General features: G+C 68.5%; 199 protein-coding genes and 1 pseudogene (2 of these 200 cut by a window edge). 87 read left to right on the top strand and 113 right to left on the bottom strand.

Translation table 11 applies throughout. The features are described from left to right. The 8 genes from AC3WQM_RS20935 to AC3WQM_RS20900 all read right to left on the bottom strand — a co-directional run. Positions 1-701: the 5' portion of a LuxR C-terminal-related transcriptional regulator gene (locus AC3WQM_RS20935; protein ID WP_492681362.1), read on the bottom strand. Its footprint begins 79 nt before the window's first position; 701 of the gene's 780 nt are visible here — the first part of the coding sequence; it begins with the start codon at positions 699-701; its stop codon lies beyond the left edge, outside the window. 576 nt (positions 702-1277) lie between these two features. Beyond that, positions 1278-1967, bottom strand: a complete 690-nt coding sequence (locus AC3WQM_RS20930; RefSeq protein ID WP_492681360.1) for a response regulator — start codon at positions 1965-1967, stop codon at positions 1278-1280. Positions 1968-2002: 35 nt separating this feature from the next. Further along, positions 2003-3685, bottom strand: coding sequence for a sensor histidine kinase (locus AC3WQM_RS20925; protein WP_492681358.1), 1683 nt, complete (start codon positions 3683-3685; stop codon positions 2003-2005). 374 nt (positions 3686-4059) lie between these two features. Further along, positions 4060-4533 carry a hypothetical protein gene (locus tag AC3WQM_RS20920; RefSeq protein ID WP_492681356.1) on the bottom strand — a complete coding sequence of 158 codons (474 nt, stop codon included), beginning with the start codon at positions 4531-4533 and terminating at the stop codon, positions 4060-4062. A gap of 334 nt (positions 4534-4867) precedes the next feature. Continuing rightward, the gene (locus AC3WQM_RS20915) at positions 4868-6211 is read right to left on the bottom strand and encodes a DUF5666 domain-containing protein (protein WP_492681354.1); all 1344 of its coding nucleotides are present in this window, start codon (positions 6209-6211) and stop codon (positions 4868-4870) included. After that, entirely contained in the window at positions 6208-7041 is an 834-nt protein-coding gene (locus AC3WQM_RS20910) for a DUF6502 family protein (RefSeq protein WP_492681352.1), read from the bottom strand. Before AC3WQM_RS20910 ends, AC3WQM_RS20915 begins: the two co-directional genes overlap by 4 nt. A gap of 292 nt (positions 7042-7333) precedes the next feature. After that, the gene (locus AC3WQM_RS20905; protein ID WP_492681350.1) at positions 7334-8056 is read right to left on the bottom strand and encodes a FadR/GntR family transcriptional regulator; all 723 of its coding nucleotides are present in this window, start codon (positions 8054-8056) and stop codon (positions 7334-7336) included. Between the two features lie 74 nt (positions 8057-8130). Next, on the bottom strand, positions 8131-9456 hold the full coding sequence (locus AC3WQM_RS20900) for an MFS transporter (RefSeq protein ID WP_489057597.1): 1326 nt from the start codon (positions 9454-9456) through the stop codon (positions 8131-8133). Positions 9457-9642: 186 nt separating this feature from the next. On the opposite strand from AC3WQM_RS20900, the gene AC3WQM_RS20895 reads away from it, so the two are divergent. Continuing rightward, complete coding sequence (locus tag AC3WQM_RS20895; protein WP_492681442.1) at positions 9643-10200, top strand: ureidoglycolate lyase; 558 nt, start codon at positions 9643-9645, stop codon at positions 10198-10200. 29 nt (positions 10201-10229) lie between these two features. Here the strand turns inward: AC3WQM_RS20895 and AC3WQM_RS20890 are convergent, their stop codons facing one another. Continuing rightward, on the bottom strand, positions 10230-10436 hold the full coding sequence (locus AC3WQM_RS20890) for a hypothetical protein (RefSeq protein WP_159277736.1): 207 nt from the start codon (positions 10434-10436) through the stop codon (positions 10230-10232). Positions 10437-10581: 145 nt separating this feature from the next. Here AC3WQM_RS20890 and AC3WQM_RS20885 point away from each other — a divergent pair, with 145 nt between their 5' ends. The 12 genes from AC3WQM_RS20885 to ntrC all read left to right on the top strand — a co-directional run bounded on the left by AC3WQM_RS20885 (position 10582) and on the right by ntrC (position 24335). Then, on the top strand, positions 10582-12177 hold the full coding sequence (locus AC3WQM_RS20885) for a class I SAM-dependent methyltransferase (RefSeq protein ID WP_492681348.1): 1596 nt from the start codon (positions 10582-10584) through the stop codon (positions 12175-12177). Positions 12178-12233: 56 nt separating this feature from the next. Next, positions 12234-13970 carry a gamma-glutamyltransferase gene (gene ggt / locus AC3WQM_RS20880; protein WP_492681346.1) on the top strand — a complete coding sequence of 579 codons (1737 nt, stop codon included), beginning with the start codon at positions 12234-12236 and terminating at the stop codon, positions 13968-13970. A 61-nt stretch (positions 13971-14031) separates the two neighbouring features. Further along, entirely contained in the window at positions 14032-14772 is a 741-nt protein-coding gene (locus AC3WQM_RS20875; protein WP_492681344.1) for a pseudouridine synthase, read from the top strand. A 104-nt stretch (positions 14773-14876) separates the two neighbouring features. Next, positions 14877-15896 (top strand): YncE family protein, encoded by a 1020-nt coding sequence (locus tag AC3WQM_RS20870; protein WP_492681342.1) that lies wholly within the window; start codon positions 14877-14879, stop codon positions 15894-15896. Next, complete coding sequence (locus AC3WQM_RS20865; RefSeq protein WP_492681340.1) at positions 15880-16710, top strand: polysaccharide deacetylase family protein; 831 nt, start codon at positions 15880-15882, stop codon at positions 16708-16710. Before AC3WQM_RS20870 ends, AC3WQM_RS20865 begins: the two co-directional genes overlap by 17 nt. 16 nt (positions 16711-16726) lie before the next feature. Next, entirely contained in the window at positions 16727-17701 is a 975-nt protein-coding gene (locus AC3WQM_RS20860; protein ID WP_489057592.1) for a sterol desaturase family protein, read from the top strand. A gap of 56 nt (positions 17702-17757) precedes the next feature. Then, entirely contained in the window at positions 17758-18663 is a 906-nt protein-coding gene (locus AC3WQM_RS20855; RefSeq protein WP_492681338.1) for an EI24 domain-containing protein, read from the top strand. Beyond that, entirely contained in the window at positions 18660-19460 is an 801-nt protein-coding gene (locus AC3WQM_RS20850; protein ID WP_492681336.1) for a competence/damage-inducible protein A, read from the top strand. Before AC3WQM_RS20855 ends, AC3WQM_RS20850 begins: the two co-directional genes overlap by 4 nt. A 147-nt stretch (positions 19461-19607) precedes the next feature. Then, positions 19608-21023 carry a type I glutamate--ammonia ligase gene (glnA, locus tag AC3WQM_RS20845; RefSeq protein WP_062470904.1) on the top strand — a complete coding sequence of 472 codons (1416 nt, stop codon included), beginning with the start codon at positions 19608-19610 and terminating at the stop codon, positions 21021-21023. A gap of 146 nt (positions 21024-21169) precedes the next feature. Further along, positions 21170-21694 (top strand): hypothetical protein, encoded by a 525-nt coding sequence (locus AC3WQM_RS20840; protein WP_492681334.1) that lies wholly within the window; start codon positions 21170-21172, stop codon positions 21692-21694. A 14-nt stretch (positions 21695-21708) separates the two neighbouring features. Further along, positions 21709-22788: a nitrogen regulation protein NR(II) gene (gene glnL, locus AC3WQM_RS20835; protein WP_062470910.1), complete on the top strand. Its 1080-nt coding sequence runs from the start codon at positions 21709-21711 to the stop codon at positions 22786-22788. A 26-nt stretch (positions 22789-22814) separates the two neighbouring features. Then, on the top strand, positions 22815-24335 hold the full coding sequence (gene ntrC / locus AC3WQM_RS20830; RefSeq protein WP_492681332.1) for a nitrogen regulation protein NR(I): 1521 nt from the start codon (positions 22815-22817) through the stop codon (positions 24333-24335). A 156-nt stretch (positions 24336-24491) separates the two neighbouring features. On the opposite strand, the gene AC3WQM_RS20825 is transcribed toward ntrC, so the two are convergent. From AC3WQM_RS20825 to AC3WQM_RS20750, 16 genes are all read right to left on the bottom strand, one after another. Beyond that, positions 24492-25022: a hypothetical protein gene (locus AC3WQM_RS20825; RefSeq protein ID WP_492681330.1), complete on the bottom strand. Its 531-nt coding sequence runs from the start codon at positions 25020-25022 to the stop codon at positions 24492-24494. A 5-nt stretch (positions 25023-25027) separates the two neighbouring features. Beyond that, the gene (gene xth, locus AC3WQM_RS20820; protein ID WP_492681328.1) at positions 25028-25813 is read right to left on the bottom strand and encodes an exodeoxyribonuclease III; all 786 of its coding nucleotides are present in this window, start codon (positions 25811-25813) and stop codon (positions 25028-25030) included. A gap of 223 nt (positions 25814-26036) precedes the next feature. Next, entirely contained in the window at positions 26037-27530 is a 1494-nt protein-coding gene (locus tag AC3WQM_RS20815; protein ID WP_492681326.1) for an ABC transporter permease, read from the bottom strand. Positions 27531-27606: 76 nt separating this feature from the next. After that, positions 27607-28437: an ABC transporter substrate-binding protein gene (locus tag AC3WQM_RS20810; protein ID WP_492681440.1), complete on the bottom strand. Its 831-nt coding sequence runs from the start codon at positions 28435-28437 to the stop codon at positions 27607-27609. Between the two features lie 48 nt (positions 28438-28485). Beyond that, positions 28486-30405 (bottom strand): molybdopterin biosynthesis protein, encoded by a 1920-nt coding sequence (locus AC3WQM_RS20805; RefSeq protein ID WP_492681324.1) that lies wholly within the window; start codon positions 30403-30405, stop codon positions 28486-28488. Next, positions 30402-31655, bottom strand: a complete 1254-nt coding sequence (locus AC3WQM_RS20800) for a molybdopterin molybdotransferase MoeA (RefSeq protein ID WP_492681322.1) — start codon at positions 31653-31655, stop codon at positions 30402-30404. Before AC3WQM_RS20800 ends, AC3WQM_RS20805 begins: the two co-directional genes overlap by 4 nt. 152 nt (positions 31656-31807) lie before the next feature. Continuing rightward, positions 31808-32197, bottom strand: a complete 390-nt coding sequence (locus AC3WQM_RS20795; RefSeq protein ID WP_095744480.1) for a hypothetical protein — start codon at positions 32195-32197, stop codon at positions 31808-31810. Then, on the bottom strand, positions 32194-33450 hold the full coding sequence (locus AC3WQM_RS20790) for a formate dehydrogenase subunit gamma (protein WP_492681320.1): 1257 nt from the start codon (positions 33448-33450) through the stop codon (positions 32194-32196). The genes AC3WQM_RS20795 and AC3WQM_RS20790 overlap by 4 nt, the downstream gene beginning before the upstream one ends. Before the next feature lie 12 nt (positions 33451-33462). Beyond that, the gene (locus tag AC3WQM_RS20785) at positions 33463-33714 is read right to left on the bottom strand and encodes a hypothetical protein (RefSeq protein ID WP_082817975.1); all 252 of its coding nucleotides are present in this window, start codon (positions 33712-33714) and stop codon (positions 33463-33465) included. After that, positions 33711-34331, bottom strand: coding sequence for a formate dehydrogenase FDH3 subunit beta (gene fdh3B, locus AC3WQM_RS20780; protein WP_056573451.1), 621 nt, complete (start codon positions 34329-34331; stop codon positions 33711-33713). Before fdh3B ends, AC3WQM_RS20785 begins: the two co-directional genes overlap by 4 nt. A gap of 9 nt (positions 34332-34340) precedes the next feature. Further along, positions 34341-37316: a formate dehydrogenase subunit alpha gene (locus AC3WQM_RS20775; protein WP_489057581.1), complete on the bottom strand. Its 2976-nt coding sequence runs from the start codon at positions 37314-37316 to the stop codon at positions 34341-34343. Between the two features lie 9 nt (positions 37317-37325). Next, positions 37326-37553, bottom strand: a complete 228-nt coding sequence (locus AC3WQM_RS20770) for a formate dehydrogenase (RefSeq protein WP_492681318.1) — start codon at positions 37551-37553, stop codon at positions 37326-37328. Positions 37554-37666: 113 nt separating this feature from the next. Continuing rightward, entirely contained in the window at positions 37667-38284 is a 618-nt protein-coding gene (locus tag AC3WQM_RS20765) for a TorD/DmsD family molecular chaperone (protein WP_492681316.1), read from the bottom strand. Next, positions 38281-40359 (bottom strand): 4Fe-4S binding protein, encoded by a 2079-nt coding sequence (locus tag AC3WQM_RS20760; RefSeq protein WP_492681438.1) that lies wholly within the window; start codon positions 40357-40359, stop codon positions 38281-38283. The genes AC3WQM_RS20765 and AC3WQM_RS20760 overlap by 4 nt, the downstream gene beginning before the upstream one ends. Then, positions 40319-40951, bottom strand: coding sequence for a DUF3306 domain-containing protein (locus AC3WQM_RS20755; RefSeq protein ID WP_492681314.1), 633 nt, complete (start codon positions 40949-40951; stop codon positions 40319-40321). Before AC3WQM_RS20755 ends, AC3WQM_RS20760 begins: the two co-directional genes overlap by 41 nt. Continuing rightward, a complete protein-coding gene (locus tag AC3WQM_RS20750; RefSeq protein ID WP_159277698.1) occupies positions 40944-41534 on the bottom strand; it encodes a DUF3305 domain-containing protein in 591 nt (196 codons plus the stop codon). Before AC3WQM_RS20750 ends, AC3WQM_RS20755 begins: the two co-directional genes overlap by 8 nt. 82 nt (positions 41535-41616) lie before the next feature. Between AC3WQM_RS20750 and AC3WQM_RS20745 the strand changes: the two genes are divergently transcribed. Beyond that, entirely contained in the window at positions 41617-42528 is a 912-nt protein-coding gene (locus tag AC3WQM_RS20745; RefSeq protein ID WP_369644133.1) for a formate dehydrogenase accessory sulfurtransferase FdhD, read from the top strand. Positions 42529-42552: 24 nt separating this feature from the next. Here AC3WQM_RS20745 and AC3WQM_RS20740 read toward each other — a convergent pair whose 3' ends face one another. Both AC3WQM_RS20740 and AC3WQM_RS20735 read right to left on the bottom strand, forming a co-directional pair. Beyond that, entirely contained in the window at positions 42553-43575 is a 1023-nt protein-coding gene (locus AC3WQM_RS20740; protein ID WP_492681312.1) for an alpha/beta fold hydrolase, read from the bottom strand. 368 nt (positions 43576-43943) lie between these two features. After that, positions 43944-44684: a response regulator gene (locus AC3WQM_RS20735; protein ID WP_062470956.1), complete on the bottom strand. Its 741-nt coding sequence runs from the start codon at positions 44682-44684 to the stop codon at positions 43944-43946. 193 nt (positions 44685-44877) lie between these two features. On the opposite strand from AC3WQM_RS20735, the gene AC3WQM_RS20730 reads away from it, so the two are divergent. Genes AC3WQM_RS20730 through AC3WQM_RS20720 form a run of 3 tightly spaced genes read left to right on the top strand, consistent with a single transcriptional unit; the run spans position 44878 to position 48501 of the window. Beyond that, on the top strand, positions 44878-45297 hold the full coding sequence (locus AC3WQM_RS20730) for an organic hydroperoxide resistance protein (protein ID WP_307589588.1): 420 nt from the start codon (positions 44878-44880) through the stop codon (positions 45295-45297). A gap of 51 nt (positions 45298-45348) precedes the next feature. Further along, a complete protein-coding gene (locus AC3WQM_RS20725; protein WP_492681310.1) occupies positions 45349-46713 on the top strand; it encodes an ATP-binding protein in 1365 nt (454 codons plus the stop codon). 24 nt (positions 46714-46737) lie between these two features. Beyond that, positions 46738-48501, top strand: a complete 1764-nt coding sequence (locus AC3WQM_RS20720; protein WP_492681308.1) for a cytochrome c biogenesis protein DipZ — start codon at positions 46738-46740, stop codon at positions 48499-48501. A gap of 12 nt (positions 48502-48513) precedes the next feature. Here the strand turns inward: AC3WQM_RS20720 and AC3WQM_RS20715 are convergent, their stop codons facing one another. The 3 genes from AC3WQM_RS20715 to AC3WQM_RS20705 are packed head-to-tail and all read right to left on the bottom strand — an operon-like array spanning position 48514 to position 49194. Next, positions 48514-48765, bottom strand: coding sequence for a general secretion pathway protein GspL (locus tag AC3WQM_RS20715; RefSeq protein ID WP_095744491.1), 252 nt, complete (start codon positions 48763-48765; stop codon positions 48514-48516). A gap of 12 nt (positions 48766-48777) precedes the next feature. Next, positions 48778-49023, bottom strand: coding sequence for a hypothetical protein (locus tag AC3WQM_RS20710; protein ID WP_492681306.1), 246 nt, complete (start codon positions 49021-49023; stop codon positions 48778-48780). A gap of 9 nt (positions 49024-49032) precedes the next feature. Beyond that, positions 49033-49194: a hypothetical protein gene (locus AC3WQM_RS20705; RefSeq protein ID WP_489057573.1), complete on the bottom strand. Its 162-nt coding sequence runs from the start codon at positions 49192-49194 to the stop codon at positions 49033-49035. Between the two features lie 204 nt (positions 49195-49398). On the opposite strand from AC3WQM_RS20705, the gene AC3WQM_RS20700 reads away from it, so the two are divergent. The 20 genes from AC3WQM_RS20700 (at position 49399) to AC3WQM_RS20605 (ending at position 84701) form a co-directional block, all read left to right on the top strand. Continuing rightward, complete coding sequence (locus tag AC3WQM_RS20700; RefSeq protein WP_062479604.1) at positions 49399-50349, top strand: LysR family transcriptional regulator; 951 nt, start codon at positions 49399-49401, stop codon at positions 50347-50349. Between the two features lie 157 nt (positions 50350-50506). Beyond that, positions 50507-51016 carry a cupin domain-containing protein gene (locus AC3WQM_RS20695; protein ID WP_492681304.1) on the top strand — a complete coding sequence of 170 codons (510 nt, stop codon included), beginning with the start codon at positions 50507-50509 and terminating at the stop codon, positions 51014-51016. A gap of 23 nt (positions 51017-51039) precedes the next feature. After that, entirely contained in the window at positions 51040-52047 is a 1008-nt protein-coding gene (locus tag AC3WQM_RS20690) for a hydroxyquinol 1,2-dioxygenase (RefSeq protein ID WP_070059783.1), read from the top strand. A 95-nt stretch (positions 52048-52142) separates the two neighbouring features. After that, a complete protein-coding gene (locus AC3WQM_RS20685) occupies positions 52143-53606 on the top strand; it encodes an aldehyde dehydrogenase family protein (RefSeq protein WP_062479615.1) in 1464 nt (487 codons plus the stop codon). A 38-nt stretch (positions 53607-53644) separates the two neighbouring features. Further along, positions 53645-54619: a tripartite tricarboxylate transporter substrate binding protein gene (locus AC3WQM_RS20680; RefSeq protein WP_492681302.1), complete on the top strand. Its 975-nt coding sequence runs from the start codon at positions 53645-53647 to the stop codon at positions 54617-54619. Between the two features lie 22 nt (positions 54620-54641). Beyond that, on the top strand, positions 54642-55709 hold the full coding sequence (locus AC3WQM_RS20675; RefSeq protein ID WP_492681300.1) for a maleylacetate reductase: 1068 nt from the start codon (positions 54642-54644) through the stop codon (positions 55707-55709). 48 nt (positions 55710-55757) lie between these two features. Further along, positions 55758-57011 (top strand): ABC transporter substrate-binding protein, encoded by a 1254-nt coding sequence (locus AC3WQM_RS20670; protein WP_492681298.1) that lies wholly within the window; start codon positions 55758-55760, stop codon positions 57009-57011. 12 nt (positions 57012-57023) lie between these two features. Beyond that, positions 57024-57743, top strand: a complete 720-nt coding sequence (locus tag AC3WQM_RS20665; protein ID WP_062479592.1) for an ABC transporter ATP-binding protein — start codon at positions 57024-57026, stop codon at positions 57741-57743. After that, positions 57740-58456 carry an ABC transporter ATP-binding protein gene (locus AC3WQM_RS20660; RefSeq protein WP_492681296.1) on the top strand — a complete coding sequence of 239 codons (717 nt, stop codon included), beginning with the start codon at positions 57740-57742 and terminating at the stop codon, positions 58454-58456. Before AC3WQM_RS20665 ends, AC3WQM_RS20660 begins: the two co-directional genes overlap by 4 nt. Beyond that, a complete protein-coding gene (locus tag AC3WQM_RS20655; protein WP_159277679.1) occupies positions 58449-59309 on the top strand; it encodes a branched-chain amino acid ABC transporter permease in 861 nt (286 codons plus the stop codon). Before AC3WQM_RS20660 ends, AC3WQM_RS20655 begins: the two co-directional genes overlap by 8 nt. Positions 59310-59320: 11 nt before the next feature. Further along, positions 59321-60916: a sulfatase-like hydrolase/transferase gene (locus AC3WQM_RS20650; RefSeq protein WP_492681294.1), complete on the top strand. Its 1596-nt coding sequence runs from the start codon at positions 59321-59323 to the stop codon at positions 60914-60916. Between the two features lie 38 nt (positions 60917-60954). Then, complete coding sequence (locus AC3WQM_RS20645; RefSeq protein WP_492681292.1) at positions 60955-61929, top strand: Bug family tripartite tricarboxylate transporter substrate binding protein; 975 nt, start codon at positions 60955-60957, stop codon at positions 61927-61929. A 5-nt stretch (positions 61930-61934) separates the two neighbouring features. Continuing rightward, positions 61935-62972 (top strand): branched-chain amino acid ABC transporter permease, encoded by a 1038-nt coding sequence (locus AC3WQM_RS20640; protein ID WP_492681290.1) that lies wholly within the window; start codon positions 61935-61937, stop codon positions 62970-62972. Further along, the gene (locus AC3WQM_RS20635; protein ID WP_492681288.1) at positions 62956-63819 is read left to right on the top strand and encodes an intradiol ring-cleavage dioxygenase; all 864 of its coding nucleotides are present in this window, start codon (positions 62956-62958) and stop codon (positions 63817-63819) included. The genes AC3WQM_RS20640 and AC3WQM_RS20635 overlap by 17 nt, the downstream gene beginning before the upstream one ends. Before the next feature lie 69 nt (positions 63820-63888). Beyond that, on the top strand, positions 63889-64119 hold the full coding sequence (locus AC3WQM_RS20630) for a hypothetical protein (protein ID WP_492681286.1): 231 nt from the start codon (positions 63889-63891) through the stop codon (positions 64117-64119). Between the two features lie 97 nt (positions 64120-64216). Then, positions 64217-65071 carry a response regulator transcription factor gene (locus AC3WQM_RS20625; protein WP_492681284.1) on the top strand — a complete coding sequence of 285 codons (855 nt, stop codon included), beginning with the start codon at positions 64217-64219 and terminating at the stop codon, positions 65069-65071. A gap of 911 nt (positions 65072-65982) precedes the next feature. Continuing rightward, the gene (locus AC3WQM_RS20620; protein ID WP_492681282.1) at positions 65983-66573 is read left to right on the top strand and encodes a hypothetical protein; all 591 of its coding nucleotides are present in this window, start codon (positions 65983-65985) and stop codon (positions 66571-66573) included. A 180-nt stretch (positions 66574-66753) separates the two neighbouring features. After that, the gene (locus AC3WQM_RS20615) at positions 66754-69696 is read left to right on the top strand and encodes a hypothetical protein (protein ID WP_492681280.1); all 2943 of its coding nucleotides are present in this window, start codon (positions 66754-66756) and stop codon (positions 69694-69696) included. A 186-nt stretch (positions 69697-69882) separates the two neighbouring features. Then, a complete protein-coding gene (locus AC3WQM_RS20610) occupies positions 69883-77481 on the top strand; it encodes an OmpA family protein (RefSeq protein ID WP_492681278.1) in 7599 nt (2532 codons plus the stop codon). Between the two features lie 473 nt (positions 77482-77954). Next, positions 77955-84701: a prealbumin-like fold domain-containing protein gene (locus AC3WQM_RS20605; protein WP_492681276.1), complete on the top strand. Its 6747-nt coding sequence runs from the start codon at positions 77955-77957 to the stop codon at positions 84699-84701. A gap of 25 nt (positions 84702-84726) precedes the next feature. Here the strand turns inward: AC3WQM_RS20605 and AC3WQM_RS20600 are convergent, their stop codons facing one another. Then, positions 84727-85218, bottom strand: coding sequence for a hypothetical protein (locus AC3WQM_RS20600; RefSeq protein WP_492681274.1), 492 nt, complete (start codon positions 85216-85218; stop codon positions 84727-84729). A gap of 228 nt (positions 85219-85446) precedes the next feature. On the opposite strand from AC3WQM_RS20600, the gene gdhA reads away from it, so the two are divergent. After that, positions 85447-86790: an NADP-specific glutamate dehydrogenase gene (gdhA, locus tag AC3WQM_RS20595; protein ID WP_492681272.1), complete on the top strand. Its 1344-nt coding sequence runs from the start codon at positions 85447-85449 to the stop codon at positions 86788-86790. A gap of 15 nt (positions 86791-86805) precedes the next feature. Here gdhA and AC3WQM_RS20590 read toward each other — a convergent pair whose 3' ends face one another. After that, positions 86806-87045 carry a hypothetical protein gene (locus AC3WQM_RS20590; RefSeq protein WP_062476589.1) on the bottom strand — a complete coding sequence of 80 codons (240 nt, stop codon included), beginning with the start codon at positions 87043-87045 and terminating at the stop codon, positions 86806-86808. A 55-nt stretch (positions 87046-87100) separates the two neighbouring features. Further along, complete coding sequence (locus AC3WQM_RS20585; RefSeq protein WP_492681270.1) at positions 87101-87595, bottom strand: MerR family transcriptional regulator; 495 nt, start codon at positions 87593-87595, stop codon at positions 87101-87103. A 69-nt stretch (positions 87596-87664) separates the two neighbouring features. Between AC3WQM_RS20585 and AC3WQM_RS20580 the strand changes: the two genes are divergently transcribed. Continuing rightward, positions 87665-88906, top strand: coding sequence for an NADH:flavin oxidoreductase/NADH oxidase family protein (locus tag AC3WQM_RS20580; RefSeq protein WP_492681268.1), 1242 nt, complete (start codon positions 87665-87667; stop codon positions 88904-88906). 7 nt (positions 88907-88913) lie between these two features. On the opposite strand, the gene AC3WQM_RS20575 is transcribed toward AC3WQM_RS20580, so the two are convergent. From AC3WQM_RS20575 to AC3WQM_RS20565, 3 genes are read right to left on the bottom strand one after another with little or no spacing between them, the layout of a single operon-like run. Beyond that, positions 88914-90041 carry a phosphatidate phosphatase App1 family protein gene (locus AC3WQM_RS20575; protein WP_492681266.1) on the bottom strand — a complete coding sequence of 376 codons (1128 nt, stop codon included), beginning with the start codon at positions 90039-90041 and terminating at the stop codon, positions 88914-88916. Beyond that, entirely contained in the window at positions 90038-90556 is a 519-nt protein-coding gene (locus AC3WQM_RS20570; RefSeq protein WP_492681264.1) for a dihydrofolate reductase, read from the bottom strand. The genes AC3WQM_RS20575 and AC3WQM_RS20570 overlap by 4 nt, the downstream gene beginning before the upstream one ends. Positions 90557-90561: 5 nt before the next feature. Then, positions 90562-91401: a thymidylate synthase gene (locus AC3WQM_RS20565; protein ID WP_492681262.1), complete on the bottom strand. Its 840-nt coding sequence runs from the start codon at positions 91399-91401 to the stop codon at positions 90562-90564. Between the two features lie 36 nt (positions 91402-91437). Between AC3WQM_RS20565 and nthA the strand changes: the two genes are divergently transcribed. The 3 genes from nthA to AC3WQM_RS20550 are packed head-to-tail and all read left to right on the top strand — an operon-like array spanning position 91438 to position 93112. Next, positions 91438-92076 carry a nitrile hydratase subunit alpha gene (gene nthA / locus AC3WQM_RS20560; protein ID WP_492681260.1) on the top strand — a complete coding sequence of 213 codons (639 nt, stop codon included), beginning with the start codon at positions 91438-91440 and terminating at the stop codon, positions 92074-92076. After that, positions 92073-92738: a nitrile hydratase subunit beta gene (gene nthB, locus AC3WQM_RS20555; RefSeq protein ID WP_492681258.1), complete on the top strand. Its 666-nt coding sequence runs from the start codon at positions 92073-92075 to the stop codon at positions 92736-92738. The genes nthA and nthB overlap by 4 nt, the downstream gene beginning before the upstream one ends. Further along, positions 92735-93112 carry a nitrile hydratase accessory protein gene (locus AC3WQM_RS20550; RefSeq protein WP_492681256.1) on the top strand — a complete coding sequence of 126 codons (378 nt, stop codon included), beginning with the start codon at positions 92735-92737 and terminating at the stop codon, positions 93110-93112. Before nthB ends, AC3WQM_RS20550 begins: the two co-directional genes overlap by 4 nt. 139 nt (positions 93113-93251) lie before the next feature. Here AC3WQM_RS20550 and AC3WQM_RS20545 read toward each other — a convergent pair whose 3' ends face one another. Together AC3WQM_RS20545 and AC3WQM_RS20540 are read right to left on the bottom strand one after the other, a co-directional pair. Next, positions 93252-94679 (bottom strand): FAD-binding oxidoreductase, encoded by a 1428-nt coding sequence (locus AC3WQM_RS20545; protein ID WP_492681254.1) that lies wholly within the window; start codon positions 94677-94679, stop codon positions 93252-93254. Continuing rightward, on the bottom strand, positions 94676-95095 hold the full coding sequence (locus AC3WQM_RS20540) for a DUF2069 domain-containing protein (protein WP_492681252.1): 420 nt from the start codon (positions 95093-95095) through the stop codon (positions 94676-94678). The genes AC3WQM_RS20545 and AC3WQM_RS20540 overlap by 4 nt, the downstream gene beginning before the upstream one ends. Positions 95096-95161: 66 nt before the next feature. On the opposite strand from AC3WQM_RS20540, the gene AC3WQM_RS20535 reads away from it, so the two are divergent. The 4 genes from AC3WQM_RS20535 to AC3WQM_RS20520 all read left to right on the top strand — a co-directional run bounded on the left by AC3WQM_RS20535 (position 95162) and on the right by AC3WQM_RS20520 (position 100774). Next, entirely contained in the window at positions 95162-96373 is a 1212-nt protein-coding gene (locus AC3WQM_RS20535) for a YihY family inner membrane protein (protein ID WP_492681250.1), read from the top strand. A gap of 403 nt (positions 96374-96776) precedes the next feature. After that, positions 96777-97739, top strand: coding sequence for a phytanoyl-CoA dioxygenase family protein (locus AC3WQM_RS20530; protein ID WP_492681248.1), 963 nt, complete (start codon positions 96777-96779; stop codon positions 97737-97739). A gap of 43 nt (positions 97740-97782) precedes the next feature. Next, complete coding sequence (locus tag AC3WQM_RS20525) at positions 97783-99720, top strand: acyltransferase family protein (protein WP_492681246.1); 1938 nt, start codon at positions 97783-97785, stop codon at positions 99718-99720. A gap of 250 nt (positions 99721-99970) precedes the next feature. After that, positions 99971-100774 carry an SGNH/GDSL hydrolase family protein gene (locus AC3WQM_RS20520; RefSeq protein ID WP_492681244.1) on the top strand — a complete coding sequence of 268 codons (804 nt, stop codon included), beginning with the start codon at positions 99971-99973 and terminating at the stop codon, positions 100772-100774. A gap of 39 nt (positions 100775-100813) precedes the next feature. Here AC3WQM_RS20520 and AC3WQM_RS20515 read toward each other — a convergent pair whose 3' ends face one another. Then, positions 100814-101164, bottom strand: a complete 351-nt coding sequence (locus AC3WQM_RS20515) for an Mpo1-like protein (protein ID WP_492681242.1) — start codon at positions 101162-101164, stop codon at positions 100814-100816. A 98-nt stretch (positions 101165-101262) separates the two neighbouring features. Here AC3WQM_RS20515 and AC3WQM_RS20510 point away from each other — a divergent pair, with 98 nt between their 5' ends. Then, a complete protein-coding gene (locus AC3WQM_RS20510) occupies positions 101263-101646 on the top strand; it encodes a thioredoxin family protein (protein ID WP_062476624.1) in 384 nt (127 codons plus the stop codon). 21 nt (positions 101647-101667) lie between these two features. Next, positions 101668-102333, top strand: a complete 666-nt coding sequence (locus tag AC3WQM_RS20505) for an NAD-dependent epimerase/dehydratase family protein (RefSeq protein ID WP_095950601.1) — start codon at positions 101668-101670, stop codon at positions 102331-102333. 24 nt (positions 102334-102357) lie between these two features. On the opposite strand, the gene AC3WQM_RS20500 is transcribed toward AC3WQM_RS20505, so the two are convergent. From AC3WQM_RS20500 to AC3WQM_RS20490, 3 genes are read right to left on the bottom strand one after another with little or no spacing between them, the layout of a single operon-like run. Continuing rightward, positions 102358-103167 carry an alpha/beta fold hydrolase gene (locus tag AC3WQM_RS20500; RefSeq protein ID WP_492681240.1) on the bottom strand — a complete coding sequence of 270 codons (810 nt, stop codon included), beginning with the start codon at positions 103165-103167 and terminating at the stop codon, positions 102358-102360. 51 nt (positions 103168-103218) lie between these two features. Then, complete coding sequence (locus AC3WQM_RS20495; protein WP_492681238.1) at positions 103219-104625, bottom strand: hypothetical protein; 1407 nt, start codon at positions 104623-104625, stop codon at positions 103219-103221. 8 nt (positions 104626-104633) lie between these two features. After that, on the bottom strand, positions 104634-105938 hold the full coding sequence (locus AC3WQM_RS20490) for an O-acetylhomoserine aminocarboxypropyltransferase (RefSeq protein ID WP_492681236.1): 1305 nt from the start codon (positions 105936-105938) through the stop codon (positions 104634-104636). A 148-nt stretch (positions 105939-106086) separates the two neighbouring features. Between AC3WQM_RS20490 and AC3WQM_RS20485 the strand changes: the two genes are divergently transcribed. Next, positions 106087-106545 carry a CBS domain-containing protein gene (locus AC3WQM_RS20485; protein ID WP_095744536.1) on the top strand — a complete coding sequence of 153 codons (459 nt, stop codon included), beginning with the start codon at positions 106087-106089 and terminating at the stop codon, positions 106543-106545. A gap of 30 nt (positions 106546-106575) precedes the next feature. On the opposite strand, the gene AC3WQM_RS20480 is transcribed toward AC3WQM_RS20485, so the two are convergent. Together AC3WQM_RS20480 and AC3WQM_RS20475 are read right to left on the bottom strand one after the other, a co-directional pair. Beyond that, on the bottom strand, positions 106576-107559 hold the full coding sequence (locus tag AC3WQM_RS20480; protein ID WP_492681234.1) for a Bug family tripartite tricarboxylate transporter substrate binding protein: 984 nt from the start codon (positions 107557-107559) through the stop codon (positions 106576-106578). Between the two features lie 7 nt (positions 107560-107566). Beyond that, positions 107567-108679 carry an adenosine deaminase family protein gene (locus AC3WQM_RS20475; protein ID WP_492681232.1) on the bottom strand — a complete coding sequence of 371 codons (1113 nt, stop codon included), beginning with the start codon at positions 108677-108679 and terminating at the stop codon, positions 107567-107569. A gap of 85 nt (positions 108680-108764) precedes the next feature. On the opposite strand from AC3WQM_RS20475, the gene AC3WQM_RS20470 reads away from it, so the two are divergent. The 3 genes from AC3WQM_RS20470 (at position 108765) to AC3WQM_RS20460 (ending at position 113248) form a co-directional block, all read left to right on the top strand. Continuing rightward, complete coding sequence (locus AC3WQM_RS20470; RefSeq protein ID WP_390345325.1) at positions 108765-109667, top strand: LysR family transcriptional regulator; 903 nt, start codon at positions 108765-108767, stop codon at positions 109665-109667. Positions 109668-109811: 144 nt separating this feature from the next. Further along, positions 109812-111512 carry a hypothetical protein gene (locus AC3WQM_RS20465; RefSeq protein ID WP_492681230.1) on the top strand — a complete coding sequence of 567 codons (1701 nt, stop codon included), beginning with the start codon at positions 109812-109814 and terminating at the stop codon, positions 111510-111512. Further along, entirely contained in the window at positions 111509-113248 is a 1740-nt protein-coding gene (locus AC3WQM_RS20460; protein ID WP_492681228.1) for a hypothetical protein, read from the top strand. Before AC3WQM_RS20465 ends, AC3WQM_RS20460 begins: the two co-directional genes overlap by 4 nt. An 18-nt stretch (positions 113249-113266) precedes the next feature. On the opposite strand, the gene AC3WQM_RS20455 is transcribed toward AC3WQM_RS20460, so the two are convergent. From AC3WQM_RS20455 to AC3WQM_RS20445, 3 genes are all read right to left on the bottom strand, one after another. Continuing rightward, positions 113267-113965 carry an N-acetyltransferase gene (locus AC3WQM_RS20455; protein WP_492681226.1) on the bottom strand — a complete coding sequence of 233 codons (699 nt, stop codon included), beginning with the start codon at positions 113963-113965 and terminating at the stop codon, positions 113267-113269. Positions 113966-114165: 200 nt separating this feature from the next. Next, entirely contained in the window at positions 114166-114291 is a 126-nt protein-coding gene (locus tag AC3WQM_RS20450; RefSeq protein ID WP_301179195.1) for a hypothetical protein, read from the bottom strand. Positions 114292-114370: 79 nt separating this feature from the next. Next, positions 114371-115591 carry a polyhydroxyalkanoate depolymerase gene (locus tag AC3WQM_RS20445; RefSeq protein ID WP_492681224.1) on the bottom strand — a complete coding sequence of 407 codons (1221 nt, stop codon included), beginning with the start codon at positions 115589-115591 and terminating at the stop codon, positions 114371-114373. An 80-nt stretch (positions 115592-115671) separates the two neighbouring features. On the opposite strand from AC3WQM_RS20445, the gene AC3WQM_RS20440 reads away from it, so the two are divergent. Beyond that, a complete protein-coding gene (locus AC3WQM_RS20440) occupies positions 115672-116328 on the top strand; it encodes a glutathione S-transferase (RefSeq protein WP_062476661.1) in 657 nt (218 codons plus the stop codon). A gap of 10 nt (positions 116329-116338) precedes the next feature. Here AC3WQM_RS20440 and AC3WQM_RS20435 read toward each other — a convergent pair whose 3' ends face one another. Next, positions 116339-117166, bottom strand: coding sequence for a helix-turn-helix domain-containing protein (locus AC3WQM_RS20435; protein ID WP_492681222.1), 828 nt, complete (start codon positions 117164-117166; stop codon positions 116339-116341). A gap of 115 nt (positions 117167-117281) precedes the next feature. On the opposite strand from AC3WQM_RS20435, the gene AC3WQM_RS20430 reads away from it, so the two are divergent. From AC3WQM_RS20430 to AC3WQM_RS20420, 3 genes are all read left to right on the top strand, one after another. Further along, positions 117282-118265 (top strand): Bug family tripartite tricarboxylate transporter substrate binding protein, encoded by a 984-nt coding sequence (locus tag AC3WQM_RS20430; protein ID WP_492681220.1) that lies wholly within the window; start codon positions 117282-117284, stop codon positions 118263-118265. Between the two features lie 25 nt (positions 118266-118290). Further along, positions 118291-119625: a Rieske 2Fe-2S domain-containing protein gene (locus tag AC3WQM_RS20425; protein WP_492681218.1), complete on the top strand. Its 1335-nt coding sequence runs from the start codon at positions 118291-118293 to the stop codon at positions 119623-119625. A gap of 83 nt (positions 119626-119708) precedes the next feature. Further along, positions 119709-120341: a phosphoribosyltransferase gene (locus AC3WQM_RS20420; RefSeq protein ID WP_492681216.1), complete on the top strand. Its 633-nt coding sequence runs from the start codon at positions 119709-119711 to the stop codon at positions 120339-120341. On the opposite strand, the gene AC3WQM_RS20415 is transcribed toward AC3WQM_RS20420, so the two are convergent. The 6 genes from AC3WQM_RS20415 to AC3WQM_RS20390 form a co-directional block, all read right to left on the bottom strand. After that, positions 120338-120685, bottom strand: coding sequence for a DOPA 4,5-dioxygenase family protein (locus tag AC3WQM_RS20415; RefSeq protein WP_492681214.1), 348 nt, complete (start codon positions 120683-120685; stop codon positions 120338-120340). The two genes, AC3WQM_RS20420 and AC3WQM_RS20415, sit on opposite strands and share 4 nt — an antisense overlap. Before the next feature lie 7 nt (positions 120686-120692). Then, positions 120693-121310, bottom strand: a complete 618-nt coding sequence (locus AC3WQM_RS20410; RefSeq protein WP_492681212.1) for a DUF4166 domain-containing protein — start codon at positions 121308-121310, stop codon at positions 120693-120695. Beyond that, entirely contained in the window at positions 121307-122350 is a 1044-nt protein-coding gene (locus AC3WQM_RS20405; RefSeq protein ID WP_492681210.1) for an SRPBCC family protein, read from the bottom strand. The genes AC3WQM_RS20410 and AC3WQM_RS20405 overlap by 4 nt, the downstream gene beginning before the upstream one ends. 30 nt (positions 122351-122380) lie before the next feature. Beyond that, positions 122381-123322 carry an SAM-dependent methyltransferase gene (locus tag AC3WQM_RS20400; protein ID WP_492681208.1) on the bottom strand — a complete coding sequence of 314 codons (942 nt, stop codon included), beginning with the start codon at positions 123320-123322 and terminating at the stop codon, positions 122381-122383. A gap of 51 nt (positions 123323-123373) precedes the next feature. After that, positions 123374-123805 (bottom strand): thiol-disulfide oxidoreductase DCC family protein, encoded by a 432-nt coding sequence (locus AC3WQM_RS20395; RefSeq protein WP_492681206.1) that lies wholly within the window; start codon positions 123803-123805, stop codon positions 123374-123376. 69 nt (positions 123806-123874) lie between these two features. Further along, entirely contained in the window at positions 123875-124477 is a 603-nt protein-coding gene (locus AC3WQM_RS20390; protein WP_492681204.1) for a GbsR/MarR family transcriptional regulator, read from the bottom strand. Positions 124478-124611: 134 nt separating this feature from the next. On the opposite strand from AC3WQM_RS20390, the gene AC3WQM_RS20385 reads away from it, so the two are divergent. Next, entirely contained in the window at positions 124612-125706 is a 1095-nt protein-coding gene (locus tag AC3WQM_RS20385) for a PA0069 family radical SAM protein (RefSeq protein ID WP_492681202.1), read from the top strand. Positions 125707-125793: 87 nt separating this feature from the next. Next, positions 125794-126300, top strand: a complete 507-nt coding sequence (locus tag AC3WQM_RS20380) for a gluconokinase (RefSeq protein ID WP_489057524.1) — start codon at positions 125794-125796, stop codon at positions 126298-126300. An 8-nt stretch (positions 126301-126308) separates the two neighbouring features. On the opposite strand, the gene AC3WQM_RS20375 is transcribed toward AC3WQM_RS20380, so the two are convergent. The 6 genes from AC3WQM_RS20375 to gnd all read right to left on the bottom strand — a co-directional run bounded on the left by AC3WQM_RS20375 (position 126309) and on the right by gnd (position 137438). After that, entirely contained in the window at positions 126309-127106 is a 798-nt protein-coding gene (locus AC3WQM_RS20375) for a YfaP family protein (RefSeq protein ID WP_492681200.1), read from the bottom strand. Next, positions 127103-128707 carry a DUF2300 domain-containing protein gene (locus AC3WQM_RS20370; protein WP_492681198.1) on the bottom strand — a complete coding sequence of 535 codons (1605 nt, stop codon included), beginning with the start codon at positions 128705-128707 and terminating at the stop codon, positions 127103-127105. Before AC3WQM_RS20370 ends, AC3WQM_RS20375 begins: the two co-directional genes overlap by 4 nt. Before the next feature lie 139 nt (positions 128708-128846). Continuing rightward, positions 128847-133553 (bottom strand): MG2 domain-containing protein, encoded by a 4707-nt coding sequence (locus AC3WQM_RS20365; protein WP_492681196.1) that lies wholly within the window; start codon positions 133551-133553, stop codon positions 128847-128849. A 2-nt stretch (positions 133554-133555) separates the two neighbouring features. Then, the gene (locus AC3WQM_RS20360) at positions 133556-134233 is read right to left on the bottom strand and encodes a DUF1175 family protein (RefSeq protein ID WP_492681194.1); all 678 of its coding nucleotides are present in this window, start codon (positions 134231-134233) and stop codon (positions 133556-133558) included. After that, positions 134230-135879 carry a DUF2138 family protein gene (locus AC3WQM_RS20355; RefSeq protein ID WP_492681192.1) on the bottom strand — a complete coding sequence of 550 codons (1650 nt, stop codon included), beginning with the start codon at positions 135877-135879 and terminating at the stop codon, positions 134230-134232. The genes AC3WQM_RS20360 and AC3WQM_RS20355 overlap by 4 nt, the downstream gene beginning before the upstream one ends. Before the next feature lie 137 nt (positions 135880-136016). Beyond that, the gene (gene gnd / locus AC3WQM_RS20350; protein WP_492681190.1) at positions 136017-137438 is read right to left on the bottom strand and encodes a decarboxylating NADP(+)-dependent phosphogluconate dehydrogenase; all 1422 of its coding nucleotides are present in this window, start codon (positions 137436-137438) and stop codon (positions 136017-136019) included. 128 nt (positions 137439-137566) lie between these two features. On the opposite strand from gnd, the gene AC3WQM_RS20345 reads away from it, so the two are divergent. After that, positions 137567-138559 (top strand): AraC-like ligand-binding domain-containing protein, encoded by a 993-nt coding sequence (locus AC3WQM_RS20345; RefSeq protein WP_492681188.1) that lies wholly within the window; start codon positions 137567-137569, stop codon positions 138557-138559. Positions 138560-138566: 7 nt separating this feature from the next. Here AC3WQM_RS20345 and AC3WQM_RS20340 read toward each other — a convergent pair whose 3' ends face one another. Genes AC3WQM_RS20340 through AC3WQM_RS20315 form a run of 6 tightly spaced genes read right to left on the bottom strand, consistent with a single transcriptional unit; the run spans position 138567 to position 144036 of the window. Beyond that, a complete protein-coding gene (locus tag AC3WQM_RS20340) occupies positions 138567-139352 on the bottom strand; it encodes an SDR family oxidoreductase (protein WP_492681186.1) in 786 nt (261 codons plus the stop codon). Further along, positions 139349-139942, bottom strand: a complete 594-nt coding sequence (locus AC3WQM_RS20335; protein WP_492681184.1) for a cysteine hydrolase family protein — start codon at positions 139940-139942, stop codon at positions 139349-139351. Before AC3WQM_RS20335 ends, AC3WQM_RS20340 begins: the two co-directional genes overlap by 4 nt. Next, positions 139939-140424, bottom strand: coding sequence for an aromatic-ring-hydroxylating dioxygenase subunit beta (locus AC3WQM_RS20330; protein ID WP_492681182.1), 486 nt, complete (start codon positions 140422-140424; stop codon positions 139939-139941). Before AC3WQM_RS20330 ends, AC3WQM_RS20335 begins: the two co-directional genes overlap by 4 nt. Further along, positions 140421-141788 (bottom strand): aromatic ring-hydroxylating dioxygenase subunit alpha, encoded by a 1368-nt coding sequence (locus AC3WQM_RS20325; RefSeq protein ID WP_492681180.1) that lies wholly within the window; start codon positions 141786-141788, stop codon positions 140421-140423. The genes AC3WQM_RS20330 and AC3WQM_RS20325 overlap by 4 nt, the downstream gene beginning before the upstream one ends. A gap of 23 nt (positions 141789-141811) precedes the next feature. Then, entirely contained in the window at positions 141812-142777 is a 966-nt protein-coding gene (locus tag AC3WQM_RS20320; RefSeq protein ID WP_492681178.1) for a PDR/VanB family oxidoreductase, read from the bottom strand. After that, a complete protein-coding gene (locus AC3WQM_RS20315) occupies positions 142774-144036 on the bottom strand; it encodes a dienelactone hydrolase family protein (protein ID WP_492681176.1) in 1263 nt (420 codons plus the stop codon). The genes AC3WQM_RS20320 and AC3WQM_RS20315 overlap by 4 nt, the downstream gene beginning before the upstream one ends. Before the next feature lie 189 nt (positions 144037-144225). Between AC3WQM_RS20315 and AC3WQM_RS20310 the strand changes: the two genes are divergently transcribed. Then, entirely contained in the window at positions 144226-145413 is a 1188-nt protein-coding gene (locus AC3WQM_RS20310) for an ABC transporter substrate-binding protein (RefSeq protein WP_095950622.1), read from the top strand. Between the two features lie 10 nt (positions 145414-145423). Here AC3WQM_RS20310 and AC3WQM_RS20305 read toward each other — a convergent pair whose 3' ends face one another. The 5 genes from AC3WQM_RS20305 to AC3WQM_RS20285 form a co-directional block, all read right to left on the bottom strand. Further along, positions 145424-146449, bottom strand: a complete 1026-nt coding sequence (locus AC3WQM_RS20305; RefSeq protein WP_492681174.1) for an AraC family transcriptional regulator — start codon at positions 146447-146449, stop codon at positions 145424-145426. A gap of 147 nt (positions 146450-146596) precedes the next feature. Further along, positions 146597-147316 (bottom strand): arsenical resistance protein ArsH, encoded by a 720-nt coding sequence (arsH, locus tag AC3WQM_RS20300; protein ID WP_492681172.1) that lies wholly within the window; start codon positions 147314-147316, stop codon positions 146597-146599. Then, positions 147300-147731, bottom strand: coding sequence for an arsenate reductase (glutaredoxin) (gene arsC / locus AC3WQM_RS20295; protein ID WP_307694280.1), 432 nt, complete (start codon positions 147729-147731; stop codon positions 147300-147302). The genes arsH and arsC overlap by 17 nt, the downstream gene beginning before the upstream one ends. 32 nt (positions 147732-147763) lie before the next feature. After that, positions 147764-149050, bottom strand: a complete 1287-nt coding sequence (locus tag AC3WQM_RS20290) for an arsenic transporter (RefSeq protein ID WP_492681170.1) — start codon at positions 149048-149050, stop codon at positions 147764-147766. 210 nt (positions 149051-149260) lie between these two features. Further along, positions 149261-149578, bottom strand: a complete 318-nt coding sequence (locus AC3WQM_RS20285) for an ArsR/SmtB family transcription factor (protein WP_447742848.1) — start codon at positions 149576-149578, stop codon at positions 149261-149263. Positions 149579-149746: 168 nt separating this feature from the next. Here AC3WQM_RS20285 and AC3WQM_RS20280 point away from each other — a divergent pair, with 168 nt between their 5' ends. Then, the gene (locus AC3WQM_RS20280) at positions 149747-150475 is read left to right on the top strand and encodes an alpha/beta fold hydrolase (protein WP_492681168.1); all 729 of its coding nucleotides are present in this window, start codon (positions 149747-149749) and stop codon (positions 150473-150475) included. A gap of 13 nt (positions 150476-150488) precedes the next feature. On the opposite strand, the gene AC3WQM_RS20275 is transcribed toward AC3WQM_RS20280, so the two are convergent. From AC3WQM_RS20275 to AC3WQM_RS20260, 4 genes are read right to left on the bottom strand one after another with little or no spacing between them, the layout of a single operon-like run. Then, positions 150489-151112 (bottom strand): 3'-5' exonuclease, encoded by a 624-nt coding sequence (locus AC3WQM_RS20275; RefSeq protein ID WP_492681166.1) that lies wholly within the window; start codon positions 151110-151112, stop codon positions 150489-150491. After that, positions 151109-151495, bottom strand: a complete 387-nt coding sequence (locus tag AC3WQM_RS20270) for a TfoX/Sxy family protein (protein WP_492681164.1) — start codon at positions 151493-151495, stop codon at positions 151109-151111. Before AC3WQM_RS20270 ends, AC3WQM_RS20275 begins: the two co-directional genes overlap by 4 nt. Further along, positions 151492-151887, bottom strand: coding sequence for a VOC family protein (locus AC3WQM_RS20265; protein WP_489057503.1), 396 nt, complete (start codon positions 151885-151887; stop codon positions 151492-151494). The genes AC3WQM_RS20270 and AC3WQM_RS20265 overlap by 4 nt, the downstream gene beginning before the upstream one ends. Before the next feature lie 26 nt (positions 151888-151913). After that, complete coding sequence (locus AC3WQM_RS20260; RefSeq protein ID WP_492681162.1) at positions 151914-152408, bottom strand: GNAT family N-acetyltransferase; 495 nt, start codon at positions 152406-152408, stop codon at positions 151914-151916. 130 nt (positions 152409-152538) lie between these two features. Between AC3WQM_RS20260 and AC3WQM_RS20255 the strand changes: the two genes are divergently transcribed. Together AC3WQM_RS20255 and AC3WQM_RS20250 are read left to right on the top strand one after the other, a co-directional pair. Beyond that, positions 152539-153948 (top strand): serine hydrolase domain-containing protein, encoded by a 1410-nt coding sequence (locus AC3WQM_RS20255; RefSeq protein WP_492681160.1) that lies wholly within the window; start codon positions 152539-152541, stop codon positions 153946-153948. Between the two features lie 97 nt (positions 153949-154045). Then, positions 154046-155041, top strand: a complete 996-nt coding sequence (locus AC3WQM_RS20250; RefSeq protein ID WP_492681158.1) for an AraC family transcriptional regulator — start codon at positions 154046-154048, stop codon at positions 155039-155041. A 23-nt stretch (positions 155042-155064) separates the two neighbouring features. On the opposite strand, the gene fghA is transcribed toward AC3WQM_RS20250, so the two are convergent. From fghA to AC3WQM_RS20220, 6 genes are read right to left on the bottom strand one after another with little or no spacing between them, the layout of a single operon-like run. Then, a complete protein-coding gene (gene fghA, locus AC3WQM_RS20245; RefSeq protein ID WP_492681156.1) occupies positions 155065-155943 on the bottom strand; it encodes an S-formylglutathione hydrolase in 879 nt (292 codons plus the stop codon). Then, on the bottom strand, positions 155940-156869 hold the full coding sequence (locus AC3WQM_RS20240) for an alpha/beta fold hydrolase (protein WP_492681154.1): 930 nt from the start codon (positions 156867-156869) through the stop codon (positions 155940-155942). The genes fghA and AC3WQM_RS20240 overlap by 4 nt, the downstream gene beginning before the upstream one ends. Before the next feature lie 19 nt (positions 156870-156888). Next, positions 156889-157995, bottom strand: coding sequence for an S-(hydroxymethyl)glutathione dehydrogenase/class III alcohol dehydrogenase (locus tag AC3WQM_RS20235; RefSeq protein ID WP_070059685.1), 1107 nt, complete (start codon positions 157993-157995; stop codon positions 156889-156891). 52 nt (positions 157996-158047) lie between these two features. Next, on the bottom strand, positions 158048-158698 hold the full coding sequence (locus AC3WQM_RS20230) for a glutathione S-transferase family protein (RefSeq protein ID WP_492681152.1): 651 nt from the start codon (positions 158696-158698) through the stop codon (positions 158048-158050). Then, the gene (locus tag AC3WQM_RS20225) at positions 158695-159540 is read right to left on the bottom strand and encodes an aromatic ring-hydroxylating dioxygenase subunit alpha (protein WP_492681150.1); all 846 of its coding nucleotides are present in this window, start codon (positions 159538-159540) and stop codon (positions 158695-158697) included. The genes AC3WQM_RS20230 and AC3WQM_RS20225 overlap by 4 nt, the downstream gene beginning before the upstream one ends. A 17-nt stretch (positions 159541-159557) precedes the next feature. Beyond that, positions 159558-160232, bottom strand: a complete 675-nt coding sequence (locus AC3WQM_RS20220; RefSeq protein WP_492681148.1) for a Rieske 2Fe-2S domain-containing protein — start codon at positions 160230-160232, stop codon at positions 159558-159560. 170 nt (positions 160233-160402) lie between these two features. Between AC3WQM_RS20220 and AC3WQM_RS20215 the strand changes: the two genes are divergently transcribed. Both AC3WQM_RS20215 and aroQ read left to right on the top strand, forming a co-directional pair. Further along, positions 160403-161398, top strand: coding sequence for a LysR family transcriptional regulator (locus tag AC3WQM_RS20215; protein WP_492681146.1), 996 nt, complete (start codon positions 160403-160405; stop codon positions 161396-161398). A gap of 46 nt (positions 161399-161444) precedes the next feature. After that, a complete protein-coding gene (gene aroQ / locus AC3WQM_RS20210; RefSeq protein WP_062470706.1) occupies positions 161445-161885 on the top strand; it encodes a type II 3-dehydroquinate dehydratase in 441 nt (146 codons plus the stop codon). Between the two features lie 7 nt (positions 161886-161892). Here the strand turns inward: aroQ and AC3WQM_RS20205 are convergent, their stop codons facing one another. The 18 genes from AC3WQM_RS20205 to AC3WQM_RS20120 all read right to left on the bottom strand — a co-directional run bounded on the left by AC3WQM_RS20205 (position 161893) and on the right by AC3WQM_RS20120 (position 182848). Then, positions 161893-163470, bottom strand: coding sequence for a SpoVR family protein (locus AC3WQM_RS20205; protein ID WP_492681144.1), 1578 nt, complete (start codon positions 163468-163470; stop codon positions 161893-161895). Beyond that, positions 163467-164759: a YeaH/YhbH family protein gene (locus AC3WQM_RS20200; RefSeq protein WP_492681142.1), complete on the bottom strand. Its 1293-nt coding sequence runs from the start codon at positions 164757-164759 to the stop codon at positions 163467-163469. Before AC3WQM_RS20200 ends, AC3WQM_RS20205 begins: the two co-directional genes overlap by 4 nt. An 84-nt stretch (positions 164760-164843) precedes the next feature. Next, positions 164844-166766 (bottom strand): PrkA family serine protein kinase, encoded by a 1923-nt coding sequence (locus AC3WQM_RS20195; RefSeq protein WP_101492107.1) that lies wholly within the window; start codon positions 166764-166766, stop codon positions 164844-164846. Positions 166767-167422: 656 nt separating this feature from the next. Continuing rightward, positions 167423-168562, bottom strand: a complete 1140-nt coding sequence (gene dnaJ, locus AC3WQM_RS20190) for a molecular chaperone DnaJ (protein WP_095744576.1) — start codon at positions 168560-168562, stop codon at positions 167423-167425. Positions 168563-168662: 100 nt separating this feature from the next. Beyond that, positions 168663-170603, bottom strand: coding sequence for a molecular chaperone DnaK (gene dnaK / locus AC3WQM_RS20185; protein WP_487849290.1), 1941 nt, complete (start codon positions 170601-170603; stop codon positions 168663-168665). Between the two features lie 114 nt (positions 170604-170717). Then, positions 170718-171290 (bottom strand): nucleotide exchange factor GrpE, encoded by a 573-nt coding sequence (grpE, locus tag AC3WQM_RS20180; protein ID WP_159272622.1) that lies wholly within the window; start codon positions 171288-171290, stop codon positions 170718-170720. A gap of 226 nt (positions 171291-171516) precedes the next feature. Further along, entirely contained in the window at positions 171517-171867 is a 351-nt protein-coding gene (locus AC3WQM_RS20175; RefSeq protein WP_099796131.1) for an FKBP-type peptidyl-prolyl cis-trans isomerase, read from the bottom strand. A 78-nt stretch (positions 171868-171945) separates the two neighbouring features. Further along, the gene (locus AC3WQM_RS20170; RefSeq protein ID WP_307694265.1) at positions 171946-172374 is read right to left on the bottom strand and encodes a winged helix-turn-helix transcriptional regulator; all 429 of its coding nucleotides are present in this window, start codon (positions 172372-172374) and stop codon (positions 171946-171948) included. Positions 172375-172563: 189 nt separating this feature from the next. Continuing rightward, complete coding sequence (gene asd, locus AC3WQM_RS20165) at positions 172564-173409, bottom strand: archaetidylserine decarboxylase (RefSeq protein WP_492681140.1); 846 nt, start codon at positions 173407-173409, stop codon at positions 172564-172566. Positions 173410-173755: 346 nt separating this feature from the next. Beyond that, positions 173756-174751: a Bug family tripartite tricarboxylate transporter substrate binding protein gene (locus AC3WQM_RS20160; RefSeq protein WP_492681138.1), complete on the bottom strand. Its 996-nt coding sequence runs from the start codon at positions 174749-174751 to the stop codon at positions 173756-173758. Between the two features lie 26 nt (positions 174752-174777). Continuing rightward, positions 174778-175758: a tripartite tricarboxylate transporter substrate binding protein gene (locus AC3WQM_RS20155; protein WP_492681136.1), complete on the bottom strand. Its 981-nt coding sequence runs from the start codon at positions 175756-175758 to the stop codon at positions 174778-174780. Positions 175759-175828: 70 nt separating this feature from the next. Continuing rightward, complete coding sequence (locus AC3WQM_RS20150; RefSeq protein WP_159277605.1) at positions 175829-176590, bottom strand: SDR family NAD(P)-dependent oxidoreductase; 762 nt, start codon at positions 176588-176590, stop codon at positions 175829-175831. A 26-nt stretch (positions 176591-176616) separates the two neighbouring features. Continuing rightward, entirely contained in the window at positions 176617-178188 is a 1572-nt protein-coding gene (gene garD, locus AC3WQM_RS20145) for a galactarate dehydratase (RefSeq protein WP_492681134.1), read from the bottom strand. 22 nt (positions 178189-178210) lie between these two features. Continuing rightward, positions 178211-179506: a TRAP transporter large permease gene (locus tag AC3WQM_RS20140; protein ID WP_492681132.1), complete on the bottom strand. Its 1296-nt coding sequence runs from the start codon at positions 179504-179506 to the stop codon at positions 178211-178213. A gap of 8 nt (positions 179507-179514) precedes the next feature. Beyond that, entirely contained in the window at positions 179515-180003 is a 489-nt protein-coding gene (locus tag AC3WQM_RS20135) for a TRAP transporter small permease (protein ID WP_062470671.1), read from the bottom strand. A 96-nt stretch (positions 180004-180099) separates the two neighbouring features. Beyond that, a complete protein-coding gene (locus AC3WQM_RS20130; protein ID WP_489057487.1) occupies positions 180100-181077 on the bottom strand; it encodes a TRAP transporter substrate-binding protein in 978 nt (325 codons plus the stop codon). A 44-nt stretch (positions 181078-181121) separates the two neighbouring features. Next, a complete protein-coding gene (locus tag AC3WQM_RS20125; RefSeq protein WP_492681130.1) occupies positions 181122-182009 on the bottom strand; it encodes an SMP-30/gluconolactonase/LRE family protein in 888 nt (295 codons plus the stop codon). Between the two features lie 14 nt (positions 182010-182023). Beyond that, on the bottom strand, positions 182024-182848 hold the full coding sequence (locus AC3WQM_RS20120; RefSeq protein ID WP_492681128.1) for an NAD-dependent epimerase/dehydratase family protein: 825 nt from the start codon (positions 182846-182848) through the stop codon (positions 182024-182026). A 109-nt stretch (positions 182849-182957) separates the two neighbouring features. Here AC3WQM_RS20120 and AC3WQM_RS20115 point away from each other — a divergent pair, with 109 nt between their 5' ends. The 7 genes from AC3WQM_RS20115 (at position 182958) to AC3WQM_RS20085 (ending at position 190233) form a co-directional block, all read left to right on the top strand. Then, positions 182958-183818: a FadR/GntR family transcriptional regulator gene (locus AC3WQM_RS20115; protein ID WP_489057484.1), complete on the top strand. Its 861-nt coding sequence runs from the start codon at positions 182958-182960 to the stop codon at positions 183816-183818. Between the two features lie 123 nt (positions 183819-183941). Beyond that, positions 183942-184931 (top strand): Bug family tripartite tricarboxylate transporter substrate binding protein, encoded by a 990-nt coding sequence (locus AC3WQM_RS20110; RefSeq protein WP_307585986.1) that lies wholly within the window; start codon positions 183942-183944, stop codon positions 184929-184931. A gap of 52 nt (positions 184932-184983) precedes the next feature. Beyond that, complete coding sequence (gene kdgD / locus AC3WQM_RS20105) at positions 184984-185895, top strand: 5-dehydro-4-deoxyglucarate dehydratase (RefSeq protein WP_492681126.1); 912 nt, start codon at positions 184984-184986, stop codon at positions 185893-185895. A gap of 54 nt (positions 185896-185949) precedes the next feature. Then, on the top strand, positions 185950-186405 hold the full coding sequence (locus AC3WQM_RS20100) for a nuclear transport factor 2 family protein (protein ID WP_492681124.1): 456 nt from the start codon (positions 185950-185952) through the stop codon (positions 186403-186405). A gap of 14 nt (positions 186406-186419) precedes the next feature. Beyond that, complete coding sequence (locus AC3WQM_RS20095; RefSeq protein ID WP_492681122.1) at positions 186420-187409, top strand: Bug family tripartite tricarboxylate transporter substrate binding protein; 990 nt, start codon at positions 186420-186422, stop codon at positions 187407-187409. Between the two features lie 15 nt (positions 187410-187424). Continuing rightward, complete coding sequence (gene gudD / locus AC3WQM_RS20090; RefSeq protein ID WP_492681120.1) at positions 187425-188783, top strand: glucarate dehydratase; 1359 nt, start codon at positions 187425-187427, stop codon at positions 188781-188783. Between the two features lie 13 nt (positions 188784-188796). Beyond that, positions 188797-190233: an aldehyde dehydrogenase family protein gene (locus AC3WQM_RS20085; RefSeq protein WP_492681118.1), complete on the top strand. Its 1437-nt coding sequence runs from the start codon at positions 188797-188799 to the stop codon at positions 190231-190233. 7 nt (positions 190234-190240) lie between these two features. Here AC3WQM_RS20085 and AC3WQM_RS20080 read toward each other — a convergent pair whose 3' ends face one another. Beyond that, a complete protein-coding gene (locus AC3WQM_RS20080) occupies positions 190241-191797 on the bottom strand; it encodes an ABC transporter permease/substrate-binding protein (RefSeq protein ID WP_492681116.1) in 1557 nt (518 codons plus the stop codon). A gap of 110 nt (positions 191798-191907) precedes the next feature. Here AC3WQM_RS20080 and AC3WQM_RS20075 point away from each other — a divergent pair, with 110 nt between their 5' ends. Then, positions 191908-192966: an ROK family protein gene (locus AC3WQM_RS20075; RefSeq protein ID WP_492681114.1), complete on the top strand. Its 1059-nt coding sequence runs from the start codon at positions 191908-191910 to the stop codon at positions 192964-192966. Between the two features lie 8 nt (positions 192967-192974). Here AC3WQM_RS20075 and AC3WQM_RS20070 read toward each other — a convergent pair whose 3' ends face one another. From AC3WQM_RS20070 to AC3WQM_RS20055, 4 genes are all read right to left on the bottom strand, one after another. Next, positions 192975-194738, bottom strand: coding sequence for an Ig-like domain-containing protein (locus AC3WQM_RS20070; protein WP_492681112.1), 1764 nt, complete (start codon positions 194736-194738; stop codon positions 192975-192977). Positions 194739-195276: 538 nt separating this feature from the next. After that, positions 195277-196656: a phospholipase D-like domain-containing protein gene (locus tag AC3WQM_RS20065; protein WP_489057475.1), complete on the bottom strand. Its 1380-nt coding sequence runs from the start codon at positions 196654-196656 to the stop codon at positions 195277-195279. Positions 196657-196681: 25 nt separating this feature from the next. Continuing rightward, positions 196682-197350 carry a glutathione S-transferase family protein gene (locus AC3WQM_RS20060; protein ID WP_492681110.1) on the bottom strand — a complete coding sequence of 223 codons (669 nt, stop codon included), beginning with the start codon at positions 197348-197350 and terminating at the stop codon, positions 196682-196684. Between the two features lie 27 nt (positions 197351-197377). Beyond that, entirely contained in the window at positions 197378-198499 is a 1122-nt protein-coding gene (locus tag AC3WQM_RS20055; RefSeq protein WP_159272603.1) for a 5-methyltetrahydropteroyltriglutamate--homocysteine S-methyltransferase, read from the bottom strand. 145 nt (positions 198500-198644) lie between these two features. Between AC3WQM_RS20055 and AC3WQM_RS20050 the strand changes: the two genes are divergently transcribed. The 10 genes from AC3WQM_RS20050 (at position 198645) to AC3WQM_RS20005 (ending at position 208512) form a co-directional block, all read left to right on the top strand. Then, a complete protein-coding gene (locus AC3WQM_RS20050) occupies positions 198645-199754 on the top strand; it encodes an aromatic ring-hydroxylating dioxygenase subunit alpha (protein ID WP_492681108.1) in 1110 nt (369 codons plus the stop codon). Then, on the top strand, positions 199754-200527 hold the full coding sequence (locus AC3WQM_RS20045) for a GntR family transcriptional regulator (protein ID WP_062470623.1): 774 nt from the start codon (positions 199754-199756) through the stop codon (positions 200525-200527). Before AC3WQM_RS20050 ends, AC3WQM_RS20045 begins: the two co-directional genes overlap by 1 nt. A 39-nt stretch (positions 200528-200566) precedes the next feature. Further along, the gene (locus tag AC3WQM_RS20040) at positions 200567-201556 is read left to right on the top strand and encodes a PDR/VanB family oxidoreductase (protein ID WP_307586007.1); all 990 of its coding nucleotides are present in this window, start codon (positions 200567-200569) and stop codon (positions 201554-201556) included. Between the two features lie 155 nt (positions 201557-201711). Further along, positions 201712-202896 carry an ABC transporter substrate-binding protein gene (locus AC3WQM_RS20035; RefSeq protein WP_489057469.1) on the top strand — a complete coding sequence of 395 codons (1185 nt, stop codon included), beginning with the start codon at positions 201712-201714 and terminating at the stop codon, positions 202894-202896. A gap of 140 nt (positions 202897-203036) precedes the next feature. Then, complete coding sequence (locus tag AC3WQM_RS20030; RefSeq protein ID WP_056582994.1) at positions 203037-203909, top strand: branched-chain amino acid ABC transporter permease; 873 nt, start codon at positions 203037-203039, stop codon at positions 203907-203909. 1 nt (position 203910) lies between these two features. Beyond that, entirely contained in the window at positions 203911-204897 is a 987-nt protein-coding gene (locus AC3WQM_RS20025) for a branched-chain amino acid ABC transporter permease (protein WP_062470615.1), read from the top strand. Beyond that, a complete protein-coding gene (locus tag AC3WQM_RS20020; RefSeq protein ID WP_095744598.1) occupies positions 204894-205658 on the top strand; it encodes an ABC transporter ATP-binding protein in 765 nt (254 codons plus the stop codon). The genes AC3WQM_RS20025 and AC3WQM_RS20020 overlap by 4 nt, the downstream gene beginning before the upstream one ends. Further along, complete coding sequence (locus tag AC3WQM_RS20015; protein ID WP_095950659.1) at positions 205651-206358, top strand: ABC transporter ATP-binding protein; 708 nt, start codon at positions 205651-205653, stop codon at positions 206356-206358. Before AC3WQM_RS20020 ends, AC3WQM_RS20015 begins: the two co-directional genes overlap by 8 nt. Positions 206359-206390: 32 nt before the next feature. Continuing rightward, complete coding sequence (locus tag AC3WQM_RS20010) at positions 206391-208094, top strand: tannase/feruloyl esterase family alpha/beta hydrolase (protein ID WP_492681106.1); 1704 nt, start codon at positions 206391-206393, stop codon at positions 208092-208094. A gap of 118 nt (positions 208095-208212) precedes the next feature. Continuing rightward, complete coding sequence (locus AC3WQM_RS20005) at positions 208213-208512, top strand: putative quinol monooxygenase (protein ID WP_492681104.1); 300 nt, start codon at positions 208213-208215, stop codon at positions 208510-208512. On the opposite strand, the gene AC3WQM_RS20000 is transcribed toward AC3WQM_RS20005, so the two are convergent. The 3 genes and pseudogenes from AC3WQM_RS20000 to AC3WQM_RS19990 all read right to left on the bottom strand — a co-directional run bounded on the left by AC3WQM_RS20000 (position 208509) and on the right by AC3WQM_RS19990 (position 211165). Beyond that, positions 208509-209240 carry a DsbA family protein gene (locus tag AC3WQM_RS20000; protein ID WP_492681102.1) on the bottom strand — a complete coding sequence of 244 codons (732 nt, stop codon included), beginning with the start codon at positions 209238-209240 and terminating at the stop codon, positions 208509-208511. The genes AC3WQM_RS20005 and AC3WQM_RS20000 overlap by 4 nt on opposite strands. Beyond that, positions 209234-210127, bottom strand: a pseudogene (locus AC3WQM_RS19995) (MBL fold metallo-hydrolase); the annotation flags it as partial. The pseudogene AC3WQM_RS19995 and the gene AC3WQM_RS20000, both read right to left, overlap by 7 nt. A 120-nt stretch (positions 210128-210247) precedes the next feature. Next, positions 210248-211165 (bottom strand): LysR family transcriptional regulator, encoded by a 918-nt coding sequence (locus AC3WQM_RS19990; RefSeq protein WP_492681100.1) that lies wholly within the window; start codon positions 211163-211165, stop codon positions 210248-210250. 100 nt (positions 211166-211265) lie between these two features. On the opposite strand from AC3WQM_RS19990, the gene AC3WQM_RS19985 reads away from it, so the two are divergent. From AC3WQM_RS19985 to AC3WQM_RS19975, 3 genes are read left to right on the top strand one after another with little or no spacing between them, the layout of a single operon-like run. After that, positions 211266-212213: a hydroxymethylglutaryl-CoA lyase gene (locus AC3WQM_RS19985; protein ID WP_492681098.1), complete on the top strand. Its 948-nt coding sequence runs from the start codon at positions 211266-211268 to the stop codon at positions 212211-212213. Further along, positions 212210-213409: a CaiB/BaiF CoA transferase family protein gene (locus AC3WQM_RS19980; protein WP_492681096.1), complete on the top strand. Its 1200-nt coding sequence runs from the start codon at positions 212210-212212 to the stop codon at positions 213407-213409. The genes AC3WQM_RS19985 and AC3WQM_RS19980 overlap by 4 nt, the downstream gene beginning before the upstream one ends. 34 nt (positions 213410-213443) lie before the next feature. Next, complete coding sequence (locus AC3WQM_RS19975) at positions 213444-214430, top strand: tripartite tricarboxylate transporter substrate binding protein (RefSeq protein ID WP_492681094.1); 987 nt, start codon at positions 213444-213446, stop codon at positions 214428-214430. A gap of 141 nt (positions 214431-214571) precedes the next feature. On the opposite strand, the gene AC3WQM_RS19970 is transcribed toward AC3WQM_RS19975, so the two are convergent. From AC3WQM_RS19970 to dnaG, 4 genes are all read right to left on the bottom strand, one after another. Continuing rightward, positions 214572-215699 (bottom strand): HPP family protein, encoded by a 1128-nt coding sequence (locus tag AC3WQM_RS19970; protein ID WP_492681092.1) that lies wholly within the window; start codon positions 215697-215699, stop codon positions 214572-214574. Positions 215700-215711: 12 nt separating this feature from the next. Then, on the bottom strand, positions 215712-216950 hold the full coding sequence (locus AC3WQM_RS19965; protein WP_354347233.1) for a multidrug effflux MFS transporter: 1239 nt from the start codon (positions 216948-216950) through the stop codon (positions 215712-215714). Between the two features lie 108 nt (positions 216951-217058). After that, positions 217059-219422 (bottom strand): RNA polymerase sigma factor RpoD, encoded by a 2364-nt coding sequence (gene rpoD / locus AC3WQM_RS19960; RefSeq protein WP_492681090.1) that lies wholly within the window; start codon positions 219420-219422, stop codon positions 217059-217061. A 296-nt stretch (positions 219423-219718) separates the two neighbouring features. After that, positions 219719-221752 carry a DNA primase gene (gene dnaG / locus AC3WQM_RS19955; protein WP_492681088.1) on the bottom strand — a complete coding sequence of 678 codons (2034 nt, stop codon included), beginning with the start codon at positions 221750-221752 and terminating at the stop codon, positions 219719-219721. A gap of 74 nt (positions 221753-221826) precedes the next feature. Here dnaG and AC3WQM_RS19950 point away from each other — a divergent pair, with 74 nt between their 5' ends. Beyond that, positions 221827-222774, top strand: a complete 948-nt coding sequence (locus AC3WQM_RS19950) for a YihY/virulence factor BrkB family protein (protein WP_492681086.1) — start codon at positions 221827-221829, stop codon at positions 222772-222774. On the opposite strand, the gene AC3WQM_RS19945 is transcribed toward AC3WQM_RS19950, so the two are convergent. Together AC3WQM_RS19945 and AC3WQM_RS19940 are read right to left on the bottom strand one after the other, a co-directional pair. Further along, positions 222722-223480 (bottom strand): 3-hydroxyacyl-CoA dehydrogenase, encoded by a 759-nt coding sequence (locus AC3WQM_RS19945; RefSeq protein ID WP_489057456.1) that lies wholly within the window; start codon positions 223478-223480, stop codon positions 222722-222724. The two genes, AC3WQM_RS19950 and AC3WQM_RS19945, sit on opposite strands and share 53 nt — an antisense overlap. A 130-nt stretch (positions 223481-223610) precedes the next feature. Then, positions 223611-224142 carry the 3' portion of a phasin family protein gene (locus AC3WQM_RS19940; RefSeq protein ID WP_099796175.1) on the bottom strand. The gene runs 20 nt beyond the window's last position, so the window shows 532 of its 552 coding nt (coding positions 21-552); its start codon lies beyond the right edge, outside the window — the gene reads right to left on this strand; its stop codon occupies positions 223611-223613.

Below are 224142 nucleotides of genomic sequence, written 5' to 3'. Positions count from 1 at the left end.
ATGTGCACGTTGACCGTCTGGCCGGTGATGCCGAGCTTGGCGCCGATCTCCGCAGAGACGTAGCCCGAGGCCACGAAGCGAAGCACCTCGCTCTCGCGCGGCGTCAGCGTCGTGTCGCGCGACGGCGGCCTGGGCGGCGGTGACAGCGGCGCGTCGCCGGCGAAGGGCTCGTGGAGCTGGTAGTTCAGGCGGTGCAGCAGGCGCCGCGCGAGCCGCGGCGTGATGACGGCGCCGCCGTTCACCACGTGCAGCACCGCATCGGCAAAGCTTTGCAGCCAGGCGTTCTTCAGCAGGTAGCCCATGGCGCCCAGCTCGAAGGCACGCAGCACGTGGGCGTCGTCCTCGAGCGTGGAGATCACGATGATCTCGCTGTTGCGGTGCAGGCGCCGCGCCTCGGCGATCAGCTCGAAGCTCATCTCGTCGCCCAGCTGCAGCTCGAGCATCAGCACGTCGAAGGTGTGCGTGGCCAGCAGCTTGCGCCCGTCGCGAACGTTGTCGGCCTGGCCTTCGAGCTGGATGCGCAGGTCGGACAGCAGCTCCTGGGCGATCACCCGGCGCATGTACTCGTCGTCGTCGACGAGCAGCACGCGCACCGGCGAATTCTCCTGGCCGATCAGGAAGTCGGGCCACAGCCTCGCGGCGGGCGCGCAGACGCCGACGGTGGCCTTTTCGCCGGAGCTGATGAGCTTGGGGTCAAGCATGTGCCTGCCCCGGTTGGCATGAGCGAGGGCTGCCGGTCACGGCGAGCGCGGGCCGGGCGACGAAACGGTCGCGCAGCGGGGGCTCCGGTGCAGCCAGCCCCATCGGCGACGAAGCGGTTGGGGGGGCCATACATGGATCGAAAGAAGGTGAAGAACAATTGCCAGATTGAAGGTCTATTCAGTGGATTCGATTTGAAACAGGGCTCATGCCATCGTATGAATTTGACAGGGCGGCAGGGAAGATCGTTTGCCTCGGTTTTTGGAAAGACATGGGTCTTTCAAAATGGAACTACCTGAATCGTGACGTTCGACATACCCATTCCACTGGTCTTTGACCGTGGATCGAAGCTTCGGTGAAGTTACCCATGGTGGATGGCTGTCCTGGCTGAATAAATCAAGCTCCGGCCTGTTTGCATTGCAAGCGGTTCATTGCCTGGAATTCTTCAATTGAATTGAAATTCGATGGATTGAAACGGCAGGAAATGCGCATTCGCACGCCACGTGATCGCTGCCAATGGAGATCGCAAAAGCAGGGAAATCAGGGAAATGGCCGAGGCCGGCGCAGCCGGGTACACCTCAGTGCGCCACGGCGTCGAGGTGGTGCTTGACGGCGTAGATGTACAGCTCGAGCCGGTTCGCCACGCCGAGCTTCTGGTAGATCGACGTGAGGTGGTTGCGCAGCGTGTGTTCGGTGACGAAGGTCTGCTCGGCCAGGGTCTTGTTGGAGGCGCCGCTGCCGCGCGCCACGGTGCGGACGATGTCGCGCTCCTTCTGGGTCAGGCTGGCCTGCCTGACCGACTCGGGGTCGGCTTTGGGCGGCTTCTTCACCGAGGTGAGTTCCGAGAGCACGCGGCCCATGGTGGGGGCGTCGACGCAGAGTTCGCCGTGGTGCACGCGCTCGATGGCATCGAGCACCTGCTCGGCCGAGGCGTCCTTGCGCATCACGCCGCGCGCGCCGCGCAGCACCGCGAGGTCCAGTGTGCGCTGCTCGCGTTCGCCGGTCAGCACGACCACGCGCGAGACCTCGTTGGACAGCAGCTGCGGCAGGATGTCCAGGGCGCAGTGGCCGTCCAGGTCGAGGTCGAGCACGATGACGTCGGGGGCCAGGCGCTGCGTGTGCGCCACGGCTTCCTCGCAGCAACTGGCGGTGGCGACGACCTTCATGCGCGGCTGTTCGCCGTCGATCAGCCGGGACAGGCCCCACAGCATGGTCTGGTGATCGTCCACCAGCAGGACGCCGATGGGATGGGCTTCTTCGGTGTGCATGAGGAGCTCCTGGGGATGTGGTCGCGCGTTGTCTCTCAGATGGGGATTTCGATCAGCACCTCGGTGCCGCCGCCCCGGCACCGGCTGACCTGCGCGCGGCCGCCGAGCGCCGCTGCGCGGTCGCTGAGGGAGCGCGGCCGGAAGGGCGCGAAGTTCTCTTCGCCGCCTTCGTTCTCGATGCGCAGGTGCAAGCAGCCATTGCGGCAGCCGATGCGCACGCTGCCGCGGCGGGCCTGCGTGTGCTTGCAGATGTTGTTCAGGCCTTCGCCCACCATCTGCAGGACCTCCGCGGTCATGCGGTCGTCAAGGCGCACGTGGCCTTCGACGTTCACCGAAATCTCGATGCCGTAGAGCCCCTGGATGCGGGCGGCCTGGCCGTACAGCTGGGGCAGCACGAGGCCGCACGAACTTTCAGCGCCGTCCTTGACCGCGCCGGCGAAGCGCCGCAGGTCGGCGATCACGCCGTTCGCCATTTCGGCGAGCTTGTCGAGGTCCTCGAGCAGCGGGTTGTCCGCGGTGGCCTTCTTGCGCAGGGCGCACAGGCCCATGCGCAGTCCGATGTAGGGCTGCACGGCCGTGTCGTGCAGGTCCAGCGAGATCTTCAGGCGCTCGGTCGCGGCGGCTTCCGAGGCCATGCGGTCGAGCACCTCGATGGTCTCGATGACCGGGAAGATCTGTTCCATGAGGTGCGCGAGGAACAGCGCATCGGACTTGCTGAAGTGGCCGTTGCGCGACGAGATGAACACGCGCCCCTCGCCCAGGCGCAGCGGCAGCGCGGCGCTGATGAACGCGCGGGCCTCGAGCATGGCGGCCACGGCGGCACTGCGCTGGGCGCCGTCGCGGCCTTCGGGGCGCCAGCCGATCGTGCCGGGGCCGTGCATGTGGCTGCGCGCAAAGAAGAGGTTCAGCGGCCAGGGCAGGCGGTTGCTCAGCACGGTGTGCGGATGCTCGAGCGCCATCAGCGGCGACTCGGCGATGCCCCCGAGCGTCTCGACACCGACGTGCTCGCAGGTGTCGTCCTTGCGCAGCGTGCGCAGGGTCCAGTTGCCGGTGGCGGTGTCCCGCGTCATGAGGATGCAGTGGCTGGCCTTGAAGAAGGCCAGCGTCTTTTCCATCGTGCGGGCGATGGTGCGGCCTGCGCCGAAGCGCGGGTTCGACAGCTGGCTGATGTCGCCCAGCAGGGCCAGGCGCCGCTGCAGGACGAGCTTGGAGCCGCCCCAGTGCACGATCATGTGCCCCAGCGCCAGCAGGAAGGTCGTGCGCATCAGCAGCTGCGGCGCGTCGTCGCCCGTGCTCGTGCCGAGCCCGCAGGCGGCGAACGACGCGACCGAGACGATCGTCACGCGGGCGCCTTCCTCGAAACCCCAGCGGAACGAGGAGGTCAGGATGGCGAAGAAATAGAACAGGAAGAACAGGCTCTGCACGCCGCCCGTCACGAAGACGATCAGCGTGAACCACAGCACGTCAGACCAGTGGACGGCCTTGCCCTGGAGATGGCGCCAACCCACCTGCGTGCAGGCATGCACCAGCACGCTGTGCAGGAGGTATCCGCACAAGGCCAGCCAGACCGCGCTGTCCACCGGCTGCCGGGCCGGCCCCGCATCGACCGCCATGGCCAGCACCGCCGAGATCGACAGGACCAGCCGCATGCGGGCGGCCATGAGGGCGTCCGTCGACAGGCTGTTGTCGAGGTTCGGGGCGGAGACGGGGGCGCGCATGGCAAGGCATCCTTCGCATGAACTGTTTCATGCACGGCTGGGGCTGAAATGCAGCTGTAACCGCGTGGCGTTCATTTCTTCTTGCCGATGACGTGGTGTATGTGAAGGTTTCACATTACTGCTTTGGTACTCGAAAGGAGCCTCGCAGGCGATCTGTGACGTATGTTTCACATGGTTTCATTTGTGTGGTTGGCGGGCTTTTTCCGTCGCCGCACGAGGCGCTTTTCCTCGGCCGAGGGGCGCCGCACGGCAAACGGGTACCCGTTTCATGGAGGTATGGGGGAGGGGAGCGCGAGAGGCGGTGTTGGTGTGCGCCGGACGCACTCCTCCATCGGCGCGTCAGGACAGGCGCGCCGCGCGACCCGGACCCGGATTCAGTGCCGCCGCGGCACCAGCGCCGTCCGCCCCAGGGGCGTGACCCGCAACACGGTGGCCTGGCGCAGCTTCTGCCGTGCACGGCAGATCGGGGGGAGGGTGGCCTCCACCATGCCGGCGGCTTCCAGGACCGCCACGGAGTTGATCTCCGACGGGTCCTCGGTGTGCAGGGGAAAGGTCGAGTTGCCGATCCTGCGCAGGTAATCGAGCGGCATGACGGTCCATGGGGCGTGTTCCTCATGAACCGAAGCGCCGCCGCGCCCGCACAGCGTGGCGATCTCCGCATGTCCCTCGTCCGTGATGGCGAAGACCTGGGCGCTTTCGTAGCGCTGGTAACCGAAGCTGTCGACGTGGAACTCGGCTTCGATGAGCCCGGTCGCCACGAGCACCGATGCGTGCCGGATGTCCGCGTCCATGGTGAGCGTGACCGGAAAGCGCTTGTTCAGCAGCTGAAGAAGAAGGGCGAGCGGCATGGCGTGCTCCTTGCAATGTCAGCGGCACCGGCCCGCCCGGCGGCGAACAGGCATCCGGTGCGCCGCCCCGCAAGGGGTGGCAACAACGGTTGCACTGAGTTCGCACGGACAGACACGAAAGTCACCGATGTAAGAAATGTGATTTTTTCACTTTAGTCCTTTTCTAGTACTTTCGCCATCAATTTGGCGATAGATGGTCGAAGGTGTTATCCGGCCCGCGCGAGCAGGCCCGCCGTGATGCGGTGCCGAAGAGGATGTGAAAGTCCCGGCATCGCCCGCCGCCAGGGCGGGGCGGGTGATGCGGCCGGGCGGCGGGGCGCCGCGCCGCCCCAGGTCAGGGGTTGAAGGTCACCCGCTGGGCGATGAGAACGCCGTCGACCACCCGGTCTCCGACGACGGCCACGCGCTGGCCGTTGGCCAGGTTCGCGGCGGTGCCGTTCTCGAACGTGGTACCCGGCCCGCTGGCGTTCACCGGCTGGCCCCGGACCCGGAAATAGGCCGCAGACTGGTAGCCGCCGATGGCGCCGATGACCGTGAAGGAGGCCGGTCCGCCCGTGCCCGGCACATGGCGGATGCGCAGCTTCTTGACGACCAGCACGCCGCCGGACATGAAGCCGTCGACCTCGACCTTCACGCCGTTGCCGAGCGAGCCGACGGGGCCGCCCGTGATCTGCCCATTGGTGGCGTCCACCGGCGTGCCCAGCACCTTGAAGGCGCCGCGCGAGACGAAGTCGGTGATGTCCCCCGCCAGTTGCAGGGCGATGCCGTTGCTCACCGGTATCGCGTACCAGCCTTCCACCTGGGTCGCCGTGAGCCCGTTGCCGGTCGGCGCGGCCGTGCTGCGGGCGCGCACGATGACGCCGTTGGTCAGCGACGCCGCGTCGATGCCCACGAAGCTGGCGCCGCCATAGCTGACCGTCAGCTGGCCGAGCGTGAAGGTCTGGTGCATCACGTTGAGGTTCTGGATGGCACCCGTCACCAGCGGGGCGGTCAGCGTGGGGGCCGCCAGCACGCGGGTGGCGCGCAGCGTGCCCGGCGCGCCGGGCAAGCCCCACACCTGGACGAGGCTGCCGTCGGTCACGCTGGCGAGCCCGCTCGCGTCGCCCCAGACCGTGGCCGCATCGATGCTCACGCCGATGCCCATGACGACGAAGGTGCCGGCCTTCACGTCGATGCGCGAGACGGCGCCGCGCAGTTCGGCCCCCGACACGACCTGCGTCGCGATGCCGCGGGTGAAGTCGGGGTCGACCTTGCCGGCGACCCGCGCGCTCATGCCGATCTGCAGTTCGGTGGCGTCCTCGATCGTGAAGGTGGCCGTGTCGGTGTTGTAGCGCAGGCCGTTCAGGATGATGCTGCCCAGGCCGTCCGCGGCGCCGATGCCCGCGGCGTCCGCCGTCACGCCGGTGCCGCCCGAGCCGACACCGGAACCGTCGGGGTTGCTGTTGCTGGCGGTGTCGCCGGAGCCGGGGCTGCCCGTGCCGGACCCGATCCCATTTCCGCCTGCGCCCGTGCCGTTGCCGCTCGGGCTGTCACCGCCGATCGCGGTGCCTGTGCCCAGCCCCAGGTTCCCCGCCGAGCCACTGCCCCCACCACCGCCTCCGCAGGACATCAACAGGGCTGTGAGGCCGGCACAGAACAGGCCCAGCAGGAGCCGGCGGGGTGTTTGGATCGTGCTCATGAGGGGCGCTCGCTTTCAGAGGACGTGGGCGGGGGCGGAGCGCCCTCGTCTTCGTAGTACGTGTAGATGCCGACACGGATTCGTCCTTTGGCGCGGGCCGGCGCGCGGCTGACCGCGTGCGCCATTTCCTGCGCGAGCTCGTGGTGCATGGCGGACCAGCGGTCGCGCACCAGGCGGTGGATCTGTTCGCAATCGTTCAGCGAGAGCCCGCGCGCGTACACCGCGCGCTCGAGCATCCGAGGCTGCTCGCCCAGCGTGTTGGCGACGGCTGCCAGCAGGTGGTCCCGGCCGTTGTCGCCCAGGAAGGCCAGCATGGACTGCAGGTCCTGTACGGGCACGAAACCGTCGACGGTGAGTTCGGCCATGCCTTCGTTCTCGGTCACCATGTTCAACCGGATCAGCTCGTCGAGGATGGTGCGGTGGTGAACGTTGCCGCGGCTGCTCAGGCGCGCAACCGCCTCGAAGGACGCTGCCGTGTGGCCCGACGTGACGGGCAGGCGCCGGAACGAAGCGTCTTCGGTCAGCATCTGCAGCCACAGCGTGAAGGTCTTGGCAGCGGCCGACAGTTCGGTGTGGGGCAGGGGGTCGACGGTGGCGCGGACCTTGGCGGTCACGGCCTTGCGGTTCAGGCCGGTGGTGACCGACAGCTGGCTCAGGTTGGGCTTGGGAACGCCCTGGCTGCGCCAGGAGTGCTGCGCCTCCTCGATCAGCAGGTCGCGCAGCAACTCCTCCAGGTGGGGATGCTTGACCCCCATCGCGAGGGCGAGCCTGACCACAGGTCGAAGGATGCGTGAGCAGGCCGCGAGGGCCCAGTCCAGCCGTTGTTCCATGCCGCTGCGTGTTGTCCTGAAAGTGCAATGCCAACAGGATCGGAGGCGGCGCCTCCGACCACCATCAACGCGCCATTGTCCTGCGCACGGCGCCAGAGTGAAAGCTTTGGACTGCGGTTTGACGGCCAGTGAGCCAAAGTTGCAGTGTCCGGGCGCCGGGCGGCCGTCCGACGGGTGATGCCAAGGCCGATCGGCCGACGGGCTGGCCAGGCTGTCTATGTCGGCCTGCGATGTGCCCGCAGCGAGCGGATCGAGGGGCTGCGCATCGCCTTCGACACGCGGGCCTGAAGCGTCAGACGGCCGCCGAAGCCGCCTCGAGCCCCGTCGGAAAGTGCACCCCCGCGCGCTGCGCAGCCTGCACGATGTGTTGCGTCATCGCCTGCTGCGCCAGTGCCGGGTTGCCTTGCGCGAGCGCCTCGATGATCGCCATGTGCTCGTCGTAGGTGGCATGGCGCGCGCCGCGCTTGTAGAAGGGCAGGCGCTGGCTCTCCTGCATCACCTCGGCGCTGTTGCGCAGGATCTCGGCGATGGCCTGGTTGCCCGCGATGCCGATGATCTGCATGTGGAAGTCGAAGTCGAGCTGCGTGGCCTGCGTGAAATCGCCGGCGTCGATGCACGCACGCATGGCCTGCGCATTGGCGCGCAGCGCGGTCAGGTCGTCCGCCTCGATGACCAGGCAGGCCAGCCGCGCGGTGAAGTTCTCGACCGCGAAGCGCAGCTGGTACACGTCCTGCAGCGAATGCGAGGTGGCGAACTTCCAGGCCGGGGAGGCCGCCGGCGTTTGTTGTTGTCCGCCGTCCTCGGCCACGTACATGCCCTTGCCGGGGCGCGGAATGACGAGGCCGGTGCCCTGCAAGGTCGACAGCGCCTCGCGCAGCGAGGTGCGGCTGATGCCGAGCTGCTCGGCCAGGTCGCGCTGCGAAGGCAGCAGCCCGCCGGCCGCGTAGGTGCCGTCCGCGATCCGCTGCTGGATCAGTCGGGCGGCGGTGGCGGCGACGGCGGGGGAGGCGAGCATGGGTGGTTTTCGGTGCGAAGTGCGGCAGTGGCGGGGGCTGGAAATCTTACTGTGGCCGCACCCCGGGGCCTTCCCTACTTGTTGACCAGCTTCGCCGGCACCGTCCAGGTGAGGAAGGCGCCGAACAGCAGCACGCCGGCCAGCACGAACAGGGCGATGTCGGTGCTCTTCGTGGCGTCCTTGATCAGGCCGATCATGTAGGGGCTCACGAAGCCTGCCAGGTTGGCAAAGGAGTTGATGAGCGCAATGCCGGCTGCTGCGCCTGCGCTCGACAGGATGGCCGTCGGCAGGCTCCAGAACAGCGGCGAGGTCGCCAGGCTGCCGCCCGCGGCCAGGGCCAATGCGGCCAGCGAGAGGTACACGTTGTTGCTGAAGATCGCGCTCAGCGTGAGGCCCAGCGCGCCGCAGCAGAAGGGCACGATCAGGTGCCAGCGGCGTTCGCGCATGCGGTCGGAGCTGCGGCTCACCAGCAGCATCGAGACGATGGCCACGGCGAAGGGAATGGCCGTGAGCAGCCCGATGTTCAGCGCGCCCGACACGCCCGACTGGCGCACCAGCGTGGGCAGCCAGAAGGTCAGGCCGTACTGGCCCATCACCGTGCAAAAGCAGATCAGCGCCATCTTCACGATGCGGCGGTCGGCGAACAGCGCGCGCAGCGTCATGTGGCTGGTGCCGCCCTTGGTGGCGTTCTCGGCGGCGATGTTGCGTGCGAGCACGGCCTTTTCTTCGGCGGTGAGCCAGCGTGCGCCCTGGATGCTGTTGTCCAGGTACACGATGACGAGCAGGCCGATCACCAGCGAGGGCAGCGCCTCGATGAGGAACAGCCACTGCCAGCCGCGCAGCCCGCCCATGCCGTGCATGGCGTCCATGATCAGCCCCGACAGCGGTCCGCCCAGCACGCCCGACACCGGAATCGCGCACATGAACACCGCCACCATCTTGGCGCGGCGGTGCGAGGGAAACCAGTAGGTGAGGTACAGAATCATCCCCGGGTAGAAGCCGGCCTCGGCCGCCCCGAGCAGGAAGCGCAGCACGTAGAACTGCGTGGGCGTGGTCACGAACATCATCGCGGCCGAGATCAGGCTCCACGTGATCATGATCCGCGAGATGGTGGCCTTGGCGCCGATGCGGTGCATCAGCAGGTTGCTCGGCACCTCGAAGAAGAAGTAGCCGATGAAGAACAGGCCCGCGCCCAGCCCGTACATGGTTTCGCTGAACTGCAGGTCGCTGAGCATGTTCAGCTTGGCGAAGCCGACGTTGACGCGGTCCAGGTAGGCGGCCACGTAGCAAAGCATGAGGAACGGCATGAGTCGCCATGCCACTTTCTTGTAGAGCGCGTTCTCCGCTGCAGCAGAGGTGGTGGCCGGCTGCAGCGGCGCATGAAGGGTGGTGGTTGACATGGCGGTCCTCGAAGGCGTCGATGGGGTGGATTAACTGGTATTACCGGTATGATTTAACGCGACCGAGACCTTAAGGCCTCATGCGCCATTGGGCACTAGCGATTTCCCTGACGCTGGGCGATTGACTGTCTGGATACATCGCAAGGATACTGGTAGTACCAGTTGGACCAAAAAGCCGAGGAGTTTCTGTTGACGATTGCCAGCCCCACCTTCCTGCCCCCGGCGCCGGGCACGCCCGCGGCGCTCGCGCTCGTTGCGCAGCCGCTGACGCGCGAGGCCTTCGCCGCGTTCGGCGACGTCATCGAGAGCGCGCATGCCCGGTCGATGCCGATCAACGCGGGCATGACCACGCGCTTTCACGACCTGGCGCGCGTGGACCCGGGCCCCGGCGACAGCCGCGTGCTGGTGAACATCTTCGAGACCCGGCCCTATGCGATGCCGCTGCAGGTGGGCATGCTGGAGCGCCACCCGCTGGGCAGCCAGGCCTTCGTGCCGATGGACGGCAGCCGCTTTCTCGTGGTGGTGGCGCCGGCGGGCGACGCGGTGCGCGTGGAAGACATCCGCGCCTTCGTCACCGACGGGCGGCAGGGCGTGAACTATGCGCGCGGCGTCTGGCACCACCCGCTGGTGGTCACGCAGCAGCCGGCGAGCTTCGTGGTGATCGACCGCGGCGGGGCCGGGCCGAACTGCGATGAAATCTTTGTGCCTTCAGCGTGCGTGGTGCGCGTCAGCCTGCCAGGCTGAGTGCGCTCAGTTGCGCGTGATGCCGCGGCTCACTGGCACTGGAACAGCACGCCGGATTCGGCGGGTGCCTTGCCGAGCCACTTCGGGTCTTGTCCCTTGGCGCTGCAGTAGTCCGAGGCCTGGGTGTAGGTCATGGCGCGCAGCACACCGTCGCGGAAGGGAACGATCTGGTTGGGCGGCGTCGAGCAGCCGGCAATGACCAAAGCCAGGGGAAACAGTGTGATGCGCCAGTTCATCGGGCCATTCTAAAGAGGTCGCGAAAGCGCACGAGTCCTTGCCGAGGGGAGGGCGGGGCGACCCGCGCCGGCTTCTTTTTGCGAGGGCACGGGGCTATAGTCTGCGAGCACTGCTGCAGCCCCTTCCGATCCCCAAAGGACGTTCGTGCCGGACTCTCTGACTTCCACGCTCACCAGTTACTACGATGCGGTGCCCTACGACTCGCACCCGTTCCCCCAGTCCGCCGTGGAGCACCTGGAAGCCCTGGCCTTCCTGTTCGGGCTCGAGGCGCCGCCGCCGCACAAGGCGCGCGTGCTCGAACTGGGCTGCGCCGCCGGCGGCAACCTGATTCCGTTCGCGGTGCGCCATCCGCAGGCGCGCGCGGTGGGCGTGGACTTGTCGCGCGTGCAGGTGGCCCAGGGCGCCGCGGCGCTCGACCAGGCGGGGCTGTCGAACATCGAGTTGAAGACCTTCAACATCGCGGACATCGACGCCTCGTTTGGCCTGTTCGACTACATCGTCTGCCACGGCGTCTACAGCTGGGTGCCGGGGCCGGTGCAGGACGCCATCCTGCGCGTGTGCGCCGAGAACCTGGCGCCCAACGGCGTGGTCTACGTGAGCTACAACGTGTACCCGGGCTGGAAGGCGCGCGAGATCGTGCGCGACGCGATGATCCTGCGCGGCGGCCCGCGCGACACGCCCGAAGAAAAGCTCTCCTACGCGCGCGGCATGCTCGAGTTCCTCGAGCAGTCGGCCCGGGCCGACAGCGTGCTCAAGAAGACGCTCGAAGAGACGATGCCGATCGTGCGCAATTCCGGCAACTACTACCTGTTGCACGAGTTCCTCGAGCCCTGCAACGAGCCCTGTTATTTCAAGGAGTTCGTCGCCCGTGCCGAGGCACGCGGGCTGGCCTACCTGTGCGACGCCGAGCCCTCGACCATGTTCGTGCAGAACTACGGCGAGAAGGTGCGCGATCCGTTGCTGCGCGAATGCGGCGGCAGCCAGGTGATGATGGAGCAGTACCTCGACTTCCTCGTCAACCGCACCTTCCGCCAGACGCTGCTGGTGAAGCAGGGCAATGCCGCGAACATCCGCTACCGGCTCGAGGTTCCCCGCCTGCGCGCGCTGGAGTTCGCCGGCGTTTTCCGCGTCGACGGTGGTGAGGCGCTCACCATCGACACCCGCGAGCAGCCCTGCACCGCGCTGCGCGACCTGAAGGTCACGTTGCGGCTGCCGGCGCACAAGGCGGTGGCGCAGGCGCTCGATGCGAGCTATCCGTGTTCGATGTCGACCGAAGCCTTGCTGGCCGCCGTGGTGACGCTCACCGGCGAGCCGCGCGCGGCCGTCGAGCCCATCGTGCTCGCCATGCTCGAAGAGCTGCTGATCCTGGGCGCGCTGCGCATCCGGCGCACGCCGGTGTCGGCGGCTGCTTCGGTGTCCGCGCTGCCGCAGGTGCTGGCGCCCGTGCGGCGCGCGCTGGCCGGCCTGCCCGCATCGCAAGCGACGGCCGTGCTCTGCAACCAGTGGCACGAGCCGGTGTCGCTCACGGTGCTCGAACGCAGCCTGCTGCCGCTGCTCGACGGGGCGCACTCGCACGAGGCGCTGGCCGCTTTCCTGCTCGACGAGGTGCGCGCCGAACGCCTGCGCTTCCTCAAGGACGACCAGCCGCTGACCGACCCGTCGGCGCTCCACGCTTTCGCGCAGGAGCAGGTCGCGCAGGCTTTGCAGGGTCTTCGGCGCAAGGCGCTGCTCACGGCCTGACGGCCCACCACTCACCCTCCCTCATTCTTCATCCAACGCACAGAGGAGACTTTTCCATGCAGCATTTCAAGTGGACCCCCACCCTGCGCGCCGCCGTCGCGGCCGCGCTCACTTTGGCGGCGGCCGGCGGCTCGCAGGCCGCGTCGCAGGCGCCGGTCGCGGCCGAGCACGGCATGGTCGTGAGCGCGCAGCACCTGGCCAGCAAGGTCGGCGTCGATGTGCTCAAGCGCGGCGGCAATGCCGTCGATGCGGCCGTGGCCGTGGGCTATGCGCTGGCGGTGGTGTACCCGGCCGCCGGCAACCTGGGCGGCGGCGGCTTCATGACCGTGCAGCTGGCCGACGGCCGCAAGACCTTCCTCGACTTCCGCGAGAAGGCCCCGCTGGCCGCCACGGCCAACATGTACCTCGACAAGGACGGCAACGTCGTCAAGGGCCTGAGCACCAATGGCCACCTCGCCGTGGGCGTGCCGGGCTCGGTCTCGGGCATGGAATACGCGCGCGAGAAGTACGGCACGATGAAGCGTGCCGACCTCATCGCCCCCTCGGTCCAGCTGGCCGACAAGGGCTTCGCGCTGGAGCAGGGCGACATCGACATGCTGCTCACCGCCACCAACGACTTCAAGAAGGACCCGGTCTCCGGCGCGATCTTCCTGAACAAGGGCGAGCCCTTCGCGGTCGGCCAGAAGCTGGTGCAGAAAGACCTCGCCAAGACGCTGCGCGAAATCAGCGCCAAGGGCGCCGACGGCTTCTACAAGGGCTGGGTCGGCAAGGCCATCGTGGCGTCGAGCCAGGCCGGCAAGGGCATCATCACGCAGGCCGACCTCGACCAGTACAAGACGCGCGAACTCGCGCCGGTCGAGTGCGACTACCGCGGCTACCGCGTGGTGTCGGCGCCCCCGCCGAGCTCGGGCGGCGTGATCATCTGCGAGATGCTCAACATCCTCGAGGGCTATCCGCTCAAGGACCTGGGCTACCGCTCGGCCGAGTCGGTGCACTACCAGATCGAAGCCATGCGCCACGCCTACGTGGACCGCAACAGCTACCTGGGCGACCCCGACTTCGTGAAGAACCCGTTCGACCGCCTGCTCGACAAGGGCTACGCCGCCAAGATCCGCGCCGCCATCGACCCCAAGAAGGCCGGCGTGTCCAAGGACATCAAGCCCGGCGTGGCGCCGCATGAAGGCAGCAACACCACCCACTACTCGATCACCGACAAGTGGGGCAATGCGGTGTCGGTCACCTACACGCTGAACGACTGGTTCGGCGCCAAGGTCACGGCCGACAAGACCGGCGTGCTGCTGAACAACGAGATGGACGACTTCACCTCCAAGATCGGCGTGCCCAACATGTACGGCCTGGTGCAGGGCGAGGCCAACGCCATCGCCCCGGGCAAGCGCCCGCTGAGCTCGATGAGCCCGACCATCGTGTCGAAAGACGGCAAGCCGGTGTTTGTCGTCGGCACGCCCGGCGGCAGCCGCATCATCACGGCCGTGCTCCACACCATCCTGAACGTGGTCGACTACGGCATGAACGTGCAGGAGGCCGTGGATGCGCCGCGCTTCCACCAGCAATGGCTGCCCGACGTGACCAACGTCGAGACCTTCGCGATCAGCCCCGACACCCGCAAGATCCTGACCGACATGGGCCACAACCTGGGCGTGCCGCAGCCGGCCAACCACCTGGCGGCGATCATCGTCGGCGCGCCCTCGCTGGGCGGCAAACCGGTGGGCGCGAATCGCTTCTACGGCGCCAACGACCCGCGCCGCAACACGGGCCTGGCAGCGGGCTACTGAACCTGCGGCACACTTGAAGGCGGTCGTGCCCCTGTCGGCACGGCCGCTTTTTTCATTTTTCATGCACCTGCAAGACATCCTCTATACCCAGGGCTTCGGCACCCGCCGCGTGTGCGCGGGCCTGGTCCAGCAAGGCCACGTGAGCGTCGCCGGCGCGGCCGTGACCGACCCCTTCGCCGACCTCGACCCCGAAGGCCTGCTGTTCACCGTGCAGGGCACCGAGTGGGCCTGCCACGAGAAGGCCTACCTGATGCTGCACAAGCCGGCCGGCACCGAGTGCTCGCAGAAGCCTTCGACCTACCCGAGCATCTACACGCTGCTGCCGTCGCCGCTGCGCCTGCGGCCCAACAAGGGCGCCGTGCAGGGCGTGCAGGCCATCGGCCGGCTCGACCAGGACACGACCGGCCTGCTGCTCTTGACCGACGACGGCCAGTTCATCCACAAGATGGGCTCGCCCAAGCACCACGTGCCCAAGGTCTACGAGGTGACGGCCAAGCACCCGATCGACGAGGCGCAGATCGCCAGGCTGCTGGCCGGCGTGGTGCTCGACGACGACCCGAAGCCCGTGCGCGCTGCGGCTTGCGAGTCCGACAGCCCGCTGCACCTGCGGCTCACGCTCACCGAGGGCAAGTACCACCAGGTCAAGCGCATGCTGGCCGCGGTCGGCAACCGGGTCGAAGGGCTGCACCGCTCGCGCATCGGCGGCCTGGCGCTGCCGAACGACCTGGCGCCGGGGCAATGGCGCTGGCTCACGGCCGACCAGGTGGCCCAGTTGCGCGCGCCCGTTCCCCGGGCCGCTTGACACAGGTCAAGGCGCGGGGCGCAACAGCGGCGCCGGGGCGCCTGCGGTCAGCTGTTTGTTGCTTTCGACCGTTAAGATTGTTAAATCTCTCCCGGAACTTTCCCTTGCGACTTCCTGCCCGCCCGAACGGCCGCCTCGCGGCCTTCCTGCTGTCCTGCCTGACAGCCCTGGTGACCCTCCCCGCCGCGGCGGCGCCGCCGGCCGCTCCACCGGCCCCTCCACCGGTTTTTGTTCTCAATTCGCTGGACGCCAGCGTGAGCGTGATCAACCCGGTCGACTGGACCGAGAAGCAGCGCATTCCGACCGGCAAGGAGCCGCACCACATCTACATGACGCCCGACGAGAAGTCGGTCATCGTGGCCAATTCGGCCGGCGACTCGCTGACCTTCCTGGACCCGCGCACGGCCGAGGTGCAGCGCGTGGTGTACGGGATCATCGATCCGTACCAGCTGCAGTTCTCGCGCGACATGAAGTGGTTCGTCACGGCGGCCAACCGCCTGAACCACGTCGACGTGTACCGCTGGGACGGCAAGGACCTGAAGCTGGCCAAGCGCCTCGCCACCGGCAAGACGCCCAGCCACATCTGGATCGACAACACCAGCACGGTGGCCTACGTCACCATGCAGGACAGCGACGAGCTGATCGCGGTCGACCTGCCGACGCAGACCGTGCGCTGGCGCATGGTCACCGGCGCCATGCCGGCCGACATCTTCGGCGCCCACAACGACAAGACGCTGCTCGTGGGCCTCACCGGCAGCGACGGCGTGCAGGTGTTCGACGTGGCCGGCGCCCAGCCCAAGCTGGTCGGCAAGATCCCCACCGGCAAGGGCGCCCACGCCTTCCGCTCGGCCGGCGACGGCAAGACCGTGTTCGTGAGCAACCGGGTGGCCAACACCATCAGCCGCATCGACCTGACCACGCTGAAGGTCGTTGCCACCTACAACGTGCCCGGCGGCCCCGACTGCATGGACGTGTCGGCCGACGGCAAGAGGCTGTACGTGACCTCGCGCTGGGCCAAGAAGCTCACGGTGGTCGATCTCGCGAGCCAGAAGGTCGTGCGGCAGATCAACGTCGGCCGCTCGCCGCACGGCGTCTGGACCCTCGACCATGCCAAGCGCATCTGAACGCGTGCGCGGTGTGCGCACCGCCGGCGTGGCCTGCGCCGTCGTGGCGCTGGCCTGCGCCACCGTGCCGGCGGCCGGTGCCCAGGATGCCGCCGCCTGCGACAAGCCCGTCTACCTGACGCTGGACACCGGCCACATGGGCATCGCCCCGCTGGTGGCCGACGTGCTCAAGCGCCAGGAGGTGCGCGTCACCTTCTTCGCCGCCGCCGAGCGCACCCAGACCGACGGCGACAGCCTGGACGACCACTGGGCGCCGTGGTGGAAGGCGAGGGCGGCCGAGGGCCACGAGTTCGGCTCGCACACCTACGACCACGCCTACTGGCGCGGCGACGTCAAGGGCACGCCGCCCGGCTTTCGCATCAAGCCGTCGGCCGGCCCGCAGACCGGCAAGGAGTCGGTCTGGAGCGCGGCTGACTACTGCGCCGACATCCGCAAGTCGTCCGACCGGCTGGCCGCCATCACCGGCAAGAAGCCGCTGCCGCTGTACCGCGCGCCGGGTGGCAAGACCTCGCCCGCTTTATTGGCGGCCGCCAAGGACTGCGGCTACGCGCACGTGGGCTGGTCGCCTGCCGGCTTCCTGGGCGACGAGCTGCCCAGCGAGACGTTCAGCAACCAGAAGCTGCTGGCCCAGGCACTCGCGGGCATCCGCCCCGGCGACATCCTGCTGGCACACCTGGGCATCTGGTCGCGCAAGGACCCGTGGGCGCCGGCCAATCTCGAGCCGCTCATCGTCGGCCTGAAGGCCAAGGGCTTCTGCTTTCGCACCCTGCGCCAGCACCCGGACTACCGCGCCTGGATCGCCTCCCACCCTTGAATCCTGAGTTTTCGCCGTGATCGACTGGTTGACCGACGTTTTTTCCGCCATGCAGGGCTGGCTCTTCGAGACCGCCGTGCAGCCGCTGGTGTACGCCATCGGCCTGGGCGGCTGGGCCGAGGACGCCTTCGACGCCACCGGCTGGCTGCTGGTCGGCGTGATCCAGATCCTCGTGCTGCTGGCCGTCATCGGCCCGCTGCAGCGCTGGCGCGCGGTCGAGCCCGTGACCGACCGCCGCGCCATCCGCACCGACGTGATCTACACGCTGATCCACCGGCTGGGCCTGTTCCGGCTGGCGCTGTTCTTCGTGCTGCAGCCCGTGTTCGACGACCTGCTCGGCAGCCTGCGCATGGCGGGGTGGGGCACCTTCCACCTGGACGAAGTCTGGCCCGGCGTGACCGACGTGCCGTGGGTGGCCTTTGCCATCTACCTTGTCGTGCTCGACTTTGTCGGCTACTGGATTCACCGCGGCCAGCACCAGTTCAACTGGTGGTGGAGCCTGCATTCGCTGCACCACTCGCAGCGCCAGATGACGATGTGGAGCGACGACCGCAACCACCTGCTGGACGACGTCATCCACGACACGCTCATCGTCATCGTGGCGCAGCTGATCGGCGTGGCGCCGGGCCAGTTCATCGCCGTCGTGGCCTTCACCCAGCTCAGCGAAAGCCTGCAGCACGCCAACCTGCGGCTGAGCTTCGGGGCGATCGGCGAGCGGCTGTGGGTCAGCCCGCGCTTCCACCGGCTGCACCACAGCATCGGGCTGGGCCACGAGTCGCACGGCCGGAGCACGCTCGGCGGCCACAACTTCGGCGTGCTGCTGCCCTGGTGGGACATGCTCTTTCGCACCGCCAACTTCGAGAACCGCTACGACCCGACCGGCATCCGCGACCAGGTCGAGCCCGGCGCCGACGGCCGGCCGCGCGACTACGGCCAGGGCTTCTGGTCGCAGCAGTGGCTGGGGCTGAAGCGGCTGTTCGGCCGCGCCTGATCCACCCGCAGGCCTGGCGGCTGGCGGGCCGGGGCCTTGCGCTATCCTCGAACCTCATGCGCCTGCTCCTCGACTCCTTCTGGCGCGCGGTGGCGTATTGCATGCTCCCGCGCGTGATCGTGCTGTCGCTCCTGCCATTGGCGCTCATGGTGCTGCTGGCCGCGGGGCTCGGCTACTTCTACTGGGACGCGGCCGTCGCCTGGACGCGCGAAGCCCTAGACGCCTGGCCGTTGCTGTCCAGCTTCTGGGCCTGGATCGGGCGCCTGTTCTCGGCTGACGTCACGGCCGCGCTGGCGCCGTTGGTGGTGGTGTTCGGCGTCACGCCGCTGATCGTGGTGCTGTCGCTGCTGATCGTGGCCGGCTTCATGGCGCCGGCGCTCACCAAGCTCGCGGCCGAACGGCGCTTTCCGACGCTCGAACAGAAGAAGGGCGCCTCCTTCTTCGGCAGCGTGCTGCGCTCGCTCGGCGCCACGGTGCTGGCGCTGATCGCCCTGGTGGTGTCGATGCCGCTGTGGCTCATTCCGCCGCTGGTGCTGATCCTGCCGCCGCTGATCTGGGGCTGGCTGACCTACCGGGTGATGAGCTTCGACGCGCTGGCCGAGCACGCCAGCCCCGAAGAGCGCGCCGCGCTGCTGCGTGCCCACCGGCTGCCGCTGCTGTGCATCGGCGTGCTGTGCGGCTACCTGGGTGCCGCGCCGAGCATCGTGTGGGCCTCGGGCCTGCTGTTCGCCGCAGCCTTCTTCGTGCTGGTGCCGATCGCCATCTGGATCTACACGCTGGTCTTTGCTTTCTCCGCGCTCTGGTTCGCTCACTACTGCCTGGACGCCCTGGCCCAGCTGCGTGCCCAGCGCGCGGCGCAGCAGGCCGCGGCCGGCGGCGGCGACGCGCAGCAGCAGGCGCTCGAGGCCGCCGAAGCCACCGAGGCCAACAAGGCCGCTCTCTCTCAATGGGGTTCACCATGACACGCGCATTCGGTCTCATCGTCGTCGGCGACGAGATCCTTTCCGGCAAGCGGGCCGACAAGCACATGGCCAAGGTCATCGAGCTGCTGGCCGCGCGCGGCCTGCAGCTGGGCTGGGCCGAATACGTGGGCGACGAGCCCACGCGGATCACCGCGGCGCTCATGCGCGCCTTCGCCTCGGGCGACATCGTGTTCTCGACCGGCGGCATCGGCGCCACGCCCGACGACCACACCCGCCAGTGCGCCGCCCAGGCCCTGCGCGTGCCGTTGGCGCTGCACCCCGAGGCCGAGGCGCTGATCCGCGAGCGCATGCAGGACACGGCCAAGGAGCAGGGCGTGCCCTACGAGCCCGACCGGTCCGACAACATCCACCGCCTGAACATGGGCGTGTTTCCGCAGGGCGCGTCGATCATCCGCAACCCGTACAACAAGATCCCGGGGTTCAGCGTCGAGCACGTGCATTTCGTGCCGGGCTTTCCGGTCATGGCCTGGCCGATGATCGAGTCGGTGCTCGACAGCCGCTATGCCGATCTGTTCACCCGCAACGCCATCGCCGAGAAGTCCGTGATCGTTTTCGGTGCGATGGAAGCCACCCTCACGCCCCTGATGCAGGCCATCGAGCAGGCCCACGCCGGCATCAAGGTGTTCAGCCTCCCCAGTGTGGATCACCCCCAATACGGCCGCCACATCGAGCTGGGCGTCAAGGGCGATCCCGCGAAGCTCGATGCCGCCTATGGCCAGCTGATCGAAGGTCTGCACACTTTCGATGCGAAGCTCGGCCCCGAATTGGTGCGTTAATTCGTATTGCACCAGTTTGGTGATTATTTCCTTTTCCGGCAGCCCCTGGGCCGTCACCCGGGCCTCATCCGGCGGGGTGACAATGGCACAGAAACTGCATCCTCCCGTCCCTGTATTCCTAACCACCATCCAACTCAGGAGAAACTGATGGCAAAGACCGTCGCCGATGTACTCAAGCTCGTCAAGGAAAACGAGGTCAAGTTCGTCGACTTGCGCTTCACCGACACCCGCGGCAAGGAACAGCACGTCACCGTGCCTGTGTCGCACTTCGATGAAGACAAATTCACCTCGGGCCACGCGTTCGACGGTTCGTCCATCGCCGGTTGGAAGGGCATCGAAGCCTCGGACATGCAGCTCATGCCCGACCCGAACACCGCCAACATCGACCCGTTCTTCGAAGAAACGACGCTGATCCTGACCTGCGACGTGATCGACCCGGCCGACGGCAAGGCCTACGAGCGCGACCCGCGTTCGCTCGCCAAGCGTGCCGAGGCGTACATGAAGGCTTCCGGCCTGGGCGACACCGCCTACTTCGGACCGGAACCCGAATTCTTCGTGTTCGACGGCGTGCGCTGGAAGAACGACATGTCGGGCTGCTTCGTGAAGATCGAGTCCGAAGAAGCCTCGTGGAACACCGACAAGGAGTTCGAGCACGGCAACAGCGGCCACCGTCCCGCAGTCAAGGGCGGCTACTTCCCGGTGCCCCCGGTCGACAGCTTCCAGGACATGCGCTCGGAAATGAGTCTGGTGCTCGAATCGCTGGGCATCCCGGTCGAAGTGCATCACCATGAAGTGGCCAACGCCGGCCAGCTCGAAATCGGCACCCGCTTCAGCACGCTGGTGCAGCGCGCCGACTGGGTCCAGCTGCAGAAGTACGTGATCCACAACGTGGCCCACGCCTACGGCAAGACCGCCACCTTCATGCCCAAGCCCATCGTTGGCGACAACGGCTCGGGCATGCACGTGCACCAGTCGGTCTGGAAGGACGGCAAGAACCTGTTCGCCGGCGACGGCTACGCAGGCCTGTCGGACTTCGCGCTGCACTACATCGGCGGCATCATCAAGCACGCCCGTGCCCTGAACGCCATCACGAACCCCGGCACCAACAGCTACAAGCGCCTGGTGCCCGGCTTCGAAGCCCCGGTGAAGCTGGCCTACTCGGCCAAGAACCGCTCGGCCTCGATCCGCATCCCGTTCGTGGCCAACCCGAAGGGCCGCCGCGTCGAAGCGCGCTTCCCCGATCCGCTGATGAACCCGTACCTGGGCTTTGCCGCGCTGCTGATGGCCGGCCTGGACGGCGTGGAAAACAAGATCCATCCGGGCGAAGCCGCCAGCAAGGACCTGTACCACCTGCCGCCGGAAGAAGACGCGCTGATCCCGACCGTCTGCCACAGCCTGGACCAGGCCCTGGAGCACCTGGACAAGGACCGTGCGTTCCTGACCAAGGGCGGCGTGTTCACCGACTCGTACATCGACGCGTACATCGACCTCAAGATGCAGGAAGTCACGCGCTTCCGCATGGCGACCCATCCGGTCGAGTTCGACATGTACTACTCGCTGTAAAAAGCGCCACAACAAGCCCGTCCCGGCGGGCAAGTAAGACAAAAGGACGGCCCCGGCCGTCCTTTTTCCTTGGTGCGGAACACCCTGTCGTGAGCGGGCCCGAATTGCATCAAAATGCGCGTTTGTCGCGCCCTCTCCGGAATCAAATGAAGACTGTCTCCCTGATTTTCCTGGCCGCCGCCTCGTTCGCCACCGCCACGGCGGCGCTCGCGCAAGAGCGCGTCTGGCGCTGCGGCAACGAGTACACCAACAACGCGACCGTGGCCCAGCAAAAGGGCTGCAAGATCATGGAAGGCGGCAACGTCACCGTCGTGCAGGGCACGAAGCCTTCGGGCGGCGGTGGTGGCAGCGCGTCGTCGTCGGGCGGTTCATCCGCCGCGCGCGCCCCGGCGGGCAGCCCGCGCGTCGAAGGCGTCGACCAGCGCGCGCGCGACGGCGAGGCGCGTTCGGTGCTCGAGGCCGAGCTGCGCAAGGCCGAGGCTCGCCAGACCGAGCTCAAGAAGGAATACAACAACGGCGAGCCCGAGAAGCAGGGCAGCGAAGGCCGCAACTACCAGAAGTACCTCGACCGCGTGGCCGAGATGAAGGCCGAACTCGCGCGCAACGAGAGCGACATCGCCGGCATCCGCCGCGAAATCGGCCGCCTGCCCGGCAAGCCGCAAGCGCAGTAAGCGGCGCGCAGTCCATGGTGTTCGGCAAGAAGGCGACTGGCGCCAATCCGCGCTTTCGTGCCTTCGACCTCTTGTCCACGCTGATCGCGGTGGTCAACAGCGACGGCTCGGTGCTGTTCGCCAATGCAGGCCTCGAAGACGCGCTGGGTACCTCGCGGCGCACGCTCGAGGGCTCGCAGTTCGGCGCCTGCTTCCATGAGCCGCAGGTGCTGCGCACCGCGCTCGACGGCGCCAGCAGCAACGACTTCGCCACGCTGCGCTACGAGGCGTTCCTGCGGCGCGTGAACCACGAGCTGATGCCCGTGCAGGTCACGCTGGCGCACGGCGACAAGAAGGGCGAACTCATCATCGAGATGTCGCCGCTGGAGCAGCAGGTGCGCCAGGACCGCGAGGAGCGCCTCATCGACCAGGCGCAGGCCAACAAGGAGCTCATCCGCAACCTCGCGCACGAGATCAAGAACCCGCTGGGCGGCATTCGCGGCGCGGCGCAGCTGCTGCAGATGGAGGTCGAGTCGCGCGACCTCATCGAGTACACCCAGGTCATCATCCACGAGGCCGACCGGCTGCAGACGCTGGTCGACCGGCTGCTGGCGCCGCACCGGCGCCCGCACGTGGTGGGCGACGTGAACATCCACGAGGTGTGCGAGCGCGTGCGCTCGGTCATCCTGGCGGAGTTTCCGCGCGACCTGCACATCGAGCGCGACTTCGACGTCTCCATTCCCGAGTTCCGCGGCGACCGCGAGCAGCTCATCCAGGCCACCCTCAACATCGCGCACAACGCGGCGCAGGCCCTGGCCGAGCGCCGCGCGGCGGGCGATGCGCAGATCACTTTCAAGACCCGCGTGGCCCGACAGGTGATCTTCAATAAGCAGTGGTATCGATTGGCACTGGAATTGCATGTCATCGACAATGGACCGGGTGTGCCGGACACGATCAAGGACCGCATCTTCTATCCGCTCGTTTCGGGCAGGGAAGGCGGGACCGGGCTGGGACTGACGCTTGCGCAGACTTTTGTGCAACAGCATCACGGCGTGATCGAGTGCGACAGCGTCCCGGGCCGAACCGATTTCAAGATATTGATTCCGCTGCCCTAGGGCAGCCCCGGCAACAGAGGAGATGCATGAAGCCGATCTGGATAGTTGATGACGACCAATCGATACGCTTCGTGCTCGAGAAGGCACTGCTGCGCGAAGACATGCCTACGCGCAGCTTCACGAACACACGCGAAGTCCTGGCCGCACTCGAACAGGCCGAAGGCGACGAGCAGCAGGGCCCGCAGGTCCTAGTGAGCGACATCCGCATGCCGGGCGGCTCGGGGCTCGACCTGCTCGACAAGATCAAGGCCAAGCACCCCGGCCTGCCGGTCATCATCATGACCGCCTTCTCCGACCTGGACAGCGCGGTTTCGGCCTTCCAGGGCGGCGCCTTCGAGTACCTGCCCAAGCCCTTCGACCTGCCGCGCGCCGTGGAACTCATCCGCCGCGCCGTCGACGAAAGCCAGCGCGAAGAGGTGTCCGAAGAGCGCATGGTTGCCGCGCCCGAGATGCTCGGCCAGGCGCCCGCGATGCAGGACGTGTTCCGTGCCATCGGCCGGCTGTCGCAAAGCAACGTCACGGTGCTCATCACCGGCGAATCGGGCTCGGGCAAGGAACTGGTGGCGCGCGCGCTGCACAAGCACTCGCCGCGCGCCAACGGCCCCTTCGTGGCGATCAACACCGCCGCCATTCCCAAGGACCTGCTCGAGAGCGAACTCTTCGGCCACGAGCGCGGCGCCTTCACCGGCGCGCAGACCATGCGCCGCGGCCGCTTCGAGCAGGCCGAGGGCGGCACGCTGTTCCTCGACGAAATCGGCGACATGCCCTTCGACCTGCAGACGCGCCTCTTGCGCGTGCTCAGCGACGGCCATTTCTACCGCGTGGGCGGCCACAACTCGGTCAAGGCCAACGTGCGCGTCATCGCCGCCACCCACCAGGACCTCGAGCAGCGCGTGAAGCTCGGCGGTTTCCGCGAAGACCTGTTCCACCGCCTCAACGTGATCCGCCTGCGCCTGCCCGCACTGCGCGAACGCGGCGAGGACGTGCCCGCGCTCACAAGGCACTTCCTGCAGCAGAGCGCGCGCCAGCTGGGCGTCGAGCCCAAGCGCATCTCCGATGCCGCGCTCGCCAAGCTCGCGACCTTCAGCTTCCCGGGCAACGTGCGCCAGCTCGAGAACATCTGCCACTGGCTCACGGTGATGGCGCCCGCGCAGCTGATCGAATCGAAAGACCTGCCGCCTGAAGTGATGGCGGTCAGTGGGGCGGACGTGCATGCGGCGGTGGCCGAGGTGGCGGCGCCCGTGCAGACGGCAGCGCCGTTGGCCGTCGAGCGCGACGCGTCCGCGCCGGTGGTCGCGGCCCCCGAGGCGGTGCCAGGCGCACCGACCGGCCCCAGCGCCTGGGAAAGCGGCCTCGAAGCCGAGGCTCAGGCGCTGCTGGCCGCAGGCCGCACCGACGTGTGGGACGTGCTCACGCGCCGTTTCGAATCGCGGCTGATCCTCACCGCGCTGGCCAACACGCGCGGGCGGCGCATCGAGGCGGCCCAGAAGCTGGGCATCGGGCGCAACACCATCACCCGGAAAATCCAGGAACTCGGTATCGAATGAAAAGGCCCTCTACGGGCCTTTTTTTCGACCTGCCTACGCGCACTCGAACCCTTCCAGGGATACCGCGGAACCGGCTTTGCCGGGCCGCCGGTATCGCCCCCTGCAAGGGGGTTGGCGTAGCGACACGAAGTGCGCGCAGCCTGGGGGTGTACCAAGTTATCGGCTGCGTTGGCCTAGCGTCAGCGAATCGAGCTGGAACTTCCCGCTCTTGTCCCAGAGCCAGGTGTCGACGTACGTGTGGCCGCCCAGCTTGCCGGGGCTCGGCAAGGGCGAGGTCGCCTTGATCAGGTCCGCGATCATCGGCGGCACCTCGGGCGCATGGCTGGGCACGCGGCTGAAGGTCACGTTGTTGACCTTGCCGTTCGCATCGATGTCGGTTTCGACCACCACCACCGCATACACCAGCGGCGGGATCTTGCCCTTGTAGATGCGGTCGGCATACGCTTTGTAGATGTGGCGCGCGCCGGTCTTGCGGTAGGTGCGGATGGCGGGCGTCTGCGCGGTGATGAGCCGCACGGTCGGCACGTCGCGACTGCCTTCGGCGGCGGTTTCGCCGCTGGGCGACGGGGTGCCCGTGCCGCTTTCCGATCCGCCGCCCGGCTTGAGCACCGAGCAGGCGGCCAACGCGAGCGCCGCGGCGGCGATCGCGGCGGAACGGGCCAGGCGTGCGGCGATCGGCGTCGTCATGGCCGTCAGGCGCCCGCGCCGAGTTCGAGCACCACCGGGGCGTGGTCGCTCGGCTTTTCCCACTTGCGCGGCACGCGGTCGATGACGCAACCCTTCACCAGCGGCCGCAGCGGTTCGCTCACGAGGATGTGGTCGATGCGCAGGCCGCGGTTCTTCTGGTAGCCCAGCATGCGGTAGTCCCACCACGAGAAGCTCTTTTCGGGCTGCTCGAACATGCGGAAGCTGTCGGTCAGGCCCAGGCCCAGCAGCGCCTTGAAATGGTCACGCTCTTCGGTCGTGTGGTGGATCGTTTCCTTCAGGCCCACGGGGTCGAAGCTGTCGCGGTCCTCGGGCGTGACGTTGAAGTCGCCCAGCAGCACGAGGTTCGGGTGCGCCGCGAGTTCACGCGCAATGTAGGCGTGCAGCGCGTCGAGCCACTTCATCTTGTAGGTGAATTTTTCGCTGCCCGGTTCCTGGCCGTTCACGAAGTAGCCGTTCACCACGCGCAGCGGGCCCGAGGGCGTGTCGAGGGTGGCGGCGATCACGCGCGACTGCTCGTCGGTGAAGCCGTCGATGTTCTTCACCACGTCGCGCAGCGGCGAGAGGCTGAGGATGGCGACGCCGTTGTAGGTCTTCTGCCCGAACACTGCCGCCTCGTAGCCGGCCGACTTCAGCACCTCGAGCGGAAACTTGTCGTCGGTCATCTTGAGCTCCTGCAGGCACAGCACATCGACCGGGTTGGCGATGAGCCAGTCGAGCACATGCTGCAGGCGCGCGGTGAGGGAGTTGACGTTCCAGGTGGCTATTTTCATGAGGGCTCTGCGTAGTCGGTTATCGGGGGGCGGTCGTGCGTTCGCAGCCGGTCGGTGAGGTCTCTGTGCAGGCGAAAGAAGTGGCCGCGCCCAGACCCGGAAGGAAGGAATGTCGGCAGCGAGACCGCGACAGTGATTTCCATCGCGGTATTTTGCCTCGCTGGATCGGGATGCCGTGTAAGCGAAGGCGAGGGGCGCGGAACCGCCGACCAGCCCGCCGGCGCTAGGGCTGAAGGTACCAGCCCAGCTCGCCCTGCAGGAACTGGGCGGCCTCGGGCGGCAGATCGTCCGAATCGAAGAAGCTCGCCACGGGCCGCTCGACCACGATGTGCCCCGCGTGAAGATACGCCACGCGCGTGGCCAGGCGCTTGGCCTGCCCGAGGTTGTGCGTGCTCATCACGATCGTCACGCCGCTGTGGGCGACCTCTTCGATGAGGGCCTCGATCTCGTTCTTGGCGCCGGGGTCCAGGCTGGCCGTGGGCTCGTCCAGGAACAGGATGTCGGGCTGCAGCGCCCAGGCGCGCGCCAGGCCCAGGCGCTGCTGCTGGCCGCCCGACAGCGAACGCGCCGAGCGCTCGGCATGTTCGAGCAGGCCCACGCGCGCCAGGGCCAGGCCGCAGCGCTCGCTGCGCTCGGCGGCCGGCACGCCCGCCAGCCACAGGCCCACCCACACGTTGCGCCACACCGAGAGGCTCAGCAGAAAGGGGCGCTGGAACAGCATGGCCGCGCGCGGCAGGCGGCCTTCGGGTCGCAGCGGCAGGCGCTCGCAGCGCCCTTCGCAGGGCAGCAGGCCGTGCAGCAGCCGCAGCAGCGTGGTCTTGCCCGAGCCGTTGGCGCCCACGAGCACGAGCCGGTCGCCCCGGTGCAGGGTCAGCGAGGCCTCGTCCAATGCGACCAGCGCGCCGAAGCGCACCGTGGCGCGCTCGAGCCGGATCAGCGGCACCGTGCCCACCGCGGCCGGCGTGTGCGGGGCGGGCGTGCGGCGCACCGCGTGCGGCCTGGCCGGCGGGGCAGTGCTCAGCGGGCGCATGGCCAGCCATTGCAGCAGCCCGATGGCGCCGTTGACCGCGCCGACCACCGCCAGCAGCACGATGCCCAGCGCCAGGGCCAGCGCGAGGTCGCCCTTGCTGGTCTCCAGCGCGATGGTGGTGGTCATCACGCGCGTGACGCCGGCGATGTTGCCGCCGACGATCATCACGGCCCCGACCTCGGCGATGGCCCGCGCGAAGGCCGTGAGCAGCACGGTGGCCACGCCCATCCGGTCGTGCACCAGCATCAGCAGGGCGGTGGCGAGCGGCCCGGCGCCCAGCGAGCGCAGCTGGTCGCCGCCGTCGGCCAGCGCCGCCATCACGAGCCGGCGCGACAGCGCGGCGATCAGCGGCGTGACGAGCACGCTCTGCGCCACCACCATCGCCGACGGCGTGAAAAGAATGCCCAACTCGCCCAGCGGCCCCGAGCGCGAGAGCAGCAGGTACACCAGCAGGCCCACCACCACGGCGGGCAGGGCCAGCAGCGTGTTCACCAGCCACACGGCCAGCACATGCCCCGGGAACCGCGCCACCGCGAGCCAGGCGCCCAGCAGCAGGCCGAACAGCGCGCCGACCAGGCAGGCCGTGGCGCTCACCTGCAGCGACAGCGCCGTGATGCGCACGAGTTCGGGGTCGGCGCTGGTGATGAGGTGCCAGGCCAGCGCCCAGCCTTCGGTCACGGTGTTCATCGAAAGACGGCCTTCATCGCCGACGTGAGGCGGTGCGCATCGCGTGGTCCGGCCCCGTCATCGACCGGCGCGCCGTTCACTGGCCCGCGTTCGGGAAGAAGAGCTGCTCGCCGCCGATCTTGTACGCAGCGATGGCGGCCTGCCCGTCGCGCGACACGACCCAGTCGGAGAACGCCTGCGCCAGGTCTTTCTTCACGTGCGGGTGTTTGGCCGGGTTCACGACGATCACACCGTACTGGTTGAACAGCTGCTTATCGCCCTCGACCACGATGCCCAGGTCGGCGCGGTTCTTGAAGTTGAGCCAGGTGCCGCGGTCGGACAGCACGTAGGCATTGGTCGAGGCCGCGATGTTGAGCGCCTGGCCCATGCCACAGCCGCATTCCTTGTAGCCGGCCGGCTTGGCCGCGGCCAGGTCGATACCGGCCAGCTTCCACTGGCGCAGCTCGGCCGCATGCGTACCGCTCTTGTCGCCGCGCGAGACGAAGGCGCCGCCCGTGGTGCCCAGGCGCTTGAGCGCCGCCGCGATGTCGTTGCCGCGCACGCCGGCCGGGTCGGACTTGGGCCCGATCAGCACGAAGTCGTTGTACATGACCGGGCGGCGCGGCAGGCCGAAGCCTTCGGCGACGAACTTCTCTTCGGCGGGCTGGTCGTGCACGAACAGCGCGTCGGCATCGCCGCGGCGCGCCATGTCCAGCGCCTGGCCCGTGCCCACCGCCACCACGCGCACCTCGGTGCCCGATGCTTTGGTGAACTGCGGCAGCAGGTGCTTGAACAGGCCCGACTGTTCCGTCGAGGTGGTCGAGGCCAGCACGATGAACTTGTCCTGTGCCTGCGCCATCGGCGCGAGCAGCGCGCCGGCAAGCGCACCGGCGAGGGCGAGAAGGGTGAAGCGTCTGCGCGAAGCCATCGTCATCGTGTCAGTCCTCGAGAGTGAAAGAAAGAAGCGGTTCGGCCATCAGGCTGCGGCATCGACGCGAAAGCCCAGCCGGCCCAGCGCCTCGCGCGCCGCGGTCGATTGCAGCAACGCAATGAAGGCCTGCACCGGCGCGCGCCCAAGCCGTGCCTGGGGCACCACGAAGTCGTAGCGTTCCTCCTGCACGGGAATGAAGCCCAGCCCGTACTGGCGCGCGACCGTGTCGATGGCCAGGCCCCAGTCGGCGCGCTGCTGCGCCACGGCCACCGCCACCGCGTTGTGCGACTTGGTCTGCACGCCGTAGCCGGGCGGTTGCGCGCCGCCGAGCAGGCGGTCGATGAGGATGCGCGTGCCGCTGCCGGCGTTGCGGTTGACCATGGTGCAGCCGGGCTGTGCGGTCGCGGCCGCGATGGCCGCGGCGGCGTCCAGGCCCTCGAAGCGCGTGTCGCCGGGGCGATGGACCACGCCCTGCATGCGGCCGTAGCCCGTCACCAGTTCGAGGCCCGGCGTGAGCAGCGGCCGGTTGTAGACGCCCGTCGCCGGGTCCATCAGGTGGATGCCGGCCACGTCGCATTCGCCGCGCTTGGCGGCCATCAGCCCGCCGGTGCTGCCCACGTTCATGGCCTTGATGCGGATGCCCTGGCGCATCAGCTCGCCGGCCAGCCAGTCCAGGCCCACGCAGTGGCTGCCGATGAAGATCAGGTCGGCGGCGTCCAGCCCCTGGCCCAGCAGCTGCACCTGCACGGGGGCGCCGGCATCGACGATCTCGGTGTGCTGGCCGATGGTGATGAAGCCGTCGGCGCTGCTGAAGGTGGTGACCGAGCCCGAGCCCTTGCCCATCGGGTAGGCGGCCACGCCGTCGTCGGTGGGCACGAGGCCCACCAGCAAATACTCGGTGCGGCCGCGCTCGGAGTTCACGCGCATCGGCAGCGTGGCCGCCACGTGCGCGTGCCGTTGCGGCGGCCGGCCCGCGAAGGCGCGGATCACGGGCGCCAGGAACTCGTGGAAGGTGAAGACCGCCGAGGTCGGAAAGCCCGGCAGGATCACGACCGGCTTGCCGCCCGTGACCGCCAGGCACACCGGCTTGCCGGGCTTGAGCGCCACGCCGTGCGCCACCACGCCTGGGTCGCCGAGGGCGGCCACCACGCGGTACGACAGGTCGCCTTCGCCCTTGGACGTGCCGCCCGAGAAGACCACGGCGTCGCACGCCAGGCCCCGCGCGAGCGCGGCCGACAGCAGGGCCTCGTCGTCGGGGATCACGCCCAGGCGCACGGGCTCGCCGCCCAGTTCCTCGACCGCGGCACCGATGATGGCGGCGTTGGAGTCGTACACCGCGCCCGTGGGCAGCGGCGCACCGGGCGCGACGATCTCGTTGCCGGTGGAGAAGATGGCCACGCGCGGCTTGCGCCACACGCCGACCTCGGCCAGGCCCAGCGCCGCGAGCACGCCGATCTCGCGCGAGCTCAGCACCTGGCCGGCGCGCAGCACGGTTTCGCCGCGCGCGATGTCGGTGCCGGCGTAGCTGACGTTCTCGCCGGCCGTGGCGGCGCGGCGCACCTGCACGTTGCCGCCGTCGAGGTCGGTGTGTTCCACCATCACCACCGCGTCGGCACCGCGCGGCAGCATGCCGCCGGTGGCGATCGCCGTGGCGCACCCGGGCGTCACTTCGCACTGCGGCACGATGCCGGGTGCGAGCGTCTCGCCGACGAGGGCCAACGCGCGGACCTGTTCTTCCATCGCGCCCCAGGTGTCGGCGGCCTGCACGGCAAAGCCGTCAACGTTGGAGCGGTCGAAGCCGGGCACGTCGATGGCGGCGACCGCGTCGTCGGCGAGCACCCGGCCCAGCGCCGCGTGCAGCGGAACGGTCTCGCGGCCCAGCGGCGCGAGGCTCAGGTGTTCGCGGAAGCGGCGCTCGGCCTCGTCCCGCGTGACGACATCGAGAAATTGCGATTGGGCTTTCACAGGCACTCGTACAGATGAACAGTGACGTCGGTCCCGGGCCCGAAGCCTTCGCTTTCGGCGGGGGCGATCACGAAGCCGTCGGCGCGCGTGGTCGAACTCAGCACCGAGGCGCCCGAGAGCGCGAGCGGCTCCACGCCGTCGGCGCCGATCTTCACGCGCACGTAGTCGACGCGCCCCACCTGCGAGACGATCTTGCGCGCCACGGTGGCGCGCGTGCGCGGGTAGGGCCAGTCGGCGGGCCGGCCGCCGAGCAGGCGGATCGCGCGCCCGGCAAAGAAGTCGTAGGCGCACAGGCAGGAGACCGGGTTGCCCGGCAGCAGGAACACCAGCGTGTCGCCGATGCGCCCCATGCCGGCCGGGCTGGAGGGCCGCATCGCGATGCCGTGGATCGCCAGCTCGCCGAGCTCGGCCAGCAGGCGCGGCGCGTGGTCCTCGGCGCCCACGCTGGAGCCGCCGGAGATGAGCACCACGTCGGCGCCGGGCGCGGCCAGTGCCTGCGCGATGATTTGCGGGTCGTCGCCCAGGCGCTGGTGCGACTCGAGCAGGCCGCCGTCGCGTGCGACCAAGCCGCGCAAGGTCACGGAGTTGGCGTCGTAGATCTCGCTCGGGCCCTTGGGCGTGCCAGGCGCGCGCACTTCGTTGCCGGTGACGAGCAGCCGCACGCGCGGCCGGCGCACCACCTGCAACTGCGCCAGGCCGAGCGAAGCCGCCAGCCCCGCATCTTGCGGACGCAGGCGGCGACCCGTGGCCAGCGCCGTGCTGCCGCGCGCGATGTCCTCGCCGACGTGGCCCACGTGCTGGCCCGGCGCGACGGCGCGCGTGATGGCCAGTCGCCCGTCCTGCTCGCTCGCGTACTCGGCGGGCACCACGGCATCGAGCCCGTGCGGCACCGGGGCGCCGGTCATGATGCGGATGGCAGCACCTGCGGGCACCTCGCCTTCGAAGGGGCGGCCGGGCCAGGCGTGGCCCGCGATCGGAAATTCGAGCGGGTTGTATTCGCCGGCCCCCGTGGTCTCGCCGCCGCGCAGCGCATAGCCGTCCATGGCCGCGCGGTCGAACTCGGGCACCGCGATGGGCGCGATCACCTCCTGCAGCAGCACCCGCCCCGTGGCCTCGTCGACGGCCACGGATTCACCGGGCAGCAAGGGCGTGTGGGCATCGATCCAGGCGAGGGCGGTGGGCACCTCGGCGCGCTGCGTGAAGCCGCGCATACGCACATCGGTCGAGACGGTTCGTTCGGGTGTGGGCATCGGGGCCAGTATAGAAGTTGGAGGTCGCCGGCGTGGTCGGGCATGGCACCCGACAGCCATGCGCAAGAGCGGCCGTGCCGGACCTTGCCGGCGGGCCATTTGCGGTCGTTTTTTCTTCAGCCGCGTCCGCGCACGCGCGGTGCGTGGCCGGCCTACTTCTTGGGTGCGGGATTCGTCTGCGCCGAGGTCTGGTTCGAGCTCGGTGGCGACGCGGCCGTGGGGGCCGGAGAGTGAGCGCCCGATGCTTCGATGGGCTTGGTTTCAACCTTGGGGGCGGCGGCGTAAGGCCCCGGGTCCACGCAGGGCGGCGTGGCCACCGCGGCCGGTGCCGGCTTGCCCGCGGCCTGCGCGCTGGCGCGGTACTTGGCGGCGACCTGGTCCTGTGACTTGCACAGCAGGTAGCCGTCGGTCTTGGCGCTCCACGCGGTGCGGGCCGCGGCCTCGGCGGCCTTGGCCTGCGCTTCCGGCGTGGGCGGGGGGAGCTTGGCGACAGCGGAGGTCGCAGCGAGTGCGCACAGAAGAAGGGTCAGCGTGTGCTTCATGCGGAGGTTCCTTGCTGCGCCGTCGCCGGCCGCGCGGGCTCGGGTGCGCCAGCCGGTTGCGAGCGCTGCGCGGGGATCTTGCCGGCCTGGATGTCGTCGTACCAGAGCTTGTGGTGTTCGCGCGCCCAGGCCTCGTCGACATAGCCTTCGCGCATCGCCTTGTAGGCGCCGTCCATGCCCAGCGTGCCGATGTAGATGTGGCCCATGATCATCGCCATCATGAGCAGCGTGGCCACCGCGTGCACCATGTGCGCGACCTGCATCTCGCCGCGCGTGTAGACGAAGCCGGGCAGCAGCTTGTCCAGGAACAGGCCCGAGGCGATGACGATGCTGCCCAGGAACAGCACGCCGCCCCAGAACACCGCTTTCTCGCCGGCGTTGAAGCGGTGCGACGCGGGCTCCTTGCCGCCGAACAGGCCGCCGCCGTGCCGCAGCCAGGTGAAGTCGTCCTTGCTCGGCCAGTTGCTGCGGATGAAGGTGAAGATCATGAACAGCGTGGTCACCACGAACAGCGGCCCCACGAAGTTGTGCACCGTCTTGAGCACGTAGGCGAGCCAGCCGAACAGCGTGCTGCCCAGCACCGGCAGCAGGAAGAACTTGCCGAAGGCCATCACGATGCCCGAGATCGCGAGCGTGACGAAGGCCAGCGCGTTCGACCAGTGCGTGGCGCGCTCGAAGGGCGTGAAGCGCTCGATCTTGCGGCCGGTTTCGGTGCCGTGCAGGCGGATCGGCCCGCGCGTGAAATAGAAGATCGCCAGCGCCAGCAGCGTCACGAAGAGCAGTGCCGCGCCGTACGGAATGATCCAGTCGTTGCGCACCTGCCGCCAGGCCTCGCCCGCGTTGGTGAAGCGCGAACCGGGGTACTGCACGAAGCGCTGGATCAGGTTGCCGGCCTCGGGCGCCTGGCTCATCGGCAGGCTGCTGTAGCCGGTGACGCCGCCGCTCACCTGGCGCCACATCGGCGCGTTGTTGCCGGGCTGGACCTTGTTGCGCTCGCCGTTGGTCTGGTTGAGGTAGTTGGGGTCGGCGCTGGCCTCGGGCTTGACGTCGAAGATGTTCTGGCTGCGGATGCCGCCCTCGGCCTTCGGTGCTGCAGCCGTGGCTGCGGCAGGCGAAGCAGGGGCGGGCGCCGCGGTCACGGCGCCGCTCGCGGCCGGTTTGGCCTCCTGGGCCGGCGCCACCGCTGCCCAGCCCAGGAGCGCGGTCGCCAGCAGCGCGTGGAACGCGTGCCTGGTGCGAATGGTGACGCTCATGCGGCCTCCGGTTCAGTTTTCTCGGGTGTACTCGTTCTGGCCGTTGGAGCGCGTCTTGATCTGCTGCTCCCACGCCGTCTTGTCGCCTACCTTCCAGCCGGGCGCGGTGAAGGCGGTGCCGGTGTTGGCCTGCGTGCCCGTGCCGCTCCAGGGCACCGCGTCGTGCTTGACGCCCTCGGCGTTCGTCTGCGGCTTCTCGCTGCAGGCCGCCAGCAGCATCGCGCCCGAGGCGAGCGCGACGAGCATCACGACCGCGCGCTTCACTTGGTGCCTCCGGTGGGCGGCGTGCCGGCCTGTTGCGAGCCGTAGGCCGTGCCCCAGCCCCAGACCTCGGCGCCCGTGCCGCGGTGCACGACGCGGGTGCGGAAGATGTCGGCCACCACGTCGCCGTCGCCGGCCAGCAGGGCCTTGGTCGAGCACATCTCGGCGCAGGCCGGCAGCTTGCCTTCGGCCAGGCGGTTGCGGCCGTACTTCTCGAACTCGGCTTCGGAGCCGTTGGCTTCGGGGCCGCCGGCGCAGAAGGTGCACTTGTCCATCTTGCCGCGCGCACCGAAGGTGCCTTGCGACGGGAACTGCGGCGCGCCGAACGGGCAGGCGTACGAGCAGTAGCCGCAGCCGATGCACACGTCCTTGTCGTGCAGCACCACGCCTTCCTCGGTGCGGTAGAAGCATTGCACGGGGCACACCGCCATGCAGGGCGCGTCGGAGCAGTGCATGCAGGCCACCGAGATCGATTTCTCGCCCGGCAGGCCGTCATTGAGCGTGACCACGCGGCGGCGGTTCACGCCCCAGGGCACCTCGTTCTCGTTCTTGCAGGCCGTGACGCAGCCGTTGCACTCGATGCAGCGCTCGGAATCGCAGACGAACTTCATTCTTGCCATGGTGATTCCTTATGCTTTCTCGATGTTGCAGACCGTGGTCTTGGTCTCTTGCATCATGGTGACGCTGTCGTAGCCGTAGGTGGTGGCGGTGTTGATGGCCTCGCCGCGCACGATGGGCGCCGCGCCCTTCGGGTAGTAGGCCAGCAGGTCTTCGCCCTGCCAGCGGCCCGAGAAGTGGAAGGGCATGAACACCGTGTCGGGCCCCACGCGCTCGGTCACCAGCGCCTGCACGTTGAGCTTGGCGCCCGTGGGCGTGTGCACCCAGGCGCGCTCGCCGTTGCGGATGTTCTTCTCGGCCGCCACCTTCGGGTTGATCTCGATGAACATCTCCTGCTGCAGCTCGGCCAGCCAGGGGTTAGAGCGGGTTTCCTCGCCGCCGCCCTCGTACTCCACGAGCCGGCCCGAAGTCATGATGTAGGGGAACTTCTCGGCGATCTTGTCGGCGATGTTCTTCTGCTGCACCGTCTTGTAGAGCGTGGGCAGGCGCCAGAAGGCCATCTTGTCGTCGTGCGTCGGGTACTTGGCGACCAGGTCGGGGCGCGTGCCGTAGAGCGGCTCGCGGTGCTGCGGGATCGCGTCGGGAAAGTTCCACACCACCGCGCGCGCCTTGGCGTTGCCGAAGGGGTGGCAGCCGTGGTTCTTCATGAACACGCGGATCATGCCGCCCGAGCTGTCGGTCTTCCAGTTCTTGCCTTCGGCCTTGGGCTTCTCGGCCTCGGTGAGCTCGTCCCACCAGCCGAGCTTCTTGAGCAGCAGGTGGTCGAGCTCGGGGTAGCCGGTGGTGATGTCGGCGCCCAGCGAGTGGGAGCCGTCCTCGGCCAGCAGGTTCTTGCCGTTGCGCTCCACGCCGAAGTTCGCGCGGAAGTTGCCGCCGCCGTCCATCACGTGCTTGGACGGGTCGTACAGGTTCGGCGAGCCGGGGTGCTTGAGCTCGGGCGTGCCGTAGCAGGGCCAGGGCAGGCCGTAGTAGTCGCCCGAGATGTCGTAGCCGTTGACCTTGTCCTTGACCGAGCCCTTGGCCCGCAGCGTGCGCACGTCGAAGGCGGCCATGTTGCGCATGTGCGCCTGCAGCCGCTCGGGGCTCTGGCCCGAGTAGCCGACGGCCCAGCAGCACTTGTTGATCTCGCGCAGGATGTCGTCGGGCACGGGCTCGTCCATGCCCTTGACCTTCTGCATCTTGTAGTTCTTGCTCAGCTCCTTGCCGAAGCCCAGGCGGTCGGCGAACTGCTGCATGATCATGTGGTCGGTGCGGCTTTCCCACAGCGGCTCGATGACCTTCTCGCGCCACTGGATCGAGCGGTTCGACGCCGTCACCGAGCCGCTGGTCTCGAACTGCGTGCACGCGGGCAGCAGGTACACCGCGCGGTTCGCGTTGGCGTCCTCGGGCCGGCCCGGCATCGCGGCCATGGCGGCCGTGGCCGAGGGGTACGGGTCGACCACGACCAGCAGGTCCAGCTTGTCCATGGCCCGCTTCATCTCGAGGCCGCGCGTCTGCGAGTTGGGCGCATGGCCCCAGTAGAAGACGCCGCGCAGGTTCGAGTCCTGGTCGATGAGCTCGTTCTTCTCGAGCACGCCGTCGATCCAGCGCGACACCGTGATGCCGGGCTTGCTCATCATCGCGGGCGAGGCGAAGCGGCCCTTGATCCATTCGAAGTCCACGCCCCAGGTGGCGGCGAAGTGCTTCCACGAGCCTTCGACCAGGCCGTAGTAGCCCGGCAGCGAATCGGGGTTGGGGCCGACGTCGGTCGCGCCCTGCACGTTGTCGTGGCCGCGGAAGATGTTGGTGCCGCCGCCCGAGGTGCCCACGTTGCCCAGCGCCAGCTGCAGGATGCACGAGGCCCGCACGATGGCGTTGCCGATGCTGTGCTGCGTCTGGCCCATGCACCACACCACGGTGCCGGGGCGGTGCTCGTGCAGCATGGTCGCGACCTTCAGCACCTGCGCCTCGTTCACGCCGCAGGCCTCCTCGACCTTGTCGGGCGTCCACTTGCTCATGACTTCCGCGCGCACTTCTTCCATGCCGTAGACGCGGTCGTTGAGGTAGCGCTTGTCTTCCCAGCCGTTCTTGAAGATGTGGTGCAGGATGCCGAACAGGAACGCGATGTCCGAGCCCGAACGGATGCGCACGTACTCGTGGGCCTTGGCCGCCGTGCGCGTGAAGCGCGGGTCGACCACGATCATCTTGCAGCCGTTTTCCTTGGCATGCAGCATGTGCAGCATGCTCACGGGGTGCGCCTCGGCCGCGTTCGAGCCGATGTACATCGCGATCTTCGCGTTGCGCATGTCGTTGTACGAATTGGTCATGGCGCCGTAGCCCCATGTGTTCGCCACGCCAGCGACCGTGGTCGAGTGGCAGATGCGCGCCTGGTGGTCGCAGTTGTTGCTGCCGAAGAAGCTCACGAACTTGCGCAGCAGGTAGGCCTGCTCGTTGCTGTGCTTGCTCGAGCCGATCCAGTAGATCGCGTCGGGGCCGCTGGCCTTGGTGAGTTCCTTCAGCTTGGCGGTGATCTCGTCGAGTGCGGTGTCCCAGCTGATGCGCTCGTACTTGCCGTTCACGAGCTTCATCGGGTAGCGCAGGCGGTACTCGCCGTGGCCGTGCTCGCGCAGCGCCGCGCCCTTGGCGCAGTGCGCGCCCAGGTTGATGGGCGAGTCGAACACCGGTTCCTGGCGCACCCACACGCCGTTCTCGACCACCGCGTCGGACGCGCAGCCGACCGAGCAGTGCGAGCACACGGTGCGCTTCACTTCGATCTTGCCGGCGCCGATGGCCGTGGGCCGGCCGTCGGCGGCCTTGGCCTTCTGGATCAGCGTGAGCTGGCTGGCCGCCAGGCCCACGCCGACGCCCAGGCCGGAGCGCCGCAGGAAGGCGCGCCGGTCCATGGTCGGCAAGGCGTTCGCGAGGCCGCGCCGCAGACTGTGAACGAAGGGCGACGCGTCGGAGGCCCGCGGGCTCGCGGTGCCTGGGGATTTTCTGGTCAGAAGCACGGGGTCTCCTCAGGCTGACGTGGTGGCGTAGTAACGCTTGACGTGTTCGCTCAGGGAATAGCCGCCGCCGTTTTCGGGCGGGGGCGGCAGGGAAGGCGTGGCGGCGGCGACGGGCGCTTCGGTCACCACCTTCGGCAGCGCGGTGACGGCCACCGCGGCGGCGCCGGCGGTGGCGGCACCGAGAAAGAATCCGCGACGGGAGGCCGGCTTGATGCCGGTGTTTTGGCTGTCCTGCATGTTGACTCCAGGAGTGGCTGGGCGCGACGAGCAAGGGAAACCCGGTCGGCCTTATGGATACTAGTCCAGCAACAAGGTGTGAGCAACCCGAATACCCCTCGCATTCGTTCGCTTCAGTCCAGCATGTCGAAGGCTTGCGCCTCGACGTCGCCGAACGCGCGCGTGAATGCGGCGAGCGCCGCGTAGAACCGCGCCTTCGGATGCTGCGACACAGCATCGCACAAGGCGGGCAGCCACGGCTGGATGTGTTTGGAGAACATCGCCTGCTGCTGCGTGAGGTTGGCCACCGCCACGTCTTCGCCGGCGATCAGGTAGCGCATGACCTCGAACAGGCAGGCGATGTGGTCCTCGGTCTCGTAGGTGGCCTCGGTGCGTGCCAGGCCCAGCTTGTCGAGGTCGTGGCGCAGCTGCACGAGCGGCTTGTCGTTGAGAAAGCCGCTGAGGTAGTGCGAGCCGAACAGGAACACCTCGGGCTTGCCGATGCCGCCGAAGAGTGCGTCGTATTCCTCGTGCGCGGCGGCCGCGCTGGTGTCGCGCGCGATGCCGACCAGCTGGCGCCACGGTTCTTCCAGGAAGGCGCCCGCGGCCGGCGCCTCGGTGGGCGCGACCTGGAAGGCCGCCAGCAACTCGGCATCGGGCGCGGCGTACCACAGCCGCGCGAGCAGGCCGTAGAGCTCGGCCCGGGCCACCTCCTCGTCGAGCGCGGAAGTGGCGGGAAAGGTCTGGCTCATAGCGGGGCGATCTTCACTTCGTTGGTGGCGCTGTACAGGTCGATGACGCGGCAGTCGCTGCACATCTTGAGGCGCTCCAGCGCTTCGCCTTGGAACATGGCGTGCCCGGCCAGCTTGCCGAGCATGGCCTCGATGGCCTTTTGCGTGCCGAAGGGCTTGCTGCAGCGGATGCAGGCCCAGGGCTTGGCCTCGTTCAGCAGCACCTGCTGCTTGCGCTCGGGCGCGGCCAGCAGGCGCGGCACGAGCGAGACGGCGTCCTCGGGGCAGGTGGTTTCGCACAGGCCGCATTGCACGCAGTTCTTCTCGATGAAGCGCAGCTGCGGCGCGCTCTGGCTGTCCAGCAGCGCGCCCGACGGGCAGGCGCTGACGCAGGCCAGGCACAGCGTGCACTTGTCCTTGTCGACGGCGACGGCGCCCAGCGGCGATCCGGCCGGCAGCGCGAAGGCCAGCGGGGTCTCGGCGGGCGCCTGCAGGGCCGGGGCCGCGCCCATCAGGTGGTCCAGCGCCATCTCGAGCCGGTCGCGCTTGTCGGCGCCGACGGCGAAGCGGGCGGCCGTGGCCGGCACGCGCTGCGTGGTCGTGCGCAGGCCGGCCAGCGCGGCGTCCAGCGCGGCGGGCGAGTCGGCCTCGATCACGTGGAAGTGCGTGCCGGTGTAGCCCAGGCCCAGCAGCAGCGCCTGCGCGACGTCCCTTTGTTGCTTGAGCGCCGCGAGGTACTGCGGCGCCTCTTCGCCGGTGCACAGCACCGCGACCTGCGAGGCGCCGAAGGCGACGGCGCTCAGCCACAGGTCGATGCCGGTGCTGGCCGCATGAAAGAGGTCGACCGGCATCACGCGCGCCGGCACGCCCTGGGCCTTGCCCAGCTGCGCCTGCCGCCCGAGCTGTTCGAGCAGCGCCTGGCCGCCTTCCTGGCTGTGCAACAGCAGCGCGGCATCGCGCCCACCCGCCGCGGCATAGGTGCCGAGCAGCTTGCGCAGCTTCAGTCCCTGGTCGGGTGCGCGCGGGTAGGTGTAGCCCAGCGCGCCCGTCGGGCACACCGTGGTGCAGGCGCCGCAGCCGACGCACAGGTTCGGGTTGACCACGATGCGCTGGCGTTGCGGGTCGCTGCTCACGGCATGGGCCGAGCACACCTCGACGCAGGCGTTGCAGCCGACCACCTCGTTGCGGCTGTGCGCGCACAGCTTCTGCTTGTAGTCGAAGAACTTGGGCTTCTCGAATTCGCCCACCAGCTCGCGCAGGCGCAGCAGCGTCTGCAGGCCCTCGGCCTGCGCGACGCCGCCGGGCAGGTGGAAGTAGCCCTGCGGCGGCGCGTGCCAGTCGATCTGCGGCGCGGCGCCGAGGTCGAGCACGAGGTCGAAGGCCGCGTCGAGCGCCTGCGGCTCGCGGCTGAAGTTGATGGCGCCGGCCACGCTGCAGGCGCGCTCGCAGTTGCGGTGCGAGGTGCAGCGCGCGCTGTCGATCTGGTAGTCCAGCCCGATGGCCTGCTCGGGGCAGGCGACCACGCAGGCATTGCAGCGGGTGCACAGGTCGAGGTCGATCGCGTTGTCGCGCGTCCAGCGCAGCGTGAAGGCGCCGAGCCAGCCGGTGAGCGAATCGATGCGCCCGGCGATCACCGGCCAGCGGCGCGCCTGGGCGCCGCCGTCTGCACCGGGGCCCTGCGCGAGCACGGTGACGTCGAGCGTGTCGCCGACCAGCGCCGCGGCGCGCTCGGCCGCGTCGAGCGGGCCGATGATCAGCAGCCGGCCCTGGCTGGTGTAGCTCACGGTCGAGACGGGGTCGGGCTCGGGCAGGCTGGCGGCGGCCAGCAGCGCGGCGATCTTCGGCATCGCGTTTTTCGCGTCGCGGCTCCAGCCGCCCGTCTCGCGGATGTTGATGAAGCGGATCGGCGAGGTGGCGTTGGGCGTCTGCGTGGCGAGTTCGCCGAACAGCCGTTTTTCCTGGGTGCAGGCGACCACGACGTCGTCGCCGGACTGGATGGCGCGCTGGAAGGAGGTCGCCTCGCGGCGGCACAGCGACGAATGCAGCGGGAGGGTTTCAGCCAGTGCCGCGCCGAGCGTCTTCGGCTCGAGCGGCATCGTCTGGTTGCAGTCGCAAATCAGCGTGGTGGTCATCGGTTTCTTGGCTGGCGGGTTGCAGCGTGGCAACCGGCGGGCTGGGAAGCGTTGCGGGATCCTGGGACTGTGCCACGTCCGTCGCCTCGGCGGCGTCGGGGGTTTCAGGGGGAATGTCTTCGGCGTCTTCGGGGTCTTCGTCGAAGAGCTTGAGGAACTTGGCGCTGGCCATCTGGCGCAGCACGCTCTCGGGCACGGGGGTGGACTGGGAGTAGTCGTCGACGTAGGTGTCCAGGCCGTCCATCACGTTGAAATGCGGATCGGCAAAGAGCTTGCGGAAGGCCGCGTTCTTGACCTCGGGTGCCACCTGCTTCGTGAGGAAGGGCGTGTAGTCGGACTCGATGCCCAGCGCGTCCACGTCCGCGAGCGTCAGCGGCGGCGCGGCTTCCTGATCGCCTTCGGCGGCGGGGGGCTCGGCGAGCGCGGCGGGTGCTGGCACCGGCGCTGGCGCCGCAACGGGTTCCACGGCCGGCAGGGTCTTTTCTTCCACGACGGCCTCGGCCGCGCGCACCTCCTGCTTGCGGCGCGACCAGCGTCCCAGGAAACCTTCAGACATCGCCCGCGCCCCGTCCGCGCTTCTTCTCGGTCGTCACGCTCGCGGCGTTGCCGAAGCGGTCGACCAGCGAGCGGAAGCTCTCGGGCCGCCGACGGCGCTTGGGCTCGACCACGTAGTGCTCGTCGACGAAGGCGCGCACCCAGTCGACGACCTCCGCGGGCGCCGGCACCTGTTCCACGGTTTCCTGCGCATCGAGCCAGCGGCCGGCCTCGTAGTAGCTGAGCGTGACCACGACCGGGCGCGGAATGGGCAGCGGTGCGAGCGTGGGCTCTTCGTCCATGCGCCACAGCACGAACCAGCACGGCGTCGGTGTGATCGCGTTGAGGTGGTAGCCCTCGGCCTCGTCGCGGTACAGCTCGACCTTGAAGCCGGGGTGCAGCCAGTGCTGCTCGCCGTCGTCGTCGCGCAGGAGGCGCGGCTCGGTGCCGAAGCCGGGCTCGTCGGGCAGCACGCTGTCGAGCGTCCAGCGCCAGGGCTGCCAGTGGCTCGAGGGGCCGTGCAGGCGCTCGCGGCGCATGACCACCGCGACGTCGAGCGTCGGGCGGCCCGTGGGCGCGGTCGCGGGAGTGTCCGAAGAAGGCATGAACGAACCATAGCCGATGGCGCGCCCGTCTGCGAGCAGTACCCCTTCGCGCTCCGCTCGCAACGGTGGCGTAGGATTCCGCATGGCCCCACGTGAAGACGACGCAGAAGACGAGACACCGCTGGCTTTCGATGCGGTCCCGCTGCCCCGGCGCGCCGGCGCGCCGCGCCTGAACCCGGCGCGCGGCCCGCTGCTGCGCCGCATCGAGATCGTCGACCAGCACGGCGAACGCCGCGACATCGACATCCCGGCGGAGCGGCCGTTGACCGTCTTCGTCGACAAGCGCGAACTCGTGACGCTGATGACCCTGGGCGCCGCGCCCGAGCTGCTGGTGCTGGGCTACCTGCTCAACCAGGACCTGGTGCGGCGCGCCGACGAGGTCGAGAGCATCGACGTCGACTGGAGCGTGGAGGCGGCCGCCGTGAAGACCCACCGCGGCATCGCGAACCTCGCCGAGAAAACCGCGCACCGGGTCGTGACCACGGGCTGCGGACAAGGCACCGTCTTCGGCGACGCCATGGCGCAGATCGGCGCCGTGCGGCTGCCGGCGGCGCAGTCGGCGCGCATCGCGCAGGGCACGCTGGCGCGCATCCTCGAACAGATGAAATCGCGCAACAGCGTGCACCGGCACGCCGGGTCGGTGCACGGGTGCGCGCTGTTCCGTGGCACCGAGATGCTGGTGTTCGCGGAAGACGTCGGACGGCACAACGCCATCGACACCATCGCCGGATGGATGGCGGTGCACGGCGTCGACGGCGGCGACAAGGTCTTCTACACCACGGGCCGCCTGACCAGCGAGATGGTGATGAAGTCGGCCCACATGGGCGTGCCGATCGTCGTCTCGCGCAACGGCGTCACCGCGATGGGGCACGAGCTGGCCACCCAGCTCGGCATGACCTTGTTCGGCCGCGCGGCCAACCGCCACTTCCTGTGCTACTGCGGGTTCGAGCGCTTCGACGCCGAGCCGCTGGCGCAGGCGCTCACCGCCGACTGAGCGGCGTGCGCGGCAACCCGCGCCTTACCCGCGCGTGATGTCGATCACCGCCTTCGCGAACGCCTCGGGTGCTTCCTGCGGCAGGTTGTGGCCGATGCCGCCGCTGACCAGCCGGTGCTCGTAGCGCCCCGAGAACTTCTTCGCATACGCACCGGGTTCCGGGTGCGGCGCGCCGTTGGCGTCGCCTTCGAGCGTGATGGTCGGCACGCCGATCACCGGCGCCTGGGCGAGCCGGTTCTCCAGCGCCTGGTATTTCGCCTCGCCCTCGGCCAGGCCGAGGCGCCAGCGGTAGTTGTGCACCGTGATCGCCACGTGGTCGGGGTTCTCGAAGGCGACGGCGCTGCGCTCGAAGGTGGCGGCATCGAAGTTCCACTTCGGCGAGGCGAGCTGCCAGATGAGTTTGGCGAAGTCGTGGCGGTTCTTCTCGTAGCCCGCGCGGCCGCGCTCGGTCGCGAAGTAGTACTGGTACCACCACTGCAGCTCGGCCTGCGGCGGCAGCGGCGCCTTGCCTGCCTCCTGGCTGCCGATGAGGTAGCCGCTGACCGACACCAGCGCCTTCACGCGCTCCGGCCACAGCGCGGCCATGATGCACGCGGTGCGCGCGCCCCAGTCGCAGCCGGCCACGGTGGCGACGGGGATCTTCAGCGCGTCCATCAGCGCAATGATGTCGACGGCCACCGCCGACTGCTGCCCGTTGCGTGGCGTGTCCGCCGACAAAAAGCGGGTGGTGCCGTAGCCGCGCAGGTACGGCACGATCACGCGAAAGCCCGCGGCGGCCAGCTGCGGCGCGACGTCGACGAACATGTGGATGTCGTAGGGCCAGCCATGCAGAAGGATCACCGGCGCGCCGTCGGCCGGGCCGACCTCGTAGTACCCGATGCGCAGGCTGCCGGCGTCGATGCTCTTGAGGGGCTCGAGGCGCCGGGCGCTGCCTGTGCTGGCGGACTGGGCGAAGGCGGGAACGATCGATGTGAGCTGCGTGGCGGCGAGGCCGAGCGCGGCCTTGCCGAGGAAGGCGCGGCGTGGCAGCGAGGGGGAGGCGGTCATGGAAATCTCCTGGGATTCGAGGGGGGACGGCGCGATTGTTCGGGGGGAACCCCACCTGCGGATCGGCTTGTGTATGCCTCTGTATCCGCGCCGGTTCCGGCCACACTAAATTTCAAACGCAGGCGTGCGAAGGCACCTCGACGAAACGTGGTGTGTCGATGTCGGGCCGGGATACACAGGCATACGCAATGCCCGTTGCGCGGTGAGAAGGCGGCCAACAATCCGCCCGTCATCCACTCATCGCCCGAAGGAAATCCCCATGACGCGCCCTCGCGGATTCAAGAAGCTCTGGTTCGCGCTGCTGTTCTTCGCGGGCGGGCTGGCGCACGAGGTGCGCCACCCGACCCAGTGCCAGAGCGTGGCGTCGGTCAGTCTCTCGCTTCGACCGCCGAAGCGAGCACGTAGCCTTCGCTGCGCACGGTCTTGATGTAGCGCGGCTCGCGCGCATCGTCGCGCAGGCGCTGGCGCAGCCGGCTCACGAGCAGGTCGATGGAGCGCTCGAAGAGTTCGGCTTCGCGGCCCTGCGTCAGGCTCAGCAGCTGGTCGCGGCTGAGCACCTTCTGCGGGTGGTCCAGGAACACGCGCAGCAGCCGGTACTCGGCGCCGCTGAGCGCCACCATCACGCCGGCGTCGTCGATCAGGTGGCGCGCCACCGTGTCGACCTGCCACTCGCCGAACCCCAGCTTCTGCGAGGGCTCGACGGTGCCCATGTTGGGCGGCAGCATGCGTGTGCGCCGCATCACGGCGCGGATGCGCGCCAGCAGCTCGCGCGCGGAAAAGGGCTTGGCCAGGTAGTCGTCGGCGCCCATCTCCAGGCCCAGGATGCGGTCGGCTTCCTCGCTGCGCGCGGTCAGCATGAGGATGGGCGTGGCCTTGTACTTGCCGGTGCGCAGGTCGCGGCACAGCGTGAGCCCGTCTTCGCCGGGCAGCATCAGGTCCAGGATGATCAGGTCGAAGGGCCCCGACGCCTCGAGCGCGGCGCGCATGTGGCGCCCCGTGGGCACCGCGACCACGCGCAAGCCGTTCTTCACCAGGTAGGTGGTGAGCAGTTCGCGGATGTCCCGGTCGTCGTCGACGATGAGGATGTGGTCGGAGGTCTTGGGCGTCATGGCAGGGGAGGCATTGGCGGCACGGCGCCGCAGCCGCAATGTAGCGTTCCGGCGGCGCGCGGGCCACGGTCGTGGAAACGTAGTGTGTGGATGTGCGGGCCAGATACACAGGCATACAGAAGGCGATCCGGCAGGGGGTGGGCGGCCCAACAATCCGTGCGTTTTCCAACCACCCTGCATCCAAGGAACCTTCATGACCCGCATCGACAAAGTCCTCTACACCGGCAAGACCCGCACCTCCTCGGGAGGCCGCGACGGCGAGGCGCGCAGCTCCGACGGCCGCCTGGACATCAAGCTCTCGTCGCCCGGCAGCGCCGGCACCGGCACCAACCCCGAGCAGCTGTTCGCGGCCGGCTGGTCGGCCTGCTTCATCGGCGCGATGGGCAAGGCGGCCGGAAAGATGAAGGTCGCGCTGCCGCCGGACCTGGCCGTCGATGCCGAGGTCGACCTGGGCACGGCGGGCGGCGAATACTTTTTGCAGGCGCGCCTGAACGTGAGCCTGCCGGGCCTGGACCGCGAGGTGGCCCAAGCCCTCACCGAGGCCGCGCACCAGACCTGCCCCTATTCCAAGGCGACCCGAGGCAACATCGACGTTGCCATCCACCTGGTGTGAGCCCGCTGCGCTGATGACGCATCGCCACGCCGCCTGACGAAGAAGCTGTCCATGTCCACTTCCGCGAACCCCGTTGCGAATCCCACCGGCACGGCGCCGCGCTGGCGCCGCCTGCTGCCCGGCTCGCTGTTCTCCCGCGTGACGCTGATCATCGTGGTGGGCCTGGCGATCGCGCAGCTGCTCACCTTCGCGGCGATCCGCTACGAGCGGAACATGGCGCTTCGCGAGCTGATGATGATCGGCATCGAGCGCGACATCGCAAGCTCGGTCGCCATCCTCGACCGGCTCCCCGCGGCGGAGCGCGCCGGCTGGCTCGACCGGCTGGAACGGCGCAACTACCGCTTCGTGCTGGGCGGCAGTGCGCAGGGCAGCGCGCCGGCCTCGGAGGCTTCGCAGCAGTTTGCCGCGGCCATCGTCGATGCGATGCGCCCGTTCCCGGTCGTCAAGGTCGGCGAGGTGGCCTGGCCGCCCGAGGGCCTGCAGATCGAGGTGCGGCTGGGCGACGGCTCGTCCGTGGTCGTGCACGCCGTGCGCGTGGGCATGCCGGTGTCGGGCTGGGTGATGTGGCTGCTGGCGGGCCAGCTGCTGGTGCTGGCCGTGTGCGCCTGGGTCGCGGTGCGGCTGGTGACGCGGCCGCTCGCGCAGCTGTCCGAGGCGGCCGACCAGCTCGGCCCTGATCTGAAAGGCCGCACGCTGGTGGAAGAGGGCCCGACCGAAGTGGCGCACGCGGCGCGCGCCTTCAACGCCATGCAGCAGCGCATCGCGGGCTACATGGCGGAGCGCGTCGAAATCCTGGCGGCCATCTCGCACGACCTGCAGACGCCCATCACGCGGATGCGCCTGCGCACCGACCTGATGGACGACACGCACGACCGCGAGAAATTCCGCCAGGACCTGGACGCCATGAACGCGCTGGTGCGCGAAGGCGTGACCTATGCGCGCACGCTGCACGGCGCCACCGAGCCGCCGCTGCGCATCGATACCGACGCGCTGCTCGAGAGCATGGTGGCCGACTACGAAGACGTGGGCCAGCAGGTGCGCCTCGACGGCCGGGCCGGCGCGCCGATCGTGAGCCGCCCCAACGCGCTGCGCCGCATCCTGATGAACCTGATCGACAACGCGCTGAAGTTCGGCTCCGACGTGACGCTGCGCGTGCAGGCCGAAGGCGAGGGCGGCCGCCTCGTGGTGAGCGTGCTCGACAACGGCCCAGGCATTCCGCCCGACGAACTCGACGCGGTGCTCAAGCCCTTCTACCGCGTCGAAAGCTCGCGCAACCGCAGCACCGGCGGCACCGGCCTGGGCCTGGCCATCGCACACCAGCTGGCCATGGCCATGGGCGCCGAACTCACGCTGCACAACCGCCCCGAAGGCGGGCTGGAGGCGCGGCTGGCGTTGGCCGGCGCGCCCGCTCGCTGAACCCGACCCCACATCCCTTACACCATGCTCATCCTCTTCATCGCCTACCTGGGCGGGGTGCTCACGATCCTGAGCCCCTGCATCCTGCCGGTGCTGCCCTTCGTGTTCGCGCGCGCCGACCGGCCCTTCCGCTCGCACGGCCTGCCGATGCTCGTGGGCATGGCGCTGGCCTTTGCCGTGGTCGCCACGCTGGCCGCGGTGGGCGGCGGCTGGATCGTCACGCTCAACGAATACGGGCGCTACGCGGCCATGGCCTTGCTCGCGTTGTTCGGTGCGACGCTGCTGTTCCCGCGCGTGGCCGAGCGCCTGAGCCGGCCGCTGGTGGCGCTGGGCCTGCGCATGTCCGACGCGCCACAGGCCTCCGTGTTCTCGCCGCTGTGGCTCGGCGTGGGCACGGGCCTGCTCTGGGCGCCGTGCGCGGGGCCGATCCTCGGGCTGATCCTGACGGGCGCGGCGCTCAACGGCGCGAGCGTCGGCACCTCGCTGCTGTTGCTCGCCTATGCGGCCGGCGCATGCACCTCGCTTGCGGTGGCGCTGCTGTCTGGCGGCCGGCTGCTCTCGGCGCTGAAGCGCACGCTGCCGACCGGCGACGGCGTGCGGCGCCTCGCCGGTGCCGCGGTGCTGGCCGGCGTAGGCGCCATCGCGCTGGGGCTGGACACCGGCTGGCTCGCGCGCCTGTCGCTGGGCACCACGGCGACGCTGGAGCAGGCCCTGGTGGACACGCTGCGCAAGGACGCGCCGCAGGCGCAACGCGCGGACACCGGCTTCGTGCGCGTCGCGGACACCCGCCCAGCCCCGGTGCCCGCGCGTGACCTCCGCGTCGAGGGCCGCCTGCCTTCGCTGGCCGGCGCGACCGAGTGGATCAACTCGGCGCCGCTCACGCCCGAGGCCTTGCGCGGCAAGGTGGTGCTGGTCGACTTCTGGACCTACTCGTGCATCAACTGCCTGCGCACGCTGCCCTACGTGCGCGCCTGGGCCGACAAGTACAGGGATGCGGGCCTGGTCGTCCTGGGCGTGCATGCGCCGGAGTTCGCGTTCGAGAAGAGCCCGGCCAATGTGCGCAAGGCCGTGAAAGACCTGGGCATCGGGTTCCCGGTGGCGCTGGACAACGACTTTTCGATCTGGCGCGGCTTCGACAACCAGGCCTGGCCGGCGTTCTATTTCGTCGACGCGCAGGGGCGCATCCGCCATCACCAGTTCGGCGAGAACCGCTACGACAAGGCCGAGCAGGTGATCCAGCAACTGCTGGCCGAGGCCGGGCAGGCGCAGGTCGCGGCCGGGCTGGTCGCGCCGCAGGGGCAGGGCACCCAGGCCGCGCCCGGCGCCGAGCCGGCGCAGTCCGGCGAAACCTATCTGGGCCACGCGCGGGCGCACGGCTTCGCATCGCCCGGCGGCATCGCGCGCGACCGTGCGAAGTCCTACGAGCCCGTGGCTTCCTCGCTGCGCACCAACCAGTGGTCGTTGGGCGGCGACTGGACGGTGGAGGGCGAGCGGGCCGTGCTGAACCAGGCCAACGGCCGCATCGCCTACCGCTTCAAGGCGCGCGACCTGCACCTCGTGCTCGGGCCGATGGCCGACGGCAGGCCGGTGCGTTTCACGGTGCGGGTCGACGGCCAGCCGCCGCTGGCGGACCACGGCGCCGACACCGATGCCCAGGGCCACGGCGTGGTCGATGCGCAGAAGCTGTACCAGCTGGTGCGGCAGTCGGCGGGCAGCGGCAGGGAGCGGCTGTTCGAGATCGAGTTTCTCGACGCCGGCGCGCAGGCCTACGCGTTCACCTTCGGGTGAGCGGCGCCCCGGTCAGGGCGTGAGGCCCGCCGCGTTGACGGCCCGACAGGTGTCGACCTCCTGGCGCGTGGGCAGCACGAAGCAGCGGGCGTCGGCCTCGCGCGCGACGGCTTCGCGCAGCTGGCGTTCCTGCGCGGTTTCCACCTGCAGCTCGACCAGCCACTTCATGAGCAGCGCCATCACGATCAGCAGCACCACGGAGGCTGCCAGCAGGGTCGTGCGCCAGCTGTGGACGCGGAAGACGGAAGCGTTGGAAGTACTCATGGCTTGCGGCCCTCAGCTCGACAGCTGCGGAAAGATCCAGATGCTCATGCCGAGCACCACGCCCGCGCCCAGCGACATGGCCGCCGCGGTCGCGAACAGGCAGGCCACGACCAGGCTCGGCACGACCACCGACATGCTCAGGAAGGCGATGGCGACGAGCACATAGGCCAGCACGGGCAGCAGGGCGATGTAGGCCGGCCGCGCGGTGCCGGTCGGCAGTTCGTCGGGCGTCATGTCACGCAGGAACGGGTTCAGCATGGCGGGCGATCAGCAGTTGCCCTTCTTGGCCTGGCCCGGCGGGCAGAAGTTGCCGCCCTTCTGGGCCGGCGCGGGCTCGGCGCGCGGCGGCGGCGCCTGGTGGTGCGCGCACGCGCTCATGAGAACGGATGCCGCCAGCGCGAGCATCACGGTGATCGTGGATTTGGTCATGGGAACTCCCTGCTTCGATTTCTTGTGCACCCGGGGTGCTTCGGGGCAGGACAATAGTTGCCGTATTAACAATCTCACAGGGAAATGCTCACATTTGTGGGCGAATTGAGAAGGGTGCGGTCAATCTCCGAGCGGGATTGCGCAGTACTTCACACCCGTGCGGCCGACCGGCCGCCGCCGCGCAACCGCTACATTGCATGCCCCATGGACCGCCTCGAGAACATAGAGACCTTCGTGCGGGTCGCACAGACCCAGAGCTTTGCCGAGGCCGCGCGCCAGCTGCGGGTGTCGAAATCGGTGGTGACCAGCCGCGTGAAGCAGCTCGAGGACCACGTCGGCGCGCCGCTGTTCCACCGCAGCACGCGCGTGGTCCGGCTCAGCGACGTGGGGCAGGCCTTCCTGCGCGACTGCGTCGAGCTGGTCGGGCGGGCCAACGACATCATGGACCAGATGCGCGACGCCAAGGACGGGCCCACCGGCACGCTGCGCGTGCATGCGCTCACGGGTTTCGTGCTGGGGCATTTCGCGACGTTGCTGCGCGCCTTCCAGGTGAGCTTTCCGGACATCCACCTGGAGCTCATCGTGAGCGACGCGGTGGTCGACCCGGTGAAGGCAGGCGTCGACTGTGCGCTGCAGATTTTTCCGGCGGCGTCGACCGAGCTGGTGTCGCGCCCGCTGTTCCCGGTGCGCCGCGTGTTCTGCGCCACGCCCGAGTACCTGCGCGCGCACGGCCGGCCCGCGAGCCCGCGCGAGCTGCACAAGCACACGCTCGGCCTGTATTCGGGCTACCCCACGCGCGACCGCTGGACCTTCCATCACGCGGGCGAGCAGGTCACGCTGTACATGAGCGCGGCGCTGCTCACCAACAGCGTCCACCTGCTGCGCGAGTACGCCATGGAGCACGCCGGCATCGTCTGTTTGCCGACGCTGGTGGCCGGCGAGGCGATCCTGCGCGGCGACCTGGAGGTGGTGCTGCCGGCGCACCAGCTGTCGTCGTTCTCGCTCAGCGCGGTGTATGCGGGCACCTCGCGCAATGCCTTCAAGCTGCGCCTGTTCATCGAGCACCTGACCCAGGCGTTCTCGAAGGTGCCGCCGTGGGACGCCGCCATGATCGAACGCGGCCTGCTGCCGCCGGGGCTGATCTGGGACGCCTGACGTGAACGCGGTCCGTTCCGGGGTAAACCCTGTGCATTGAACGGATTTGCCGAACAATGCGGCCCGCGTTTCGGGCCTACCGCTCGCGCCCCCCGTTTCCTACAGTGCATACATCGCAGCCACCACGCTGCATCGTCCGGCACCTCAGGAGACACCCATGACCGTCGCATACCAGACCCGCTTCGGGTCCCTCAAGCACTTCGAGAAAGGCCACGTCGAGCCCATCGACGACGACGTGCGCCACTACGCGTTCTCCAACTGCTTCGAGATCGCCAGCATCAGCGCACCGTACGAGAAGGTCGTGTTCGGCCAGAACCAGATCTACGTGCTGGAAACGCTGCGCGCCGAAGGCACCTCGCCCTGGTTCACCTGCGCCCACGACGAGTTCGCGCTGGTGATGGACGGCGAAATCGAGGTGCACCTCGTGCAGCTCGATGCGGCCCAGGCCGTGGCCGACACCGAGAAGAACGGCGCCGTGCGCGTGAAGGGCGAACCCCAGGGCAAGAAGATGGGCTGGATGAAGCTCTCGCGTGGCCACCAGGGCCTGCTGCCCAAGAACACGGCCTACCAGTTCCGCGTGGCCGGCGACCCGGGCGTGATCGTGCTGCAGACCTGCAAAGGCGACCTCTCCATCGAGAAGTGGGCCGACATCTGCCAGACGCACTGAACCCGCCATCCAGGAGCCACACCATGAACGCACCCGCAGAACTCGCCAAGGTCATCGCATCGCAGCCCGATGCCACGCTCGGCTACAAGGATTTTTCGCTCGGCAGCTTCGGCTTCCGCCGGGACGAGTACTTCGCCCATATCACCTGGAAGACCCGTGACGGCCGACCCATGAGCCACACCATGGACGCAGGCAACTACCTGCGTGCGCTGATGCGCGACGTGGCCTGGGGCTTCTTCTACGGCTGGGTCAACTTCGACAACGTGTTCGGCACCATCAACCACTACGACTCGGTCGACCTGTATGCCGGCAGTTTCAACGGCACCATGAAGGACGCGGGCATCGACCTGCTCGAGAACTTCCCCACGGCGCAGATCCGCGCCACCTTCGAGGCCATGCTCGACGACTGGACCAACGAGGCCTTCGACCCCTTCGCCGCGCCGCAGGAAACCGGCTCGCCCTACGGCCGCAAGAGCGGCAACAACACCGCCAAGATCACCCGGGCGCGCGAGCTGGCCAAGCGCTGCGTGGGCCTGAAGGGCGACCTCGACCTGCGCAGCGACGCGCGCGGCGCGCCGGTCAACCGCGCCTTCGCCGACGTGCCGCAGGGCCAGCCCGAGCTGCACCCCGAGCCGGGCTTCGAGAACGAGGTGCACGCCTTCAACCTCTTCGGTTTTTTGAGCCGCTCGCAGGTCACGTGGAACCCGAGCTTCACCTCGGTGGTGAAGCACAGCTACATGTGCCCGACGACCGAGGAGCACATCCTGCCGATCATCCACGGCAACGACCGCGTCGAGTGGTTCTTCCAGATGACCGACGAGATCCACTGGGACTGCGGCGACAAGAACACCGGCAAGCCCATGGCCCGCGTGATCATGAAGGCCGGCGACATGGCCGCCATGCCCGCCTACTGCCGCCACCAGGGCTTCAGCCCCAAGCGCTCGATGCTGCTGGTGTGGGAGAACGGCTCGCCGAGCCTGGTCTACGAGATCCAGAAGGGCGAGTCGCCCGAGATCCCGGTCGAGTTCTGACCGGCCGGCCCGCCGCCGCCTCTTTCTTCCCGCCATTCATCCATCCAGCCCTCCCCGCGCGGGGAGGGCGAGGAGAACCCATGCCTGCTCTTTCCATCCGCCACCAGCTTTTCATCGACGGCCGTTTCGTCGACGCCGAATCCGGCGAGACGCTCGCCACGCTGAACCCGCACGACAACACGCCCATCGCCCAGGTCGCGCTGGCCGGCAAGGCCGACGTCGACAAGGCCGTGGCCGCCGCGAAGCGTGCGTTCCCCAAGTGGAGCCGCATGGCCGCCGCCGACCGCGGGCGCATCCTGCTGAAGCTGGCCGATCTCATCGAGGCCAACGGCGAAGAACTCGCGCGGCTCGAATCGCTGGACACCGGCCACCCGATCCGCGACTCGCGCCGGCTCGACGTGCCGCGCACCGCCGCGTGCTTTCGCTACTTCGGCGGCATGGCCGACAAGTTCCAGGGCGAGACCATTCCGGTCGAAGAGGGCTTTCTCAACTACACGCTGCGCGAGCCGGTCGGCATCGTCGGGCAGGTGGTGCCGTGGAATTTCCCGCTCATGTTCACGAGCTGGAAGATGGCGCCCGCGCTCGCGGCCGGCAACTGCATCGTGATGAAGCCGGCCGAGATCACGCCGCTCACCTCGCTGCGCATCGCCGAGCTGATGGCCGAGGCCGGCGTGCCGCCCGGCGTGGTCAACATGCTGCCGGGCCTGGGCAGCGTGGCGGGCCAGTACATCGCCGAGCATCCCGAGATCGCCAAGATCGCCTTCACCGGCAGCACCGCCACCGGCCGGCGCATCGTGCAGGCCAGCGCGGGCAACCTGAAGAAGGTGCAGCTCGAACTGGGCGGCAAGGGCCCCAACATCGTGTTCGAGGACGCCAACCTGCAGGCCGCCGTGAACGGCAGCGCCTGGGCCATCTTCCACAACCAGGGCCAGGCCTGCATCGCGGGCTCGCGGCTGATGCTGCACGAGAAGATCGCCGACGCCTTCCTCGAGCAGTTCATTCCGCTGGCCCAATCCATCCGCCTGGGCAACCCGCTCGACGAGGCCACCGAGATGGGCCCGCTCACGAGCGCCCAGCACCGCGACCGCGTGCTGAGCTATGTCGAGGTGGCGCAGGCGCAGGGCGGCGAGGTGCTGGCGGGCGGCGGCGCGCCCGGCGGCGACCTGGCGCAGGGCTGCTATGTGCAGCCGACCGTGGTGCGTGCCCGCTCGTACCAGGACCGCGTGGCGCAGGAAGAGGTGTTCGGCCCCTTCGTCACCGTGCTCACCTTCAAGAGCGACGAAGAGGCGATGCAGATCGCCAACGGCACCGACTACGGCCTGGGCAGCGGCCTGTGGACCCGCGACCTGCAGCGCGCCCACAAGGTGGCGCGCGACCTGCACGCCGGCATGGTCTGGATCAACAGCTACAAGCGCGTGAACCCCGGCTCGCCCTTCGGCGGCGTGGGCCAGAGCGGCTACGGCCGCGAGATGGGCTTCGATGCGATGCGCGAGTACACGCAGGTGAAAAGCGTGTGGGTCAACGTCGACGCGCAGATTCCGCCGCACTTCGTGCGCTGACGTTTTCCTTTTTCTTCCCAACCCGACGGACGCACACGATGTCTTTCTCGATCCTCTCCCGGGCCCTGGTCGCCTGCACCTTGCTGTGGGGCATGGCCGCGCAGGCCCAGGCGCCGGCCTGGCCGACCAAGCCGGTGCGGCTGGTCGTCGGCTTTCCGCCGGGCGGCATCGTCGACACCGTCGCGCGCCAGTTGCAGCCGCGCCTGCAGGCCGCGCTCGGCCAGACCGTGATCGTGGACAGCCGCAGCGGCGCCGGCGGCACGCTGGCGGGCGCCGAGGTGGCCCGCGCGGCGCCCGACGGCCACACGCTGCTGATGGTGTTCGACAGCTACGCGACCTACCCGCTGGTCTATCCGAAGCTGAGTTTCGACATCGCCAAAGACCTGCAGCCCGTGACGCAGGTGGCGAGCAACCCGCTGGTGCTGGTGGTCAACCCGAAGGTCGAGGCGAAGGATTTCGTGCGCTTCGTCGGCCTGCTCAAGGCGCAGCCGGGGCGCCTGAACTACGCCAGCGTCGGGCCGGGCTCGAGCAACCACCTCACGGCCGAGTACTTCAAGGCCGTCAGCGGTACCTTCGTCACGCACATCCCCTATCGCGGCGGCGGTCCGGCCCAGCAGGACCTGCTGGGCGGGCAGGTCGAGATGATGTTCCTCTCGGCCGTGCTGGCCCAGCCGCACGTCAACGCGGGCCGGCTGCGCGCCCTGGCCCAGACCGGCGCGCAGCGCGTGGCCGCCTATGCCGACGTGCCGACCGTGGCCGAGAGCGGCTACCCCGGCTTCGAGGTGAACTCCTGGGTCGGCCTGCTGGCCCCGGCCGGCACGCCGCGCGCCGTGGTCGACCGGCTGCAGGCCGAGGTGCGAAAGATCGTGACGGAGCCCGCGTTCCAGCAGCGGCTGCGCGAACAGGGTCTGACGGGCATCGCCAACACGCCCGAGCAGTTCGCCGCCGTGCTGCGCGCCGAGCAGGACAAGTGGGCCCGGCTGGTGCGCGAGCGCCGCCTGAGCCTCGAATAGCCAAAAAGAAAAGGAGCGCGCCATGCACGACTTCATCCACACCACCCATCCGCAGCGCGTGGTGTTCGGCGCCGGTTCGCTGCGCCATCTGGCGCGCGAGATCGATGCGCTGGGCGCGAAGAAAGCGCTGGTGCTGTGCACGCCCGAGCAGCGCCCGCAGGCCGAGCGCGTGGCGGCCTCGCTCGGCGCGCAGGCGGCCGGCTTGTTCGACCGCGCCGTGATGCACGTGCCCGTGGAAACGGCGCGCGAGGCCCGCGACCTGGCGCGCCGGCTCGGTGCCGACTGCGCCGTGGCGCTGGGCGGCGGCTCCACCACGGGGCTGGGCAAGGCCATCGCGCTGGAGTCCGGGCTGCCGATCGTCGCCATTCCCACCACCTACGCGGGCAGCGAGATGACGCCGATCTACGGCCTCACCGAGAACGGCCTGAAGAAGACCGGCAAGGACCCGCGCGTGCTGCCGCGCACCGTGATCTACGACCCCGAGCTGTCGCGCACGCTGCCCGTGGGCCTGAGCGTGACCAGCGGCATCAACGCCATCGCGCACGCGGCCGAAGGCCTGTACGCGCAGGACAGCAACCCGGTGATGGACCTGATGGCCGAGGAAGGCATCGCCGCGCTCGCACGCGCGCTGCCCGCCATCCGCGTGCAGCCCGGCGACCTGGCCGCCCGTTCCGATGCGCTGTACGGCGCCTGGCTGTGCGGCGGCGTGCTCGGCGCGGTGGGCATGGCCCTGCACCACAAGCTGTGCCACACGCTGGGCGGCAGCTTCAACCTGCCGCACGCCGAGGTGCACACGGTGGTGCTGCCGCATGCGCTCGCATTCAACGCGCAGGCCGCGCCGCATGCCATGGCGCGCATCGCGCGCGCGCTCGGCGGCGTGTCGGCACCGGCGGCGGTCTTTGCGCTGGCGCGCGACAACGGCGCACCGGTGGCGCTGAAGGACATCGGCATGCGTGCCGCCGACCTCGACCGCGCGGCCGACATCGCCGTCGCCAACCCGTACTGGAACCCGCGGCCCTTCGGCCCGGCCGAGCGCGACGCGATCCGCGCGCTGCTGCAACGCGCCTTCGACGGCGAGCCGCCGGGCTAGGCACGGCGCGGGCATCGAAGACAGACACGAACAACGAAGGAGACAGCCATGACATTCAACCGCAGACAGTTCACGCAGGCCGCCGCCGCGCTTGCCGCCACGGGCGCCGTGCCGCGGGTGTTCGCCGCCGACACGCTCAAGATCGGCTACGTGTCGCCGCAGACCGGGCCGCTCGCGCCCTTCGGTGAGGCCGACAAGTGGGTGATCGAGCAGATGAAGGCCGCCTTCAAGGACGGCATCTCCGTCGGTGGAAAAAAGTACGCGGTGCAGATCGTGCTCAAGGACAGCCAGTCGAACCCCAACCGCGCGGGCGAGGTGGCCAACGACCTGATCCTGAAGGACAAGGTCGCGCTGGTGCTCACGGCCGGCACGCCCGAGACTGCCAACCCGGTGAGCGACGCCTGCGAACTCAACGAGGTGCCGTGCATCTCCAGCGTGGTGCCGTGGCAGCCGTGGTTCTTCGGCCGCAAGGGCGATCCGGCCAAGGGCTTCAACTGGACCTACCACCTGTTCTGGGGGCTCGAAGACGTCATCGCCACCTTCACCAACGGATGGAAGACCGTGGCCACCAACAAGAAGGTCGGCGGCCTGTTCCCCAACGACGGCGACGGCAATGCCTGGGGCGACAAGGAGCTGGGCTTTCCCAAGCCGCTCGCGCAGATGGGTTTCACGCTCACCGACCCTGGCCGCTTCCAGAACGGCACGCAGGACTTCAGCGCGCAGATCGCGGCCTTCAAGCGCGACAACGTCGAGATCGTCACCGGCGTGGTGATCCCGCCCGACGCCAAGACCTTCCTCACGCAGGCGCGCCAGCAGGGCTTCAAGCCCAAGGTGATCACGCTGGGCAAGGCGCTGCTGTTCCCGGGCGCCATCGAGGCCCTGGGCGAGTTGGGCGAGGGCCTGTCGACCGAGGTGTGGTGGAGCCCGTCGCACCCCTTCAGCTCCAGCCTCACGCAGCAAAGCGCCAAGGCGCTGGCCGAGGCCTACGAAGCCGGCACGAAGAAGCAGTGGACGCAGCCCATCGGCTTTGCGCATGCGCTGTTCGAGGTGGCGGCGAACGCGCTGTCGCGATCGAAGTCGCTCAAGGCCGGCGACGTGCGCGACGCCGTGGCCGCGACCTCGATCAACTCCGTGGTCGGCCCCGTGAAGTGGGGCGGCCAGGGCCCGTTCAAGAACGTCAGCAAGACGCCGCTGGTGCTCGGCCAGTGGGGCAAGGGCAAGCAGCGCAAGGTGGAGCTGACGCTGGTGAACAACGAGGCCGCGAAGGCGATCCCCACCGGCGGCGCGCTGCGCCTGCTCTGAGTGACGGCTGCCATGACGCTGCTGGCCTTGCACGGCGTGAGCAAGTCCTACGGGGCGCTGAAGGTCACCGACGGCATCACGCTGGCGGTGGCCGAGGGCGAGACGCTGGGCATCCTCGGGCCCAACGGCGCGGGCAAGACCACGCTGTTCAACCTGATCTCGGGCGACGCGCGCGTCGACGCCGGCCGGGTGGAGTACGCGGGCCGCGACGTGACGCGGCTGCGCCCGCACCAGCGCTGCCGCGCCGGCATCGGCCGCAGCTACCAGGTGCCGCAGCCCTTCGGCCACATGAGCGTGTTCGAGAACCTCGTCACCGCCGCCTGCTTCGGCGGCCAGCAGGCCGAGCGCGAAGCCTGGGAGACGGCGCACGAGGTGCTGGCCCAGACCGGCCTGGCGCCGCACGCCAACAAGCCGGCCGGCGGGCTCACGCTGCTCGACCGCAAGCGGCTGGAGCTGGCGCGCGCGCTCGCGACCAAGCCGCGCCTGTTGCTGCTCGACGAGATCGCGGGCGGGCTCACCGAGCCCGAGGCGGCGGTGCTGGTGGCGGAACTGAAACGCATCAAGGCGCGCGGCGTGACCATGATCTGGATCGAGCACGTCGTGCATGCGCTGCTGTCGCTGGCCGACCGGCTGTTCGTCATCAACTTCGGGCAGCAGCTGGCGGAAGGCGCGCCGCGCGCGGTGATGAACGACCCCGAGGTGCGGCGCGTGTACATGGGGATCGAGGCATGAACGCGCTGCTCGACACCCACGGCCTGCAGGCCTTCTACGGCGATGCGCAGGCGCTGTTCGGCATCGACTTCACGCTGTCGGCGGGCGAACTGGTGGCGGTCATCGGCGCCAACGGCGCGGGCAAGTCGACCTTTCTGAAAAGCCTCACGGGGCTGCTGCGCGCGCCGTCCGAAGCGATCCGCTTCAAGGGCGAACCCATCGGCGGCCTGCCGCCCGGCGAGATCGTGCGGCGCGGCCTGGCGATGGTGCCCGAAGGCCGGCGCCTGTTCCCGAGCCTGAGCGTGGAAGAGAACCTGCTGATGGGCGCCACGCCGCGCCGCGCGGGGCCATGGAACCTGCAGCGCCTGTACGGCCTGTTCCCCATCCTGGCCGAGAAGCGGCGCCAGCCCGCCACCTCCCTGTCGGGCGGGCAGCAGCAGATGGTGGCGCTGGGCCGCGCGCTCATGAGCAACCCCGAGCTGCTGCTGTGCGACGAGCTCTCGCTCGGCCTGGCGCCGGTCGTCATCCGCGAGATCTATGCGGCCATGCCGGTCATCACGGGGGAGGGCATGACGGTCGTGATCGTGGAGCAGGACGTGCGCATGGCGCGCCAGGTGTCGCAGCGCGTGTACTGCTTCCAGGACGGGCGCGTGTCGCTCACGGGGCGCTCGGACGAACTCACGCCCGAGCAGATCTCGCAAGCCTACTTCGGCATCGAGGAGCATCATGCTTGAAACCCTGCTCCAGGGCGTGCTGCTCGGCGGCCTCTACACGCTGTTCGCGCTCGGCCAGTCGCTGATGTTCGGCGTCATGCGACTCACCAACACGGCGCAGGGCGACTTCATCATCCTGGGCGCCTTCGCGGTGATCGCCGGCGTCTCGATGACCGGCGCATCCGTGCCGTGGGCGGTGGTGCTCGCGGTGCTGCCGCTGGCCTTCGGCTTCGGCTACCTGCTGCAGCGCCACGTGCTCAACGGCACGCTGGGCAAGGACCCGCTGCCTTCGCTGGTCGTGACCTTCGGCCTGTCGATCGTGATCCAGAACCTCCTGCTGGAGCTGTTCTCGGCCGACCCGCGCGCCATCGAGGTCGGCGCGCTGGCCACCGCGTCGGTGCCGCTGGGCGACACGCTGGCGCTGGGGGCGTTGCCGCTGGTGATCCTGGCGGTCGCGGTGGCGGCCACGGGCGCGATGCAGTGGATGTTCACGCGCACGCCGCTGGGCCGCACCTTCCGCGCGGTCTCCGACGACCGCGAGATCGCCGAGCTGATGGGCCTCAAAGCCAAGCAGGTGTATGCGCTGGCCACGGGCATCGCCTTCGTGCTGATCGCCATCGCCGGCGCGCTGCAGGGCATGCGCACCACGGTGTCGCCGTCGGACGGCCCGCTGCTGCTGCTCTTTGCCTTCGAGGCCGTGATCATCGGCGGCATGGGCTCGTTCTGGGGCACGCTGGCCGGCGCCATGATCCTGGGCATCGCGCAGCAGATCGGCTTTCGCATCGATCCGGGCTGGGGCATCTGGTTCGGCCATCTCGTGTTCCTCGCGGTGCTGGTGCTGCGGCCGCAGGGACTGTTCCCCAAGACACGCTGACCCCTTCCGACATGACCGACAAGACCTCCCCCGCGCCGCTCAAGCACGTGCTGTTCATCATGTGCGACCAGCTGCGCGCCGACCACCTCTCGTGCTACGGCCACCCGCGCCTGCAGACCCCGCACATCGACACGATGGCCGCGCGCGGCGTGCGCTTCAGCCATGCCTATGCGCAGGGCGCGGTCTGCGGCGCCTCGCGCATGTCGACCTACACCGGCCGCTATGTCAGCAGCCACGGGACGATGTGGAACTTCGTGCCGCTGTCGGTGGGGCAGAAGACGCTGGGCGACCACCTGCGCCCGCACGGCGTGCGCTGCGCGCTGGTCGGCAAGACGCACGTCGAGGCCGACACCGAGGGCGCGCGGCGCCTGGGCATCGACCCGACGCAGGGCGCGGGCCGGCTCGCGATGGAGGGCGGCTTCGAGCCCTGTGCGCGCGACGACGGCATCTGGCCGCCGGGCTTCAAGGTCACGGGCAATGCCTACTGCGACTGGCTGCGCGCGCAGGGCTACGAATCGGACAACCCCTGGCACGACTTCGCCAACTCGGGCCGCGGCCCCGACGGCGAGATCCTGAGCGGCTGGCAGATGCGCTGGGCCGACCGGCCCGCGCACATCGCCGGCGCGCACAGCGAGACGCCCTACACGACCGAGCGCGCGATCGACTTCATGCGCGAGGCCGGCGACGCGCCCTGGGTGCTGCACCTGTCGTACATCAAGCCGCACTGGCCCTACGTGGCGCCCGCGCCGTACCACGCGATGTACGGGCCCGACGACATGTTGCCGGTGGTGCGCAGCGAGGCCGAGCGCGTCGACGCCCACCCGGTCGTCGAGGGCTTCCGGCGCGAGACCGTGAGCCGCAACTTCAGCCGCGACGAGGTGCGCAACATGGTGGTGCCGACCTACATGGGGCTCGTGAAGCAGGTCGACGACCAGCTCGGCCGGCTCTTCGCCTTCATGGCCGAACAGGGGCTGGACCGCGACACGCTGGTGGTCTTCACCAGCGACCACGGCGACTACCTGGGCGACCACTGGCTGGGCGAGAAGGAGCTGTTCCACGACCCGATCGTGAAGGTGCCGCTGATCGTGGTCGACCCGCGCGCCGAGGCCGATGCGCGTCGCGGCACGGTGAGCGACGCGCTGGTCGAGTGCATCGACCTCGTGCCGACCATGCTCGACGCGCTGGGCCTGCCGCAGCCGGCCGAATGGCTCGAAGGGCAGTCGCTGCGCCCGCTGCTGCACGGCCACGCCGGCGCGACCGGCAAGGACCTGGTGGTGTGCGAGAACAGCTTCGCCTTCCGCGACGAGGTGCGCCTGCCGCTGGCCCAGCCCGTCGAGCGCTGCCACATGACGATGCTGCGCACGCGCCGCTGGAAGTTCGTGCACTTCGAAGACCTGCCGCCGCAGCTGTTCGACATGCAGGCCGACCCCGACGAGCTGGTCGACCTGGGCCGCGACCCGGCCTTGGCCGCGGTGCGCGAGCAGATGCTGGGCCTGCTGTTCGACTGGCTGCGCCAGCGGCGGCGCTTTCCCACGGTGGCGCCCGAGGACATCGCGCGCTGGAACGCACGCGAGCTGGCGGCCGGCATCCTCATCGGCGCCTGGTAGGCGACCGCGCACCCCATTTCAAAGACAGGAGACATCCCATGAACGCCTTTCGCCGACCTCTCGCGGCCTGCATGGCGGCAGCCGCCGTGCTCGCCACCATCGCACCCAGCCACGCCGCCGACACCTGGCCCACCAAGCCCGTGCGGCTGGTGGTGGCCTTCCCGGCCGGTGCGCCGGGCGACATCGTCTCGCGGCTGATGCAGCCGGCCCTGCAGAAGGCGCTGGGCCAGCCCGTGGTGGTCGACAACAAGCCGGGCGCGGGCGGCAACATCGGCATGCAGGAGGTGGCGCGCGCCACCGACGGCCACACGGTGCTGGTCGGCCCCGACACCATGCTGACCATCAACCCGCACCTGTACCGCAAGCTTGCCATCCGCCCGATGGAAGACCTGGTGCCCGTGACCCAGCTGGCCGCGTTCAGCCAGGAGCTGGTGTGCTTTCCTGGCGCCGGCATCAAGACCCTGCCCGAGCTGCTGGCCGCGGCCCGGGCCAAGCCCATGAGCTATGCCTCGGGCGGCCCCGGCGTGCCCGGCCACATGGCCATGGAGATGCTGCTGGCCGACGTCGGCGTGCAGATGCAGCACGTGCCCTACCGCGGCCCGAGTCCGGCCATGCAGGACGTGATGGGCGGCATGGTGCCCTGCGGCTTCCTGGCCTCGCCGACGGTCGGCCCGATCATCCGCGACGGCAAGCTGGTGGCCATCGCCGTGTCCGGCAGCAAGCGCCTGGGCAGCCAGCCCACGGTGCCGACCGTGGCGCAGGCGGGCATCAAGGGCTACGACGCCAGCTTCGCCGAGATGATGGCCATGCCGCGCGCCACGCCGCCGGCCGTGGTGGCGCGCCTGCAGGCCGAGGTGGCGAAGGCGCTGGCCGCGCCCGAACTGCGCGAGCGGCTGGCCACCATGGACCTCGAGGTGGTGGCCAACACGCCCGAAGAAGCGGCGCGTCGCCTGCGCGCCGAGCACCAGCGCTGGGGCCAGGTGGCCGCGCGCGTGCAGCTGCAGCTGGACTGAGCGCGATGACCGCCGTCGTCGTCACCATCGACACCGGCAGCAGCCGCCGCGCGGGCTGGACCGCCGCCGCGCTGGTGGCGGTGGCCGCCACGCTGCCCTTCTGGGGCGAGCCCAGCTGGATGCGCGAGTTCGTCGAGATCGCCTGCTACTTCATCTTCGCGATGATGTGGAACCTGCTGGCCGGCTACGGCGGCATGGTCAGCATCGGGCAGCAGGCCTTCTTCGGCTTCGGCGGCTACGTGATGCTGATGCTGGGCAACTTCGCGGGCGTGAATCCGTTCGTGGCGATTCCGCTCGGGGCACTGGCCGCCGCGCTGATCGCGGTGCCGGTGTCCTTCGTGGCGTTCCGGCTGTCGGGCGGCTACTTCGCCATCGGCACCTGGGTGATCGCCGAGGTGTTCCGGCTCAGCTTCGCCAACGTGTCGGCGGTGGGCGGCGGCTCGGGCACCACGCTCACGGCGCTGCGCGGCATCGAGCGCGCCACGCGCGAGAGCGTCACCTACTGGATGGCGCTGGGCTGCGTGGTGGCGGCGGTGTCGCTGGTCTACCTGTTCCTGCGCAGCCGCTTCGGGCTGGCGCTGCTGGCGATCCGCGACAACGAGATGGCCGCCGAATCGCAGGGCATCCCGGTGGCGCGCATGAAGCTCGCGGTGTACGTGGTGGCGGCCTTCGGCGCCGGGCTGGCGGGCGCGCTGTACTTCGTGGGAAACCTGCGCATCAGCCCCGACGCGGCCTTCGCGCCGAACTGGACCGCCTTCGCGATCTTCATGGTCGTGATCGGCGGCATCGGCCGCATCGAGGGGCCGCTGGTGGGCGCGCTGGTGTTCTGGGCGCTGAACAAGTTCCTGAGCGACTACGGCACCTGGTACCTGCTCGGCCTCGGGCTGCTGGCCATCGTGGCCACGATCTTCTTCAAGCAGGGGCTGTGGGGCTGGGCGCAGCAGCGCTGGGCCTGGTCCCTGTTCCCGACGCAGCGGTGCCTGGCGGCGCCGCACGCGCCTTCTTCCCCCCTGGAGCCTGACGCCCATGCGCAACATCGATGAACACACCATCACCGCCGCCGTGCTCGAGCGCATGGCCGGCTGCGAGGACGCGCGCCTGAAGGAAGTGCTGTCGGCGCTGGTGCGCCACCTGCACGACTTCGCGCGCGAGGTGCGGCTCACCGAGGCCGAGTGGGCCGCGGGCATCGACTTCCTCACCGCCACGGGCCAGAAGTGCGACGCGCAGCGCCAGGAGTTCATCCTGCTGTCGGACACCCTGGGCCTGTCGATGCTCACGGTGGCGATGAACCACGCCAAGAGCCCGCAGGCCACCGAGGCCACCGTGTTCGGCCCCTTCCACGTGGCCGGCGCACCGCCGCTGCCGCTGGGCAGCGACATCGCGGCTGGCGCGGTGGGCGAGCCGCTGTTCGTGCAGGCTACGGTGCGCGGGCGCGACGGTGAGCCCGTCGCCGATGCGGTGGTCGACGTGTGGGAGGCCGACGCCGAAGGCTTCTACGACGTGCAGCGGCCCGGCAACCCCATGCAGGGGCGGGCGGTGCTGCGCACGGACGCGCAAGGGCGGCTGTGGTTTCGCGGCGTGGCGCCGGTGGCCTATCCGATTCCCACCGACGGGCCCGTGGGCGCGATGCTGCGCGCGACCCGGCGCCATCCGTGGCGGCCCGCGCACGTGCACTTCATGGTGCAGGCGCCGGGCTACGAGACGCTGATCACGCACGTCTTCCGCGAAGGCGACCCGTACCTCGACAGCGACGCGGTGTTCGGCGTGCGCAGCTCGCTCATCGGCGACTTCGCGGCACATGCGCCGGGCCGCGCGCCCGACGGCAGCGTGCAGGACGGGCCGTTCCACACGCTGGACTTCGCGTTCGTGCTCGAGCCGGCAGGGGGCTGAGGGCCCGCGAACCGTTTGGGCGTTTCGGCGCCTCTATGGCAGGTGTCCATCCCCAAGGAGCCCTGCACCATGTGTCCTGTTTCCATCACCTGGCATCTGCTTCGCGGCGCGGGAGCGCTTGTGCTCATCGCGCTGGCCGTGCTGCTGTCGTCCGCGCATCCCTGGATCGCGCCACCGGCCCTTGTCGGCGCCTTGCTGCTGCTGCGCGGCTGCCCGATGTGCTGGCTCGTCGGGCTGCTCGAAAGGCTGTCCGTGCGCAAGGCCGCACATGCGTCCGAGGCCACTTCCGAGAGGGCTTGAGCGCGTTGGGCCTTCGTGAAATGGAAGGCTGATCCGGGATTCCATCGCTGCGTGTCGAGGGGGGGAGGCCCCATTACTGTGAGTTTGTTTGCATTGCATGACAAAAGAACAGGGCCACCTGTTTCCGTTGGTCAATACCGGCACTTTTCCCTATCGACTGTTGATAAACGTTAATACATTCCACTCCATTGTGAGAGGCGAGTGGGGAGCGATGAAAAGGGAGCCGATGGTGGACAGGGTGGAACAGAAAAACGGTCGTGTGGTGGTGCTGACGGATTCCGGCGAAGAGATCGACTGGCTGCGCAGCCGGTTGAAGGACGCCGGCTTCAGCCCGTTTTGTGTCGTCAACGAGGAAGACCTGCTGGAGGCTGCCTCGATGCCGGGCGTCGGGCTGTTCCTGCTGATGGGCGAGGTGCTGGAGCGCGCGTTGCCGGAGGTGCTGTTCGGCATCAGCGCGAGCCGCGCGGCCTCGGCGCCGGTGATTGCCCTGGCCCGGTCGCGCGCCGTGCTGGAAACGCCGCGCGTCTCGGTGTTCGATGTCGACGATTTCATGGTGAGTCCGTGGAACGCGCAGGACGTCGTGGCACGGGTGTCGGCGCTGTGCGGCAAGAAGTCGACGCGCAGAAACACGAAGCCGCACGGCCTCTACGGCTTTCAGCTCGTGCGCAGCCGCCTGGCCGTCGAGTACGCGAGCAAAGAAGCGATCCTGACGCCGAGCGAGTTCGAAATCGCGCGGGTGCTGGTGCGCTATCTCGACACGCCCGTGTCGAGGCAGCAATTGCCCCAGGGGCCCCGCCGGAATGAAGAGCACGGGGCCAGCCGCTCGCTGGACGCGCTGGTGTCCCGGGTGCGCAGGAAGCTGGAGTCGATCGTGGGCGATGAATTCCGGGTGCGCTCGCTCTACGGGGTGGGCTACACGCTGGAGCGCGCACACAACCGACGCGCAGGGTGAGGGGGCGCGGGCGACGCCCCGCGGCATTCCACAGGGCGGCGCAAGGCCGCCAAAAAACGATGCCTGCCGATCCGCTTTCGAATTGAAACCGGGCATCGACAGATCAACGAACGAATTTCGGTGAAGTGAGCCGGGTCGGAATGGCTTGAATTGAATTCAAGCCAATGGCGCAGCTGCGCCCGTTGAAATATGGAATTGGCTTTTAAAAACTCCATTTGGCCTTGGATGCACCTCGCCTGGATGCCATCGATGCGCGAGCGTCGGGATGCGCGCACATCTCGATGTGCAGTGGCTATTTACAAATTCAGTGAATTTGTAAATTAAGTTTCGAAGCAGCACGGCCAGGCGCTGAAGCAGCCCGTCGACGCACCAGTTCCGCCGAAAGCGTTCTGCAAGAGCGCCTTCGACCGGCTGCTGCAGGTGTGAAATTATTCAAACGCATCAACCACTTGGAGGAGATGCGCCTGTGAAATTGATCACAGATGAATTGCAGCTTTGTTCACGATCCATGCACTCGTCCAAATTGAGCCAATGTTCACACTTGTTAACTTTGGTGGGACTGTCGTGAAATTTTCCCGAAACCCCTCGCGCTTGCAAGAGGTGGATCACCGAGGTTCGATTGATTTTGTAAACATCTAGAAAATAATATGAACGTGGTAAATGGCTCATGGAAGCGGCTGAAAAAGTGCTCGCATGCATGAGGTTTGGAACGGGCATCGGAAGCGGCTGAAGTGCCGCCTGCGATGCGATGTGTCAGTGGTGTGCTGCAAGTGGCTGGGAAATGGCTTCGACGCCAATTCGCAAGGCCACAGGTCAAGTCAGTTGATCTTCGTGTTGCCTCGGTCTGGCTTTGAAGTTGTTTTTAGGAGTTGTCTATGTCTATCGGAAGTTCATCTCAATTGAATTCGTTCATGTCGCCGGTCGTCCGGCTGACCGTTCGCCTCGGCCTGGGGCTCGGCGTGGCCATGACCCTGGGGCTGGGCGGCCTGGCCGCCGCGCAGGGCACGAAGGCCGCGCCCGCGCCCACCGAGGCGGCGCAGAAGAAGACCGTGGCGGTCGTGCTGACGCAGGCCAAGGTGGTCAAGGACGCGCAGGGCAAGGAGCAGCTGGTGTCGGCCGATTCGGTCAAGCCGGGCGACGTGCTCGAGTACACGGCCACCTATACCAACCACACGGGCAAGAACGTCACGGGTCTCGTGGCCAACCTGCCGATCCCCGAAGGCCTGGAGTACCTGCCCAAGACCGCCAAGCCGGGTGCGACGCTGGTCAAGGTCGCGACCAAGGACGGCGCTTTCGCTGCCGAGCCGCTGGCGCGCACCGTCAACGGCAAGTCGGAGCCGGTTCCGTACAACGAATACCGCTCGCTGCGCTGGACGCTGGGCCAGCTGCCCGCCAACGGCTCGGCTGCGGTGACCGCGCGCGCCAAGGTCGAGGCGGTCGTGCCGCCCGCGCCGGTGGCTGCTGCGGGCGAAGCGCAGAAGGTGGCGCGCGTCGCACCCTGAGTTCGCGGCGCTGACGACGGTCGCGGGCGGCGCTGAGCCGCGCTGACGGCCGCTTCTCTCTTTCTTTCCAAAACCCCGTTGGTTTTTCCATTGCCGGTTTCCGTTCGCGGAAATCCCCGGCCGGGGTGAGTTCGTCCTTTTTTTGACCTTTTTTGACCCCAACCCCGAGGAGAAACCCAAGTGACCCCTACCTTGTCTGCCCGTCGCACCGGCCCAGCGCCGCGCGCGCTCTGGGCGGGCGCAGCAGCTTTGACGCTGAGCTTCCTGTTTGGAAGTTCCGGCGCCCTGGCTGCGGCTCCACCCGCCAACACCATCATCGGTAACCAGGCTTCGGCCACTTACCTGGACCCGAACGGCGCCAGCCAACTGGCCACCTCCAACCTCGTGCAGACGACGGTGCAGCAGGTCGGCTCGTTCAACCTGGACACCTACACCTCCGTGACGACCAATGTGGTCAACACGAAGACCGGCGCTGCAGGCACGACCGTGTACGCACCGCACGTGCTGACCAACACCGGCAACGGCTCCGACACCTTCACGTTCACCGTGACCGCACCGGCCAGCCCGAACGGCTTCACCAAGGTCGAAGTGTTCGCCGACGCGAATGCCGACGGCGTGCCCGACAGCACGACCGCGCTGTGCTCGGTCGTTCCGGGTGCTGTCTGTAGTGTTCCGGCCCAGACCGTGGCAGGCAACAACGGCACGTTCCCGTTCGTCGTCGCGTACTCGATCCCGAGCACCGCTTCGTCGGGCACGTTCACCTCGCCGGTGGCCGCGACCATCACGGCCACGGCGGGCACGCCGGCGCTGTACGCGGCTGGCAACACGCAGGCAGCCGACGTGGACAACGTGAACCTCACGGATCAGGCAGCCTTCAACGCCACCAAGAGCCTGAGCGTTCCGTCGGTCGCCTGGTCGACCAATGGCGGCACCTGGCCCGCGGCATCGGTGAGCGGTCCGCGCTCGGTCGCAGGTTGCGCGGCCACCACCACGGCAGCTGGTGCGCCCGCAGCAGGCTGCGTCTACACCACCTACACGTTGAAGTTCAACAACACGGGTGGTGCGGCTGGCCGGTTCGTCATGACCGACACGTTGCCCGCGGGCTTCACATACGTGCCGGGCTCGGCCGTCTGGAGCAATGCACCGGGCACGGCGCTCACGGACGCACCGCAGGGTGACGTGGCTGGGGACGCCATCGACTTCGCCGCGACCGGCAACACGCTGGCCTTCGTGGTGGCCTCGCTGCCGCCGAACGTCACGCAGACGGTGAGCTTCGTCGTGATGGTCAACAACACGGCGGTCATTGGCACGTCGACCACGACCAACACGGCCAAGTACAACCCCGTGACTGTGCCGACGACGATCAAGTCGGACAACCCGGGCACGACGAACTCGTCGACCAACCCCGCGAGCTACAACGTCATCGGCACCTTCGACATCGTGCTCGGTTCAGCGACGGGTACCGTTGCCGGCTCGCGCGATACGACGGCGGGCCAGCCGAACGCCGTGGCGACCGACCCTGCGGGTGTGGACCACACGGTGCAGCCCACTGCGGTAGGCGGCGCCATGGTGAAGTTCGCGCAGACGGTCTTCAACACGGGCAATGCGACCGATACGGTGAACCTCGTGAAGGGCACCGACAACTTCCCGAGCGGCACGACCTTCAAGTTCTTCGCTGAGGACGGCTTCACGCCGTTGATCGACAGCAACAGCGATGGCATTCCGGACACGGGGCCGATTGGCGCAAATGGCACCTTCAAGTTCGTCACCGTGGCGACGTTGCCAGCAATGGCGACCGTTCCTGTGGGTTCGCCGTACTCCGTGGTCGTGATCGGTACCTCGACTGGCGATAGCACGAAGAGCGACCGTACGCGCGATACGTTGACCAACATCGTGACCGTACTCGTTGACCTGACCAACAGCACGGGCGGTAGCAGTGACCCTGTCACGGGCGACTTGGGCACCGGTCCCAGCTCGAAGCCGACGACGACGACGGATACCCCGGCCGGCACTGCGGCGGTCTTCCCCCTGTACGTCAGTAACAACGATTCGGTGGCCAACACCTACAGCCTGGCCGCGAGCCAAGCCAACAACTTCCCGGGCAGCCTGCCGGCAGGCTGGACGGTGAAGTTCGTGCTTGGAAGTGTTACGCCGGCCAATTGCGCGGCTGCGACTGGGGTCACCCAGGTGCCCGTGAACAGCGGTAGCCAAGCGCTGGTGAGCGCCTGCGTGACGCCGCCTGCTTCGCAAGCGGTGATCGTCGCCCCGGGTCAGGCGATCTACTTCCAGGTGCGTTCGACCGCTCCGACCTCGACCAAAGCCGTGGCCATCGATACGAAACTGGACGCTGTGACGGTGAGCAAGGCCAACACCTTTGGAGCGACTCTCACGCCAAATAACAGCGGCCAGGTCGCTCCGGGCGGTTCGGTGGTGTACGCCCACACGCTGACGAATACCGGCGCGCAAAGCTGTGCAGGGCCCTACACCGTGACGGCCGCAACGACCCAGGCAGGCTGGACCACGGCGCTGTACATCGACGTGAACGGCGACGGCCAGATCGACGGCGGCGACACGCTGGTGACCGGCACGATCCCGGGCCCGCTGGCGGCCAACGGCACGCAGAAGCTGCTCGTCAAGGTGTTCGCACCGGGCGGCGCTTCGGCAGGTACCGTGGACACGGCCACCGTCACGGTGACCTTCCCCGCAGGCGCCACCTCGTGCGGCACGCCCTCGGCCACCGACGTGACCACGGTCATCACCGGCCAGATGCGCCTCGTGAAGACGCAGGCACTGGACGTGAACTGCGATGGCGCCGAGGTCCCGTCCTCGTCGGCTCCGCTGGTCGCCAAGCCCGGTGAGTGCATCGTGTACCGCGTCGTTGCGACCAACGAAGGCGTGGCACCGGTCACCAACATGTCGATCAACGACGCGGTGCCGGCCTACACCTCCTTCACCGGTGCGACGCAGCCTCCGGCCGCCAACCAGTGCACGTCCACCGGCGTGACCGGCACGGCCCTGGCCTACAGCAGCACCGCCACCACCGTGGCTTGCGGCAGCGCAAGCAACACCGTCGCACCTGGCGGCACCGCCACGCTGCTGTTCTCCGTGAAGGTCAACAACTGAGCTTCACCTGAGTGAAGCGGAGCCGACGAGCGCAAGCCCGTCGGCTCCCTCGCACAAGGCATGCGAAAGCCTGTGCGTTTTTCCTTTGCGCCTTCTCTCTCTTCCTCTGTCGAGGCGAGGGCGCAAACGAAAAAGTTCTTTCGTTTCTTCTGATCCCCACGCGGTGATCGATCAAGGGTTCGCGGCATGCTGTTCACTTTCAATCCCAGGAGCACACACCGGCCATCGTGGCGCGGATGGGCTGCCGCGCTCGCCGCTGGCGCGGCGCTGCTGCTGGGTGGTGCCGTGCAGGAAGCGAACGCCGCGCCGGCACCCGCCGGCATCGTGATCCGCAGCATCGCCACGGGCACCTACGTGCCCAACGGCCTGGCGCAGACCGAGACCATCTCGTCCAACGAAGTGATCGCCACGGTGCTGCCCGTGGAGGCGCTGGTGCTCACGCAGGACCAGTCGCTGTCGCGCCCGCCCGCGAGCATCGTCACGCTGAGCCACCTGCTCACCAACACCGGCAACGTCGCTTCGACCTACACGCTGGCGCTGGCCAACAATGCGGGCGGCTGCGCGGCCGACACGCTCGACCTGTCGGCGCTTCGCGTGGTGCGCGACAGCAACAACAACGGCGTGGTCGATGCGGCCGATCCAGTGGTGCAACTCAACGCGGCGGGTGCCATTGCTTTGAAGCCCGGCGAGACCGCCGCGCTGCTGGTGCAGGGCACCATCCCCACCGCCGCGACCGGCGTGGCCTGCGTCGGTTTGACGGCCACCACCGCGCTGCAAGGCCTCACCGCGATCAACCGCGACACCGTCACCGTCGGCAACGCCGCCGCGCTGCAGCTGGTCAAGTCGGCCAGCTACCCCGGCAACGTCATCCCCGGCCAGACGCGCATCGACTTCTCGGTCTCGGGCACCAACATCGGCGCACAGGACGCGCAGCCGAGCAACGTCATCGCCCCGACCAACACGCCTTTGCTCGTGAACGGCGCGCCCTCTGCGCTCGTGCTGGTGCGCGACCCCGTGCCCGCCGGCACCCAGTACGTGCCCGGCACCTTGCGCACCACCGCCGCCAACGCCGTCAAGCTGTACCGCCTGGCCAACGATCCGGCGTACAGCTACCGCACCGCAGAAGACGCCTCGGCCGTCGAAGTGGCCATTGGCATCTCCACGCCCGTGGCGCGCAACGTGTCCATCGCGATGCAGTTCGCCGTCAAGGTCAACGCCGACCAGGTGGGCGAGATCCGCAACACCGCGCACAGCACCTACAACGACGGCACCGGCCCGGCCACCGTGCCTTCGAACACCATCGTCATCAGCTCCACCCAGGCCCGCATCGGCGTGGCCAAGGCCGCGTCCACCCCGCGCGTGAACCGCGGCACCGACGGCAAGACCGACGGCACCGCCACCGTGCGCTTCAGCGTCAACGTGCGCAACTACGGCACGTCATGGCTGTACGGCGTGCAGGCCGCCGACGTGATGGAAGGCGCGGGCGCCACGCAGTTCGGCAGCTACACGGCAGCCGCCGTGCCCGGCGCGAATCAATACACCATCGTGCCCGGCTCGATCGTGATCGCGCCCGCACCCAGCGGCGGTACGGTTGCAGCCGCGAATCCCGCCTTCAAGGGCACCGCTGCCGCCTCGAGCCTGCTGGCCGACGGCGCCGTGCTGCCCGTGGGCGCGCAACTGACGGTGCAGTTCGATGCCCGCATCAACTTCACCGGCCGCACCGGCACCTTGCTGAACACCGTCAAGGCCTCGGGTGCATTGAACGCCGGCGGCCCCGCGGTGGCCCTGGACGACTCCGTCAACGGCGACAACCCCGACGCCGACGGCGATGGCAACCCCAACAACGACACCTCGCCCACGCCGGTGTCGACCCAGCTGCCCACGCTCACGCTGACCAAGCAGGCCTCCATCGCACGGCGCGTGTCGCCCGGCGTCTACGAGCTGGACTACACCTTCAAGGTCACCAACACCGGCGCCGTCGCCGCACCCAACGTGCGCGTGATCGACAACCTGAACTGCACCTTCGACATGGACAAGTCGAGCGGTCAGGTCGCGTCGTGGGAACTGCTGGGCCCGCCCAAGGCCGCCAACGGCAACCTCAACGCCGCCACCGGCTTCACCGGCCGCGCCACCTGCAACCGCACCACGCAGGACAGCGCCGACCCGTTTCAGCTGCCCACCGAAGTGGCGCTGAGCCTGACCGACGGCGCCCGTGCGTTGGCACCCGGCCAGAGCGAGCAGATCCGCCTGAGCGTGCGCATTACCGAGAAGCCTGCCGCCATCGGCGGGCGCGTGTCGCTCACCAACAAGGCCTGGGCCGCCGCCTTCGAGCAGAACACCGTCAACGTCACGCCCACCATGCTGCTGGCCGCCACCGCCACCTCGGTGCAGGCACTGCTGGTCGATCCGCAGGGCACGGTCTACAACGCATTGACGCGCCAACCCGTGGCCGGCGCGCTGGTCACCTACACGCGCCAGTCGTGCAGCAGCGGCACGGCCGGCCCCATCACCGCGGCCGAGATCTACGGCGCCGATTCGGGCACCTACACGCTCAACCCCAACGGCAGCATCTCGATGACCACGGGCGCGGATGGCGCCTACCAGTTCTACCTGCAGACGCCGCCCGTGACGGGCCTGTGCACGTACGCACTCTCGGTCACGCCGCCCGCAGGCAGCGGCTACGTGTACCCCTCGCAGCTGATCCCCGTGACCGGTGGCTCGTTCACGAGTTGCGGCGCCGTCGTGCCCAGCGCCGTGCCCCCGAAGGACGCCGACCCGACCAGCTACTACTTCCAGGTGCAGGCTGGCGCGAAGCCCGACGGCACGCCGTGCGACGCCGTGCACAACCACATCCCGCTCGACCCGGGCAACATCCTGGGCCTGGTGCTGCGCAAGGACGGCAGCAAGCGCCAGGTCGAGTTCGGCGACTTCATCGACTACGCGCTCACCGTCACCAACAAGACCGGCTTCCCCGTCACCGGCCTGACCTTCAACGACACGCTGCCCCCGGGCTTCGCGTATGTGGCCAACAGCGTGCGCCTGAACGGCCAGGTCGTGCCCAACCCCGCCGGCGGCGCCGGCCCGGGCCTGATCTTCAACTACCCCACGCTGGTGGTGGCCCCCGACCAGTCGGCCATGGTGCGCTACCGCGTGCGCATCGGCGTGGGCGCGCCCACCAACGGCGACGCCATCAACCGCGCACGCGCCACCTCGGGCCCCATCCAGTCGAACCTGGCCAACTGGACCGTGCGCGTGACGGGCGGCGTGTTCTCCGACGACGCCTTCGCCTTCGGCAAGGTCTATCTGGACTGCAAGCGCGACGGCAAGCAAGAGGGCGCCGACGAGATCGGCGTGCCCGGCGTGCGCCTGTACATGGAAGACGGCACCCACGTCGTCACCGACATCGAAGGCAAGTGGAGCCTGTACGGCCTGAAGCCCGTCACGCACGTGCTGCGCCTGGACCAGACCACGCTGCCGCTGGGCGCCAAGCTCGAAGTGCTCGACAACCGCAACTCGGGCACCCCCGAGAGCCGCTTCGTCGATCTGAAGAAGGGCGAGTTCCACAAGGCCAACTTCATCATCACGAACTGCGACGAGAAGAGCGTCATCGCCGACGTGGCCGCGCGCCGCGCCGCCATCGCCGCGCGCCCCGACACCGAGGCCGAAGCGCAGGTGCGCCTGCGCCTGGACCCCGAAGGCAAGGTCGTGCCCGTGGGCGACGTGCGCGGCCTGCCCGCCACCGGCCAGGCGCTGGCCAGCGGCAGCACCGGCGCCGTGCAACCCACCTCGGCGCCGCTGATCGCGCTGCCCGTGGCGCCGGCCAACGCCAGCAGCTTCGTCAGCGGCGGTGGCGGCAGCATGGGCGGCACGCTGGGCGTGCAGCCCGCGATCCCCACCGGCAGCCTGTTCTCGCCGCTGAACGGCGTGCCCACCTCGGGCCTGCCGTCGTCGACCACCAGCGGCTCGGCCACCGGCGTCGGCGCGCAAGCCATGCGCCCCATCGGCACCGGCGGCGCGATGCTCGAGCCGCGCGCCAACCCGCTGCTGCCCCAGGCAGTTCCGAGTCCCATCGAACTCGAGACCCTGCTGCCCCAGCTGGAGAACAACACGCTGGGCTTCATCGGCCTGAAGGACCGCGACACCGTCGCCGGCCAGTCGATCAACGTGCGCGTCAAGGGCACCGCCGGCACCTCGTTGCGCCTGAGCGTGAACGGCACCGCGCTGGAAGAACGCCGCGTCGGCAAGAAGACCCAGCTGGCGTCCAAGAACATTGCCGCCTGGGAATACATCGGCGTGGCCCTGCGCCCCGGCACCAACACCCTCAAGCTCGAAGCCGTCGACGGCTTCGGCAACGTGCGCGGCAGCGCCGACGAGATCACCGTGGTCGCCCCCGACAAGCTCGGCGCCATCGAGGTCGACCTGCCCGAGGTGGCGCGCGCCGACCTGCGCACGCCCGTGGTCGTCAAGGTGCGCCTGATCGACGCGGCCGGCGTGCCCGTCACCGCCCGCACGCAACTCACGCTGGAGACCGACCGCGGCCGCTGGCTGGCCGAAGACCTGAACCCGACCGAACCCGGCACCCAGGTCTTCATGGACGGCGGCGCCGCCGAGTTCCAGCTGATGCCCCCGGGCGAGCCCGGCGATGCGCGCCTGCGCGTGAGCGCCGGCACCTTCGTCAAGGAAGTGCGCCTGGCGCTGCTGCCCGAGATGCGCCCCATGATCGGCGTGGGCATCGTCGAAGGCGTGCTCGACTTCACCAAGCGCGGCAAGCTGCCGATCGGCGCCATGCCCGCCGGCGCCGCCTTCGAAGCGGAACTCTCGGGCCTGAAGGACGAAGGCACCAACAGCCGCGCCAGCGGTCGCGCCGCCTTCTTCTTCAAGGGCACCGTCAAGGGCGAGTACCTGCTCACGGCCGCCTACGACTCCGACAAGACGCGCAAGGACCGCCTGTTCCGCGACATCCGCCCCGACGAGTTCTATCCGATCTACGGCGACTCCGCGGTCAAGGGCTTCGACGCCCAAAGCACGCAAAAACTCTACGTGCGCATCGACAAGAACCGCTCCTACCTGCTGTACGGCGACTTCACCACCGCCAGCAGCACCGAGGTGCGCAACCTGAGCCAGAGCAACCGTTCGCTCACGGGCCTGAAGCACGTGTACGAGGACGAGAACGTGCGCGCCACCAGCTATGTCTCGCGCACCGCGCAGACGCAACAGGTGGAAGAGTTCCGCGCGCTGGGCACCTCGGGCCCGTACTACCTGAGCGCCAGCAACGGCGAGTTCGTGGACAACAGCGAACAGATCGAGATCGTGGTGCGCGACCGCAACCAGCCCAACATCGTGCTGCAGCGCACGGCCGTGGCGCGCTTCGTGGACTACACGGTGGAGCCGCTCACGCGCCGCATCCTGTTCACGCACGCCATCGCTTCGATCGACGCGAACCTGAACCCGCAGTCGATCCGCGTGACCTACGAAGTGGACAGCGGCGGTCCCAAGTTCACCGTGGCCGGCACCGACGTGCAGGTCAAGGTCAGCGAGAACCTGCAGCTGGGCGTGGTGGCTTCCACCGACCAGAACCCGCAGAACAAGCGCAACCTGCAGGCGCTCACGGGCGTGGCGCGCATCGGCCAGAACACCAGCGTGGCGGGCGAGCTGGTCAAGACCGACTCCGACGACAAGGGCAACGGCCACGGCGCGCGCGTGGAAGCGCGCTACCAGGACGAGAAGCTGGCCGTGGTGGCCCTGGCGGCCAAGACCAGCAAGGGCTTCGACAACCCCGGCGCGAGCTTCTCGGCCGGCCACACCGAAGCCTCGGCGCGCGCCGAGTACCGCGTCGACCCGACCCTGGCCGTGCGCGGCGAGGTGCTCTACAGCAAGGACGCGGCCCAGGTCGACGAGCGCAAGGGCGCCACCGTGAGCGTGCAGAAGAAGCTCAGCGACAAGACCGTCGCCGAGGTGGGCCTGCGCCACGGCCAGAGCAACAACGCGCTGGGCTCCAGCTCGGGCTTCGACTACGGCCAGATCTCCACCTACAACGGCCAGATGGGCAGCAGCATCGGCGCCAACAGCGTGACCACGCTGGGCGCAGCCGCCGCAGCAGCCGGCGTGGACACCCAGAGCCAGACCACCGTGCGCGGGCGCCTGTCGACCGAGGTGCCCGGCGTGGCCGGCGCGCAGGTGTTCGTGGAAGGCGAGCAGGACCTCAAGGACGGCAAGCGCCACGTGCTGGCCGTCGGCGGCAACTACGCCATCACCGACAAGACGCGCGTGTACGGCCGTTACGAGCTGATCTCCACGCTCAACGGCCCCTACGAGCTGGACAGCACGCAGCGCAACAACACCGGCATCGTCGGCATCGAGAGCAACTACATGGAAGGCGGTCGCGTGTACAACGAGTACCGCATCGCCGACGGCGCCGAAGGGCGCGGCGTGCAGGCGGCCATCGGGGTGCGCAACACCTTCAAGGTCAACGAGCAGATCCGCGTGACCGGGGGCATCGAGCACACGCGCGACATGAGCGGCTACAGCAACAGCAAGAACACCGGCACGGGTTATGCCGGCGGGCTGGGCGAATCGACCGCGATCACCAGCGGCATCGAATACATCACCGACCGGATCAAGGCCTCGGGCGTGTATGAAGCGCGCCGCGGCGACGACGCCAACACGCGCCTGTTCAGCGCCGGCTTCGGCTTCAAGCTCGATCCGTCCTGGAGCCTGCTGGCGCGCAGCATCGTGAGCGACAGCGAAGGCCAGGGCGCCAACGCGGGCAACGAGCGCCACCTGCAGCGCCACCAGATCGGCATCGCCTACCGGCCGGTGGACGACGACACCTGGAACGCGCTGGCACGCTACGAGCGCCGTTCCGAGCGCGTGGTGGGCGCGGGCAATGCGGCCGGCGCGCTGCAGGGCAGCAGCGTCTTCGGCGCCGACAACGGCGCCAGCCTGCCGGGCAAGACCAGCGCGGACATCGTCTCGGCGCACGTCAACTACAACCCCGAGCCGGGCAAGGCGGTGATGGCGCGCTACGCCTTCAAGCTCAGCCGCGCCGACGACGGCACGCTGGCCAGCAAGTACTGGGCGCACCTGGTGCAGGCGCGCTACACGCAGGACATCAACCAGGACTGGGACTTCGGCGTGCAGGCCGGCCTGCTGTACGGCAAGGGCGGCGCGCTGCAGAAGACCTTCGGCGTCGAGGTGGGCTACCAGGTGCAGAAGAACATGTGGGTGTCGGCGGGCTACAACTTCGTGGGCCTGAGCGACCGCGACCTGACGGCCAACGAGTACACGAGCAAGGGCGCTTATGTGCGGCTGCGCTTCAAGTTCGATGAGACGCACCTGGGGTTTGCTTCGGCGGGCGCCGATGCGAATGTGGCCAGGGCACAGAAAGCGGAGAAGGCCGAGAAGCTGGCTGCGGATGCGCCGGAAGTGGCGCCGCTGCCGATGCGCACGGTGCTGCAGGCCGAAGCGCTGTTCGAGCCCGCCAAGTCCTTCATCAAGCCGCAGGCGCACGACACGCTGAACACGCTGGCCGCGCAGATCAAGGCGACCGACGCGCAGGTGGTGATCCACATCAGCCACTCGGACGCGCAAGGCAGCGCAGACGACCGCATGCAGCTGGTCGCGCAACGGACCAACGCCGTGCGCAGCTACCTGATCGGGCGCGGCGTCGACGTGCTGCGCCTGCGCACCGACACCAAAGAAGACACGCAGCCTGTCGCAGGCGATGACAGCAGCGCCAAGAGCCGCTGGGTCGTGATCGCCGCGGCCACGCAAGAAACCCGCTGAACGAGACCATGATGCAAAGCAGAACGAGAAACGAAGCGGGCGGGATGGCGCGGCTCGGCGGGGTGTTGAAGGGCGTGCTTGCCGCGACGGCCCTGTGGCTGTTTGCCATGCCGGGTGCGCAGGCGGCAGTCGGCACGTGCACGCCGCAGTCGGGCTACAACAGCTGCGTGACCTTCACCTATTCGGGGGGGAAGCAAAACTTCACGGTGCCTGCCGGTGTGACCTCGGTGCGTGCCACGATGTGGGGCGCCGGTGGTGGTGGCTCCATAGCGGCAGGTGGCTTTTCAAGCGGCGGTGGCGCTGGCGGCTATGCCGACGGGACCGTGACGGTCACGCCCGGCAACCTCTTGGCGGTGACTGTGGGGCAAGGGGGGCGGAGTGAGGATACGGTCGGACCCTATGGCAGAGGTGGTGTGGGTGGTGGGAAGGGGTCCAATGTCGGCGTGGGCGCTGGCGGCTCCTCGGGCGGGGGCATGAGCGCGCTGTGGGTCAACGACGGCCAGTTTTCTACATCGGACGCAAGGCTCATCGCAGGCGGCGGTGGCGGCAGCGCCTACTGGACCGACAACGGCACGCCTGTTCCCGGCGGTGGTGGCGGCACGAATGGTGGGTCTTCCAGCGGCACTGGCGGGCAGGGCGGCACGCAGTCCGCTGGCGGAGCGATCGGCACACCGACCTCCGGCAGCGTCGCGAGCACCTGCGTTGGCGGCTCGGCTGGCAGTGCCTTGCAAGGAGGCAACGGTTGCTCGGCCGTTGGCGGAATTTCCGTTCAGTACGAAGGTGGTGGCGGCGGTGGCGGTGGCTGGTACGGCGGCGGTGGCGGGATGGCGCAGTGCAGCAGCACGCCGAATCCGATCACGTCCACTTGTTCCTACAACGGACCAGGCGGTGGTGGTTCGGGCTACTTCGCTTCGGGGGCAGTCACCGGTGGCGTGCTCGCTGCGGGGCCCAACGGAAACTTCTCAGGGAGCGTTGCGGCGCCCAACCCAGGCGGCAGCCCTTACTACCAGAGCAGCATCGGCAGGGGCGGGGCGAACGCCGTTACCGTCTCCACGGGGGTTGCCGGCACGACCGGCGGCAACGGCTTCGTTGTCATCCAGTTCAACGTGGTCACGCTCCAGCTTGCCAAGGCCTGGTCGGCCGGCAGCAACACTGGCGACGTGGCCCTCATCGTGGCCACCACGGGTGGCACCGGCATCTTCGGCGCCGCCAGCAACACCGCGACCTTCAACGCGACGGCACCGACGGCCGGCGACAGCGGCACGCCCGTGGGTGTGGGCATTGGCAACGTCATCACGCTGCCCGCCGAAACGCTGACCACTGGCACGCTGGCGAACTACAACACCGTGCTGTCGTGTACCGCGAACGGCGGCGCGATGGCCAGCACGCTCAGCGGCACCAACGGACAGGTGCCGAACACGCTGACCATCGCTCTCGGCGACATCGGCAAGGCCATCGTCTGTACCTACACCAACACGCGCAAGACCGCGACCCTGCAGCTGGCCAAGTCGTGGAACCCCATCAGCGTGACGGGCAACGTGGCGAACATCGGCGCCACCACGGGCGGCGCGGCCAACACCGCGGCGTTCTCGTCGACGGCGCCGACGGCCAACACCAGCGCGACCGTGACCGTCGCGGCCGGCAACACGATCACCTTCCCCGCGGAAACCATGAACGGCGGCGTGCTGCCGAACTACACGACCGTGCTGTCGTGTACCGCCGGTGGCGGCGCGACGGCCAACACGCTGAGCGGCACCAACGGCCAGGCGACTAACACGCTGGCGATCGGACCGGGCGACGCGGGCAAGGCCATCGTCTGTACCTACACCAACACGCCGAAGACCTCCACGCTGCAGCTGGTCAAGTCGTGGGGCGCCAACAGCTTCACGGGCAACGTGGCGAGCATTCCGGCCTCCGCGGGCGGCACCAACAACACCACGGCCTTCACGGCCACGGCGCCCACGGGCGCGAACAGCGGCACCGCCGTGACCGTGGCCACGGGCAACACGATCACGCTGCCGGCCGAGACGATGTCGCCGGGCACGCTGGCGAACTACAACACGGTGCTGGCGTGTACGGCCGGCGGCGGTGCCACGGCCAACGCACTCAGTGGCACCAACGGACAGAACAGCAACACGCTGCTGGTCGGCGCGGGCGATGCGGGCAAGGCCATCGTCTGTACCTACACCAACACGCCGAAGACGGCCACGCTGCAGATCGCCAAGGCCTGGGGCGCGAACAGCATCGCCGGCAACGTGGCGAGCCTGGGCGCGAGCACGGGCGGCGCGAACAACACCGCCGCCTTCACCGCGACGGCGCCCACGGGCGCCAACAGCGGCGCGGCCGTGACCGTGGTCGCCGGCAACACCCTCACCTTCCCCGCGGAAACGATGACGACGGGGACGCTGGCGAACTACAACACGGTGCTGGCCTGTACGGCCGGCGGCGGCGCCACGGCCAACGCGCTGAGCGGCACCGACGGGCAGGTCACCAACACCCTGCTGGTCGGCCCGGCCGATGCGGGCAAGGCGATCCTCTGTACCTACACCAACACGCCGAAGACGGCCACGCTGCAGATCGCCAAGGCCTGGGGCACCGGCGCCATCAGCGGCAACGTGGCCAGCATCGGCGCGAGCACGGGCGGCGCGAGCAACACGACGGCGTTCACGGCGACCGCGCCCACGGGCGCCAACAGCGGCACCGCCGTGAACGTGGTCGCGGGCAACACCATCACGCTGCCCGCCGAGACGATGCCCACGGGTTCGCTCGCGAGCTACAACACGGCGCTGTCGTGTACCGCCAATGGCGGGCCCACGGCCAATGCGCCCAGCAGCACCAACGGGCAGAACAGCAACACGCTGCTGATCGGCGCGACCGACGCGGGCAAGGCCATCGTCTGTACCTACACCAACACCGGCAAGCCCGCGACCCTGACCCTCGCCAAGCGTTCGCTCGGCGGCGTGGCCGGCTTCGACTTCACGGGCACCAACGGCGTGGCCGCGCACACCATCACCACCACCGTGGCCGGCACGGCCGTCAACGGGCCGGTGCAGACGCTGACCGCGACGGGCACGGCCACCACCTTCACCGAAACCTACACACCGGCCGCGGGCGTGCCCGACTACGTGATCACCGACGTCAGCTGCACGGGCATGGGCAGCGGCGGCACGGTGACGCGCGGGACCGCGCAGAACACGAACCAGTTCACGCTGAATGCCGCGGCGACGGTGGCGGGCTCGAACATCGTCTGTACCGTCACCAACGCCAAGGCGCCGACGGTGCAGCTGCGCAAGAAGTGGGTCAACGCGCTGGTCAACGACGCCTTCACGCTGACCGCGTCGGGCACGGTGCACCCCAACCACAACATCGGCTACGCCTTCAACCTGCAGGCCACGGCCAACACGCCCAACGAAACCGACACCGGTGGCGTGGCGCGCGTGGCGGTGGGCGACACCGTGACCCTGGGCGAGACGCCGTTCGGCACCAACGCCGGCTCGTACACCGCCAGCGCCTGGAGTTGCACCGGCGGCGGCTCGCTCAGCGGCAACCTGCTGACCCTGGGCAACGCCGATGCGGGCCTGCCGATCGTCTGCGAGATCACCAACACCGCGAAGACGGCGACCGTCACGCTGGCCAAGACCTGGTCGGGCGCGATCGTCAACGACGCGGTGAGCGTCACCGGCACGGGCCTCACCACGCTGGCCTCGGTGGCCAACACGGCCGCCGAGACCGACACCGGCGCCGCGCAGGCCGTGCCCGTGGGCAGCGTCATCACGCTGGCCGAGAGCTTCACCACCGGCAGCGCCGCCAACTACACGAGCGCGCTGAGCTGCACCGGCACCAGCGGCCTGTCGGGCAACACGCTGACGATCGGTGCGGCCGATACGGCCATCGTCTGTACCTACGCCAACACGCGCAAGACGGCGGCGGTGACCTTGTCCAAGAGCTGGAGCGGCGCCATCGCCGGCGACAAGGTCAACCTGACGGTCAGCGGCAGCGCCGCCGAAGTGACGGGCGCGACCGCCGGCACGTCGACCGCGCCGGCCACCACCACCAACGCCACGGCCACCGCGGCCAGCGGCGCCACGGTGACGCTGGCCGAAGCCTTCACCACCGGCAACGCCGCCAACTACACCACGACGCTGGCCTGCACCAAGGTGTCGGACGGCAGCACGGTGACGGTGAGCGGCAGCGGCCTGAGCCGCACCTTCACCATGCCGTCGGACAGCGCGGTGAACTGCGCCTACACCAACACGCGCAGGACCGCGACGCTGCAACTGGCCAAGGCCTGGAGCGCCGGCAGCACCACCGGCAACGTGGCGAGCATCGGCGCGACCACGGGCGGCGCGAACAACACCGCCGCGTTCACGGCGACGGCGCCGACGGCGGGCACCAGCGGCACCGCGGTGTCGGTGGCCGCGGGCGACACGCTCACCTTCCCGGCCGAGACGATGACCACGGGCACGCTGGCCAACTACACCACCGTGCTGTCGTGTACCGCCGATGCCGGCGCCACGGCCAACACGCTGAGCGGCACCAACGGCCAGGCCAGCAACACGCTGGTGGTCGGCGCGGGCGACGCGGGCAAGGCCATCGTCTGTACCTACACCAACACGCCGAAGACGGCCACGCTGCAGATCGCCAAGGCCTGGGGTGCGAACAGCATCGCCGGCAACGTGGCGAGCATCGGCGCGAGCACGGGCGGATCGAGCAACACCACGGCCTTCACCGCGACGGCGCCCACGGGCGCCAACAGCGGCACGGCCGTGACCGTGCAGGCCGGCAACACGATCACGCTGCCGGCCGAGACGATGGCGCCGGGCACGCTGGCGAACTACAACACGGTGCTGGCGTGTACGGCCGGCGGCGGCGCCACGGCCAATGCGCTCAGCGGCACCAACGGGCAGAACAGCAACACGCTGCTGGTCGGCGCGGGCGACGCCGGCAAGGCCATCGTCTGTACCTACACCAACACGCCCAAGACCGTCACCGTGCAGCTGCGCAAGGCCTGGAGCGCGGACAGCACGAACGGCGACGTGGCCAGCATCGGCGCCACCTCGGGCGGCAGCAGCAACACGTCGGCATTCACCGCGACGGCGCCCACCGCCGGCAACAGCGGCGCGGCGGTGTCGATGGTCGTCGGCGGCACGCTCACGCTGCCGGCCGAGACGATGACCACGGGCTCGCTCGCGAACTACAGCACCGTGCTCGCCTGTACCGCCGACGGCGGCGCCACCACCAACGCGCTGAGCGGCACCAACGGGCAGGCGAGCAACACGCTGGCGATTGCCGCGGCCGACGCCGGCAAGGCCATCGTCTGTACGTATACCAACGCGAAGAAGACGGTCACCCTGCAGGTGCGCAAGGCCTGGGGCGCGAACAGCGAAGCGGGCAACGTCGCCAGCATCGGCGCGACCACGGGCGCGACCAACAACACGGCCCTGTTCACGGCGACCGCACCGACGGCCGGCAACAGCGGCACGGCGGTGGTGGCGGCCGTGGGCAACACCATCACCTTCCCCGCGGAAACGATGCCCACCGGCACGCTGGCCAACTACACGACCGTGCTGTCGTGTACCGCCGACGGCGGCGCCACGGCCAACGCCCTGAGCGGCACCAACGGCCAGGCCAGCAACACGCTGGTGATCGGCGCGGGCGACGCCGGCAAGGCCATCGTCTGCACCTACAGCAACAACCGCCTGCCGACGGTGCAGATCCGCAAGCAGGCGCTGGGCGGCACGGGCACCTTCGCGTTCAGCGGCACCAACGGCTTCGGCTCGGACAGCATCAACGTCCCGGTGTCGGGCTCGACGGTGGTGGGCACGATCAAGACGCTCACCACGGCCAACACGCAGACCGTGCTGACCGAAGTCGCGGCCTCGATGCCCGGCGGCTTCGCGTTCTCGGGCGCGACCTGCACGGGCCTGGCGGGCGGGGCGACGGCGGCCGTCGACCTGGTGGCGGGCACCGTCACGCTGCCCGCGGCCGGGCTGACGAACGGCACGGCGGTGGTCTGTACCTTCACCAACACGCTCGCGGCCATCGTGAGCGGCCGTGTGTTCCTGGACAACGGCGTGGGCGGCGGCACGGCCAACGACGGCCTCGTCAACGGCGGCGAGGGCCCGCTGTCGGGCGTGAGCGTGCGGCTGACCAACTGCGGCGCCGCCGTGTACGCGAGCGCGCTCACGGACGCCTCGGGTGCCTACAGCCTGAGCGTGCCGGCCGGCACGGCCACGGGCTCGGCGATGTGCGTGGAAGAAACCAACCCCGGCACGCGCGTGTCCACGGGCGCCTCGGTGGGCAGCGTCGCGCTGCCCTCGGGCTCGGCCGTGGCCGCGGCCGGTGGCACCTACACCTACACGCGCCCCGGCACGCCCGACCGCATCGCCTTCAGCTGGAACGGCACGGGCCACGCCAACCTGAACTTCGGCGACGTCGATAACAGCGCCTTCGCGACCGACGGCGCCAAGACCGGCCTGCCGGGCAGCACCGTGACCTACGCCCACACCTTCACGGCCGGCACGGCGGGGCAGGTGCGCTTCAGCGTGGCGAACGAGACGGCCACGCCGGCCATCACCGGCTGGACGACGAAGGTCTTCGCGGATGTGGGTTGCACCGGCAGCCTGCAGGCTGGCGCGGCGCAGCTGTACCCGCCGAGCGCGGCGGCCACGCCCGTGGCCTTCGCGGGCAAGGTCTGCGTGATCGTGCAGGAGTTCATTCCCGCCACGGCGCCGCTGGGCTCGAACAACAGGGCGACGATCCGCGCCGACTTCACCTACACCAACGCGAGTCCGTCGCTCAGCGGCAGCTTCACGCTGGACGACCTCACGACGGTGTCGGGCGTGGCGCTGGAGCTGAAGAAGGAAGTGCGCAACATCACGCAAAGCGGCACCTTCGGCGTGAACAACCAGGCCAAGTCGGGCGAGACGCTCGAGTACCGCATCACCTACACGAACAACGGCGACGCGCCGATCCGCAGCATGGTCGTGAACGACATGACGCCGGGCTACACCACCTTCGTGAGCGCGACCACGGGCACCACGCCGGCGTCGCTCACGGGCTGCGTGAAGAACACGCCGGCGAATGCACCGCCTGCGGGCGCGGTGGCCTGCACCACGGTTCAGCCCGCGGGCGGCACGGGTGCAATCGACTGGCGCTTCACCGGCACGGTCGAGCCGGGCGGCACGGGCTTCGTGCTGTTCCAGGTGAAGGTCGACTGAGCACCGACACCGGCATCGGGCCCGGTCAGAGCTCGCGGTAGTCCCGGATGCGCGCGCGGGCGAGCTGCTGCGCCGCTGCAACGGCCGTCGGATCGGCCGCCGCCGCATCGGGCAGCCAGTGGAAGGCGTCCGGGCCGTGGCACAGCAGCAGGCCGTCCTTGAAGCGGCGGGCCTTGGTGTAGGCCTCCCAGCCGTGGCGCGCCTCGCTGTGGCGGCCCCGTGCGTGGGAGCCGCTCTCCGACAGCGAGAAGTCGATCTCGTCGTTGTAGAAGGGGCTCTTCCTGAAGCGATGAAGGGCCAGCCGGGCGATGGCCGGTGCGCTCAGCAGCAGCGCGATGCCGACCGCGAAAACGACCGCCAGGACGGGAAACCCTTCGCCGGCGCACACGGCCAGGGCCAGGGCGAACAGGAGCGCCAACGGCCACTTGAACCGAATCCACCAGACCTGCTGCAGGTTGCGCATGAAACCCGTGAGCACATGGTCTTCCGAGAACTGAAAGCGGTACGTGATCTGCATCTGTGAATTCCGAGACGGGCCATCTTAGAGGGGCGTGCGGCGCGGGATTCTGGCGATTCCTCCAGGCGTTGATGCGCCCCGGCAATGTTTCAAGTTGGGGCGTTGCCACACCAGGCACCCCAAACGACGCACCTTCTGAGGGCCTTTCGCCTCAATATGGTTCTCCAGTCCGGCAAAATGCAGGATTCGCATAAGGTTATGCACCGTTTTGGAAAACAGAGGATTGGAATGAAGCACGCATCCGCCGGGGGGTTCCTCGCACACGTCGCACAACGCAACCCCGGACAGCCCGAGTACCTGCAGGCCGTGACCGAGGTCATGGAAAGCCTCTGGCCGTACATCGAAAAGCACCCCAAGTACACGAGCCACAGCCTGCTGGAGCGGCTGGTCGAGCCCGAGCGCGTGATCATGTTCCGCGTGTCCTGGGTGGACGACCACGGCGAGGTGCAGGTCAACCGCGGTTTCCGCATCCAGCACAGCCTGGCCATCGGCCCCTACAAGGGCGGCATGCGCTTTCACCCCTCGGTGAACCTGTCGATCCTGAAGTTCCTGGCCTTCGAGCAGACCTTCAAGAACGCGCTGACCACGCTGCCCATGGGCGGCGGCAAGGGCGGCGCCGACTTCGACCCCAAGGGCAAGAGCCAGGGTGAGGTGATGCGCTTCTGCCAGGCGCTCGTGACCGAGCTGTTCCGCCACGTGGGTTCCGACACCGACGTGCCGGCGGGCGACGTGGGCGTGGGCGGGCGCGAGGTCGGCTTCATGGCCGGCATGGTCAAGAAGCTCACCAACCGCGCCGACTGCGTGTTCACCGGCAAGGGCCTGAGCTTCGGCGGCTCGCTCATCCGCCCCGAAGCCACCGGCTACGGCAACGTCTACTTCGCGCAGGAAATGCTCAAGCGCAAGGGCCGCAGCTTCGACGGCCTGCGCGTGAGCGTCTCGGGCGCGGGCAACGTGGCGCAGTACACCATCGAGAAGGCCATGGCGCTGGGCGCCAAGGTGGTCACGGTGTCCGACTCGAGCGGCACCGTGGTCGACGAGGAAGGCTTCACGCCCGAGAAGCTGGCCGTGCTGATGGACGTGAAGAACCACCTCTACGGCCGCGTGAGCGACTACGCCGAGCGCACCGGCACCCGCTTCGTGGCCGGCGCCACGCCGTGGCACGTGCCGGTCGACGTGGCACTGCCCAGCGCCACGCAGAACGAGCTCAACGAGGAAGACGCGCGCACGCTGGTGAAGAACGGCGTGGTGTGCGTGGCCGAAGGCGCCAACATGCCCTCGACCATGGAGGCAGTGAAGGTGCTCGAAGGCCACGGCGTGCTCTACGCGCCGGGCAAGGCCAGCAACGCAGGCGGCGTGGCCACGTCGGGCCTGGAGATGAGCCAGAACGCGGCGCGCCTGTCATGGACGCGCGACGAGGTCGATGCGCGCCTGCTGCAGATCATGCAGGGCATCCACGAGTCGTGCCTGCACTACGGTTCGCGTGCCGACGGCAGCGTGAGCTACGTGGACGGCGCGAACATCGCCGGCTTCGTGCGCGTGGCCGATGCGATGCTGGCGCAGGGCGTGGTCTGAGCGTGCGGGCGCACCTCAGAGTTCGATGAACGAAGAGGTCGCCTTGTTCAGGGCCAGGCGGCCCTTCGCGGTGATCGATTCCACCTGGGCCAGCTGACGGATCGCGCGCTCGTCGGGCGCGTGCTCCGACGGCGGAATGAAGGCCGTCACGAGGTCGGCGGCACGCAGCACGCGCAGCCTGTCGATGTCTGCGGGCGTGTGGAGGACGTATGGCAATTTCTGCTCGGCGAGGGTCCGAAGAAATTCCATGGACATGGGTCGTCTCCTTGTGTTGAGGGGAGGGCGGTTCGGACATTGTGCGCACAAACAATTAGCGCTGTCTAAACCCTGCGCCGCGCATGCCTTTCGAGGCGTGTACCGAAGTTTCCAGTTCTTTCTGCGGGCGCGAAGGACGTGCCACTTTGTTTCTGGTCGTAGCCATGCTTTCGGCCAGCGTGGCGGGGTCCATGCATTCGCCATCGGCCCAGGTCTGGCGCAAGGTGGTGCGCAGGTCGGTCAGGTCGCGCCGCTGCGCGCGCAGGCCGGCCATGAGCTGGTCGATTTCGCGCACGCGGCCGTCGAGTCGTTCGAGCAGGTCGTCCCCCGAGAAGACCTCGCAGCCTGCGAAGGCGCTGCGCAGGCTGTCCAGTGAGAAGCCGAGGTTCTGCGCGATCTGGATCAGCTGCAGCCGCTTGAGCGCGGCCTCGGTGTAGACGCGGTACCCATTGGCGCCGCGCTCGGGCGCGGGCAGCAGGCCGCTTTGTTCGTAGAAGCGGATGGCCGAGGGCGCCATGCCGGTCTTGTCTGCCAGTTCACCGATCTTCATATCGCTTGACCTTCAAGTTGGCTTGAATCTTAGCATCGGGTTTTTCCACTCCACCACCCGGTCCTCATCGTGAACTCCTCGCCGCTTTTCCTGCCGCTGACCCTGCCCAACGGGAGCGTCCTGCCCAACCGCCTGGCCAAGGCCGCCATGGAGGAAAACATGGCCGATGCCGGGCAGTTGCCGGGCGCGGCGCTGCACGACCTGTACCGCGTCTGGGCGCAGGGCGGGGCGGGCCTGATCCTCACGGGCAACGTGATGATCGACGGCCGCGCGCTCACCGGCCCGGGCGGCGTCGTGCTCGAAGCCGATACGCCGTTGGAGCGCTTCACCGAATGGGCCGCGGCCGCGCGCAGCGGCGGCGCGCAGGTGTGGATGCAGATCAACCATCCGGGCCGCCAGGTGCAGACCAGCATGGGCGGCACGGCCTGGGCGCCGTCTTCGGTGGCGCTCGATCTGGGCAAGCACAGCAAGCTTTTCGTGCAGCCCAAGGCGATGAGCGAGGCGGAGATCGCCGAGACCGTCGACCGCTTCGCCGCCACGGCGCAGGCCGCCGAGCGCGCGGGCTTCACCGGCGTGCAGGTGCATGCGGCGCACGGCTACCTGCTCTCGCAGTTTTTGTCGCCGCTGACCAACCAGCGCACCGATGCCTGGGGCGGCAGCCTCGAGAACCGCGCGCGCTTTCTGCTCGACGTGGTGCGTGCCGTGCGGGCCCGCGTGGCGCGCGGTTTCGCGGTCGCCGTGAAGCTCAACTCCGCCGACTTCCAGCGCGGCGGCTTTTCGGAGAACGATGCGAAGCAGGTCATCCGCTGGCTCAACGACGAGGCCGTGGACCTGGTCGAACTGTCCGGCGGCAGCTACGAGAGCCCGGCGATGCAGGGACGCACCGCCGACGGTCGCACGCTGGCGCGCGAGGCCTACTTCCTGGAGTTCGCCCGGGAGCTGGCCGCCGAGGCGCGCATGCCGGTCATGACCACGGGCGGCATCGTGCGCCGCGCCGTCGCCGAACGGGTGCTGGGAGAAGGCGTCGCCGTGGTGGGCATGGCCACCGCGCTGGCCGTGGCGCCCGACCTGCCCGCACGCTGGCGCGCGGGCGAAGACGCGGCGGCGCAGAGCCCGCAGGTCGACTGGAAGGACCAGGTCATGGCCGCGCTGGCGCGCATGGCGCTGGTGAAGCGCCGGCTGCGCACGCTGCGCCCGGGCCGCAACAGCGCGCCTGCGCATTCGCCGTTCCTGACCCTGGTGCTCGACCAGTTGCGCACGAAGCGGCTGACGAAGCGCTACCGGCGCTGGCTGGGCGCGCGCGTGGCGTGAGCCGCCGCTATCGACTGGCCGGTTGAATGGGCCAGGCGGTGGTGTCGGGCCGCAGCAGGTGCCAGACCACGGGCGCGATGCCGTCGAAGGTGGCGCGGTAGCGATCGGACAGCCGGTTCTCGTCGGTCACATCGCGGATCACGATGCCGTCGATGCGCTGCGGATGCGCGCGGAACACCTGTGCATAGATCTCGGGGTCGGCCTCGCCGGAATCGCCCACGAGCAGGAAGCGGCGCTGCGGAAATTCGGCCAGCAGCCGTTCGATCACGCCGAGCTTGTGCGCGCGCGATTCTTCGCCGCTGGGGATCAGCGTGCGCCACGTCGTGCTCTCGCGCAGGTGCATGCTGCCGGCGGGAAAGTCGGCGTCGCGAATGAAGTCGGTGAGCGCGGGGTACAGCTGGATCGGGCTGCCCGAGAGGTAGTGAAAGCGCGTGCCGGGCGCCTGCGCCAGCGTGCGGTAGTGCGCCGCCATGCCCGGCGTGGCCTCGAAGCGGCGTGCGAAGGTGTTCAGCAGCATCTCGCGCCGGTCGCGCACCTGCGTGCGCTTGATGGTGTCGTCGATGTCCGAGATGACCGACACGCCCTGCGCCGGCACGATCTGCGCACGGCCGCGAAAGCGCGGCAGCAGCTCGCCCGGACCGGTCACGCCATGGAAGGGCAGCCACTCCTGCGACGCCGGGATGTGCGCGGCCTCGATGACCGCGCGCAGGTTGCTGCGGCCGTCGGCGCCCGTGGGCGGCATCGTGAGGCGCGTGGCCGAACCGTCGAAGACGACGTCGATCACCTTGTCTTCTTCCGACTCGGCATGGAACAGCGCGGTGCGCTGGCTGAAGCGCAGCCGCGCGGCGGGCGTGAGCTTCTTCAGGTTCATGCCGAGGTAGCGCGCGAGCGCGGCGTCCAGGCCCCAGCGGTGCTCGCGCTCGAACACCCAGGCATGCACGTCGACCTCGAGCCGGCCGTCGGCCGTGGGGCGTGCGGTGCCGGGCATGAACAGCGCCTCTTCGTCGGCCTCGAGCGGCCCGGCGGCCTGCAGGGCCTGCAGCGGCGCGAGGCCGGCGAGCAGGGCGGCACCGGCCAGCACGGTGCGCCGCGACAGTTGCGGCGAGGGACCGGGCGCGCGGTGCTTGATCGTCATGCAGTGATGCGTTCGTAGGTCACGAAGCTGAAGGGCAGGCCGTCCTTGGCCGAGACGTGCGACGCGCGCTGCGTCTCGCGCCACACGGCGGTGTCGAGCACAGGGGCGTGCGCGTCGCCTTCGTAGTCGCGTGCGATCTCGGTGACCACGGCGCGCTGGGCCAGCGGTTCGGCTTCGGCGTAGATCTGTGCGCCGCCGATCACCCAGGCATCGGGCAGCTTCAGCGCGTCGCACAGCGCGATCGCCTCCTGCACACTGCCCACACGCTGTGCGCCATCGGCGGCCCAGTCGGCCTGCCGCGTGATCACGATGTTCTGGCGGCCCGGCAGCGGACGAAAGCGCGGCGGCAGCGAGTCCCAGGTCTTGCGGCCCATGATCACCGGCGCGCCCAGCGTCTGCTGCTTGAAGTGCGCCATGTCCTCCGGCAGGTGCCAGGGAATGGTGTTGTTCACGCCGATCACGCCGTTGGCGGCGCGCGCGAAGATCAGGTGGATGCGGGGCGTGGTGGCACTCATGGCGCTCACACCGCCACCGGCGCCTTGATCGGATCGCCGTGCCTGTAGTCGAGCACCTCGAAGTCTTCGTACTGGTAGTCGAAGATCGAGTCGGGCTTGCGCTTGATGTTCAGCGTGGGGTAAGGGAAGGGCGTGCGGCTGAGCTGCAGCTTCACCTGCTCGGCGTGGTTGCTGTAGATGTGGCAGTCGCCGCCGGTCCAGATGAAATCGCCCACGTCGAGGTCGCACTGCTGCGCCACCATGTGCGTGAGCAGCGCGTAGCTGGCGATGTTGAAGGGCACGCCCAGGAAGATGTCGGCGCTGCGCTGGTAGAGCTGGCAGCTGAGCTTGCCGCGTTCGCCCTCGGCCTGCGGCGGCGCCACGTAGAACTGGAAGAAGGCGTGGCAGGGCATGAGCGCCATCTTCGAGAGTTCGGCCACGTTCCAGGCGCTCACGATGATGCGGCGCGAGTCGGGGTTGGTCTTCAGCGTCTTGATGACGTCGGAGATCTGGTCGATGTGGCCGCCGTCGGGCGTGGGCCAGCTGCGCCACTGCACGCCGTACACGGGGCCCAGGTCGCCGTCTTCGCGCGCCCATTCGTCCCAGATGGTGACGCCGCGTTCCTTGAGCCAGTTGTTGTTGCTGGAGCCGGTCAGGAACCACAGCAGTTCCTGGATGATGGACTTGAGGTGCACCTTCTTCGTGGTCACCAGCGGAAAGCCCTCGTTCAGGTCGAAGCGCATCTGGTGGCCGAACATGCTCTTGGTGCCCGTGCCCGTGCGGTCGCTCTTGAACACGCCGTGCGTGTCGACGTGGCGCATGAAATCTTCGTACTGGGAGCGGACGGGGCGGGCAGGGAGGGTCATGTTGGGAATTTTACGGGGCGGCGCTAGCATCGGCCGATGACCGGCCATGACCACTCCCACGACCATTCCCACGACCACAGCGAACTCGGCGAGATGGACCTGCGCGTGCGCGCCCTCGAAAGCGTGCTCACGCAAAAAGGCTACATCGACCCCGCCGCGCTCGATGCACTGATCGACACCTACCAGACCCGCATCGGCCCGCGCAACGGCGCGCGGGTGGTGGCGCGGGCCTGGGTCGACCGCAAGTTCCATGACTGGCTGATGGCCGACGCCACGGCGGCCATCGCCTCGCTGGGCTACACCGGCCGACAAGGCGAGCACATGGTCGCGGTAGCCAACACCGACGACCAGCACCACATGGTCGTCTGCACCCTGTGCAGCTGCTACCCCTGGCCCGTGCTCGGCCTGCCGCCCACCTGGTACAAGAGCGCGCCCTACCGCTCACGCGCGGTGAAAGACCCGCGCGGCGTGCTGGCCGATTTCGGCACCACCTTGCCCGAGACCACGCGCATCCGCGTCTGGGACTCGACCGCCGAAGTGCGCTACCTCGTGATCCCGCAGCGCCCGGCCGGCACCGAGGGCTGGAGCGAAGACGAACTCGCCGCGCTGGTCTCGCGCGATTCGATGATCGGCACGCGCGTGGTCGAGGCGCCGTCGGCAAGGAGTGCTGCATGACCTACACGACGCATGCCGACCTCGGCGGACAACCCGGCTTCGGCCCCGTCACGCCAGAGCCCGAGGGCGAGCTGTTCCACGGCGCGTGGGAGCCGCGCGCGCTGGCACTCACGCTGGCCATGGGCGCCACCGGCTCCTGGAACATCGACACCAGCCGCGCCGCGCGCGAGACGCTGCCCGACTACCGCGACCTGAGCTACTACCAGATCTGGCTCGGCGCGCTGGAGCAGCTGATGCTGCAGCGCGGCCAGGTCTTCGCGGACGAGATCGCATCCGGGCAGATGCACCATCCGGCCACACCGGTCGCCCGCGTGCTGCAGGCCGCGAACGTGCCCGCCGTGCTCGCCAAGGGCTCCGGCACCGAGCGCCCCGCATCGGCGCCCGCGCGCTTTGTGGTCGGCCAGGCCGTGCGCATGCATCTCGGGCGCGTCGACCACCACACGCGCCTGCCGGGCTATGTGCAGGGCAAGCGCGGCACGATCGAGCACATCCACGGCGCGCACGTGTTCGCCGATGCGAATGCGCAGGGCCTGGGCGAGCAGCCGCAATGGCTCTACACCGTGGTCTTCGACGAAGCCGAGCTGTGGGGCGACGCCGCGCCGCGGCAGAACCTGGCCGTGTCGGTCGATGCGTGGGAAAGCTACCTGAAGCCCGCGGCATGAAGGCGAACGACATGCGGCCGCTCGCGCTCGCCCCGGGCATGCCGCGCGACGCCGACGGGCCGGTGTTCAGGGAACCGTGGGAGGCGCAGGCCTTCGCGATGACGCTCGCGCTGCACGAGCGCGGCCTGTTCAGCTGGGTCGAGTGGGCCGAGGCGCTGGCCACCCAGATCAGCGCCGCGCAGGCCGCGGGCGACCCGGACACGGGCGACACCTACTACCGCCACTGGCTCGCCGCGCTCGAAAACCTCGTGGCCCGCAAGGGCGCGAGTTCCGGCGACGAGCTGGCCCGCTACCGCCACGCCTGGGACCACGCGGCGGAACGCACGCCGCACGGCCAGCCGATCGAGCTGCGCGGCGAAGACTTTCCGGGCTGAGTGTGGGGTGTTGCTCCTTCCCCCGCTGGGGGAAGGTTGGGATGGGGGCTGCACCCGCATTCATCGCGGCGCCCAATCGAAGGCCGCTTGCCCCCACCCCGGCCCTCCCCCGGGAGGGGAGGGAGAAATACACAAATACCTAGACGCGGATCACGCGCCCCGGGTTCAGGATGTTCTTCGGATCGAGCCCGCGCTTGATCGCCCGCATCATCTCCAACGCCACCGGCGACTTGTGCTTCTCGAGCTTGTCGACCTTGAGCGAGCCCACGCCATGCTCGGCCGAGAACGACCCGCCGAACTGCTCGACCGCGTCGTAGACCAGCGTGTTGATGCGCTCTTCCTCGTTCTTCAAAAACGCCTTGGTGTCGATGTTCTCGGGCGCCTGCACGTTGTAGTGCAGGTTGCCGTCGCCCAGGTGGCCGAAGTTGACCAGCCGCACGCCGGCGATCTCGCGTTTCAGTAGGGCGTCGGTGGCTTCCACGAAGGCGGGAATGCGCGACACCGGGATCGAGATGTCGTGCTTGATGTTCAGCCCCTCTTCGGCCTGCGCGAGCGGAATGTTCTCGCGGATGTGCCAGAGCTGGTGCGCCTGCGTGAGGTTCTCGGCCACCACCGCGTCGCTCACGCAGCCGTCTTCGAACGCAGTTTCGAGCAGCGCCTCGAAGCGCGCGCGGGCGTGGTCCTCGGACTCGCTGTCGGAGTTCTCGAGCAGCACGCAATACGGCACGGCCTCGTCATGGATGAAGGGCACGCGCAGCTGCGGCATGTGCTTGTCGACCAGGCTCAGCGCGAACTTGCCCATCACCTCGAAGCCCGTGAGGCCCGAACCCAGGTGCTTGTGCGCCAGGCCCAGCAGCGTGACCGCGTGGTCGAGCGAAGGCACGGCCGCCCAGGCCGTGAGCTGCGCGGCCGGCAGCGGGTACAGCTTCATGGTCGCCGCGGTGATGACGCCCAGCGTGCCTTCGCTGCCGACGATCAGGTCGCGCAGGTCGTAGCCCGTGTTGTCCTTGCGCAGGCCGCTCGTGCCTTCCCAGATCTCGCCCTGCGGCGTGACCACTTCCAGGCCCAGGCACAGGTCGCGCGTGTTGCCGTAGCGCACGACCTGCGTGCCGCCCGCGTTGGTCGCCAGGTTGCCGCCGATGGTGCAGCTGCCCTCGGCCGCGAGGCTCAGCGGGAACAGGTAGCCGGCTTTCTCGGCCGTCTCCTGCAGCGTCTGCAGGATGCAGCCGGCCTCGACGGTCATCGTGAGGTTGGCGGCGTCGATGTTGCGGATGGCGTTCAGGCGCTGCAGGCTCAGCACCACCTGCGTGCCGCTGTCGTCGGGAATGGAGCCGACCGCCAGGCCGGTGTTGCCGCCCTGCGGAATGACGGCCGTGCCGGCTGCGGCGCAGGCCTTGACCACGTCGGCCACCTGCTGCGCATTGGCCGGACGCACCACGGCGAGCGACTTGCCGCGCGCACGCTTGCGCCAGTCCTGTTCGTAGGCGGTGAGGTCGCCCTCGTTGAGCACGTGCGAGGCGCCGACGATGGCGCGCAGCTGGTCGAGGAGAGAAGAAGAGGTGGTCATTGGGCGGAAGCCTCCAGGGGACGGGCAGCAGCGGCAGCGGCGGCCTTGGCGTGGCGCAGGCGAAGGCGCACATGCCACGCGCAGGCCGCGAAGAGCACGAGGCACAGCAGCACTTCGACGAGCGCAAGGACCTGCCCCACGCCGTTGGTGTCGCTCCAGGCGCGCACCACGCCCTCGGTGAAGTAGAGCCAGATCATCAGGCTGACCCAGCGGTAGGTGTACATGCGGTTCTTGTAGAGCCCCGCGAGCGGAATGACCAGCGGCAGCACCTTCAGCGCCAGCAGCGAGCCGCCCGGGCGCAGCGGCGCCAGCCACAGTTCCCAGGCCAGGCCCAGCACGATCAGGCCGACGAGGCTGCCCACGGCGGCCCATCGGGTGGCGCGGACGGAAGAGGGCGGGAGTGGGGTGTCGGACACGGTGGCGGCGAAAGAGAGAGGGGGAGGCGCACCGGGTGTGGCGCGTCTCGGGAAAGAGCGGATGGCATGATACCGGCCATGAATCGTCGGCAGCTTTGGAGGGATCTTTCGCGCTTTCCTTGGCGCAACACCGCAGCGGTATTGGGCGAGCGTTTTCGCGAAGACCGTCTCGGCCTCACGGCCAGCAGCCTGACCTTCACCACCACCATCGCGATGGTGCCGTTCTTCACGGTGGCGCTCGCGCTGTTCACCGTGTTCCCGATGTTCGCCACCATGCAGGGCCGCCTGCAGCGCTGGCTGATCGAGAGCCTGATTCCCGACAACATCGCGCGCCAGGTGCTGGGCTACCTGAACCAGTTCGCGAGCAAGGCCAGCGGGCTGGGCATCGCGGGCCTGGTGGTGCTGCTGATCACCGCCATCGCGTTGATCCTCACCATCGACAAGACGCTCAACAACATCTGGCGCGTGCGCACGCCGCGGCCGCTCGCGCAGCGGGTGCTGATCTACTGGGCCACCATCACGCTCGGGCCGCTGATCCTCGCGGTGAGCCTGTCGACCACCTCGTACGTGTTCGCCGCTTCGCGCGACGTGGTGGGCGGAGGCATCGTCAAGCTGGCCTTCGACACCCTGGAATTCCTGCTGCTCGCGGCCGGCATGGCCGGGCTGTACCACTACGTGCCGAACACCACGGTGCGCTGGTCGCACGCCTGGGCCGGCGGCCTCTTTGTGGCCGCCGCCATCGAGATCGCCAAGCGCGTGCTGGGCTACTACCTGAGCCTGGTGCCGACCTACTCGGTGCTGTACGGCGCCTTCGCCACCTTCCCGATCCTGTTGGTGTGGATCTACGTGGCGTGGGTGATCGTGCTGCTGGGCGCCGTCATCGCGGCCTACCTGCCGAGCCTGCTGACGGGCGTGGCGCGCCGGGGCGGCGCGGCGGGCTGGCCGATGCAGCTCGCGATGGAAGTGCTGCAGCACCTGGCACGCGCGCAGGCCACGACGGCCAAGGGCATGGGCGCGAGCGAACTGCTGACGCGCATGCGGGTCGACGGGCTGCAATTGGCGCCGGTGCTCGACACGCTGGTGCGGCTGGACTGGATCGCGCCGCTGGCCGAGGAGCCCGCCAACCAGGACCCGCGCTACGTGTTGCTGGCCGACCCGTCGACGCCCATCGAGCCGCTGCTGCGCGAGCTGCTGATGCCGCGCGCCGAGCCGCTCGAAGACCTGTGGCAGAAGGGCCCGCTGCGCACGCTGCGGCTGGGCGACGTGCTGTTGATCTAGGCGCACGCGATCCCCAGGCATTCTTGACGGTCGCTTGATAGCAATTGAGTGCTATTGAGAGCATTTGATGCGTGCTTCCTCCTCGAGGGAGCCGTTATTCTTCGACGCCGCTTTCTCGCGCTTGCACAGATGCTGCAGAAGACGCTGAAGACGCATCCATTGCCGATTTCGACTCAAGGGAGCCCGTTCATGACCGACCCCACCTGGATCCGGGCGCGCCGTATCGTCGGATCCGGCTGACGCCGGTTCATTCGTCGCTCGCTCTCCTCCGGCAGCACCGCGCAGCGGCCGCCGCACCTCCTGCCCCATCTCCGGGGCCCTTCAAGCCACTCCCGATCCGCAACGCCTTGTGAACCAAGGCGGTGGGGCTGCGCGTCGCGCGCGCCACCTGAAAGCCAATGCCATGTTCCCCAACCCCTTGCCCGGTGTACCGGCCATCGAGTCCCCGTTCTTCGATGCGATCTTCTCGCAGGCCGGATTTTCCGAAGAGACCCTCAGGGTGGCGACGCAGTTGCGCGACCACGGTTTTGCCGTCATCGATTTTCCGGAACCCGATTTCGATCGCCTCGCCGGGGACATCCGGCGCGACCTGAACGACCGATTCGATTGGGACCGGTGGCGCACGCAGGGGCATGCCGAGGGGGACGGCCTTCGCCTGCAGGACGCCTTCGGCTACAGCGAGGGCGTGCGGCGCGTGGCCACCAACCCCGACATCATCCGTCTCCTGAGCCAGCTGTTCGGTCGGCGTGCATGGCCCTTTCAAACCTTGAATTTCCCGGTCGGCACGCAGCAGCACATCCACACCGACGCCATCCACTTCAGTTCGGTGCCGGAGCGGTTCATGTGCGGCGTGTGGACCGCGCTCGAAGACGTCGACCTGGCGGCGGGGCCGCTGCTGTACTACCCGGGCAGCCACAGGTGGCCCATCTACACGAACGAGCACATCGGGCTGAGCGCCGAGCAGCAGGGTGGCCACCAGTACCGGCACTACGAGACGCTCTGGCGGGGCCTCGCCGAGCGATCGGGCATTGCACCCCAGCGCTTCACGCCGAGGAAGGGGCAGGCGCTCATCTGGTTGAGCAACCTGCTGCACGGCGGCGACCGCCAGACCGACAGGAGCCTGACGCGCTGGTCGCAGGTCACGCACTACTACTTCGAGGACTGCGCCTACTACACGCCGCTGCTGTCCGATCCGTTCCTGCGCAACGTGCATTTCCGCGAGATGCAGAACATCTGCACGGGCCGGTTCGTCAGGAATACCTATGCAGGCGCCGAAATGCCGCAGCGCATCGTGCGACCGCAGTGGCTGGACCGGTGGACGCGGCGCGCCAAGAGCGTCGCACGTTCGCTCTCGGGGCGTGGGTGAGAAAGGCGGCGCTGCCGCCGTGACCCCCCGGCCGCATGGCGCAGTGGCGTACCGCGCCGACATCGACGGGCTGCGCGCCCTGGCCGTGCTGGCGGTGGTGATTTTTCATGCCTTTCCCGACGTGCTGCCGGGCGGGTTCATCGGGGTCGATGTCTTCTTCGCGATTTCGGGTTTCCTGATCACGACCCTCATCCTGCGCAGCCAGAGGACGGGGGATTTCAGTTTCCGCGACTTCTATGCGCGGCGCGCACGGCGAATCTTCCCGGCGCTGATTCTGGTGCTGGCGCTGACCCTGGCCATCGGTTGGCATGTGCTCCTGAACAGCGAGTTCCAGGCATTGGGGCAGCAGGCGGTGGGCGGTGCGCTCTTCGTCGCCAACTTCGTGTTCTGGGCCATGGCCGGCTACTTCGATACGGCGGCCGAAACCAAGCCGCTGCTGCACCTGTGGTCGCTTGGCATCGAAGAGCAGTTCTATCTTCTGTGGCCGCTGTTGCTGGGGGTGGCATGGCGTCGGCGGTGGCCCGTCGTCCGGTTGCTCTGGGTGCTGGCGGTGCTTTCTTTCCTCGTCAACGTAGGGTCGGTCCATTCGTTTCGCGCGGCGGCCTTCTATTCGCCGCTGTCCCGGTTCTGGGAGTTGATGGCGGGCGCGATCCTGGCCTGCATGCGTCTGGGCGTCGTGGCGCCCCGGCCCTGGCTCCGCCATGCGCAGTCGGTGCTCGGGCTGACGCTCATCGCGCTGGGGCTGGTCGCGACACGCCGCGACCACGCGTTTCCGGGGTGGTGGGCCCTGCTGCCGGTGCTCGGTGCGATCGCGTGCATCGCCGCCGGGCCGGCGGGTTGCCTGAACCGGTACCTCCTGTCGAGCCGCGTGCTGGTGGGGGTGGGGCTTATCAGCTACCCGTTGTACCTCTGGCACTGGCCGCTGCTGGCCCTGGCGCGTGTGGTGGGCGGGGGCACGCCGGCGCCGGACACCCGTGCGGCGATCGTCGGGGCGAGTGTCTTGCTGGCGTGGGCCACCTATCGGTTCGTGGAGCGCCCCGTGAGGTCTCGCCCGGGTGCGACGGTGCCCTGGGCGCTCTGGGGCGCGGGAGGGGCCCTCGTGCTCGCGGGATGGGCGATCCTGAGCGGCATGTCGGCACGCAACAGCGACGCGTCGTTCCAGCGCATGGCTCACGCGATGCAGGACCGCGACTACTACGCCGGCTTTGCCACGAAGCACGTTGCCGGCCACGCCATGCGGCGCATCGGCGACGGCGCCCGCCAGGTGCTCCTGATCGGAGACAGCCATGTCATGCAGTACGCCCCTCGGGCGCTGAAACTGGCGCAGACCCTGCCCCGACAGACGGCGACCGTCCATTTCTTCACGCTGCCGGCCTGCCCGCCCGTGCCGGGCATCGTCGCCAGCGGCCATCCCGAGTGCGACCGGGCGCGCGACGAGGCCATGCGATTGGCCCAGGACCCGCGCTTCGACGCCGTGCTGATCGGCGGCTGCTGGAACTGCTATTTCCAGGACCGGCTTCTTCCGCCGTCCTATGGATTTCTTCAGGGCGATACGCCCGACGATCGGCGAAGCATTCCGCGCGCGTTCGAGGCACTGGCGCAGCTGCTGGCCGACCTGGTCCGTCGCGACAAGAAGGTCTACCTGTTGCTGAACCAGCCGACGGGGGCGGAGTTCGCGCCCGAGCGCCTGATCAAGAACAGCCGCCTGGGCAGGTTGCCGATCGGAAACATACCGAAAGCCCCGCTTTCTCCCACCCAGTCCAGTCTCAATGACCGGCTGGCACGCCTCGCGGCAGCGACGGGTGCGCAAGCCATCGACGCGATGGGGCACCTTTGCGCGGACGGCCTGTGCGTGAGGACGCTGCCTGACCACAGCGCGGCCTATTACGACAACACGCACCTGCGCGCGACATTCAGCCGCGAGTTCGCGACCTGGATCGACCCGGTCTTTTCGAGCGGGCTGGAGACGACAGGGCAATGAGTGCCCGCGATCTCGTTTGAGTGGATGTTGTCGCGTGTTTGATATTTGTTGGTGTCAATTGACTGCAATTGACTTCAATTTTGAAGAGAAAAGTTCGTTTGGGCCTGGCTATTCTCCAACGCCCCAGGCCGCATCGAGTCGCTGGCCGGGCGCGCGATCCCGGTTTTCAACGGGCTCGCTGCTTTCCCGGAGCGTCCACCGCTTCGCCAAGAAAAAACGGGGAGCTCCGCTCCCGTCAGGGAGAAAAACCATGTCGGAAAACGATCGGCTGCCTGCGGCGCAGCGCGCGGCGCCCGTGCGTCGGAAGCTCGGGCTCCTGGCGCTCGTCCTGCAAGTGGGCGTGGCGGCCATGGCTGTCGCCGGATGCGGCGGCCTTGCACGCGAGCCGATTGCAGTGCCGTCAACGCCAACGCCTGCGCCCCGCGCTGAACCCGCTGCCCTGCCGATCGCCACGCCACCGACCGGCCCAGCAGCCCCGGCGGCTGTTGCGCCCGCGTCTCCCCAGCGATGCGTGGTGGAGGTCTACGGCGACAGCATCGTGGCCAGCAACGGCAGCTCGGAGCGACCGCTGGCCGCCTTGCAAAGGAAGTACACCGCCTTGCGCTGGACCGACCACGCCGTGCCGGCTGTGCAGTTGACGGCGCTGGCGAAGTACTTCGACGAATCGCCGCGAACGGGGCGCTGGGTGGTCATCGAGAACGGCGTGATCGATGCCTGGTTCGATGTGAAGCCGGCCGTGTTCGTGCAAACGCTGAAGCACACGGTCGAGCGTGTGCGAGCGGAAGGCCGCGAGCCGGTGCTCACGGGTCTTTCGCGCCAGGTCGAGAGTCCCAAGGTCGGCATCCACAAGGCCCAGCTGATCCGCCGCGATCAGTACGACCTGCTGGTGCGCCGCCTGGCGCAGACCCTGCAGGTGCCGTTTGTCGATTGGGGCGCCGTGCGTTTCGAGGGCGCCGGTGATCTGTTGGACGGCGTCCATCCCGGCCTGGCCTACAGCAACCGGCTGCTCGAACGGCTTGGCGAGACCTTGGACAAGGTGTCCGGCTGCAAGTAGCCGGCGAAAGTGGGAGGGCCTGGCGCCCGCCTTGCCGGTCTAGATCTTGACCCGCCCGGCCCAGATGTCCCGGTACATCGCCCAGTCGCCCATGAAGGAGTACAGCGGGCGCTTGAACGAGGCCGGCTTGTTCTTCTCGAAGCCGAAGTGCCCGACCCAGGCGAAGCCGTAGCCCGCCACCAGCCCGGCCAGCAGCCACCACGGATTCAGCGTGACCACCAGGGCCACGAGGCACAGCAGCGAGATCGTCGAGCCCGTGAAGTGCAGGCGCCGGCAGGTGACGTTGGCGTGCTCGGTCAGATAGAAGGGATAGAACTCGGCAAAGCTGGTGAAGCGGCGCGGATCGACCGTGGCCGGCGCGTCCGGCGCGGCAGGGGTGGAGGTGTTCATCGTGGGTCTCCTGCGCCCCGCAGGGGCTTTGTTGATAATAGCTACGACCCCGCGGCCGCACCACCCGGGTTCGCCATCCCACCTTCGCCGTATCCACCTTGAGCGCTGTTCCCGTCGTCCCCGTCGATTCTTCCGCCGATGCCAACGCGCTGTGGGTCGTGTGCCTGTGCGCCGAATGGTGCGGCACCTGCCGCGACTACCGGCCGCTGCTGGTCGATCTGGCAAAGGCGCACCCGCAGTTCCGCTTCGCCTGGGTCGACATCGAAGATCACGCCGAGATCGCCGACGCCTTCGACGTCGAGACCTTCCCGACCCTGCTGGTGGCGGGCGCCGACGGCACGCGCTTTCTCGGTCCGCTGCTGCCGCACATCGAAACGCTGTCGCGCCTGCTCGGCGCGCTGCAGCCGCCGCAGCCTTCCAGTCTCGACGTCGACCTGCTGCTGGCCGTGCTCGAGAAAAAGCCCGCGGCCTTCGCGGTCTGACCTCTTCGGAGCTTCCTTCCCATGAACATCCTGATCTTTGGCGCCACCGGCATGGTGGGGCAGGGCGTGCTGCGCGAGTGCCTGCTGGCGCCCGACGTGGAACGCGTGGTCGCCGTGGGACGCAGCGCCACCGGGCAGCAGCATCCCAAGCTGCAGGACCTGGTGCACAAGGACATGTTCGACTACCGCGCCATCGAGTCGCAGCTGACAGGCTTCGACGCCTGCTTCTTCTGCCTGGGCGTGTCCTCGGTCGGCATGAAGGAGCCGGAGTACAAGCGCATCACCTACGACCTGACGATGGCGGCGGCCACCGTGCTGGCGCGGCTCAACCCGGGCATGACCTTCACCTACGTGACGGGCGCGGGTACCGACAGCAGCGAGCGCGGCGAACGCATGTGGGCGCGCGTGAAGGGCGCGACCGAGAACGCGTTGATGCGCCTGCCGTTTCGCGCGTCCTACATGTTCCGGCCCGGCATGATCCAGCCGCTGCACGGCGTGCGTTCGAAGACGCCGCTGTACGACGCCGCGATCGTCGTGCTCAAGCCGGTGCTCGGGCTGGCCCACCGCTGGTGGCCCGACCGCGTGACCACCACCGAGAAGGTGGGCCGCGCGATGCTCGCGGTGGCGCGCCGGGGCGCACGCAAGGTGCTGCTCGATCCGGCGGACATCAACGCGCTGGGCAGCTGAGCCGCCCCGCGTTCTTCGCAGTTTTCAGCCCGCGACGAAGTCGCGCAGCGCGAACAGCACCTCGTCCGGCGCCTCGCTCATCAGCGCGTGGCCGGCATGCACCGTCACCACCTTGGCGTTGCGCGCCTTGCCCACCAGCGCCTTGGTGGCGCGCGGCGGCGTCATCTGGTCGGCGTCGCCCAAAAGGAACAACACGGGGCACTGCACCTTCTCCATCGCCGCTTCGCCGTTCGCGTAGTCGTTGCAGGCCTTGAAGCCGATGTGGAACACGTTGGCCTCGCGGTTGCTCGCGAGCACGCGGCGCATCAGCGCGCGCGAGCTGCCGTACAGCCACGTGCCCGGGCCGAGCGACGAAGGCGGCGGCGCCAGCAGCGAGTGCGAGAAGGTGTTGACCATGGCGATGGCGCGCTGCGGATCGCTCACCGAGCTTTCGAGCAGCGCGGGCGACACCACCATCGGATAGGCCGTGCCGACCATCGCGAGCTGCGTGATGCGTTCGGGCGCACGTGCCGCGGTTTCTAGCGCGATCAGCGAGCCGAAGCTGTGGCCGATGAGTGCGGCCTTCTGCACGCCCGCCGCGTCGAGCAGCGCGATGACGAACTGCGCCGCCTCTTCCACGCTGGCCGGCGGTGCGCCGGCGCTCTTGCAGTGGCCCGGCAGGTCGACCGCCAGCACGTTCCAGCCGTGGTTGGCGAACCAGCGGCTTTGCAGGATCCACACGCTGTGGTCGTTGAGCACGCCGTGGATGAACACCACCGTGGGCTTGGCCGCATCGAAGGGCTTGCCGGCGGTGTAGCAGTAGGTGTCGTGGCCGTTGACTTGAAGGATGCTCATGGCGTCTCTTTCTGGGGTCTTGTGTGTCTTGTGTTCGTGTGAGGTGGCGGATCAGCGCGTCGACGCGGCCCGGGCGTGCGGGGGCAGCGCCCAGTCGCGGAGCGCGCTCGGCAGAATCTCGCCCGTCTCGTGCTTGAAATGCATCAGCGTGCTGTCGAGTTCGAGGTCCGAGCCGTCCCGCAGCAGGAAGCCCAGGTAGTCGCCGCCGTCGTCTTGCGCGACGAGCAGCGCACGCGCGGCTTCGGGGTGGCTGGCCACCCAGTCGCCGTCGTCGCCGATGTCGTTCAGCATGCACAGGCGCTCGCGCGGGAACCAGTGCCACTGGCGAGGGTCTTGCGCGCCGGGATCGCCGTCGTCGTGGTCTTCGTCGCTTTCGTCTCCGTCGTCGGCCTCCACATACGTCGGCAGGCCGGTGCGCAGCAACTCGGCATAGGCCGCGGGCAGCACCAGTTGCGCGACGTCGATCGGCTGCTCGGCCAGCGCCTGCTGCCGGGCCTGGAGCGCGGCAAAGATCTGCACCGAGCGAGCGCTGGGGTCGGCGTCTGGTGAGCTGGTGATCCGCGACAGCAGTGCGGCGCGCTGTGCACGGAACGCCGGGCCGTGCATCTCGGCGGGCTGGGCGAAGGCCGAGCGCCATTCCTTGCCGAAGCGCATGCCGGTGAAACCGCCGCTCGCCAGCGCCTGCCGCAGGTCGTCGCTGACCAGTGGGGCGCTTTCATCGGGCAGCCAGAGCAGGTCCAGCGGCTGAAGATGCACGGGCCAATGGGCCGATGCCATGTCGAGCACCGCCCGCCCATGGCGGGACACGCCGGTGGGCTGGAACGCTTCGGCCATGACATGGGCCCCATGTTCGAGCGCGCGCCCCGGTGCGACGTAGCCGGGCGTGCGGGGCAGCGCCTTCTCGAATTCGGTCGCGGCCTGCGCGACCTGGGCCGCCGTCTCGAAGCTGCCTGCCGCGAAGACGCGGTGGTAGCGGGGCCGGTCTTTCTGCAGCCGCACGGTGATGCGCAGCGCGGTGCGCGCCAGGTCCAGGCTGTCGAGCCACTGTCCGTCGCCGAGCCAGTGCATCAGCCGGTACTCGGCGCGCTGGTCACCGAAGCGTGCGTGGTGGTACGCGGGAAAGCGGGCCTGGACGTCGTAGGCGCGGTGGGCCGGCAGCTTGAATTGCGTCAACAGCGCGTGCAGCCTGAGGCTGACGAGCAGGCATCTCGCGTGCGGCGAGCCGTCGCCCGACCAGTGGGCCAGGTCGGGAAATCGCGGCGGATGGCCCCAGCCCTGCGACATCTCGATGCGCTGCGGTGCGGCCCAGAAATGCGCGCGGGCGATCGCAGGCGCGTCGCCGTAGCCGCCGTAGGTCTCGCGGTCGCGCGTGCCGTCGGGGTGCGCGGCGAAGAAATGCGGCGCGACGCCGAGCGCGTCCGGGCCCTTCAGCCATTCGAAGAACGGTGTCGGCTCCATCGGCGCGGTCAGGCTTTTTCCGCCGCCTTCAGCGCGCGCTTCAAGTCGTCGATCAGGTCGGCCGGATCTTCCAGGCCGATCGACAGGCGGATCGTGCCTTGCGAGATGCCCGCGCCCGCCAGTGCCTCGTCGGTCATGCGGAAGTGCGTGGTGCTGGCCGGATGGATCACCAGGCTGCGGCAGTCGCCCACGTTGGCCAGGTGGCTGAACAGCTTGAGCGCTTCGATGAAGGCCTTGCCTTGCGCGCGGCTGCCCTTGATGTCGAAGCTGAACACCGCGCCGGCGCCGCGCGCGCCGTGGCGCAGCAGCTTCTGCGCGAGCGCATGGCTCGGGTGCGACTCGATCAGCGGGTGGCCCACGCGCGACACGAACGGGTGCGTGGACAGGAACTCGACCACCTTCTGCGTGTTGTCGATGTGGCGCTCCATGCGCAGCGGCAGCGTCTCGATGCCCTGCAGGATCAGCCACGCCGTGTGCGGGCTCATCGAGGCGCCGAAGTCGCGCAGCCCTTCGCGGCGGGCGCGCAGCAGGAAGGCGCCGACGGTGCTTTCCTCGCTGAACACCATGTTGTGGAAGCCGTCGTAGGCCTGCGTCAGCTCGGCGAATTTGCCGGACTTTTCCCAGTCGAAGCTGCCGCCATCGACCACCACGCCGCCGATCACCGTGCCGTGGCCCGACAGGAACTTGGTGGCCGAGTGGTAGACCAGGTCGGCGCCCCAGTCGAAGGGCTTGATCAGGTAGGGCGAGGTGAGGGTCGAGTCGACCAGCAGCGGCACGCCGGCTTCATGGGCGATGTCGCTCACGGCCGGGATGTCGAGCACGTCGAGCCCGGGGTTGCCCACGGTCTCGCCGAAGAAGAGCTTGGTTTCGGGCCGCACCGCCGCGCGCCAGCCGTCGAGGTCGCCGGGCTTCACGAAGGTGGTCTCGATGCCGAAGCGCCGCATCGTGTAGTGCAGCAGGTTCTGCGAGCCGCCGTACAGCGCCGTGCTGGCCACGATGTGCGAGCCCGCGCCCATCAGCGTGGCGACCGACAGATGCAGCGCCGCCTGGCCGCTGGCGGTGGCAATGGCGCCGATGCCGCCTTCGAGCGCCGACACGCGCTGCTCCAGCACCGCGTTGGTCGGGTTGCTGATGCGCGAATACACATGGCCCGCGCGTTCCAGGTTGAACAGCGCGGCCGCGTGGTCGCTGGATTCGAAGACGAAGGAGGTCGTCAGGTGGATGGGAACGGCCCGCGCGCCGGTGGTGGGGTCGGGGGCGGCGCCGGCGTGCAGCGCGAGGGTGTCGAAACCGGGGTCGGAATAACCGGGCATGAAGGCCTTTCTGTTGTCTCTTCGCAATGCCCCGTGACACCGGCAATGCTTGCACAGGCGACAGGGGCGTTCGGGTCGGCGTCGATTGTGGGCTATATTCAAATCGGCACGACGCCGAGAACGACGAATCCCCGAGAGGAGCACCACCATGAAAGTCAGCGACATTCTTCGCGTCAAGGGCAACACGCTCTTCACCATCACGCCGGACGACCCGCTGGCGGAAGCCGCCCAGACCATGGCGGACAAGGACATCGGTTCACTGGTGGTCATGGAGCACGGCGACCTGGTCGGCATGCTCACGTTCCGTGAAGTGATCGTGGCGGTCGTCAACAACGGCGGCCAGGTCGGGACCACGCTGGTGCGCAAGGCCATGGACGACGCGCCCGTCACCTGCACGCTCGAAACCGACCTCGACGAAATCCGCCGCATCATGCTGGAGCGCCACGCGCGCTACATGCCCGTGATGGACAAGCGCATGCTCATGGGCGTGATCAGCTTCTACGACGTGGCCAAGGCCGTGGTCGACGCGCAGAACTTCGAGAACAAGATGCTCAAGGCCTACATCCGCGACTGGCCGGAAGACGAGAGCAACGAAAAGGCCGGCTGAGCCTTTCAGCCAGCCATGGCCGACTGACCGCTACTCTTTGATGTTGGCGGTCTGCACGATCTTCTGGTTGCGTGCGTACTCGGCCTGCACGAACTTCCCGAACGCCTCCGGCGTTCCGCTGCCCGGCAATGCGCCTTGCTCCGCCAGCTTGGCGCGCACGCCTTCCTCCTGCAGCACCGCATTCAGTTCCTGGTTGAGCCGCGCCACCACGGCCGGCGGCGTCTTCGCGGGCGCGAAGATGCCGGTCCAGCTCACCATGTCATAGCCCTTGAGGCCGGGCATTTCGTTGAAGGTGGGTACCTGCGCGAGCGCCGGCAGGCGCTGGCTGCCGGTGATGCCCAGGGCCTTCAGGCGCTTGCCGTTCACGTGCGGGATGGCGCTGGTGCTCACCAGCATCGCGAGGTCGACCTGGTCGCCGATCACGTCGGTGGCGATCTGCGCACCGCCGCGGTAGGGCACGTGGGTCACGAAGATGCCGCTGCGTTCCTTGAGCAGTTCCATCGCCAGCTGCAGCACGGTGCCCACGCCCGAGGTGGCGTAGTTGTAGTGGCCCGGCTGGGCCTTGGCGAGCTTCACGAAGTCGGCGTAGCTGCGCACATCGAGGCCGGGGCGCGCCACCAGCACCATCGGCGCGGTGTTGAGCAGGCCGACGGGCGCCAGGTCTTTGAGCGGATCGAAGCGGAAGGCCGAGGGGTTGACCAGTCGGCCGATGGCGATGGCGCTGTCGGGGCCGACCACCAGCGTGTAGCCGTCGGGCGCGGCGCTCACGGCCTTGGCCACGCCGATGGCGCCGCCCGCGCCGCTCACGTTGTCGATCACGACCGACTGCTTGAGCCGTTCGCCCAGGCGCTGCGCCACGAGGCGGGCGTTGACGTCCACGCTGCCGCCAGCCGTGAAGGGCACGATCAGCGTGAGGGGCTTGGCGGCGGGCCAGGCGGGCTGCGCGAGGGCACCGGTGGGCAGGGCGGCGCAGAGTGCGGCGGCAGCAAGGATCAGGCGGCGGTTCGTGGTCATGGCTGGTTCATCCGGGGAAGGGGGTGGCGGAAGGCGTGGGTTCGGAAGGCAGGCGGGCGCGCAGCGCGTCGAAGTCGGCGCTCCATTCGGCGCGCCACTGGCGGCGCTGCGTGTCGTCGATCCACGCGCCGTCCAGGCCGTTGTGCATGAAGCCGCGCAGGTCGTCCAGGCCGAAGCCGAAGTCGCGCACCATCATCAGCCACGCGCCCGTGGGCGTGACCTGGTGCAGCGTCGGGTCGTCGGTGTTCGGGTGGATGCGCAGGCCCAGGCCGGGCATGCGGCGGATCGGGTGGTCCAGGGCCCAGCGCTCGGGCGGCAGCGTGCGCAGGTAGTAGGAGTTGGTCGGCACCACGGTGAAGATCACGCCGCGATCCGCACACTGGCGCGCGAAGTCGGGCTGGTCGACCACCGTGTAGCCGTGGTCGATGCGATCGACCTGCAGCAGCTCGAGCGCGGTGCGCACGTTGGTCCAGGGCATGCCGAACTCGCCGGCGTGCGCGGTGGTTTTCAGGCCGGCCTTCTTCGCATCGGCGTACGCGCGGGCGAAAAGCTCGGGCGGCCGGTCGTTCTCGCGGTAGTCGATGCCGATGCCGATCACCTCGTCGCAGCGGTGGGCCTGGACCCACTCGACCATCTCCACCGCCGCCTCGGCGCTGGCCTCGCGGTCGATGGCGGCAATGAGCCGGCCGGTGATGCCGAACGCCTGCTGCGCATCGTGGATCGCGCGGACGATGGCGCCCTGCGCGAGCGGGTAGGCAATGCCCGAGCCGTGCACCGTGCCGGTCGGGTTCCAGAAGAACTCGGCGTAGCGCACCTGGTGCGAGGCCGCGTCCTGCAGGTATTCGAGCGTGAGCTGGTACAGGTCGTCGGCGCTGCGCACCAGCTGGGCGTCGAGCGCGCGCAGCACGCGCAGCACGCCCACGGGCTTTTCGCCGCGCGTGTAGAAGCCGTCGATTTCCGCGTCGGCCAGCGGCGCGCCGGCGCGCTGGTTGAGCTGGCGGAAGGTATCGTGGCGGACGGTGCCGAAGAGGTGGCAGTGCAGCTCCACCTTGGGAATAGCGCGCAGCATCGCTTCGAGCGTGAAAGGAGCGGCGGCGGGCGCAGGCGCGGCAAGGGTCATGCGGCGCAGTCTAGGCAGTGCGTGCTCATAAGGAAAATTTTGAATTTCTATAATTTGATTCATTGAATCGATAATCAGGACGCCCATGGCCGCCTTGCCCCTGCGTGCGCTCACGCTGCGCCAGCTGCAGTGTTTCTCGGTGCTGGTCGAGGAAGGGCACTTCGGCCGCGCGGCGCGCCGGCTTGCCATCACGCAGCCCGCGCTGAGCAACGCGATCAAGCAGATGGAGAAGCTGCTCGGCGCTGAGCTGCTGACCCGCTCCACCCACCGGCTCGAACTCACGCCCGTCGGCGCCGAGGTGCTGGCGCGCACCGATTTCCTGGTCCACACCTTCGAGGTGGCGCTGCGCGACATCGAAAGCACGGTGCAGCGCGGCCGGGCCTATGTGCGCGTGGGCGTGATCCCCTCGGCCAGCGCGCGCGTCGCAGCGGCGGCGGCCGGCTTCCTGCAGCAGCGCGCCGAGGTGGAACTGGCCTGGCGCGACGCGCCCTCCACGGTGCTGCTGGCCGAGCTGCGCAGCGGCCAGCTCGACATGGCCGTGGCCGCGATCACCGAGCCACCCGGCGGACTGACGTGCATCGACCTGTTCCGCGACCCGCTGGTGCTGGTGGTGCGCAGCGACCATGCGCTGGCGGCGGCGGGCGAGGCGCGCTGGGAGGCCATCGGCAGCGAGCGCCTCGTGCTGTTCGAAAGCGGCAGCATGCCGGCGCTGGGCGACCCGGCGCGCGCGCAGTTCGCGCAGGGCGCGCAGCCGTACCGCGTGAGCTATTCCGAAACGCTCTACGCGCTGGTGCGCAGCGGGCAGGCGCTGGGGCTGATGCCGCAGCTGTACACCTCGTCGCTGCGCGACCCCGAGCTGGCCGTGGTGCCGCTGTCGGCGCCGCGCATCGAGCGGCGCGTGGTGCTGGCCTACCTGCCGGGGCCGATGCGCAACGTGGCGGCGCAGGAACTCATCGGGTTTTTGCGCGAGCGGTTGCCGCAGGCCTAGGCGGCTTCGAGCATGACGCCCGGCCGTCACTGTTGTGCCCCCTTGCCAGTTTGGAATGACTACTCATGTATTCACAGGTCTTTGGGTCGAATAAAGTGCATGTATATGTACAGATTTCTGATGATCCGTGGGAGGCGATAAGCAATGCAGCCTAAGCCGCTGAGTGAGGCCGTCTTGGCCCTGAGAGAGGGACGATGGAATGAATACGAAGCGCTGATTCGTCGTCTGAGAAAGATCGATGGAGATCAAATCTGGGAACGAATTGCAGCCGAGCACCCGGCATCAGTTGATTTGATATCTGCTCTGAGGCCCTTGTCGGGGGAGCAAGCTCGAAATGCTTGCCAGACGCTTCTTCCTGCTATCGGAAAGATAGCTGTTTTTTCCCTTGAGGATGCATTGGTCCTCTTGGGGTTTTCTGAGGTGCTTGGCCTTTCATACAGACACTTGCCCGCGAGACAGTTGCAATCTCATATCACCCAAAAAATCGGCTTTGGGAACGCGATTGGAGAGAGGCTTAGAGCGAACACCCACCTAGGGGAGAGCGCACAAAGGGTTTGGGCTGGAGCCTATACGTCAGCCGCTCCCTTGGCGGCGGCGCAGTACGTGGCTGAGTTGATGACAGATAGCTCCTTAGACACTCAACTCCTCATCAGCTTGCTCAACTTCTTGCCTGTAGACGTCACGGAGGTGAAAACAGAACTTGCGTCGCGCGAGAACCTCTTGGCGGACCTACTCTTCGGAAAGACCAACGAAGCTGGTTATGCCGCTTGGTCTGCGCTGACCTGCTTAGCAACCTTTTCGCCGACCGCCGTTGGTTACCTGCTTAGTGGTCTTGAATCAGAAGATGCAAGCGCCGCGATGGCGGTAGCCAACTCGCTCTACCGACTGAGTGCTCCTAGCTTTGGCGTCACAGCCGAACCACTCGAAGACATCGTCAAGAGCCTGCTAAATATCGCCGTTCATGACGAGAAGGCCCGCGCGCAAATAGATGAGAGTATCCAGAACTTGGTGTCTCAAGATGCGCTACGACCGCACGCTGTTGCCTGCCTACTCGACCTTTGCACGCTCGACGTCAATGTTGTCGAGATGCTTGGGAAAACCTTTGGCGAGCTGGGTCAGTATCCCGTTGATTACTTCTTGGTGTTGTCCGACTGGTTGCTTCGTCCGGATGCGCGTCTTTCATCAATCGGAGACCTGCTATCCCTTTGCACGATGCATCGGGCGCAGGTTGGACTGAATACAGGTGTTTTTTTGGAGCAGGGGAGGGAAAGGCGTATCAAAGCTGCAAGACGATTGCTTGCGCTGATTCACCACGGACCGACGCTATGTCAGTTCATTGCCGTAATTGCCGAGATGGACGCTTTGGGCGAAGAGAGGCTTTTGCTCGCCGGAGAGATGTTGAGCTTGACTTTCGCGGAATATCCCGGTGCGACTGAGGAATTTTTGAAGGAAAAGACCAAGAGTTGTCTGCGCACGGATCCCTCAGCGCGGGTCTTTCGCTTGGAGTACGCAAATGTGCTGCGTTGGCGCAGAGTCTTGGCCCAACTCCCGAAGCGCAAGGAATTGCGCCCAGCCGAATCCGAGCTGCATGCGCTCAGGGCGATGAGGAGGCGTGTCAATCGCGAAATCATGCGTAAGGCGGAGGAAAGATCTGTGTTTCGTGATCTGTTCGCGAGTTCCCACATTGCGCAGGGGCGGAAGTTCGCATCTCACACCGAATTTGGACCTCCACAGGTGGCTGAGATGGCCGAGTCAAGCCACTCGATAGAGCTTCCCTCCAGTGAGGGGGCCGACCCGATGCGAGGGTTGCTTGAACGTAGGAAATTGTGGATGAATGCCCAATGACTAGCAGTCTGCGGCTGCTACTTGAAGACTTCCTCGGGCTCATGCGTGAGGACGGCGAACTCGACGTTTTTTTGCCCCTGTTGATGTCCGCGATGGGGCATGAGGTTGTGTACCGCCCTCAGAGGGGGCCTCGGCAGTACGGGGTTGACATTGCGTCGGTGGGACCGGATGAGGATGGACAGAAAAAACTCTTTCTCTGGCTCGTCAAATGTGGGGATATCGGAAGAGCCGAATGGGACTCGGGACCACAGTCGGTGCGTCAGTCCATCAACGATGTGGGGGACATTTACCTTCGCAGTCATGTCGCGCCCGAACACAAGGCGCTCAAGAAAAAGCTGCTCATCGTCACTAATGGCGATTTCAAAGCGAACCTGAACGAGACGATCGCCGCGTTCCTTGAGGGTTGGTCCCGCAGGAAGAGAGTCGCCACAGAGCAAGTCAATGGCTCAAAGCTGGCGGCTTGGTCGGAGCGATATCTCCTAGATGAATACATCCTTCCAGGCTCGAACCGGTCGCTGCTGCGACGCATGCTCGCCAATGTATCGTCCCCAGAGCTCTGCATCATGATGGGGCGCAGCCTCATCGATGAAATTCTCAACAATGCCACGGCTCCGGCGGAGTCGGCTGGCGCGAAAACTAAGCTTCTGCTTACTGGTCTGCGTGGCATTCGGACTGCGCTGAGCGTCTTACAGGCTTGGGCGACAAGCGAGGACAACTTGCTCGCGCCGTACCTCGTTTCTCAGTATGCGGTGTTGGCCGTCTGGTCTCGGCTGCATGAGCCGCTTCAAGCGAATGAGCCCGGACCAAGCGGGGAGTTCCGCGAACTACTGTTTCAACTGGCGACCATCGCGGAGATCAATCATCAGCGCATGGACCAGTACTACCTAGTGCAGGACGCTTTTGCCAATGCACTGCCGGATAGCCTGTTGGTTTCGCGGACAGTCTTTGATGAGTTGGGGCGGCTCGGACAGCAAGGATGTCTTTGGGCGCATCAGGCTGCGGCGGGCGGAATGAATGAAATAGAGCATATGGCTCATCGATACGCGAGTCGCGTTCTGGCGCTGATCGATAGCCACAGTTGCAGTGCTCTGCCTGCATACGATTTCCATTCGACAAGCGTACATGCGGCCCTCTTGCTCCTTGTCGTGACAGGTCGGGAGGATCCCGCCCGCAAGTGGGTTCACAACCTATGTCAACGGTTGTACTACGCGACCAGCGTTCGAAAATTCTTGCCGATGTCCGCCTCCTTCGAAGAAGCGATTCTGGTGCGCCATGGGTATGAGGAAGTAGCAGAAGAGTCGTGTTCGACGTCAACCCTGTTCCCCATCTTGCTGACGTGGACTGCGGTGCTCGGAATGAATGACGGCTATGAGTTCTTGAGGGAACAGGTGTTGCCGAGACTCAAAGGGACTACGCCGAACTTTTGGAGCTCTGAACAGGGGTACGACTCGTTGGTTGCCGATCCGATGGCGCTCCATGAGCACGGAACCGGAGAGGCCATCATGCAGTTTCCCCAGGAGGCGCAGGAGTTTCTCCAACAAATGTCCAGAGGGCTGGCCGGGATAGATCACATCGAAAAGTCGGCGTGGTACCAGGGGGGCGCACCCTACATCCCGCTTTTGGCCGCGCTGCACTGGCATCTCCAGCTGCCTCGAGAGTTGCTCGTGCAACAGGCAATGGCATTTGCTGGAGTGGTTCTTCCTGTAGCAAATACAGGGGAGATGCCACCCCAGTGAACATCAATGACTGCCGGCTTAGGCCGCTTCCAGCATCGCCATGCGCGTTTCGCTGCTGAAACGCTCCAGCGTCCAGCCTTCGCCGAGCATGAACATGCGCGTGTGCAGCTGCGACAGCGTGTCGCTGTCCACTTCGTCGCCCAGGTAGCTCAGCCGTTTCTCGCGCAGGTCGACGAAGCCCGTCGTGTAGTCACGCCCCAGGCGCAGCCACAGCGCGTGCGCGCCCGGCGACTGGCGCGCGCCGCTCATCAGGCACATGCCGCTGCCCAGCGCCCAGCGGTACACGGCCGTGGCCAGGCCGCGCCGCTGGTAGGCGGGGTCGTACTGCGAATGCGGCGCGCGGATGTGGCGGTCGGCGCGGCGGTCGAGTTCGATCAGGCGGTTGAATACGGTGTAGCCGACCAGCCGCTGGTGGCGCACGTCCTCGATGTACACGTAGGTCTCGCCGTCGGCTTCGCGAAAGCGTGCGCGCAGGTCGGGGTCGTCCAGGCGCAGCGCGGGCAGGTCCTGCACGCGCTCGCCCATGGCGCGCATGCGGTCGTACACCGGCGTCAGCGGCTCGCTCGGGCGGCCCTTCTTCGGATCGACGTCGATGCGCAGCTCGGCCGGCCGCAGCAGGCGGCGGCGCAGCGCGTCGAACGACAGCCACGCGGGCCAGGGCGGCAGGGCAGGCGAAGGCGAAAAAGGGACGGAAGGGGAGCAGGCAAGAGCCACCACGGGGAAATCCTCACGACGAAACACGACGGCGAAGCGGGCGAGGTCCTTCCGCGCGGCACGGGGCCGGAGGCGGGAAGAAGGTCGGACGCTGGGGAAGTGGTGCGTCGCCCGGGCCGATCAGGGCCAGGACGCGCGACCGCGCGGGGCGGGTGCCCGACGGTCGATGTGCGCTGAAGAAAAAAGGAGGCTGACCGCCGGGCTCAGGGATGTGCGAGGGTCTGCTGCGACCTCGCCGTCATCGCCGCGGGTGCGCGCACGCGCGCGTCGCCCGGGGCCGCAGAGGCCGCCGCGCGATCGAAACCGGGGATGAAAACCATGACGTTCATAGGGTCGATTGTAGGAAGCCGGGGGTGTTCGGGCAACCAAAGCCCCCTCGGTCTCTGCCAGATTGAATGCGGCTTGCGCTCAGTGCAGTTCGTCGGCCGCGTGGATCGTCTCGCGCACGCGCGGATAGATCTGCGTGTTCCATTTGCTGCCGCTGAACACGCCGTAGTGCCCCACGCCGGCCTGCAGGTGGTGCGTCTTGAGGTACGGGCGGATGCCGCTGCACAGGTCTTGCGCGGCCACGGTCTGGCCGACCGCGCAGATGTCGTCGCGCTCGCCTTCCACCGTGAGCAGCGCGGTGCGCCGGATGGCCGCGGGGTTCACCGTGCGCCCGGCCACGGTGAGCACGCCGCGCGGCAGGTCGTAGGTCTGGAACACGCGCTCGACGGTCTCCAGGTAGAACTCGGCCGGCAGGTCGTTCACCGCCAGGTACTCGTCGTAGAACTCGGCGATGGTGCGTGCCTTGTCGAGTTCGCCCTCGACCAGCAGGCGTTCCATGTCCTCGAACTGCTTCTTGTGGCGCTCGGGGTTCATGCTCATGAAGGCCGTGAGCTGCAGGAAGCCGGGGTACACGCGCCGCATCGCGCCCGCGTGTGGCCACGGCACATGGCTGATGAGGTTGCGGCGGAACCACTCGATGGGCTTGCTGGTCGCGAGCACGTTCACGCCGGTCGGGTTGATGCGGCAATCGACCGGCCCCGCCATCAGCGTGAGGCTGCGCGGCGTGGCCGGGTGGTCGTCTTCCGCCATGAGCGCGGTCGCGGCCAGCGCGGCCACGCAGGGCTGGCACACGGCGACCATGTGCGCGCCCGGGCCCACGGCTTCGACGAAGCGCATCAGCTGCAGCGTGTAGTCGTCCAGCCCGAAGCGGCCCTGCCACAGCGGCACGTCGCGCGCGTTGTGCCAGTCGGTCAGGTACACGTCGTGGTCGCGCAGCAGGGTGCGCACGGTTTCGCGCAGCAAGGTCGCGAAATGGCCCGACAGTGGTGCGACCAGCAGCACGCGCGGGTGCACCGCTTCGGTGTGCGCTTTGCGAAAGTGCAGCAAGGTGCCGAAAGGCGAGACCAGCGCGACCTCTTCGTGCACGGGCACCTCGGCGCCGTCGACCACGACGCTGTCGATACCGTAAGCCGGCCGCGTGTGGGTGAGCCGCATGCGCGAGAAGACCTCGCAGCGCGCGGCCATGCGCCGCAGCGCGGTGCGCTCGGTGCCGTCCTGCCAGAGCGCGCGGCCCAGGTACTGCGCGGTGAGCCGCCATGGCGAGAGCAGGTCGGCCTGGTTCTGGTAAGCGCGGTACAGCATGCCCCCGCTGCAGGCAAGTTGCGGGCCAGCCGTGTGGCACGGCGCTTGCACACACCCCGCATCGTCCAAGGAGTGTCGCGATGGCCAAACCCGTTCTCACGATCAGCAGCAAGAACTACGGCGCCTGGGCGCTGCGCGGCTGGTTGATGTGCAGGCTCGCGGGGCTGGACTTCAGCGAGAAGGTCATCCCGCCCGACGACCCGGCCATGAAGGCCGAGATGCTGCTGCTGTCGTCGTCGATGCTGGTGCCTTCGCTGCAACATGGCGGCATCAAGGTGTGGGACACGCTGGCCATCGGCGAGTACCTGAACGAGATCAAGCCCAAGGCCGGCCTGCTGCCCGCCGACGCCGCGGCGCGTGCCCACTGCCGCGCCATCTGCGGCGAGATGCACTCGGGCTTTGCCTCGATGCGCGGCGCGCTGCCGATGAACATCAAGGCCCGCTTCAAGAACTTCAAGGTGTGGTCGCGCGCGCAGGGCGACATCGACCGCATCGTCGCCATCTGGCGCGAGTGCCTCAAAGCCTACGGCGGCCCCTTCCTGTTCGGCAAGCAGCCCGGCATGGCCGACGCGATGTACGCGCCCGTGGTCACGCGCTTCCTGAGCTACGACGTGGCGCTGGACAGCGTGTGCGCCGCGTACTGCAAGCGCGTGATGGAGCTGCCCGCCATGAAGGAATGGGTGGCTGCTGCGTTGCAGGAGCCCGACGAGATCGACGAGCTCGACGCGGAGTTCTGACGCTGCTTCTTCACGCGCTCGCGGGCGGCAGGCCGAGGCCGTCTTGTTGTAGTCGGCGCTCGATGCTCTGCGCGGCCTGCTGCAGGTCGCCCAGGTGCGCGGTCACGATCTCGCGCTCGCTCTTCACCGTCGGCAGCCATGCGCAGCTGAGGCAGCCCACCACCTGATCGCCCAGCCGCACCGGCACCGACACCGCGCCGAAGCGGTCGGGCGAATCGAGGCTGGTGGACGTGGGGTCGCGCGCCGCGTAGCCCTGGTCGCGCGCGTGCGCCACCATGCGGCGGATGCTGTCGGGGCGCCGCGCGCCGCGGTCGAAATCGTTCGGTGAACGCGCCAGTGCGGCAACGATTTCTCGGCGCTCCTCTTCGGGGCAGAACGCGAGGTAGCAACGCCCGAGCGACGACAACAGCATCGGCGGACGAAAGCCCAGCGCGCGGTAGTTCACCGCGAGGCCGTTGCGCGGCCGGTCGGTGTCGAGGATCAGCATGGCCGTGCCGTCGCGCACGCCGAGGTCAATTGGCCACGGCACCAGCCGCTGCAGCGTGGCGCGCGGCGATGCGGCCAGGGCGGTGAGCCGCGTGCGCCACGCCGCCGCAGCCCCTGACTGGCCGGTGGCCGAGGTGGGCACGTAGCGCTTCTCCAGCTCGTTGCGTTCCACCCAGCCGGCCTGCTGCAGCGTCTTCAGGATGCGCAGCAGCGTGGCCTTCGACAGGCCGGTCTGCCGGTGCAGCTCCTGCAGCGTGACGGCCGACGAACGCTGGATGGCCAGCATCACGTCGAGCCCGCGACGCAGGGCGTCGATCGACTTCACGCTGTGCGCGCCGCTGGTGTCCGACATGTCGCCTCCAAAGAAAAAAGGTTCACTCAGTGAAACTATATCTTCTGGCCGCGCGACGCCATTCCTACAGTCCGACGACACCCCCACGTCGTCCCACCGAGAAGGAAAACGCAAGATGTTCCACCAACGAAACATGGTCCGTGCCGCTGCAGGAGCCATTCTTTTGCTGTGCGCCGCGACAGCGGCGCTGGCGCAATCGTGGCCCGCGAAGCCGATCACCCTGGTCGTCGCCTACCCGGCCGGCGGCGACACCGACGCCATCGCGCGCACCTACGCCGAGAAGCTCGCGCAGCGCCTGGGCCAGCCGGTGCTGGTCGACAACCGCCCCGGCGCGAGCGGCATGATCGGCAATGCCTGGGTCGCGAAGGCGCCGGCCGACGGCTACACGTTGCTCTTCACGCCCAGCACCTTCCCCATCGCGCAGCACGTGCTCAAGGCCGGCCCCGGCGTGGCGCACGACGTGGTGAAAGACTTCACCCCCATCGTCAAGACCGGCAACATCCCGGTGCTGATGGTCACGGCGCCCACGAGCGGCATCCAGACCGTGGCCCAGCTGGTGGCCGGCGCCAAGGCCGGCAAGGCCTTCACCTACGGCACGCCCGGCGCGGGTTCGCCGATGCACATCGCGGGCGAGCTCTTCAACAAGGACGCCGGCGTGGCCATTGCACACGCGCCGTACCGCGGCGTGGCGCCGGTGGTCAACGACACGCTGGGCGGCCACGTGAGCGTGGGCTGGATCACGCCCGGCGCGGTGGCGGCCCACATCGCCGCCGGCAAGCTGGTGCCGCTGGCCGTGGCCGAGCGCCAGCGCACGAAGCTCATGCCCAACGTGCCCACCTTCCTGGAGCTGGGCTACCGCGACATGGACGTGAGCGCCTGGATGGGCCTGCTCGGGCCGAAGGCGATGCCGGCCGAGGTCGTGCAGACGCTCAACCGCCACGTCAACGAGATCCTGAAGATGCCCGACGTGCAGGCCCGCATGGCCGCGCTGGGCATCGAGCCCGTGGGCGGCGAGCCGGCCGTGCTGGCCCGCCAGATCGCCGAGGACGACCAGCGCTTCGGCAAGCTGGTGCGCGAGTTCGGCATCCGCGCCGATTGACCCCCGACACCGAAGGAGACGATGCATGTTGAGCGAAGAAAAGAACCGCCTGTTGACCGAAGTGGGTCCGGGCAAGCCCATGGGCGATTACCTGCGCCGCTACTGGCACCCGATCGCCGGCGCCAGCGAGTTCGACGACAAGGCCGTGAAGCCGCTGCGCATCCTCGGTGAGGACCTCGTGCTCTACAAGGACCTGAGCGGCAACTACGGCCTCGTCGACCGCCGCTGCCCGCACCGCAATGCCGACATGTCGTACGGCTACGTCGAGAAGTGCGGCCTGCGCTGCAGCTACCACGGCTGGCAGTACGACACCAGCGGCCAGTGCATCCACCAGCCTTTTGAAGAAACGCTGGACCCCGACGCGCGCATGCGCAAGAACACGAAGATCAAGGCCTATCCCGTGCAGGAAAAGGCCGGCCTGCTGTGGGCCTACATGGGCCCGCAGCCCGCGCCGCTGCTGCCCGACTGGGAGCTCTTCAACTGCAAGAACGGCTTTGCGCAGGCCGTGTTCGCCGAGATTCCCTGCAACTGGTTCCAGTGCCAGGAGAACTCCATCGACCCCGTGCACTTCGAGTGGACGCACAACAACTGGACCACGCGCCTGCAGGGCGACGAAGGCCCCTACGTGCCCACGCACCTGAAGCTCGCCTTCGACGAGTTCGAGCACGGCTTCGTCTACAAGCGTCTGCGCGGCGGCGAGCGCGAAGACAACGTGATGTGGACCACCGGCCGCGTCACGCTGTGGCCCAACGGCTTCTTCCTCGGCCACCACTTCGAATGGCGCGTGCCCATCGACGACCACCACACGCTGAGCGTGCTGTGGGTGCTCAGCCGCGTGCCGACCGAGCAGGAGCCGTATGTGCAGGAGCGCATTCCCTCGTGGTACGGCCCCATCAAGGACCCGGCCACGGGCCGCTGGATCACCAGCCACGTCGCCAACCAGGACTTCGTCGTGTGGGTCGGGCAGGGCACCGTGACCGACCGCACGCGCGAGAAGCTGGGCCAGAGCGACAAGGGCATCGTGATGATGCGCCGGCGCTTCTTCGAAGAGCTCGAGTCGATGCAGTCCGACCCGGCGCATGAGCCCAAGGGCCTGATCCGCGACCCCGGGAAGAACCGCGACGTGTTCCTGCCCTCGGCCTGCCGCGACGAGATGCTGCACGGCCTGCCGCGCGAGGAACTGGCCGCGCATCCGCTGCTGGGGCCTTACCTGAAGGACTTCTTCGGGCAGGCCGGGCAGCCTGACGACGTGCGCGTGGCCTACGAGGCGGCCATCGGCCAGAAGGTGGAAGGTGCGCGCTTCTTCAAGGTGCACGGCGGTGGGTCGGACACCGAGGTGGAGACGCAGGAAGCGGCGTAACGCACGCCGCGATCCGGGTCTTTGCGCCGGGGCTCGCCTCGACGCGAACAGCGTGTGAACATCCCAGGTCGGGAGCACACGCCGTGAAGTTTCGTGATCGCGCACACGCCGGCCGCCAGCTCGCTGCCTTGTTGCAGCGGCGCGGCGGTTTTGCGGACGCCGTGGTGTTGGCGCTGCCTCGCGGCGGCGTGCCGGTGGCCTTCGAGGTGGCCCGCGTGTTACGGCTGCCACTCGACGTGCTGGTGGTGCGCAAGCTGGGCCTGCCCGAACAGCCCGAGTACGCCTTCGGCGCGCTCGCGGGCGATGGCGTGCCCGAGATCGACGAACACCTGGTGCGCACGCTGGACCTGCGTCCTTCGGAGATCGATGCCGTGGTCCGTGCTGAACTCGCCGAGTTGGCGCGCCGCACGCAGGTCTATCGCGGCGATCGCCCGGCGTGCGAGGTGCAAGGCCGCACGGTGCTTGTGATCGACGACGGACTCGCCACCGGTGCCACCATGCGCGCCGCGGTTCGCGGACTGCGGCGGCAGAGCGCCGGCAGCGTCATCGCCGCCGTGCCCGTGGCGTCGCCCGAGGCCTGCGAGGCCTTGCAGCGCGAAGCCGACGACGTGCTGTGCGTGCGCTGCCCCACGGTGTTTCGGGCGGTCGGTGCCTGGTATGAAGATTTCTCGCAGACGACGGATGAGGAGGTCTGCGCGCTGCTGGCGCAGGCCTAGCGCCTGAACATCCGCAGATCGAGCGCGCTCTCTTCGCCCAGCCACATCGCATGGGCTGTGTGGTCCGCGAAGTCGTCGCCGGTCACACCGTGCACGAACACGTCGAGGCCGTTGCGGTTGGCATCGAGCCAGCCGATGACTTCGTCGAACTCGGCGGCGTCGAAGGCCAGCTGGCAGCTCCAGTGCGGGTGCGGGCCGACGAGGCGTTCGTGCACGCGGCCTACCACCACCATCAGCTCGTGGCCGGCGCGCTCGCTGAGCTCACGCGCCTGCGCCAGTGTGGCGGGGGCGAAGTAGATGTGGGCGTGGTACTGGGCGTAGAGGTTTTCAGGGCGGCGCGGCATGGTGGGCTCATTGTGAACCGAGGCGGAAGCGTCCGCTGTAGCGAAACACGTCGCCGAACCAGCGGTGGCGCAGCAGCATCTTCATGGTGAAGTGGTCGGGGTCGGACGGATCGGGCCGCTCCTCGACGTAGGCGGTGCCCAGAAAGAGGCCCAGCGGCAGCGGAATGCGCAGCCCCGGAAGGCGCCAGATGTAGCCCCGGTCGCGGAACACGAGCGCGCCGTCTTCCGCGCTCACCGCCAGGCGCATGCCGATGCCGAAGCGCACGTATTCGATCACCTCGCTGCCCTGTGCCGCGTCGTGCTCCATGTGCGAACGGAAATGGAAAGGCGGCCTGCCCGGGAAGTGGAAGACGCGGTCCCAGTAGAGGTGGGCGTTGTCAGGGTGGCAGCGGTAGTGCACCTCGATCGGCACGTGGGTACCCTGGTGCGGAACCAGTGCGCCGAACAGCCGGCCGAAGGGCATCAGCAGCGCGGCCCAGGGGGCGTGCCAGACCTCGCTCATCGTGCCGCGCACGCACACGTAGTCGTCGGAGAACGGCGCCATCGTGTAGTGGCGGCGGATGATGTCGCCGAGCCGGTCCCACGCGGGGCCGAGCGCCTGCTGGAAGACGGGTGGCGCGCTCATCCCGCCACCGCCCCGGTGGCTTCGCTGCGCGCCTTGTAGAAGCGCAGGATGTTCTCGGAGGCGTCGCCCAGCAGGAACTGCATGACCGGGTCCGCATACCAGTTGAAGCGCGTGCTCAGCCGCCACGACACCGCGACACGCAGCTCGGTGCCGCCGTCGCGCGGGGTCAGGGTGTAGGTGGCGTCGCGCAGGTCGAAATACTGGCCGCCGATCATCACGTGGTCGTCGAGCGCACCGGCGGGGAAGGAATCGGGCGTGAAGCGGAAGCGCCACTTCAGCAGGCGGTCGGGCTGCCACTCGGTGACGACCTCTTCGAAGTGCACGTTCTTCTGCCACTGCACCTGGCGCACGCGGCCCTCGGGCGTGTCGACGGTCACGCCCGACACCGGCATCGGCACGCCGACACGGTAGGCCCACGCATCGCCGACTTCGCTGGGGCGGATGTCGCGCGCGGCGTTGAGCTCGTGCCACACACGCTCGGCCGGTGCTGCGATGAAGAGCGTGCGCGAGGTGTTCGAGAACTGGTCCGGGTTGGGCCATTGCGGTTCGATGCCGCCGAGCAGCAGCGGCACCAGGGCAAAGCTGTAGAGCGCGGGCTTGGGCCAGTTGGTGATGCGGCACACGATGCCCATGGCCAGCCCGCCGACGCTGCCCATCACCGCGAACAGCGGCACGATGAAGGCGGCGCAGATGATGCCCTCGATGAACACCATCAGCGTGCCGCCGACGAACAGCGCGGTGGCCACCCACGGCGCCCAGAGGTAGTAGCCCCAGCTGCGTCGCTCGATGCGCTCGGCCATGTACACCGTGACCGCGCCGCACGCCGCGGGCGCGAAATAGACGAAGGAGCCCAGCATGGCCGAGAAGGGCTCGCCGGGGCCGCCGCCGAAGACGATGCGCAGCACGAACGTGATCGCCGCGCCGGCGAACATGGGCCAGAACCAGCCGAACGGCATGCCGCCGCGCACGGGCTTCTTGGCCGGCACGTCGTCGGTGGCAGGCAGGTCGGCGAGTTTGCTTTCTTCGGGCTCGGTGCGCATGGAAATCTCTTCTCCTCTTTTTGTGATGTCTCAGCTGGCGCTGCGCCGGGCCGTCACCATGGCGTAGTCGAAGTCGCGCCAGAACATGCCCAGCGCGAGCGCGCAGTAGCTGGCCACGATGTGCTTGCGGCGCCAGGGGCTGAGCCTGCCGCGCGCCTTCCACAGTTCGATCAGCGTGAAGCGCGTGGCCAGCACGGGGATGTGCAGCGCGCTCGGCGCCACGCGCCAGCGCAGCGAGGTGAACGCGATGTCCTCGAAGCCGTGTGCGCGCAGCGCGGCCGTGAAGTCGTCGCGCACCGCCAGCGTGGGCACGGCCCAGCTGTCGGCCCACAGGCGGTGCAGCCAGCCCGCGAGGCGGCCCGACCGGCGGCGCAGCAGGAAGCCGTCGACCACCACCAGCCGCGCGCCGGGCTTGAGCAGCCGCGCGGCCTCGCGCACGAAGTCGGCCTTGGCGGTGCCTTCGGCATAGCAGGCGCTTTCGAGCGCCCAGGCACCGTCGGCCTGGGCGGCGGGCAGGCCGGTGCGGGTGTAGTCGGCTTCGACGTGCGCCACGCGGTCGGCCACGCCGGCCCGCGCGTCGAGCCGCGCGGCGATGCCGTTCTGCACCGGCACGTTGGTCACGGTGACCGCGTGCAGCGCCGGGTCGTCGCCGACCAGCGTGCGCGAGGTGGCGCCGGCGCCGCAGCCCAGGTCGAGCACGCAGCGCGGGCCGGGGGTGGCCGTGTCGAGCCGCAGTGCGCGGCCGACGGTGCGGTTCATCTCGATCAGCATGCCCTCGCGCCGCAGCGGGTTCAGGCCCAGGCGCCAGAAGCCGAAGTGCATGTTGTAGCTGGGGCTCCAGGCGCGGTAGTCGTCGGCGACCTCGGTGAAATAGTCCTGCGTGTCCTCGCGGCTCACGTGGCCTTCGACGGCGGGCGGCGCGGGTCGCGCGGTGCCGGGCAGGCGGAAGTCGGGCTGGAAGACGTCGGGCATCGAAAACTCCTTCGGACGTGAGCGGGTGGGGTGTGACAGCGTGGTCTTTTTTCAGAGCTTGCAGTGGTCGTCGGCGCATGTCGCTGGCGCGATCGCACCGTGCCCTGCGAGCCGCAGGACCAGCCAGCGCGGCAGCCGGTAGCGGTTGCGCGCCAGCACCGCGTAGGCGCGGTCGGCCAGCCGGCCGACCACCGGCAGGTCGAGCACCGCGCCGCCGGCCGGCAGGCCCACCGCGGCGCGGCAGGCGCGGATGGCGTTCACGCCCACGCGCAACTGGCCTGCGGCATCGACCGCGTGCAGCGAACGCATGAGCGCTTCGCGCGGCGCCGGGCCGTTTGCGAAACCGGCGGGCGAGCAGTCGATCAGGCGCAGCCGCTTCGCGGCGTCGCGCGCTTGCATGGCGCCCATTTCGGCCGTGCACAGCGGGCAGGTGGCGTCGAAATAGACCGTGAGCGGGTAGGTGGCGGGGGCGAAGCGGGTCATGGTGCTTTTGGTTCTCGATATTTCAGTCAAAACAGAAATAAGAAGACAAAAAAAAGGACTCAGCCTTTCTCAGATCATGGGCAGGCTGGCGTGGTGCGCGTCGGGGTCATCGCCCTTGCCGGCGCCAGGAGGGGCGGGGGGCGGTGTGCCGTCGCCGCGCACGAACTTCTGCACGCTGGCGCCGAGCGTGAGCACCTTGTCGAGCGTGCCGGGCGACAGCCGCAGCATCTCGTCGGCCCAGGTGGCGAGCTTGGTCATGAGGTCCATGGTGGAGCGGATGCGGTCCTGCGCATCGGGCGGCTCCTTTTGGAAATCGGGGCTGGCGACGATCTCGCGCAGCACGCGGATGGTGGGGTCGAACTCGCGCTCCTTGCGCTCGCGTACCACGGTGCGGAACAGCTCCCACACGTCGACGCTGGTCTCGAAGTAGTCGCGCCGGTCGCCCAGCGTGTGGGTGACGCGCACGAGGTTCCAGGCCTGCAGTTCCTTCAGGCTGTTGCTGACGTTGGAGCGGGCCACGCCCAGCGTTTCCGACAGCTCCTCGGCGTGCATCGGCTTGCCGTGCGCGAAGAGCAGGGCGTGGATCTGCGAGACCGTGCGGTTCACGCCCCACATGGAGCCCATCTCGCCCCAGTGCAGGACGAACTTGCGTTGAATGTCGGTGAGTTCCATGGTGCCGAGTTTAGGAATTCCTGAATTTCTGTCAAGACAGAAACAAAAAACTGTGCATCTCTGGATCAAAAGTGAAATACTGTATGAATAAACAGTTATTCGCCTTGTTTCCTGTTTCCTTCCAAGGACTCGCCATGCCCGCCGTCCAGGTTCCCATCCACATCATCAAGGGCCGAGGCGCGGCCACGCGGCTCGCGCACCGGTTCTCCAAAGACGAGCGCAACGCCTTCGACGACGGCTGGGGCACGCTGGAAGAGGGCGAGGCCGAAGCCGCCGGACTGCTGCCGCTGGCCACCGAGGTGCGCTTCGAAGACGTGAAGTCGGTGCTCAGCAGCAACGAGTCGCCCGACATCCCGTTCGACCGTTCGCTCAACCCGTACCGCGGCTGCGAGCACGGCTGCATCTACTGCTTTGCGCGGCCCACGCACAGCTACCTGAACCTCTCGCCCGGCCTCGACTTCGAGACCAAGCTCATCGCCAAGCGCAACCTCGTGGAAGTGCTGCGCGCCGAACTCGGGCGCAAGGGCTACCGCCCCAGCAACCTCGCCATCGGCACCGCCACCGACTGCTACCAGCCCATCGAGCGCGAGCTGCGGCTCACGCGCGGCGTGATCGAGCTGCTGAGCGAGGTGCGGCATCCGTTCGCGCTGGTCACCAAGTCGAGCGCGGTCGAGCGCGACCTCGACCTGATCGCGCCCATGGCCGCCGACCGGCTCGCGGCCGTGTACGTCACGATCACCACGCTCGACGGCGAACTGGCGCGCAAGCTCGAGCCGCGCGCCGCCGCGCCGCACCGGCGGCTGCGCACCATCCGCACCCTGGCCGAGGCCGGCGTGCCGGTGGGCGTGAGCGTGGCGCCGCAGATTCCGTTCATCACCGAGGACATGGAGCAGGTGCTCGAAGCCGCCTGGGAGGCCGGCGCGCGCAGCGCCTTCTACACCGTGGTGCGCCTGCCGTGGGAGGTGGCGCCGCTCTTCAAGGAATGGCTCGAGCTGCATTACCCGCAGCGCGCCGAGCGCGTGATGGCGCGCATCCACGAGATGCGCGGCGGCAAGGACTACGACGCCGACTTCGCCACGCGCATGAAGGGCAGCGGCCTGTGGGCCGACCTGATCCACCAGCGCTTCCAGAAGGCGACGAACCGGCTGGGCTTCAACCGCGAGCGGATCGCGCTGGACACCGGCGCGTTCCGCCCGCCCGGCGCCGCGGGGCAGGGCAGCCTGTTCTGAACAGGGCGCAGACGCGGTAGATTCGTGGCCGTGCCGGCTTCGGCACGCATTCGGCATCGGCTGCTTCAAACAAGGTCAAGGGCGCGCATGAACAGGGTCTGGCTCGTGGTGATGGGGGTTTCGGGCTGCGGCAAGTCCAGCATGGGCGCGGCGCTGGCCACGGCGTTCGGGTTGCCGCTGATCGAGGGCGACGACCACCACCCGCCCGCCAACGTCGACAAGATGAGCCGCGGCATCGCGCTCACCGACGCCGACCGCACCGGCTGGCTGGCCACCTTGGGCCGGGCCCTGGCCGACGCGCCGCAGGGCGCCGTGATGACCTGCTCCGCGCTCAAGCGCAGCTACCGCGACCAGCTGCGCGCCGCCGCGCCGGGCCTGCGCTTCGTGTTCATGCAGATCGACCGCGCCGAAGCCGAGCGCCGCGTGGCCGCTCGCGCGGGCGCTGGCCTGCACATGTTCCCGGCCAGCCTTGTGGCCAACCAGTTCGCCACGCTCGAATCGCCGGTCGGCGAGGCGGGCGTGCTGGCGGTGGATGCGACGGTGCCGCTGGGAGTGCTGGTCGGGCAGACGACGGACTGGCTGGCCGCGGGCTGAACTCCCGTTCAGGGAACGAGGAATGAATGCACCAGCGTCAGCTCGCCGGGCTTGCGCAGCGGCACGCGAAAGACCTGCTGCTTTTCCTTGGGCGTGCCCTCGTCCTGCAGGATCGCCACCTGCGCGGTCGTGACCTCCTCGCGCTGTTCGCCCGCGCCGAAGTAATTCACGAACACGTGGTACGCCCCCTGCACCGGGCTGGGCGTGGCGAAGATCTCGGGGCCGAAGCCGGTCGTCACGTCCACGTCCAGCGCGCCGCCGTTCGGAGCCACGCGGGCGCCGTAGAAAACATGCTGGCCGTCGGGCGAGACCACGTGCAGGTCGAGGTCGGTGCTGTCGCTGTCCCAGCTGAGCACGACACGCAGCTTCACCGGCACGCGGCTGGCCTGCGTCTCGTAGAACTGGGAGCGCGCCACCTCGCCGTTGGGCGAACGCACCTCCACGCCGTGGCTGCCGCTGCCGAACGACCAGGGCCGCGCAAAGTTGCCCTTCTCGTCGGTCAGCAGCGGAATGGCGATGCCGTCCACGATGAGGCGCGCGGGCGTGCGCGGGGCGGTGTCTTTGGTCTTGGGCGTGGCCGCGATGCGACCGCGGATCAGCGAGGCCTCGGAGCGGCCGTTGGCGTTCACGCTGCTGGCCGGGTAGTGCACTTCCTGCACGAAGTCCTGCTGCCGGGCCGGGGCGTTGCGCCAGCCGCCACGCGGGGTGTCGAGCGTGGTCTGGGCGTGTGCTGCGACGCCGGCAAGGCAAGAGAGCAGGCCGATGGCCGCGAAGGCGGCGCGGTGCGCCAGAAAAGAGTGGTTCATGAGTCTGCCAGTTGCTGCGCAAGCCGTTCGATGAAGGTTTCGTCCTGTCCGTGCGGATGGTCGCGGAAGGCCAGGTGCAGGTATTCGTGGATGAGCGAGACGCGGCCTTCGCGGCTGTGCCACTCGCGCACCCGGATCACCAGCCGCCGCTGGTCGGAATGGGGCACGCCCATGGCGAGCTGGCACACGCGCAGCGTGTCGTCCACGGGCTGGAAGCCGGCCTCGGCGCGCAGCACGCGGCGCCAGCGCTGCTGGCGTTCGGCCAGCCATTGCTGCGCCTGCGGCAGGGGCGTGCAGTCGGCCTCGGCCCGGAACGACGCCAGGCTGCCGCGCGGGTATGCCGTGCGCAGGATGGCGGCAAAGGGCTGCCCCTGGCGTCCTGCGGCAACCGCGGCCTGCCACGACATCACGCCGGGCGAGGCCTGGTCGCCGTGGTAGCGCACCGCCTGTCCGTCGACCACCAGGCCCTCGGTGAAAGCGGCCACGGCACGCGCCGACGCGCTCGGCGGGTTGGGGCTCACGCGCTGCGTGCGGCTGTCGTCGGCGATCTGGCGGCAGCCGCCGGTTTCGGTGGCGTTCTGCAGCACGTAGGTGCGCGCCGCCACGGCGAGGGCGCGGGCGGCTTCGGTTTCGCGTGCATCGCCTTCGCGATCGAGCACGCGCGCCACGTAGTCTTCCAGCGGCAGGCGCGCGGCGATGCGCGGGCCGTCCGCGCCGTAGCGCAGCACCTGGGCCGGCACGGCTTCCATCACCAGCTGCGAGCCGTTCTGGAACGCGATGCGGTAGCGCCCGCGCAACGGGCCGGCCGGTGCGGCGGCGGTGTTGCCGGCAACCGCGCGCTGCACGCTGGTGATCGGATAGCGCTGAAAGAAATCGACGGCGATGCAGGGCTGCGCGCTGACGGCCGCGCCGTCCGGCACGGGCGTGGCCAGGCCGTGGGCGGCCCACTGTGCGGCCATCCATGTCGCGTCGGCGCGCAGCGCACTGCGGCTGGTACCGGCATCGCCGAACCAGAAGGGCGTGCCGTCGGCCAGCCAGCCCGCGGCGCCGCCGACGGGCTGCGTGCCTTCGTGCCATGACCAGGTCTTCAGGCGCGGCCCGCCGCCCAGCGCGGCGAGCACCTCGTCGTCGCGCACCGTGACGGGCTGCAGGGCCTGGCGCGCGGCCGTGCGCGCGGACGCGGGCACCTGCCGCAGCGCGGCCAGCAGCTCGGACACGGGCACCCGCGTGTCGGGCTGCATCGCGTCCAGGCGCAGCAGCCAGGCGGGGGCGTCGTGCTCGCGCCAGAAGCGTACCCAGCCGGCGGCGTCGATGCCGAGGCGCGCGGGCTCGAAGTAGGGGCCGCAGGATTGGGCCAGCGCCTGCGCGCGCCCGATGCTGGCGCCGGGGTCGCAGCAGTACTCGTCGTCGGTGCGGCGCTGCGCGCTGGCGCAGCGGTAGGTCGGCTCCTGCGTGGCGTTGACGCTCAGGTAGCTGTAGACGAAGAGCTTCCACACGCTGCCCAGCGGGGCCTGCAAGGTGTCCGATGCGGGAAGGCGCGCAGTCGTGCCTTGCGGCGTGCGTTCGAGCGCGACCATGCCTTCGTCGGTGAGCCAGGCCATGCGCGGTTGAACCTTGGACGGTGCCGCTGCGAGAGCGGGCAGGGTCAGCGCGGCGGCAAGCGCGACCGCACCGACGCCAGTCGCAACCAGTCGCGAGAACACCCGTGCCGCTTTCATGAAGGCCTTGCCGTTCGCGTCTTCAGCGCACTTCGACGCCGGCCCAGCGGCCGTTGCCTTCGAAGGCCTTGGCTTCGGGCTCGTACATGCGCAGCAGGCGCGCCGGCGGCAGCTTGAAGGTGCCGCGCTGCGAGAAGCGGACCAGGTGGCGCACGGTCAGCGGCGTGCCCGCCACCAGCGTGTCCAGCGGCACGGCGTAGCCCTGTGCGGTGGCCTGGCTCTGTGCGCGCTCCATCGGCTGCAGCTTGCCGGCGCTGTCGGCCATGTCGATACCCCAGGTGCTTTCTTCCACCGCAGCGCCCGGCGGCAGCGCGGCCTCCGCGAGGCTCCAGCGCATGGCTTTGGGGGCCGTGACGGTGAGCTGATCGAGGTAGAGCGCGTTGGTGTCCAGCGGCGTGCCGGGCTTCACGGCTTCGAGCTTCACCGTGATGCGGCCGTCGCTGACCACGGGGGCCGGCGCCGGTGCGGGCTGGCCCGGTGCGGCGGCGGCCGGCGGCTCCGGTGCGGGACGCGGCTGGGTGACCACGCGCCACAGCGTGCGCTCGACCTTCGCGTCGAGCGCGGGTGCCTGCGCTTCATTGCTCTCGTAGCTCACGAAGGCCCAGGCCGCCTTCTGCCCGGCGGGCAGTTCCAGCGTGGCCGGTGCGGCGGCGCCCGGGGGCAGGCGCCAGCTCGTGCCGGTGCCGTCGGTGGCGCGCACCCAGGGCGCGCCGAGGGAGGGCGTGTCGGTGGCGGAGAGCCGGCTGCCGCCGAGCGCGCGGTGCAGCCACAGCAGCGTCTGTGCGCGGTCGATGGAGGGCGTGTCGGCGCGGATCTGGCCCAGCACCGCCACGGCCTTGTCGGCGCTCGCGCGTTGCGTGGCCATCAGCAGCGCCTGCACCAGCGGTGCATCGACACCGGCCAGGCGCGTGGCGGCTTCGTCGGCGGCGGCGCGCGCCTTGGCGCTGGCGACCGTCGGGCCGGCGGTCTGCACGGCCAGCACGAGCGCCATGTCGCGGGTGTCCGGGGCGTTGGGCAGCGTGGCGTCCACCATCGCGAGGCTGCCGCGGCGCTGCGCCAGCTGCGCGGCGTCGCTGGCCGGCAGTGCGGCCAGCTGGTCGGCGAGGCCGCCGGCCATCGAGCCCACGGGCAGGCCCATCTCCTGCATCCACGACAGGGCCAGCGCGCGCTGCAGCGGCGGCAGCTTCTGGCCGTCCTTGGCGTAGACGTCGAGCAGGCGCTGCCAGTTCGAGGCCGGCAGCGTCACGCGCAGCGCCTGGGTGGCGCGCCAGTCGGCGTAGTAGGCGTAGGCGGTCAGGAAGGCATCGTTGGGCATGCCGCGTCCCCACCAGCCGAACTGCGCCTGCGGGCCGGCCATCTGCGCGATCGAGAGCCGCGCCGTGGCCAGGCGCTGCATCAGCGCCGGCGCCATCGGCTGCTGCGCCGTCGACAGCGATTGCAGCGCGAGCGACAGCGGCAGCATGCGGCTGGCGGTCTGCTCGACGCTGCCGCGCGGGGTGTCGATGAGGGCGTCGATCTGCTGGCTGAAGGCGCCGGTCGCGGCGTCCTGTGCGAGCGACACCCGCACGCGCGATGCGTCGGTCGGCAGGGCCAGCGGTGCACTGCCTGCCGCGAGATCGAGCGCCTTGTCGCGCGGCGCGCGCCACGCCACCGGGAGGCGGCGCACGGGCACGTCGAGCGTGTCGACCACGCGGGCGTCCTGGCGCAGCGTGACGCTGACCGCGCCCGACTTGTCCGCGTCGCCGGCGGCGAGCGGCAGGGCGATGAAGTTGACGCCGGGGCGCACGGTGACGGTGTCCTTGCGCTCCACGCCCGCGCCGCTGGCGCTCCATTCGACCTTGGCTTCGCGCCCGGTCTGGTTGAACAGGGCCAGCGAGGCCTGCGCCTTGTCGCCCTGGCGCTGCCAGTCGGGGCTGGTCCACTTGGCGTAGAAGGCCTTGTCCGAGCGCACCCAGCCCACCTGCTGGCCCACCGCGCCGCCAGCGCTCATGGCGCGGCCGGTGATGCGCCAGCGCGTGAGCGAGTCGGGCATCGTGAAGCTGAAACGCGTGTGGCCGGAGGTGTCGGTCGCCAGTCGCGGCTCCCAGGCGGCGGTGTCGATGTTGTCGCGGCGCGGGCGCTCCAGCACCTTCACCGCGCGGTCGTTGACCTGGCGCGCGCCCGGCAGCGTGCCCAGCTTGCTGGTCGCCAGGTCGTAGCCGATGAAGGACAGGCTGGCGGAGGTGCGCACGTTGTTGCGGCGCGGGTGATAGAAGAAGTCGCCGATGGCCGGCGCGATCTCGGGCTGCAGCACATAGATCATTTCGTCGACCACGCCCACCGCCAGGTCGGTGGCCACGGGCTTGCCTGCCAGCGTGGCGCTCACGTCGATGGTGACGGTGTCGCCGGGCGCATACACCGCCTTGTCGGGCGTGAAGGCCAGCGCGATGCGCTCCTGCTCGACCATGATCCCCTGGTTCTGGAACACGTAGTCGCCGTTCTTCACGTAGGCCACCGACAGCGTCATGTTGGGGCTCATGACATCGCGCACGGGCAGCGTGAACTTCCACTGCGTGGGCGCGATGCGCTCGCTCTGGATCCAGTCGGTGTTTTTGCCCATCAGCGCGGTGGCTTCGACGCGGTCGCGCTCCAGCGTGAGCAGGGCGTTGTCCACCGGCTCGGGAAAGCTCACCAGCACCTGCGCCGTGTCGCCCGCGCGGTAGCTCGTGCGGTCGAGCACCATGCCGACGCTGCCGGCGGGCGCCTTCACGCCGTCGCCGCTGACCCAGTGGCTGGCCGCGCCGACGATGCGGCCCTTGTCGTCCAGCAGCGAGAGCGTGTAGCTGCCCGGCGTCGGGAAGCTGACCGACAGCGTATCGCCGGCCGGCAGGGGGCCGGACTGCTTCGTGCGGTCTTCGAGGCGCACCCATTGCCAGGTGGCGGGGCGCGCGGGCGTGGCGGGTGTTTCGGCTGCCGCCGTGGCGCCGGCGCGCTGGCTGGCCGCGAGCTTGAAGCCCACCGCCTGTCCCGGCTGGGAGAACTGGCGGTCGGCCGCGAGGCGGAACGAGGCCGCGCCGCGCTCCACCAGAATTTCGCGCGAGGTGCGCACGCGGTAGGCCGCGCCGTCGGTGGCCAGTGCGGTGAGCAGGTAGCGGCTGGGCTCGGTGGCCGCGGGCAGCGAGAACTTCGCGATGCCGTCGCCGTCGGTTTCCAGCTCGGCCTGCTGCAGCTTCACCGGGAACTGGCCGGCGTAGTCGAGTTCGCCGTTCACCATGGCCAGCTTCTGCGAGCGCGCCGTGAGGCTCACGCGCGCACGCGCCACCGGCTTGCCGTCGGGGTAGTTCAGCTGCAGCTTGCCGCCGACGGCCTCGCCGGTCTTGAAGTCGGCCTTCTCGGGCAGCAGCACGATGTCGAAATGCGGCTTCTGGTAGTCGGCCACGCGAAAGGCCGCGGTGTAGGTGTCGCCGCCCATGGCCAGGCGCAGCTCGTAGCCGCCGGCCACGGCGTTGTCGGGCAACGGAAAGCGCGCGTCCGCGCCCTTGGTGCCGGAGAAGGCGAGCTTCTGCGCATGCACCACCTGGCCGGCCGGGTCGAGCACGGCGAGCGCCAGGTCGGCGTCTTTCAGGGCGACGGATTCGCGGGCGCTGCGGAACTCGCGCCCGCTCACCTTCACGTTCACCCAGTCGCCCGGGCGGTACAGCGGGCGGTCGGTCACGGTGTAGACCTTGGCGTTGTAGATCTCGCTGTCGTAGTAGAAGTTTTCGGAAATGAAGACGCCGCCTGCGGGGTCCTGGCCGAACACGTAGGTCTGCTCGGGCGATTGGCGCTCGAGCTTCACCAGGCCCTGGGCATCGGCCTCGCCGCTCTTGAGCACGCCGACGCCGTCGGTCCAGACCACCTTGGTGCCCGCCACCGGCGCACCGGCCGCGCGCTGGGCCGCCCACACCAGCATCTGGTCGCCCGAGACCTTGGTGATGGCCACGGTGTCCGACACGAACAGCAGCGTGGTCGCGCGGAACTGGCCGCTGATGGCTTCCACCAGGTACAGCCCCGGCGCGCGCTTGCCCACCGGCACGAACACGTTGCCTTGCGAGGCGTTGATGAATTCGCTGCTGGAGCCTTCGAGCTTCACGCCCTTGGGCAGGCCGATCGGCTGCGCCTTGTGCACCGGGTAGCGAAAGCGCTCCACCACCGGCAGGCCCGGGATCGGGCGGAACTGCCGGGGCTCCTCGAAGACCGAGGGCTGCTTGAGCTTGGCGGGCGTCTTCAGTTCGGGCGCTTGCTGCGTCACGGCGCGGCGCGCGTTGGCCGAGAACATCTGCTGCCAGGCCAGGCGCGCCTTGACGACCCAGCTGTCCCACAGGTGGGTCAGCGTGTTGGCCAGGCCTTCGTCGGCGGCGCGCGCACCCACCTGCACGCGGTGCAGGTTCTTCTGCTTCTGCAGGAAGGCGAGGGCGTCGGGAATCCTGTAGACCAGCACGTCCACGCCGCCCACCTGTTCCAGCGCCGAAGGCTGGTTCACCTCCAGGCGCACACGGGCCGTCTGGTCGCTGGCGAAGGTGGCGTCGGAGAGCAGGAAGAAGGGCTCGCCGGTGTAGGCCGAGCGGCTGTTCTCCAGCGGCTGGGGTGGTGGCTCGTCCGCGGCGTTCGTCGTCAGCGGCTGCATCGCCGTGAGCGCGGTGGCCGCTGCGAGCGCCAGCGGAACAAGACGCCGCCACAGGGGCCACGGGGACGGGACAGATGTGTGCATGGTCATCGTGCGAGAAAGGCGAGCCGGTAGACACCGGCGAAATTGGGGTTGTCGTCGGTGGGGCGCCAGCGCGTGTCGCTCCAGCCGAGCAGCTGGGTGGCGCGCACGGCGCGCAGGCCGTTGTCGCCGGGCAGCACGCGGCCCGTGTGATAGGCGATGTAGTTGCCCATCCACACCATGAGGTGCTGTTCGTCGCCCTGGTCGTAGAACAGCATGTCGCCCAGCAGCGCCTGCTGCAGCTGGCGCGTGACGAAGCGCGTGTTCTCCTGCACCAGCTCGAGCGCGCCGACGTAGGCGTCGCGCGTGCCGTCGGCGCGCCGCCACGTGTTGCGCAGCGGCGTGGCGGCGGCCGGGTCGATGTCGGGCGGCAGGCGGCGTGCGAGCAGGCCGTTGGCGCGGCGCCAGGCCACGTCGTGTTCGCGCAGCGACTCGGCCACCGAGAAGCGCACCAGCCCCGCGCAGTCGCGGTGCGTCCAGCGCGGCGTGGGGCCGCGCTCGATCTGCTCGTGGATCAGCAACGTCATCCAGTCGCGAAAGTGTGCGGACTGTTCTCGGTTGAGCGCGGGTGTATCGGCTGCCAGGACGGGCAGCGCCGGCATCGCGGACGCCAGCGCCAGCGCCGCGCCACGGCCGAGTGCCGTCCGGCGATCGATGCCGGCGGTGGTGGCGCGGTGTGTCACTTGGACTGCGGCGCCGCCGACATTGCCTGCCACTCGACCGGCACCCAGCCGTTGCCGTCGCCTGCGCCCTGCGCCACGGCCCGTGCCGGCGGCAGCTTGCGCAGCGCGTTCAGGCGCGGCACCAGGTGCTGCTGGGCCGCCTGGCGCAGGATCTCCTGGTCGGCGGGCAGCACGGCCATGGCCTCGCGCTGCAGCAGGTCGGCGATCTGCGTGGGTGCGCCGACCACCAGCGTGGTGCCGCCTGCGGGCGGCAGCGTGTCGGCCACGCCGGGGTAGCGCTTGGCCTGGGTGTTCAGCGCCAGCTCGACCAGCTTGTCGTCGGGCGAGAACGCGACCCAGCGGCCTTGCCGGGCCAGGGTGGGACGGTAAGCCTTGTCGTCGCCATCGGCATACGGCCCCCAGGGGCCGGTCACCTGGCTTTGCCACTGGCCGACGCCGGGTTTGGCCGCCGGGTCGGTGCGCGTGGCGTCGGTCGAGATCAGCCACTGCGCCAGGCCGGCGAGCGTGGCATCGGTCTCGGGGCCGGCCGATGCTTTCATCTGCGCGACGAACAGCGGCGTGTGCAGTTGCGAGCGGGCGTACCAGCAGACGGCGGCGGGGCCGTCGAACTGTGCGGCCAGGGCCTTCATCGCCTCGGCGTCCGGCGCCGCCGGGGCGTCTTTCATCAGCGGGACCATCTGCGCCCATTCGACCGGCAGCATGGCGCAGGCCGCGGGGTTGGCCGGCAGGGCGGACCACAGCTCGCGGTCGCCCGGTGCGGCGGGCAGGGTGCCGGCCGCCTTCACGCGCACGGCCGTGCGCAGCGCGGCGCCGTTGGGTGCGACGTCGAAGCGAACGGCCTGCACGCCCGGAAAGAAATGCTGGTAGCCGAAGGACAGCAACCGGGCATCGGCCACGATCGCCGAGCTGCCCGGCGCGGCGGCGCCTTCTTCACCGAGCCCGAAGCCGCGGCGCCAGGCCGATTGCGAACGGGTGTCGCCCGACAGCAGGCCCTCGACCACCTCCAGGGCCGGCCCGCTGGCCTGGCTTTCGTTGTTGAAGAGCAGGCCCGGGTCGCTCAGCACCACCACGCGGTTGCCCTGCGACAGCAGCACCAGCGTGCGGCGCGGCGACAGCACCAGCGCGTAGGCATTCACGTCATTGCCGTTGGCGCGCAGCGTGCCGATGATGCTCAGCTGCGAGTCCTTGGCGGCGATGCCCGCCAGGCCCTGCAGGGCGGTGGCCACTGCGCCGCGGGTCATGGTCAGCGCCCAGTAGCGCGGGGCGCCCTTGGCATCGGGCCACCAGGCCATTTCGGCGGGCTCGTCCAGGGCCGTGGCCAGCAGCTGGTCGGTCCAGGTGGTGTCGCGCTCGTACGCGATGCGCTTGATCGCGCCGCGCAGGCTCAGCCGGTCTTCCTGGTCTTCGTAATAGAAGGCGAAATCTTCGGTGAGCACGTCGCGCACCACCGGTGCCTGCACGATGTCGCGCGGCAGGCGCGAGAGCGCGGGGGTGGCGATGTAGGCATACGGTGCCGACAGGTCCACGTTGAGGGCGTTGATGTCGCCGTCGAAGTGCGAGCGCCGCATCTTGACGAAGGCCACACCCGCACCCACCAGCACGATGGCCGCGACGCCCGCGACCATCCATTTTTTTCTTGTGTCCATGAATCCCTACCCTGCATGAAGGCAGCGCCGCCCCCCGGCGGCGCATGGCCTTGATTCTGGCAGGGTCCATGGGGGCATCCCATGAAGTCCGGGTGAAGTCGCCGTGAAGCGACGCCACCGCGGTCACCGGCGCGCGTTCAGCCGATGACTTCGGGCCAGTCGGTGTGGAAGAACTGGCCTTCGGGCTTGTCCACGCGCTCGTACGTGTGCGCCCCGAAGAAGTCGCGCTGCGCCTGCAGCAGGTTCGCGCTCAGGCGCGCCGTGCGGTAGCTGTCGTAGTAGGCCAGCGAGGCGCTGAAGGCCGGCACCGGAATGCCGTTGCTCACTGCCAGCGCCACCACCTCGCGCCAGTTCTGCTGCGTGCGGTTCAGCAGGTCCTGGAAGAACGGGTCGAGCATCAGGTTGCCCAGCGCCGGGTCGGTGCGGAAGGCGTCGGTGATGCGGTTCAAAAAGCGCGCGCGGATGATGCAGCCACCGCGCCAGATCGAGGCGATGCCGCCCAGGTCGAGCTTCCAGCCCTTCTTCTCGCCCATCGTCTGGATGAGGTCGAAGCCCTGCGTGTAGCTGATGACCTTCGAGGCATAGAGCGCGTCGTGCACCTTGGCCACCAGCGCCTGCTTCTCGAGCGACAGCGCGGGCACCGGCCCGTGCAGCAGCTGGCTGGCCGCCACGCGCGCCTTCTTCTGCGACGACAGCACGCGCGCCTCGACGGCGGCGTTGATGGTGCTGATGACCACCGCGTTCTCGGCCGCGTTCAGCAGCGTCCACTGGCCCGTGCCTTTCTGGCCGGCCTTGTCGAGGATGAGGTCGATGATCGGCTGGCCCGTCTCCGGGTCTTTCTGTTCGAGCGCCTTGGCGGTGATCTGGATCAGGTAGCTCTGCAACTCGCCCTCGTTCCATTCGTTGAAGATGGCGGCCATCTCGTCGGTCGTGAAGCCGGCCGCCTTGAACAGGCTGTAGGCCTCGCAGATCAGCTGCATGTCGCCGTACTCGATGCCGTTGTGCACCATCTTTACGTAGTGGCCCGCGCCGCCCGGGCCGATGTGGATCACGCAGGGCTCGCCGTCCACCTTGGCCGCGATGCTCTCGAAGATCGGCTTCATCACCTCCCACGTGGAGAGCGGCCCGCCCGGCATGATCGACGGCCCCTTGCGCGCACCTTCCTCGCCGCCCGACACGCCCGCGCCGATGAAGCGCAGGCCTTTGCTGCTCAGGTAGGCGTCGCGGCGCTCGGTGTCGGTGTACAGGCTGTTGCCGCCGTCGATGACGATGTCATCCTTGTCGAGCAGGGGAATCAGCTGTTCGATCACCTGGTCGACCGGCGCGCCGGCCTTCACCATGATCTGGATCTTGCGGGGCTTGGCCAGGCTCTGGACGAATTCCTCGAGCGTCTTCGTGCCCACGAGCTTCTTGCCGGGGTTGGCGGCAATGAAGGCCTCGGTGGTGGCCTCGGTGCGGTTGTAGACGCTGACCTGGAAGCCGCGGCTTTCCACGTTCAGCACCAGGTTCTGTCCCATCACGGCCAGGCCGATCAATCCGAAATCGCTTTGCTTGCTCATGTGTGTCGGGCCCTTCGTGCGTGTGCGGTGGATGAAGCGGGCCATTGTGCCGGGCGCCCGCGCGGTGCGGCGTCGGAGGGCGTCTATACCCGCTTGGCAAACGGGCCCGGGCTGGCTATGTTGGCGGGATGACTTCCGCCGCCATGCCCGCAGCCCCTGCTGCGATCCACACCTGGTCGACCGACACCGTGCCGCCGCCGCAGCGGCTGGACTACTGGATCGGCGCGGTCTGCGAAGGCTTTCTCGAAATGGACGTGACCAGCCCGCTGGCCGGCCGCTTCGGCGCCTCGCTCGAATCCGCGCCCCTCGGGCCGCTGCACGTGAACCGCGTGCGCGGCAGCGCGCAGGACGTGTACCGCACCCGCCGCGCCATCGCCCACAGCCGCCACAACTTCTACTACCTGCTGTGCAAGGCCGACTCGCCCTGGGTCGCGGTGCAGGAAGAGCGCTCGGCGCGCCTGCTGCCCGGCGACGCGGTGCTGGTCGATTCGCGGCGCTGCTACGCCTTTCACCTGCAGCAGTCGGCCGACACGGTGTCGATCGAGCTGCCGACCGCGTGGGTCGAGTCGTGGCTGCCCGACGCCGGCGACCACGTGGCGCGCCGCATCGACGGCCACAGCGGCTGGGGCGCGGCGCTCAGCGGCTTCGCGCAGGCGCTGTCGCCCGAGGTGGCCCTGCGGCCGCCGCTGCCGGCGGCGCTGCTGGCCGACCAGCTCGGCGGCCTGCTGGCCCTGGCGCTTGGCCCGACCGGCGGCGCGGCCATGCCCGACCCGTGCGGCCGCGCCGCCCTGCGCCAGCGCGTGCTCGACGCCACCCGCGAGCGCCATGCCGAGCCGGGCCTCACGGCCGCGGCCGTGGCGCAGGGGCTCGGCATTTCGGAGCGCAGCCTGCACCGCTGCCTCGCGGAAGGGGCAGGGGATGGCACCACCACTTTCGCCAACGCGCTGGCCGCCTGCCGCATGCAGGTGGCGCAGCGCATGCTGGCCGACGCACGCTTCGACCGCCTGAGCGTGGCGCAGATCGGCCTGCGCGTCGGGCTGGCCGACGCCTCGCACTTCGTGCGCCTGTGCCGCCGGCACCTGGGCGGCACGCCGGGGGCGCTGCGGCAGTCGCGCGGCTGAACGGCGGCTACGCCCCGAACCAGTCGCGTGCCGACCGCCCCTGGTCGGGCCCCAGCATCGAGAAGCCGCCGTCGACCGGGATGTCCGCGCCGGTGACGAAGCGCGCCGCGTCCGAGCACAGGAACAGCACCACCTGCGCCACGTCGTCGCCGTCGCCCACGCGGCCCAGCGGGTGCATCGGCGCGCCGACGCGGTCGGCGCGTGCGCGGTCGCCGTTCGTCATGCGCGACAGCGCGTCCGACCAGGTCCAGCCCGGCGACACCGAGTTCACCCGCACGCCGCGGGGCGCCAGCGTGGCGGCCTGGTTGCGCGTGAGCTGCAGGATGGCGGCCTTGGCCGCCGGGTACAGCGCCCGGCCCGCCGCGCCGAACTTGCCGCCGACGCTGCCCATGTTCACGATGGCGCCGCCGTGCGCGGCCAGCGCGTCGGCGGTCTTCTGCACCAGCATCGCGCCCGAGACGAGGTTGACGTTCAGCGCGGCCAGCCAGTCGGCGCGCGCGGCCTCCAGGCCTGCATCGCCGTAGACCACGGCGTTGTTGATGAGGAAGTCGATGCGGCCTTCGGTGCGCAGCGTGCCGGCCACGAGCGCATCGAGTGCGTCGTCGGAGGCGATGTCGCAGGCGACGAAGCGGCAGCCCGCGCCCACGTCGGCCGCCAAGGCGGCACCGCGCGCCGTGTCGATGTCGACCGCCACCACGCGCGCGCCGGCCTGCACGAAGGCGCGCACGATGGCGCTGCCCAGCAGTGCGGCGGCGCCCGTCACGACGGCGACCTTGCCTTGCAGCGGGGTCATGCGCGGCCTCCCATCTGTGCGACGGCATCGTCCACGCGCACCACGTCCGCGAGCATCGCCAGGGTTTCGAGGCTGGCTGCCTGCAGGTGCGCCTGCGCGGTGCTGCAGGCGTCGGCGACCACGGCCACGTCGTAGCCCAGGTCGCTCGCATGGCGTGCGCCGTGCTCGACGACGTGGTTGGTGGCAATGCCGGCCACGTACAGGCGGCTGGCGCCGGTGGTGCGCACCGCCTCTTCGAGCCCGCTGGCCCAGAAGGGGTTGTTGCGCTTGTGGGTGACCACGGCTTCGCCCGGCAAGGGCGCGAGCTCGTCGTAGAACCCGGCGCCCCAGCTGCCTTCCTGCACCGCGCCGCTCTCGGCCACGCGGCGGAACAGCGTGCAGTTGCGCAGGCAGTCGGCGTAGTCCGGCGCGAAGGCGATGCGCACGAAGATCACCGGCACGCCGTTCGCGCGCGCCCCGGCGATGAGCCGCGCGGCCGAGGCGATGAGGCGCGGGCGCGCGGGGTCGTCGGCGGCCACGCCCACGCGCACCTTGCCGTCGACGTGCAGCACGTCGTTCTGGTAGTGCATGGCCAGCAGCGCGGCCTTCACAGGAACACCTGCAGGGCTTCGTGCGGCGCGTCGCAGTTGACGAGGTCGATGCGCTTGGTCTGGATGCGCCAGCCGTCGTCGGCGCGGCGCAGCGTGTGCAGCACGCTGCCGCCGAAGGTGCGCTGTTCGGTCTTGCGCCACTCCAGCAGCAGGAAGGTCGAGCGCACGGTGCAGCCCGCGTTGTCGCGCGATTCGAGCGCGATGTTGCCCAGCACGTGCACGGTGCGCGTGGGCGGCTGCTGCGAGTAGGCGCGCGCCTGCTCGAGCCGCCGCGCGCGCATCGAGCGCAGCAGCGCGTCTTCGCAGAACAGCGACGCATGGTTGAGGTGGTCGGCCTGGCCGTGCACCAGCGGCACCCAGTACAGGCCGTCGGGCGTGAAGAGCTTCTGCCATTCGTCCCAGCGGTGCTCGTCGAGCAGGCGGGCCTCGTGGTGCAGGAACTGCGTGAGGTCCTGCTGTTCGTTCCAGTCGCGGAAGTTCATTCGGCGCTCCCGGCGTGTTCGTTGGTCTGTGCACCCGTGTCGACGCCCATGTACCCGGCCCACGCCGCGAACATGTTGCGCGAGGGCATCTCGCTGTTGCCGTTGGACGCGCGCCCGCCCGGCAGCGGCTGGTCGCGCCCCGCAGCGCGGTGCATGCTCACCCAGTCGCCGCCGTCGGAGCCCAGGCCTTCCTGCACGCGGTTGTAGGCCTCCAGGTCGTCGGGCATCACGTTCGACGAGGGCGAGTTGACGATGTTGGTGTACTTGAGCGTGCGCTGGAAGGTGGCCTCCGGTGCGCCCTTGAGCCGGAAGCTGAAGATCTCGACCAGCGTGCGGTCCACCGACAGCGGCCGGATCACGCGGATCTGCTGGAACGAGGTGTGCGGCGAGCAGCTCGGGTACACGATGGTGTTGTGCCGGTTCACGCGCAGGATCGCATCGGCCTCTTCGGCGCCCTTCGCGGCTTCGAGCGAGGCCACGTAGGCCAGGCTCACCGGATCGGTCGGCGGCACGAAGATGCCTTCCATGAAGCCGTGGCCGTGGTCGTAGCCCTTGAGCTCCAGCTTCTCCCAGAACTCCAGCGGCTCGCCGTTGCCGTCGACGATCACCACCTCGAAGGGCTTGGGCGTGCCGGCCGGCATGGCCTCGTGCTCTTCCTTGGCCGCGCGCCACGACGACTCGTGCGTGGCCACGGCGTGGATGGTGTCGTGCAGGTTCTCGAAGAAGATCTTCCAGTTGTTGCGCTGGATCACGCGCTGCACGCCGCCCGCCACTTCCACTTCGCCCTCGGGCGCGCGGTCGCAGAAGTTGTCGAGCGACGTGGCCACGCCGCCCAGGAATTCTTTCAATTCCGGTCCGTCTTCCGACAGGCTGGCGAACACGAAGCCGCGGTGCGAAGCCACGCGCGCCACCTTGCGCACGCCGTACTGCGGGTCCTTCAGGTCGAGCGCGGTGCATTCGTAGCCGCTGCGCAGCGGCACCGACAGCAGGCTGCCGTCGCACTTGAAGGTCCAGCCGTGGTACAGGCAGCGCAGGAACTTGCCGGCGCTGCCGCTGCCGTCGGGCACGAGCTTGGCGCCCTTGTGCGGGCAGCGGTTGAACATCACGTGCACCTGGCCGTCGGTGTGCCGCACCATCACCACGGGCTCGCGGCCCAGGCGGGTGGTGAAGTAGTCGCCGGGCTTGGGCACCTGGCTCTCGTGGCCGACGTAGATCCAAGCCTGGCCGAACACGCGGTCCATTTCCAGCTCGAAGATGGCGGGGTCGGTGTAGACGCGCTTGTGCACGCGGTCGGGCTGCACGAGCGACTGGATGTCGATCGGCTTTGTCGCCGCGATGGGGATGATGGGGATCACGGAATTCATCGGGTGGGTCTCCTGAAACGTCATCAGATGTCGAGCACCAGGTGCGGCGTCTTGGCGCGCGACACGCAGGTGCACAGGGTCTTGCCGTCCGCCTTCTCGCGCGGACTGAGGTTGTGGTCGCGGTGGTCGGGCACGCCCTCGACCACGTCCACCACGCACACGCCGCAGTCGCCCTGGCGGCAGTCGTACAGCGGGTCCAGACCGGCGGCGATGAGCACGTCGAGCAGGCTCTGGTCGGGCGCCACGGTCAGCGTCTTGCCCGAGCGCAGCGTGCGCACCTCGAAGGGCGCGTCGCCCGCCTGCTCGATGGCACCGGCGAAGAGTTCGAAGTGCACGTGGTCGTCGGGCCAGCCGAGCGTGCGGGCGGTGTCGACCACGGCCTGCACCATGCCGCGCGGGCCGCACACATGCAGGTGGCGACCGGGGACGGGCGCGGCCAGCAGCGCGCGCAGGTTGAGGCCGCGCGCCGGGTCGCCGCCGTCATGCACCACGGTGCCGCCGAGCGCGCGCACCTCGTGCAGGTAGGCCGTGGCGTCTTCGCTGCGCGTGGCATAGACGAAGTCGAAGGGGCGCGCTTCGGCCGCGAGCGAGCGTGCCATGCACAGCAGCGGCGTGATGCCGATGCCGCCCGCGATGAGCAGCGGCGGCGCGCTGCCCGCGTGCAAGGCGAAGTCGTTGCGCGGTGCGTGCGCAGCCAGCGCGGCGCCGGGTTGCAACGCGTGCATCCAGGCCGAGCCGCCCGCGCCCTGCGGTTCGCACAGCACGGCGATCTCGCAGCGGTCCGAGCCGTCGTGCGGCTTGGCGAGCGAATAGGCGCGCTGGCCCGGGTGGCCGTTGGCCTGCACCACCTGCACGCCCAGGTGCGCGCCCGGCGTGAACGGCGGCAGCGGCTCGCCGCTGGCCGAGCGCAGCACGAAGGCCTTGATGGCCGGTGTGAGCGGCGTGACCGCGTCCACGACCAGCGCCAGCATGTCGGCGGCGTGGCTCATCCCAGGGGCAGCGCCGGGTCGGCGATGGTGAGGCCGGTCGATTTTTCCCAGCGCGGCATCAGCGTGTTCGACGGCTGCGTTTCGTCGACCAGCTTGCGCGCCGTCTCGGCGCCGGCCACCGGCAGGCCCTTCGGATCGAGCAGGCCGATCTGCACCAGCACGCTGGCCTGGTCCCAGTAGATGTGCTCGTGGTAGAGCTTGTCGCCGCGGAACTTCACGATGGCCACGAGCGGGATCTCCACCGGCTTGCCGGTGGGCGCGATGCCCGGGAGCAGCCAGTCGATCTCGACCGTGTGGGTGAAGCTGAACAGCATCTCGTCCACGATCTGCGTGGCGCCCACCGTGCGCGAGATCGGCGTGAGCCGCGTGTCGGGCGGCGTGCTCGGAATGAAGTGGTGCTTGTAGAAGCGCGACAGTTCCTTCGCGCCCACGCCGCCGGTCATGGTCGGGATGTGGTTCACGTAGGGCTCGCCCACCATCGTGGCCATGGTGGCGACCACGTCGCGCGTGGCGAACTCGTACTCGCAGTGCTTGTCCCACAGCGCCGAGAGGTCGTACACCGGGCCGATCGCGTCCTTGAACAACGCCATCGAGCGCTGGTGCGCCATGAGCGTGGAGGGCTTGTCGAAATGGTCGCCGCCGGTGCGCGCAAACGCATGGTCGACGCCGGGGTACACGTACATCTGCGCATCGGGCTGGCCGGCAAAGGCTTCGAGCACCTGGGCACGCGCCTCGGGCGGGCAGAACTGATCGAGTTCCGCGAAGTGCAGGGCGATCGGGCATTCGATTTGCGGCACGAGGTCGAGCGCGCCTTCGATGCCCACGCCGTAATAGCCCACGGCCGCGTCCACGCCCGAGTGCGCGGCGGCCAGGTAGGCCAGCTTGCCGCCGAGGCAGAAGCCCAGCGCGCCGACCTTGCCGGTGCAGGCCGGGTGTGCGCGCAGCGCCTTCACGCTCGCCGTGACGTCGGCCACGCCGGCGGCGATGTCGAACTTCTGGAAGAAGCCGAAAGCGCGCTGCCAGTCTTCGGGTGAGTAGCCCAGATCGACGCCGGGCTCCATGCGCCAGAACAGGTCGGGCGCGAGCACCACGTAGCCTTCTTCGGCGTAGAGGTCGGCCACCTCGCGCACATAGGCATTGACGCCGAAGATCTCCTGGCACAGCACGATGCCGGGGCCGCGCCCCGAGGCCGGCAGGGCCAGGTAGCCGCGAAAGGTCTGGGTGCCGTCGCCGGCCGGGATGTCGATGGTGTCGCTCATCGGTTCGTCTCTTGAAGTGGTGGGGTCGGCGGCGATTCTGGGGAGCGCGCCGGGGCGTTGTCTGTCCATTTCGTGCAGCGGTTTGCGCCGCACGAAACGGATAGCGGGGCGCCGCCACCGCACAGAGACTGCGCCCTGCATTTGCTGCTGCCCCCCACGTTCAACGAACTCACCCCGAGGAGACCTTTCATGTCGCAGGCCACGCCCCGATCCGTCTTGTGCGCGCTCACCGTCCTGGTGGGCGCGCTGGCTTTACCCACGCAGGCACAGACCGTGAAAGTCGGCCTGGCGATGGACCTGTCCGGCCCCTTCGCCGTCGGCGGCGCCGAGGCGAAGGCCGGTTTCGCCGTGGCCATGAAGCAGCTGGGCGGCAAGCTCGGCGGCGTGCCGGTGGAGTTCGTCGAGGCCGACACGGCCGGCAACCCCGAGATGGCGCGCCAGGTGGTCGAGCGCATGCTGCTGCGCGACAAGATCGACCTGTTCACCGGGCCCGTCGGCTCGTCGGTCGCGCTGGCCGTCGGCCCGCCGCTCTTCGCCGCCAAGGTGCCCTACCTGTCGAGCAACACCGGCCCGAGCGACTACTCGGGCGCGCGCTGCAACCCGTACTTCTTCGGCGCCTCGTACCCGAACGACGCGTACTACGAGTCGGCCGGCAAGTTCGCGAGCGACAAGGGCTTCAAGAAGGTCGCGATGATCGCGCCCAGCTACCCCGGCGGCAAGGACGCCATCAACGGCTTCAAGCACACCTTCAAGGGCGCCGTGGGCGACGAGCTGTACACCAAGCTCGGGCAGCTCGACTACTCGGCGGAGCTGGCGCAGATCCGTGCGTCGAAGCCCGATGCGCTGTACTTCTTTTTGCCCGGCGCGATGGGCGTGAGCTTCATCAAGCAGTTCGTCGGCGCGGGGCTGTCGAAAGACGTGGCGCTGATCTCCACCGCCTTCTCGGCCGACGAGGACATGATCCCCGCCGTCGGCGAGCCGATGCTGGGCCTGTTCAACACCGCGCACTGGTCGTTCGACCTCGACAACCCCGCCAACCAGCGCTTCGTGGCCGCGTTCCGCCAGCAGAACAACGGGCGCAATCCGTCGTTCTATGCCGGCCAGGCTTATGACGTGCTCATGGCGATGGATGCGGCCGTGCGCGACGTCGGCGGCAAGGTGGCCGACAAGCCCGCACTGCTCAAGGCGATCAAGGCGGCCAACTACAAGTCGGTGCGCGGCGATTTCCGCTACGGCCCCAACAACTTCCCGATCCAGAACTACTACCTGCGCGTGGTTGCGAAGGACGGCAGCGGGCGCATCGCCAACAAGGTGATCGGCACCGTGCTGGAGCGCTACCAGGACCGCACCGCCGCGCAGTGCGCGATGAAGTCCTGAGGATGTGCGTTCAGTGCCGCGCGGCGGGCAGCCGCGCGGGGTCGCGCGAGGTGTCGCGCGGCAGCTGCCCGAAGCGCTCGCGGTAGCAGGCGGCAAAGCGGCTCAGGTGCGAGAAGCCGCAGTTCAGCGCCACCTCGGTGACGCTGGCGCCGTCGTGCCGCGTCAGTTGCGCGTGCGCGGCATCGAGCCGCATGTTGCGCAGCACCTCGCCGGGCGACAGGTCGCGGTGGCGCCTGAAGAGCAGGGCGAGGCCGCGGCGCGTGACGCCCGCGGCCTGGGCCACCTCTTCGAGCGACAGCAGCGCGTCGAGCCGCTCGCGCATGAACTCCTCGGCCCGGCGCAATTGCCTCAGGCTGGTTTCCTCGGTGCCGCGCTGCGCGTCGGCATGCCGCTGCAGCACCGAATTGGGCCGGTGGCACAGCAGGTAGAGCATGAGGTTGTCTTCGCAGTGCGCGAGCCAACGCGGGTCGTAACGCTCGAACTCGGTGGGCGGCAGCAGCGAAGCCAGGCTCGCCACCATGCGGCACCACTGTGTGCCCGCCGCGTCGTCCAGGCGCAGGGGCATGTCGAAATCGATCTCGCCGACGGTGTCGCCACCGCGCAGCGCGAAGGCATGGCGCGCCACCTCCTGCAGGCGGCTGAGCTCGATTTTCAGCATCAGCTGTTCGCAGTCGGCGTGCCAGCGCAGGCGCACCGGCTTGTGGGCGGAAATGATGGCGCCCTGGCCGGGGTGGATCTGCAGCGTCTGCCCGCCGGTGTGGATGTCGGCGCGGCCGCGCAGCGGCATTTGCACCAGCACGAAGTTGCCGAGCGCATCGGGCTCGATGTCGACGTCGCAGCCGTAGCGCAGGATGCACAGCGACAGTGCGCTCATCTCGGCGCGGCAGAAGACGGCATCGACATCGCCCGCGCCCCACGCGCTGCGGTGCGGCTTCAGTTCGCGCGCCACGTGCGCGTCGGTCTCTTCGGCCTCGCGCGAGCGGAAGACCTCGCGCCTGTACAGCGGGGACAGTTGCTGACTCGACCATGCGTCCATGGACACTCCTGCGGGGCCAAAGTGGGGAAAGCGACGGAAACGGACGCTTTTTTCTACGCTGGAATCTACGTGGGTGCGCCGCGCGCCGCCATGGGAGTTGCCCGGGCAACGGGCGTCCCCGTTGCAAGAAGCTTGCCTGGGCTGTGACTAAATGCTGCGCAGATTCACTCGCTTCGACAACGCTTCCGCGCTCTCGCGCCGCTCGCTGTAGCGATCGACCAGGTGGTCCGCGCAGTCGCGCGTGAGCAGCGTGAACTTCACCAGCTCTTCCATCACGTCGACCACGCGCTCGTAGTAGGGCGAGGGCTTCATGCGGCCCGCGTCGTCGAACTCGAGGAAGGCCTTGGCCACCGACGACTGGTTGGGGATGGTGATCATGCGCATCCATCGGCCCAGCACGCGCAGCTGGTTCACCGCATTGAACGACTGCGAGCCGCCCGACACCTCCATCACCGCGAGCGTCTTGCCCTGCGTGGGCCGCACCGAGCCGACGGCCAGCGGAATCCAGTCGATCTGCGCCTTCATGATCCCGGTCATTGCGCCGTGGCGCTCCGGCGAGGTCCACACCATGCCCTCGGCCCATTGCGCGAGATCGCGCAGCTCCTGCACCTTCGGATGGTCTTCGGGTTCGCCGTCGGGCAGGGGCAGGCCGCGCGGGTCGTAGATGCGGGGCTCGGCGCCCATCGCGCGCAGTAGGCGCGCGGCTTCTTCGGTCAGCAGGCGGCTGTAGGAGCGTTCGCGCAGCGAGCCGTACAGCAGCAGGATGCGCGGCGCATGCGTGGCGCGTGCGGTGGGCAGAAGCGCCTGCAGGCGGGGAACATGGAACGCATCGGCGTCGACGTGGGGCAGGTCAGGGCTTGGCGACACGCTGGCCTTTCGCGTCGATCACGGCTTCGCCGTCTTCCTTGGCGAACGCGCCTTGCTGCGGCTTGGGCAGGATGTCGAGCACGGCCTCCGAAGGCCGGCACAGGCGCGTGCCCAGCGGCGTGACGACGATGGGGCGGTTGATGAGGATCGGGTGCTGCAACATGAAGTCGACGAGCTGTTCGTCGCTCCACTTGGGATCGCCCAGGCCCAGTTCGTCGTACGGCGTGCCCTTCTGGCGCAGCACCTCGCGCACGGGCACGCCCATCGCCGCGATCAGCTGCGTGAGCGTGGCGCGGTCGGGCGGGGTCTTCAGGTACTCGATGACGGTGGGCTCGTCGCCGGTGTTGCGGATCAGCGCGAGCACGTTGCGCGAGGTGCCGCAGGCGGGGTTGTGATAGATCGTGATGTCGCTCATGGCAGGCTCGTTGGAGAAGAAGGAAAAATGGGTCAGCCCAGGCTGAGCCGCAGCGCCAGCGCGGCGAGCGTCGCGGCCAGCACGGGCAGGGTCAGCACGATGCCGATGCGGAAGTAGTGGCCCCAGGTGATGGTCATGCCCTTTTTAGAGAGCACGTGCAGCCACAGCAGCGTGGCGAGGCTGCCGATGGGCGTGATCTTCGGGCCGAGGTCGCAGCCGATCACGTTGGCATAGACCATGGCCTCCTTCACGAGTCCGACCGCGCCCGAGGCCTCGATCGACAGCGCACCGACCAACACGGTCGGCATGTTGTTCATGACCGAGGAGAGCACGGCCGCGAGAAAGCCGGTGCCCATGGCCGCGCCCCAGACGCCGCCTTGCGCGAACAGGTTCAGCAGCGTGGCGATCTGGCCGGTGAGCCCGGCGTTGCGCAGCCCGTAGACCACGAGGTACATGCCCAGCGAGAAGACGACGATCTGCCAGGGCGCGCCGCGCAGCACCTGGCGCGTGCCGATCACCGGGCCGCGCGCCGCCACCGCGAGCAGGATCACGGCGCCGAAGGCGGCCACGGCGCTCACCGGCACGCCCAGCGGCTCCAGGCCGAAGAAGCCCACGAGCAGCAGCGCGAGCACGACCCAGCCGGCGCGGAAGGTGTCGCGGTCGCGGATCGCATCGGCGGGTTGCTTGAGGCGGGCCATGTCGTAGTGCGCGGGAATGTCGCGCCGGAAGCACCACAGCAGCACGCCCAGGCTCGCGAGCACAGCGGCGACGTTGACGGGCACCATCACCGAGGCGTACGCGTTGAAGCCGATGCCGAAGAAGTCGGCCGACACGATGTTCACGAGGTTCGACACGATCAGCGGCAGGCTGGCCGTGTCGGCGATGAAGCCCGCCGCCATGACGAAGGCCAGGGTGGTCGCCGGCGTGAAGCCGAGCGCCGCGAGCATCGCCATCACGATGGGCGTGAGGATCAGCGCCGCGCCGTCGTTGGCAAAGAGGGCCGAGACCGCCGCGCCCAGCAGCACGATGAAGGCGAACAGCCGCCGGCCGTTGCCGCGTCCCCAGCGGGCCACGTGCAGGGCCGCCCACTCGAAGAAGCCGGCTTCGTCGAGCAGCAGGCTGATGAGGATGACGGCGATGAAGGTCGCGGTGGCGTTCCAGACGATGGCCCAGACGACGGGGATGTCGGTGAGCTGCACCACGCCGAGGAGCAGTGCCACCACGGCGCCCAGCGAGGCGCTCCAGCCGATGCCGAGGCCGCGTGGTTGCCAGATGACGAGCAGCAATGTGCTGGCGAAGATGAGGAGGGCGGTGGTCATTTTTTCAGGGCGCGTGCACAGGGGCGCGCTGCTGGTGGTGCTCGCCGATCAACGACTGCACTGCCCAACGCTCACGCCGATGGGGTGCCTTGCGCAACGAAATCAAGGGGGAGGCCGCAGGCCGGAGGACATTCGCGGAGCAAGGTGCCCCGTCGGCGGGAGCACGCCAGAGCGCACGCACGCTGCGTGCAACAGCACAAGCTTTCATGGTCAGCAGTCGCAGGTGGTCGCCGGAAGACAGGCTTCCCCTTGGCAGCAGTTCTCGGTGAGGTAGCCGAGCAGGCCGTTCATCCGCTCGAACGACGCGCGGTAGATGAGGTTGCGCCCCTGGCGCTCCTGCGAGACGAGGCTCGCGTTCACCAGTTCCTTGAGGTGAAAGGACAGCCCCGTCGCCGACACCTCTAGCGCTTCGGTCAGCGCACCCGGCGTCAGCCCGTCGGGCCCGGCGACCACCAAGGCACGGAACACCCGCAGGCGCACGGGTTGCGCGAGTGCGCCCAAGGCGCGGACCACATCGTTTTCTTCCATTATTCAAGTATATTTGAATTATTGAATCGAGGCAACCTGCGGCACAAAAAGACCGGTGGCGCGAATCGGCCATCGCCCTGGCAGGCAGCGGCCATCCGCGACGCAACGCTTTTTCTACAGTCGCCCTCGGTTCATTCCCCAACGACGCATCCAACGAAGGAGACACCCATGTCCGACACCTATGTTCTGGTTCACGGCGCCTGGCACACCGGCGCCGAAATGGAGGCCGTGGCCGACGGCCTGCGCGCGGCCGGTCACACCGTGCATTGCCCCACCGTGGCGGGCAACAACCCCGGCGACGACCGCGCGGGCACCGGCCTGGCCGACGCCATCGCCTCGGTGGTCCGCTTCATCGAGGGCCAGGACCTCACGCAGGTGCGGCTCGTGGGCCACAGCTACGGCGGCATGGTGATCTCGGGCGTGGCCGACCGCATCGCGGCGCGGCTGCGGCGGCTGGTCTACATCAACGCCTTCGTGCCGCTCGACGGCGAGGCGCTCAACGACATGGTGCCGCCGCATTACGTGACCATGTTCGACGCAGTGGCTGCGGCCAACAAGAACGCCGTGATGCTGCCCTTCGAGATCTGGCGCGAGGCCTTCATCAACGACGCCGACCTCGCGCTGGCGCAGTCCGCCTACGACAAGCTCAACCCGCACCCGTACCGCACCTTCACCGACAAGATCCAGCTGAAGCAGCCGCTGGCGGCGCTGGCGCTGGGCAAGTCGTACGTCAACTGCCAGCAGGACACGGCGCTGCCGCACAGCCTGCCGTGGCATCCGCGGCTGTCGGAGCGGCTGGGGTTGTTCCGGCTCGTGGAGTGCCCGGGCAGCCACGAGATGTTCTTCTCGAACCCGGCGCGGCTGGCGCAGGCGATCCTCGAAGCGGGGGGCGACTGACGGAAGGCTTCCCTCAGTCGTTCGGAAAGAGCGCGTCGAACACGCGCAGCGACGCATAGGCGTCGTTGGCCGCGTAGCGGATCTGCGATTCGCTGAGCTGCTTGTGCGCCCAGTTCGAGGTGGTCGCCTTGCGCGACTTGGCGAAGCGGCGGTTGAACATCAGCGCCACCGCCGTCTTCACGCCCACCGAGCGGCGGTAGCCGCGCCGGCGGAATTCGTCGTCGATGTCGAACACGGCCTGCGGCGCAATCGCCAGCCGCAGGCGGATCAGCGACAGATCGCTCGAGAGCCCGAAGCCGACCTTGCGCAACTCGGTGGACGCGAGCAGGCCCGCGACCACGGGGTTGCATTCGTCGCGGTGCAGCTGGAACAGCCAGGCCGTGTCGCGCGTGGCGAACTGCACCACGTGCGGGCCGGTCGACACTTCGTTCTTCGCGAAGGTGGGGCGCGATTCGGTGTCGAAGCCCGCCACGCCGGCGTCGAGCAATTCGTCGGCGGCGCGCTCGGCCTCGGCCAGCGAGCTGACGACCACGATGTCTTTCAGGTCGAGGCTGTCGAAGGGGTCGAGCAGCGCGATCTGTTCGCGCTCGGGAAGCGGGGGGAGTCGGTGGCTGTGGTTGTTGTTCTGGTCGTTCACCGGGTCTTCGCTTTCGCGGCCTTGGGGGGTGTCTTGGGTTTGGGCTTCTTCGGCTTCGGCGGCTGGCCCGAACGCAGCGCGGCTTCGTAGGCCAGGCGGCCCCAGCGCGCGGCTTCCTCGCGGTCTTCGAACAGGTCGGCCGGCGCCAGTCGGTACGACATCGGCATCTCCTTGCCCGCGCGCACGTAGGTGAAGGGCGGTAGGTTCAGTGCATCGAAGTGCGCGGCACTGCCGGCATCGGACTTGAGGTACAGCGTGTCCTTGGCGACGAGCGCGATCATGCGGCCCTCGTGCCACACGCCGTGGCCGCCGAACATGCGACGGGTCTCGATGCGGCCGAGGCGTTCGAAGGTCTCGTGCAGGCTCTGGACGAATGCGCTCATGACGTGATCTCGATGCGGTTGCCGTCCGGGTCGAGCACCACGCTCTCGTAGTAGCCGTCGCCGGTGCGGCGCGGGCCGTCGAGCAGCGGATAGCCGTCGGCCTTCAGCCGTTGCGTGAGCGCATCGACCTCGGCGTCGGAGCCGACCGAGATCGCCAGGTGCGTCCAGCCCATGCGCTGCGCGCCGGCCTCGGCGACGACGGGCGATTGGGTGCTCGTGGTCATGGCCTCGATGCGCGCGCCGTCGCCCAGGCTCAGGAAGCACGAGGCGAAGCCCTTGGCCGGGTTGACGTAGCCGGCGCCGGCGGTGGCGCCGAAGTAGTCGACGTAGAAGCGCTTGCAGCGTTCGAGGTCGGTGGTCCAGAGGGCGATGTGGTCGATGCGGATGCGCATGGGGCAGGAAGGAAGTGCGGAGGGTGTCAACCCGTGCGCCAGGGCGCGCGGCTGGGCGACCAATGGTAGGCGATGCGTTCGCGTCCGCTGCCGGGGTGGCGGTCGACCACGCCGCGCACGAGGCCGTAGCGTTCGTAGAAGCGCTGCGCCTCGGTGTTGGTGACGGCCACGTGCAGACGCCAGCCGTGCGGCATGCGCACGCAGGCCTCGTCGAGCAGCGCCTTGCCCAGGCCCTGGCTGCGCAGGTGCGGCTCGACGAAGAGCTGGGCCACGTACTCGCGCGCCGTGAGCAGCACCATGAAGGCCAGCACCTGGCCGTCGCGCTCGGCCAGCACCACGTCGGCGGGCGGGATGAATTCGGTCTGCACGCGCCGCAGCCAGTGGCCGATGGGCTCGACGTGGACGGCGCCGCGGTTGGCCGACACCCAAGCGCGGCGCCAGATGCCCGCGAGCACCATGCTCTCCTCGGCGCCGCCATCGCGCGAGCGCAGCTGGAAGGCAGGAATCTGGGCGGCGGACATGCGGACCATGATAGCCACGCGCAGCGGTTCCGTCCGGCGACAGCGCGGGTCCGTGGGGCGGTAGACGCCGCCGCCGCGCCTTTTGACACTGCCTCGCACTCGCCCGTTTGAGGCGAGGTTGGAGACACGGATGACCGACACCTCGACCGCCAGCCGGCGGCACTTTCTTTCGCGCGGCGGCGCCGCGCTGCTGGGCGCCGCCGCTGCCGGTGCGCTGAACGCCTGCGGCGGCGCGTCCGCCGGCGAAAACCCGATATGGATCGCGCCCGTCAACCCGCCGGTGGTTCAGCCGCTGCCCGACGGCGGCCTCGTGAGCGGCCATGTGGCGCCGGCCTACCAGCCGGTGCTCGACGCCTTCGTGGCGAACTTCCGCGACCGCCGCGAGATCGGCGCCTCGCTCGCCGTCACCGTCAAGGGCGTGCCGGTGGTGGACCTGTGGGGCGGCCACTCCGACACGCTGGCCGCCAGGCCCTCGGTGCCCTGGGCGCGCGACGACGTGTCGCTGGTGTTCTCGTGCACCAAGGGCGCGACGGCGTTGTGCGCGCACATGCTCGTGGCGCAGGGCCAGCTCGACCTCGACAAGTGGGTCGCCTACTACTGGCCCGAGTTCGCCGAGAAGGGCAAGGACGTCATCACCGTGCGGATGCTGCTGCAGCATGCGGCCGGGCTGGCGGCCATTCCGTTCAGCACCCCGGTGCGGCCCGGCGGCTGGGCCGATCCCGACTACATGAGCGGCCTGCTCGCGGCGACCACGCCCTGGTGGGAACCGGGCACGGCCCACGGCTACCACGGCATGACCTTCGGCTGGCTGGTCGGCGAGCTGGTCAAGCGGGTGAGCGGCCTGTCGCTCGGCACCTTCTTCGCCAGGCACGTGGCGGCGCCGCTGGGCATCGACTTCTGGATCGGCACGCCGGAAGCCGTGCTGCCGCGCGTCGCGCCGATGATGGCGGCCACCGAGGTGCTGCCGGTTGATCCCGTGGCCCAGGCGATCGCGCGCGACCCGGCCTCGATGCAGGCGGCCATGTTCTTCAATGTCGGCGGCTGGCTCGGCCTGCCGCCCGACTCGCCGCCCGCGTACAACACGAAGGCGTCGCTGCAGGCCGAGATTCCCGCGGCCGGCGGCGTGACGAACGCGCGCGGGCTCGCCACGATGTATGCGGCGCTGGCCAACGGCGGTGCGTTGAACGGCGTGCGCCTGCTGCCGGAGGACTACACGGCCCAGCTGGGCGTGGTCCATGCTGCCGCGCCGGTCGAGCGCATGGCCCTGCTCGCGAGCCGCTTCGGGCTGGGCTTTCATGGTGGCATGGACAACCGGGCGAGGGCGCCCGGCAACTCGGCGATCCTGGGCCCTCAGGCCTTCGGCCACGCCGGTTTCGGCGGCAGCCTGGGCTTTGCCGACCCGCAGGCGCAGATGTCGTTCGGCTACCAGATGACACGCATGGGGCCGGGCACGCTGCTGAACGACCGGGGCCAGTCGCTGGTCGATGCCGTCTACGGCGTGCTGGGCCGCACCTCGAACCGGTACGGCTTCTGGGTGTGACGCAGGCGACAGCGGCGGTGGCCTGGCGCATTGACGCCCGGGGGCCTGGGGATCAGCATGCGCCTGTTGCCATCCCCGGCCCCCGCCCGCCATCGCCATGCCGTCGCCCCTGCCGTTGCCTGTCGCCGCCGAAGGACCGCCGCCCGGACGCTGGCGCGCCGCGTTCCGCACGCACGACCCCGATGCGGCGCGCCAGCATGTGGCGCAGCTCTACGGCGCGCATGCGCTGGAGCTGCGCCCGCGCGCCGAGATCGACCTGCGGCTGTCGGGCTTCGACCTCGGCGGGCTGAACGTCTCTCGCATCCAGTACGGCTGCCCGGCGGTGGCCCGCAACATCACGCAGCGCGACTTCTGGGCCTTTGCGCTGCTCGTGCAGGGCCGCAGCGCGGTGGGCAGCCAGCCGGCGCAGGTCGGCGACGCCAGCGCCCTCGACCCTGACGACCTGCGGCGGATTCCGATGTCGAGCGACATGCGGCTGGTCAACCTGCGCGTCACGATGGCCGACATGGACGAGGCCTGCCGCGTGCTGCTCGGCAGCGACCGCCCGCAACGCCTGCGCTTCGACGCCTACGTGCCCGGCGCCAGCCCGGCTGCGCAATGGCTGGCCGGCCTGGCGCCGCGGCTGGCCGCCGTGCCTGCCGTCGCGCACCCGATGCGTGCCGTGCTGGAGCGCCGCTGGCAGGAGGCGGCATTGCTCGAGCTGCTGATGGTCTGGCCGCATGCGCAATCGCAGCAGCTGGCCCGCACCCCGGAGGCGCCCGGCGCGGTGCAGCGCGCCATCGACTACATCGAGGCGCACCTCGACCAATTGCCCACGCTGGGCGACATCACGCGGGCCGTGGGTGTCGGGGCGCGTGCGTTGTCGCGCGGCTTCGACAAGCGCCTGGGCGTGTCGCCGATGCGCTTCGTGCTGCAGCGCCGGCTCGACCGCGCGCGGGACGAACTGCTCGATGCCGTGGGCGGCGCGAGCGTGGCCGACATCGCCTGCCACTGGGGCTTTGCCAACCTGGGCGATTTCGCGGCGCACTACCGCGAGCGCTTCGGCGAGTTGCCGCGCGAGAGCCTGGCGCGGGCGAAGTCGCGCCGCCCCTGAGCCGGTCGCTCGCGGTCAGGCGTTCAGCCGTTCAGCGTCTGCGCATGGTGCGCGATGTGGTCCGCCATGAAGCTCTGGATGAAGTAGTAGCCGTGGTCGTAGCCCGCGTGGCGGCGCAGCGTGAGCGGTTGGCCGGCGGCGAAGCAGGCGGCCTCGAAGGCTTCGGGGTGCAACTGCTCGGCGAGGAATTTGTCGGCCAGGCCCTGGTCGATGAGGATGCCTTGCGGATAGGGCGCCACGGTCTGCGATTGCATCAGCGCGCTGGCGTCGTGCGCGAGCCACTGCGCGCGATCGTCGCCCGGTTCGCCCAGGTAGCCGGCGAAGGCCTTCTGGCCCCACGGGCACTGGGTGGGCGCGCAGATCGGCGCGAAGGCCGAGAGCGACTTGAAGCGCCCCGGGTGCCGCAGCGCCAGCGTGAGCGCGCCGTGGCCGCCCATCGAGTGGCCGAAGATGCCGATGCGCTCGCCGTCGACCGGAAAGTGGCGGGCCACCAGCGGCAGCAGCTCGTGGACGATCCAGCTTTCCATGCGCCAGTGCGTGGCCCAGGGCTCGGCGGTGGCGTCGAGGTAGAAGCCGGCGCCGATGCCGAAGTCCCAGCTGTCTTTTGCGCCCGGCAGGCTTTCGGGTTCCGTGCCGCGCGGGCTGGTGTCGGGCGCGATCAGCGCAACGCCCAGGCTCGCAGCCATGCGCTGCGCCCCGGCCTTCACCGCGAAGGTCTCTTCGTTGCAGGTCAGGCCGGCAAGGTAGAGCAGGGCGGGCACGCGCGTGTGCACGGCCTGCGGCGGCAGGTAGACCGAGAAGCGCATCGGCAGGCCGATCTCGTGCGAGCGGTGCTCGACGAAGCGCTGCACGCCGCCGAAGGCGTGGTGTTCGGAAAGAAGGGTCGGGGCGGTGTCGGTCATGAAGAAGAGGTCGTCTGGCTCCGCAGTGCGGGCACGAGTTCAAGCACGGCGTCCGCGAAGGTGCGCGGCGCTTCCTGCGGCAGGTTGTGGCCCGCGCGGGGCACGAGGCGGTGCGAACGCGGCCCGCTGAAGCGGTGCGCGTGGGCCGAGGCATCGGCGGGCGGTCGCACGCCGTCGTCGATGCCGTCGAAGGTGATGGCGGGCACGGTGATCGTCGGCTGCGCGGCAAGGCGGCGTTCGATGTCGGCATAGGCCGGGTCGCCGGGCACGAGGCCGAAGCGGTGGCGGTACGAATGGATCACCACGTCCACGAAGTCGGGGTGGTCGAAGGCGGCGGCGCTGCGTTCGAAGGTGGCGTCGTCGAAGCGCCAGGTTGGAGACCACAGCTGCCACAGCAGTTTGGTGAGGGCCTTGCGGTCCTTCGCGAGACCCGCGCGGCCGCGTTCGCTGTGGAAGTAGTACTGGTACCAGAGGCTGTGCTCGTTGGCGGGCGTGTCCGGCTCCATCGCCTTCGCGATGTTCTGGATGTTGTAGCTGTTGAGCGAGACCAGCCCCGCGCAGCGTTCGGGCCACAGCGCCGCCACCACGCAGGCGGCGCGGCCGCCCCAGTCGTAGCCGGCCAGCACGGCGCGGTCGATCTTCAGCGCGTCGAGCAGCGCGAGCAGGTCGGCGCCGAACGCCGCCTGTTCGCCCGAGCGCGGCGTGGCGTCGGCGAGGAAGCGCGTGGCGCCGTAGCCGCGCATGTACGGCACGATCACGCGGCAGCCTTGGGCGGCCAGCATCGGCGCGACCTCGGCGTAAGTGTGAATGTCGTACGGAAAGCCGTGCATCAGCAGCACGGGCGGGCCGTCGGCGGGGCCGGCTTCGTAGTAGGCGACTTCGAGGACGCCCGCTTCGATTCTGCGCAGGGGTTCCATGCGGTTCATGGCGGGCGCCTCCTCGGCCTCAGTACAGAACGACGCCGCGAATGGACTCGCCGCGCTTCATGAGGTCGAAGCCCTTGTTGATGTCTTCCAGCGGCATGGTGTGCGTGATCAGGTCGTCGATGTTGATCTTGCCTTCCATGTACCAGTCGACGATCTTCGGCACGTCGGTGCGCCCGCGCGCGCCGCCGAAGGCCGAGCCTTCCCACTTGCGGCCGGTGACCAGCTGGAACGGGCGCGTGCTGATCTCGGCGCCGGCCTCTGCCACGCCGATGATGATGCTGCGGCCCCAGCCCTTGTGCGTGCACTCGAGCGCCTGGCGCATCACCTGCGTGTTGCCGATGCACTCGAAGCTGTAGTCGGCGCCGCCGTCGGTCAGCTGAACGATCGCATCGACCACGTTCTCGGTGGTCTTGGGGTTGATGAAGTGCGTCATGCCGAACTGGCGGGCCATGGCTTCGCGCTCGGGGTTCAGGTCGACGCCGATGATCTTGTCGGCGCCCACCATCTTGGCGCCCTGGATCACGTTCAGGCCGATACCGCCCAGGCCGAACACCACGACGTTCGCGCCGGCTTCGACCTTGGCCGTGAAGATCACCGCGCCGATGCCGGTGGTGACGCCGCAGCCGATGTAGCAGACCTTGTCGAAGGGCGCGTCTTCGCGGATCTTGGCCAGCGAGATCTCGGGCGCGACCGTGTAGTTGCTGAAGGTGCTGGTTCCCATGTAATGGAAGATGGGCTTGCCGTCGAGGCTGAAGCGGCTGGTGGCGTCGGGCATCAGGCCCTTGCCCTGCGTGCCGCGGATCAGTTGGCACAGGTTGGTCTTGCGGCTCAGGCAGAACTTGCACTGGCGGCATTCGGGCGTGTACAGCGGAATGACGTGGTCGCCCTTTTTCAGCGTGGTGACGCCGGGGCCGACATCGACCACGATGCCCGCGCCTTCATGGCCCAGGATGGCGGGGAAGATGCCTTCGGGGTCGGCGCCCGAGAGCGTGTAGTAGTCGGTGTGGCAGATGCCGGTGGCCTTGATCTCGACCAGCACTTCACCGAACTTGGGGCCTTGGAGGTCCACGGTTTCGATGGTCAGGGGTTGGCCTGCTTGCCAGGCGACGGCGGCTTTGGTTTTCATGGGATTCGGTTCTTCAGAGAGCGGAAGGGGACAAGGATACTCAGGCGAGCCTTCAGGCGGGGCCAGCCGGGAAGATACCCGACATGCCCACAAAGCCCGGCAGGTGACGAAAGTCCCAGACCCAGCGGCGCAGCGCGGGAAACTCGTCGAGCGAGATGCCGCCTTCGCCCGCCAGCGCCACGTACGGAAAGCAGGCGAGGTCGGCAATGGTCGGCTCGGTCGCGGCCACGAGCCAGCGCAGGCCGGTGGCGGCGTGCTGTTCGGCCAGGTGGTCGTCGAGCACGCGGAAGGCCGCGCGCGCGCCGCGCCGGCAGGCGTCGATGTCCAGGTGCGTGTAGCCCAGCGCGTCGTGCAGCCGGGCGGCCGAGGCGGTGCGCGTGATCTCGTCGGCCATGGCGAGCCACATCGCGACCTGGCCGCGCAGCTTCGGGTCGGCGGGGTACCAGCGCTGCCGTGCATCGTCGTAGCGGCTCGCCAGGTAGACCAGGATGGCCTGCGCGTCGCGCAGCACGAAGCCCTCGTCGTCGATCACCGGGAGCTGGCCGAGCGGGTTGACCTGCGCGAGGAATCTGGCGGACTTGTGTTCGCGGCCCGGGTGGAAATCGACCGGCACGCTCGCGTGGTCCACGCCGAGCCACAGCAGCATCTGCCGCACCTTGAAGCAGTTGCCCGAGAGCGGGTAGTCGTAGAGTTTGACGGTCATGCGGCGGCCCTCGCGGTGCCGAAGCGCATGCCACGCTCGCGCAGCCAGCGGCGGTAGGTGACGGAGGTGGTGTCGCCGCGCGTGGGCGTTTCGGCGCGGCCTTCGAGCGGCATGCGCTTGAAGGCGTGGTTCTCCAGGATCGGCTTGTCCTGCCCGAAGATCGTGTGCTGGAAGGCGATGAGCTCGGTGTCGCTCGACACGTCGTCGAAGTAGGCCAGCAGCGTATGGGCGATGACGTGCTCGTCGTCCACAGGCTGCAAGAAGAGGCCGATGGCGTCGAGCTTGTCGGGCCGGTGGCTCGACTTGTAGAGCATGGCCGAGAAGGGCTGCATCACGCGGTACTTGTAGAACACCTCGCTGCCCGTGTCGTGGGCGGCCGAGGCGCGCGGCTGCCAGAAGCGGCAGTCGGTGGCCCAGATCTCGTCGGTGGCGGCGTCGACCTCGACGTTGTACTTCGCCACTTCGGTGTGCGGCACCTTGCCGAGGTAGTCGGGGTGCACGAAGGGAAAGTGCGCCATGTCCAGGAAGTTCTCGATCACGCGCAGGCCCGATACGGCCACGCCGAGCCCGCCGCAATCGACGATGCGGCGGCCGGGTTCGTCGTGTTCGGGGAAGGCGAACAGCGGCCGTGCGGGGCGACCGCTGGGGCAGACCCAGAGGAAGCCGTAGCGCGACTGCACGGTCAGCGCGTCGTTGCCGAGGAGGGCGTGCGGCGTGCCGTCGGCATCGGCGTGCAGGTGCAGGGTGTCGCCGAGCAGACGCGTCGTGCGCGGCAAGCCGCTGGCGGGGCCGACGACGAGCCAGTCGTCGAGCATGTTGGGATCGTCGGTGACGAAGGGCATGTTGCTTCTTTCTTCTTCTAGTGCGATGCAGCGGCTTCGATGTCGCTGCGCAGCTGGCGCGCCGCGCGGTGCACCCGGGCCATCGCGTCGGAGCCGGGGGCTGCGTCGGTCCACAGGTGCAGGAAGCTCAGCTGCGGCTGGGCGTCGAGCAGCAGCGCGGCGACGGGCGATTCGCCCAGCGTGCCTTGCCATGCATCGGGCGTTCCTGTCGATGCGAAGCCATGTTGTGCCAGTGCGTCGCGGGCTTCGGATGCGGGGACGCGCAGCGTCAGCGTGCGGGCGAGGTGCCAGCCCGCGGGAACGACATCGGCCAGTTCGGTCGGTGCCGGCGGGCCGTCGGCTTCCAGGCGTACCCACAGCATGCCCGCCGCATCCGCCGTGGCGAACACCTTGGCGCAGACATTGCGCGGTGCCGGCATGGCCGGGTGCGCCGGGATGCGCACGCAGGCGCCGCTGCCGGCCTCGTACTGCCAGCCGTGGTACGCGCAGGCCAGGCGGTCGCCGCCGGTCACCTGGCCGAGCGTGAAGCGCACGCTGCGGTGCGGGCAGCGGTTCTCCCAGGCCTGCGGCGCGCCATCGGCCGCGCGCCACAGCGCGAGCTCCTGGCCTTGCGCAAAGCCGGCGACGATGTTGGCGCCGGCGCGCACCTCGGCGGAGGGCGTGACGGGATGCCAGGTGGCTGAGGGATTCATGGGTCTTGATCGTGGGGCAGCGGGGAAGGGCGCCGCGAATCGGCATAGCATCGGCCATGCCCTTGTCGGCGGTGCCGCCTACCGTAGCGTGTCCGCCGCACCGATGAAAGCCCCATGCCAAGACGCTCCTTTTCATTCCTGCAACGACGGCCCGCGCGGCGGTGGCGTCCATGACGGCCGGGCGCATCGACCTCGCGCTGGTCGAGGCCTTCGTGCTCGTGATGAAGAGCGGCAGCCTCACCAAGGCCGAGAGCCTGTCGGGCGTGTCGAAGGCGACGCTGAGCCGGCAGCTCACGCGGCTGGAGGAACTGCTGGGCGCCCAACTGCTGCTGCGCAGCTCGCGCCGCATTGCGCCCACGGAGGCCGGGCGTGCGTTCTTCGCACGCTGCGAGGGGCTGCTCGGCGAGGTGAGCGGCCGGCTGGAAACGGCGCGCACCGAGGTGCAGGAGCTCACCGGCGGGGTGTCGGGGCGGCTCACGCTGCTGTCGGACACGCAGTTCAGCACCTCCTTCGTCTGCCATGTGGTGCGGATCTTTCTGGAATCGCACCCGAACGTGCGCTGCCAGCTCGACGTGGCGAACGGCGCCCAGGCCCCGCAGATCGGCGAGGTCGACTGCTATGTAGGCTCGGCGCCGCCCGATCTGCCGGACCTGGTCGCCAAGCTGCTGGGCCGGCTGGCCTACGGCCTGTACGCCAGCCCGCAGTACCTGGCGCGGCACGGCACGCCGCAGGCGCCCGAGACGCTGGCGCAGCACCGGATGATCGCGATGCGCGAGCCCTCGGGCCCGCCGTCGCCGCTGCGGCTGGTGTCGCAGCAGGCCTCGGGGCGCCATGTGGTGCGCACGGAGCCGGCCTTCGAGACCAACGACCACTGGGTGATGAAGACTTTCTGCATCGACGGCCTGGGCATTGCGCCGCTGCCGGTGTTCTTTGCCGGCCCCGAGGTGGCGCAGGGCGTGCTGGTGCCGGTGCTGCTGCAGTGGCCGCCGGAGGCGCGGCGGCTGTACTGCGCCTACCAGCGGCAGCGCTACATGGGGCAGAAGCTGCGGGCATTCGTCGACCTGATGGCGCGCTGCGTGGCGGACATCGGGTCGTACAACCATTACGTGGGGTCGACGGCGGCGTCGTCACCTGTACGGCGGGCGCGGTCGGCGGCGCGCCCATAATCTTGGCCATCTGCCGGTATCCGGTTGCTTCCTTCACCGATTCATCATGAAGAAAATCCTCGTTCTCAACGGCCCCAACCTCAACCTGCTCGGCACGCGCGAGCCCGAACAGTACGGCCGCGACACGCTCGCCGACGTCGAACGCCTGTGCAAGGAGACGGGCGCGAAACTCGGCGTGGAGATCGAATGCCGCCAGTCGAACCACGAAGGTGTGCTGATCGACTGGGTCCAGGAGGCGGGCCGCGAAGTGGCCGCCGGCAATATGCTGGGCGTGGTGATGAACCCGGGTGCCTACACCCACACGTCGATCGCGCTGCACGACGCCATCAAGGGCGCGAGCGTGCCGCTGATCGAGCTGCACATCTCGAACGTGCATGCGCGTGAGGAGTTTCGCCACCACTCGTACATCTCGCCTGCGGCGCGCGGGATCATCGTGGGGCTCGGGGTGAAGGGCTACACGCTGGCCATCGCCGCGCTGGTGCCCTGACCCTTCTTCAGTAGTTCTGCTTCGGCGCGGCAGCCTTCCAGCTGCGGCTGACCCGGCCTGCGCTGTCGACGCTTTCCAGGTGCACGTCGAAGCCCCAGAGCCTTGCGACGTGCTTCAGCACTTCTTCGGCGTTGTCGTTCAGCGGCAGGTTGTTGCGCTGCGTGTGGCGCAGCGTGAGCGAGCGGTCGCCGCGCGTGGCCACGCTCCAGACCTGGATGTCGGGCTCGCGGTTGCCGATGTCGTACTGGCGTGACAGCGACTCGCGCAGCGCCTGGTAGCCGCTGTCGTCGTGGATCGCCGACACCTCGAGCTCCGATTCGCTCTGGAAATCGCGGATCGAGAACAGGCGGAAATCGCGCATCGTCTTCGGGCTCAGGAACTGGCCGACGAAGCTCTCGTCCTTGAAGTTGCGCATCGCGTAGTCGAGCGTCTTGACCCAGTCGGTGCCCGCGAAGTCGGGGAACCAGCGGCGGTCTTCTTCCGTCGGCTTTTCACAGACGCGGCGCAGGTCGGTGAACATCTTGAAGCCCAGCGCATACGGGTTGATGCCGCTGTAGGCGCGGTGGCCCACGGGCGGCTGGAACACCACGCTGGTGTGCGAGCTGAGCCATTCCATCATGAAGCCGTCGTCCAGCTGGCCGCGGTCGTACATGGTGTTGAGCAGCGTGTAGTGCCAGAAGGTGGCCCAGCCTTCGTTCATGACCTGGGTCTGGCGCTGCGGGTAGAAGTACTGCGCGATCTTGCGCACGATGCGCACCACCTCGCGCTGCCACGGTTCGAGCAGGGCGGCGTTCTTCTCGATGAAATAGAGCAGGTTCTCTTGCGGCTCGGGCGGAAAGCGGCGCGCGGCTTCCGACTCGGCGGCCTGTTCGCTCTTGCGCGGCAGCGTGCGCCACAGGTCGTTCACCTGCTGCTGCATGTGGCGCTCGCGGTCGGTGCGCTGTGCGCTCTCTTGCGCCAGCGAACGCTTCTGCGGACGGCGGTAGCGGTCGACGCCGTAGTTCATGAGCGCATGGCAGGAGTCGAGCAGGTCTTCCACGGCATCGAGGCCGTGGCGCTCCTCGCACTCGGCGATGTAGTGCCGCGCGTAGACGAGGTAGTCGATGATCGACGACGCATCGGTCCACATGCGGAACAGGTAGTTGCCCTTGAAGAAGCTGTTGTGCCCGTAGGCCGCGTGGGCAATCACCAGGGCCTGCATGGCCATGGTGTTTTCTTCCATGAGGTAGGCAATGCACGGATCGGAGTTGATGACGATCTCGTAGGCCAGCCCCATGTGGCCGCGCTTGTAGTTCTTCTCGGTGGAAATGAACTGCTTGCCGTACGACCAGTGCCTGTAGATCATGGGCATGCCCACGCTGGCGTAGGCGTCCATCATCTGCTCGGCCGTGATCACCTCGAGCTGGTTCGGGTAGGTGTCCAGGCCGAAGCTTCTCGCGGTCTTGGCGATCTCGGTGTGGTACGTCTCGATGAGCTCGAAGGTCCAGTCGGACGGGCTGGGCAGGCGTTCGAGGCGGGAGGTGGGGAGGTCGGTGCTGCGCGGCAGGACAGGCGCCCCGGGCGCGCGTTCGGTGGTGGTGATCATGCGGGCACCCCTTCCTTCTTGAACAGGTCGCGGAACACCGGGTAGATGTCCTGCGCGTCCGATACCTTGCGCATCGCAAAGTTGGGCGCCACGCCTTCGAGCTGCTGGTACTCCTGCCACAGGTTCTGCTCGGTCTCGGCCACCTGCACGTAGGCGTAGTAGCGCACCACGGGCAGGATGTTGTCGACCAGCAGTTCGCGGCAGCGACCGCTGTCCTGGTGCCAGTTGTCGCCGTCGCTGGCCTGGGCGCCGTACACGTTCCATTCGCCGCTGGCGTAGCGGGCCTTGACGATCTCGTCCATGAGCACCAGCGCGCTCGACACCACGGTGCCGCCGGTTTCGGTGGCGTGGAAGAACTCTTCCTCGGTCACTTCCTGCGCCTGCGTGTGGTGGCGCAGGAATACGAGGTCGATGCGCTCGTAGTGCCGCGTGAGAAACAGGTACAGCAGCATGAAGAAGCGCTTGGCCATGTCCTTGCGCGCCTCGTCCATCGAGCCCGACACGTCCATGAGGCAGAACATCACGGCCTTGGCGCTGGGCACGGGCGTCTTCACGCGGTTGCGGTAGCGCAGGTCGATCGGGTCGATGTAGGGCACGTGCCGCATGGTGCGGCGCAGCTCGGCGATGAGGTCCTCGGTCTCGCGGATTTCCTTCTGGATCAGCGCGGTCTCGACCTGCGGATGCGCTTTCAGGACCAGGAGGTGCGCCTCCAGGCGCTTGAGTTCCTTGCGTGGTTCGCCGCCCAGCGCAATGCGCCGCGCGAGCGCGCCGCGCATGGAGCGCACCACGTGCAGGTTGTTGGGCGAGCCGTCGCTGGTGAAGCCGGCGCGGTGGCTCTTCCACTCGGGCACTTCGGCGATCTGGGTGCGGATGAGGTGCGGCAGCGCGAGGTCGTCGAAGAAGACGCGCATGAACTCCTCGCGCGTGAGGCGGAAGACGAAGTCGTCTTCGCCTTCACCGCTGTCACTGGCCTCGCCGCTGCCCGAGCCGCCGCCGCCCTGGCCCTCGGGGCGCGCGATGCGGTCGCCCTTGAGGTACTCCTGGTTGCCCGGGTGCACGTACTCGCGGTCGCCGCCGCGCGCATGGCCGAACACCGGCTCGGAGACATCGTGGCGCGGCAAGGTCACGTCTTCGCCTTGCTCCAGTTCGCGGATGTTGCGCCCGCTGACCGCGCGCCGCACCGCCTCCTGGATCTGGCCCTTGTAGCGCCGAAGGAAGCGCTCGCGGTTGCCGATGGACTTGTTCTTGCCCGAGAGCCGGCGATCGATGATCTGCTGCAGGATGGCCACGATGTTTTCAAAGCTCCTTGCAAAACGGTGGGCGGTGCGTTGGTTGTTAGGTTCTTCGCACGCGCCCGTTGTTCCCGCTGTCCGCTATGAACTCTTGCGCACGCGCAGGTACCACTCGCAGAGCAGGCGCACCTGCTTGGCCGTGTAGCCCTTCTCGACCATGCGGGTCACGAAGTCTTCGTGCTTCTTCTGCTCGTCGGCACTGCTCTTGGTGTTGAAGCTGATCACCGGCAGCAGTTCTTCGGTGTTGGAGAACATCTTCTTCTCGATGACCGCGCGCAGCTTCTCGTAGCTGGTCCACGCCGGGTTGCGCCCCGCGTTGCCGGCCCGTGCGCGCAGCACGAAGTTGACGATCTCGTTGCGGAAGTCCTTCGGGTTGCCGATGCCGGCGGGCCGCTCGATTTTCTCGAGTTCGCCGTTGAGCGAGGCGCGGTCGAACACTTCGCCGGTGTCCACGTCGCGGAACTCCTGGTCCTGGATCCAGTAGTCGGCGTAGGTCACGTAGCGGTCGAAGATGTTCTGGCCGTACTCGCTGTAGCTTTCCAGGTAGGCGGTCTGGATTTCCTTGCCGATGAACTCGGCATAGCGCGGTGCCAGCAGCTCCTTGATGTAGCTGATGTACTTCTGCTCGGTTTCCGGCGGAAACTGCTCGCGCTCGATCTGCTGTTCGAGCACGTACATCAGGTGCACCGGGTTGGCGGCCACCTCGGTGCTGTCGAAGTTGAAGACCTTGGAGATGATCTTGAAGGCGAAGCGCGTGGAGACGCCGCTCATGCCCTCGTCGACACCTGCGTAGTCGCGGTACTCCTGGATCGACTTGGCCTTGGGGTCGGTGTCCTTCAGGTTCTCGCCGTCGTACACCTGCATCTTGCTGAAGGTGCTGGAGTTCTCGGGCTCCTTCAGGCGCGTGAGCACCGACAGCTGCGCCATCATGCGCAAGGTGCCGGGCGCGCACGGGGCCTTGGCCAGCGAGGAGTTGCGCACCAGCTTCTCGTAGATCTTGATCTCTTCGGAGGCGCGCAGGCAGTACGGCACCTTCACGATGTAGATCCGGTCGAGGAAAGCCTCGTTGTTCTTGTTGTTGCGGAACGCCTTCCATTCGCTCTCGTTGCTGTGGGCCAGCACGATGCCGTCGAAGGGAATGGCGCCGAAGCCTTCGGTGCCCTTGAAGTTGCTTTCCTGCGTGGCCGTGAGCAGCGGATGCAGCACCTTGATGGGCGCCTTGAACATTTCCACGAACTCGAGCAGGCCCTGGTTCGCGAGGCACAGGCCGCCGGAGTAGGCGTAGGCGTCCGGGTCGTCCTGGGCGTAGGTTTCGAGCTTGCGGATGTCGACCTTGCCGACCAGTGAAGAGATGTCCTGGTTGTTCTCGTCGCCCGGCTCGGTCTTGGCGACCGCGATCTGGCGCAGCACCGAGGGGTAGCGCTTGACCACCTTGAACTGGCGGATGTCGCCGCCGTACTCCTCGAGCCGCTTCACGGCCCAGGGCGACAGGATGCGGTTCAGGTAGCGCACGGGGATGCCGAACTCTTTCTCGAGGATCTCGCCGTCCTCGAGGGTGTCGAACAGCCCGAGAGGCGACTCGTTCACCGGGGAGCCGTGGATCGCATAGAAGGGCACGTGCTCCATGAGCTGCTTCAGGCGCTCGGCGATCGAGCTCTTGCCGCCGCCGACGGGGCCCAGCAGGTAAAGGATTTGCTTCTTTTCTTCCAGGCCCTGTGCGGCGTGGCGGAAATAGGACACCACCTGCTCGATGGCATCTTCCATGCCATAGAACTCCTTGAACGCCGGATAGATCTTGATGACCTTGTTCGCGAAGATCCGCGAAAGCCGGGGGTCATTGCGGGTATCTACCAGTTCCGGCTCGCCAATGGCCTGAAGCATTCGTTCGGAGGCCGTTGCATATGCCGTCGGATCGCGTTTGCAGATATCCAGATATTCCTGCAGCGAGAGAACTTCCTCGCGGGTGCGTTCGTAGCGGGCTGCAAAGTTGCTGATCACGTCCATGGTCGCGCCTCCTTCAGGTCGGCGGGGCTTTTGACCCCGATGCCTACAGCCAGAGACTGCGTCGCTCCTCTTGGAAGAGGGGCCCCGCCCATGGCCGTATGCCGTGGAAAACTCCCTTACACACTGTCTACACAATCGGTTCAATCAGCATAAAGCAAAGAATGAACCGGGCAAATGTTTTATTTATTCTGAACCCCTCTGCCGAGTAAAGTTCCTCGGAAAACAAGGAACTTCTATTCGCGTTTCTGTTAAATTGAAAAGCTCGCGCTCGCGTAATTGTCCCCGGATGAAATGACTATGCCGAATGGCTATCGTCCTCATTGAAATTCTGTGGCGAACACCTTTCCTAATTGAACCCGGGTTCAATAAAGCCGATGCCTTTCAGCAATAACGCGCGACCTGTCGTTTGGTTTATTGCATATCCAAAAAAACATTAAAGCAATCCCCGCGCCACTCCTGTGGCGGGTGGCGGGCGCATGGCAACGTGGGAAGGCAACGCGGGCGCCGGTCGGCGGCGTTCCGCAACGGTGCGGGGAGCACCGTTCGCGTGCCTGGCGCGCCGCCGGAGGGCGGAGGCGGCCGAAAGAGGGCACGCAGCGGGCCGACAGGGCGTCGGCCCGTCGCTGACGAGCGTCGTCAGCGCGTCGGCAGCAATATCAGCTGAAGAATTCCTTGGCCTTGTCGAACCAGCCCTTGTCGGTCGGGCTGTGCTTCTCGCCACCCTTCTTGAGCGATTCGTCGAGTTCCTTGAGCAGCTTGCGCTGGTGCTCGGTGAGCTTCACCGGCGTTTCCACGCGCACGTGGCAGTACAGGTCGCCCGGGTAGCTCGAACGCACGCCCTTGATGCCCTTGCCGCGCAGGCGGAACTGTTTGCCGCTCTGGGTGCCGTCGGGAATGTCGATGGCGGCTGCGCCCTTGAGCGTCGGCACGTTGATCTCGCCGCCGAGCGCCGCGGTGGTGACGCTCACGGGCACCACGCAGTGCAGGTCGTCGCCGTCGCGCTCGAACAGGTCGTGCTTCTTGAGGCGGATCTCGATGTACAGGTCGCCGGGCGGCCCGCCGTTGGTGCCGGGCTCGCCATTGCCGGTGCTGCGGATGCGCATGCCGTCGTCGATGCCGGCCGGGATCTTCACTTCGAGCGTCTTGTTGTTCTTGATCTTGCCCTGGCCGTGGCACACGGTGCACGGGTCGGGAACGATCTTGCCGCTGCCGTGGCAGGTCGGGCAGGTCTGCTGCACGCTGAAGAAGCCCTGGCGCATCTGCACGGCGCCCGCGCCGTGGCAGGTGGTGCAGGTGATGGGCTTGGTGCCGGGCTTGGCGCCGGAGCCGTGGCAGGTGCCGCAGTCGTCCCAGCTCGGGATGCGGATCTGGGCGTCCTTGCCTTCCGCGGCTTCCTCGAGCGTGACTTCCATCGCGTAGCTCAGGTCGCTGCCGCGGAACACCTGGCGTCCACTGCTGGTGCGGCCACGGCCGCCACCGCCGAACACGTCGCCGAAGATGTCGCCGAAGGCTTCCGCGAAGCCGCCGAAGCCTTCCGCGCCGGGGCCGCCGCGCATGTTGGGGTCGACGCCGGCATGGCCGTACTGGTCGTAGGCGGCGCGCTTCTGGCCGTCCGACAGCATCTCGTAGGCTTCCTTCACCTCCTTGAACTTGGCCTCGGCGTCCTTGCTGGTGTCGCCGTGGTTGCGGTCGGGGTGGTGCTTCATCGCAAGCTTGCGATAAGCCTTCTTGATTTCGTCCTCGTTCGCGTTCTTGGGAACGCCGAGGGTTTCGTAGTAGTCGCGTTTGGTGGCCATGGCAGCAGATTCGGTCGGGCGGCGGGAACTCGGGGAACTGGAAGCGAGAAAGGCTGGAGCACCTGTTCAGGTGTTCCAGCCTTGCATGAAGGGCAGGGGATCAGCCCTTCTTCACTTCCTTGACTTCGGCGTCGACCACGTTGTCGTCAGCCTGGGCATGGGCCGCAGCTTCCGCGCCTGCCGGGCCGGTGGCTGCCGAGGCGCTGGCCGCGGCGGCCTGCGATTCGGCATACATCTTCTCGCCGAGCTTCTGGCTCGCGGTCATCAGCGTGTTGGTCTTTTCCTCGATCGCGGTCTTGTCTTCACCCTTGAGGGCTTCCTCGACGTCCTTGATCGCGGCTTCGATCGCGTCCTTCTCGGCGGCTTCGAGGCTGGCCCCGTGCTCGCCGAGCGACTTCTTCACGCTGTGCACCATGGCTTCGCCCTGGTTGCGCGCCTGCACGAGTTCGAGCTTCTTCTTGTCGTCTTCGGCGTTCAGCTCGGCGTCCTTCACCATCTTCTGGATCTCGTCTTCGCTCAAGCCCGAGTTCGCCTTGATGGTGATCTTGTTTTCCTTGCCAGTGCCCTTGTCCTTGGCGCCGACGTGCAGGATGCCGTTGGCGTCGATGTCGAAGCTCACCTCGATCTGCGGCGTGCCGCGCGATGCCGGCGGAATGCCCTCGAGGTTGAACTCGCCCAGGGCCTTGTTGCCCGAAGCGATTTCACGCTCGCCCTGGAACACCTTGATCGTCACGGCCGGCTGGTTGTCTTCGGCGGTCGAGAAGGTCTGCGCGAACTTGGTCGGGATCGTGGTGTTCTTCGTGATCATCTTGGTCATCACGCCGCCCATGGTCTCGATGCCGAGCGACAGCGGGGTCACGTCGAGCAGCAGCACGTCCTTGCGGTCGCCCGAGAGCACCTGGCCCTGGATGGCGGCGCCGACAGCCACGGCTTCGTCGGGGTTCACGTCCTTGCGCGGCTCCTTGCCGAAGAAGGCCTTCACCTTTTCCTGCACCTTGGGCATGCGGGTCATGCCGCCGACCAGGATCACGTCGTTGATGTCGTTCACGCTGATGCCGGCGTCCTTGATGGCCAGGCGGCAAGGCGCGATGGTGCGCTCGACCAGCTCGTCGACCAGGCTTTCCAGCTTGGCGCGGGTGAGCTTGATGTTCAGGTGCTTCGGACCCGAGGCATCGGCCGTGATGTACGGCAGGTTGATGTCGGTCTGCGCGCTGTTCGACAGCTCGATCTTGGCCTTTTCAGCGGCTTCCTTCAGGCGCTGCAGGGCCAGCACGTCCTTGCCCAGGTCGACGCCTTGTTCCTTTTTGAACTCGCCGATGATGTAGTCGATGATGCGCTGGTCGAAGTCTTCGCCGCCCAGGAAGGTGTCGCCGTTGGTCGACAGCACTTCGAACTGCTTCTCGCCGTCGACGTCCGCGATCTCGATGATCGACACGTCGAAGGTACCGCCGCCCAGGTCATACACGGCGATCTTGCGGTCGGCCTTGTCCTGCTTGTCCAGGCCGAAGGCCAGGGCAGCAGCGGTGGGTTCGTTGATGATGCGCTTGACGTCCAGGCCCGCGATGCGGCCGGCGTCTTTCGTGGCCTGGCGCTGTGCGTCGTTGAAGTACGCCGGCACCGTGATCACGGCTTCGGTGATGGTTTCGCCGAGGTAGTCTTCGGCGGTCTTCTTCATCTTGCGCAGGATGTCGGCGCTGACCTGTTGCGGGGCCATCTTCTTGCCGCGCACTTCCACCCATGCGTCGCCGTTGTCGGCCTTGGCGATGGTGTAGGGCATCAGGTCGATGTCCTTCTGGACTTCCTTCTCCTCGAACTTGCGGCCGATCAGGCGCTTGATCGCGTACAGCGTGTTCTTGGGGTTGGTGACGGCCTGGCGCTTGGCCGAGGCACCGACCAAGACTTCACCGTCTTCCTGGTACGCGACGATCGACGGCGTGGTGCGCGCACCTTCCGAGTTCTCGATCACACGCGTGGTGTTGCCTTCCATGATCGACACGCACGAGTTGGTGGTGCCGAGGTCGATGCCGATGATCTTTGCCATGTTCTTACTCCTGAAATTCGGAAAAATATGTTGTTATGAACTTGTGGATAACCCGGCGTGATTCAAGGGATGACGCGGGGATTTCCTGTGGGAATCTTGTGGGGCTGTGCCGATTTACTTCGGGGCGGCCACGGTGACCAGCGCCGGGCGCAGCACGCGCTCGTTGATGGTGTAGCCCTTTTGCAGGAGGCCCACCACGGTGTTGGCGTCCTGGTCGGCGGGCACCATCGAGATGGCCTGGTGCAGGTGCGGGTCGAACTTGTCGCCGGCGGCGGGGGCCACTTCGATCACCTTGTTGCGTTCGAGCGCGCTCTTGAGCTGGCGCAGCGTGGCCTCGGCGCCTTCGCGGATCTGCTCGGGCGTGGCGTCCTTGATGGCCAGGCCGGCTTCGAGGCTGTCGGTCACCGGCAGCAGGCTCTCGGCAAAGGCTTCGACCGCGAACTTGCGGGCCTTGGTGATCTCGTCGTCGGCGCGGCGGCGGGCGTTCTGCACGTCGGCCTGGGCGCGCAGGTACTGGTCGGCCAGTTCGGCATTCTTGGTCTGCAGGGCAGCCAGCTCGCCTTGTGCCACGGCCAGCGCGTCGAGCGCCTCGGCTTCGTTGGCGGCTTGCGCGGCCTCCAGTTCTTCGGGACTGGGCTCGCCTTGCAGCATTTGAGAATTCTGTGCGGATTGTTGCGGGTCAGACATTTTTCAAAGAACCGGCGTGCGCCGGAAAACAAACACAGCCAGCCACTTGGGGCTGGCCTAGGGCTTTTCAAGCGCAAAAATGCGGCCAAAAGGGCCGCAAGAGTGGGCGCGAAGCGATTTTCACGTGGGACACCACGGAACCGGCTTCGCCGGGCCGCAGGTGTCGCCCCCGGTAGGGGGTTGGCGAAGCGACACGAAGTGCGCGTAGCCTGGGGGCGAGCCTAGTTCAGTGTGCGTCGAGGAGCTCGACGTCGAACTTCAGGGTGGCGTTCGGGGGGATCACGCCGCCAGCGCCGCGGGCGCCATAGCCCAGTGCAGCGGGGATGACCAGCGTGCGCTTGCCGCCGATCTTCATGCCGGCGACGCCTTCGTCCCAGCCCTTGATGACCTGGCCAGCGCCCAGCGAGAACGCGAAGGGGTCGTTGCGGTCGCGGCTGGAGTCGAACTTGGCGCCTTGCACGCCGTCGTTGAAGAGCCAGCCGGTGTAGTGCACGTGCACGTGGTGGCCGGCCTTGGCTTCAGCGCCGGTGCCGACTTCGGTGTCTTCGTATTGCAGGCCGGAGGGGGTGGTGGGCATGGGAAACGCTCCTTGCGTCGATGAAATGGGAGAGGAATCGGAGGCGCGGAGTTTACCGAGGCTCGGAGGACCCCCGCTTCAGCCCTGGTTGTCGGAGCCGGACGGCGTCGTGGCAGGAGGTGTTGCTTCAGGCTCGGAAGGCGCCGGGGCCGCAGGCGAAGCTGCCTCGGCAGCGGCCGGCTGGGCGGCGGCCGGCCCCGCGGCCTTCTTGCTCTGCCCGAGCTGCCACTTGGCCGCGAAGGCCTGCAGGTCGGACAGGCGCTTGAGCAGGTCCTGCCCGCTCAGCGTGAGGCAGTAGCCGTCGCTGCCGTGGCTCACGACGCCGGCTTCGCGCAATTCCTTGATGCGGGTGTTGAGGGTGTTGGGAGTGATGCCGCCGACGCTGTCCTGCAGCAGCCGGAAGGTCTGGGCGTGGCCGTCGCGCAGGGCCCACAGCACACGCAGCGCATAGCGGGCTTCGAGCAGGGCGAGCAACTGGCTGATGGCTGCGTTTTCCTTGGTACTCATCGACATCATCTCCTCGAAGCTGGGCGGACCGTCGGCCGGGGGCAGGCCGGGGCGGCGCACTCTTGTTTGTGATTGGTCGTCATGGACCGTCTGGCTGGCCGACGACTATAGCGCGAAGGATCAGGATGCTACTGGTTTTATAGCTGTGCAGGCATGCAGCATGCGGGTTTCGAGACAAAGCTTCACAAATCAGGCGTAGTTGGCCATGGCTTCGCCCAGGCGGATCGCGCGGGTGGGCGACCAGTCCGGGTTGAAGGCCAGCGCAGGCGCCGGGAACAGCATGACGACAGTGGAGCCGAGCAAGAACCGGCCCATCTCGTCGCCTTTCTTGATGTCGATCTGCTGGTCGTTGTAGTGCCACTCGCGCAGCTCGCCCACGCGCGGCGGGTTGACCACGCCGTGCCACACGGTGGCCATGCTGCCCACGATGGTGGCGCCCACGAGCACGAGCACGAAGGGGCCGTGGGCCGATTCGAAGACGCACACCACGCGCTCGTTGCGCGCGAACAGGCCGGGCACGCCGCGCGCGGTGGTCGGGTTGACCGAGAACAGGTCGCCGGGCACGTGGATCATGCGCACCAGCCGCCCGTCGCAGGGCATGTGGATGCGGTGGTAGTCCTTGGGGCTCAGGTACAGCGTGGCGAAGCTGCCGTGCGCGAACTTGGCGGCCAGCGCGGCATCGCCACCGACCAGCGCGGTGGTCGTGTAGTTGTGGCCCTTGGCCTGGAAGATCTGGTCGCCCTCGATGGCGCCGAACTGGCTGATGGCGCCGTCCACGGGGCAGACGAGGTCGGCCTGCGCGAGCGGGCGCATGCCGGGCTTGAGGGCGCGCGTGAAGAACTGGTTGAAGCTCTTGTAGTGATGGATGTCGGACTCGAGCGCCTCGCCCATGTCGACGCCGTACTTGGCAACGAAGCGGCGAATGATCCAGGTGGTGACCGCGCCTCGTTCCTTGCCTGCGACCCAGCCGGCGAAATTGGTCAGGGCCTGCTTGGGGAACAGGTATTGGGGCAGAACTGCGGAGCGATCGGACACGTTGTGAAAGGCCTGGAATGCGGAATCGGACGGGCATTCTATAAAGCGCTTCTCCTCGGGGGCGTAGGAAGCTTCCCTTGGTTCGCGGGGACTGGCGCTCCTGGCGGGTGCGCGCCCGGCGGGCGGCGCGGCGCGGGCGGCCCCACTGTGCCGGCCGCTTCGCGGCTGCCCTGCGGTGCTCGCGTTTCGCGGGGTCTCGCAGAACTCGCCTTCGGCTCAAACAGCTGCGAGCCCTGATCCGCGAAACGCTGCGCTCCTCGGCGGCACAGAGGGGCCGCCCGCACCACACCGCCCACCGGGCGCTTGTGGGGGTGTGGAGGCGGTCGGATTCGGATTCGGGGGCAGGTCAGTCGGCCTTGATGCCTGCTGCCTTGATCACCTGCGCCCACTTCTCCACTTCCGTTTTCTGGAAGGCGGCGATCTGCGCGGTCGTGAGGTCGGCGGGCTCCATGCCGAAGCCCTTGAGCTTGTCCTGCATCTCGGGCGTCGCCAGGATCTTGCGGATCTCGGTGTGCAGGCGCTCGACCACGGGAGCGGGCACACCGGCGGGCACGAAGATCGCCTGCCACGACACCACCTCGAAGTCCTGCAGGCCGGGCACGCCCGACTCGGCCACCGTGGGCACGTCGGGCATCGAGGCCAGGCGCTTGGCCGAGGTGACGGCAATGGCGCGCAGCTTGCCGCTCTGGATGTGCGGGCCGGCCACCACGGTGGTGTCGAACATCATGTCGACCTGGCCGCCGATCACGTCCTGGATCGCCGGGCCGCTGCCCTTGTACGGGATGTGCGTGAATTTCACGCCCGACTTGTAGCCCAGCAGCTCCAGCGCCAGGTGCTGTGAGGTGCCGGTGCCCGCCGAGGCCGACGAGAGGCCGCCGGCCTTGGCCTTGCTCGCGGCGATCACGTCCTTCAGCGTCTTGTAGGGGCTGGCCTGGTTCACCACCAGCACCACGGGGTTGGTGCCGATCAGCGTCACGGGCGCGAACGACTTCTGCGGGTCGTAGGCGAGCTTGGGGTACAGGCTGACGTTGATCGCGTGCGAGCTGATCGTGCCGCCCACCAGCGTGAAGCCGTCGGGCGCGGCGCGCGCGCCGATCTCGGAGCCCACGCTGCCGCCGGCACCGCCCTTGTTGTCGATGATCACGCTCGTGCCCAGCACGGTGCCGAGCTTCTGCCCGATGAGCCGGCCCAGCACGTCGGTGGTGCCGCCCGCAGGGAAGGGCACGAGGTAGGTGATGGCCTTGCCGGTGGGCCAGGTGCTGCCGCCCTGCGCGAAGGCGGCAGGCAGGGCCGCCGCCAGCGAGGCGGCGAGGGCGGACTGGATGAGTGCGCGACGTTGCATGGCCGTGTGTCCTTGCTGTGCCGCGTTCACGGCTTGATGTTGAGCTTGGTGATCAGCGCCTTGAAGTAGGCGTTGTCCTTGGCCAGCGTTTCCTTGAACACCGCGCCGTCGGTGTAGACGTAGCCCAGGTTCTGCTTGTCCATCACCTCGTGCATGAGCGGCTCGGCGGCGGTCTTGGCGGTGATCTCGCGCAGCTTGGCCATCACTTCGGGTGGCGTGTTCTTCGGCGCGCCCAGGCCGCGCCACGTGCCGATCGACAGGTCGATGCCGCGCTCCTTGGCGGTCGGGATTTTCTCGAAGCCCTTCACGCGCTTGTCGGCCATCACCATCAGCACCTTGAGCTTGCCGCCTTGCACGTGCGTCGTGACTTCGGCGGGGCTCACGGCCACGGCTTCGATATGACCGCCCAGCAGCGCCAGCACGGCGGGCGCGGCGCCCTGGAACGGGATGTGGCCGAACTTGGTGCCGGTCTTGTCTTCGAGCGCGGCGGCGGCCAGGTGCCAGATCGAGCCGTTGCCCGAGTTGCCCACGCGGATGCCCTCGGGCGACTTCTTTGCGGCGGCGAGGAATTCTTCGATGGTGTTCCACGGCGCATCGGCCTTCACGGTGATCGCGGCCGGGTCGGCGTTGAGCTGCGCAATCGGCTGGAAGTCGTCGTAGTTGAACTTGGCCAGGCCCAGGTGCGGCAGCGTGAGCAGCTCCACCGTGAGCACGGCGAGCTTGTAGCCGTCGGGCTTGGCGTTGATCACCTCGGTCCAGCCGATGGCGCCACCCGCGCCGGGGCGGTTGACGATCACGATGCTCTGCGAGATGTGCTTGCGGCTCGCTTCCGAGAACGCGCGCGCCAGGCCGTCGGTGCCGCCGCCGGGCTGGTAGGGCACGAGCAGCTCGATGGTGCGGTTCGGGAAGTCGTTGGCTTGCGCCGCGGCCGGCGCGGCCCCGCCGAGCGAGAGGGCGGCGGTGGCCGAAAGGGCGGCAAGGCCGCGGATGAACTGGCTTCTTTGCATGGTGTCTCTGTCTCCGTTGTTGATCTGTTCTGTCTGTGGTGTGGCGCCGGCGAGGGCGAGGGCGAGGGCGTCAGGGCATGTACTGCCCGCCGTTCACTTCGAGCACCTGTCCGGTCACGTAGCCCGAGAGCTGCTCGGAGGCCAGGTACAGGAAGGCGCCCACGCATTCGTCGGCCGTGCCCAGGCGCCCCATCGGGATGCCGGTCCTGAAGGTCTCGAGCATCGCGGGCGTCGAGAAGCGGTCCTGGAACGGCGTCTGGATCACGCCCGGCGCCACCGCGTTCACGCGGATGCGGTCGCCCACGAGTTCCCGCGCCAGACCGTGTGTCGCGGTGCTCACGAAGCCCTTGGCGCCCGCGTACAGGTAGGCGCCCGGCCCGCCGCCGGTGCGCGCGGCCACCGAGGTCACGTTGATGATGGCGCCGCCGCCTTGCTTGCGCATCTGCGGCACGGCCTCGCGGCAGAAGGCCAGCACCGAGCGCGCGTTGATGTGCATCACCTCGTCGAACAGCGCATCGTCGAACTCGGCGATGGGCATGCGCTTGACCAGGCTGCCGGCGTTGTTCACCAGCACGTCGATGCGGCCGAACTGCGCCGTCGTTTCCTGCACGCAGGCGCGGATCGCGGCGGTGTCGCGCACGTCGGCCTGCAGCGCGAAGGCCGTGCCGCCGGCGGCGCGGATGGTGTCGACCACGCGGGTCGCCGCATCGGCCGAGCTGTTGTAGTGCACGGCCACGCGCATGCCGCGCGCGGCGAACGCGATGGCCACCGCGGCGCCGATGCCGGTGCTGGCGCCGGTGACGAGGGCGGTCTTGTCCTTGAGGTCTTCCATGGCTGTGCTCCGTGAGGGTGAGTCGATCAGGTGACCGGTGCCGGGTTGAACAGCACCAGCGCGTTGTGCAGCTTCCAGTGCTCGGCCCAGGTCTTCTTGCGGCCGCTGGCCACCTCGAGCATCAGGCGGAACATCTCCCAGCCGATGTCCTCGATGCTGGCCTCGCCGTCGGCGATGCGGCCGGCGTTCACGTCCATCAGGTCGTGCCAGCGGCGTGCGAGGTCGCTGCGCGTGGCGACCTTGATCACCGGCACCTCGGCCAGCCCGTAGGGCGTGCCGCGGCCGGTGGTGAACACGTGCAGGTTCATGCCGGCCGCCAGCTGCAGCGTGCCGCAGATGAAATCGCTGGCTGGTGTGGCGGCGTAGATCAGGCCCTTCTGCTTCGCCTTCTCGCCGGGCGCGAGCACGCCGGTGATCGGCGCCGAGCCCGACTTGACGATCGAGCCCATCGCCTTCTCGACGATGTTCGACAGCCCGCCTTTCTTGTTGCCCGGCGTGGTGTTGGCGCTGCGGTCGACGCGGCCCTTGTCGAGGTAGGCGTCGTACCAGGCCATCTCGCGGATCATGGCGTCGGCCACTTCGGGCGTGGCCGCGCGCGAGGTGAGCTGGTCGATGCCGTCGCGCACCTCGGTGACTTCCGAGAACATCACGGTGGCGCCCGCGCGCACCAGCAGGTCGGTGCAAAAACCCACGGCCGGGTTGGCGGTGACGCCCGAGAAGGCGTCGCTGCCGCCGCACTGCACGCCCACGACGAGTTCGCTCGCGGGCACGGTCTCGCGCCGGCGTTTGTTGAGGCGTGTGAGGTGCGCGTCGGCCTGGCGCATCACCGAATCGATCATCGACATGAAGCCGACGTGCGCGTCGTCCTGCAGGCAGACCACGTCGAGGTCGTCGGCGGGCGCGCCGCGCTGGTCGGCGATGGGGATGGTGCCGGGCGGCAGCAGCCGCTCGGGCTGCAGCTTCTCGCAGCCCAGGCTCACGACCATCACCTCGCCGCCGAAGTTGGGGTTGAGGCTGATGTTGCGCAGGGTGCGGATCGGCACGATGGCGTCGGGCGCGTCGATGGCCACGCCGCAGCCGTAGCTGTGTTCGAGCCCCACCACGTCGTCCACATGCGGGTACTTCGGCAGCAGCTCGGCCTTGATGCGCTGCACGGCGAACTCGGTCACGCCGGCCACGCACTGCACGGTCTGCGTGATCGCGAGGATGTTGCGCGTGCCCACCGAGCCGTCGGCGTTGCGGTAGCCCTCGAAGGTGTAGCCCTCGAGCGGCGGCAGGGCAGGGGGCTTGACCGTGGCGATGGGCAGGCCGTCGAGCTCGGGCGCGACCGGCATGCGCATCACGCGCTCATGCACCCAACTGCCGCGCGGCAGCGCCTTGAGCGCGTAGCCGATCACCACGTTGTAGCGGCGGATGGCGTCGCCTTCGGCCAGGTCGACGAGCGCCACCTTGTGGCCCTGGGGCACGGTGTCTACCAGCACCAGGCCGTCGTCGAAGGCCGTGCCGGCCTTCAGGCCGCCGTCGTTCGCGACGATGGCCACGTTGTCGGCCGCGTGGATGCGGATGTACAGCGGCGGTCGGGTGTTCGCATCGGCCATCGGGAGGCCCTTTCTTCTGTCTTTACTTCACCACCATGAAGAGGCTGGGCAGCCAGGTGGAAAACGCGGGAACGAAGGTAACGACCCCGAGCGCGAAGATCAATGCGCCGTAGAAGGGCCAGATGGTCTTCATCACCGTGCCCACCGACACCCCGCCGATGGCACAGCCGACGAACTGGGTGGTACCCACCGGCGGCGTGTTCAGGCCGAGCGCGCAGTTGATGAGCATCACCACGCCGAACTGCACCGAGGTCATGCCGTACTGCTGTGCAATGGGCAGGAAGATCGGGGTGCACAGCAGGATGGTCGCGGCCATGTCCAGGAAGGTGCCCAGCACGAACAGGATGATGTTGATGAGCAGGAAGATCATCCACGGCGTGGTCGTCACCTGCGACAGCATCTGGCCCGTGAGTTCGGCCACGCCGTACAGGCTGATCAGGTAGCCGAAGGTGCTCGAGATGCCGATCAGCAGCAGGATCACGCCCGTGGTGCGCACGGCCTTCGAAGCCGCCTTGATGAAGTGCTCCCACTTCAGCGTGCGGTACACGAAGATGGTGAGCGCCAGCGCATAGAGCACCGCCACCGCCGCCGATTCGGTCGCCGTGAAGATGCCCGACAGGATGCCGCCGAGGATCAGCACCACGATGAACAGGCCCGGCAGCGCTGCTGCGAACGAGCGTGCCACGATGTCCCAGCCGGGGAACTTGCCGGCCGGGTAGCCACGCTTCACGGCCACGAGGTACGCGGCCGCGAGGTTGCTCAGTGTGAGCACGGCGGCCGGCAGCAGCGCCGCCAGGATCAGCGCCGCGATCGACACCTTGCCGCCCGCCGCGAGCGAGTAAATGATGAGGTTGTGGCTCGTCGGCATCAGCGCGCCGACCAGCGCCGCGTGGGTCGTCACGTTCACCGCGTAGTCGGCGTGATAACCCTCCTTCTTCATCATCGGGATCATCACGGCGCCCATGGCCGAGACGTCCGCCACGGGCGAGCCCGAGACGCCGCCGAACAAGGTGCAGGCCACCACGTTCGACATGCCCAGGCCGCCGCGCACGTGGCCCACGAGGTTGCGCGCGAAGTTGACGATGCGGTCCGCGATGCCGCCGTAGAGCATCAGCTCGCCGGCGAAGATGAAGAAGGGAATGGCCAGGAACGAGAAGATGCCCATGCCCGAGGTCATCTGCTGGAAGCCCACCGCGAGCGGCAGGCCTTCGTACAGCAGCGTGGCCAGGGCCGACAGGCCGATCGAGAACGCCACCGGCACGCCGAGCAGCAGGAGCAGCGTGAACGAGATGCAGAGAATGAGAAGAGGGGTCGTCATGATGAGGTTCAGCCCCAGGCGGGTTCGACTTCGCGGCCTTGAGCGAGCGCGATGATGTGTTCGATCGAGAACATCACGATGAGGACGCCGGACACGGCGGCGGGCACGTACTTCCAGCCTTCGGAAATCCACAGCGTGGGCAATCTGTAGTCCCACACCGACTCGGCGAGCGAGGCGCAGTTCCAGGCCATGGCCAGGCCGAACAGCAGGATCAGCGCGTGGATGAGGTATTCCATCTTCAGGCGCAGCCAGTCGGGTGCGAGCACGAGGAAGGATTCAAGCCCGATGTGGCCCGCGTCGCGCACGCCCACGGCCACGCCCAGCATGGTCACGTAGAGCACCAGCAGCAGTGCGAGGCTTTCGGCCCAGGTGGGGGTGTTGTTGAGCACGTAACGGCCGAACACCTGCCAGCTCACGGCGCAGATCACCGCGACGAGACCGAGGATGCCCAACCACATGCAGGCACGGGCGAGCGTGCGGCAAAGTTTGGTGTACATATTTCCAGCGCGAAAAATGGAGAGGCTCCGCCTCTTCGTGGCCCCCGGCAGGGGCGCAGGGTCACGAAGTGCGCGAAGCCTGGGGGCGAGCCCTGTTTACTTCGTGTCCTGGACGCGCTTCACGAGGTCCTTGAGCTTCGCGTCCGTGATGAACTTGTCGTACACCGGCTTCATCGCGGCCTGGAATGGGGCCTTGTCGACGTCGATGATCTCGGCGCCGCCGGCCTTCACCGTGGCCAGCGACTTCACTTCACGCTCCTGCCACTGCTTGCGCATGTAGGGCACCGATTCCTTGGCGGCCTGGCGGATCCAGCCTTGTTCTTCGGCGGAGAGCTTGTCCCACGCGCGCTTGGAGAACAGCAGCATCTCGGGCGCCATCGAGTGCTCGGTCTTGCTGTAGTACTTGGCGACCTCGAAGGCGCGCGCGCTTTCGTAGGTGGGGTAGTTGTTTTCGGCGGCGTCGATGAGGCCGGTCTTCAGGCCCGTGTAGACCTCGCCCATGGGCATCGGCGTGGCGTTGGCGCCCATGGCCTCGAGCATCGACACCCACAGGTCGGACTGCTGCACGCGCACCTTCAGGCCCTTCATGTCGGCGAAGTTGCGCACGGGCTTCTTGGCCGTGAACATCGAGCGCGCGCCGCTGTCGTAGTAGGCCAGGCCCACGAAGCCCTGCTTCTCGCACGACTTCAGGATCTCTTCGCCGATCGGGCCGTCGAGCACCTTGTGCAGGTGCTCCACCGAGCGGAACAGGAAGGGCATGGTCGGCACCTGCGTCTCGGCGCAGATGTTGTTCATGGGCGCGATGTTCACGCGCACCATCTGCAGTGCGCCGATCTTGGTCTGCTCGATCGTGTCTTTCTCGTTGCCGAGCGCGCTGTTGTTGAAGACCTTGATGCTGTGCTTGCCCCCGGACAGCGCCTTGAGCCGTTCGCTCATGAACTTCACGGCGGTCACGGTGGGGTAGTCGTCGGGGTGGATGTCGGCCGAGCGGAACTCGGTGGCGCCTGCAGCCAGCGTGGTCAACGCGGCTGCAGCGCCGGCAGCAAGTGCGATGAGTGTTTTGTAGAGCTTCATTTGTCTCGTCCTCTTGGTGGTTGTCGTGAACAGAAAGAAAGGGGTCAGCCGAAGGCCGGCTCGGGCACGCCGGCCACGCCGGGGCGCAGCGCGAACACGCCGCCGGCCAGCGGCTGGTCCGACAGGTCGATGCCGCCGGGGCGGATCGAGGTGACGAACAGCGTGTCGAGGTTCGGGCCGCCGAAGGCGCACATGGCGGGCTTCTTCACCGGCACGGCGAGCGAGCGGTCGAGCCGGCCGTCGGGCGTGAAGCGGTGCACCAGGCCGGCGTCGTTGCCGCAGATCCAGTAGCAGCCGTCGACGTCCATCGCCGCGCCATCGGGGCGGCCGGGCAGGGGATTCATGTCGACGAACAGGCGGCGGTGGTGGGGCGTACCGGTGTCGGTGTCGTAGTCGAAGGCCCAGACAGCCTGCACGCTCGGGTGCGAGTCCGACAGGTACATCGTGCGGCCGTCGGGGCTGAAGGCCAGGCCGTTGGGCACGATCAGGTCGTCCAGTTGCAGCGTTGCGCCGTCGTCGCCGGGGCCGTGGCGGTACAGGCGGCCGACGCGCGCGCCCGCAGCCATGTCGAGCAGCATCGTGCCGGCCCAGAAGCGGCCTTGCCGGTCGCAGCGGCCGTCGTTGAAGCGCATACCCGACGCGGCGTGCGCCACCGGGGCGAGCGGCGTGGCCGCGAGCGTGCCGTCGGCGCGCGGGCGCAGCGAGAACAGGCCGCTTTCCATGCCGGCGATCCATTCGCCGGGCTGGTCGGCACGCGGTGCGATGCAGGCGATCATTTCGTCCGCCTGCCACTGCGCATGGCCTTCGCCGGCGTGCCAGCGGTTGAGCGTGCGCGCGGGAATGTCGACCCAGTACAGCGCCTGCTGCGCGGCCAGCCACACCGGGCTTTCGCCCGTGCCGTTGCGTGCGTCGAGAACGAGTTCGGCTTGCATGGTGCGCAGCGTGGTCAGTCGCCGAACGGGCCTTGTGCGGTGAACGCGCCGCCTTGGTAGATGGCGTTCGGATCGGTGGGCGCCACCGGCGGCTGTGCCTCGACCTTGTCGCGGAACACCTCGGAGCTGTCTTGTGGCACGAAGCCCAGGTGCGCGGCGGCGGCGTTGTCCCACCACAGGTCGCGGTTGGCCGACATGCCGTAGACCACCGTGTGCTTCGCGTCGGGCGTGAAGAGCGACTTCTGGATCAGCGTCGTGAGGTCGCGGTAGCTGAGCCAGGTGTGCATCATGCGGCGGTTGGCCGGCTCGGGGAACGAGGAGCCGATGCGGATGCTCACCGTCTCGATGCCCCAGCGGTCGAAGTAGAACTGCGCCATGTCCTCGCCGAAGGACTTCGACAGGCCGTAGTAGCCGTCGGGCCGGCGCGCAGCGTGCGCGTCGATGTGTTCGTCCTGCTTGTAGAAGCCGATCACGTGGTTCGAGCTGGCGAACACCACGCGCTTCACGCCGTGGCGGCGCGCGGCTTCATACAGGTTGAACACGCCCTTGATGTTGGCTTCGAGCACTTCCTCGAACGGGCGCTCGACCGACACGCCGCCGAAATGGGCGATGGCGTCGCAGCCGGCCACCAGCGCGTCGACCGCGGCCTTGTCGGACAGGTCGCAGGGCACGACTTCTTCATGCGCGCCCGTGGCCGGTGCGATGTCGGCGATGTCGGAAAGGCGGATCACGTTCGCAAAAGGCGCGAGCCGTTCGCGCAGCACGCGACCCAGGCCGCCGGCGGCGCCGGTCAGCAGCAAGCGGCCAAGCTGGGGGGAGGGGGCTTCAGGCGTCGACATGTCTTCGGGATGTGTGAGGGGAAGCGGAGGAGGTGGAGAACTTCGTCACCGTTTTTAGGTGATAAGTTATCTGTTGTCGTACAACTGTGAGGGGATTATGATCGTCGTCATGGCCTCAACGACTGCGGGTAATCCCGAAGTTCAGACAACGACCGCCGACAACCCGGCGGGCAACGCCGCTTTCGTGGGGCGGCCGCGCCAGCGCGCGCGCGGCCTGGCGCACGGGCTGGTGGAAGACCTGGGCGAAAAGATCCGCAGCCAGTCGCTGCGCCCCGGCGACAAGCTGCCCACCGAGTCGGCCATCATGCAGGCCTACGGCGTGAGCCGCACCGTGGTGCGCGAGGCGCTGTCCAAGCTGCAGGCGGGCGGGCTGGTCGAGACGCTGCACGGCGTGGGCACCTTCGTGCTGCAGCCGCGTCCGGGCGGCATGGGCGGGGTGTTCCGCCTCGATCCCGGCGAGATCGCGACCTCGGTCGACGTGCTCGCCGTGCTCGAGCTGCGCATCAGCCTGGAGACCGAATCCGCCGGGCTGGCCGCGAGCCGGCGCACCGACGAGCAGCTGGTCGCGATGCGCCAGGCGCTCGACACGTTCGAGCAGAACGTCAAGGTGGGCGGCGACACGGTGGGGCCCGACTTCGCCTTCCACCTGGAGATCGCGCAGTCGACTGGCAACCCCTACTTCGCCGACATCATGCGGCACCTGGGCACGACCATCATCCCGCGCACGCGCATCAGCGCGATCCGCGTGCAGGACGGCAGCTACCTGAGCCGCGTGAACCGCGAGCACGAGGAAATCTACGCGGCCATCGCGCGCCGCGACCCCGAGTCGGCACGCGCCGCGATGCGCATCCACCTGACCAACAGCCGCGAGCGGCTGCGCATGGCGCAGGAAGCTGCGCAGCAACAGAAGGCCAGGACGGAGGCGGCCGGCCGCGGCGCCGCCTCGTCCGACAACACCCCTTCGCGCTGAGTTCGCCCCGGGTTTTCGGGGCCCAAGTCTGGACAAGCTGATTCTCTGGTTGTACGATGACTGATAACATGCGGCGCCATCGCGGCCCCGCATGCCTGCATCGAACCTCAGGAGACAGCCCCCATGACCGTCAACCGACGCGGCGCGCTCGGCGCCGCCCTTGCCACCACACTGGCCGCCAGCCTGCCCCTGCACGCGTTCGCGCAAGGGGCGGGCGGCACCTGGCCTTCCAAGCCCATCCGTCTCATCGTGCCGTACCCGCCGGGCGGCTCGTCGGACATCATTGCGCGCGCCATCGGGCAGCCGCTGTCCGAGGCGCTGGGCCAGCCCGTGGTCATCGAGAACCGCGCGGGCGCCAACGGCAACCTCGGCGCCGACATGCTGGCCAAGGCGCCGGCCGACGGCCACACGCTCATGCTGTGCGACCTCGGTGCGCTGGCCATCAGCCCGTCGCTGTACCCCAAGCTGCCGTTCGATCCGTCGAAGGACCTGCGCAGCGTGGCCATGCTGGCCTACTCGCCGCACCTGCTGGTGGTGCACCCGTCGGTGCAGGCCAACACGCTGAAGGAGCTGGTCGAGCTGTCGAAGAAGAGCGATCTCAACTTCGCCGTCACCGCCAGCGGCAGCACCGCGCACCTGGCCGGCGTCGAGTTGCAGCGCAAGAGCGGCGCCAAGTGGGAGTACGTGCCCTACAAGGGCGGCGTGCAGGCCGTGCTCGACACCGTCGCGGGCCAGACGCAGGTGCTCATGAACGGCATGCTGGCCACCTACCCGCATGTGCAAAGCGGCAAGCTCAAGCTCATCGCTGTTTCCAAGTCGACGCGCATGCCGCTGATCGGCAGCGTGCCGACCATCGCGGAGCAGGGCGTTCCCGGCTACGAGTCGGGCACATGGCAGGGCATGGTCGCGGCGCGCGGCACCCCTGACGCGGTGATCGCCCGGCTCAACAAGGAACTGGTCCGCATCATCCGCACGCCCGACATCCGGGCGCGGCTGGCGGGGCAGGGCGCCGAGGTCGTGACCATGACCGCGCCCGAGCAGGACCAGTTCTTCGCCAAGGAGCGCGCGCGCTGGGCGCAGGTCATCCAGCAAGCCAATCTGAAGCTCGATTGAGCGATCCCTTCTTCTTCATTTCTCTTTTTCATTTTTCACTGGACGACTTCCGATGAACCCGCAAGAACTCAAGACCATCATGGGCTCCGGCCTGCTCTCGTTTCCGCTGACCGACTTCGACAGCAACGGCGACTTCAACAAGAAGGGCTACATCGAGCGCCTCGAATGGCTGGCACCCTACGGCGCGAGCGCGCTGTTCGCCGCGGGTGGCACGGGCGAGTTCTTCTCGCTGACGGGCGACGAGTACCCCGGCATCATTCAGACGGCGGTCGACACCTGCCGCGGCAAGGTGCCGATCATTGCCGGCGCCGGCGGCCCGACGCGCTTTGCCATCCAATGCGCACAGGCCGCAGAGAAGGCCGGCGCGCACGGCATCCTGCTGCTGCCGCACTACCTCACCGAAGCCGGCCAGGAAGGCCTGGCCGCGCACGTCGAGGCCGTGTGCAAGAGCGTGAAGTTCGGCGTGATCGTCTACAACCGCGCCAGCAGCCGCCTCAAGCCCGACACGCTCGCCCGCCTGGCCGAGCGCAACCCGAACCTCGTCGGCTTCAAGGACGGCGTGGGCGACATCGAGGCGATGGTCGCGATCTTCCAGAAGATGGGCGACCGCTTCGCCTACCTGGGCGGCCTGCCCACGGCCGAGGTGTATGCCGCGGCCTACAAGGCGATGGGCACGCCCGTGTACTCGTCGGCGGTCTTCAACTTCATCCCGAAGACGGCGATGGACTTCTATCACGCGGTCGCCAACGACGACATGGCCACGCAGCACCGCCTGCTGAAGAACTTCTTCATGCCTTACCTGGAGCTGCGCAACCGCGTGCCCGGCTACGCCGTGAGCATCGTGAAGGCGGGCGCCAAGCTCGTCGGCCACGACGCCGGCCCCGTGCGCGCGCCACTGACCGACCTGAAGCCCGACGAGATGGACGCACTGAAGGCGCTCATCGACACGCTCGGCCCGCAGTAAGCCGGCACTGATCGCAGTAGTCGCCAGCACCACAGAACAACAGGAGACAACGACATGCTCATCAGGAAATTCCTGCTCGCCGCCGCGGCGACCGCTGTGTTCGCGGGTTGTGCCGCCAGCGGTGGCAGCTACAGCGCGTCGGACGAACCCGCCGTGGCCGCAGCCGCTGAGCGGCTGCGCGTCGCCATGGTCGACCCGACGCCCGCCGCGCTGCGCGCGCTGGTGTCCGACGACCTGAGCTACGGCCATTCGGGCGGCAAGGTCGACACGCAGGCCAGCTTCATCGCCGACCTGCTCGACGGCAAGTCCGACTTCGTGACCATCGCCATCACCGACCAGACCGTGAAGGTCGTCGACGGCCGCACGGCCATCGTGCGCCACACGCTCACGGCCGACACCAACGATTCGGGCAAGCCCGGCAAGGTCGCGCTGAAGATCCTCGGCGTCTGGCAGAAGCAGGGCGGCGAGTGGAAGCTGCTCGCGCGCCAGGCTGTGCGCCTTCCTTCCTGATCGGACCACCGCGCATGAAGAGAACGCAATTCCTGGCGACGGGCCTCGCGCTCGCCGCCACCGCGCTGCTGTCGCCGCTGCACGCCTGGGCGCAGGCCGATGCATGGCCGCAGCAGAAACCCGTGACGATCATCGTGCCGTTCCCGGCTGGCGGCTCCACCGACATGGTGGCGCGCGCATTGGCGCAGCAGCTGCAGGCCAAGCTCGGCGGCAGCTTCGTGGTCGACAACCGGCCCGGTGCCACCGGCACCATCGGCACCGGCTTCGTGCGGCGCGCACTGCCCGACGGCTACACGCTGCTGGTGTCGTCGCTCGGCGCCTTCGTCGTCACGCCGCACCTGCAAAAAGGCGTGCCCTACGACGCCACCAAGGACTTCGACTACATCAGCGTGCCCGTGCAGGCGCCCAACGTGCTCGTGGCGAATGTCGCGCGGCCCGAGCGCAGCGTGGCCGACGTGCTCGCGCTCCTGCGCAAGACGCCCGGCAAGGTCTCGTTCGCGAGCTCGGGCAACGGCTCGTCCGACCATCTCTCGGCCGAACTCTTCTGGCAGCAATCGAAGACCGAAGGCGTGCACGTGCCCTACAAGGGCGGCGCGCCGGCGGTGAACGACCTGCTGGGCAACCAGGTCGACTTCTCGTTCCAGAACGTGAACGCCGTGCTGCCGCACATCCGTGCCGGCAAGCTGCGCGCGCTGGCCGTCACCGGCGACAAGCGCTCGCCCGTGCTGCCCGACGTGCCCACGCTCGCCGAGGCCGGCGTGAAGGGCGCCGAGGTCTATTCGTGGCAGGGCATGGCCGCGCCCAAGGGCCTGCCGCCCGCCACGAAGAAGAAGCTGAGCGACGCGGTCATCGCCGCCATGCAGGACCCCGAGACGAAGAAGCGCATGCTCGACCAGGGCCTGGAAATCGTCGCCAGCACGCCCGAGGACTTCACTGCCTTCCAGTTGCGCGAGTGGGCGCGATGGAAGACATTGATCGACACCCGCCACATCACTGCCGATTGAGGCCACAGCCCGAAGATGACAAGTCCTGAATCCGTTTCCCCTGTCGTGTCGGGCGCGCCCGTCGTCACCGCCATGCGCGTCGTGCCCGTCGCGGGCCACGACAGCATGCTGATGAACCTCAGCGGCGCGCACGGCCCGTTCTTCACGCGCAACCTGCTGATCCTGACCGACAGCGCCGGCCACACCGGCGTGGGCGAGGTGCCGGGCGGCGAGAAGATCCGCCAGACGCTCGAAGACGCGCGCGACCTCATCGTGGGCCAGCCCATCGGCAACCACAACGCCGTGCTCAACCGCATGCGCAGCGCCTTTGCCGCGCGCGACAGCGGCGGGCGCGGCCTGCAGACCTTCGACCTGCGCGTGACCATCCACGCCGTGACCGCCGCCGAAGCCGCGCTGCTCGACCTGCTGGGCCAGCACCTGGGCGTTCCCGTGGCCGCGCTGCTCGGCGAAGGCCAGCAGCGCGATGCGGTGCAGATGCTCGGCTACCTGTTCTACGTGGGCGACCGCACGAAGACCGACCTGCCGTACGAGACCGACCCCGGCGCCGACAACGACTGGTTCCGCCTGCGCCACGAGGAGGCCATGACGCCCGAGGCCATCGTGCGCCTGGCCGAGGCCACGCATGCGCGCTACGGTTTCACCGACTTCAAGCTCAAGGGCGGCGTGCTGCGCGGCGAGGAAGAGGTCGAAGCGATCCGCGCGCTGCACGAACGCTTCCCGCAGGCGCGCGTCACGCTCGACCCGAACGGCGGCTGGCTGCTGGCCGACGCCATCCGCCTGTGCCGCGACCTGCACGGCGTGATGGCCTATGCCGAAGACCCGTGCGGCGCCGAGGGCGTGTTCTCGGGCCGCGAGGTGATGGCCGAGTTCCGCCGCGCCACCGGCCTGCCCACCGCCACCAACATGGTCGCCACCGACTGGCGCGAGATGGTGCACAGCCTCTCGCTGCAGTCGGTCGACATTCCGCTGGCCGATCCGCACTTCTGGACCATGCAGGGTTCGGTGCGCGTGGCGCAGCTGTGCCAGGCCTGGGGCCTGACCTGGGGCTCGCATTCGAACAACCACTTCGACGTGTCGCTCGCGATGTTCACGCACGTGGCCGCGGCGGCGCCGGGCAAGGTCACGGCCATCGACACGCACTGGATCTGGCAGGACGGCCAGCGCCTCACGAAGGCACCGCTGCAGATCGAAGGCGGCCTCGTGCAGGTGCCCACGCGCGGCGGCCTGGGCATCGAGCTCGACATGGCCGAGGTCGAGAAGGCGCACCAGCTGTACCTGAAGCATGGCCTGGGCGCGCGCAACGATGCGCAGGCAATGCAGTACCTCATTCCCAACTGGACTTTCGACAACAAGCGGCCCTGCATGGTCCGCTGAAGGAAACGACGCAATGCAGAACTTCGACAACCTCATCAACGGCGAATGGCTGGCCGGCCACAGCTACAGCCCCAACATCAACCCCAGCAACCTGGCCGATGTGCTGGGCCAGTACACGCAGGGCGACAAGGGCCAGGTCGACGCCGCCGTGGCCGCCGCCACCGCAGCCTTGCCCGCCTGGGCGACGGGCAGCATCCAGGCGCGCTCCGACGCGCTCGACAAGATCGGCACGGAGATCCTCGCGCGCAAGGAAGAGCTGGGCACGCTGCTGGCGCGTGAAGAAGGCAAGACCAAGGCCGAAGGCATCGGCGAAGCCACGCGCGCGGGGCAGATCTTCAAGTTCTTCGCGGGCGAGTGCCTGCGCCTGTCGGGCGAGGTGCTGCCGTCGGTGCGCCCGAACATCGGCGTGGAAATCACGCGCGAGCCGGTGGGCGTGGTCGGGCTCATCACGCCGTGGAACTTCCCCATCGCGATTCCTGCGTGGAAGATCGCGCCTGCGCTGGCCTTCGGCAACTGCGTGGTTCTCAAGCCCGCCGACCTCGTGCCGGGCTGCGCCTGGGCGCTGGCCGAGATCATCAGCCGCTCGGGCATTCCGGCCGGCGTGTTCAACCTCGTGATGGGGCGCGGCAGCGTGATCGGCGATGCGCTGGTGAACCACCCGGGCATCCATGCGATCAGCTTCACGGGCTCGGTGGGCGTGGGCCGCAACATCGCGATCCAGTGCGTCACGAACCACAAGAAGGTGCAGCTCGAAATGGGCGGCAAGAACCCGCAGGTGGTGCTCGACGACGCCGACCTCGCGCAGGCCGTGGAGCTCAGCGTGCAGAGCGCGTTCTACTCGACCGGCCAGCGCTGCACGGCGTCGAGCCGCCTCATCGTGACCGAAGGCATCTACCCGAAGTTCATCGACGCGATGAAGACGCGCATGGCGAAGATCAAGGTCGGCGACGCGCTGGCGCAGGGCACCGACGTGGGGCCGGTGTCGTCGAAGTCGCAGCTCGACCAGGACATGGAATACGTCGCCATCGGCAAGGGCGAGGGCGCCACGCTGGCGGCCGGCGGCGAGCTGCTGAAGCTGGAGACGGACGGCTACTACATGTCGCCGGCGCTGTTCAGCGAGTCAGCCGCGAACATGCGCATCAACCGCGAGGAAGTGTTCGGCCCGGTGGCGAGCGTGATCCGCGTGAAGAACTACGAAGAGGCGCTGGCGACGGCCAACGACACGGAGTTCGGTTTGTCGGCCGGCATCGCGACCACCTCGCTGAAGTACGCGACGCACTTCAAGCGCCACAGCCAGGCGGGCATGGTGATGGTGAACCTGCCGACGGCGGGGGTGGACTATCACGTGCCGTTTGGCGGCCGCAAAGGATCGAGCTATGGGCCGCGTGAGCAGGGCAAGTACGCGCAGGAGTTCTTCACGACGGTGAAGACGGCTTACACGCTGGCCTGAGAACCCGTCAGGTGGGTGGCAGCGAGGCCGGTGGCGCCCGACGACGGCGCCGCATCCAGAGTTCGATCAGCTCGAACAGGCCTTCGCTGACCAGCGCCATCGCCGCAGCCGGCAGTGCACCGGCCATCAACAGCTCGCGATCGTTGAGCGCCAGCCCCGTCACGATGCGCTCGCCGAAGCCGCCCGCACCGATGAAGGCCGCGATGGTCGCCGTGCCGATGGCGATCGCAGTGGCTGTTCTCACGCCCGCCAGCAACGTGGGCAACGCGAGAGGCAACAGCACCAACTGAAGGCTCTGCGGCGGCGTCATGCCCAGCGCGGTGCCGGCCAGTCGCAGGCCGTTGGGCACCTCGGTCAATCCGGTCACGGTGTTGCGCATGATCGGCAGCAGCGAATACAGCGTGAGCGCGATCAGCGCGGGCAGGGCGCCGATGGCGCCGAGCAGCGAGATCAGCACCGCGAGCAGCGCCAGCGACGGCACGGTCTGCATCACGCTCGCAAAGCCCAGCACCACGGCGCGCAGCCGCAGGTGCGGAAACACGAGGATCGCCAGCGGCACGCCGATGAGGATGGCCACGCCGACCGACACCGCCACCAGCAGCAGGTGCTGGCGCGCGAGCGGCCAGAGGTCGGGCCCGAAGAGCTTGGCCGTGAAGCCGCGCGCGGCGCTCGGTGGTGTCTTGCCGTCTTTCGTGGCGCCCGCGAGGAAGTCGCGCGCGATGGTGTCGAAGCGCACGCCCTGCAGTTCGGCGCGCGCGTTCATCGCGATCATCGCGTGCTCGTCGATCTTGCCTTCGAGCGCCTGCAATGCGGCCCAGGCCTTCGGCAGCCGCGCGGGCAGGTCGAGCTTGTAGAGCACCACCGCGTCGTAGCGCGGAAAGTACTGCTTGTCGTCCACCAGCACACGCAGGCCGAGGTGGTCGATCTTGGCGTCGGTGGTGTAGATGTCGATGGCGTCGATCTGTTTGGCCGTCATCGCTTCGTAGGCCAGGCCGTGGTCTAGACCGGTCGGCGTCTGCGTGAAGCCGTAGCGTGCGGCCAGGCCCTTCCAGCCGTCGGCGCGGCCGATGAACTCGTTCGACAGCCCGATGCGCAGCTCGGGGTGCCGGGCCAGGTCGCTCAGCGTGCGCAGCCCGAGCTTGTCGGCGTCGGCGGCGCGCACGGCCAGCGCGTAGCCGTCGTTGAAGCCCAGCGGAATCGCCATGCCCAGCCCGAGCGGCGCGAGCGCGGCGTTCATGGCCTCGCGCGTGTCGGCGGGCGAGCCCTTGAGGATCTCGAGCGCGATGGTGCCGGTGTATTCGGCGTACAGGTCGATGGCGCCCGAGCGCAGCGCCTCGTACACGATGGCCGTGTTGCCCAGCCCCTGACGCACGACGGGCGGCGAGGCGGTGTGCGGCGCGGCGGTCTGCGCCAGCACCTCGGCCAGGATGTACGACTCGGTGAAGCGCTTGGAGCCGACGCGCAGCGTCTCGTCGGCGGCCTGCGCGCGGGGCGCGGCGGCGGCCAGCCAGAGCATCGCGAAAAGCCACAGGGCGGGGTGCCAGAAGCTGCGAGGCAGGTGCATCCGGGTCAGTGTATCGGCATCGCCGCGCCCGCCGTACCCGTCCGTCTCCTACACGCCGTGGTGCGCGAAGCCGATGCGCCACGGGCGCGCGGCGGCCCATAGTGGCCGTCATGAAAAAAACCAGGCACGCGCCCCCCGGTCCCGACATCCATGGCCTGCGTGAGCTGCCCGGCCTGCGCGTGGACGGCTACAGCCTGCAGCTGCGCGACAAGAATGGATTCGTCGGCGACCAAGCCAGCCAGACGGCGTTTCGCGAACTGCTCGAGCGCTGGCGCAAGCGGCGCCGCAAGACCGGCCGCGACCCGCTGGGCGCGGTCCACTCGCGCGACCTGAGCAAGAAGCAGCTCGACCGCGCGTTGCAGGAGAAAACCGCCACGGCCGCCGGCGACGTGATGCATGGCGCCATCGAGGAGTTCGCGCAAGAGCTGGCCTTCGTGGTGCAGCGCTTCGTGCGCCAGCCCTCGTGGCGCAAGGTGCAGCGCATCGTGGTCGGCGGCGGCTTTCCCGAGAGCGATGTGGGCGAGCGCGCGATCCTGGAGGCGGGCGCAATGCTCGAAGACCTGGGCGTGCACGTGCAGCTGGGCCGGCTGTCGCACAACGTGGACGACGGCGGACTGATCGGCTGGGCGCACCTGACGCCGCCGGCCCTGTTGAAGGGGCACGACGCCATCCTGGCGGTGGACATCGGCGGCACCAACGTGCGCTGCGGCATCGTGAAGACGCGGCACCGCAAGGCGCCCGACTTCTCGCGCGCGAAAGTGGTCAAGCGAGAAAAGTGGCGCCACGCCGACGACGGCCCGAACCGCAGCCACATGGTGGAGCGCATCGCCGACATGCTCGAGGACATGGTGATCTACGCCGAGCGCCGCAAGATCCGGCTCGCGCCGTTCATCGGCATCGGCTGCCCGGGGCTGATCCGCGCCGACGGCTCGATTGCACGGGGCGCGCAGAACCTGCCGGGCGACTGGGAGAGCCGCGCCTTCCACCTGCCGGCCGCGCTGTGGCAGCGCCTGCCGATCATCGGCTCGGGCGCGACGCTGGTGCTCATGCACAACGACGCGGTGGTGCAGGGCCTGAGCGAGCTGTCCTTCATGCGCGACGTGCGCCACTGGGGCGTGCTGACCATCGGCACCGGGCTGGGCAACGCCAGCTTCACGAACCGGCGCTGAGTTCGGTCTTACAGATCCTCGGGCCGCAGTTCCGCGCCGACGCGCGCGGTGGCCGAGGTGGTGGCGACGTTGCCCGCCGCATCGGTGGCGCGCAGCTCGATGTTCGCCAGGCCCGCGCGCGCGGGCGTCCAGCTGCAGGCGTAGGGCGCGGCGCGCAGCGCGCAGACGGTCTTGCCGTCGACGATGAAGGCCAGCTCGGCCACGCCGGTGTCGTCGGTCGCGCTGCCCGTCAGCCGCACCGGCAGGCCGGCGGCCGACGCCGCCATGGACGGCACGTTCAGCGTCACGGTCGGTGCCGTGGTGTCGGCGGGCGCGCGCACGATCACCTGCGCCGAGGCAACCTCGGCATTGCCCGCCGCGTCGATGGCGATCACGCGAATGATCTGCACGCCCGGCGCGGTCGGCGTCCAGTGGCAGGTGTAGGGCGGGGCGGTGAAGGTGCAGATCGGCAGGCTGTCGGTGCCGATCACCTTCACGCCGAAGACGCCGACGTTGTCGACCGCCACGGGCGCCAGCGCCACGGGCTGGCCCACGGTCGCCATCGCGGGGGCGGCCAGGGACACGGCCGGCTTCTGGCTGTCGGGCACGCCCAGCGGCAGGTCGATGGTGAAGGCCGCCTGCCCCTGCACCGCCTTCTGCTCGAAGGCATCGAAGATGGTGAACCAGGTGGCGCCCGGTGCGCGGCCCGGGGCCTGGGCCTTCACGAGCAGCGTGGTCTTGCCGACGGCAAAGCAGCTGAAGCCGCAGCGCCAGTCGAAGACGAAGCGGCCTTCGGCATTCGTCGTGCCCTGCGCGATCGGCTCCAGCGGCTTGCCGGCGCCCGGGTCGCGCCACACCGAGACGGGCGCGCCGGCCAGCGCGGCGCCGCTCTCGCGCTCGGTCACGCGCACCTGCGTGGCGGTGGTCGCGGCCATGAACTTCGAGCTGCCGAGCTTGGGCCAGTCGCGCCAGTCGGTGTTGATCTGTGCCTTGGTGCCTTCGGTGAAACGGATCAGGCCGAGCGTGGCGACGCGGTTGGCGGCCGGGTCGTAGCGCTGCTCGAACACGGTGCCCAGCAGCGGGTCGAGGCGCCAGTGCTGGCGCGTCCACCAGTAGCGGTCGGTGTGCTTCACGAGGGCAAGGTCGCTGGCGGGCGCGGTCTCGGTGGTGTCGGCGACGGCGATGGCGTTGTAGTACTCGCCCGAGCCGGCACCGAACACATGCTCCAGCTCGTGCAGCAGGGTCTTGAGCTGGCGGCCGAGGTAGTCCTTCTCGGTGGACTCGGGCGCGGCCGGCGTGATGGCGCGCGACAGGCGCAGCGGGTCGTGGATGGCAGTCCAGTTCAGGTTCCAGGTCACGCCGGTGGGCGGGAAGGTGGTGCTGGTGGTCAGGCCGCCGTGGCTGTAGCCGCGCTTCGAGGGGCCGACGCACAGCACGATCTCGCCGCCGGCCACGCCGCTGAAGCCGCAGGGCGGCGCCGCGCCGGGCGCGACGATCTGCAGGTCTTTCGCGGGATCGAAGGTGAAGCTGCGCACCGTCTCGCGCTGGAACACGGTGTTGAGGTCGGCCACGTACTGCGCGAGCCGGCGGCCGGCCTCGGGCGCGCCGATGTCGGCCGCCAGTTGCGGGTCGATGAAGAAGCGCAGACGGTGCACGCTCGGCGTGGCGCGGCCGACTTCGTTCAGGGCCGCCCAGGCGGGAGCGGCGGACAACGGCAGCAGCAGGGCCCAAACGACAGGCAAGGCTGCGCCCAGCCGGCGCGCGAGCGCCAGCAGCGAATCAATGAAAGGCATCGATTTTTCTCCCCGTGCTCAGGGGAATCCGGCAGTGATCGACAACAAAGGGGACCGCTTCGGGCCGCGCGAAGGTGTCGCCCGGCGCCCAGCGCACAGACCCCGCGGCGACCGCCTTTGCCGGTCACGCTCCTGCATCGCATCGAGGTCGCCGAAGGCGATACGCCCTGACGGGCGCCGATGCTTCTGAAGTGCGGGGGACTACTGGTTGCTCATTCAGTGCGGAGGGCGGGCGGACCGCTCATTCCTCCCCACGATGTGGCAACAATCAGTGAACCTTTATCTTAATTTCTGGGCTCGTAGGAAGGGAACTGGCCTCGCTGTAGTGGTGCCTGTTATTTGGGCACTTTCTCACGACAACGGCGGTACGAATGGCGCTTCGGTGGGCCCCATGAGGCCGGGCCGGAGCGGGCTGCCCCGCGATGCAGGGGGCTCCGAAGGAACATTCATCCACCGGAACCGGTGGCGATTCTAGTGCGAATGTTCAATTGGTTGCAATTGTGTTGCATTCGTGCATCTTGGGCGATGCACCGCCCGCCTACAGCTGGAAGGCGACGGTCAGCAGCAGCCCCTCTGCCACGTCGCGCAGCAGCCCCGGGCGCCGCGCGCGGTAGGGCTCGCCGGCCGAGGCCGTGGTCTCGATCCATTCGGCCAGCCATTCGATGTCGTCGTGGCCGTAGAACACCACCGCCGCCTCGTGGTTCAGCAGCAGGCTGCGCAGGTCGAGGTTGATCGAGCCGCACATCGCCAGTTCGTCGTCGACCACCACGGCCTTGGCGTGCGCCATGAAGGGCAGCATGCGAAAGCTCACGCCTGCGCGCGCCAGGTCGCGCATGGCGCGTGCGCGCACGAAGTCGGCCAGCCGGTGGTTCGACTGCGCGGGCATCGCGATGGTCACCTGCACGCCGCGCCGCGCGGCGAGGCGCAGTGCGTCGCGCAGGCCGTCGCCGGGCACGAAGTAGGGCGTGATCGCGAGGATGCGGTGCTCGGCGCGAAAGCAGGCGTCGATGAGCAGCGCGTGCGCCGTGTCCTCGGTCTGGTCGGGGCCGCTCGGCAGGAACTGGGCCATGGCGCAGCCGGGCCCCGCGGGCACGTCGGCGGCGGTGATGGCGCGCGCCTTGCGCCCGCGCACCGAGCTCCAGTCGTGGTCGAACTGGCGCGCCGCGGCGGCGGCCACGCTGCCGTGCAGGTCGAACGACAGGTCGTGCCAGGCTTCGGGGTGCTTGTCGTTGCCGGAGAAGTACTCGCCCGCGAGGTTGCGCCCGCCCGACCACAGCCAGCGGTCGTCGGCGATGGTGAGCTTGCGGTGGTTGCGCAGGTTGCGCGGACCGATGCGGCGCAGGCTGAAGAAGGGGCGGAACACCGCCACCTCGCCGCCGGCCGCGCGCAGCCGGTCGAAGTGATGGCGCGGCAGCGAGAGCGCACCGAAGCCGTCGAGCAGCACGCGCACCTTGATGCCTTCGCGCGCGCGCTGCGCGAGCCGCGCCAGCACGGCGTGGCCGAGCGCGTCGTCGCCGATGATGAAGGTGCACACGTCCAGCCGCTGGCGCGCGCCGTCGATCACCTCGAACAGCGCCTCGCGCGCGGCCTCGCCGTCGGCGTGCATGCGGATCGCGCAGCGCCCGGGCGGCGCCAGGCCGAAGCTCTCGATCAGGTCGGCCGCCCAGTGGCCCGGCGGCAGCGAACGCGGCGGCCGGGGCGCGCCGGCCGGGCGCAGCTTGCGCTGGCCGAACAGCAGGTACATCGGCAGGATCGCGTAGGGCATGAGCACCAGCCCCATGACCCACGCGATGGCGGTGGTGGGCGCGCGCTGCTCGCGGCGCGTGCGCGTGGTCAGCACATAGACCAGCAACGCGAAAGTGACGGCAAGAAAATGCTGCGAAGGGGAGGGCAGCCAGTCGAAGAGGGTGTCCGGCATGGGCGGGTGATGCCTCGGTGCCCGCTCAGCGCTGCAGGAAGGCCGGCACGCCGCGCCCTTGCGAAGCCAGGAACCGCATCATCGGATCGACCACCGCGCGCACCGCGGGCCGCGCGCCCACGCGCTCGCGCCAGGCCACGAGGCGCGGCGTGGCGCCGGTCATGCCGGCGCCCTTGCGATCGGCGAACACATGCGCCATGTAGAAGGCGATGTCGGCGAAGGAGTAGGGGCCGGCCAGGTATTCGCGCGTGGCGAGCAGGCCCTCCATCTCTTCGTAGAAGCGCGCGCAGGCGGCGCATGCGGCCATGGCCGGCGCGCTTTGCATGGCGTCCTGCAAGCCGAAGAGCTTGATGACGTTGGGGAAGAACACCTCGTCCGACTTCTGCTCCAGCTGCCGCGCGCGGGCCCGGTCGGCAATGCCCTCAGGCCACAGTCGGAAGGCTGGATACCGATCTTCGAGGTACTCGAAGATCTGCGTCGAGTCGAACAACGCGACCTCGTCGTCGACCAGCACCGGCACCTGCTGCTTCACCGGGTTCACGCGCAGCACCTCGGGGTGCTTGGGCTCGTAGGCGTCGTCGGTGGTGAACGGCACCATGGTGAGCTCGAAAGTGATGCCTTTTTCGTACGCGGCGATCTGCACCTTCGCGCCGAACATGCTGAGGGGGCCGGAGTAAATCTGCGTCGTCGTCATGCCCCCGACTTCAACAGAAACCGCGCGTCAGGTCGAGCCCCAGACTTCCTGCGCTGTCTCGACCACGAGGCGCAGCTTGTTGCGCTGTGCTTCGACGGCGATGTTGTTGCCGTGCACCGTGCTGGAGAAGCCGCACTGCGGCGACAGCGCGAGCTGGTCGAGCGAGGCGTACTTGCTGGCGTCCTCGATGCGGCGCTTGAGCTCGTCCTTGTCTTCCATCTCGCCGAACTTGGTGGTCACGAGGCCGAGCACCACGGTCTTGCCCTTGGGCAGGTAGCGCAGCGGCTTGAAGTCGCCCGAGCGGGCGTCGTCGTACTCCATGAAGTAGGCGTCGAGGTCCATCTCCTTGAGCAACGCCTCGGCCACCGGCTCGTAGTTGCCGGCCGCGGCGTGCGTGCTCTTGAAGTTGCCGCGGCACAGGTGCATGGCCAGCAGCATGCCCGGCGGCTTCTGCGCCACCACCTTGTTGATGAAGGCGGCGTAGCGGTGCGGCAGTTCGTTCGGGTCGTCGCCGCGCTTGCGGGCGGCTTCGCGCATGTGCTCGTCGCACAGGTAGGCGAGGTTGGTGTCGTCCATCTGCACGTAGGTGCAGCCGGCGGCGGCCAGCGAGCGCAGCTCGTCGCCATAGGCCTTGGCCACGTCGTCGTAGAACACCGGGTCGAGCTCGGGGTACGCGTCCTTGCTGATGCCCGCGCGTCCGCCGCGGAAGTGCAGCATCGTCGGCGAGGGGATCGTCACCTTCGGCGTGCGGCCGGCCGACACCTGGCTTTTCAGGTACTGGAAGTCGGCGAGCTGGATGTCCTTCACGTGGCGCACCTTGTCGATCACGCGCATCGCGGGCGGCGCCAGTTCCTCGGTGCCGTCGGGGCGGCGGATGGTGACCGGGATGTCGGTCTTCACGCCGCCGAGCTGGTCGAGGAAGTCGATGTGAAAGTAAGTGCGGCGGAACTCGCCGTCGGTGATGCTCTTGAGGCCGATGTCTTCCTGGAAGCGGACGATCTCGGTGATGGCCTTGTCTTCGACCTCGCGCAGTTGCGCGGGCGTGATCTGGCCCTTGGCTTTTTGCTCGCGGGCTTCGAGCAGGTATTGCGGGCGCAGGAAGCTGCCCACGTGGTCGTAGCGGGCGGGCAGGGCGGCATGCTGGGACATGGAATGAACTCCGTCGTGGCTGTGAACGAGCGGAATCCTAGCGCCTTCGTGAAAAGCCTGTTTGTATACGTAGATGTCAGTGTTTACCCTCGAATAAGGGGTTCAACTCTGGAATTTCTCGCTGTTCTGTATACATTGCGTATTCATGAAGACGCCCACGACCGCCTTTCCGCTCAACGCCTGGTATGCCGCCGCCTACGACGTCGAAGTGCGTCACGCGCTGCTGCCACGCACCATCTGCAACCAGAAAGTGGTGCTGTTCCGCCGCACCGACGGCCAGGTGGCCGCGCTCGAAGACGCCTGCTGGCACCGGCTGATGCCGCTGTCGCTGGGCCGTCTCGAGGGCGACGAGCTGGTCTGCGGCTACCACGGCCTGGTCTACAACAGCCAGGGCCGCTGCACCCACATGCCGAGCCAGGAAACGCTCAACCCCTCGGCCTGCGTGCGCAGCTTTCCGGTGGTCGAGAAGCACCGCTTCGTGTGGATCTGGCCCGGCGACCCGGCCAAGGCCGACCCGGCGCTGGTGCCCGACATGCACTGGAACGACGACCCCGCCTGGGCCGGCGACGGCAAGATGATCCGGGTCCACTGCGACTACCGCCTCGTGGTCGACAACCTCATGGACCTCACGCACGAGACCTTCGTGCACGGCTCGTCGATCGGCAACCGCGAGGTGGCCGAGGCGCCCTTCGTGGCCACGCACGGCGACCGCTCGGCCACCGTTACGCGCTGGATGGAGAACATCGACGCGCCGCCGTTCTGGGGCAACCAGATCCGCCATGCGCGCGGCTACACGGGCAAGGTCGACCGCTGGCAGATCATCCGTTTCGAAGGCCCGTGCACGGTGAACATCGACGTCGGCGTGGCCGAGGCGGGCAGCGGCGCGGTGCCGTCGGGCGACAACGCCGGCGACCGCAGCAAGGGCGTCAACGGCTACGTGCTCAACACCATCACGCCCGAGACCGACAAGACCTGCCTGTACTTCTGGGCCTTTGCGCGCAACTACTGCCTGGGCGAACAGCGCCTCACGCACGAGCTGCGCGAGGGCGTCTCGGGCATCTTCCGCGAGGACGAGATCGTGCTCGAGGCGCAGCAGAAGGCCATCGACGAGCACCCCGACCACCAGTTCTACAACCTCAACATCGACGCCGGCTCGATGTGGGCGCGCCGCCTCATCGACCGCATGATCGAGAAGGAACGGCCCGCGCGCGCCGCGATCCCGATCCGTCCCGCTCCAGAGAGCCAGGCCGCGTGATGAAGGTCGCCACCGTCTCCCCCGCCGAGCCCGGCGACAGCGGCAGCTCGCAGGCCGTGAAGGCGCAGCTGCGGCTGCGCGAAATGATCCTGGCGGGCGAACTGCCCGGCGGCGCGCGCATTGCCGAGGTCGCCATTTCCGAACAGCTCGGCGTGTCGCGCACGCCGGTGCGCAGCGCGCTCATGCGGCTCGAACAGGAAGGCCTGCTCGAAGCCCTGCCCAACGGCGGCTATGCGGTGCGCACCTTTTCCGAACGCGACGTGGCCGACGCCATCGAGCTGCGAGGCACGCTCGAAGGCCTGGTGGCGCGGCTGGCGGCCGAGCGCGGCGCGGCGCCCGTGGTGCTGCGCGAAGCGCGCGCCTGCCTCACGCGCATCGACGAGCTGCTGCGCGAGCCCGCGCTCGACGACGCGGCCTTCTCGCGCTACGTGACGCACAACGAAAAATTCCACGCGCTGCTGTGCGAGATGGCGGGCAGCCCCGTCATCGCGCAGCAACTCGAACGCGTGGTCAACCTGCCGTTCGCCTCGCCCTCGGGCTTCGTCATCGTGCAGGCCAATTCGCCGGCCGCGCGCGACATGCTCGTGATCGCGCAAGACCAGCACCTGCAGGTGCTCGACGCCATCGAGTCCGGCGAGGGCTCGCGCGCCGAGGCGCTGATGCGCGAGCACAGCCGCATCGCGCGGCGCAACCTGCGCGAGGCGCTGCACGGCACGCCGAGCGCCGAACAGCGTCCGCTGCCGGGCGTGCAACTGATCCGCCGTCGCGGCTGATCGAGACTTTCTTCTTTCTTTCCCTGTTGGTGTTCCCCGATGAAAAGCGATCTTCAATGGATGCAGGCGCAGGTGGTGGCGCTGCGCGACGTCACGCCCACCGTGCGCGAGTTCACGCTGCGCCCCGACACCGACTTCGTCGCCGCGCATGAGCCCGGCGCCCACCTGCAGGTGCAGGTGATGACCGAGCAGGGCCGCGTGCAGACGCGCTCCTACTCGCTGGTGGGCGAGGGCGACGGCAGCTGCTGGCGCATCGCCGTCAAGCGGCTGGACGACGGCCGTGGCGGCTCGCGCGCGATGTGGCGCCTGGCCGTGGGCGACCGGCTGCAGGTGAGCGCGCCGCAGAACCACTTTCCGCTCGACCTCGCGGCGCCCGGCTACCTGCTGGTGGCGGGCGGCATCGGCATCACGCCGCTGGTGCTGATGGCGCAGCGCCTCGGTGCACTGGCGCAACGTCGCGGCGTGCCGGTGGCCATGCTGTACGGCGCGCGCCATGCGGGCGAGTTCGGCTACCTCGACACCCTGCGCGACGCGCTGGGCGAGGCCGGCGTACAGGCGCACGAAGGCGCCGCGCCCATCGACTTCGACGCCGCCATCGCCGCGCTGCCGCCCGGCGGCCAGCTCTACACCTGCGGCCCGGTGCCGATGCTCGAAGCCGTCAAGCGCGCCTGGGCCGCGGCCGGCCGGCCGCTCGCCGACCTGCGCTTCGAGACCTTCGGCAGCAGCGGGCGCCTCGCCACGCAGGCCTTCACCGTGCGCATTCCGCGCCACGACCTGTCGATCACCGTGCCGGCCGATTGCACCCTGCTCGACGCGCTCGATGCGGCCGGCGTGCAGACCCTGTCGGACTGCAAGCGCGGCGAGTGCGGCCTGTGCGCCATGGACGTGCTGGCCGTGGACGGCGAAGTCGACCACCGCGACGTGTTCCTGAGCCCGCACGAGAAGCAGGCGACCACGCGCATCTGCGCCTGCGTGTCACGCGCCGTGGGTACGCTCACGCTCGATTCCGCGTACCGCCCGGACCGTTGAAAACATCGGTTGCGCGATCATCGCGCAACCATTCGACTGATCGCGCAACAATGACCCGTGCGGCGGGTGGGTAGGTGGTTGCCTGCTCCGTCAATTGTTGCGAATTGTTCAAAATACGCCCGGTTTCGCATTCCGTCCCTCAAAGGAAAAATTCCATGCAAAGACGCCATCTCATCCAGACCGCCGGCCTTTCGGCGATTGCGCTCGCCACCGCGCTGTCGCTGCCTGTGGCCAGCGCCCAGGACAACAAGTTCAAGATCGGCCTGATCCTGCCGATGACGGGGCAGTCGGCCTCCACCGGCCGCCAGATCGAGGCCGCCGCGCGCCTGTACATGGCTCAGAACGGCGACACCGTGGCCGGCAAGAAGGTCGAGCTGATCGTGAAGGACGACACCGGCCTGCCCGACGTGACCAAGCGCCTGGCGCAGGAGCTCATCGTCAACGACAAGGTCAACGTGATCGCCGGCTTCGGCATCACCCCGGCCGCGCTGGCCGCCGCGCCGCTGGCCACGCAGTCGAAGACGCCGCAGGTCGTGATGGCCGCCGCCACCTCGAGCATCACCGAAGCCTCGCCCTACATCGTGCGCAGCAGCTTCACGCTGCCGCAGGTGTCGGTGGTGATGGGCGACTGGGCACCCAAGAACGGCGTGAAGTCGGTGGTCACGCTGGTCACCGACTACGGCCCGGGCAACGACGCCGAGAAGTTCTTCAGCGACCGCTTCCAGCTCAACGGCGGCAAGGTGCTCGAGAAGCTGCGCGTGCCGCTGCGCAACCCCGACTTCGCACCGTTCCTGCAGAAGGTGCGCGACGCCAAGCCCGACGCGCTGTTCGTCTTCGTGCCCTCGGGCGCGGGCGCGGCGGTGATGAAGCAGTTCCTGGAGCGCGGCATGGACAAGGCCGGCATCAAGATGATCGCCACCGGCGACGTGACCGACGACGACCAGCTGAACGACATGGGCGACGGCGCGCTGGGCGTGGTCACCTCGCACCACTACTCGGCCGCGCACCCCTCGGCGCTGAACAAGAAGTTCGTCGAGGCCTTCCAGAAAGCCAACCCGAAGATGCGCCCCAACTTCATGGCCGTGGGCGGCTATGACGGCATGCGCGTGATCTACGAAGCGCTCAAGACCACCAAGGGCCAGGGCGGCGGCGAAGCGCTGCTGGCCGCCATGAAGGGCCAGGTCTTCGAAAGCCCGCGCGGCCAGGTGCTGATCGATGCGCAGACGCGCGACATCGTGCAGGACGTGTACCTGCGCAAGGTTGAAAAGAAGGACGGCCAGCTCTACAACGTCGAGTTCGACGTGATCAAGGGCGTGAAGGACCCGGGCAAGGCGAAGTAATAAAGCTCGCCCCCAGGCTGCGCGCACTGCGTGTCGCTTCTCCAACCCCCTACCGGGGGCAACACCTGAGGCCCGGCAAAGCCGGTTCCTCGGTGTTCCCCGAAGAAACCGCAGTGCGCGCAAGCTGTTGAATCGCTGATATGTTGACCATTCTTTTCGACGGCATCGCCTACGGCATGCTGCTCTTCGTCCTCGCCGTGGGGCTGGCCGTGACGCTCGGGCTGATGAACTTCATCAACCTCGCGCACGGCGCCTTCGCCATGGCGGGTGGCTACCTCACCGTGTTCGCGATGCAGAAGTTCGGCGTGCCGTTCCTGGCCTGCCTGCCGCTCGCGTTCATCGTCGTCGCGCTGGCCGGCGCGCTGCTGGAGCGCACGCTCTACCGGCCGATGTACGGCAAGCCGCACCTGGACCAGGTGCTGTTCTCCATCGGCCTGGCGTTCATGGCCGTCGCGGCCGTCGACTACTTCGTCGGCTCGTCGCAGCAGAACCTGCAGCTGCCCGAATGGCTGCGCGGGCGCAGCGAATTCGGCGACGGTGCGTTCCTGCTGGGCATGGGCCACTATCGCATCTTCATCATCGCCGTGTGCGCCGTGCTCACCGTGGTGCTGCAGCTCATCCTCTCGAAGACCCGCTTCGGCAGCCGCCTGCGCGCCGCCGTCGACGACCCGCGCGTGGCCGCCGGCCTGGGCATCAACGTCAACATCGTGTTCCTGCTGACCTTCGCCGTGGGCTCGGGCCTGGCCGGGTTGGGCGGCGCACTGGGCGCGGAAATCCTCGGGCTCGACCCGACGTTCCCGCTCAAGTACATGATCTATTTCCTCATCGTCGTCTCGGTCGGCGGCACCTCGTCGATCACTGGGCCGCTCGCCGCCGCGCTGCTGCTCGGCATTGCCGATGTGGCCGGCAAGTACTTCATTCCGAAGATGGGCGCGTTCACCGTCTACCTGCTCATGATCCTGATCCTCATGTGGCGGCCGCAAGGCCTGTTCACGCGCAAGGGAGGCCGCTGAGATGAGCGCGCCTGCCTATGAATCGGCCCTGCTGCGCACCGCGCGCTGGCGCCCCTGGGAGTTCGTGGTCTGGGCCGTGGCCTTCGCGCTGCCGCTGGCCATGCCCTCGCACTCGCTGCTGGTCAACGAGATCGCCATCGTCGCGCTGTTCGCGATGTCGCTCGACCTGATCCTCGGCTACACCGGCATCGTGTCGCTCGGCCATGCCGCCTTCTTCGGCTTCGGCGCGTACGCCGCCGCGCTGTTCGCCAAGCTCGTCATGCCCGACCCGACCGTCGGCCTCGTGTTCGCCACCGTGTTGTCGGCCGTGCTCGGCCTCGTGGCCAGCGTGACCATCCTGCGCGGCAGCGACCTCACGCGGCTCATGGTCACGCTGGGCACCGCGCTGCTGCTGCTCGAACTGGCCAACAAGCTCGACTGGCTCACCGGCGGCGCCGACGGCCTGCAGGGCGTGGTGATGGGGCCGGTGCTCGGCCTCTTCGAATTCGACCTGTATGGCCGCACCGCCGCCTGGTACTCGCTGGCCGTGATGCTCGTGCTGTTCCTCGTGATGCGCCGCATCGTGCATTCGCCCTTCGGCGCCACGCTCAAGGCCATCCGCGACAACCGGCTGCGCGCCATGGCCATCGGCATCCCGGTGGTGTCGCGGCTCGCCGTGGTCTACACCGTGGCCGCCGGCATCGCGGGCGCCGCGGGCGCGCTGCTGGCGCAGACCACCGGTTTCGCCTCGCTCGACGTGCTGGCCTTCGACCGCTCGGCCGACGTGCTGCTGATGCTGGTCATCGGCGGCGTGGGCTGGCTGTATGGCGGCGTGGCGGGCGCCATCGTCTTCAAGCTGCTGCAGACCTGGCTGTCGTCGGTGACGCCGCAGTACTGGATGTTCTGGATCGGCCTCATCCTCGTGCTGCTGGTGCTCGTGGGGCGTGACCGCCTGCTCAAGCCGTGGACCTGGTTCGGCGCTGCGAAGAAGAAGGGCGGTGCGGCATGACCACCGACACCGTGCTCTCGACCCAAGGCCTCGTGATGCGCTTCGGCGGCATCACGGCCACGAACAACGTCACGATGGAACTCAAGCGTGGTGCGCGCCATGCGCTCATCGGCCCGAACGGCGCCGGCAAGACCACGCTGATCAACCTGCTGACGGGCGTGCTCACGCCCACCGAAGGCCGCATCTCGCTGCTCGGCGAGGACATCACCACGCTCGCGCCGCACAAGCGCGTGGCGCGCGGGCTGGTGCGCACCTTCCAGATCAACCAGCTCTTCGATTCGATGACGCCGCTGGAAACGCTGGCGCTCGTGGTGTCGCAGCACCAGGGCATCGGCGCGCAATGGTGGCGCCCGCTGGGCGCGGACAAGCGCATCGCCGAGCGGGCCGGGCAACTGCTGGAGCAGTTCCACCTCGCCGACGTCGCCCAGCAGCAGACGAAATTCATGGCCTACGGCAAGCGTCGCCTGCTGGAGATCGCCATTGCGCTGGCCTGCGAGCCGCGCGTGCTGCTGCTCGACGAGCCCGTGGCGGGCGTGCCCGCCGGCGAGCGCGAAGAGCTGCTGCAGACCGTGGCCGCACTGCCGGCCGACGTGTCGGTGCTGCTCATCGAGCACGACATGGACCTGGTGTTCAGCTTCGCCGATCGCATGACCGTGCTGGTCAACGGCGCGCTGCTGACCGAAGGCGACCCCGAGACGATCGCCAACGACCCGAAAGTGAAAGAGGTCTACCTGGGCCACGGAGAACATGCCCATGTCTGAACTGCTGCGCATCGAGAACCTGAGCGCCGGCTACGGCGAGGCCGTGGTGCTGCACGACGTGGCCTTCACGCTCGGCGAGGGCCAGACGCTCGCGCTGCTGGGCCGCAACGGCACGGGCAAGACCACGCTCATCAACACGCTGGCCGGCGCCACGCGCCAGCACGGCGGCACCATCGCGCTCGGCGGGCAGGCGGCGCTGCACAAGCTGCAGCCGCACCAGCGCGCGGCGGCCGGCATCGGCTGGGTGCCGCAGGAGCGCAACATCTTCAAGTCGCTCACCGTGCACGAGAACCTCACGGCCGTGGAGCGCCCCGGCCAGTGGAACCCGCAGCGCGTCTACGAGATGTTCCCGCGCCTGGCCGAGCGCAAGACCAACCTGGGCACGCAGCTCTCGGGCGGCGAGCAGCAGATGCTGGCCGTGGGCCGCGCGCTGGTGCTCAACCCGAAGCTGCTGCTGCTCGACGAGCCGCTCGAAGGCCTGGCGCCCATCATCGTGGAAGAGCTGTTGCGCGCCATCCGCCGCATCACGCAGGGCGAAGGGCTGGCCGCGATCATCGTGGAGCAGCACCCGCAGGCGATCCTCGCGATTTCCGACCAGGCCGTGGTGCTCGACCACGGGACCATCGTGCATGCCGACACGGCCGCGGCGCTGCGCGCGCAGCCGGAGGTGCTCGATCGGCTGCTGGGCGTGGCGCGGTAGCCGCCACAGCGAACAACCAAGGAGACAGACAGATGGCGACCCCGAAGACAGTGTTTTGCGGGGGCGCCATGCTGGCGACCGCCGCGTTGCTCGCCGCATGCGGCACGGCCCCGACCGGCCCCACGCGGCTTGGCCTCGGTGCCGATCCGGCCCCCGCTTGCGCGGCGCTCACCGCGCCGGTGGCGGCCACCGCCATCGGCCTGCCCAGCGGCGCGGCGACGATCGATTCGGCAGCGCTCGTGCCGGCTTCCGCGCTCGCCGTGGCCGAGCGCGGCCCCAGCCCCGCGTCGCGCATCACGCCGGCGATGCCCGCGTACTGCAAGGTGCTCGGGCGCATCGCACCGATTGACGCGAGCGCGCCGCCGATCCTGTTCCAGGTCAACCTGCCGCTTGCGTGGAACGGGCGCAGCGTGCAGTACGGCGGCGGAGGTTTCAACGGCGTGCTGATCACCGGCCTTTCGCTGGTGCCGGCGGGCCGCTTCGACCAGCCCACGCCGCTCGCGCAGGGCTACGTGACCTACGGCACCGACTCGGGCCACCAGAACGTGCAGGGCCAGCCGCCGCAGGCCTTTGCGCTCAACGACGAGGCGCTCGTGAACTTCGCGCATGCCTCGTACAAGAAGGTGCGCGACGTGGCGGTGGCGCTGACGCAGCGCGCCTACGGCCACGCGCCGCAGAAGCTCTACTTCATGGGCAGCTCCGAAGGCGGGCGCGAGGCGCTCACGATGGCGCAGCGCTATCCGCAGGACTTCGACGGCATCTTCAGCCGCGTGCCGGTGATCAACTGGACCGGGCTGCAGCATGCGGGCACGCGCAACGGCATCGCCACCTTCGGCGAAGGCTGGCTGCGGCCCGCGCAGGTGCAGCTGGTGCACAACGCGGTGCTCGCGTCGTGCGACGCGACGGATGGCGTGGCCGACCGCATCGTGTCGAACCCGGTGGCCTGCCTGCAGCGTTTCGACCCGGCCACCTTGCGTTGCGCGTCGGGCACGAGCGGCGACAACTGCCTCAACGACGCGCAGGTGCAGGCGGTGCGTACGCTGCGCTCGCCGTGGCGCTCGCCCGTGCCGCTGGCGCATGGCGTCACCGAGTACCCGGGCTGGGGCATCGGCGGCGAAGGCACGCCGGCCTTTGCGTCGATGGGCGGCTGGAACGCCTGGTGGACCGGCACCGCCGCGCCGACCGTGCCGCCGCAGCCGAGCAACGGCATCGCGTGGTTCTACGGCAGCGGGGCGCTGCAGTATTTCTACGCGCGCAATCCGTCGCTCGACGTGCGCAACTACCGCGCCGAAGACTTCGCCGCGCGCATCGCCACCGTGTCGCAGCTGATGGACTCGACCAACCCCGACCTGAGCGCCTTCCATGCGCGCGGCGGCAAGCTGCTGGTGCTGGAGCACATGGCCGACTACGCGCAGAGCCCGTTCGCGGGCATCCGGTACTACGAGTCGGTGGTGGCACGCATGGGCCGCGAGAACGTGGACCGCTTCATGCGCCTGTACACCGCGCCCGGTGTCGACCATGTGGGCAGCGGCGCACCGGCCAACGTCGACATGCTCGGCGCGCTGGCCGACTGGGTCGAGCGCGGGCGTGCGCCGACCGGCTTGCAATTGCTTGAGCAGGAAGTGCAGCCGCCGTTCAAGACCACGCGTGCGCGTCCGCTGTGCGAGTGGCCGCTGTGGCCGCGCTACGTGAATGGCGATGCGTCGCAGGCGGCGAGCTTCCAGTGCAGCCGGTAGCGCGCGCTTGAAGCGGTCGCGATCTTCAAGGGGCGGTTGAAGGAGTTTCGGGGCGAGGGGGCTTTTTCATGTGCGGGGGTCACCGCAGACTGCAGGCATCCGAACTTCACAACGACCCATGAGCACCACGCCCCTCGTCAGCATCGCCGTCCTGAAGGCCAAGACCGGCCAGCGCGAGGCGCTGCGCGACGCCCTGAGCGCGCTGGTGGCGCCCACGCGGCAGGAGCCTGGCTGCCTCGACTACACCTTGTTCGAACTGCGCGACGAGCCCGGCAGCTTCTACATGCGCGAGTCGTTCCGGGACCAAGCCGCGCTGGACGCGCACTTCGCCACGCCGTATTTCCAATCCTTCGAGAAGCGGTTCGACGACCTGCTGGACGCGCCGATCCGGCTGGTGTTCCTGGAGAAGGTCGCCTAGATCGCGCAGCCGTCGGGCCCGCAAGCTTCGGACGCCGTTGCAGAAGGCGCCGGCGCGACGAAGGTGGCGAGCTGCGCCTTCCAGTCGTCCGCGCGCCCCAGCCACGGCCCGATGTCGATGCGGCCCGCGTTGCCGTCGGCCTGCGCCAGCACGAAGGTCGGAAAGCCCTGGCCACCCGCGCGCTGCAGCAGGTCGCGGCTCGCGGCGATGTGGCGCGCGGTGGCGTCGCCCGTGTGCTGCGCGAAGGCCGCAGCGAAGTCTTCGGCGTCGAAGCCGAGTTCGACCGCCAGTTCGGCGAGTACGCCGGCCTCCGCGATGCGCCGGCCTTCGACATAGTGGGCCTGCTGCACGCGGTGCGCCATGTCCAGCCCGCCGCCCGCGCGCAGCGATTCGGCCGCGAGGATGGCGGTGATCGGCGGTTCGGAGTCCATCACCGCGCCGCTGTCGCGCAGCAGGCCTTCGAAGTAGGCCTCGCCGAACGGCTGGCCCGTGAGTTCGGCGATGCGCCTGTCGTGCGGAATCACGTAGTCGCGCCACTGCGGCGTGATGGGGCGGCGGTTGGCGCCGGTCATCATGCCGCCGGCGTGGAGCTCGACGCGCAGGCCCGGCACGGTGCGCGCGGCCTCGACCAGCGGCGCAGCGGCGTAGCACCAGCCGCACAGCGGATCGAAGATGCAGTGCAGGGTGGCGGTGGCGGTGTCGGCGTTGTTGTTGGTTATTGCGGCCACTTCATTTCTCCCTTGATGACCTTGGCGCCGAGTTCAAGCGACGAGGCGTCTTCGAGCTTCGGGTAGCGCTGCTTCATGGCGGCGATGAGTGCGGCCGAGTCCTTGGCCTTGGAGGCTTCGGTCTCGAAGGCCTTGAGGTAGTCGCGCGTGAACTTCACCGACGCCACGGTGTAGGGCGCCGAGCCGTCGGCGTTCGGCAGGTAGTGGCCGGGCACCACGGTCTTGGGGTGCAGCGCGGCGATGCGGTCGAGCGTCTTGAGCCAGTCGCGGCGCGACTGCACCGTTTGCGTGTCAGCCACCCAGACGTGGATGTTGGCCGACACCGGAATGCCGCCGACCACCGCCTTCAGCGAGGGAATCCACGCGAAGGTGCGCGCGGGCGTGGGACCGTCCAGGCCGACGACCTGGATCTTCTTGCCTTCGAGCGTGAGGCTGTCGCCGGCCAGCGGCTCGGGCACGACCAGCGCCTGGGGCGCGTTGTCCTTGAGGATCGGGCCCCAGTGCGCGAGCTTGCCGTCCTTGGAGGCCTGGATGGCGGCCACGGTCTGCGGCGTGGCGACGATCTTTGCGTCGGGGAACGCGGCGCGGATCACGTCCAGGCCGAAGTAGTAGTCGGGGTCGCTGTGGCTGATGTAGACCGTGGTCAGCTTCTTGCCGCTGTCCTTGATCTTCTGCACCAGCGCCTGCGCGTCGTTGCGCTGGAACTGGGCGTCGACCAGCACGGCGTCGGTGGCGCCGGCGACCAGCACCGACGACACGGGGAACATCGACTTCGTGCCGGGGTTGTAGACGTCGATCTTGAGCGGCTGGGCGGCCTGGGCGGCGAAGGGCGCGAGGGCGAATGCGGCGGACAGGGCGGCGGCGGCAACGAGGGTTCTGCGGAACATGGCGGTGTCTTTCGGTCGGTTGAGTTGAGGGTGACAGCGTGAACAGACCGGATGTTAGGTTGCGGGAAACGAAACAAAAACCACCGCCAAGACAATGGATCGTTTCGGTTATCGGACGAATCAGGCGGCTTCCGCGCGGTCCGTGGCGCAGCGCTCGAGGTGGGTGACCAGCAATTGCGCCGAGGGCGACAGCGTCGCCTCGCTGCGAAAACAGATCGCGAAACGCCGGCGCGCCCAGTCGTCGGTGAGCGGCATCAGCCGCAGCCCGAAGGCCTCGGTGAAGGGCCGGGCGACTTCCGCCGGCACCACGCTGATGGCCAGCCCGGCGCGCACCACGCGCAGCGCCGCATCGAAGTTCGACACCAGCACGCGGTACACCAGCGGCTTGCCGGCCACGGCCGCCTCGCGCGCGAGCATCAGCTGCACGGCACTCAGCGCGGGCATGCCGACGAATTCGTGGTCGAGCACCTGCTCGAAGCGCACCGCGTCGTGGCGGGCCACGGGGTGCGACGGGTGGGCCACGATGGCCAGGTGGTCGGAGCGGTAGTCGCGCCGCTCCAGCCCGTCGAGGTCGGCCGCGTCCCAGCACAGGCCGATGGACGCGATGCCCTCGCGGATGCCGCGCACGATCTCGGGGCTCACGCGTTCTTCCATGTCGACGCGGATGTTGCGGTGCGCCGGGTCTTGCAGGAAGCCCGCCACGTCCTCGGCGAGCGACTCGGCCATGACCGACGCCGAGGCCAGGATGCGCACATGCCCGCGCGCGCCGCCCGCGTAGGCGGCCATGTCGCGCTCGATGCGGGTGGCGCTGCCGAGCATGGCGCGCGCGTGTTCGAGCAGCGTTTCGCCGGCCGGCGTGGGCACCACGCCGCGGCGCTTGCGCAGCAGCAGCGGCGTGCCGACCGTGTCTTCGAGTTGCGCGAGGCGCTTGCTGATCGCCGAGCCGACGATGTTCGCTTGCTCGCCCGCGCGCGCGATGCTGCGGCTGTCGCAGACGGCGACGAACAGGCGCAGGGTGGTCAGGTCGAGGTCTCTCATGAAGTTCCAGTTTGGAAGCCAATGGCTTCCAAAATATACCTTCATGACTGAATCGGAACTTCTACGATCGGCGTCATTCCCTCACGACGGAGACAGCCTCTTGATTCACGCCTTCCTGCCGCCGCGCGCGGTCGTCCGCGAAGTGGGCCTGCGCGACGGCCTGCAAAGCATCGCCCGCGTGTTGCCCACGGCACGCAAGCTCGAATGGATCCGCGACGCGCACGCGGCCGGCCAGCGCGAGATCGAGGTCGGCTCGTTCGTGCCGGCGCACCTGCTGCCGCAGCTGGCCGACACGGCCGAGTTGCTGGCGTATGCGAAGACGCTGCCGGGGCTCTTCGCTTCGGTGCTCGTGCCCAACCTGAAAGGCGCCGAGCGCGCCATCGCGGGCGAGGCCGACCTGATGATGGTGCCGCTGTCGGCCAGCCACGCGCACAGCCTGGCCAACCTGCGCAAGACGCCCGACGAGGTGGTGGCCGAGGTCGGCCGCATCCGTGCGGCGCGCGACGCGGCGGGCTCGAAGACGCTGATCGACGGCGGCGTCGGCACGGCCTTCGGTTGCACGCTGCAGGGCCATGTCGACCCCGACGAGGTGCTGCGCCTGATGCAGGCGCTGCTCGATGCCGGCGCCGACCGCGTGAGCCTGGCCGACACGGTGGGCTACGCCGATCCGGCCATGGTGCGCAGCCTGTTCGAGCGCGCGCTGCGCATCGCGGGCGACCGCCTGTGGTGCGGCCATTTCCACGACACGCGCGGGTTGGGGCTCGCGAATGCGTATGCGGCGCTGGAGGTTGGTATCACGCGCTTCGATGCGTGCCTCGCCGGCATCGGCGGTTGTCCGCATGCGCCCGGCGCGAGCGGCAATGTCGACACCGAGGACCTCGTCTTCATGCTCGAGAGCATGGGTGTCGCCACCGGCGTTGATCTGCCGAAGCTGCTCGATCTGAGGAAACGCGTGGCCGGCTGGCTCGACGGCGAGACGCTGCAGGGCACGGTGTGGCGTGCGGGCTTTCCGAAGACCTTTGCACCGGCGGAAGGCGTCGCCGCATGAGCACCGAAGCCAAACGCCTGCCGCTCGCGGGCATCCGCGTGGTCGAGTTCACGCACATGGTCATGGGGCCGACCTGCGGCATGGTGCTGGCCGACCTGGGCGCCGAGGTCATCAAGGTCGAGCCGATCGAGGGCGACCGCACGCGGCATTTGCTGGGCGCGGGCGCGGGCTTCTTCCCGATGTTCAACCGCAACAAGAAGAGCATCGCGCTCGACCTGCGCCATCCGCAGGGGCTCGAGGCCGCGTTGCGCCTGTGCGCCACGGCCGACGTGGTGGCGCAGAACTTCCGCCCCGGCACGATGGACAAGTACGGCCTGGGCTACGCGGCGCTGGGCAAGCTCAATCCGCGCCTCGTGTACGTGAACCACACGGGCTTCCTGCCCGGCCCCTACGAGCACCGCACCGCGCTGGACGAGGTGGTGCAGATGATGGGCGGGCTCGCCTACATGACGGGGCGCCCCGGCGATCCGCTGCGCGCGGGCAGCAGCGTGAACGACATCATGGGCGGCATGTTCGGCGCCATCGGCGCCATCGCCGCGCTGATGCAGCGTGCTGAAACCGGCCGGGGGCAGGAGGTGCAGTCGGCGCTGTTCGAGAACAACGTGTTCCTGGTCGGCCAGCACATGCTGCAGTACGCGATCACGGGGCAGGCGGCCGCGCCGATGCCCGAGCGCATCTCGGCCTGGGCGCTGTACGACGTGTTCACCGTGAAGGACGGCGAGCAGATCTTCCTGGCGGCCGTGAGCGATGCGCAGTGGAAGACCTTCTGCGACGCGCTGGGCTTCGATGACCTGAAGGCCGACGCCACCTTGCAGACCAACAACGACCGCGTGCGCCTGCGCCCGACCTTGCTGGCCGCGTTGCGCGCGCGCCTGGCTGACCGTTCGGCCGCCGAGCTGTCGGCGATCTTCGAGGCGCGCGGCCTGCCGTTCGCGCCGATCACGCGGCCCGAAGACCTGTATGCCGATCCGCACCTGCAGGCCACCGGCGGCCTCGCCGACATCCGCCTGCCCGATGGCGAGCGGGCCGGAGAGATGGCGCAGACCACGCTGTTCCCGATCACGCTCGGCGGCGAGCGGCTGGGCGTGCGCCTGCATCCGCCGACGCTGGGCGAACACACGCGCGCGCTGCTGGCCGAACTCGGCTATGCCGGCGCGCAGGTGGATGCGATGCATGCCGACGCGGCCATCGCCTGATTGCTTCCTCAAAAACAAGACGAGAGACAAGACCATGACCACGAACTTTTTCTCGATGAACCGCCGCGCGATGCTGGGCTTCGGCGCCTCGGCCGCCGCGCTGGCCGCATTGCCTTCCTTCGCGCAGGGCTCCGACAAACCGATCCGCTTCATCCTGCCGATCAGCGCCGGCTCGGGCGTGGACAACATCGTGCGTGCCGCCTCGGTGGCGCTCGGCAAGGCCTTCGGCCAGCCGGTGGTGATCGAGAACATGCCGGGCGCGGGCGGTCTCACCGGCACGTCGGCCATCGTGAAGGCGGCGCCCGACGGTCTCACGCTCGGCATGGTGTCGAACAACCATGTGATCAACCCGAGCGTGTTCAAGAAGATGCCGTTCGATGCGATCAGCGACATCACGCCGATCAGCGTGGTGGGCGCAACGCCGCTGGTGCTGATGGTCAACCCCAAGCTGCCCGCGAAGAACGTGAAGGAACTCGTGGCGCTGCTGCGCGCCAGGCCCGACGGCTACAACTACGCCTCGTCGGGCAACGGCACCATCATCCACCTGGCCGGCGAGATGTTCATGGACGAAGCCGGCGTGAAGGCGCGGCACATTCCGTACAAGGGCACGGGCCCGATGGTGACCGACATGATGGCGGGCCAGGTCGAGATCGGCGTGGTCGCATTGCCGGCCGTGCAGCAGCACATCAAGAGCGGCGCACTGCGCGCCATCGGCGTGTGCGGACCGGCGCGCTCGCCGGCCGCGCCGGACATTCCGACGATTGCGGAGCAAGGCTTGCCGAACTACGCGGTCGAAGGCTGGTTCGCGGTGATCGGCCCGCCGAAGATGCAGGCCGCCGACATCAAGCGCGTGCACGACGCCGTGGTGGCCGCCTACACCAGTGCCGAGGTGCGCGAGGCGATGGACCGGCAGGGCAATGTCATCAAGCCCACGTCGTCCGAAGAGGCCGCGAGTTACTTTCGCAGCGAGGCCGCGCGCTATGCGGCACTGGTGAAGAAGGCGAACGTCGTTTTGGAATGAATGTCTTGCCCCTTCCCCTCCCGGGGGAAGGCTGGGATGGGGGCAAGCGGCCTGCGATGAGGCGCCGCGTCGTTGTGGAGGCCGTCGTGCCCCCACCCCGACCCTCCCCCGGAAGGGGAGGGAGAAACGCACAGGCGAGGCCTACGCCGGGCTCACCGCGCGGTACAGCGCCCGCACGAAATCCGACTGCGTGATCATCCCCGTCAGCCGCTTCTCTGCATCGATGATCGGAATGTGGTGGTGGCCGCCTTCGGAGAACAGCGGCACCAGCTCGACCACCGGCCGGTCGGCGCTGGCCACGCGCACCTGGCGCGTCATGATCTGGCCGACCACCTCGGGCTTGTTCGACATCACCGTGCGCGTGGCGCGGATCAGGTCGCGCAGCCGGCCGGCGATGCCGTCGTGGTGCTGCAGGTCGAGCTGGCGGAAGAAGTCGGCCTGCGTGACGATGCCGACCACGCGGCGCGTGCGGTCGGTGACGGGCAGCGCCTTGATGCGGTGCTGGTGCATCAGCGCCCAGGCTTCCTGCAGCGGCGTGCCGAACTCCACCGAGATCGGCGTGCCCGACATGATGTCGGCGCAGTGCAGCGTGCCCAGGCGGCGCTTGTACGACTCGAGCTCGGTCTGCTGGATCAGCGACTCGAGGTCGTCGCGGCTGATGTCGAGCACCTGGTTGTAGCGCGCCAGCACGGCGTCGATGTCGGCCTGGCTGAAGCGCGCGTCGGGCGAGGGCGGGCGCGCCACCTGCACGTGCGGATAGCGCCGCCCCGTGAGCGTGTTGTAGGCCACGCCGGCCAGCACCAGCAGCAGCGAGTTCACGAGCACCGGGAACAGCGCCGCCGAGAAATCGGTGGTGTGCGTGAGCACCGCCAGCAGCGCCGCCGCGCCGCCGGGCGGGTGCAGGCAGCGCGTGAAGAACATCAGGCCGATGGCCAGCGCCACGGCCACGGCGGCGGCCACGGCGGTGTCGGGAATCCAGCTGGCGCAGGCGATGCCCACCAGCGTCGACAGCGTGTTGCCGCCGATCACCGACCAGGGCTGGGCCAGCGGGCTGGCGGGCACGGCGAACACCAGCACGGCGGTGGCGCCCATCGGCGCGACCAGCCACACCGCGTGCTCCAGCGGCACGGACAGCCAGCGGCACAGCAGGCCGGTGATCAGCAGCCCGATGCCTGCGCCGCCCACGGCGCGCAGGCGCTCGCGCGCATTGACGTTGGAAGGGCCCGGGAGCCAGGCGCGCAGATAAGTCCACAGTGCGGCGAATCGCATCCCCCGTCCCCCTCAGGCTTCTTCGTGTGCCACCCGACGCCCGATGTCGGGCCAACGGTGGTGCAGCCAGACCCAGGCGACCAGCCCGATCGTGAGCATCAGCGCGGAGGTGAGGGCCAGTGCCAGCGTGGAGTGCATCACCAGCGGTGCCACCGCGCCGGCCACGACGCCGTTGGCGGTGGAGCCGATCACGGCCTGCAGCGACGAGGCCATGCCGCGGCGCTCGGGGTGCAGGTCGAGCACCAGCAGCGTGACCACCGGGACCATCAGCGCCCAGCCGAAGGCGAACACCGCCAGCGGCCACACGGCCCAGGCCACGTGCGCCTGGAAGAAGATGTTGGCCACCACGTTGACCACCGAGGTGACCATCATGATCAGGAAGCCGTCGCGGATCTGCCGCTTGGGTGCCACCTTGCCGGCCATGCGGCCGCTGGCGCGCGCGCCGAGCATGATGCCGCCGATGGTCAGCAGGAAGAACCAGAAGAACTGCTGCGGCTGCAGTGCCAGGTGGTCGCCCAGGAACGCCGGCGCGGCCAGCACGTAGAGGAACATGCCGTTGAAGGGCACGCCGCTGGCAAAGGCCAGCAGCAGAAAGCGCGGGTCGGAGCACAGGTCGCGGTAGCCGCGCATCAGGTGGCGTACCTGGAAGGGCTGGCGGTGGTCCTTGTGCAGCGTCTCGGGCAGCAGCTTGTAGTTGGCGACGAACAGCGCCACGCCCACGGCCACGAGGAACCAGAAGATCGAGTGCCAGCCCGCGTGCACGAACAGGAAGCCGCCCACGATGGGCGCGATGGCCGGCGCCACGCCGAAGTAGATCGTGACCTGGCTCATCACCCGCTGCGCTTCGGCCGGCGGGAACATGTCGCGGATGACGGCGCGCGACACCACGATGCCGGCGCCGGTCGACAGGCCCTGCAGGCCACGGAACAGCACCAGCTGCGTGATGTTCTGCGACAGCGCGCAGCCCAGCGAGGCCAGCGTGAACACGGCCAGCCCCCACAGCACCACGGGCCGGCGCCCGAAGCTGTCCGACAGCGCGCCGTGGAACAGGTTCATGAAGGCAAAGCCGAACAGGTAGGCCGACAGCGTCTGCTGCATCTCGGCCGGCGTCGCACCGATCGATTTCGCGATGCCCGAGAAAGCCGGGATGTAGGTGTCGATGGAGAAGGGCCCGAGCATGCCCAGCACGGCGAGCAGCACGGCAAGCGCCCAGCGCGGGGCCTGCCAGAGTTTGTCTGCGTCGGGATTCATGGAAAGGCGGCTCCGTTGTACTTGTGTGTTGTGTGTCGGTGGAAAAACGAGAACGCCCGCCGCCCGGGTGAGGGGCAAGGCGGGCGCTTGGGCTTCAGCGAACCTGGATTACAGGGTGTCGATGAAGCTGCGCAGCTTGTCGGAACGCGACGGGTGCTTCAGCTTGCGCAACGCCTTGGCTTCGATCTGGCGGATGCGCTCGCGGGTCACGTCGAACTGCTTGCCGACTTCTTCCAGCGTGTGGTCGGTCGACATTTCGATGCCGAAGCGCATGCGCAGCACCTTGGCTTCGCGCGGCGTGAGGGAGTCGAGGATGTCCTTGACCACGTCGCGCAGGCCGGCCTGCATCGCGGCCTCGATGGGGGCCGTGTTGCTGCTGTCCTCGATGAAGTCGCCCAGGTGCGAATCGTCGTCGTCGCCGATGGGGGTTTCCATCGAGATCGGCTCCTTCGCGATCTTCATGATCTTGCGGATCTTGTCTTCCGGGATCTCCATCTTGGCGGCCAGGATGCCGGCGTCGGGCTCGAAGCCGAACTCCTGCAAGTGCTGGCGCGAGATGCGGTTCATCTTGTTGATCGTCTCGATCATGTGTACCGGGATGCGGATGGTGCGCGCCTGGTCGGCGATCGAGCGCGTGATGGCCTGGCGGATCCACCACGTGGCGTAGGTCGAGAACTTGTAGCCGCGACGGTATTCGAACTTGTCGACCGCCTTCATCAGGCCGATGTTGCCTTCCTGGATCAGATCGAGGAACTGCAGGCCGCGGTTGGTGTACTTCTTGGCGATGGAGATCACGAGGCGCAGGTTGGCCTCGATCATTTCCTTCTTGGCATCGCGCGAGGACGATTCGCCCTCGTTCATGCGCTTGTTGATGTCCTTGAGCTCGGTCAGCGGCACCACCACGCGCGACTGGATGTCGGCGAGCTTCTGCTGCAGTTCCTGCACCGGCGGGATGTTGCGCGCGAGCACGGCGCTGTACGGCTTGCCGGCCGCGGCCTGCTTCTCGACCCACTTGAGGTTCAGCAGGTTGGAGGCGATGCGGTTGCCGTTCTTGTCGAAGCCGCTGAAGTCGCGAATGAACTCTTCCTGCGGGAAGCCGCACTTGTCCACGATGATGCGGCGCAGTTCGCGTTCCTTCTTGCGCACGTCGTCCACCTGCGTGCGCACCAGGTCGCACAGCTTCTCGATGGTCTTGGCCGTGAAGCGGATGGTCATCAGCTCGTCGGACACGGCCTGCTGGGCCTTGGTGTACGCGGGCGTGCCGTAGCCTTCCTTCTCGTAGATCTTGTGGATCTTCTCGAACATCTCGGCGATGCGGTCGAAGCGCGAGAGGGCTTCGTTCTTGAGTTCTTCGAGCTTCTTGGTCAGGGCCTTGGAGCCGCCCTTGCCGTCGTCGTCGTCTTCCTCGTCGAATTCGTCGAAGTCTTCTTCGGCCACGTAGTCGTCGGCCTCGTTGGGGTTCGAGAAGCCGTCCACGATGGTCGAGATGACGACCTTGCCTTCACGGATGGTCGCGGCCATTTCGAGGATCGCGGCGATGGTGGCGGGGGAGGCCGAGATGGCTTCCATCATGGCCATCAGGCCGCCTTCGATGCGCTTGGCGATTTCGATTTCGCCTTCGCGCGTCAGCAGCTCGACCGTGCCCATTTCGCGCATGTACATGCGGACCGGGTCGGTCGTGCGGCCGAATTCGCTGTCCACCGTGGACAGGGCCGCTTCGGCTTCTTCCTCGGCTTCTTCCACCGTGGTGGCGGTGGGCGCGGTGTTGTTCAGCAGCAGGGTTTCGGCGTCGGGCGTCTGCTCGTACACCGCCACGCCCATGTCGTTGAGCATGGTGACCACGACTTCCATGGTCTCGGCGTCGACCAGCTTGTCGGGCAGGTGGTCGGAGATTTCGCCGTGCGTGAGGTAGCCGCGGGTCTTGCCCAGCGTGATCAGCGTCTTCAGGCGCGAGCGGCGCTTGGCCAGGTCTTCTTCGGAGAGCACGGTCTCGTCGAGGCCGAACTCCTTCATCAAGGCGCGTTCCTTCGCCTTGCTGATCTTCATGCGCAGCGGCTTGACCTTCTCTTCGGTGGTCGCGGCCACCGCCGGCTCGTCACCCGCCAGGTCTTCTTCGATGTCCGACAGGTCGATGTCGCTCTCGCCGGCTTCCTTGGCGGCCTTGGGCTTGCGCCCGCGCTTGGCGCCGGTGGCGGGCGCAGCGGCAGCGCTGGCGGCCTTGGGCGGACGGCCAACTTTCTTGGCAGCGGGGGCAGCCGTGGCAGTGGCCGCGGCTTTTTTGGGATCGTCGAGAGAGGTCGATTTCGTGGGCACGGTTTTCACTTTCGTTGCGGCTGCCGTTTTGGACGCGGCGGCAGCCGTCTTGGTTGCCGGTTTGGCACCGGCTTTCAGCGGTTTCTCTGCTACGGGCTTGGTGGCGACGCTTTTGACGTTTTTGGCAAGTGAAGGAGCAGGCTTCTTTGAACTGGGCATACGACCTCGTTACGACAAGAAAAGACAAGCGGGATCACAGGCGCGCTGCCACGCGGACAGCACCACCATGCCCGTGCACAGGCACGGACAAAACAATTGGGAAACGAGGAATTAATTCCTCACCAGGCAAGATGTCGGGCGAACATTTGGTGTGCAGTCCTTGCGGTTATTGACCCTTTCCGCCGGAATTTACCGTTGGAGTGCGTTGCGCTAGGGGTCGGCCCGGAGGTGCTGCTGTCGCTCTTGCCTAATTTCGCCAGTTGCGAAGCCCTACATTATAGCCTGTTGCGCAAATTTCAAGCAGTATCTGTCCCCGACGCGCGAATGCGGTCTCGCAATTCGAGCCGGCGGGCTTCCAGCGCCTTGTAGCGCTCCAGGGCTTTCGGGTCTTTTCCAACCGAAGCGATGGCCTCGCTCTGCTGGGCCTTGAGCCGGTCGTCGAGCATGAAGTCGAGCACGCTCCCCAGCTCCTTGGCGGCCTCGGCCAGGTGCTGTTCTTCCTCGCCCTCAGGCACCGGCCCGGCCTCGGAAACGCTCATGAGCCGCTCGGCCAGCGGCGCGAAATCGAGCCCGCGCAGGCCTTCGCGCAGCGCCGCCCAGGGTTGCACGCCGTGCTCGTGCAGCTGGCTATCGAGCCAGGTGAAGAGGGCGCCGTGTTCGCCCGGCAGGTCGCACAGCATCACGTGCAGCTCGTGCGACAGCGCCTCCCACTGCGCCATGTTCGACAGCACCAGCCGCACCGCCACGTCGGGCCGGCTCGGCGGCTTGCCGCGTCCGCGCAGCGGCTCGATGGGCTCCTCGAACTTGCCGCCCCAGCGCTTGCCCTTGGTGAACTTGCGCGGCTGGAACTTGGGCTTGCTCTCGTTTTCGTAGCGCGGCGGCTCGTAGTCCTGCGTCGGCGGCAGGTCCGGGTAGTAGTCACCGGGGTCGTTGCCGTAGTTGTCGGGCTCGCTGTGGCGCTGCGGGGCCTGGGATGGCTGGCTGCCGCCGCCACCCTTGCGCGGGCCGGGCGCGGCCGTGGCCCACAGGTCGGACAGCGCCGCGGCGTCGAGCTGCACCAGCGTGGCGATCTCGCTGAGCAGCTGCCGCTTGAGCGCGCCGTCGGGCATGGCACTCCAGAGCGGGCGCACGTTGCTCGTCATGTGGGCGCGGCCTTCGGCGGAGCTCAGGTCGCAGCCTTCGCGGGCGGCCTCGAGCATGAAGCGCGACAGCGGCGTGGCCTCGGCCACGAAGCCCGCGAAAGCCTCGGCGCCGTGCGCGCGGATGTAGCTGTCGGGGTCGTGCTCGGCCGGCAGGAACAGGAACTTGATGCTGCGTGTGTCGGTGGCGTAGGGCAGGGCGCCGTCGAGCGCCTTGCGCGCGGCGCGGCGACCGGCGGCGTCACCGTCGAAGCTGAACACCACCGACTCGGTGAAGCGGAAGAGCTTTTGCACATGCTCGGTGGTGCAGGCCGTGCCCAGCGTGGCCACCGCGTTCGGAAAGCCGAGCTGGGCCAGCGCCACCACGTCCATGTAGCCCTCGGTGACGAGCGCGTAGCCGCGGTCGCGGAAGGCGGCGCGCGCCTCGTACAGGCCGTAGAGCTCGCGGCCCTTGCTGAAGACGGGCGTCTCGGGCGAGTTCAGGTACTTGGGCTTTTCGTCGCCGAGCACGCGCCCGCCGAAGCCGATGCACTCGCCCTTGACGTTGCGGATCGGGAACATCACGCGGTCGCGGAAACGGTCGTAGCGCTTGGCTTCCTCGTCGCTGAGCTTGCCTTCCTCGTTGTTGACGATCACCAGACCGCTCTCGGCGAGCAGCGGGTCGTCGTAGTCGGGGAACACGCTGGCCAGCGCGCGCCAGCCGGCCGGCGCATAGCCGATGCCGAACTGCTTGGCGACCTCGCCCGACACGCCGCGGCCCTTGAGGTAGTCGATGGCGCCGGGCGCCTGGCGCAGCGCCTTGCGGTAGGCGTCGCCGGCCTTTTCGAGCACGTCGGTCAGCGTGGCCTGCTTCTGGCGCTGGCTGGCGGCACGGGCGCGTTCGGCCGGCGAGACGTCGTCCTCAGGCACGACCAGACCGTACTGGCCGGCCAGGTCGTGCACGGCTTCGACGAAGCCCATGCCCGCATGTTCCATGAGGAAGCCGATGGCGTTGCCGTGCACGCCGCAACCGAAGCAGTGATAGAACTGCTTGGTCGGGCTGACCGAGAACGAAGGCGACTTCTCGCCGTGGAAGGGGCACAGCCCCATGAAATTGGCGCCGGCCTTCTTGAGCTGGACGTAGCGGCCGACGATTTCGACCACATCGGCGCGCGCGATGAGTTCCTGGATGAATGAAGCGGGGATGGTCATGGCTGCGGGGAGCGGCAAATCATACGCAAGCGCACGGGCGGCATACTGAACCCCGCCGCAAATCCACATCACGCATGAAGACGCCACTGCCTTTGCAACACGCCGCGCCGCTGCTGCGCCATCCGCTGCGCTTCGTCTGGGGCGCGCTCAAGGACTTCCGTGCCAACCAGGGGTTGCTGCTGGCGGGGGCGGTCGCCTATTACGCACTGCTGTCCATCGTGCCGCTGCTGATCGTGAGCGTGATGGCGCTGTCGCACGTGATCGACCAGGGCGAGTTGCTGCGCACCATCGGGCGCTACCTCGAATGGCTGCTGCCGGGGCAGTCGAAAGCCATCGTGGCCGAGCTGTCGAGCTTCCTGGACCACCGCTCGGTGCTCGGGCCGGTGCTGCTGGTGACGATGATTTTCTTCAGCTCGCTGGCGTTCAGCGTGCTCGAAAGCGCGATGGCGGTGATCTTTCACCACCGCAAGGACGATCACAAGCGTCACTTTCTCGTATCGGTGGCGATGCCGTACCTCTACATCCTGAGCCTGTGCGCGGGGCTGCTGCTGGTCACGCTGGTGTCGGGGGCGCTGCAGCTGGTGGGGCAGGAAAGCGTCGACCTGCTGGGGCGCAGCTGGTCGCTGTCGGGCATTTCGGGCTTGCTGCTGTACCTGCTGGGGCTGGGCGGCGAGATCTTCATGCTGACCTCGCTCTACCTCGTGATGCCGGCCGGGCGCATGTCGCTGCGGCATGCGCTGCTGGGCGGCGTGACCGCCGCGCTGCTGTGGGAGGCCACGCGGCGCGTGCTGATCTGGTACTTCTCGACGCTGTCGCAGGTGAACATCGTCTACGGCTCGCTCACCACGGCGATCGTGGTGCTGCTGAGCCTGGAAATCGCCGCCATGCTGGTGCTGATCGGGGCCCAGGTGATCGCGAACTACGAGCGCCTGGACCGCACAGGCAGCACGAAGCTGCCGGCGTCCGAGATCAGCGAGGGGCCAATCGAATCGCTCCGTCCAGACGAATCACCTCGCCGTTGAGCATGTCGTTCTCGATGATGTGCTTGGCCAGCTTGGCGTAGTCCTCGGGCGTGCCCAGGCGCGACGGGAAGGGCACGCTGGCGGCCAGCGCGTCTTGCACTTCCTGCGGCATGCCGAACAGCATGGGCGTGCCGAAGATGCCGGGGGCGATGGTCATGTTGCGGATGCCGCTGCGCGCGAGGTCGCGGGCGATGGGCAGGGTCATGCCGACCACGCCGCCCTTCGAGGCGCTGTAGGCGGCCTGGCCGATCTGGCCGTCGTAGGCGGCGACCGAGGCGGTCGAGATCAGCACGCCGCGCTCGCCGGTGGCTTCGGGCTCGTTCTTGCCCATGGCGTCGGCCGCCAGGCGGATCATGTTGAAGCTGCCGATCAGGTTGACCGTGACGGTCTTGCTGAACACGGCCAGCGCGTGCGGGCCGTTCTTGCCCACGGTCTTCTCGGCCGGTGCGATGCCGGCGCAGTTGACCAGGCCCATCAGCTTGCCGAGCTTGAGCGCAGCGGCCACGGCGGCCTGGCCGTCGGCTTCCTGGCTCACGTCGCACTTCACGAACACGCCACCGATTTCCTTCGCAACGGCTTCGCCCTTGTCCGCCTGCATGTCGGCGATGACCACCTTGGCGCCATTGGCAGCCAGCATGCGCGCCGTGCCTTCGCCGAGGCCCGAAGCGCCACCGGTCACGATAAAAACTTTGCCGTCGATCTGCATTGAGAGTCTCCTGAAATGAGACCCGCATTATCGAAGACGGCCGCCGGGCCAAAAAAAAGGCCTCGTCGTGAGACGAGGCCCTGAATTGGATCCGTGAGGACCCAAGGAGACAACTGGTGGTGGTCGGTGCTTAGCGCTTGCGCGAAGCGGTGGCCGTCTTGGCAGCGGCGACGGCTTGGGTCGACACGGCGTTGAAGTTGGCTTCGGCGACGTCCGACGCTTGCTTGACGGCCTTCTGGACCGATTCGAAAGCGTTGTTGGCGGCAGCCACGGCGCTCTTCAGCACGGCGACGGCGGTTTCCGAACCGGCGGGGGCGTTCTTGGAAGCGCTGTCGACGAGGCCGACGAAGGCTTGCTGGGCTTCAGCGGCCTTGGCTTCGAAAGCCTTCGAGAATTCGGCGTTCGTGCCTTGGGCGATGTCGTACAGGTGACGGCTGTAGGCAGCGGTCTTTTCAGCCAGGGGCTGGAACAGGCTGGCTTGCAGCGTCAGCAGCTCTTGGGCGTCCTTGACGCTCAGGGCGGCCTGGACGGTGCTCTGGGCTTCGGTCAGGGCGGCCTTGGAAGCGGTCACGTTCAGTTCGACCAGCTTTTCAACGCCTTCGAAAGCCTTGGAGGTCAGGCCGAACAGGGTTTCGAGGTTTGCTTTTTGAGCGGCGAGGATT

This window comes from Variovorax sp. FW301-JW7 (assembly GCF_058788795.1).
Note: the sequence above shows the minus strand (reverse complement) of the source record. Positions and strands in the feature narration are given on the sequence as shown.

What these genes read in the sequence shown, in the direction of transcription:
- AC3WQM_RS20930 (WP_492681360.1), bottom strand. Translation starts at nt 1,967, where the DNA reads ATGCACACCGAAGAAGCCCATCCCATCGGCGTCCTGCTGGTGGACGAT.
- AC3WQM_RS20925 (WP_492681358.1), bottom strand. Translation starts at nt 3,685, where the DNA reads ATGCGCGCCCCCGTCTCCGCCCCGAACCTCGACAACAGCCTGTCGACG.
- AC3WQM_RS20920 (WP_492681356.1), bottom strand. Translation starts at nt 4,533, where the DNA reads ATGCCGCTCGCCCTTCTTCTTCAGCTGCTGAACAAGCGCTTTCCGGTC.
- AC3WQM_RS20915 (WP_492681354.1), bottom strand. Translation starts at nt 6,211, where the DNA reads ATGAGCACGATCCAAACACCCCGCCGGCTCCTGCTGGGCCTGTTCTGT.
- AC3WQM_RS20910 (WP_492681352.1), bottom strand. Translation starts at nt 7,041, where the DNA reads ATGGAACAACGGCTGGACTGGGCCCTCGCGGCCTGCTCACGCATCCTT.
- AC3WQM_RS20905 (WP_492681350.1), bottom strand. Translation starts at nt 8,056, where the DNA reads ATGCTCGCCTCCCCCGCCGTCGCCGCCACCGCCGCCCGACTGATCCAG.
- AC3WQM_RS20900 (WP_489057597.1), bottom strand. Translation starts at nt 9,456, where the DNA reads ATGTCAACCACCACCCTTCATGCGCCGCTGCAGCCGGCCACCACCTCT.
- AC3WQM_RS20890 (WP_159277736.1), bottom strand. Translation starts at nt 10,436, where the DNA reads ATGAACTGGCGCATCACACTGTTTCCCCTGGCTTTGGTCATTGCCGGC.
- ggt (WP_492681346.1), top strand. Translation starts at nt 12,234, where the DNA reads ATGCAGCATTTCAAGTGGACCCCCACCCTGCGCGCCGCCGTCGCGGCC.
- AC3WQM_RS20875 (WP_492681344.1), top strand. Translation starts at nt 14,032, where the DNA reads ATGCACCTGCAAGACATCCTCTATACCCAGGGCTTCGGCACCCGCCGC.
- AC3WQM_RS20865 (WP_492681340.1), top strand. Translation starts at nt 15,880, where the DNA reads ATGCCAAGCGCATCTGAACGCGTGCGCGGTGTGCGCACCGCCGGCGTG.
- AC3WQM_RS20855 (WP_492681338.1), top strand. Translation starts at nt 17,758, where the DNA reads ATGCGCCTGCTCCTCGACTCCTTCTGGCGCGCGGTGGCGTATTGCATG.
- AC3WQM_RS20850 (WP_492681336.1), top strand. Translation starts at nt 18,660, where the DNA reads ATGACACGCGCATTCGGTCTCATCGTCGTCGGCGACGAGATCCTTTCC.
- glnA (WP_062470904.1), top strand. Translation starts at nt 19,608, where the DNA reads ATGGCAAAGACCGTCGCCGATGTACTCAAGCTCGTCAAGGAAAACGAG.
- AC3WQM_RS20840 (WP_492681334.1), top strand. Translation starts at nt 21,170, where the DNA reads ATGAAGACTGTCTCCCTGATTTTCCTGGCCGCCGCCTCGTTCGCCACC.
- glnL (WP_062470910.1), top strand. Translation starts at nt 21,709, where the DNA reads ATGGTGTTCGGCAAGAAGGCGACTGGCGCCAATCCGCGCTTTCGTGCC.
- ntrC (WP_492681332.1), top strand. Translation starts at nt 22,815, where the DNA reads ATGAAGCCGATCTGGATAGTTGATGACGACCAATCGATACGCTTCGTG.
- AC3WQM_RS20825 (WP_492681330.1), bottom strand. Translation starts at nt 25,022, where the DNA reads ATGACGACGCCGATCGCCGCACGCCTGGCCCGTTCCGCCGCGATCGCC.
- xth (WP_492681328.1), bottom strand. Translation starts at nt 25,813, where the DNA reads ATGAAAATAGCCACCTGGAACGTCAACTCCCTCACCGCGCGCCTGCAG.
- AC3WQM_RS20815 (WP_492681326.1), bottom strand. Translation starts at nt 27,530, where the DNA reads ATGAACACCGTGACCGAAGGCTGGGCGCTGGCCTGGCACCTCATCACC.
- AC3WQM_RS20810 (WP_492681440.1), bottom strand. Translation starts at nt 28,437, where the DNA reads ATGGCTTCGCGCAGACGCTTCACCCTTCTCGCCCTCGCCGGTGCGCTT.
- AC3WQM_RS20800 (WP_492681322.1), bottom strand. Translation starts at nt 31,655, where the DNA reads ATGCCCACACCCGAACGAACCGTCTCGACCGATGTGCGTATGCGCGGC.
- AC3WQM_RS20795 (WP_095744480.1), bottom strand. Translation starts at nt 32,197, where the DNA reads ATGAAGCACACGCTGACCCTTCTTCTGTGCGCACTCGCTGCGACCTCC.
- AC3WQM_RS20790 (WP_492681320.1), bottom strand. Translation starts at nt 33,450, where the DNA reads ATGAGCGTCACCATTCGCACCAGGCACGCGTTCCACGCGCTGCTGGCG.
- fdh3B (WP_056573451.1), bottom strand. Translation starts at nt 34,331, where the DNA reads ATGGCAAGAATGAAGTTCGTCTGCGATTCCGAGCGCTGCATCGAGTGC.
- AC3WQM_RS20770 (WP_492681318.1), bottom strand. Translation starts at nt 37,553, where the DNA reads ATGCAGGACAGCCAAAACACCGGCATCAAGCCGGCCTCCCGTCGCGGA.
- AC3WQM_RS20765 (WP_492681316.1), bottom strand. Translation starts at nt 38,284, where the DNA reads ATGAGCCAGACCTTTCCCGCCACTTCCGCGCTCGACGAGGAGGTGGCC.
- AC3WQM_RS20760 (WP_492681438.1), bottom strand. Translation starts at nt 40,359, where the DNA reads ATGCCGCTCGAGCCGAAGACGCTCGGCGCGGCACTGGCTGAAACCCTC.
- AC3WQM_RS20755 (WP_492681314.1), bottom strand. Translation starts at nt 40,951, where the DNA reads ATGTCTGAAGGTTTCCTGGGACGCTGGTCGCGCCGCAAGCAGGAGGTG.
- AC3WQM_RS20750 (WP_159277698.1), bottom strand. Translation starts at nt 41,534, where the DNA reads ATGCCTTCTTCGGACACTCCCGCGACCGCGCCCACGGGCCGCCCGACG.
- AC3WQM_RS20745 (WP_369644133.1), top strand. Translation starts at nt 41,617, where the DNA reads ATGGCCCCACGTGAAGACGACGCAGAAGACGAGACACCGCTGGCTTTC.
- AC3WQM_RS20740 (WP_492681312.1), bottom strand. Translation starts at nt 43,575, where the DNA reads ATGACCGCCTCCCCCTCGCTGCCACGCCGCGCCTTCCTCGGCAAGGCC.
- AC3WQM_RS20735 (WP_062470956.1), bottom strand. Translation starts at nt 44,684, where the DNA reads ATGACGCCCAAGACCTCCGACCACATCCTCATCGTCGACGACGACCGG.
- AC3WQM_RS20730 (WP_307589588.1), top strand. Translation starts at nt 44,878, where the DNA reads ATGACCCGCATCGACAAAGTCCTCTACACCGGCAAGACCCGCACCTCC.
- AC3WQM_RS20725 (WP_492681310.1), top strand. Translation starts at nt 45,349, where the DNA reads ATGTCCACTTCCGCGAACCCCGTTGCGAATCCCACCGGCACGGCGCCG.
- AC3WQM_RS20720 (WP_492681308.1), top strand. Translation starts at nt 46,738, where the DNA reads ATGCTCATCCTCTTCATCGCCTACCTGGGCGGGGTGCTCACGATCCTG.
- AC3WQM_RS20715 (WP_095744491.1), bottom strand. Translation starts at nt 48,765, where the DNA reads ATGAGTACTTCCAACGCTTCCGTCTTCCGCGTCCACAGCTGGCGCACG.
- AC3WQM_RS20710 (WP_492681306.1), bottom strand. Translation starts at nt 49,023, where the DNA reads ATGCTGAACCCGTTCCTGCGTGACATGACGCCCGACGAACTGCCGACC.
- AC3WQM_RS20705 (WP_489057573.1), bottom strand. Translation starts at nt 49,194, where the DNA reads ATGACCAAATCCACGATCACCGTGATGCTCGCGCTGGCGGCATCCGTT.
- AC3WQM_RS20700 (WP_062479604.1), top strand. Translation starts at nt 49,399, where the DNA reads ATGGACCGCCTCGAGAACATAGAGACCTTCGTGCGGGTCGCACAGACC.
- AC3WQM_RS20695 (WP_492681304.1), top strand. Translation starts at nt 50,507, where the DNA reads ATGACCGTCGCATACCAGACCCGCTTCGGGTCCCTCAAGCACTTCGAG.
- AC3WQM_RS20690 (WP_070059783.1), top strand. Translation starts at nt 51,040, where the DNA reads ATGAACGCACCCGCAGAACTCGCCAAGGTCATCGCATCGCAGCCCGAT.
- AC3WQM_RS20680 (WP_492681302.1), top strand. Translation starts at nt 53,645, where the DNA reads ATGTCTTTCTCGATCCTCTCCCGGGCCCTGGTCGCCTGCACCTTGCTG.
- AC3WQM_RS20675 (WP_492681300.1), top strand. Translation starts at nt 54,642, where the DNA reads ATGCACGACTTCATCCACACCACCCATCCGCAGCGCGTGGTGTTCGGC.
- AC3WQM_RS20670 (WP_492681298.1), top strand. Translation starts at nt 55,758, where the DNA reads ATGACATTCAACCGCAGACAGTTCACGCAGGCCGCCGCCGCGCTTGCC.
- AC3WQM_RS20665 (WP_062479592.1), top strand. Translation starts at nt 57,024, where the DNA reads ATGACGCTGCTGGCCTTGCACGGCGTGAGCAAGTCCTACGGGGCGCTG.
- AC3WQM_RS20660 (WP_492681296.1), top strand. Translation starts at nt 57,740, where the DNA reads ATGAACGCGCTGCTCGACACCCACGGCCTGCAGGCCTTCTACGGCGAT.
- AC3WQM_RS20655 (WP_159277679.1), top strand. Translation starts at nt 58,449, where the DNA reads ATGCTTGAAACCCTGCTCCAGGGCGTGCTGCTCGGCGGCCTCTACACG.
- AC3WQM_RS20650 (WP_492681294.1), top strand. Translation starts at nt 59,321, where the DNA reads ATGACCGACAAGACCTCCCCCGCGCCGCTCAAGCACGTGCTGTTCATC.
- AC3WQM_RS20645 (WP_492681292.1), top strand. Translation starts at nt 60,955, where the DNA reads ATGAACGCCTTTCGCCGACCTCTCGCGGCCTGCATGGCGGCAGCCGCC.
- AC3WQM_RS20640 (WP_492681290.1), top strand. Translation starts at nt 61,935, where the DNA reads ATGACCGCCGTCGTCGTCACCATCGACACCGGCAGCAGCCGCCGCGCG.
- AC3WQM_RS20635 (WP_492681288.1), top strand. Translation starts at nt 62,956, where the DNA reads ATGCGCAACATCGATGAACACACCATCACCGCCGCCGTGCTCGAGCGC.
- AC3WQM_RS20630 (WP_492681286.1), top strand. Translation starts at nt 63,889, where the DNA reads ATGTGTCCTGTTTCCATCACCTGGCATCTGCTTCGCGGCGCGGGAGCG.
- AC3WQM_RS20625 (WP_492681284.1), top strand. Translation starts at nt 64,217, where the DNA reads ATGACAAAAGAACAGGGCCACCTGTTTCCGTTGGTCAATACCGGCACT.
- AC3WQM_RS20620 (WP_492681282.1), top strand. Translation starts at nt 65,983, where the DNA reads ATGTCGCCGGTCGTCCGGCTGACCGTTCGCCTCGGCCTGGGGCTCGGC.
- AC3WQM_RS20610 (WP_492681278.1), top strand. Translation starts at nt 69,883, where the DNA reads ATGCTGTTCACTTTCAATCCCAGGAGCACACACCGGCCATCGTGGCGC.
- AC3WQM_RS20605 (WP_492681276.1), top strand. Translation starts at nt 77,955, where the DNA reads ATGAGCGCGCTGTGGGTCAACGACGGCCAGTTTTCTACATCGGACGCA.
- AC3WQM_RS20600 (WP_492681274.1), bottom strand. Translation starts at nt 85,218, where the DNA reads ATGCAGATCACGTACCGCTTTCAGTTCTCGGAAGACCATGTGCTCACG.
- gdhA (WP_492681272.1), top strand. Translation starts at nt 85,447, where the DNA reads ATGAAGCACGCATCCGCCGGGGGGTTCCTCGCACACGTCGCACAACGC.
- AC3WQM_RS20590 (WP_062476589.1), bottom strand. Translation starts at nt 87,045, where the DNA reads ATGTCCATGGAATTTCTTCGGACCCTCGCCGAGCAGAAATTGCCATAC.
- AC3WQM_RS20585 (WP_492681270.1), bottom strand. Translation starts at nt 87,595, where the DNA reads ATGAAGATCGGTGAACTGGCAGACAAGACCGGCATGGCGCCCTCGGCC.
- AC3WQM_RS20575 (WP_492681266.1), bottom strand. Translation starts at nt 90,041, where the DNA reads ATGACGATCAAGCACCGCGCGCCCGGTCCCTCGCCGCAACTGTCGCGG.
- AC3WQM_RS20570 (WP_492681264.1), bottom strand. Translation starts at nt 90,556, where the DNA reads ATGAGTGCCACCACGCCCCGCATCCACCTGATCTTCGCGCGCGCCGCC.
- AC3WQM_RS20565 (WP_492681262.1), bottom strand. Translation starts at nt 91,401, where the DNA reads ATGACCCTCCCTGCCCGCCCCGTCCGCTCCCAGTACGAAGATTTCATG.
- nthA (WP_492681260.1), top strand. Translation starts at nt 91,438, where the DNA reads ATGACCGGCCATGACCACTCCCACGACCATTCCCACGACCACAGCGAA.
- nthB (WP_492681258.1), top strand. Translation starts at nt 92,073, where the DNA reads ATGACCTACACGACGCATGCCGACCTCGGCGGACAACCCGGCTTCGGC.
- AC3WQM_RS20550 (WP_492681256.1), top strand. Translation starts at nt 92,735, where the DNA reads ATGAAGGCGAACGACATGCGGCCGCTCGCGCTCGCCCCGGGCATGCCG.
- AC3WQM_RS20545 (WP_492681254.1), bottom strand. Translation starts at nt 94,679, where the DNA reads ATGACCACCTCTTCTTCTCTCCTCGACCAGCTGCGCGCCATCGTCGGC.
- AC3WQM_RS20535 (WP_492681250.1), top strand. Translation starts at nt 95,162, where the DNA reads ATGATACCGGCCATGAATCGTCGGCAGCTTTGGAGGGATCTTTCGCGC.
- AC3WQM_RS20530 (WP_492681248.1), top strand. Translation starts at nt 96,777, where the DNA reads ATGTTCCCCAACCCCTTGCCCGGTGTACCGGCCATCGAGTCCCCGTTC.
- AC3WQM_RS20520 (WP_492681244.1), top strand. Translation starts at nt 99,971, where the DNA reads ATGTCGGAAAACGATCGGCTGCCTGCGGCGCAGCGCGCGGCGCCCGTG.
- AC3WQM_RS20515 (WP_492681242.1), bottom strand. Translation starts at nt 101,164, where the DNA reads ATGAACACCTCCACCCCTGCCGCGCCGGACGCGCCGGCCACGGTCGAT.
- AC3WQM_RS20505 (WP_095950601.1), top strand. Translation starts at nt 101,668, where the DNA reads ATGAACATCCTGATCTTTGGCGCCACCGGCATGGTGGGGCAGGGCGTG.
- AC3WQM_RS20500 (WP_492681240.1), bottom strand. Translation starts at nt 103,167, where the DNA reads ATGAGCATCCTTCAAGTCAACGGCCACGACACCTACTGCTACACCGCC.
- AC3WQM_RS20495 (WP_492681238.1), bottom strand. Translation starts at nt 104,625, where the DNA reads ATGGAGCCGACACCGTTCTTCGAATGGCTGAAGGGCCCGGACGCGCTC.
- AC3WQM_RS20490 (WP_492681236.1), bottom strand. Translation starts at nt 105,938, where the DNA reads ATGCCCGGTTATTCCGACCCCGGTTTCGACACCCTCGCGCTGCACGCC.
- AC3WQM_RS20485 (WP_095744536.1), top strand. Translation starts at nt 106,087, where the DNA reads ATGAAAGTCAGCGACATTCTTCGCGTCAAGGGCAACACGCTCTTCACC.
- AC3WQM_RS20480 (WP_492681234.1), bottom strand. Translation starts at nt 107,559, where the DNA reads ATGACCACGAACCGCCGCCTGATCCTTGCTGCCGCCGCACTCTGCGCC.
- AC3WQM_RS20475 (WP_492681232.1), bottom strand. Translation starts at nt 108,679, where the DNA reads ATGACCCTTGCCGCGCCTGCGCCCGCCGCCGCTCCTTTCACGCTCGAA.
- AC3WQM_RS20470 (WP_390345325.1), top strand. Translation starts at nt 108,765, where the DNA reads ATGGCCGCCTTGCCCCTGCGTGCGCTCACGCTGCGCCAGCTGCAGTGT.
- AC3WQM_RS20465 (WP_492681230.1), top strand. Translation starts at nt 109,812, where the DNA reads ATGCAGCCTAAGCCGCTGAGTGAGGCCGTCTTGGCCCTGAGAGAGGGA.
- AC3WQM_RS20460 (WP_492681228.1), top strand. Translation starts at nt 111,509, where the DNA reads ATGACTAGCAGTCTGCGGCTGCTACTTGAAGACTTCCTCGGGCTCATG.
- AC3WQM_RS20450 (WP_301179195.1), bottom strand. Translation starts at nt 114,291, where the DNA reads ATGAACGTCATGGTTTTCATCCCCGGTTTCGATCGCGCGGCGGCCTCT.
- AC3WQM_RS20445 (WP_492681224.1), bottom strand. Translation starts at nt 115,591, where the DNA reads ATGCTGTACCGCGCTTACCAGAACCAGGCCGACCTGCTCTCGCCATGG.
- AC3WQM_RS20440 (WP_062476661.1), top strand. Translation starts at nt 115,672, where the DNA reads ATGGCCAAACCCGTTCTCACGATCAGCAGCAAGAACTACGGCGCCTGG.
- AC3WQM_RS20435 (WP_492681222.1), bottom strand. Translation starts at nt 117,166, where the DNA reads ATGTCGGACACCAGCGGCGCGCACAGCGTGAAGTCGATCGACGCCCTG.
- AC3WQM_RS20430 (WP_492681220.1), top strand. Translation starts at nt 117,282, where the DNA reads ATGTTCCACCAACGAAACATGGTCCGTGCCGCTGCAGGAGCCATTCTT.
- AC3WQM_RS20425 (WP_492681218.1), top strand. Translation starts at nt 118,291, where the DNA reads ATGTTGAGCGAAGAAAAGAACCGCCTGTTGACCGAAGTGGGTCCGGGC.
- AC3WQM_RS20415 (WP_492681214.1), bottom strand. Translation starts at nt 120,685, where the DNA reads ATGCCGCGCCGCCCTGAAAACCTCTACGCCCAGTACCACGCCCACATC.
- AC3WQM_RS20410 (WP_492681212.1), bottom strand. Translation starts at nt 121,310, where the DNA reads ATGAGCGCGCCACCCGTCTTCCAGCAGGCGCTCGGCCCCGCGTGGGAC.
- AC3WQM_RS20405 (WP_492681210.1), bottom strand. Translation starts at nt 122,350, where the DNA reads ATGCGCACCGAGCCCGAAGAAAGCAAACTCGCCGACCTGCCTGCCACC.
- AC3WQM_RS20400 (WP_492681208.1), bottom strand. Translation starts at nt 123,322, where the DNA reads ATGCCCGACGTCTTCCAGCCCGACTTCCGCCTGCCCGGCACCGCGCGA.
- AC3WQM_RS20395 (WP_492681206.1), bottom strand. Translation starts at nt 123,805, where the DNA reads ATGACCCGCTTCGCCCCCGCCACCTACCCGCTCACGGTCTATTTCGAC.
- AC3WQM_RS20390 (WP_492681204.1), bottom strand. Translation starts at nt 124,477, where the DNA reads ATGGAACTCACCGACATTCAACGCAAGTTCGTCCTGCACTGGGGCGAG.
- AC3WQM_RS20385 (WP_492681202.1), top strand. Translation starts at nt 124,612, where the DNA reads ATGCCCGCCGTCCAGGTTCCCATCCACATCATCAAGGGCCGAGGCGCG.
- AC3WQM_RS20380 (WP_489057524.1), top strand. Translation starts at nt 125,794, where the DNA reads ATGAACAGGGTCTGGCTCGTGGTGATGGGGGTTTCGGGCTGCGGCAAG.
- AC3WQM_RS20375 (WP_492681200.1), bottom strand. Translation starts at nt 127,106, where the DNA reads ATGAACCACTCTTTTCTGGCGCACCGCGCCGCCTTCGCGGCCATCGGC.
- AC3WQM_RS20370 (WP_492681198.1), bottom strand. Translation starts at nt 128,707, where the DNA reads ATGGCCTGGCTCACCGACGAAGGCATGGTCGCGCTCGAACGCACGCCG.
- AC3WQM_RS20365 (WP_492681196.1), bottom strand. Translation starts at nt 133,553, where the DNA reads ATGCACACATCTGTCCCGTCCCCGTGGCCCCTGTGGCGGCGTCTTGTT.
- AC3WQM_RS20355 (WP_492681192.1), bottom strand. Translation starts at nt 135,879, where the DNA reads ATGGACACAAGAAAAAAATGGATGGTCGCGGGCGTCGCGGCCATCGTG.
- gnd (WP_492681190.1), bottom strand. Translation starts at nt 137,438, where the DNA reads ATGAGCAAGCAAAGCGATTTCGGATTGATCGGCCTGGCCGTGATGGGA.
- AC3WQM_RS20345 (WP_492681188.1), top strand. Translation starts at nt 137,567, where the DNA reads ATGACTTCCGCCGCCATGCCCGCAGCCCCTGCTGCGATCCACACCTGG.
- AC3WQM_RS20340 (WP_492681186.1), bottom strand. Translation starts at nt 139,352, where the DNA reads ATGACCCCGCTGCAAGGCAAGGTCGCCGTCGTGACGGGCGCCGCCGCA.
- AC3WQM_RS20330 (WP_492681182.1), bottom strand. Translation starts at nt 140,424, where the DNA reads ATGAACTTCCGCGACTGGAACGAACAGCAGGACCTCACGCAGTTCCTG.
- AC3WQM_RS20325 (WP_492681180.1), bottom strand. Translation starts at nt 141,788, where the DNA reads ATGAATTCCGTGATCCCCATCATCCCCATCGCGGCGACAAAGCCGATC.
- AC3WQM_RS20320 (WP_492681178.1), bottom strand. Translation starts at nt 142,777, where the DNA reads ATGAGCCACGCCGCCGACATGCTGGCGCTGGTCGTGGACGCGGTCACG.
- AC3WQM_RS20315 (WP_492681176.1), bottom strand. Translation starts at nt 144,036, where the DNA reads ATGAGCGACACCATCGACATCCCGGCCGGCGACGGCACCCAGACCTTT.
- AC3WQM_RS20310 (WP_095950622.1), top strand. Translation starts at nt 144,226, where the DNA reads ATGTCGCAGGCCACGCCCCGATCCGTCTTGTGCGCGCTCACCGTCCTG.
- AC3WQM_RS20305 (WP_492681174.1), bottom strand. Translation starts at nt 146,449, where the DNA reads ATGGACGCATGGTCGAGTCAGCAACTGTCCCCGCTGTACAGGCGCGAG.
- arsC (WP_307694280.1), bottom strand. Translation starts at nt 147,731, where the DNA reads ATGAGCGACATCACGATCTATCACAACCCCGCCTGCGGCACCTCGCGC.
- AC3WQM_RS20290 (WP_492681170.1), bottom strand. Translation starts at nt 149,050, where the DNA reads ATGACCACCGCCCTCCTCATCTTCGCCAGCACATTGCTGCTCGTCATC.
- AC3WQM_RS20285 (WP_447742848.1), bottom strand. Translation starts at nt 149,578, where the DNA reads ATGGAAGAAAACGATGTGGTCCGCGCCTTGGGCGCACTCGCGCAACCC.
- AC3WQM_RS20280 (WP_492681168.1), top strand. Translation starts at nt 149,747, where the DNA reads ATGTCCGACACCTATGTTCTGGTTCACGGCGCCTGGCACACCGGCGCC.
- AC3WQM_RS20270 (WP_492681164.1), bottom strand. Translation starts at nt 151,495, where the DNA reads ATGAGCGCATTCGTCCAGAGCCTGCACGAGACCTTCGAACGCCTCGGC.
- AC3WQM_RS20265 (WP_489057503.1), bottom strand. Translation starts at nt 151,887, where the DNA reads ATGCGCATCCGCATCGACCACATCGCCCTCTGGACCACCGACCTCGAA.
- AC3WQM_RS20260 (WP_492681162.1), bottom strand. Translation starts at nt 152,408, where the DNA reads ATGTCCGCCGCCCAGATTCCTGCCTTCCAGCTGCGCTCGCGCGATGGC.
- AC3WQM_RS20255 (WP_492681160.1), top strand. Translation starts at nt 152,539, where the DNA reads ATGACCGACACCTCGACCGCCAGCCGGCGGCACTTTCTTTCGCGCGGC.
- AC3WQM_RS20250 (WP_492681158.1), top strand. Translation starts at nt 154,046, where the DNA reads ATGCCGTCGCCCCTGCCGTTGCCTGTCGCCGCCGAAGGACCGCCGCCC.
- fghA (WP_492681156.1), bottom strand. Translation starts at nt 155,943, where the DNA reads ATGACCGACACCGCCCCGACCCTTCTTTCCGAACACCACGCCTTCGGC.
- AC3WQM_RS20240 (WP_492681154.1), bottom strand. Translation starts at nt 156,869, where the DNA reads ATGAACCGCATGGAACCCCTGCGCAGAATCGAAGCGGGCGTCCTCGAA.
- AC3WQM_RS20235 (WP_070059685.1), bottom strand. Translation starts at nt 157,995, where the DNA reads ATGAAAACCAAAGCCGCCGTCGCCTGGCAAGCAGGCCAACCCCTGACC.
- AC3WQM_RS20230 (WP_492681152.1), bottom strand. Translation starts at nt 158,698, where the DNA reads ATGACCGTCAAACTCTACGACTACCCGCTCTCGGGCAACTGCTTCAAG.
- AC3WQM_RS20225 (WP_492681150.1), bottom strand. Translation starts at nt 159,540, where the DNA reads ATGCCCTTCGTCACCGACGATCCCAACATGCTCGACGACTGGCTCGTC.
- AC3WQM_RS20220 (WP_492681148.1), bottom strand. Translation starts at nt 160,232, where the DNA reads ATGAATCCCTCAGCCACCTGGCATCCCGTCACGCCCTCCGCCGAGGTG.
- AC3WQM_RS20215 (WP_492681146.1), top strand. Translation starts at nt 160,403, where the DNA reads ATGACGGCCGGGCGCATCGACCTCGCGCTGGTCGAGGCCTTCGTGCTC.
- aroQ (WP_062470706.1), top strand. Translation starts at nt 161,445, where the DNA reads ATGAAGAAAATCCTCGTTCTCAACGGCCCCAACCTCAACCTGCTCGGC.
- AC3WQM_RS20205 (WP_492681144.1), bottom strand. Translation starts at nt 163,470, where the DNA reads ATGATCACCACCACCGAACGCGCGCCCGGGGCGCCTGTCCTGCCGCGC.
- AC3WQM_RS20195 (WP_101492107.1), bottom strand. Translation starts at nt 166,766, where the DNA reads ATGGACGTGATCAGCAACTTTGCAGCCCGCTACGAACGCACCCGCGAG.
- dnaJ (WP_095744576.1), bottom strand. Translation starts at nt 168,562, where the DNA reads ATGGCCACCAAACGCGACTACTACGAAACCCTCGGCGTTCCCAAGAAC.
- dnaK (WP_487849290.1), bottom strand. Translation starts at nt 170,603, where the DNA reads ATGGCAAAGATCATCGGCATCGACCTCGGCACCACCAACTCGTGCGTG.
- grpE (WP_159272622.1), bottom strand. Translation starts at nt 171,290, where the DNA reads ATGTCTGACCCGCAACAATCCGCACAGAATTCTCAAATGCTGCAAGGC.
- AC3WQM_RS20175 (WP_099796131.1), bottom strand. Translation starts at nt 171,867, where the DNA reads ATGCCCACCACCCCCTCCGGCCTGCAATACGAAGACACCGAAGTCGGC.
- AC3WQM_RS20170 (WP_307694265.1), bottom strand. Translation starts at nt 172,374, where the DNA reads ATGAGTACCAAGGAAAACGCAGCCATCAGCCAGTTGCTCGCCCTGCTC.
- AC3WQM_RS20160 (WP_492681138.1), bottom strand. Translation starts at nt 174,751, where the DNA reads ATGCAACGTCGCGCACTCATCCAGTCCGCCCTCGCCGCCTCGCTGGCG.
- AC3WQM_RS20155 (WP_492681136.1), bottom strand. Translation starts at nt 175,758, where the DNA reads ATGCAAAGAAGCCAGTTCATCCGCGGCCTTGCCGCCCTTTCGGCCACC.
- AC3WQM_RS20150 (WP_159277605.1), bottom strand. Translation starts at nt 176,590, where the DNA reads ATGGAAGACCTCAAGGACAAGACCGCCCTCGTCACCGGCGCCAGCACC.
- garD (WP_492681134.1), bottom strand. Translation starts at nt 178,188, where the DNA reads ATGGCCGATGCGAACACCCGACCGCCGCTGTACATCCGCATCCACGCG.
- AC3WQM_RS20140 (WP_492681132.1), bottom strand. Translation starts at nt 179,506, where the DNA reads ATGACGACCCCTCTTCTCATTCTCTGCATCTCGTTCACGCTGCTCCTG.
- AC3WQM_RS20135 (WP_062470671.1), bottom strand. Translation starts at nt 180,003, where the DNA reads ATGTACACCAAACTTTGCCGCACGCTCGCCCGTGCCTGCATGTGGTTG.
- AC3WQM_RS20130 (WP_489057487.1), bottom strand. Translation starts at nt 181,077, where the DNA reads ATGAAGCTCTACAAAACACTCATCGCACTTGCTGCCGGCGCTGCAGCC.
- AC3WQM_RS20125 (WP_492681130.1), bottom strand. Translation starts at nt 182,009, where the DNA reads ATGCAAGCCGAACTCGTTCTCGACGCACGCAACGGCACGGGCGAAAGC.
- AC3WQM_RS20120 (WP_492681128.1), bottom strand. Translation starts at nt 182,848, where the DNA reads ATGTCGACGCCTGAAGCCCCCTCCCCCCAGCTTGGCCGCTTGCTGCTG.
- AC3WQM_RS20115 (WP_489057484.1), top strand. Translation starts at nt 182,958, where the DNA reads ATGGCCTCAACGACTGCGGGTAATCCCGAAGTTCAGACAACGACCGCC.
- AC3WQM_RS20110 (WP_307585986.1), top strand. Translation starts at nt 183,942, where the DNA reads ATGACCGTCAACCGACGCGGCGCGCTCGGCGCCGCCCTTGCCACCACA.
- kdgD (WP_492681126.1), top strand. Translation starts at nt 184,984, where the DNA reads ATGAACCCGCAAGAACTCAAGACCATCATGGGCTCCGGCCTGCTCTCG.
- AC3WQM_RS20100 (WP_492681124.1), top strand. Translation starts at nt 185,950, where the DNA reads ATGCTCATCAGGAAATTCCTGCTCGCCGCCGCGGCGACCGCTGTGTTC.
- AC3WQM_RS20095 (WP_492681122.1), top strand. Translation starts at nt 186,420, where the DNA reads ATGAAGAGAACGCAATTCCTGGCGACGGGCCTCGCGCTCGCCGCCACC.
- gudD (WP_492681120.1), top strand. Translation starts at nt 187,425, where the DNA reads ATGACAAGTCCTGAATCCGTTTCCCCTGTCGTGTCGGGCGCGCCCGTC.
- AC3WQM_RS20085 (WP_492681118.1), top strand. Translation starts at nt 188,797, where the DNA reads ATGCAGAACTTCGACAACCTCATCAACGGCGAATGGCTGGCCGGCCAC.
- AC3WQM_RS20080 (WP_492681116.1), bottom strand. Translation starts at nt 191,797, where the DNA reads ATGCACCTGCCTCGCAGCTTCTGGCACCCCGCCCTGTGGCTTTTCGCG.
- AC3WQM_RS20075 (WP_492681114.1), top strand. Translation starts at nt 191,908, where the DNA reads ATGAAAAAAACCAGGCACGCGCCCCCCGGTCCCGACATCCATGGCCTG.
- AC3WQM_RS20070 (WP_492681112.1), bottom strand. Translation starts at nt 194,738, where the DNA reads ATGCCTTTCATTGATTCGCTGCTGGCGCTCGCGCGCCGGCTGGGCGCA.
- AC3WQM_RS20065 (WP_489057475.1), bottom strand. Translation starts at nt 196,656, where the DNA reads ATGCCGGACACCCTCTTCGACTGGCTGCCCTCCCCTTCGCAGCATTTT.
- AC3WQM_RS20060 (WP_492681110.1), bottom strand. Translation starts at nt 197,350, where the DNA reads ATGACGACGACGCAGATTTACTCCGGCCCCCTCAGCATGTTCGGCGCG.
- AC3WQM_RS20055 (WP_159272603.1), bottom strand. Translation starts at nt 198,499, where the DNA reads ATGTCCCAGCATGCCGCCCTGCCCGCCCGCTACGACCACGTGGGCAGC.
- AC3WQM_RS20050 (WP_492681108.1), top strand. Translation starts at nt 198,645, where the DNA reads ATGAAGACGCCCACGACCGCCTTTCCGCTCAACGCCTGGTATGCCGCC.
- AC3WQM_RS20045 (WP_062470623.1), top strand. Translation starts at nt 199,754, where the DNA reads ATGAAGGTCGCCACCGTCTCCCCCGCCGAGCCCGGCGACAGCGGCAGC.
- AC3WQM_RS20040 (WP_307586007.1), top strand. Translation starts at nt 200,567, where the DNA reads ATGAAAAGCGATCTTCAATGGATGCAGGCGCAGGTGGTGGCGCTGCGC.
- AC3WQM_RS20035 (WP_489057469.1), top strand. Translation starts at nt 201,712, where the DNA reads ATGCAAAGACGCCATCTCATCCAGACCGCCGGCCTTTCGGCGATTGCG.
- AC3WQM_RS20030 (WP_056582994.1), top strand. Translation starts at nt 203,037, where the DNA reads ATGTTGACCATTCTTTTCGACGGCATCGCCTACGGCATGCTGCTCTTC.
- AC3WQM_RS20025 (WP_062470615.1), top strand. Translation starts at nt 203,911, where the DNA reads ATGAGCGCGCCTGCCTATGAATCGGCCCTGCTGCGCACCGCGCGCTGG.
- AC3WQM_RS20020 (WP_095744598.1), top strand. Translation starts at nt 204,894, where the DNA reads ATGACCACCGACACCGTGCTCTCGACCCAAGGCCTCGTGATGCGCTTC.
- AC3WQM_RS20015 (WP_095950659.1), top strand. Translation starts at nt 205,651, where the DNA reads ATGTCTGAACTGCTGCGCATCGAGAACCTGAGCGCCGGCTACGGCGAG.
- AC3WQM_RS20010 (WP_492681106.1), top strand. Translation starts at nt 206,391, where the DNA reads ATGGCGACCCCGAAGACAGTGTTTTGCGGGGGCGCCATGCTGGCGACC.
- AC3WQM_RS20005 (WP_492681104.1), top strand. Translation starts at nt 208,213, where the DNA reads ATGAGCACCACGCCCCTCGTCAGCATCGCCGTCCTGAAGGCCAAGACC.
- AC3WQM_RS19990 (WP_492681100.1), bottom strand. Translation starts at nt 211,165, where the DNA reads ATGAGAGACCTCGACCTGACCACCCTGCGCCTGTTCGTCGCCGTCTGC.
- AC3WQM_RS19980 (WP_492681096.1), top strand. Translation starts at nt 212,210, where the DNA reads ATGAGCACCGAAGCCAAACGCCTGCCGCTCGCGGGCATCCGCGTGGTC.
- AC3WQM_RS19975 (WP_492681094.1), top strand. Translation starts at nt 213,444, where the DNA reads ATGACCACGAACTTTTTCTCGATGAACCGCCGCGCGATGCTGGGCTTC.
- AC3WQM_RS19970 (WP_492681092.1), bottom strand. Translation starts at nt 215,699, where the DNA reads ATGCGATTCGCCGCACTGTGGACTTATCTGCGCGCCTGGCTCCCGGGC.
- AC3WQM_RS19965 (WP_354347233.1), bottom strand. Translation starts at nt 216,950, where the DNA reads ATGAATCCCGACGCAGACAAACTCTGGCAGGCCCCGCGCTGGGCGCTT.
- rpoD (WP_492681090.1), bottom strand. Translation starts at nt 219,422, where the DNA reads ATGCCCAGTTCAAAGAAGCCTGCTCCTTCACTTGCCAAAAACGTCAAA.
- dnaG (WP_492681088.1), bottom strand. Translation starts at nt 221,752, where the DNA reads ATGACCATCCCCGCTTCATTCATCCAGGAACTCATCGCGCGCGCCGAT.
- AC3WQM_RS19950 (WP_492681086.1), top strand. Translation starts at nt 221,827, where the DNA reads ATGAAGACGCCACTGCCTTTGCAACACGCCGCGCCGCTGCTGCGCCAT.
- AC3WQM_RS19945 (WP_489057456.1), bottom strand. Translation starts at nt 223,480, where the DNA reads ATGCAGATCGACGGCAAAGTTTTTATCGTGACCGGTGGCGCTTCGGGC.